A 230,686-nucleotide genomic window follows, 5' to 3' on the forward strand; every position below is an offset into this window, starting at 1 on the left:
CGCCGCCGACGATCAGCAGCGTGTTCCAGATCGACTGGAAGAAGGCCGGATCGGTGTAGAAATACTGGTAATTGAACAGGCCGGCGAAGCTGACATTGGCAGGGTTGAGGAGATTGTAGTTCTGGAACGAAAACCACAGCGTCATCGCCAGGGGCACGATCATCCACACCAGAAGCAGCAGGACCGAAGGCGCTAGCATCACCCGGGCCAGACCGCTCGTGTTTCGTGTTGCCATTGCACTAACCTCCCCATGGGCTCGGGCATCACGAAATGCCCCCGGCATATCCGGAAGAACCGGCTCATTCCAGTTTTGATTTGAAAGGCTTAAAGGCCGCCGCGCAGCTCGCGGCTTGCGCCCCCAAGGTTCGCTGCCCGGCATTGGCGCCGGACAGCGATCTTCAGGAGGATTACTTGATGTAACCGGCGCGGGTCATTTCACGCGTCGCTGTCGACTGGGCGCTGGCAAGCGCATCGTCGACACTGGACTGGCCGGCAACGACCGCCGAGAACAGCTGACCGACCGTGGTGCCGAGCGCCTGGAATTCAGGGATCGCCACGAACTGGCCGCCGGTGTAAGGCACGGGCTTTACGGTCGGCTTGGTGATGTCGGCGGCATCCATCGCAGCAAGCGTCGGCTTGGCGAAGGCGGCTGCTTTTTCATACTCGGCGTTCTTGTAAAGCGAGGTGCGGGTACCCGGAGGCACGTTTGCCCAGCCTTCCTTGGCAGCGACGAGTTGGGTATATTCCTTGCTGGTTGCCCAGGAGATGAACTTCTCGGCGGCATCCGCCTTCTGCGAGCTCTTCGGGATAGCAAGGTTCCATGACCACAACCAGTTGCCGTGGTTCTTCAGTTCGCCATGCGTCGGGAAGAGCGCATAACCGACCTTGTCGGCAACGGTCGAATCCTTCGGGTTTGAAACGAAGGAAGCAGCCACCGTGGCGTCGATCCACATGCCGCATTTGCCCTGCTGGAACAGCGTCAGGTTTTCGTTGAAGCCGTTGGAGGAAGCACCCGACGGACCGGCATCCTTCATCAGATCGACGTAGAACTGAAGAGCACTCTTCCATTCCGGCTGATCGAACTGCGGTTTCCAGTTTTCATCAAACCAGCGGCCACCGAAGGAATTGGTGAGCGCGCTGATGAAGGCCATGTTTTCGCCCCAGCCGGCCTTGCCGCGCAGGCACATGCCGTTGATATCCGCCTTGCGGTCGGTAATCTTGCGGGCCGCATCACCGATGAATTCCCAGGTCGGGTTTTCGGGCATCTTCAGACCGGCTTTTTCGAACAGGTCCTTGCGATACATGATCATGGCGGATTCGCCGTAGAAGGGCGCCGCATAAAGCTTGCCTTCGCTGGAAAGACCGCCACGGATCGCCGGCAGAATGTCATCCACGTCGTATTTGTCGCCAAGCTTCTCGAGCGGCAGCAGCCAGCCCTGCTTGGCCCAGATCGGCACTTCATAATTGCCGATGGTCATGATGTCGTATTGACCGCCATTGGTGGCGATATCGGTCGTCACGCGCTCACGCAGGACGTTTTCCTCAAGCGTGACCCATTCCACCTTGATGTCGGGGTTCTTGGTGGTGAAGTCGGAGGTCAGCCCCTGCATGCGGATCATATCGCCGTTATTAACGGTGGCGATGGTCAGCGTTTCGGCGGAGGCAAGGGTCGAAAAGGCGAGTGCCGAGCATGCGCCCAGCAAAATGGTCTTCAATGTCATATCTTCCTCCCAGAAGAAAAATGATGAGCATTCGCTTTGCTCTAGGGCATTTACTCACCCGCAGAGCAAAAATGTCAAGCGACATCCTGTGCTGCGGCGCACATGGAAAAATCAAGTCTTTGATTTTAATGAATTAATTTTTGCTCAGTGAGTGAGCAAATATTCGCTTGTCACTTCGTCGGTAATGAGGCCGTTCAACAGACCACCCCTCAACGCCGCCAGAATCGAGGCATTTTTGCGCGTGCCCTGCGCCATGCCGATGACCGTGCAGGTCTCTCGTGATGGGATGGGAACGGAGGCGACGCGCTCGTTGACGGAATGGTCGAGAATGTGGCCGTTGGCATCATACATCCAGCCGCAGATTTCGCCGATCGCACCGCTTGCCATCAGGGCCTTCATCTCGTCGACACCGAGAAAACCATCAATGCAGAGCGGTGCATTTTCTCCCAGTTCGCCGACGCCGACGAAGGTGACATTGGCGGCTGCACCCAGCGCCAGCGTTGAGCGCACCATGGACTGGTCGTGCAGCAGTTCCCGCTCTTCCGCAGACGAGCAGAGAACCGGCAGCGGCATCGGAAAATGCCGCGCCTTGATGGCATCGGCCATACTGAAGATGACGTTGTAATAGGCGGCCGATCCATCCGGCCCGATATTGCCTGTCAGTGACACGATGCGGTGCTGCGGACATTCCATCGGCGGCAACTGGTCCACCGCTGCCTTCAGCGTGCGGCCGGTACCGATGGCAAGCACGATGGGATCGGCATTTTTCAGCCAGCGCTCGATTTCCGCCGCCCCCGCCTCGGCGATCCCCACCGTGGAGGAGACACCGGCCGGATCGCTCGGTACCACCTCGATATATTTAAGGTGGAATTTCTCTTTCAGGCGCTCGGCTTTTTCGAGACAGGCGGCGATGGGATGATCGAGCCGGACCTTGATCAGACGCTCGGCGACGGCCAGCGATACCAGCCGCTGCGCCGATTGCCGGGATATGCCCATGGCAGCGGCAATCTCGTCCTGCGTGCGGCCCGCGACATAATAAAGCCAGCCAGCACGCGCCGCATCATCAAGCCGTCCATGTGCGTCGTTCCGTCTGGCCATGCCGCCGCCCTCTAAGAATTATGCTCGAGCATTTGCTGGCATTTTTTTGCGTCGCCTGTCAAACGGGGGTATGCGCGCAAAGGCGACGTGATGCAAACCAGCGAGTGCTAGACGGTGGCTTACCTTGTGGCTGGTGTCACTATTTCTCCGTCATTCCGGCCTTAAGCCGAAATCCAGCCACGGCGCGTCTGCGTCGTGAGAAGAGCCTTTTGCGATCAAAGACTTGATCGCGCTGGACCCCGGATCAAGCCCGGGGTGACGGTGCGGGATTTATCGACCCCACCGACCAATCAAGCCGCTTCCTGCACCAGATGCCCCGCCGAGACCTCACGGTAATGGCGCTGCGGCGGCACGTAATCCACCGGGCGGATCGGGCTTTTGATCTCATCCGTCGCCATATTGCGCCGGATCTGCCGGCGCGCCGGGTCCGGCACCGGAACGGCCGACATCAGCTTTTTCGTATAGGGGTGCTGCGGATTGTCGAAAACCGCCGCACGCGGTCCGATTTCGACGATCTCACCGAGATACATCACCGCCACCCGGTGGCTGACACGCTCCACCACCGCCATGTCATGGCTGATGAACAGGAAAGCGAGGTTTAGGCTCTGCTGCAGGTCGAGCAGCAGGTTGCAGACCTGCGCCTTGATAGACACATCGAGCGCCGACACCGCCTCGTCCGCGACGATGACCTTGGGGTCGAGCATCAGCGAGCGGGCAATGGCGATGCGCTGGCGCTGGCCACCGGAAAATTCATGCGGGAAGCGCCGCATCATATCCGGGTTGAGACCCACTTTCTCCAGAAGATCGGCCGCCTTTTCCCGCGCCTGCTGCTTGGCGCCGAGACGATGTTCAACGAAAGGCTCCATGATTGCCGTGCCGATACTCATGCGCGGATCGAGCGAGGCGAAGGGATCCTGGAAGATCATCTGCACACTGCGGCGCATGGTGCGCAACGTCGTCTTGTCGAGTTTCATCACCTCGTAACCGTCAAGCGTGACATTGCCGGAAGTCGGCTCGATCAGCCGGGTGATCGAGCGCCCGGTGGTGGACTTGCCGCAACCGCTCTCGCCGACCAGCGATAGTGTCTCGCCTTCAGCCAGATCGAAGGAGACCTTTTCCACCGCATGCACGGCGCCGGATTTGCGGCCGAAAAGACCGGAGCGAATATCGAAACGGGTCGTCAGGTCCCTGACCGAGAGAATCGGCGTGCGCGAACCGGAGACCGTATCCTTCACCTCCGCCACCGGCTGGCTCTCGCCGGTCTTGATATCGATGATCGGGAAACGGGCGGGCAGCACCCGAGACCTCATCGAACCGAGTTTCGGCACGGCCGAAAGCAAAGCGCGCGTATAGGGGTGATGGCCGCGATGGAAGATATCGTCGGTAGTGCCGGTTTCCACCACATCGCCGCGGAACATGACGATGGTGCGGTCAGCCACTTCCGCCACCACGCCCATATCATGGGTGATGAACAGGACCGACATGCCCTCCTCTTCCTGCAATTGCTTGATAAGGTCGAGAATCTGGCCCTGAATGGTCACGTCGAGCGCCGTCGTCGGCTCGTCTGCAATCAGGAGCTTCGGCTTCGAGGCAAGCGCCATGGCAATCATCACGCGCTGACGCATGCCGCCGGAAAACTGGTGCGGATAGTCGTCGAAACGGTTCTTCGCATTGGGAATGCGGACTTTTTCCAGAAGCCTGACAACTTCGGCCTTGGCAGCAGATGAGGAAATATCCTGGTGCACGGTCAGCGCTTCGGCGATCTGCTTGCCGATCGGGAAGATCGGATTGAGGCTGGTCATCGGCTCCTGGAAGATCATCGAAATGTCCTTGCCGCGAACCTTGCGCATCTCCTCTTCCGGAAGTGCCAGCAAATCGCGCCCGCCGAGCATAACCTTGCCCTCGATGCGGCTCGTTTTTTTATCGAGAAGCCGCATGATGGAAAGCGAGGTCACGCTCTTGCCCGAGCCGCTTTCGCCGACGATCGCCACCGTTTCGCGCGGTGCAATCTCGAAACTCATATTGCGCACCACGGATTTCCAGCCGTCATCAACGCGGAAGGAGGTGGTGAGATTCTGAACCGAAAGAACCGGGCTTACCGAACCGCCGGTCTGTTCCATTGATGTCGCCGCCAAAAGCATGCCGATCTCCTGAAAAGCAGAAGGCGGCCATGAAGGCCGCCGGATGTCTTATGCAGCAAGTGCGGTTTCGGCCATCGAAACCCAGTAGCTGATGCCGTAAGGCAGGGCCTCGTCGTTGAAATCATAGGCCGCATTGTGCAGCCCGGCCGTGTCGCCGTTACCGATGAAGATGAAGGCGCCGGGGCGGGCTTCCAACATGTAGGAGAAATCTTCCGCACCCATATGCGGGTTGGGATTGGTGTTGACGGCGTTTGCACCGGCAATGCCCATCGCCACACCGGTCGCGAATTCGGTTTCGTCACTGTGGTTGAAGGTGACGGGATATCCGCGGTGATATTTCACCTCCACGCTGGCGCCATGCGCCATTGCCGTGGCGGTGGCCACTTCCTTCAGCCGCTTTTCAGCAAAATCGCGGGTTTCCGGCAGCAGGGTTCTCACTGTGCCCGTCAGCGTCACCGAACCCGGAATGACATTGACCGCCGTGCCGCCATGGGTGGTGGCGACGGTGACGACCAGCGATTTCAACGGGTCTGTCTCGCGCGAGACGATGGATTGCAGCGCGATGATGATATGCGCCGAGGTCAGTACCGGATCGATGGAAAGATGGGGCGCGGCCGCATGGCTGCCTTTGCCGGTGATGACGATTTCGAAACTATCCGCCGCCGCCATGGTGGAACCCTTGCGGATGGCGAATTGCCCGACGGGAATGCCCGGCTCGTTATGCATGCCATAGACCTGCGAAATGCCGAATTTCTCCATCATGCCGTCGTTCAGCATGGCGAGCGCGCCTGCCCCGCCCTCTTCCGCCGGCTGGAAGATGACCGCGACGGAGCCCTTGAAATTACGGGTCTCGGCCAGATATTGCGCCGCCCCCAGAAGCATGGCGGTATGGCCGTCATGGCCGCAGGAATGGGCCTTGCCGGGCGTCTTCGAGGCCCAGGGCTTGCCGCTGGTCTCAAGAATCGGCAGTGCGTCCATGTCGGAGCGGAAACCGATGGTCGGACCATCCCCGTGCCGCCCCTTGATGATGCCGACCACGCCGGTCTTGCCGATGCCGGTCTCGACCACATCGCAGCCGAAGGACTTCAGTTTTTCGGCAACGAATTTCGATGTTTCGAAGACATCATAGAGCAGTTCCGGGTGCTCATGCAGATGGCGTCTCCAGCCGGCAACGTCTTCCTGCATTTCAGCCACACGGTTCAATATCGGCATTCTCTTTATTCCCTTTTTTGTTCCCCGCCGGGTTGTCGGAAAACATATTGCGTTTGGAATTTCTCCTTTTGCAAGTGTGAAATTTGCTGAATGAACGAAAAATAGGCCAGAAGGCGAATGGCTCAAATTTTGTTCATCAATAAGACTTTGGGGCTTGCTTTTCAAAAAAACTGACAATAGCATCATCTGGATCGCATGGATATTACCTAGCAAAGTCAAATGCTTACAATAAAATACCTTGCGCATGACGACAGGAAAAGCGTCAAACATTCAAATAGATAAAATCCAAAAAAGGGGAAAACATAATGAAGAAGCGCAGCATTCTCTTTGCCAGCACGGTGGCGGCGATGGCCTTGGCAGGATCTGCCGCCCATGCCGAACGCGGCAGTGACGGTGAACTGAAAATCCTGTTCTGGCAGGCTGTATCGACACTGAACCCTTATCTTTCCGGCGGCACCAAAGAGATCTACAGCTCGTCCATGGTGATTGAGCCTCTGGCCCGCTACGACGAAAAGGGCGAGCTGGTGCCGATGCTGGTGAGCGAGATTCCGACGGTCGACAATGGCGGCGTCGCGAAGGACCTGCTCAGCATGACGTGGAAGCTGAAAAGCGACATCAAATGGTCCGACGGCACGCCGCTTACCGCTGACGACGTCATCTTCACCTGGAAATATTGCACCGCACCCGACGGCGGCTGCGCGCAGGCGGCGCAATATGAGGGCGTGAAAAACGTCGAGGCCATCGACGCCCATACCGTCAAGATCAGCTTCACTGAACCCAAGCCCTACCCCTACTCGGCATTTGTCGGCGCGCAATCGCCCGTCATCCAGAAGAAGCAGTTCGAAAAATGCGTCGGCGCCGCGGCTCCCGGCTGCACATCCGCCAATTTCGGCCCCATCGGCACCGGCCCCTTTGTGGTCAAGGAGTTCAAGCCGAACGACGTCATCAGCTATGTCGCCAACCCCAATTATCGCGATCCCGCCAAGCCCGCTTTCGCCACGGCGACCCTGAAGGGCGGCGGTGACGCGGCATCCGCTGCGCGTGCCGTGCTTGAAACGGGTGAATTCGACTACGCCTGGAACATGCAGGTGGAGCCGGAAATTCTGGCCACCATGGTGGCCGCCGGCAAGGGCAAGCTGGAAACCGCCTTCGGCACGCAGGTCGAGCGTATCAATCTCAACTGGTACAATGCCGACCCTGCGCTCGGTGACAAGCGCTCCACCAAGGAGGGCGGTCCGCATCCGGCCCTTTCCGACCCGGCCGTGCGCCGTGCACTCTCGCTCGCCATCGATCGCGACATTATCGATGAGACGGGTTATGGCGAGGCGGGCAAGCCGACCTGTAACATCGTGCCGGCCCCGGCGGCTGTCGCTTCGACGAAAAACGACAGCTGGTGCCTGAAGCAGGATTTGGAAGGTGCAAACAAGCTGCTCGACGATGCAGGCTGGGTGAAGGGTTCGGACGGCATCCGCGCCAAGAACGGCGTGAAGCTTTCCTTCCTCTACCAGACCTCCACCAACTCCGTTCGCCAGGCAGCGCAGGAACTGGTGAAGGACATGTGGTCGCAGATCGGCGTTGCGTCCGAACTGCGCAATGTCAGCGCCTCGGTGTTCTTCGGCGGCGATCCGGCAAGCCCGGATACCTTCCAGAAATTTTATGCCGACGTTGAAATGTACACCAACAATTTCGACGGCACCGACCCGGAAAAATACCTGGCGGAATGGCTGTGCGACAAGATCCCCGCCCCCGCAAACGGCTGGCAGGGTCAGAATATTCCGCGTTATTGCAACCCGGAATTCGACAAGCTGGTGGGCGTCCTTTCCAAGACGACCGATTTCGCCAAGCGTGGGGAAATCGCCAAACAGCTGAACGACATGCTGACGGAAGAAGGCGCACATATTCCGCTGATCCACCGTGGCAACGTCTCCTCGCATTCGCTGACACTCGAAGGCGTTCGCATGAATGCCTGGGATTCGGAACTCTGGAACGTCGCGGACTGGTCCCGCAAAAAGTAACACGCAAATGCGCGGTCGCCCCTGAAAGGGCGGCCGCGCTCGTTTTGCGAGACCCTGACGGTCTGGAGACTTTCCGATGTTTACCTTTACGCTCCGGCGGCTTGCCTTTGCCGTACCGACGTTGCTCGTCATCAGCTTCGTCATCTTCGCCCTGCTCGATCTCGCGCCGAACGATCCGACCGGCGACCTGCCGCTGACCATTCCGCCCGAAGTGCGCGAGCAGATCCGCGCCTCCCTCGGCCTCGACCAGCCTTTCTTCATCCGTTACCTGATGTGGCTGCAGCAATTCTTCATCAACGAGCCGCTGAACCTCTTAGAAAAGCTGACCGGCTGGCAGATCGGCGATGGCAGCCGCATGCGTGTGCTGTCCTGGGCAACGCGCAGCCCGGTTGTCGATCTTGTCATCCAGCGCATGCCGCAGACGCTTTGGGTAGTGGGCCTTGCCTATCTTTTCGGCGCGCTTCTGGCGATCCCGATCGGCGTCATTTCCGCCTACAAGCAATATTCGATCTTCGACCAGATCGGCACTTTCGTCTCGATGGTCGGTTATTCGGTTCCCACCTTCTTCACCGGCGTGCTGCTGGTGGTGATCTTCAGCTCTTACCTGCAATGGTTCCCTTCCGTCTACGACACCAATCTGCAGGTGACGGACTGGGGAAGCTTTGTGGCGCAGATCAAACAGATGTTCCTGCCGGTGCTGGTATTGACCCTCTACAATGTCTCGCAGATCAGCCGCTTCGTGCGCGCTTCCATGCTGGACAACCTGCATCAGGACTATGTGCGCACGGCGAGAGCAAAGGGCGTGAAGGAAAAATCCGTGCTGCTCGTTCACGTGCTGCGCAACAGCCTTATCCCGGTCGTCACCGTCATAGCACTTGGCGTGCCGACAATCTTTTCCGGCGCCATCATCACCGAGCAGATTTTCCGTGTGAACGGGCTTGGCCAATTGCTGATAACCGCCGTTCAGGGCGCGGATATTCCGCTGGTGCAGACGCTGACCTTCATTTTTGCGGTGCTGATCGTGCTCTTCAACCTGATTGCCGACGTGCTTTACGGCATTCTCGACCCGAGGATCCGCTATGACTGACGCCAACATTGCAGCGCCGACGGTTGCGGCCACCCCAACACAATCCGCCCTTGCCGATATCTGGAAACAGTTCCGCGTCCACAAGGGCGGGGTGGCCGGGCTTTTTGTCTTCATCTTCATCCTGCTTGCGGTCTATGTCGGCCCCTATATCCACACCGTTGCGCCCAACGCCATAAACGTGAAGGCACGTAACCAGTGGCCGTCGCTGGCGCATCCCTTCGGCACCGATAATCTCGGCAAGGACATGCTGGCGCAGGTTCTGGCCGGTGGGCGCATCTCGCTTGCCGTCGGCATCACTGCCATGCTTTTGGCCCTGTTTCTCGGCACGCTGGTGGGTGTGCTTTCAGGTTATTTCCGGAATCTGGACGGGCCGCTGATGCGGTTGACGGACCTGTTTCTGGCGCTGCCGCTTTTGCCGCTGCTGCTCGTCATCCTGATGCTGTTTCGCGATACGCTGCGCGCCGCCTTCGGGCCGGAAACCGGCATTTTCATCCTGATTGTCTTCGTGATCGGGATCACCAGCTGGATGCATACCGCGCGCATTGTGCGCGGCGATGTGCTGACGATCAAAAGCCAGGAATTCATCATGGCGGCGAAATCGAGCGGCATGCGTGAGTATCGCATCATCCTGCGCCATATCCTGCCGAATGTGCTGAGTTCGATCATGGTCTCGGCCACGCTCGGCATCGCCTCGGCCATCATCACGGAATCGGCGCTGTCTTTCCTCGGCCTCGGTTTCCCGTCGGACTTCCCGACCTGGGGACGGCTGCTGTTCGATGGCGCCAATTTCCTGCAGCTGACGCCCTCGCGTGTGCTGTGGCCGGGACTGGCGATCTCGCTGACGGTTCTGAGCGTCAATTACATTGGCGACGCCGTGCGTGATGCGCTCGACCCGAGGGCGCTGAAGAGCTGAGAAGATATGCGAGAGAGGGGAATCGTGGAACCATTCCCACGTCATCCTCGGGCTTGTCCCGAAGATCTAATCACGTCGAAAAAAACGATACGTCGGCAGATCCTCGGGACAAGCCCGAGGATGACGTCGAGTGTACTGTGACCGCCTAGTGGTAATTCACCTGCTCCGCCTCAAGGATGCTGTCCGCATCCAGTGCCGCAATCGGGATATCGCTGCGCGCCGGAATGTCGCCGGAAAGCTGAAGCGCAAGATAGCGCCCGCAGCAGACCCGCAGGAACGAGGTGAAATTTCCGAGATCATGCCCGGCATCGATCGATTCATTATAAAGCTTGGCGATAAGCTGCACGCTGTTCATGCCATCCCGCCGCGCGATCTCGTCCAGCGTCGTCCAGAAGAAATTCTCGAGCCGGACGCTGGTGACCATGCCATCGATCCTCAGCGACCGCGTATGGCTTTCCCAAAGCGCCGGGTCTGCCTTGATGAAAAGCTTGCACATGGTTTCCTCCCTCACCACGTCTGAAAGATAGGCGGAAAACGGGGCCGGAAAAAGCCCCGTTTCGCAGGTCTTATTTGCCGAGCACCGCCATGAATTGCGAAAGCCATGCCGGATGTGCCGGCCATGCAGGGGCGGTCACCAGCTTGCCATCGGTCACCGCCGCATCGATGGCGATATCGGCATAGGTGCCGCCGGCAAGCTCGACCTCGGGACGGCAGGCCGGATAGGCCGAGCAGGTGCGGCCCTTCAAAACACCAGCAGCCGCGAGCAGTTGCGCACCGTGGCAGACGGCCGCCACCGGCTTGTCAGCCTCGAAAAAATGTTTCACCGCCGCAAGCACATCCGCATTAAGCCGCAGATATTCCGGCGCGCGGCCGCCGGGAATGACCAGCGCATCATAATCCGCAACCTTGATATCGGCGAAGGTGGCGTTGAGCGCGAAATTATGGCCGCGTTTTTCCGAATAGGTCTGGTCGCCCTCGAAATCATGGATGGCCGTAGCGATGGTCTGGCCCGCTTTCTTGCCGGGGCAGACGGCATGGACCGTGTGGCCGACAGCGAGCAACGTCTGGAACGGCACCATGGTCTCGTAATCCTCGGCGAAATCGCCGGCGATCATCAAAATCTTCTTCGGCATGTTTGCTCCTCCCGTTTTCGAATGCCTTTGGGCAACCTAACAGGCCGGGCGCGGATGCGGGTATTATGGCAATACTACATGGTCGATAAAGGCGCGGTCAGCCACCCTGCGGCGGCTCCGGCCAGCGACGCACACCGCCGCCCCAGGTCTCAAAGGCTCTGGAAAGCTTCAGCACGAACAGATCTTCGTAACGCGGGCCGACGATCTGCAGGCCGATCGGCATGCCCGATTTCGAGAAACCGCAATTGATCGAGGATGCCGGCTGTTCGGACATGTTCCACGGCACGGTGAAGGCGATATGTTCAAAGGGCCGTGCGGGATCATTGGTGGGCGAGGCCCAGTCAGCCGGATAGGAGACGATGGGATTGACGGGTGAAATCACCACATCAACCGACTGCATCAACCGCCCGCAGAGCTTACGCATTTCCATGGTCTGGTTGAAACCGAAAACGGCGCGTGCGCCGGAGACATCAGCGCCCTTTTCCGCCCATTCGTGAATATAGGGAAGAATTGCGGCGCGGCGCTCCGCGCTCAGCGCCGCCATATCGCCCCAGAACTTCGCCCGCCAGAAATCATCCAGCCCGTCCAGCATCTCCCGCGTCAGCACCGGCTCGACCGGAATGACAGTGGCGCCTGCCTCTTCGAACAGTTTGGTGGCGGAGAGCACGGCATCGCGCACCTCTTCTTCCAGCGGCAGGCCGCAGCCGGCATCCAGCATCAGGCCGATCTTCAGGCCCTTCACATTAATGTCGAGGTCCATCCAGTTGATATCGTTGGGCGGCAGCGCGGTGCCATCGCGCCAGTCGGGTCGCGAAAGCGTCGCCATGGCATAGGCGGCATCGATTACGGTCCGGGTCATCGGCCCGGCGCAGCGGCCGGTATAATAGGGATCGACGGGTATGCGGCCCTGGCTGGGCTTGAAGCCGAACAGCCCTGTCCACCCCGCCGGTAGGCGCACCGAGCCGCCAATATCCGTGCCGATATGCAGCGTGCCATAACCAGCGGCCCCGGCCGAGGCCGCACCGGCGCTGGAGCCGCCGGGGTTCTGTGTCGGGTCCCAAGGATTGCGGCTGAGCTTGTGAAAACTGGAAAGGCCGGAGGAGAGCATGCCGTAATCCGGGCAGGTCGTCTTGGCGTAAAGGATCGCGCCATCCTCGCGGCAGCGGGCGGCCACCGGCGCATCTTCAACCGCAGGCACCAGTTCTACCGCTTTGGTGCCAAGCGGAACGGGATGGCCTTTCGTGGCGATCAATTCCTTGAGCGAGACCGGAATTCCATCAAGGGGCCCGAGCGTTTCACCCTTTTGCCAGCGCTCCGTCGAGGCCAGCGCCTGCCGGCGTGCATCCTCCGGATCATAGGCGTAAAGCGCGTTCACGACCGGCTCGAATGCATCGATACGCGCCTCCACCGCCTGCCAATATTCCGATGGCGAAAGCCTCTTACCCCGGTAAAGCGACAGGATTTCGAGCGTGTTGAGGTCTATGAGATCGGTCATGGCATCGTCTCGTCAGAAAAACAGGAAATATGGGCGACAGCTTTCTTGAGCGGTCAGCTAGTATCGCGCGGGTCCAGCAGATCGCGCAGGCCATCGCCGAGAAGATTGAGGCCGAAGACGGCGAGCGCAATCGCAAGGCCGGGCATGATGGCGAGCCACGGCGCTGTGCCGAGATAGGTCTGCGCATCCGCGAGCATTCGCCCCCAGGTGGCGGCGGGCGGCGGCATGCCGAGACCGAGGAAGGAAAGTCCTGCTTCCGTCAATATCGCAAGGCCGAGCTGGATCGTCACCTGCACGATGATCTGGTTGGAAATATTCGGCACGATATGGAAAAGCGTGATCCGGGCACGGTTCTGGCCGATGCTGGTGGCGGCGGTGACATATTCCCGCGACCATATCTGCAGCGCCGCCCCCAGCGTCAGCCGGGCGAAGACCGGCACCATGAAGGTGGCGATGGCGATGATGGCGGTGAAGCGCCCCGTGCCGATGAAGGCGCCGAGCATCATGGCCGACAGGATCGGCGGCACCGCAAAGATGATATCGCAGACGCGCATGACCACGGTTTCGGTGAAACCGCGCAGCGCCGCGACCGCAACGCCGATGGCCGTGCCGATAGATGCGCCGATGGCGACGGCGGCGATGGAGGTGGACAGCGAGTTCCACGCACCCGCCATCAGCATGGACAACACGTCGCGGCCGAAATGATCCGTACCGAGGCCGCCATAGACGAATGGCGATTTCAGCTTCTGGACGATCTGCATCTTTGTGGGGGATACCGGTGTCCAGACCAGCGACAACAGGGCGACTGCGACCAGAAAGATCGTAACGGCGATGCCGACGGCAAAGGCAGGGCGGCGGCGGATCAATCGCATCATCGCGCACCTGCCCGCAGTCTGGGGTCGATGAGGAGATAGGCGATATCGACCACGAAATTCATGATGATCACGAGCGCCGAAAAGAACAGCACGACGGATTGCATGACGACGATATCGCGCTGGGTCAGCGCCTGATAGGCAAGCCGCCCAAGGCCCGGAAGATTGAAGACATTCTCGACAAGCACCGCGCCTGCGATAAGGAAGGTGAATTGCAGGCCGATCATGGTGACAACAGGGATCATCGCGTTCGGCACCGCATGCCGCCACAGCGCCACCCGCTCGCTCAAACCCTTGGCGCGGGCGGTGCGCACGAAATCCTCGTTCATCACTTCAAGCACGGCGGAACGGCAGACGCGGGTGAGAACGCCGGCCTGCGACAGCGCCAGCGCGACCGCCGGAAGGATGAGCGCCATAAGACCCGCTGAAAAACTCGGCGTCCAGCCGGGAAATCCGCCCGCCGGCATCCAGCCGAGCGTGGTGGAAAAGACGATGATGAGCAGCAGCCCGACCCAGAAACCGGGCACGGCGATGCCCACATGGGAAAACAGCCCGGCCACAAAATCCAGCGCTCCGTTACGGTTCCGCGCCGCCGCCACGCCGAGTGGAATGGCGATGGCGACAGACAGGCAGACTGCCAGCAGCGCAAGCGGCAGGGTGACGGCCAGCCGCTCGAGGATCAGCCCCGCCACCGGCACGCCATAGGTATAGGATTGCCCGAGATCGCCCTGAAACACGCCGGCGAGCCAATGGAGATAACGCAGCGGCAGCGGCTGATCGAGACCCATCTGCTTCTGCAGTGCAGCGAGCGTATCCGGACTGGCGGACGTGCCAAGCATGATCGCCGCCGGATCGCCCGGCAGCAGGCCCATGACGACATAGATGATGAGGGAAACGGCAAACAGCGTGATGACGAGGCTGACGAGACGCCGGATGAGGACGGCTAACATCTGGCACCTTCTCCTTGCTTTGTTTCACCTGTGGTCGAGCGTCCAGTCACCTCTCTCCCGTCATTCCGGCCCCGAGCCGGAATCCAGCCGGCGCGCGTCTGCGCGGCGGAGAGAGCCCTTTCAGCCGAAGGACTTGGGCTGGCTGGATGCCGGATCAAGTCCGGCATGACGGAAGAAACCGGTATCGACAAACGTCACTCTTCCCAATGCACATCCGTCAGCACATTCGAGGGAATGGGTTCGTTTTCCCAAAGCCCCTTCACCTTCTTGTCCCACACGCCGAGCTTCGGCATGACGAAAAGGTAAAGTGCCGGCACATCTTCTGCGAGGATTTTCTGGGCGTCGCCGTAAAGCGCTTCCTGCTGGGCCGCATCCGCCGTCTTTTCAACGTTGCCGACGACCTCGTTGAAGGCCGGGTTCCTGTAATTGAAATAATAGGGATCGCGCGCATAGATATCGATATCCATCGGCTCCGCATGGGCAACGATGGTCATGTCGTAATCCGCGCCCTTCAAGACATCCGCCACCCATTTCGCCGGAAATTCGGTCGTCTCGATGGTCATCGTCACGCCGATTTCGGCAAACATCGCCTGCAGGATTTGCGAGGTCCGCTGGGCATAGGCCATCTGCGGCGCCTTGATGGTGAAGCTGAACCCGTCAGGATAACCCGCTTCGGCAAGCAGCGCCCTCGCCTTGTCGACATCGTAGGGGTGCACTCCTGTCGTATCGATGTAACCGCGGTCATTCGGGGTGTAATGGCTGCCGATGGCCGTGCCGAAGCCGGACCATGCGCCTTCGATGACGGTGCCGCGATCCACCGCCATCATCAGCGCCTGGCGCACGCGCTTGTCATCAAAGGGCTTGCGGGCGTTGTTCATGCCGGCCACGACCTTCAGTTCGGTATTGCCGACGAAGGTGCCAAGGCGTTTGTCGCCCTCAAAGGAGGTCATCAGCTCCGGCGCGCCGAATTCCGGAAAGGCATCGATATCGCCTGACTTCAGCGCCGCCGCCTGCGCCTGCGGGTCGGAGACGAAACGGAAGGTCGCCTTGTCCAGCTTGACCGCCACGGCCTTGTCCCAATAGCCGTCGTTCTTCTGCAGCTCGACCCTGTCGCCCTTGGCCCAGTTCACGAATTTGAACGGGCCGGTGCCGACGGGCGTGGTGCGGTTATTCTCAGCGCTTTTCGGCGCCACCATCACGGATGCCGGCCAGCCGAGCCAGTAAAGAAGGCTGCCGGCCGGCTGCTTCAGCTTCAGCACCAGCGTTGCGGCATCCGGGGTCTCGATACTGTCGATGGCGGCGAAGAAGCGCTTCTGCGGATTGACCGAGCTTTCGCCGCGCGCCCGATCCAGCGAAAATTTCGCAACGGAGGAATCGAAGGCCTCGCCGTCATGGAAGGTGACGCCCTTGCGCAGCTTGAATGTATAGGTCTTGCCATCAGGGGAAATTTCCCAGCTTTCGGCAAGCTGCGGCCTAACCTTGCCTTCGCGGTCGATCGTCACCAGACCTTCGAAGATATTCTGCCAGGTGACCTGGCCGATGGCGACGGGGGCGGCAATGGTCGGATCGAGCCCGGCGGGCTCGACGGCCATGCCAAGCGTCAGCGCGGTTTTCGGCGCGGCATCCGCCGCCGTTATCGAAAGCGGCAGCCAAAGCGCCGTGCCCAGTGCGAGGCTCAGCGCGGCGCGGCGCGAAAGCGTTGCCGCCTGCGAAAGATAAATGCGTGGCATCATTGTCCCCTGTCTGGCGGCCGGGGCATTTTTGCCCTTCCAAAGACCACCCGTTGCAAAAAGAGTGTCATGTTGCAGGCGCACACACAATCTCGATTTTTGTGTGCTCCGTGTAGCTGAAATGGCTACACGGAAATGCGGATGGAAATCAACCTTCCGGGCGGAAAGGCCAAACCGTCTCGCTTATCCCGCCGTCGCCTCGCGCATGAAGCGCTCGATGAAATCGGCAAGCTTGGAGGCGGCGAAGGACAATTGCCGGTCGGGAGCAACACAGAGATCGATCTGGGTGTGGATGCCCTTCTTGCCGGAGAGCGGAACGGCGACCATCTGGCCGCTGCGGATTTCACGCGCCACCGAAAGCGCCGGCAACAGCGTGGCGGCGGCATGGCCCAGCACCAGTTCCTTCAGCATTTCCAGCGAGCTGGTGATGAAGACAGGGTCAAGTTCGATGCCCGCATCGGCAAACAGCGTATCGAAGGCCTGACGCGCGGCAAAACTCTTGTCCGGCAGCGCAAGCGGCAGGCCCGCCAGTTCCTTCAGCGAGACTTCCGGCTGGGCGGCGAGCGCGTGGCCAGCGGGGAAGATGACATCATAACTGATGCGGGTGCGCGAACGCACCTTGACGCCTGATAGTTTTGGCGCAAACAGGCTGACGACAAGGTCCGCTTCCGCCGCACCCAGCGCCTCCATCGCCTGCCGGGCGCTGGTAATATGCACCTCGAAACGCAGTTTTGGATATTTCAGGCTGAACTGCGCCAGCACCGGCGCCAGAAGGTTCGCCACCGTAGCGCCATTGGCATAGACCGTGACCCGGCCGCGCTGCAGGCCTTTGAGATCGTCTATCAGCTGGTGCACATGGTCGAGTTCGCGCAGCGTCTTGCCGGCGCGGGCGGCGAGCAGCTCCCCCGCTGCCGTCAACTTCACGCCCCTGCTGGAGCGCTCCACCAGCGGCGAACCGAAATAATATTCGAGGTTTTCAATCTGCCGGCTCACCGCCGTCGGCGCGACATTCAGGTTCTCCGCCGCAGCGCGCATGGAATTTGTGCGGACGAGTTCGTCGAAATACATCAAGGCGCGCAATTGCATGGGGTGGGTACCTGTTGCGGAAATGCCGGTGTGGCGGTTCACCATATCATCGCAGCGCGATGAGAGAATACTTCGCCCGGGAAGATCACCTGTGGAACGAAAGCGCGCCGCCTGTTTCTTCTCCCAGGCGGGGAGAAGAAACAGGCCGCACCGTCTCGCCAATCAAACGCGCTTGAAACCCTCGCTCGCCACCAGCAGCTGGCGGGTATAATCCGCGCTGAATTCCCGGCTTTCCAGCGCCTCTGCTTCCAGCATTTCCACCACCTTGCCGCTCTTCATCACCGCCAGGCGATCGCACATATGGCTGATGACACCGAGATCGTGGCTGACCATGACGAAGGTAAGGTTACGATCCTTGCGGGCCTGTTCGAGCAGATTGAGGATTTCCGCCTGAATGGAAGCGTCGAGCGCCGAGGTCGGCTCATCCAGCAGCAGGATTTTCGGCTCGACGATCAGCGCACGGGCAATGGCGATACGCTGGCGCTGGCCGCCGGAAAGCTGGTGCGAATAGCGAAAGCGGAAACCGGAACCGAGGCCGACTTCATCCAGCGCGCGGGCAATACGCTCTTCGCGATTGTCGAGACCGTGGATGACCAGCGGTTCGAGCAGCAGCGCATCCACCGTCTGGCGCGGGTGGAGGGAACCGTAAGGGTCCTGAAACACCATCTGCACATCGCTGTAGAAGCTCTTGTCACGGTGTTTGCCCGAATAGGAGCGCCCGGCCACCATCAACGAACCTTCGTCGAAATGGTTGAGGCCGGCAATGGCGCGCAGCAGGGTCGACTTGCCGGAACCGGATTCGCCGACGATGCCGAAGGATTCACCCTCGGCCACATCGATGCTGACGCTGTCGAGCGCGATGTAACCGTCGAAATCGACCACCATGTCTCTGATAGAAAGAACTGTGCTCATGCGCGCCACTCCGGCTTGCGTTCCAGAACCGGCAGCGGATGCCGGTGGCCGCCAATTTCCGGCAGGCAGTTCAAAAGCCCCTGCGTATAGGGGTGTTTCGCTTCCTTCAGATTGGCGGAAGAAAGCTCTTCCACCACCTTGCCCGCATACATGACGAGAACGCGGTCACAGAAGGAGGAGACGAGCCTCAGATCATGACTGACGAAGATCAGCCCCATGCCACGATCGCGCACCAGCTTGTCGAGAATGTCGAGCACTTCGAGCTGCACCGTGACGTCGAGCGCCGAGGTGGGTTCGTCGGCGATCAACAGTTCCGGGCCGCAGACCAGCATCATGGCAATCATGACGCGCTGGCCCATACCGCCGGAGACCTCATGCGGATAGAGATCGAAGACGCGCTCGGGATCGCGGATCTGCACCGCTTCGAGCATGGCAAGCGTGCGCTGGCGCGCCTCGCTGCCGCCGATCTTTTCATGGGTGCGCAAGGTTTCCATGATCTGACGGCCGATGGTCATGACCGGGTTCAGCGAATATTTCGGGTCCTGCAGGATCATGGCCATGCGCTTGCCGCGCATGATCCGCCGCTCCTTTGCGGACGCCTTGAGCAGGTCGATATCGCCGAAACGGAGCGCATCGGCCTCGATGCGCGCGCTTTTCGGCGTCAGCCCCATGATGGCGCGGCCCGTCTGCGACTTGCCGGAGCCGGATTCGCCGACGATGCCGAGGCGTTCGCGCCCAAGCGTGAAGGACACACCGCGCACCGCCTCCACCAGCCCGGTGCGAGTGGGGAAAGAAACGCGCAGGTTCTGAACGGTCAGAAACGGCGCACTCATTGGCCCGCCTCCTTGGGATCAAGCGCATCGCGCAACCCATCACCCAGCAGGTTGAAACCGAGGCTGACGATGAGGATCGCCACGCCGGGCATGGCCGCAACCCACCATTGGTCGAGGATGAAACGACGCCCCGAAGCGATCATCGCGCCCCATTCCGGCAACGGCGGCTGCGCGCCAAGGCCTAGGAAGCCGAGACCTGCGGCGGTGAGGATGATGCCCGCCATATCGAGCGTGACGCGCACGATGAGCGACGACATGCAAAGCGGCATGACGTGTTTCAGGACGATGCGGAAGGGCGAGGCCCCCATGAGCTTCACCGCCGCGATGAAATCGGAATTGCGGAAGGTCATGGTTTCAGCGCGCGCGATACGCGCATAGGGCGGCCATGAGGTGACCGCGATGGCGAGCACCGCGTTTTCAATGCCCGGCCCCAGTGCGGCCACCAGCGCCAGCGCCAGAACCAGCTTCGGAAAGGCCAGAAAGATATCGGTGATGCGCATCAGAACGGCATCCACCCAGCCGCCGGCATAACCCGAGACGGTGCCGACGATGAGCCCGATGGGCGCCGCGATGATGGCCACCAGCAGCACCACGAACAGGGTCAGCCGCGAACCGTGGATGAGGCGCGAGAGAATATCGCGCCCCTGGTCGTCGGTGCCGAGCAGATAACCGGCAGTGCCGGGCGGCAGAAGCCGGGCATTGCGCAGATCGCCCTGCACCGGATTATGCGGCGCCAGCACATTGGCAAACAGCGCGACGAACAGCAGCGCAACAATGATGCCGAGGCCGAGCAACGCCAGCCGGTTTTCCGAAAACCGCCGCCAGATGACATAAGCACGGCCAAGACGCGCCTGCTTGCGCGAGGCCGGCCGGTCGGAGAGCAGCCATTCGCGGCTATAGGGTTTGAGTGTGTCGGTCGAAATCGTCATCGGCTGCGCGTCCTTGGGTCGAGCGTCCGGTAAAGCAGATCGGAAAAGAGATTGATGCCGACGAAGATGGCGCCAATCACGATCGTGCCGCCGAGAACGGCATTCATATCCGCATTCTGCAGGGAATTGGTGATGTAGAGGCCAAGGCCCGGCCAGGCAAAGATGGTTTCAGTCAGCACCGAACCTTCCAAGAGACCGGCATAGGAGAGCGCAATCACCGTCACCAGCGGCACGGCGGCATTACGCAGCGCGTGGAACCAGATGATGCGGGTTTCCGAAAGCCCCTTGGCGCGGGCCGCAACGATATATTCCTGGGCGAGCTCGTTCAACATGAAGGAACGCGTCATGCGGCTGATATAGGCCAGCGAAAAATAGCCGAGCAGAGAGGCCGGCAGGATGATGTGGCGGAAAAGATCCCACAACACGTCCCATTGCCTTTGCCAGATCGCGTCGATCAGGAAAAAGCCCGTGATCGGTGTGAAGGTGAATTCATAGACGATATCCATTCGGCCGGGATAGGCGACCCATTGCAGCCGGGCGTAAAACACCAGCAGCGCCAGAAGCCCGAGCCAGAAGATCGGCACGGAATAACCGATAAGACCGATGACCCGCACCACCTGATCGGCAAAGCTGCCGCGCTTGACGGCAGCGAGAACACCGAGCGGAATGCCGAAGACGGCGCCGATGATCGTTCCGATCGTGGCAAGCTCGATCGTCGCCGGGAACACCCGCTTGATATCCTCCATCACCGGATTGGTGGTGAGGACGGAGGTGCCGAAATCGCCAGACAGCGCCTGCTTCAGATAAAGGAAGAACTGCTGCCAGAGCGGCAGGTTGAGGCCGAGCTGCTCACGCACGCGTTCGACCACATGCGCAGGCGCGCGGTCGCCGACGATCGCCAATGCGGGATCGATCGGCACCACACGGCCAATGAAGAATGTGACCGCCATCAGCCCCAGAAAGGTGGTGATGACGGTGACGGCGAAGCCGAGAACGACTTTCACACGGGCGTTGGCACGGCGTTTGCCCTGCCTCGCCCGGCTGTTCGTTTCAACGATGCTCAAGCGACCGATCCTTCCGGATCATTCCTTGGAGATCGTATAGACGTAGTTGGTGTCGAAGCTCGGTCCGAGCTTCAGGCCCTTGAGCTTGTTCGAGTAACCGGCCACTTCGGTCTGCTGGAAGATGATGACGAAGGGACCCTTCGCCAGAACTTCCTTCTGCAGGTTTTCATAGATGGCGGCGCGCTTGGCGCTATCCTTCTCCAAAAGCGCCGACTGGGTTTCCTTGGTCAGATCAGGAACGTCCCAGGCATTGCGCCAGGCGAGCGTCTTGTTCTTGCCCTCATCGGAATTGTCGTAGTTGATGGTGAAGGTTTCCGCATTCGAGTTCGGGTCGAAATAGTCCGAACCCCACTGGCCGATATAGATATCATGGGTGCGGGCGCGGTATTTGGTCAGCGTCTGCTTGCCGTCGCCCGGGATGATTTCGAGCTTGATGCCAGCCTGCGCCAGCGTCTGCTGCACGCTTTCGGCAATGCCGGTCACCGGCTGCGTGTTGCGCACATCCATGCTCACGGTGAAGCCGTCCTTCAGGCCGGCCTTGGCGAGAAGCTCTTTCGCCTTGGCGACGTCGAGCTTGTAGGGGTTCTCATCAAGCGCGCCGAGCTGGCCCTTCGGCAGGAAGGTCTGGTGAACTTCGCCGATGCCCTTGATGATCGTCTCACCGATCGCGTCATAATCGACGAGATATTTGAAGGCTTCGATGACCTCGGGCTTCTTCAGGTTCTCGTTCTTCTGGTTGAGGCTGAAGTAATAAACGGTGCCCTTGGGCGCAGACGTGACGGCGAGGCCTTCCTTCTTGGAAACGGCTTCCATGTCACCGGGCTCAAGGTTGCGGGCAACATCGATATCGCCATTTTCAAGCGCCAGACGCTGGCCGGAGCTTTCCTTCATGTGGCGATAGACCACACGCTTCAGCTTCGGCTTCTCACCGTAATAATTCGGGTTGGCTTCCAGAATGACCGCTTCGTTGGCCTTCCAGCCGAGGATCTTGTAGGGGCCGGAACCCGCATAACCCGTCTTCAGGAATTCATTGCCGAAATCCGTGTCGTATTTGTAATCGGCGCTCGGCGTGACCGACTTCGCCTTTTCGGTGATGAGCTTCTTGTCGACCACCGAAGCGACAGTTGCGGTGAGCACGTTCAGCACGAAGCTCGGCGCATAGGGCTTGTCGACCGTCAGAACGAAGGTGTTTGCATCCGCAGCCTTCGCCTTTTCGGTGACATTGTCGCCCTTGAGGCCGAACTGCGTCAGCAGGAATGCGGGCGACTTGTCGAGCTTGACGGCGCGTTCGAAGGAGAAGGCGACGTCGTCAGCGGTGACCGGATTGCCGGAGGCGAATTTCAGGCCGGATTTCAGCTTGAACGTATAGGTCAGGCCATCCTCGGAGGTCGTCCAGCTCTCGGCGAGATCGCCGATAACCTTGGACGTGTCGTTGAGATCGATGGAAACCAGCTTGCTATAGGTGTTGCCGGTGACTTCGGCGGCGGAGAGTTCGAATGCCTCACCCGGATCGAGCGTGATGATGTCGTCGATGGCGAAACCTTCCACCAGCGTATCGGCCGGCGTGGCGGCAAAAGCGTGCGGCGCAGACAGCATCATCAGCGACAGGGCAGCACTGGTGCTGAGAATACGCATGGATTTGTTGAGCGATTTGATCATAGGATCTCCCCTTTTGTTATAAGATTGATTTCGTTCGCTTTTATGTGTTCTCAGGCGGCCTCATGCCAGGCCTGGGATAAGACGCGCAGCCAGTTTTCCCGGCATATTTTAGCAAGTTCTCCATCACCGTAGCCCGCCGATTTCAGCGCCGCAACCAGATTGTGATTGCCGCTCGCATCAGCAACGCCGACGGGTATCGTCGCGCCGTCGAAATCCGATCCCAGCGCCACGCAATCGATGCCCATGCGCTCCACCATGTAGTCGATGTGGCGCACCATGTCGGAAAGCGGCGTGTCGGCAATGTCGCGCGCATCTGCCCTGAGCATGGTCACGGCGTAGTTGAGGCCGACCAGTCCGCCGCTCTCCTTGATGGCATCCATCTGCCTGTCGGTGAGATTGCGGGCAACCGGGGTGAGCGCATGCGCATTGGAATGGCTGGCGATCAAAGGCTGGTTGGTGGTCTTGGCCACATCCCAGAAGCCCTTTTCGGTGATATGCGCGAGATCGATGAGAATGCCGAGCCGGTTGCACTCCTTCACCAGCGCAAAACCGGCATCGGTGAGGCCGGGCGCCGTATCTGGCGACATGGGGTAAGAGAAAGGAACGCCGTGGCCGAAAATATTGTGCCGGCTCCAGACCGGGCCGAGCGACCGCAGGCCGGCGGCGTAAAACACCTCCAGCGCGTCGAGATCGGCGCCGATTGCCTCGCAACCTTCCATATGCAGCACCGCGGCGAAAATATCCTCGGCAAAGGCCTTGCGAATATCGGCCGTGGAGCGGCACAGCCGCCAGGCGCCGGCGCGATCGAGCCTCAGCGCAATCGCCGCCTTCTCCATGGCGATATCCAGCGAAGGCAGGCGCTCCAGCGGAGCGGCGAGCGGCGTGTTGTAATGGCCGCTTTCATCCGGTTCCTGCAGAATAAGGTCGCCGGAAGGAATATAAATGGCGCAGATGCCGCCGCCGAGACCGCCTGCCCTTGCACGGGGGCCATCGATATGGCCTTCCCGCGTACCATTCTTGAATTCGGCCACCGGATCGGCACCGGCCTTGCTGTTGCGCCACAACCGAAGCAGCACATCATTATGACCGTCGAACACTGCATGCATGGGAAGAAATTCCAGTCATCGGAAAGAACAAAACGGGGCGGGCAGACGCCGGGATGACACCGCGCGAAAGCAAACCGGCGCATTATTCGCCGACCGCTATTGTCTGTCGGAGCCGATCTTAGGACGATCTCTTCGAGCTTCGCAAGACACAAATTAGGCAGCGGTGAAATTATCACCACTTGCCTTTTGCCGGAATTTGCGCTTCGTCAGGCGCGCCAGCCGTCTTCCGCTTTGGTGAGCAGCGGCGTGGCGAAAACGCCCCTCACCCGCTCCGGCCATTCCGGCCCGAAAGCGGCGAATTTTTCCCGCCAGCGATCCGATTGCAGCATGGCCGCGCCTATGACGGCGGGCCGGATGCCGGAGGCAGCGAGAAGCGCAAGACCTGATATGATGGAACTGCCGCTGGAGATCACGTCATCCACCAGCGCTACCCGCCCGTTCTCGATGAGCGGCAGCATGCGCGGATCGATATAGAGCCGTTTTTCCTGCCGGGTGGTGATGGAGGACATCGGCACCGACAGTTCCTCCAGATACCAGAATTTGCGCGAGGTGCCGAGAGGCACGTAACGGGAATGGCCGAGATGCCGGGCAACGGCGGCGGCGAGCGTCAAGCCCAGCGTCGGCAGGCCGATAACGACATCCGGTTTGAAGGGCGCGAGCTTGGCGGCGAGATCGGCGGCCAGCGCCTCCAGCACCGCGAACGACGCCTGATTGACGATGAGCGATGCCAGCGCATGCTCCCCGTCCGCAAGCGGCCGGATGGGCAGGCAGATCTGCCTTCCATCATCCAGTTCCGCCGGAAAGAAGGTGGAATGCGGACCTGCCGTATCGAAGGTGGCGGGCGGAAGAATATCCTGCCAGAACTCATGCGGCGCGGCGGGAGAATGGGCGGCAGGCGATGCGGATGGCGGCATCGGTTTTCCTTTCAGGATCGGGATCGCGCAAGGCGGACGCGGTTTTCGGTCGCGCCGATCCCGTTCAGCACATCAGGCATTTCAACAACCGCGAATACGCGGCGGGTTCATTTCATTGGCTTTTTCCGCTAGAACGGAAACAAAGCAACAGGCATTCGGACAAACCCACCTATGACGCGGGTTTTTCCCATATTCAAGGACAAGCTTCCCATGAGACTGCTGGATCGCATCGGCGAGGACCTGCCATTCCTGACGGAGCTTCGTCATGATCTGCACGCGCATCCGGAACTGGGTTTCGAAGAGGAGAGAACCAGCGCCATCGTCGCCGATCTTCTCGAGCGCGCCGGGCTGAAGGTGCATCGCGGCCTTGGCGGCACCGGCGTGGTAGGCACGCTACAGGTTGGCAACGGCACCCGCAGCATCGGCCTGCGCGCCGACATGGATGCGCTTGCCATGCCTGAGGTGCCCGACCGGCCCTATAAATCGAAATTTCCCGGCAAGATGCATGCCTGCGGACATGACGGCCACACCGCCATGCTGCTTGGTGCCGCGCGTTACCTCGCAAAGACCCGCGATTTTTCCGGCACCGTGCATTTCATCTTCCAGCCGGCCGAAGAAGGCCGTGGCGGTGCGAAGAAAATGGTGGAGGACGGGCTTTTCACGCTGTTCCCCTGCGATGCGGTCTATGGCCTGCACAATATGCCGGGGCTTGGGCTCGACGAGATGGCCGTGGTGGAAGGCCCACAGCTGGCCTCTTCAGACAGCTGGCGCGTCACCTTCAAGGGCATCGGCACCCATGGCGCCAAGCCGCATCTCGGCCGCGATCCGGTAACGGCGGCGGGCACCTTCCTCGCTTCGCTGCAAACCATCGTCGGCCGCGTCGTCGATCCGCTGCAACCTGCCGTCGTCAGCGCCTGCTCGGTGCAGGCGGGTGACCCCAAGGCGCTCAACGTCATTCCCGATCTCGTCGAAATCGGCGGCACCGCACGCGCCTACGCGCCTGAGGTGCGCAGCCAGCTTGAAACGGAAATCGGCAGGCTCGCCAAGGGTACGGCGGCGATGTTCGGCATCGAGGCAAGCTATGAATTCATCCGCCGCATTCCGCCCGTCATCAACGATGCCGATGCGACGAAACGGGCGCTCCGAGCCGCCAAGACCGTCTTCGGCAACAAATCCCGCACCGCCTTCCCGCCCTCGACCGCCGGCGACGACTTCGCCTTTTTCGCGGGCGAGGCCCCCGGCTGCTACGTCTGGCTCGGCAACGGCCCCGCGGTGGATGGCGCGCTGCACCACAACACCTCCTACGACTTCAACGACGCGGCAATCGTTCCCGGCGTCGCTTTCTGGGCAACACTGGTGGAGCAGGAACTGGCGGCGGAGTAAAAACGGCCGGATGCATCGGCGATGGCCGCTCAGACGCGCCGCGCGCTCGGACCGGCAAGGCTGGCGAAAATTCCGGCAAGCGCGCAGCCGGCGGTGATCGCCATGATGCCGGGCCAGCCGGCATGGATCCAGAACCAGCCACCGATCCAGCCGGTGATGCTCGCTCCGCAATAATAAAACAGCAGATAAAGCGCGGAAGCATGGCTTTTGGCGCCTCCCGCATTGGCACCCACACCACTGCTGGCAGCCGAATGCCCAATGAAAAATCCGACGGTTATCGCCGCAATCCCCGCCACGATGAGGATGATGCTTGAGGCGAAGGTCAGCAGGATACCGGCAAGGATGGTGGAAAAGGCAACCACCAGCATGATCCGCCGGCTGAACCGGTCGACCAGAGCACCGCCATAGGAGGAAGCGACGATACCCAGGGCAAAGGTCAGGAAGATCATGCTGACGGCGGTGCGACCCAATTCGTAAGGCGGCGCGACGAGGCGAAAGGCGCAATAGTTGAAAACGGTGGTGAACACGCTCGTCAGCATCGCGCCAAGGAAATAGAACCGCCGAAGTTCAGGATTTCCAAGATGTTGCGCCCATATTCTCAGATGATTTTTCAGCGGCATGTGCTGCGGCCGGAAATTCCGCGAGGGCGGAAGAAGCAGCAGGAAGCCGATGGCCGCAAGGATGCAGACCGCCCCCAGCGCATACATTGCGACCTGCCAGGACGTATAGGCGGACACCAGCCCCATGCCGACACGCCCGGCCATGGAGCCGAAGGCCGTGCCGCCGACATAAAGCCCCATCGCCTTGCCGAGACTGGAAGGTTCGATCTCCTCGGCAAGATAAGCCATGGCGACGGCGGGAACGCCGCCGAGCACGAACCCTTCCAGCGCGCGGGCGGCAAGCAGCCATGCCCAACCTTCCGTGCTTGCTGCAATGATATTGGCGATAGCGGCCAGCATCATCGAAACGAACATCAGATTTCGGCGGGTGAAGAGCTGGGCAAAAGCACCGCTGAGAAGAATGGCGAAGGCCAGCGTTCCCGTCGTCAGCGACAGGGCGAGCGATGCGGTTGCGGGGTTTATGCCGAATTCCGCCGGAAATTCCGGCAGCAGCGGCTGCACGCAATAAATCAGCGAAAAGCTGGCGAAGCCGGCCAGAAAGAGCGCCCAACTCGCCCGGCGAAACTGGCGGCTTCCCTGCCGGATCCAGAGCACATCCGGCGGCTCCTCCGTCATGACGATCGGCGGGGTGAAATCCTGTTTTTTGAGCTGGCGCATCGGGTTTGTCCTTTTCGCTCCCAGCTATAGCGCAGCTCCGTCTTTCATTCTAATATATGGAAAGCGTTCCTGTCATATCTGGATCTAATATCATGGAACTCAGGCACATCCGCTATTTTCTGGCCATCGCCAATGAAGGCAGCTTCACGCGGGCGGCAGAACATCTGGGAATCGCGCAGCCGCCGCTCAGCCAGCAGATAAAGGTTCTGGAACAGGAAATCGGCGTGCGGCTATTCCGGCGTCTCGCGCATGGCGCGGAACTAACGCCGGCGGGTCATGCGTTTCGCATCGCGGTGGCCCATATTCCGCATCAGGTGAGCGAAGGTATCCGGCTTGCACGCAGGGCGGCGGCCGGTGAAACCGGTATCCTGAGAATAGGCGTTACCGGCACGGCGGCGCTCAACCCTCTGGTTCCGGCCTGCATCCGCACTTACAGACGCAAATACCCTGACGTAGAACTTCAGGTGATGGAGGCAGCTGCTCTCGCACTGACGCCGGCCCTACTTGAAGATCGGCTGGACGTGGCGCTGCTGCGCCCCTCACAATCCGACCCTGATACGTTGCTCGAGGAAGTGCTCACTGACGAACCGCTTCTGGTCGCCCTGCCGGCATCCCATCCACTCGCGCGGCGCGGAACCGCCATAGACCTGATGGAACTGCGCGACGACCCTTTCATTCTGACGCCACGCAGCATCGGCACCAGCCTTCACGATGCATCGATAAAAGCCTGCGAGGAGGCTGGATTCACGCCGCGTCTCGGGCCGGCTGCACCGCAAATCGTCTCGATATTATCGCTGGTCGCGGCCGAACTCGGGGTTTCCCTCGTTCCGGAATCCGTCGCACAAGTCAAAATGCACAACATCGTCCTGCTGCCCTCCAGCGGTCCGCCGCCACAGCTTTCCATATCGCTCGCCTATCGGCGCGGCACGACATCGCCCGTGGTGAAGAATTTCGTGATGGCAGCGCGCATTGCCGCGCGTGAAACACAGACGCCTGACGGGCCCAAGGTGGAATAAATCGCAGACCGCAGATGCGAACCGCCGCTATTCGAGAACGGCAATCACCGAGCTTTCCATCACCTTGCCCGTGAGCACATCGGCAATGCCCATATCCGTCTGGTGCGGGCCGATATTGCAAGCGAGCGTCGCGCCGAAGCAGGCCTTGAAGACGAGATAGGGCGGCTGCCATTCCACCACCCTGCCGACGGCGGCGCGTAATTCCTCGAAAGCCTTTGCCACGTCTTCAAGCGGCGCATCGGAAACGAGGCCGGAAAGCGGCAGCGGGAGAAGCGCGGTCACCTTGCCCTTGGAGGCGACAGCCATGCCGCCGCCTGCCGTTATCACCGCATTGGCGGCGAGTGCCATGTCCTCGGCATTGCCGCCGAAAACGGTGAGGTTGTGGCTGTCATGCGAGACGGTGGTGGCGAACGCGCCGTTCCAGTTTCCCCAGCCGGTGAGGAAGCCGGTTCTGGTGACAGGTTCGGCCATGCCGTGGCGATGGGTGACGGAAATCATCGTCCTGCCTTCGGGCGGAACGACGAAACCGTCCTTCACATCGGCCTCCGCTTCGCCCCATTGCGTGAAACGCGGGCGGTCGATGGTGGCGAGGCGCACCTTCGCACCTTCGGAAGCAACCCGGAAATCATTGACTGCGCGCAGCGGCAGCTTCATCGAACCTTGGAGCGCCGTCGCATCACAGGCGGGAGCCTCGGCAAGCATATGTCCGCCTTCCGCAACCACCCTGCCACCGGCAAGGACGTGGCGAGCGGCAAAACCGCTCAAATCCTGGAAGACAACGATATCGGCGCGGCGGCCGGCGGCGATGAGGCCGAGATCGGTACGGCCGAGCCTTTGGGCAGCATTGAGCGTTGCGGCGCGCAGCGCCCATTCCGGCTTCAGGCCATAACGCACAAGGCGGCGCACCACATCATCCAGCCCGCCGCCCTGCAACAGGTCATCGGGGAAGACGTCGTCGGTGCACAGCGTCACTGTCTGCGGCAGATGGCCCAGCGCATTCAGCGCCTCCACGAATTCCGGCAGCAGGTGGTCATGCGAGCCGCGCAGCTCGATGGTCAACCCCGCCCGCAGTTTCGCCATCAGGTCTTCACCCGAGACCAGCTCGTGATCCGAAGAGACGCCCGCCGCCATGAAGGCATTGAGATCGGCACCTTTCAGGCCGCGCGCATGGCCGCAGACCAGCTTTTCCGAAACAAGCCCGGCCTGTACGATGCCGCTCATGCGCGGATCACGCTCGATGACGCCGCGCATATTCATGATTTCCGCAACACCGCCGACCTGCGGCCATGACAGGATATCGGCGAGAATGGCGGCGTCGAAATCCGCACCGCCACGCTCCAGTCCCGGTGCCGAGGGCACGCAGGAGGGCACCAGCAGAATGGCGCGCAGCGGCAGGTTTTCGATGGATTTCGCCGCCCAGCGCACGCCTTCCACACCGTGCACATTGCCGAATTCATGCGGGTCCCAGACGATGGTGGTGACGCCGCGTGCCACCACCGCCGCCGCATAAGCGGCCGGTGTGACCATCGAGCTTTCGATATGCATATGCGTATCGATGAGGCCGGGTGAGATATAGCCCCCCGTCGCATCGATGATCTGCGCAGCATCGCTGCGGCTTGCCGGTTCGTGTACGCTGGCGATCAGCGCGCCGACTATGCCGATATCGGCGGCACGAAGCTCCCCCGTCACCACATCCACCAATGTTCCGCCGGTGACGAGAACATCAAAAGGCGCATCGCCGCGTGCGGCGGCAACGGCGCGGGCGCGGAGTGCATCCTCGGTGAGATCGGCCGGCTCGCGTATCCGTGAATAGGCACTCATCGGGCGGCCTCCCGGCGCAGCGCCTCGAGAATAGCCGCCTTCGCACCTTCGGCATCCACCGTTTCGGCGAAGTGCGCGTTGAAGACTTGCGCTTTCTGAGCCCGCGTCTCGACCACGGTTCGCCCGCGTGTCAGCGTCGCGTGAAGTTCAACGTCGATCCTCGCATGACGCCAGCCGAGAAGGCCGAAAGAAAAGCCGACAGCGGCAACGGGATCGTAAAGCGCCATGGCGGGTCTGCCACGGCTGGTGGCGATGCCGATGAAGCCTTCCAGCAGATCGGCAATCAGCCCGGCGTTTTTGCCGCCAGCATTTCGGATCGGCAGCACATCGGCTGGCGAGGCGGTGACCTTGCGGCAGGCGTCCAGATCGACCATGCGCAGCGGCAGGTCATGGGAAAGCACGATGGCCAGCGCTTCCGGATCGGCAAAGGCGTTGAATTCGGCCGAGGCCGTATGGTTGCCGCTCGTCACACCGCCACCCATCCAGGTGAGGTCGGAAATCCTGCCTGCAAGATCGGGTCGGGCAAGGCAGAGCGCGGCAATATTGGTGAGCGGCCCAAGCGCGAGAATGCGCTTCTCGCCTTCCCCCTCCAGCCAGCGGCATAGGGCGGCAAAGGCATCGCTTTTCGGCAAGGCCGGCGCATCCGGCAGGCTTTGGCCGATGGTCGGGATGCCACTATCGCCGAGGATCGACTGGGCGGTTTCAAGCGCGCCGAGGACCGGCATGGCGCGGCCCTGATGGATCGGCATCGACCAGCCGAAGGTGGCAACCGCACCCGCGGCATTGCCGCAGACCGCTTCCAGCGTTGCATTGCCGAAGACCAGCGAAATGCCGTCGATGGCAAGGCCGGACGATTGCACGACCATGATGGCGGCAATGTCGTCAAAGCCCATATCGGTATCGATCCACACACCCATGGTCAGTTGAACACCTTGAGGCTTGCCGCCTTTTCGACCGGCAGGTCGAAGGCAAGCATATCACCGATAGCGTGAGAGGTCAGCGCGGCATCCGTCTCCGCCTTGATGGGGCCGAGCGGCGTATCAAGCAGATATTCGCGGCTGTTGCCGGCAAAGGATGTGCCGCGCACGGTTCCCTGGAAAGGACCTGAACCAAGGGTTACCATGCGCGGCCGCCAGGCCAGTCCAGATGCTGAAGGGACTGGTCCGGGAAGCGGTGTTGTGCCGTTTGCGGTTTTCAGCGCGCCGCCTTCCAGCGCGAAGATGTTTTCAAAGCCGACGAAGTCTGCCACGAAGGACGAAACCGGTGCGTTATAAATCTCTTCCGGTGTACCGATCTGCTCAATCTTGCCGCCCTTCATGACGACAATACGGTCGGCCAGTGCGAGCGCCTCGATCTGGTCATGGGTGACGAAGATCATCGTCACACCGGTTTCCTTCTGCACGCGCTGCAATTCGGTGCGCATTTCAAGCCTGAGGCGCGCATCAAGGTTGGAGAGCGGCTCGTCGAGCAGCAGGACCTTCGGCTCCATGACCATGGAGCGCGCCAGCGCCACGCGCTGCTGCTGGCCGCCGGAAAGCTCGGCCGGCTTGCGCGATGCGAAGTTCGACAATCCCACGGACTTCAGACCGGAGGCGACCTTGTCATCAAGCGCCTTGCCGTTCATGCCCTTGAGTTTCAGGCCGAAGGCGACGTTTTCGTAAACCGTCAGGTGCGGAAACAGCGCATAGGACTGAAACACCAGCCCGACGGCGCGCTTGTTGGCGGCGACGCGGGTGATATCGGCGCCGTCGAGATCGATGCGCCCGCCCGCCACCGGCATCAGCCCGGCGATGGCGCGCATCGTGGTGGTCTTGCCACAGCCGGAAGGACCGAGCAGCGCGAGAAGTTCACCCTTGCGGATATCGAGGTCGAGATCCTTGACGGCGATGCTGTTGCCGTAGGCGAGCGAGACTTTTTGGAGCGAAAGGTAATTTGCGTCAGACATAACGGGAGAACCCCAGAAAACGTTCGGCCAGGAAGACGATGCCGATGGAAAGGAAGGCGAGCAGCGATGAGAGTGCAGCGACAGACGGATCGAAGACGATTTCCATGTAGCCCAGCATGTCGATTGGCAGCGTGCGCACGCCCGGACCCGACAGGAACAGCGACACGGGCACCTGATTGAAACTCGTCACGAAACCGAGGATGAAGGCCGACAGGATGCCGCCGCGAATATTGGGCAGCACTACACGGAAAAATGCGCCAAACCGCGACGAGCCGAGCAGCACCGCCGCCTCCTCGATATCCGAACGCAGATTGTTGAGGCTGGCCGAAACCACCCGTACCGCATAGGGCAGGATGAGCGCCGTGTGCGCGAGAAACAGGGCAAGCGTGATGCCGATGCCGAAGGGCACGACGAAATAGCGCAGCAGCGCCAGACCGACAATGATACCCGGCACGATGATCGGCGCCGAAACGATCGTGCGCACGGTTTCCGCAAAGGGCAGCTTGTAGCGCGACATGGCGTAGGAAGCGGGAATACCGAGGACGAGCGCCGTGAATGTGCCGCCAATGGCGAGGAACATCGACATCGCGAAGCTTTCACGGAAACTTTCGACGGTGAAGACCTTCGCGATCCATTTCAGTGAAAAGCCCTGCGGCGGAAAGGCGAGCGTGTCGCCGGCCGAAAACGAGGCCGCAACGATGATGAGGAACGGCCCGATCAGGAAGCCGACAACGAGCAGGAGCGTGAGCGGAATGAAGAGCTGCCGGGTCATTTCTTGTTCCTTGCGGTGGCGATGCGCTTCAGCAGGATATTGGCGGCAAAGCTCATGACGATCAGGATGAAGGCGATGACGCTGGCGGCGACGAAATTGTTGGAGACCGTCACCTGCTGGTAGAGCAGGGTTTCCAGCATCAGCACCTTGGAGCCGCCGAGAATGGCCGGCGTGATATAGGCCGTGAGCGAACCGGTGAAGACCAGCGTGCCGCCGACAACAAGCCCCTCCTTGGTGAGCGGCAGGATGACCTTCCAGAACACCTGCAGCCAGTTTGCGCCGAGAACGCGGGCGGCTGCGATCGTATCCTTGGGCATATTCTCCAGCGCACTGATGAGGGAAATGATCATCAATGGCAGGAACAATTGCAGAAGGCCGATGAAAACAGCCGTTTCGGAAAACAGTATACGGATCGGCGCATCGCTCAGTCCTACAGCCTGAAGCGCCTGGTTGACGATGCCGGTTCTGCCGAGAATGACGATCCAGGCATAGGTGCGGGCAACCGGCGAGATCATCAGCGGCAAGACAACCAGATTGATGACATGTCCTTTCGCGCCCGGCGACAGATTGACGATGGCGAAAGCCGCCGCATAACCCACCACCGCAGATACGATGGTGACGAGTGCGCCAAGCTTCAGGGTGCGCAGGAAAACCGCCCTGTTCAGCGGATCGGAGAAGAAATCGGCGTAAGCGGACAATGTCCAGCCGTCAGTGGTGTGAAAGCCCTCCGACAGAAGCATGAAGACCGGCACAAGAAAGACCGCCGCCGCGAAAATTGCGGCGGGCAATGCAAGCGCCAGCGCTTCGGCCCGGTTCTGAAACATCGCTTTATTCCCTGAACGGCCTGCGGCCGATTGTTACTGCAAGCGGCCAGGGCCAGCTTGCGGAATTGAGAGGTGGAAAAGCGGTCAGGGGACGACCAAACCGCTTTTCCGGGAATGGAGCCGCCCTTTCGGACGTTTTAAATGCCCCATTCCAAACCTTGATAAGGACTTACTGACCGACCTTGGCGTTCCACTCCGACAGCCACTTGTCACGGTTGTCGAGCGTCACGGCGGAAGGAATGAGCTGCAGGCTTTTTGCGGTTTCGTCGCCATAGGTGATGTTGTTCGCCACCTCGTCGGACACCTTGACTTCCTTGTTGGTCGGGCTGTCCACGAGCTTTTCGGCCAGCGCCTTCTGAACGTCGGTCGAGAGCCAGAAATCCATGAACTGCAGCGCCAGATCTTCGTTCTTCGTGCCCTTCGGCACCACGAGCACGTTCATGCCGCCGGTCTGGCCTTCCTTGGGGGTTGCCCAGGCAAGCGGCAGATCGAGCTTGGTAAAGGGCGCCCAGGAGAAGCGGCCGATGGGGGCGGCCCAGATTTCTTCCTGCTGCATGAGCTGCACCAGCTGCGACGATTTCACGTAGAACGTGACGATATCGTCCTTCTTTTCGCCCACGGCTTCGATAGCGCCGGAGAGATCAGGCGTGTCCTTGCCGATGGCCTTGCCCAGCATGTAAAGCGCCGGCGGGCCCTGATTGGTGGTGACATTCGGGAAAGCGACGTGGTCAACGATACCGTCCTTCAAAAGATCGGCCCAGCTATCGATCTTCATCTTGTCTGTGCGGTAAACGATTGACGTGGCGTAGAAATTGACGCCGACGCTCATGCCGTCGCCATTCGGATCCTTGGCGATGTCATAGAGCTTGCCGATATTCGGCACCTTGGCGGCATCGATCTTCTGGATCAGGTCCTTGCGGGTGGCGGAAAGCGCATCCGCCATGGAAACAATGGCGAGATCGACCACCGGATTGGCCTTGTTGGCCTCCATCTTGGCCAGACGCTCGACGCTGTTGCCGGTCTCAACGACCAGCTTGCAGCCACACTGCTTTTCGAACGGCGCATAGACCAGTTCCTTGAATTCGTCCTGCGCGAAGGCGTAGACCGAGATCGTCAGCGTCTTGTCCTGCGCCTGCGCTCCGCCCATCGTCAGCATCAGGGCGGCGCCCGATGCAAGAATGATCTTTTTCATGGTGTGAGTTCTCCTGCTGTCGTTTTTTTGGCTTCAATCGCATCATGCTTTGCCTTGCCGGTGGAACCGCGCATGATCAGCGCCATCGGTACTTTCGAGATGTCCGCCGTCACATCGACAGCGACGCCGTTTTCACCCGCACCGTCGATTGCGCGCAGCAGCGCGCCGACGGCCAAATCGGCTATGCGGCCCATATCCATGCGCATGGTCGTCAAGGGCGGGGTGACCACGGCGGAAAAGATGAGATCGTCGAAACCGGTGACGCTCGCCTCTTCCGGCACCTCGATGCCCTCACGCTGCAATTCGGTGAGCGCGCGCAGCGCATGCAGATCGGATACGGCGGCAAAGGCGGTGAAACCTTCGGAAACCCTGTCGGCAAGACCAAGCCGGCAACCCGCGCCGTCCGCCTGTTCAATAGCGTCCACCCAGAGCGTCTGCGTCACGCATGCCTTGCCAAGACCATCGCGAATACCGCCAAGACGGTCGTTCTGCACATTGGAATCCCGGTTTTTGCCCACCAGCACCACCTTGCGATGGCCAAGCCCCGCCAGATATTCGCCAACCTGCCGGCCGCCATCCCAATGGTCGGCGGCAACAGTGTTTCCGGGTGTAGAGGGGCTGTCGATGACCGCAACAGGGCAATCGACATCGGCAATGCGCGTGCCGCGGCGGGGAACGACCACCATGCCATCCACACCGCGCTCGATCAGCCGGTTGATGGCATCCGTCTGCATGGCGATCTCGCCGCGCGCATCGGCAATCAGCACACCGTAACCGGCAGAGACCGCCGCCTTTTCGATGGCCTGCGCGATCTGTGGGAAAAGCGGATTGGCGATGTCAGGCAGAACCAGCCCCAGAACGCCTGATCTGCCGGTGCGCAGCGCCCTGCCCGCCGAACTCGGCACGTAGCCCAGTTCGCTTGCCGTCTTGCGGATACGCTCCACCAGCTCAGGCGAAACGCGACCCTTGCCCGACAGCGCATTGGACACGGTTGCAACCGACACGCCGAGTGCCGCTGCTATCGCGCTCAGATTGGTGGCAGGCCGTGAAGACGCCATGATGGTCCGGAAGGGCTGATTAAACGTTTAATCACGATAGTCCAGCTAAGCTCTCCTGTCGAGTCCGCAAGACGGCAAAACACGGCGAAAACCTGGGCATAAAGTCTAAATGCCCGAAAAAAGTGCGATTATTTTTATGAGACTGTCATGCTCGCCGCACGATAGGCCTCCACCTGCCGCACCAGCCAGTCACGAAACAGCACGACCGGAACGTGATTGGCGCGCGAAAGCGGCGCTACCGCATAATAAGAGCTTGGACTTTTGGCCTGATGATCGAAGGCTTTCACCAGTTGCCGAGACTTCAACTCGTTATCGATCAGGAAAAGCGGCATTAACGCCACGCCGAGGCCGGCGATACAGGCCTGCGCCACGCTGGAAAACTGCTCGAAGCGCATGCCTTGCGGCAAGGCAAGCGACAGGCCGAGGCTTTCGAACCAGTGGCCCCACGCGCCCGGCCGCGAGGCCATGTGCAGCAACGGCAGGGCGGCGATGTCCTCTCCCTTTTCCACGGGATGAGCACTGAGAAATTGCGGACTGCACACCGGGGCGACCATCTCATGCATCAGAAACGTGCTCTCTGCCCCAGGCCAATCGGCCTGGCCGATATGGATCGCCATATCCAGCTGCTCGCGCTCGAAGTCGAACTGGCCGATGCGGGTGGCGAAATTGATGGTGATTTCCGGGTGGTTCGCCACGAAATCCGGGATACGCGGCAGAAGCCAACGGGTGCCGAAGGTGGGCAGCATGGCGAGGTTCAGCGTATTGCCATGCGTTTTGGTCATGATCTGCAGCGACGCGGACCGTATCTCACCGAGGGCGGAGGCAATCGATTTCGCATAAGCGCGCCCCTCGGTCGTCAACGCCACGCCGCGCGCACCGCGTTCAAACAGGCGCACGCCAAGCTGTTCTTCCAGTGACATAACCTGCCGGCTGATCGCCCCTTGCGTCAGGGCGAGCTCCTCCGCGGCAGCGGAAAAGCTGCCGAGCCGGGCAACGGAATCAAAGGCGGCAAGCGCACTGGTGGACGGCAGGAGTTTGCGGCTGAGAGACGTCATGAGCCATTACTATATGTAATGCAAAAATGAGTAAACATGGCTTGTGCGGGCGGGCTTCGATACGAATAATCCGGCCAGCAAATCCGGAGGCATAAAGTGAGCGAACACGCAGCATTCATTTGGCAGGACCCTTTCCTGCTCGAAGACCAACTGACAGACGACGAGCGGATGATCCGCGACGCCGCCGCCGCCTTCGGCAAGTCGGAACTTTTGCCGCGTGTATCCGAGGCCTATCTCTCCGAAACCACCGAACCGGAACTCTTCCGCCTGATGGGCCGGACCGGCCTTCTCGGCATCACGCTTCCGGAAGAATATGGTGCGGCCAATGCCAGCTACGTCGCCTATGGTCTCGTCGCCCGCGAGGTCGAGCGGATCGACAGCGGTTACCGCTCGATGATGAGCGTGCAATCCTCGCTCGTGATCCACCCGATCTTCGCCTATGGCTCGGACGAGCAGAAGAAGAAATATCTGCCCGGCCTCGTCTCCGGCGAATTGATCGGCTGTTTCGGCCTGACCGAGCCGGATGCCGGCTCCGATCCCGGCGGCATGAAGACCCGTGCTGAAAAGATCGCCGGCGGTTATCGTCTGCGCGGTTCGAAGATGTGGATTTCCAACGCGCCGATCGCCGATGTCTTCGTCGTCTGGGCGAAATCGGAAGCCCATGACAACCAGATCCGCGGTTTCGTGCTGGAAAAGGGCATGAAGGGCCTCTCAGCCCCGAAAATCGGCGGCAAGCTTTCGCTGCGCGCCTCCATTACGGGCGAAATCGTCATGGATGGCGTGGAAGTCGGCGAAGACGCGCTGTTGCCCAATGTTTCCGGCCTGAAAGGCCCATTCGGCTGCCTCAACCGCGCCCGCTACGGCATTTCCTGGGGTGTGATGGGCGCTGCCGAAGATTGCTGGTTCCGCGCCCTGCAATATGGTCTCGACCGCAAGCAGTTCGGCAAGCCGCTCGCCGGCATGCAGCTTTACCAGAAGAAGCTCGCCGACATGCAGACCGAAATCGCGCTTGGCCTTCAGGCATCGCTGCGCGTCGGCCGGCTGATGGACGAGCACAGGATGGCGCCGGAAATGATCTCCATCATCAAGCGCAACAATTGCGGCAAGGCGCTGGATATCGCCCGCCAGGCCCGCGACATGCATGGCGGCAACGGCATCCAGATCGAATATCACGTCATGCGCCACGCGCAGAACCTCGAGACGGTCAATACCTATGAGGGCACGCATGATGTTCACGCGCTGATCCTCGGCCGGGCGCAGACGGGCATTCAGGCGTTTTTCTGAGGCTTTCCCCGCATCGTTTCCATTAAAAAAGGCCTTCGAAGATCGCTTCGAAGGCCTTTTGTTTTTCGAGCTCGCTCGTAGGCTCAGAACGTGCCGCGCACGCCGATGCCGAACATGCGCGGTTCGGTCATGCTGGCCTCGATGCCGCCGATGCCGCGGTTTTCCTTCATCAGCGTCGGGGCGCGCTCATCGAAGACGTTCTTGACGTAGGCGTAGAATTCAAGCTCGTCCTGGAACTTGTAGCTCGCCCGCACATCCGCGATCGTATAGGGATCGATCGCATAAACGGCCTTGTTATCCGTGTCGGAATAATAACCGTCGAGATGGCGCACCTGGCCTGAAACGGTGAACTTGTCCGTCACATCCCAGCTTGCGCCGATGGTGAAGCTGTAACCCGGCGACTTGGCGAATTCCTTGCCGACATAGGCGGCGTTGCTGGAAATCTCGTCGATTTTCGTCTTCAGCAGACCGGCGCTGGCCTTCAGCGTCAGATTGTCGAGAACCCGGTAATCAGCCCCGATTTCCAGACCGTAAGCATGAGCCTCTTCGGCATTGACGGTGTAGGATTCGCTGATACCCGTGGAGACGACGACCGGCACGTTAAACTGGGCGTTCTTCATGTCCATGTAGAACAGGTTGCCGTTCACCGTCAGCGTATCGTCCAGCAGGCTGGCGCGGGTGAAGAGCTCGTAGTTCCAGATTGTTTCCTTGTCGAAGCTCCGCCATTTGCTGGTGGTCAGGTCGAATGCGACGCCGCCGGGATTATAACCACGGCTGACGAGGCCGCCGACCGTCCAGTCGTCATTGATGGCATAGGCCAGCGACGCCTTGGGCAGGATTTCCGAGAAGGTTTCGTCGTAATTGACCGAGCTTCTGCTGGTGGCGCTCAGCGTCCGGTAACCGGCGCGCTGGATCTGGTCCTGCTGGTAGCGCAGGCCGCCCGTCAGGGTCCACTGGTCGGTCAGGCGATAGCTCAACTCGCTGAAGAGGCCGAGATTATCTTTGGTGTCGTTGAAGCGCGATGTTCCGCGCAGATAAAGCACCTCGTCGGCTTTCGTATGCGCGTAATAAATGCCCGCGACACCGCTCAGCACATCCTCTTGATCGCCAAAGGTGACGCGCGTTTCGTGCGAGGTGTTCTTGAGATCGACATCCGCATCGCCGTTATTTGCAATACCAACCCGGCGTTTGGCGGTGGAGGCGGAAAACTGCGTCTGGTTGAACAGTTTCACGCCGTTCTCGAAATCGTAATTGATATCGAGAATGCCGGTATTGGTGTACTGCCTGAAATTCGGCATCGTGGTGGTGATGTGGTTGAGATCCTCGAAGGGACGCGACGCCGCCTCCTGGCTTGGCCGGTTCGAAGCGTTATAGGAATAGGTCAGCTTCGTCGAAAGGCCGGGGATTTCCGACGGCTCCCACAGCAGCTTGAAGCGGCCGTTGAATTCCTTGAAATCCTGATCGGTGCCGTCATGGGCAAATGCGGAATTGATATAGTCGATGAAGGTATCGCGGCCGGAATAATCGATCGCCATGCGCGCCGCCAGCTCGTCCTCGATCAACGGTCCGGAAAAGGCAAATGACGCCCGCTTCTGGTGATAATTGCCGATTTCGGCCTGATAGGAAGCCTCAGGCGTAAAGGTCGGGTCCTTGGTGTTGACGAGGATCGCGCCGGCGATGGCGTTGGCGCCCTGCGAGGTGGTCTGCGGGCCGCGGAAGACCTCGATGCTGTCGACATCCCAGATGGAACTCGCGCCATAGATGAACTCGTTATAACCGAGATAATGGCCGTCGACATTGATCGTGGCGCGCGGCACCGTGCCGGTGAAGAAGGCGATGGAGCCGGTATTCGGTCCCTGTGTATCCTGTCCGCGGATGATGGGAGCGCTGACATTATCGGTATAAACGATGTTCGGGATATCCTTGATCGCTTCCGACACGGTCGGGTCGCCGGTCTTTTCCTTCCTGATTTCCTCGGCGGTTTTGACCGAAACGGACGAAGCCGTGTTCTTCATGTCGCGCGCCACTTTTTCACCGGTCACGACGATCGGTTTCAACACGGTCGTGACCGCCGCCTCAGCCTGCTGATCCTGACCGAGAACCGGCGTCACAAACATCGTCGCCAGCGTCAGAGCGCTGACCCCGCTCATCAAACGACCGCTAGAGCTAAACCCCATCACACACCCCTAAAAAACATGAGTATTAAAGTCATATTCAAGTAACGGAAGCGTTATCCGTTTCGCAATAGAGAATGCGTTCTGTATTGCGGACAAAAAGGCTTCCGTAACGGGATGTGCCATATTTACAACAAAGTTTAATCAGCGCCTCGTCGGCAATCACGGCGTTGCGAACGAAAGCGGCTGAAAAGTCCGCAGAAATCGATTCCGATTTTCACCCGGATGAGTTAGGCATTTCTCGATACACGGGGGAACAAGCTTGAACGCCATGGATGACGAAGCGGACGAAGCGGACGAAGCGCCCGAAAACGAGGGCGAAAAGCGCTCGGCGCTTATTCAATCCGTATCGATCGCGGCGCGTTTTCTCAACCTTCTCGCCAGATCGGATACGGCGCTTGCGCTTGGCGAACTGGCCAAACGCGCCGGCACCGGCCGTTCCACCGCCCATCGTTATATGCAGAGCCTGGTGCGGGAGGGACTGGTGACGCAGGATCCCGGAAGCGGCAGTTACGATCTTGGACCGGCGGCGCTGGGGATCGGCATCAGTGCGCTCCGGCGAATCAATCCGGTCGAAACAGCCGGCCGCCAGATGAAAGCGCTCGCCGCGCAAATCGGCGCCAGTTGCGGCGTGGCGATCTGGACTGAACGCGGCCCGACCGTGGTGCGATGGGCGAGAAGCGCCAGCTTTTCCATCAGCACTGTGGCGCTCGGCGATGTTCTGCCGCTGGACAACAGCGCCTGCGGGCTGGTCTTCCAGTCTTACCTGCCGCCGGAGAGGATAGCCGCGGTGCGCAAGCTGCAACCGGCCGCCTTTCGTGGCTCCTGCCCCGATGCCAGAGTTCTGGAAACCATTCGCGAGGCGGGTGGCGCGGAACTCAATGAACATCTGTTTTCCGCCCTGACGGGCAAGGCGGCTCCGGTTTTCGATGCCCAGGGCGAGCTCTGTTGCGTCGTCACCACCGTATCCTTTGTAGCCAACGCCGAGGCCGAACAGCATTTTTCCAGACTGATCGAGGCGGCCAGACAGGCGACGGCCGAATCTGGCGGCGCATAGGCCTATTCGGCCAGATGTTCCGCGAAGGTGCGGCCGGAATAGGCCGTGCGGAACAGCCCGGCATCGGCGAGTTTCGGCAACAGCCGTTCCAGCACCAGCCGCATCGACGCCACCGAACCGCCGGGCACTGCGACAAAACCGTCGATGGCCCCGGCCACCGCCCATTCGCGGATGGTCTCGACGGCATCCTCGACAGTGCCGATGATCTGCCAATGGCCGGAACCCATCACCTCCGGACGCCGCAGCAAATCCGCGACGCTCAGCGTCTCCCGCTCGATCAGCCGGCGCAGGAGGTTGGCGTGGGTACGGCTTCTCGGTGTCTCCGGCGGTGGCGGCAGATCGGACATGGTGACAACCCGCTGCAATGGCCAGTCCGAAAGATCGAGGCCGGTCATATCGCGAATGGAGGCAAAGGCGCGGGTGCGGTTGGCGCGCGCATGGGTCTCCGCGAAGAGTTCCAGCGCCTCCTTGCCGGTGTCCGCGAGATAAAGGCTAAGGCCCGGCATCAGCTTCACGCCGTCGGCGTTGCGGCCGTGGCCCTCGGCACGCCGCCGCAAATCCGCCCTGAGCTCTATGGCCGCCTGCATATCCGGTGTGGAGGCAAAGACGGCGTCCGCCACCGACGAGGCGAAATCACGGCCTTCGGGCGAAGCGCCCGCCTGCACCAGCGGAATACGGCTGGCATGGGCCGGCAGGTTGAGCGGGCCTTTGACACTGAAATGCCTGCCCTCATGCGCGACCGGATGCACCAGCGAGGAATCGGCGAACCGCCCGCTTTCCCCGTCGAGTTTAAGAGCTTCGTTTGGAAAACTCGCCCAGAGCTGCTGTACGACCTGCGTGAATTCGGCGGCGCGCTCATAGCGCTCCTGCGGTGAAGGCATCTCTCTCAGGCCGAAATTTTCGTGCCCCTCCAGCGCCGTAACGATGTTCCACCCCGCCCTGCCGTTGCTCAGCCAGTTCAGCGACTGTATCTGGCGGGCGACCACATAGGGCGGCAGAAACGTGGTCGATACGGTGGATAACAGGCCGACATGGCTGGTTTCCCGGGCGATGGCGGAAAGAAGCATGGTTGGGTCCATGCTGGCAAATCCGCCGCCGGTTTCCAGCCCCTCGGTGCGCAGGAAAAGCGTATCCGGCCGGAACACGAAATCCACATGCGCGGCCTCCGCACGCTGCGCCAGATCGACGAAATAATCGCTGGAAAACACCCCGTTTATACCGCTGTCGGCACGCCGCCACGCCTCGCCGCTGAGCCAGGTTGGGGCCAGCGACATGCCGACATGAAGCTTGGTCGCGACTGACATGATGCACCTCGACTGAAATAACCGGTAAGAAATTCACGCCCTGAATCGGCAAATTTCGATTTGTGGAGAGTTTTACTATAGTTTAGTGTCGCTTCAAGACCACACCATCGCCCTTGCCGGAAAGAAACACGTTTTCTGCTAGTTCGATGTTTAAATTCAAATAGTTATAACGGCCGTGCGGCGTCTCGACGCATGGCCGCATGAATAACAGGAGTTGTATCCGGTGCTTGACGCCACGGACCTTCATGCCAGTTATGGCCATGTTCCCGTCTTGAGAGGACTGTCCGCCCGCTTCCAAGCCGGCCGCGTTACCGCGCTGGTCGGCCCCAATGGCTGCGGCAAGTCGACGCTGTTGAAGACCATCATGGGTTTCCTGCCTTTGTCATCAGGCAGGATAAGCCTGGGCGAGCGTTTGATCGGCGAGATCGGACGCCGGGACCTCGCCCGCCGCATCGCCTATCTGCCGCAGGAATGCCATTGCCCTGACTATATGACGCTTGGCGAGCTGATCGAGCTTGCCGGTTACGCCCGTTACGGTCTTGCAGGCGGCCCGACCGAACGCGACCGGGCGCTTTTTGCCGAGGCGCTGAAGACCGTCGGGCTGGAAGACAAGGCGAAAGCACAGGTCAACACGCTGTCCGGCGGCCAGCGCCAGCGCGCCTTCATCGCCATGGTGCTGGCGCAGGATACGGACGTCATCCTGATGGACGAGCCGGTCAACCATCTCGATATGAAATATCAATATGCCGTTCTCGGCCTCGTGCGCGAACTGACCGACAGGCACGGTAAGACGGTTATCGTCGTGCTGCACGATCTCAACCTCGCCTCCACTTTCGCCGATGATGTCATCATGCTGAAGGCCGGGCGGGTTCTGGCGTCCGGCCCGGTGACGAGTACGGTCACATCAGCCAATGTCGCCGAGGTCTTCGATCTCGAAGCCGATATCTTCTCCCGTCAGGGACGGCTCATCTGCGTGCCTCGCCTCGACCGGCAGGAACAGGCCATTCCGGCATGACCTCTAAAATAACGCTGATTTTCGCCGCCGCGCTGCTGCTGGCCGCCATCCTCATCTTCGATCTGGTGGTGATGGCTGCCGAAATGCCGCTTGCCGAAATCGCGGCGACGCTCTGGCGTGGCGAGGCCGACACCTATCAGCAGTCGGTGCTTCTCTATCAGCAAATCCCACGCTCGCTGATTGCCATCTATGTCGGCGCCACCACGGCCGTCAGCGGCTGCGTGCTGCAGGGGCTTGTCCGCAATCCCCTCGCCTCGCCCGCAACGCTGGGGCTGAATACCGGGGCGACGCTTTTTGTGATCGCCGGCGCACTGGTGTTCGATTTCTCTCCCGAGGTGCAGGGGCTTGCGGCGCTTGCGGGCGCCGGTTTCGGCTTTGCCGCCTGCTTTTTTGTCGCGCGCCTCGCCGGACGATCAAACGATCCGCGCGGCCTGTCGCTCATTCTTGCCGGTGCGCTGGTTTCGATGCTGCTGATCGGCGTGACCAATGCCCTGCTTCTCTCCAACCCCACGCGCCGCGCCGAATTCCTGAGCTGGGTGGGCGGCAATATCAACCATGTCTATGCTGAGCGCCTGTTCGATTTCTGGTGGATCGGCGCGATTGCGCTGGTGATATTGTGGGCGGTCGCCCGGCCGCTGACGCTTGTTCTGCTGGGCGCGGAAAAGGCCGCTTCCGCCGGTGTGAATGTCACTCGCATTTCCCGGATCGCGCTTTTTGCCACCATGCTGGCCTCGGGTTCGGCCGTGGCGATCTGCGGCCCGATCGGTTTCGTCGGCCTCATCGTGCCGCATATGATCCGGCCGCTGGTGGGTGTGAATTTCACGCTCGCCTTGCCGGCTTCCGCCCTTGTCGGGGCAGGCCTCTGCGTGCTGGCCGATCTTGGTGCGCAAACCCTGTTTGCACCCTATGTGGTCAATACCGGGCTTTTCATGGACCTGCTCGGCGGCCTCGTCTTCATCGTCATCGTCAAGCGCTTCTATCTTTCGCCTTCGGCAAGGGGGCTTTCATGAAACGGCATTTCGCCACCGACGGCAAAGCTGTGCTGCGGCTGCCGAGCGGCCTGCAGATCGGCATCGGCAATCTGAAAGCCGGCCTTGCCTTGATTGCGCTGGCGCTGGCGCTGGCTGCCATTTCCGCCAGCCTCGGCAATACCGAAACCGGCCTTATCGAGCTGCTGCGCGGCCTTGCCGGCGGGCATCTCAGCGACGATCAGGCCTATGCGCTGTGGACGGTGCGGCTGCCGCGCATCCTCCTCGGTTTCATGGCCGGCTGGAGTGTGGCGCTGGCAGGCGCGATGCTGCAATCCGTCGCCCGCAATCCACTGGCAGATCCCGGCCTGTTCGGTCTGAGCCAGGGGTCGATGACCACCATCATGCTGCTTCTGGTGCTGGTGCCGGCCGCACCCAAGACGCTGGTGGCGCTTGCGGCTGTCGGTGGTGGCCTTGCCGTCGCCTTCCTCCTGATCGCGCTTGTCGGACGCGAACGCTCGAGCGGCCTTGCCATATTGCTGATGGGGATCGCAATCGAATCGGCGCTTTCCTCCGTCTCATCAGTGCTTCTGCTCTACACGCCCGCCGAAACCTCGCTCTCGCTGGCCGACTGGATGGCCGGTTCGCTGTTTCAGGCAAGCTGGCCAACCATCTTCGTTTTCGCACCCCTCTTCGGCGCAAGCCTTTTGGGTATTTTTCTCATCGGCCGGGCGCTTGCGGTTTTCGATCTGGGCAATGAGATGGCCATGGCGCTGGGTGAAACGGTCAAGCGCTCGCGCCCGCTCGTCATTGTTTTTGCGGTCATCCTCAGCGCCGCTTCCGTTACCGCTGTTGGCCCCCTGACCTTTCTCGGCGTCATCGCCCCACATCTCGCCACCTTCGTTTCGCCAGCCGTCGGCCGCGCCAGGCTTTTCCTCTCGGGTCTCACCGGCGGCATATTGGTGGTAACCGCCGATACGCTGTCGCGCGGGCTGGTGGCCGATACGCCGATGCCGATCGGCCTTGCGCTGACTCTGATCGGCGTGCCGCTTTTCATCCTCACGCTGCGCCTGCAGGCGCTTCGCAGAAACAACAGCCACTGAAAAAATCAATAAAGGGAATGCCATGCGAATTGCCATCCTCATCGCCGCCCTTCTGGCCGCCGGAACCAGCCTCGCCGCTGAGCGAAACGTGACCGATGCCGCCGGCCGCACCGTCTCCGTTCCGGAAAAGCCACAGCGCATCGTCGTCATGCACGAGCCGCTCTTGGGAGTGCCGCTGATGGATCTCGACGCCAATGTGGTTGGCGCCTATGGCCGCAACAGCGACGGCAAATTCGCAACCGCCGTCGATTTCATCGATACGGTTCTCGGCGAGGGCCGCACAAAACCCAAGGGGTTTGGCGCTGTCGGCCAGATCGATCTCGAGAAGCTGCGGGCGCTGCAACCGGACCTGATCGTTGCCACCGAAATGGATAGCGGCAAGGCCGCGCAGCTTTCCACCGTCGCACCCGTCTATCTGCAAAAGGCAAGCGCCGGCAAAGCCTATGGCTTCAGCGTGGAGGAGGACCTTGCCGGTCTGGTCGGGCGAAGCGACGTCTACGCCGAGCGCCGTAAGACCTATGACACCAGGCTTGCCATGGTCAAAAAGGCACTGGGCGAAGAGGCGAAAGGCAAGACCTATCTGGCGATCCTGCTGACCGACCAGATCAATGCGGTGGGCGACATGTCCGGCGCGGTGCAGGCGCTGGAGGATCTGGGGTATGCCCGGCTGAAAATCGACAGCGCCGCCTCTTCGGGCGGAATGGGCTCGACCCTGGTGATGCCGCTCAGCGCCGATGCCTTCGGCAAGCTCAATCCCGATCTGCTTGTCGTGATGAACAGCTATACCAGCCCCGTCCGCGGCGAGGCGGGAACGCGCGCTGCACTTGAAAAGATCATTCCCGGCTGGGAGCGTTTCGTAAAACCGGCGCGCGAGAAAAGGATCGTCTTCCTCGATTCCACCAGGGTCACGACGCCTTCCATTCCGAGCGCCTTGCACACGTTGGACGAGGTCGAAAGCTGGGCCGGTCGCCGCTGATCAGTCGGCGGCAATGCAGTTTGAATCTGCAGCGATATAAACTTGAGTTTTTGGAGAAAGTTATATTGCGGCAGCGGAAACCGCCTGTTATGGTTCGCGCATCTTGACGCAACGACGCCGGATCGCGTGCCAGAAAAATCCCGACGCGCGATTGTCCGGCCCGCCGATCCGGGACTGCGACACCGCCGACCCCATCGGCAATATCCCAGGAAAGACAACAGCATGAGCATGCCAGAAACGATAGGTTCCGCAACACCGGACCGCACTCCCAAACGCCATCGCCACGCCGTCGCGCTGCGCGCGCTCAATGTCGCGCGCGTCGAAAAGCTCAGCCGGTCCATGGTGCGCATCGTCCTGACCGGGCCGGAACTTGATGGCTTTGCGAGCCTCGGTTTTGACGATCACGTCAAGATGTTCTTCCCCCAGCCCGGCGAAACCGAACCGAGCCTGCCGGTGATCGGCCCGAACGGCATTGAATTCCCGGAAGGCGCGCCGCGCCCGCTGGCGCGCGACTACACGCCGCGCAGCTTCGATGCCGAAAAAGGCGAACTCGCCATCGATTTCGCCACCCATCACGACGGCCCCGCCAGCAACTGGGCGAAAGCCGCAAAGGTGGGTGACAAGGCGTGGATCGCCGGTCCGCGCGGCTCCTTCACCGTTCCCTTCACCTATGACTGGCATCTGCTGATTGCCGACGATACCGGCCTTCCCGCGCTGGCGCGGCGACTGGAGGAAATGCCCGAGGGCGCCCGTGTCGTGGCGCTGATCGAGGTCGAGACGGATGCGGATCGGCTGGAACTTACGACGAAGGCGGACGCCTCGATTGTCTGGGTAACGCAAAAGATGGAAAACGGAACCGATTACGATGCATTGGCGGGCGCGCTGCGCAAGCTGGAGCTGCCGAAGGGCGACTTCTTCAGCTGGGTCGCCTGCGAATCGAAGACCGCAAAGGAGGTTCGCGCCCTTCTGGTCGAGGAGTTCGGCGCCAACCCCAAATGGACTCGCGCTTCCGGCTACTGGCGTCGCGGCGCCAGCGGCGTTCACGATCATTTCGATGAATGAACCGGTAATCGCGGCGGGTGCCATGCTGGAAGCGAAAACGATGATGACGGAACTCAAGGCCCTTCTCGCCAGGGTTCTGGATGATGAGGTGCGCGATATCGAACCGGGGGACAACCTGTTCGGCCGCGGGCTTCACTCGCTTGCCCTCATGCGCCTGATGCCGCCGCTTTCACAGCTTGCCGGGACGCGGCTCGATTATGACGATCTGGCCCGGCAGCCCACGCTTGCCGCCTGGCAGGCGCTCATCGAACGGTCGCGCGCGGGACATTGATCCCGCGAGAAAGATCAGCCGCTTTCCCAAGGCGGCCGCCGAATATTTCCAAGGAGAGGACCATGGCAGCAGACAATACACGTGTGCTCGCACGTCGCATCGAAGAAACCTTCGACAAGGGAAACGCAGCCCCGCCGAGCCAATACGAAGAACGGGTCTGGTTCGAGCAGTTTCAGGATCCTGATCAGGTCTTCCGGCAGCTTCTCGCCTATCGCATCGGTGAAGAATGCGATCTGCTGCGCCTGACCTCGGCGCTGAAGACGGTCTGCGAGGTCTGGCCCGAGCTTCGTGCGCGCTTTGCCTTCGGCGAGGACGGCACTCTTGCCAAGAGCATCGAAGCCCCGTCCGCATCCATCGTGCAATTGCTGCATGTTCCCTCGGCAGACGAGGCCCTCACCTTGCTGCACGCCCTCCAGGCAAGACCCTTCGATGCCGAAACCGACCCGCCGTTTCAGGCCGTCGTGCTTTTGAGCGAAGGAGAAATCCTGCTGGCATTTCTGGTCCACGGCTTGCTCCGCGAAGTCCTCTCGCCACAGATCCTGCTGGAAGGTATCACGGCGGCCTATGCCGGTAAGACGCCAAAGCCGCTTTCGCCGCGCGCGGTCGAAAACGGCAGCGTCGACCCACTTCCGCTCAGCTGGCTGCAACGGCCGGCCTCCGGCTCGACCGTCGTGGCGCTGCGGCAAAACGGGATCGACAGGCCGGCGAGCCACAGCCACGGTGTCGATCTTCCCACAACCCTGCTCGGCCTCAACAGTTCCACGGCGGGGAATGCGCTTCTGGCCCGCGCCGGCTCGCGTTTCGCCCTTTTTCTCGCAAAAAACGGTGGTCCAGAGACCGTAACCCTGCGCCTGCAGCCCGGCGTTGCCATGCCGATTTCAGCTGAAGCCGCAGCACGGGTAGCGATCTCCGGCGGCCAATCGCCCGAACAGGCTGAAAAGGCCGTGCTGGCGGGGCTGGAACAGCGAAACGACAATGAAGGTGGAACGGCCACCTTCACGCTGCAGGCGCTTGCGACACCCGTTCAGGCCATATCGGAGCATGGCCTCCAGTTTGAGCACCTGCCCCTGCCCTCCCTGCAATCCGGTCTCGGCCTGACCCTTGCTGCCGGTCCGACCTCAACTGGCGATATCCGCCTAGAACTGACGGGTGGCAAGGAGACATCGCCACATGCGACGGCCTTCCTGCTGGAGCGCTTCGTCAGCCATCTTGAAGGCGGCGCGGATTTTTCCGGCATCGTCCCTCAAGACGCCTCGACAGCATCGGAACAGGCAGCCCTTTCGCCCGCCGCTTCCGGTCAGAACGACGACACCGCTGCGACAATCCTTACCGAATTCCGTGAAGCGCTTGCTTCACCGGACATGGGACCGGATGATGATTTCTTCGATTTTGGCGGCCATTCGCTGATCGCCACCCGCATCATCGGGCGTCTTCTCGCCAATCACGGCATCGAGCTGCGCTTCAACGACCTGTTCAGCTACCCGACCGCCGCCTCGCTCGCAAAACAGGCGACCCGGCTTGAAACCGCCGCACCTGCGCAGGCCGAGGCGACGGCGACCGGCTCGCTGACTGCGCCACTTTCGCTGGCGCAGATGTCGCTCTGGAAAGCCTATGCCGCCTTCGGTTTCGGCGAAATCTTCAACATTCCCTTCGCGCTCGATTTCCTCGATCCCGTGGATGAGAATGCCTTCGAATGCGCCTTCCTCGACATTATCGAGCGCCATCCCGGCCTGCGAACCCATTTCTACGTCGAAAATGATACGGTTCTGCAGAAGATCGTGCCGATGCATGATCTGCCCGGGTACAAATGGTTCTGGACCAGCGAGGAAAGCCAAGGTGTGGACCGGCACGCGGAGGCCGGCTGGCGGTTCGATCTTGCGCGTGAACTGCCGATGCGCCTGCGCTTCCTGCGGGATGCACAGACCGGCCGTCAGGTGCTTTCCTTCCTCTTCCATCATATCGTGCTGGACGAATGGTCGGTGAACCTGATGATGGACGAGCTGACCGAGGCCTACCGGGCAAGGGCCGCGGGCAAGGCCCCGGTCTTTGCGACCAGACCGGCACCCTTCCATGAATTTGCAAGAAAACAGGTGGCGTCAGGTGTGAATGCCGGCCACCTTGCCTACTGGACCGACATGCTGCGGGATGCGCCGAAAGGCCTTACCCTCAACGGACAGGGCCACGCGACGGAGACGTCGCAGGATGAAGCCCCGGCAGGCGGCTGGATCGAGTTCAAGCTGGAAAAACATGTCAGCGACGGGCTTTACGCCATTGCCAGGCAGAACAGCGCCTCGCTGTTCAACGTGGTCTATGCCGCAATTGCCGCATCGCTGCGCCATCTCGGCGGGTTGAGCGATCTCGTGGTCGGCACCTCGGCTTCGGGCCGCACGGACAGCGGTTATTTCGATACGATCGGTTATTTCACCACTGTCGTTGCCCATCGCGTGCGTTTCGGCGAGACCATGACCATCGGCGAACTGATTTCTTCGGTGAAGAACACCATCAACGGTTCGCTGGAACACAGCGAAATCCCGATCGATCTCGTCGAGGAAGCGCTGGGCATGACGCCGGGCCGTGATCATCTGTTCGAGGTCTTCATCCAGATCCACGCCAAGAACAAGCTGAACGGCACCCTCGCCGGGCCGGATGGCAAGCCGGTGGAGTTCCGCCAGATCGACCCTGACAAGCACGAATCCATGCTGGGACTGCAATTCGAGGTGATGGAAGAGACGATAGGCGGCGAGCGCTCCATTCGCGTGCTGATGAGCTACCGTTCGGACCGTTACGGCCCTGACGATGTCGAGCGGCTGCGCAACACCACCAGCGGCGTCTTCAGCCGTTTTGCCGAAGCAGGCGCTTCGAGCCGCGTGCTGACGACACTCGCCTGAACCGGACTTGGGCAAGGAAAATCCGGCTTCGCCTGGCGGAGCCGGGTTATTTTTACCTATGAGTGCTGCTGAGAATGTATTGGCGCGCGCCCTGCATCCACACGCCGTTACCCCGGGCGTGGTCCGGGGTCCAGTGCGATCAAGTCCTGATCGCGAAAGAGTCCTTTCACGGCGCAGACGCGCCGTGGCTGGATGCCGGATCTAGTCCGGCATGACGGAACACGGATTTTTCGTCATTATCGATAACGCATGTCCAGCCTCACACCCCGAAGCCGGCCTGGCATCCGCCCACAGTCCCCCCTCAGACCGCCAGACGGAATGCCGTGGACGCCTGCGCCGCCGCAAGCGTCAGCGCCTCCTCGCGCAGCATGGCGTCGAGGAACAATGGCAGTTCCTCGCAGTAGCGGGCGAAATCCTCCGTTTGCGTCAGCGCCGAATCCGCATCGATATGCAGGTTCAGTTCGCTACCGTCATCTTCGCCACGGAAGGTCAGGTTGAAACCGTCGCCGGGACCATTGGCAAGAATGTGCCTGATAACGGCGAGCCCGGCAAAGACCGGTGCGCTGAAGGGAAGGACATTGATGAGCGGCGAGAAGAAGAAGCGCCGGCCCTTCGGGATTTCCCGATCGGCGGCGATCTGCTCGATGCGGTAGCGGCCATGCAGACGCTGCTTGCGCAGATTGGTGGCGTTGCGCCTCAGAAATGCACCGAGGCTCTCGCCCGACTCGATGGTGAGATGGAAGGGGAGGATATTGACAAGCATCGCCGGCATATGCGCGCCGACGCTGCCCCAGCGGCCCATGAAAGGCAGCCACAAGGTCAGCACATTGCGATCCGGACGCGGCAGGACACGGTGGAGATAAAGGCCTGAGAGCAGCACCAGAAGGTCGGGCCAGCCGATCTCCATTGCACCCGCCACCTGCTGCAACCGTGTGCTGAACCCCTGCGGCAAGGCCGCATCGGCATGCAGGCCGCCGCCGCCATAGTCCTCGCAATCCTTGTCCAGCACCGGCAGATCGGCGGGTGCGGCGAGATAGGCCGCCCAGAAATCACGGTCCTTCTCGAAACGCCGGCTTTGCTTATAGGCATCCTCTTCGGCAAGGAAATCACCGAAGGGGTGGAAATCCGGGCCCGCTTCGCCCTTGCCGCAATAGTGCCCGTAAAGCTGTCCGCAGCGCTGCTCGACCAGCGTCAGGCCATAACCATCCACGACGATATGATGGGCGCGGATGTACCAGAGATAGCGGTCATCCGCGATGCGATAGAGCAGCTGCGCAGAGAGCCTGTCGGTTCTGAGATCGAGCCTTGCTTCCACATCCGCGTTCATGCGCCGCAGCGCCTCTTCCAGGGGAGCGGGACTGGTGCGCAGGTCGATTAGTTCCACCACCGGGGCATGGCTTGGATCGCAGCATTGCTGCGGTGTCTCGCCATCCTCCCCGATACGAAAACGGATCGACAGGACTTCGGACTCGCGCACGGTGCGTGTAATTGCCTGAAGGAGCGCGCTTTCGTTCACCGCGCCGGAAAGATCGATGTAGTGGGCGACGGTGGAAACCGGCTCGTCGGGATGGAAGGAAAACTCCTCCCAGAAATCGAGTTGCGGCTGCGTCAGTGGAAGCCAGTCGCTGGCAGGATCGATATGCGCCATCTGTTTTTCCTTGAACAATTTCCGTTATCGGGCGCGAAATCCCGCCCGAAATGATTGGGTTCACGCCGCCCGGGCGGCCAAAAGCGAGGTCACCTGTCTGGCATTGCGGCACCGCAGAAGCTGCTGCGGCGTCAGTTCCACACCGAAGGCAGTGCGGATTTCAGCCGAAACGATCTTCAGATGCGAAGGCAAAAGACCGAGCGCCAGCAGGTCGCTGTTCGCATCCACATTCGCCGGTTTTTTACCCAGCACGCCGAGATAGATATCCAGCACCCGGCGGTCGCCCTGATCGGCGACGGGAGCCACCGGGGCGGAGATTTTTGCCGGTTCCACACCACCCGTCGCGCCGGTCAGCAATTCGCGGGCGCGACGGCGATCCGGCTTGCCATTAGCCGAAAGCGGCAGATCGTCGACCTTGAGAAACCGGCCGGGCACATGCGATTCCGGCAGATGGCTCCGGGCAAAATTGCGCAGATCGGCGGTGGAGAGTTCGAAGCCGGGCGCAACGACGTAAAGCACGCCGATGGCCGCCTCGCCCTTTTGCTCGACACCGTAATCCACCACCAGAACCCGCTGGATGGAAGGATGGCGGATAAGCTCGTTTTCCACATCCGGCAGCGAAACGCGCACGCCGCGCACCTTGACGTAACCATTGACGCGGCTCGCAAACATGATCTTGCCATCCGGCCGGTAGCGGCCACGGTCTCCGGTGCGGAAGGCGCGCACGGGCTTTCCCTCGGGATCGTTGACCGTCACGAAATCCGTCTGGGTAATCGCACCATCTTCGAGATAGCCGATCGCTACACTCACGCCCGCCGTGTGGATGCGGCCAACGACACCGCCCGGGCAATGGTCGCCCTGATCGTTGAGGACGAAATATCGATTGGCGGGCAGCGGGTGACCATAGGGCACGGCCGCGACATCTTCCGCAACGATCTCGTGCCAGATGCTCCAGATCGTGGTTTCCGTCGGCCCGCCGAGCGATATCAGCCGCAGATCGGGCTTCAGCCTGCGAAGCTCTTCGATAATCACGGGCTTGATGTAATCGCCGCCCTGCGCCACGAGCCGGAGCGAAGAGAGCTGGGCACCACGGCGGCAGGAGAGAAGCATTTCGAAGATGGCCGGCACCGAGCACCAGAGCGTGACGCCATGTTCAGCCACCAACTCATTCCAGCGCACCGCATCCTTTTCCTCGCCGGGTTCCGGCAGCACCAGCGTCGCCCCGGCGACAAGCGCGCCGAAAACATCGAAGACGGACATGTCGTGATGCAGCGGGGTGACTGACATGAACACGTCACCCTCCGTCACCGCCCATTCCGCAAGCGTGCTGCCGATGACATTGGCCGTGGCGCGGTTGGAAAGCACGACGCATTTCGGTTTGCCTGTCGTGCCCGACGTGTAGAGATAATAGGCAGGCTCCTCGCTTCCGGAGAGTGCTGCTACGTCAGCCATGGTAACTGGCGCACCAGCTGGTGCGGGCATGGACAGAAGCTCCGCCGGATCGACAGCGTCGAAACCCTGCGGAGCGCTGCGGGCGACGATGACGGCCGGGCGGCAATTGGTCAGCAGGTAGCGCAGGCGATCTTCCGGCGAGCCGGCATCGACCGGCACCCAGACCGCTCCCATAAATGCTGCGGCGAGCGTGATAGCCGTATGTTCGGGACTGCGCGGCAGGCATACGGCCACGACATCGCCCCGGCCGATGCCGCGCGCCTTGAGGCCCGCCATCGCCCCTGCCACCATCTGACCGAGTTCGCCATAAGCGATGCACCGTTTGCCGCTGACAAGTGCCGTGCGTGCTGGGTCCCCCTTGAAAAGGTGGCCGGCAATCCGCTCCAGAAATGGCGGGCAGACGAAGCTGCGCTCGTCACCATTCAGCCTGTAATGGGACAGGTCGACAATATCGCGTCTATTGAAGGAGAAAGCGCCGCTATCCGCGATCCCGGCAATCGCACGCTCGATGGCTGCGAGAATATCCGCCACCATCGCCGCATCGATCGCCTGCTCCGCATAGTCTATATCGAGGACAAGATCACCCTGCGGATTTTGCGAAAAGCGGAAATCCATCGCCACCTGCGGCGTCTGCGTAAGCCCACCCGCCCATCGCATCTCCGATTCGGGTGAGAGCGTCGGCCAGGTAAGGCCGTTGGTAATCACGACGGGCAAAGCAAGCCCGCCCGGATTGGCATTGAGAAGCACGCGATTGAGATCGATGCCCGAAAAAGCCAGATGGTTCAGCCCATCAAGCACATCCGTCTGCAGGACTGCCGCCCGCTCCGCAAAGCTGCCCTTGGCCGCATCCCATTGGACGGCGATGAAGCTAGAGCGGTTGGCAAAGGCTCCTCCCACCTGCGGCGCAACGGGAATGCCGACGACAAGAGCGCCTTCATTGAGCCAGAGTGAGAGCACATCGAGGATCACTGCCGTCAGCGCCGAATTCTTGAACAGCCGCTCTTTCGCGCCGATCCGCGAAAAGGCGATGAAGCGCTGCTTTTCGACGAGCAGGCTCTGGCGGCTGTAACGCGATGCGGGAATGGTTTCGAGCGGTGCTTTCCACGGCAGTTGCGAGGGCACCTCGGCATCTTTCAGCTTGTCCGCCCAATAGGCAGCATCCCCGGCGCGGGCCGCCGAGATATCCTCCTTCGGCGTTCCGGTCGTAGCGGCGGTTTCTGGCGACAGGACGCCATCGAAGAGTTCCGCCGCAAGGCTGGCAATGGCCCGCCCATCAAGGATAAGCGCGTCGAAACGCAGGAAGACGACAACTTTATGCCCCGCCGTCCCGGTATCCGGCATATGGAAGATCGTGACCTGCCATGGCGAGGCTGCGAGATCGAAATGTGCATGGGAAAAATCCCGTCGCGCTGCCTCGATCATTGCCTCGGCTTCCGGAACAGACAGGGCCGAAAGATCGACACGATCGAGATTGATCTTCGGCTCGTCGGAGACGATCTGCACCAGACGCCGCTCATCGATGCGGGTACGCAGGCTTTCATGTCTCCCGACCATTGCGGCAAGGCGTGACTGCAACAGTTCCGGGTCGATATTGCCGCGATATTCGCGGAACTCCTGCATCGCCACACCGCTGAGCGGCAGATGGGTGCCGCGCCCGAGCAGATAGGCCTGTTGCAGGGGTGAGAGTGGACGTTCCATGGGTTTTCCTTTTGCCTCGGCTGCCGCTTCCGGCTGCCGTGCGACCAATCGCTCCGAGCTTGCAGAAGTAAGATCGGGGCTTTCCGCGAGCCGGCGGAGAAGAGCGACGTAGGTTTCGAACAAAGCGCGCAGCCAGCTCTCCGGCAGCGCATCGAGCCGCACGTCCCAGTTGATCAGCAGGCCGCCATCCACAGCCGCCACCTGCGCATCCAGCGCGACGCCCGGCCCCTGCGAGACGGTGTGGACCATCGGGCCGAACAACCGCCCGACGCGTTCCGAAAACAGCTCTCCGCCCGGAAGATCGACTCCGGCGGTAAAGACTACCGGCGAGGTCTGCAAATCACCGCGCTGGCGGGAAAGATCGCGCATGACGCTGACGCCCGGATAGGACTGGTGCGCGAGAAGGCCGTTCATTTCATCGAACAGCCGGCCGAGCAGCGCCTCGACGCTTTCTTCAGGCCTGATTTCCACGCCGAGCACGAGCACGTTGGAAAATTCGCCGACGATCTCATCGACCCCTTCCACCAACGGCGCGCGCCAGAAACCCGGCACGGAAAGCCGGAATTTCTCCGCCCCCGCCGCCTGCGACAGAGCCACCGCGAAAACGCCGAGCAGAAGGGTCGATGGCGTCACGGAGCAGCGCCGCGCCGTCCGCTCCAGACTGCCGCGCTCAGCCGCTGAAAGCAGCGTGGCGAGCCGGTCCGTGTGAACGGCGCGCGAGGGGTCATCGGGCAGAAACGGCAGCGGCGGAGCGTCCGGAACATCGGCAAGCCGTTGCCGCCACCATAAACGGTCCCTTTCGCGCCGGCCCCTCAAGTCAGGATCGGACGCAAGCCGTTCCGCCCAGTCGAAAAACGACGGGGGGACTGATTCGAACGTCTGTGTTTTGTCTACGCCTGCCGCCGTCTCGTAGAAGCGGGCAAGGTCTTCCATCACGATCCGCACGCTGGCCGGATCGATGGCCAGCATATCGGTGTCCACATGCAGACGGCAACGCCCTTCCGGCAACAGGCTGAGCGAAATCGCCGCCGGTGCGGCAGCACGAAGATCAGCCCCGCGATGGCTCCACTTCTCGCGTTTCGTCTCAAGACGGCGCGCAAGCGCCTCCGAATCAAGCGCGGTCATGTCCTCCACATCAAGGCGGAGCGGCCGGCCGACAGGATCGACGGACTGACGCCCTTCCGCGTCGATACGGAGGCTCAGCATGGGATGACGCCGGCAGAGACTTTCGACGGCAACGGCCAGTTTTTCCGCATCCACCGCCTGCCCCTCGAATTCGAGGTAAAGATGGGGCGTAACTTTCCCGAGTATTCCATCCGCCTCGCGGCCGACCCAATAGGCCACCTGCATCGGGGTTAAATTTAGCATGTGAGTTTGAACCGGTTGACAAAACATGATTAGCATACTCAAGTATAAGCCATCGTCAACCACTCGCACAGGAGGCATCCCATGAAAACGGGAGCACTCAGGACGAATGACGTCGAATCCGACGAAATTACTGAATTTAATAGAGAATTTCTGTTTACTTCCGGCAGCGGGCAATTACGCGCCAGGGGCATTCGCGAAAGGATCGCGATTCCCGCCCGTGGCGGCGAAGACATATCGAGCCCGCTGCAGCAGGCACTGGCCGACGCCTTCGAGCGTGCGCGCCGGGACGGCGAGCAGAACCCCATCGCCATCGGCGCAATCCCCTTCGATGTCAGTGAACCTTCATGCCTGTATATTCCATACAACCATGAATGGAATTCAAGGGATGCCGCGCCGATCGTCGCCGATTCGGCCATGCCGGCGCTTATCGGCCAGAACAGCCTGCCGGACGAGACCGGTTTCAAGCGTACCGTCGAGCATGCCATCGTCAATTTCCGCCATTCCGAAGTCCGCAAGGCGGTGCTTTCGGTCATGCGTGAACTGACTTTCGCCTCCGAGGTCAATGTCGAAAGATTGCTGGCGAGCCTCGCCAAGCAGAACCGCGAAGGTTACCAGTTCCGCATTCCGCTTCCCGACGGCGGCGACCTGATCGGCGTCAGCCCGGAACTCCTGATCCGCAAGCAGGGCGGGAAAATCATCTCGAACCCGCTGGCGGGATCGGCAAAACGCATGGTCGATCCGGCAGCGGACAAGGCCAATGCGGATCGGCTCTCGGCTTCCGAAAAGGACCATTACGAGCACAGCCTGGTGATCGAGGATATCCGCTCGCTGCTTTCGCCGGTCTGCGCCGAACTCGATGTTCCCGACAAACCCTCCCTTATCAACACCGCCGCACTCTGGCATCTTTCAACGCGTATCGAAGGCCGCCTTGCCGATCCCGAGACCAATGCGCTGCAGCTTGCTTGCCTGCTGCACCCCACACCTGCCGTCTGCGGCTTCCCCACCGAGCGCGCCCATCGCCTCATCCGCTTTGTCGAGCCTTTCGAGCGCGGCCTCTTCACCGGCATGGTCGGCTGGACGGATTCTGAAGGCAATGGCGAATGGGTTGTGACCATCCGTTGCGGCACCGTGCAGCGGGAAACCGTGCGGCTCTTCGCCGGCGCCGGCATCGTGGAGGCCTCGGAGCCCGAATCCGAGTGGGCCGAGGTGCAGACCAAACTCAAGACCATGCTGAACGCCTGCGGTCTTTCTGCCTAATTTTCCCAGGAACGAACCATGACAATCGAATTTGAACGCTGGCCCGACGATCTCGTTCGCCGATACCGCGAACGCGGTTACTGGATCGACCGGCCGCTGAGCGGCATCCTTACTGAGCAGGTGGAACGCCGGCCGGACGCGACGGCGCTGGTCTGCGGCGACCGCCGCTTCAGCTATGCCGATCTCGACCGGCAATCCTCCAATCTGGCCGGCCATCTCTCCGCCGCGGGCATTGGCAAGGGTGATACCGCGCTGGTGCAATTGCCTAACATCGCCGAGTTTTATCTCGTCTTTTTCGCGCTGATGAAAATCGGCGCAGCCCCCGTCAACGCACTTTTCAGCCATCGCCGGCTGGAAATGACCTCCTATGCGGAGCAGATTGCACCGAAGCTGGTGATTGCCTCGCGCAGCCACGAGCTTTTCGCCGATGACGCATTTGTGGAGACGCTGAAAGCAGTCTCCCCGAAGCTTGCGGTGACCCTGCTGCTCGGCGAAGCGGATCCGCAGCGCAGCCTTGAGCGGATGCTTGCCAATTCCGCCGAAAACCCGCCCGCCTACGCCCCTTCGGCGTCAGACGAGGTGGCGTTGTTCCAGCTTTCCGGCGGCAGCACCGGAACCCCGAAACTGATCCCGAGGACGCACAACGACTATGATTACAGCGCCCGGGCCAGCGCAGAGATTTGCGAACTCTCGCCAAAGACCCGTTTCCTCTGCGCCATTCCGGTGGCGCATAATTACCCGATGAGTTCGCCCGGCGCGCTCGGCGTTTTCCACGCCGGCGGCGCCGTGGTCATGGCCGCCAATCCGGAGCCGCTTGCCTGCTTCGATCTCATCGAAAAACACGAGATCGACATGGTGCCGCTGGTGCCGCCGGCCGTGGCGCTGTGGCTGCAGGCTGCACCCGCCCATCGCGAACGGTTGAAATCCCTCAAGCTGCTGCAGGTCGGCGGCGCAAGCTTTGCCGAAGCCTTGGCCCGCCAGGTGCCGGAAGTGCTGGGCTGCGACCTGCAGCAGGTATTCGGCATGGCGGAAGGGCTGGTGAACTACACCCGCTCCGGTGATCCCGACCACATCGTCTTCACCACGCAAGGGAGGCCGATCAGCCCGGACGACGAGATCCGCATCGTCGATGAGGATGGCAACGACGTGCCCGAGGGCGAAGCAGGCATGCTGGCGACCCGTGGCCCCTATACGTTCCGGGGATATTACCGCGCGCCCGAACACAGCGCCCGGGTCTTCGACAGGGATGGGTTCTATTATTCCGGCGATGTCGTGCAGCGCACGCCCGAAGGTTATCTCCGGGTCGTTGGCCGGGTGAAGGACCAGATCAATCGCGGCGGCGAAAAGGTCGCTTCGGAGGAGGTCGAAAACCTTATCCTGCGACATCCGGACGTCACCCATGCCGCGCTGGTGGCGATGCACGACGAGCTTCTAGGTGAGAAAAGCTGCGTCTTCGTCGTTTCACGCAATCCCGCGCTCAAGGCGCCGGCCATCCGCCAGCATCTCGCCGGTCTCGGCGTCGCGGATTACAAGCTGCCGGATCGTGTGCGCTTCATCGAGGCCATGCCGCTCACCGCCGTTGGCAAGATCGACAAGAAACGTCTGCGCGACCTGCTTGTGACACCCGCCGCCATCAGCGCCTGACGCGCGGCACAAACAAAGGGGGGCGCTCAAAAAGAGCGTCCCGAAACCAGAGATTAAGCGCCCCTGGCGCAGCAAACCACCGAGGTCATCATGACGATCCCCAGCATTTCCGACTATCCGATGCCGGTCGCCGCAAGCTTTCCGGCCAACAAGACAAAATGGCAGCCCGATGCGAAACGTGCCGTACTCCTCATCCACGACATGCAGCGTTATTTCCTGCGGTTTTATGAGGCCGAAGGCAAGCTGATGACCACCCTCATCGACAATCTCGCAAAGGTGAAGGCTTGGGCGGTTCAGAACGGCGTACCTGTTATCTATACCGCCCAGCCGCATGAGCAGCCGCCTGGCGACCGTGCGCTCCTCAATGATATGTGGGGACCGGGCCTCACCGTCGTCGACCCCGAACTGCAGAAGGTCGTGGATAAGCTCGCCCCGACGCCTGACGACGTGGTGCTGACCAAATGGCGCTACAGCGCCTTCCAGCGTTCCGACCTTACTGAGCGCATGAAGGGCTGGGGCCGCGATCAGATCATCGTCGGCGGCGTCTACGCCCATATCGGCTGCATGATGACGGCGGTGGAAGCCTTCATGAAGGATATTCAGCCCTTCATGATCGGTGACGGCGTTGCTGATTTTTCCGAGGCCGAACACCGCATGGCCCTGCAATATGTGGCGACGCGCTGCGGCGTGGTGATCGACACTGCAAGCCTCGTCGACGCGGGAGAAGCCACCGGTATCAGCGAATGGCTGAAAGCCCGTGTCCTGCAGATGGTGGAGGATGAAAGCGATATCGACCCCGACGAGAACCTGATCTTCTACGGGCTGGATTCGCTACAGGTGATGAAGCTTGCCGGCGAGCTGAAGGAACGCGGTGTCACCGTCGGTTTTGACGAGCTTGCGCGTGTACCCACACTTTCCGCCTGGTGGGCGCTGATCGAAGAAAAGCGGCTCGCAGCCTGAGCGGACGAAAAAGATGACGCAACAGAGATTTACCGGGCGGCGTGTGCTGGTGACGGGCACGGCCCAGGGCATCGGCCGCCGCATCGCCGAACGTTTCATCGAGGAAGGGGCCGAGGTCATCGGCCTCGACCTTCTGGCAAGAACGACGGAAGCGCCCTTCCGCCAGATCGCACTCGACATCACCGACGCGACGGCGGTGGAGACGGCCTGCAAGGCAATCGAAAACGAATGGGGCGGGCTCGATATCCTGGTCAACGCCGCCGGCATCTTGCGGCTCGGCGACAGCGAAAGCCTGACGCCTGCGGACTGGAAAGCCTGCATGGACGTCAATGCAGCGGGACCGTTTTATATGCTGCGGCAATGGAGCAGCATCTTCAAACGGCAGCGGCGCGGTGCGATCGTCAATGTCGGCTCCAATGCCGCCGTCGTGCCGCGCATCGGCATGATGGCCTATTGCGCCTCCAAGGCGGCGCTGGTCAGCCTCAGCCATTGCGCCGCCCTTGAGCTTGCACCCTATGGCGTGCGCTGCAACGTCGTTTCACCGGGCTCCACCGATACGCCGATGCTTTCAGGCATGTTGAGCGATCCCGCCGGCAAGGAACGGCTGGTCGCCGGCCTGCCCGAGCAGTTCAAGCTCGGCATTCCGCTCGGCAAAATCGCAAGGCCTGATGATATCGCCGATACGGTGCTGTTTCTCGCCTCCGATCAGGCCGGGCATGTGACGATGCAGCAGATCGTGGTCGATGGCGGCGCCACGCTTGCGGCTTAAATTCGAGCCGTTGGATTGAAGTTGAAGAATATGGCCGTCGCAACGGCGTTTCATCGCGAAGCCGTCTCCGGCGATCCACCGGAGGCCATCTGGCCTTGGCCGGACGACAGCGGCGATTGCCATTGCCTCACCCTTCGTTACAGCGCCGAAGAAGGCGGCGGCGGCGATGTCCCTCCCTTGCCGCCGCAGCTTTTAAACGCCGCGCAGAGACGCAAGGCGGAATTCATCGCCGGCCGCAGATGCGCGGCGGAAGCCACGCGCCGCCTCACCGGCTACGCCGTCTTTCCCGGTATGGGTGAGGATCGCGCCCCGATCTGGCCCGAGGGCGTCATCGGTGCGATTTCCCACAGCCATGGGCGGGCGATTGCGCTCGCCGGCTCTTCCCAGCGATTTCGCGGCATCGGCATCGATATCGAAAGGCTGCTGACCGAAGAGGAGGCCCGCGATATCGCCCCGCAGGCCTTGACCGCGAATGAGCGCCACAACCTCGGCAACGATATCGATCCCTTCATGACCGGGTTGATTTTTTCGGCCAAGGAAAGCCTGTTCAAGGCGCTTTATCCGACAGTGAAACGGCTGTTCTTTTTCGAGGCGGCCGAATTATCCGGCTTTGACGCAAACGGCTCCGCATCATTGCGCCTGACGGCCGACCTCGGCGAAGACTGGCGCCGCGGAACGGAGGTTCCCTTCCGCTTCTGCCGCTTCGAAGGCCTGCTGCTCACTCGCATCCTTCTCCCGCATTGAGGGAAAAATAGTAGATTCATAACTGAGAAGATCATATTTTAAACCCGTCTTCCCGTCATCCGAGTGAAACACTCGGAAGGTACGCAGCCTGTTGGAATGATTCCAAACATTGAACGGTGGAGACAGACTATGACCGACATCGATACGAGCAAATTGTCCTGGGACGAGTGGGACGAACTGCAGAACCCGCCGCCGGCCGAAACCGATTTCGACCGCGTGGTTGAAACCGCGATTTCCCGCCGCGGCTTTCTCGGCGGCGTGCTGGCCTTCGGTTCGGCCGCGGCCGCCATGGGCACGCTCGGCAACCTGTTGAGCAGCACTTCGGCGGAGGCGCACGAAGCCGCCGCCGGCCGTTTCCCGTTCAAGCCGGTTGCCGCCGCAACCGACCACACCATCCATGTCCCGGAAGGCTATAACTGGAAGCCGCTGGCGAAGTGGGGCCAGCCGCTGTTCTCCAACGTTCCCGATCTCGACCCCGCCAAGGGCGTCAGCGTTGAAAATTCCGACAAGGTCTTCGGCGAAAACACCGACGGTATGGAACTTTTCGTGGTCGGCAGCCATCAGCTGATCGCCGTCAACCACGAATATGTGAACCCGGAAACCAACCTGCCGCACGCTGAAAAAGGCAACCCGAAGACGGCCGACGATGTGAAGATCCTGCAGAACATGCAGGGCGTCACCGTCATGGAAGTTGCGGAAGACAAGGACGGCTGGAAGATCGTTCTCGACAGCCCCTTCAATCGCCGTATCCACCACAACACACCAATGAAGCTTTCCGGCCCGGCTGCAGGCTCCGATCTCGTCAAGACCGCCGCCGACCCTGATGGTATCGACTGTCTCGGGACCTTCAACAATTGCGGCGCCGGCCGCACACCGTGGGGCACCTACCTCACCTGCGAAGAGAACTTCAACGGCTATTTCGGCACCACCGACGCCACCTTCAAGCTGCCTGATGATTACAAGCGTTATGGCATCGTGGCCGAGACGCGTTATGCCTATGAGAAGTTTGACGAGCGTTTCGACGTCGCCAAGAACCCCAACGAACCGCGCCGCGCCGGTTATGTGGTCGAGATCGATCCTTCGGACGCCAAGTCCACCCCGATCAAGCGCACCGCGCTTGGCCGCATCAAGCATGAAAACGCCGCCGTGGTGATTGCCCGTGACGGCCGTGTCGTTGTTTACATGGGTGACGACGAGCGTGGCGAATTCCTCTATAAATTCGTCTCCAACGGCATCTACGTGCCGGGCGGCGACACCTCCAAGCTGCTTGACGAAGGCACGCTTTACGTCGCCAAGTTCTCCGATGACGGCGCCGGCGAGTGGCTGGCCCTGACCCCTGAAACCACGGGCATGAAGATCGACGAAATCTGCGTCTTCACCCGACAGGCCGCTTCCAAGGTCGGTGCAACGACGATGGACCGCCCGGAATGGGTCGCCATCAACCCGGTCGCCATCGAAGCCTATTGCGCGCTGACCAACAACAGCCGCCGCGGCGAAATGAAGGACGGCAAGCTGCGCGCCAATGCCGGCGGCGATGCCATGGCGATCAATGCCGCCAACCCGCGCGAGAAGAACGAATACGGCCAGATCGTGCGCTGGTATCCGGAAAATGACGACCATGCGGACGGCAAGTTCAAGTGGGACTTGTTCTGCATGGCCGGCAACCCCACCGTCCACAAGGACGCCTATGCGGGTTCTTCGAACATCAACGAAGGCAACATGTTCAACTCGCCTGACGGCATGATGTTCGATAGCACCGGTCTGCTCTGGATCCAGACCGACGGCGAGGATAGCAATGAAGGCAACTTCGCCGGCCAGGGCAACAACCAGATGCTGGCGGGCGACCCGGCCACCGGCCGCATCGAACGCTTCCTGACCGCCCCGAAGGGTTCCGAAGTCACCGGCCAGACCTGGTCCGGCGACAAGCGCACCCACTTCGTCGGCATCCAGCACCCCGATGCCCCCTTCCCGGATGGCGAAGGCAAGCTGCCACGCTCGGCCCTCATCGCCATCAAGCGCGACGACAATGTGAAGATCGGCTGACGCATCGGCATGAGTGGACCCGGATCGCGATGGAAATCGCGATCCGGGTCACTATAAAAACGCCGCGTGCCCGAAAGGACATGCGGCGTTTTGTCAGGTTCCGAAAAGCATGACTTTGCGAAATGGCACGTCGTCACCGGGTAGCCCCCATCCATTGATCACACAAGGTTGCTCGATCAAGGCCGGTATGGCAGTGCCACGGATCGCAAGAGACTGTTTTATGACGCAGATGCCCGTCAGCGGATGCGGGCATAGCGGCTGAGCGGCTGGGCGGCTGGGCGGCTGGGCGGCTGGGCGGCTGGGCGGCTGGGCGAAAAAAATTCCACGCGCTTTATAAGCAATGCAACGCCGTGTGCCCTTGGAGGCGCACGGCGTTGCTGAGTTGATCGCGCTATGTCGTCCAGCGACAACGCCAGGCCCTTCTCCCTCAGGCCTCTCGGAAGGTACGGTTCGCCTGATCGAGAAGCGGTTTGAGGAAATAGGACAAGACACTTCGTTCGCCTGTTGTGATGAAGGCTTCCACCGGCATTCCGGGCATCAGGCTGAATTCACCCAGCCGCTTTATCTGCTCCTGCGAGGTGGCGACGCGGACGATATAATAGCTGGCGCCCGTTCGCTGATCCACCGTCACGTCAGCCGAAATGCGCTCCACCGTTCCGGTGATTTCCGGCGTCGTTTTCTGATTGAAGGCGGAAAAGCGCAGGTTCGTGGCCTGGCCGTAAAAGATCTGATCGATATCCTGCGGCGCAACCTTGGCTTCCACCACAAGCTTGTCGACTTCAGGCACGATCATCATAATCTGTTCGCCCGGCGCGACGACACCACCGACGGTGTGCACTGAAAGTTGATGCACCACCCCGTCCTGCGGCGCGACAATATCGACACGTTTCAGCTGGTCCTCGGCCGCCACCCGGCGCTCGACATATTCGCCGATGCGGGCATCCATTTCGCGCAGATCGGACCCCACCTCTTCCGACCATTGCTCGTCGATCTGGAGGATTTGCAGCGCGGTTTCGCTGATCTTCGCCTCAACCCCGGCAATGCCGGCCATCAGCCGGCCGATATCGCCATCGATGTCCGTGGCCTGACGCTCCAGCGTGCTGAGCCGGCTCTTTTCCATCAGGCCCCTTTCATGCAGCGAGCGAAAGCGGCTGAGCTCCTCGTCGACCATGCCCTGCTCGCGGAAATTCGCTGCGCGCTCGGCCTCCATGCCGCTTATCTCATCGCGAAGCTGCCGCACGCGCTGTTCGAGCTGGCGTTTTTTGCTTTCGCGAACGGCCTTGCGGTTTTCATAAAGACGCTGTTCGGCATTCATCATCGCCAGAACCTCTGCATCATCTGCGCGGCCTGACAGCGCTTGCGGGAAAACCACGCGGCCGGCCCGATCACGCTCGCTCTCCAGCCGCGCCTTGCGGGCAGTGAATTGATCGAGGCTTTTGACGATGATGGCGAGATTAGCCCGCGTCATCGTCGCATCGATGCGCATGACCACGTCGCCCGCTTTCACACGGTCTCCGTCCCGCACCATCAGTTCGCTGACGACGCCGCCCACCGGATGCTGGACTTTTTTCAGGCTGGTTTCGACCACCAGAGAACCTTGCGCGATTACCGCACCGACGATCTCGGTGCCGACGGCCCAGCCGCCGAAGACGCCGGTCAGAGTTAGGAAGCCCAAGCCACCCACAAAAAGGTGGTTGCGGATCGAGCGTCGCAGTGTCTGCCATTCATCCATTTTCATACCTTTCCTGCTTCCACGGCCTGCACGACCTTGAGGGCGGCGGCCGCGCCACCGACCGGGCGCAGCACCTTGGCGAGCACTTCCTCCTTGGGGCCGAAAGCCTGCTGGCGTCCGTCAGCGATCATCAGCACCTTGTCCACGGCCAGAAGCGCACTTGGGCGGTGGGCGATAATGACGGCCACACCGCCACGCTCACGAATGCCGAGAATGGCCGCCGTCAGCGCATCCTCACCTTCGGAATCGAGATTGGAATTCGGCTCATCGAGCACGACGAGAAAGGGGTCTCCATAAAGCGCCCGCGCAAGGGCGATCCGCTGTTTCTGCCCCGCCGATAATTGCCGGCCGGTTTCGCCGACTTCGGTGGAATAACCATCCGGCAGGCTTACGACGAGATCGTGAATGCGCGCTGCGCGCGCTGCTGCGATGATCTTCTCCGAACTCGCCTGGCGATCAAAGGAAGCGATGTTTTCGGCGATGGTTCCATCCAGCAGCTCGATCATCTGAGGCATGTAGCCGATGTGGCGCGCCAATGCTTCCGCCGGCCATTGGTCCAGCGTCGCACCGTCCAGCCGGATGGAGCCCTTGAGCGGCCGCCAGAGACCGACAAGCAGGCGCGCAAGAGAACTCTTGCCCGATCCGCTCGCGCCGATCACGCCAAGACCGCTGCCGGCCTGGAGTGTGAAGGCGATGTCCTGCAAGACCGGCTCTGTCGTTTCGGGCGGAAGGGCGCTAACACGCTCGACGGACAGAAGGGCTTGTGGCGCAGGCAGATCGAGGCGCATGGCGGCATCCGGCAGCAGCGCCAGCGTTCTTTCAAGGCGATGACGGCTTTGCCGGGCGGCGATGAAGCCCTTCCAGTTGGCAATGGCAAGATCGACCGGCGCAAGCGCCCGCGCCGACAGGATGGAACCGGCGATGATGATGCCGGGTGTCGCCTGCTCATTGATGACCAGCCAGGCCCCGACGGCCAGAATGCCTGATTGCAGCAGCATGCGCAGCACCTTGCTCGCCACGCCGAAACCGGAGGCAATATCGCTTGCGGAGCGCTGCTCGCGGACATAGGCGCGATTATCCATCTGCCAGCGATCCCTGAGCGGCGTGGCCATGCCCGTGACCGAAATGATATCGGCGTTGCGGCGGGTGGCTTCGATCAGCCGGTTGCGTCTGGACGCATGTTGCGCGGCTTCTTCCACCGGTCGCCTGGAGACCAGCTCCGTCATCAGCGTAAACACCGTGAGGATGGCCGCGCCGGCAAGCGCCGTCACGCCGAGCCAGAAATGAAAGGCGAAGCAGATGGCAATGTAAAAAGGCAGCCATGGCAGATCGAACAGCGCGGTCGGTCCGCTTCCGGAAAGGAAGGAGCGGATCGTATCGAGATCGCGAAGCGGCTGCGCCTGACGGCCGCTGACGGGCAGGCGCAGTTGCAGGCCGATGACGGCGTCATACACCCTGGAGGACAGCACCTGATCGAGGCGATCGGAGATGCGCACCAGCAGACGGCCGCGTATGGCATCGAACAGCCCCTGAAACGCATATAGAACTGCGGCTATGGCGAAGAGGGCCAGCAGCGTCGGCAGGCTGCGGCTCGGCAGCACCCGGTCATAGACCTCCATCATGAACAGCGAGCCGGTGAGATAAAGAATATTGACCAGGGCGCTCATCAGGGCAATGCCGACAAAGGCAGTGACGCAGCCCGAGAAGACACCCTTGATTGGCCGGTTATTGTTGTTGGCAGAATGATGACGCATTTTTACGATCCGTTGAGATCGCGGCGGTAGCAACCGGCAATAACACGCCGATGACAACGGGCCGCGAACGAAAAAAAGGCGCATCCCGGAGGATGCGCCTTCATGGCTCAGGCGAAGCGGAAGTCGTCGATGACGAACTGCTCGGTCTTCACACCGTCGAAGGTGATGGTCGATCCGTCCTTGAAGGCGATCTCGGCACCGTTGGCACCGTCGGTGAAGGCACCGGAGGCGATCAGCGCCTGATAGTCGGCAAAGACCTCCTTCGAGAGCTGGACGATATCCTTGCCATCAGCCCCGGCCTGGAAGTCCGTCACCACATCCCGGCCGCTGCCGGACGCGAAGACGAAGGTATCCGCACCGCTGCCGCCGGTCAGCACATCGTTGCCCGCGCCCCCAATCAGCGTGTCGTCACCGGAACCGCCGTTCAGCTGGTCGTTGCCAGCACCGCCGTGAAGAACATCATTGCCGGCGCCGCCCATCAGCACGTCGTTACCGGTGCCGCCCTCGACGATGTCATTGCCGTCACCCGCGACCACACGGTCGTTGCCAGCACCCGCATCCACCATATCGTTGCCGGCACCGGCGAGAAGCGTGTCGTTGCCGTCACCGCCTTCGAGCATGTCCTTGCCGTCGCCGGCCACCAATACGTCGTTACCGTCCGTACCGCTGACAACCGTATATTCGGTGTAGCCGTCCACCGTCACGGTCGTGGTGCCAAGGGCTTCACCGCCATTGGCGTCGCGAACCGTATAGGTGAGCGTCACGACCGCCTGCTGGTCATCCTCCAGGGCAGCAAAGGCCGAAGAAGGATCGACAACCAGCTTGCCATCCGCCACCGAGAAGGCCGCGGCAGCCTGTTCGTTGGTCAAGGCGAGGCCGGCCACGGCTGCCACCGCGACGCTGACGAGCGTCAGGCGATCGCCTTCCACATCGGTGTCATTGGCAACCAGATCGAAACCGGCGTTATCCTTTTCCGACACGGTGATCCTGTCCTCGACAGCCACGGGCGCATCGTTGACGGGATCAATCGTCACGGTAACGACGCTCTCGACGCTGCCGCCCTTGCCATCGGAAACGACGACCGTGAAGGCGTCGGTTCCGTTCACATCCGCGTTCGGCGCATAGACCCATTCGCCGGTCGCCGCGTCGATCTTGACATTGCCTTTCGCCGCACCGGCATCGGCCTTGATGGCGTAGGACGGTGTGTCGCCATCGATATCAGAGGCGACGACCTTGCCCTTCAGGACAACATCCTCATCGGTCTTTACGGCAATGGAAGCGGCAACCGGTGCGTCATTGACCGGCTTGACGGTGAAGCTTGCCGTCGCCTCGCTGGAGCCGCCGCGGCTATCGGCGACCTTGTAGGTGAAGGATGCCGCACCGTTGAAATCGGCTGCCGTGGTAAAGCGGATACCGTTTTCCTCCAGAACCGCCGTTCCACCGACTGCCAGAGAGACCCCGGTCACCGTCAGCTGGTCGAGATCGGCGTCCTTGTCATTCGCCAGCAGCGTGGCGAAGGAGATAAGGAAGGATGCCGCATCTTCATCGACTGCGGCCAGCGTATCGGCGGTAGCGACCGGGCCACGGTTGACGAGAGCTTTGACGATAGCATCCCGGTTGAGAAGCGTGCCATCTGCAAAGGTCACCAGTTCCACGCCGCCGCCAGCAAGCTGGTTGCGCAGCGAGATTTTTTCACCGTTAGTGAATTCGATTTCGACGGCCTCGCCGAACTTGTGCAGGACGGTCTCGTTTCTGGCGATATCATGCAGAACGAGAATGTCCTTGTCGCCCGCGGCACCCGCAGTCTCAATGATGTCGTCGGAGCCGTCGCCACGTCCATAGACATAGGTGTCGGAGCCGTCGCCACCGAGCAGCAGATCGTTGCCGGTGCCGCCTTCGATGATGTCGTCACCGAGACCGCCGGAGACGACATCGTTGCCTTCATCGCCAAACAGTACGTCGTCACCGTGGCCGCCGGACAGCGCATCGCGCCCTGCCCCGCCCATCAGCACGTCGTTGCCATCGTCACCACGCAGACGATCGTTGCCGCCATTGCCGATCAACCGGTCATTGCCGCCATAACCGAAGATCGTCTCATCGCCATCGGTGCCGACGAGTGTGTCGCGCGCTTCCGTGCCGTTGATGGTAGTGCCCGCATCGAGACCGGATTTGAGATCGACCACCGTCAGATTGTCGAAAGTCAGACCCGCATTGCCCCAGGAGTAGAAACCGAAAGTACCGGCGTCGAGTTCCCGGTCGCCGATCGGATAGGCAAACAGCGCTTCATCGTTGACGAAGGCGGTGATCTTGTCGCCGACGACCTCGACGCGGAGCTTCGTTTCCTGGCCCGGCTCATATTTGCCCGGCACCTGAGCAAGGATTTCCTCGATGCCATTTCTCATTCGGACGAGGTTGAAGATGCTGCCGGCGCCATTGCCCGGGCTACGATCCAGAGTACCATCGGCGTCGAGTTCAAGCTTGTAGTAGTTCTTGCTGTCCTTGTAGCGGAACAGGAAACCAAGACCGTCCTTGTCCGGTGTCTGGAAAGTCGTCTCGATGGCATAGTCCGTCCATGCGAGCGCTGCCGGGTCGTTGAACAGCGCATAAGTGCCAAGGCGCAGCACGTTGACGCCGTCACCCATCGGGCTCCAGCCGCGCTTCCAGTAGTCGGAGCTGGTTGCGCCGGTCCAGGTCAGTTCACGGCTCGCAAGTTCGGTCGTCTGAAGCAGCTTGCCGTTGGAAATCAACCATTCGGACGCTTTTCCATCCGCTCCGATACCGCCGGATTCACCCTCGTCGACGATCTTGAAGCGCGCCATCGCTTCGACGGAGGAGAAATCCTCTGCGACGAGGATTTTCGTCTTGTCCACGACCGTGACGTCGACGCGGTCCGTCAAAACGGAACCGTTGGCGGAAGTTACCTTCAGGATCAGCCTGTTGATGCCCGCATCAAGGGCGACGTCGACCTTTTTGCCGGTGGCGACGACATTGCCGTCAAGGTCTGTCCAGACGAAGCCTGTCAGTTGCTCAGGTCCAAACGAAGACGATGCATCGAGCGTGACGGATGCCTTGCCGTCGCCATCCAGGTCATAGACCCGCTGGTCGATGCCGGCCTTCGCTGTCGTGACGGCCCGGGTGACGACGATGTCATCGAAAACCGAGGCGCGCTGGCCGCTGGAATAGACACCCACCGTGCCGCCTAAGAGCGGTGACGTTGCATCAACAACGGGACCGCCAAAGACGTTCTTGTCACCCAGGAAGACGTTGATGACGCCGCCGACGACCGAGACAGTCAGCGGAAGCTCCATATTGTACTGGACGCCCTCATTGACGGAGGCGAGGACAACGGCGTTGCCTTCCGAGACCTTGACCAGCTGACGACGGTTCGCTTCGCCGTCCATGGTAAAGCGGTAATAGTTGTTTGCATCCTTGTAGTAGAAGTAGACGCCAATCGCATCATTATCGAGCTGCGTCAGCGTCGCTTCGAAGACATAGTTGCTCCAGCCAGCTGATTGAGCGCCGATGTAAACGAGCTTGTTGGCGGTCGCATCGCTCTGGTCGAAAAGCGCCGCCTCCGGGGCGTCGAGGCCTTCAGTTGTGGTCGAGCGGGAAAATACCGTTCCCTTGAGCAGGAAATTGCCGGTACTGCCGTCAGTTGCGCCAAAATCGGTGGCCCAGCCGTCAGCCTTGCCGTCATTGAAGTTTTCAATGAGCAGGGTGCGGTCACCGCGAACAAGAACGTCAACCGTATCGATGGTCTTGACACCGTTAGCATCGGTTGCAGTCAGCGTCAGCTTGTGCTTGCCAAGCGAAAGATCGGCGGCGGCTTCCTTGCCCTCAGCAACCACATCGCCATTCTTGTCCGTCCAGACGAACTTCTGGATGTCTCCCGACAACAGCGACCTGGCCGCGGAGAGTTTGACGCTCGCCTTCGACGCACCGGTTGCTGCATCGGCCACGATATCGTCGCCGGCATCGGCCATGGCGCGCGCCTGACCGGCGCCGACATACACATTCTCGAACACTTCCTGGTGGCCGCGATAATAACCGGTCAGGCCGTTGCGATCGAGTTCCGGCTTGGTGCGGAAGCCATCGAGATAGTCGTCGAAAGCGGTGAAATAGGTTTCGGTGGTGATGCGGTTGTTGTCCGGATCGATGGTGATCAGGCGGATGGCGCCATTGCCGCCGTTGGAGCCGCGTGACTCGACGCCGTTGCCGGTGATTTCGCGGGAAACGCCGTTCTGGTAGTTGACCAGGAACTGGAAGACCGGCTCGCCATACTGGTTATAGGTGATATCGGTTTCCGCACCATCGCCGAAGATGTGACCCGAGAAGGTCATGACGATGTTCGGATAACGCGCAAGCAAGGCCCGGGCGACATATTCGCCGTCGTTTGCGCCGCGCTGGTCCGTGCGCATGCCGTAATCGTAACCGGCACCTTCATCGTAAAGCGGCGCGGCCAGATTATCCTGACGTCCCGCGTAGCTCGTCAGCGAGTGCGTCGCAAGCATGACGCGGTGATCGGGGAATTTTTCGATGATGTCGCCCGCCCAGCGGATCACGTCGTCGCGCGGACCGAATTCGAGCGAGATGGACAACCATTTCGTGCCGTCAGGTGCGGTGAAGGTGCTGTAGGTGTTGCGGGCGGCGGCCTGTTCCTGATCGTAAGCGCCCCCGAAGGTGCCGGCATTGGTTGCGGCCTGTTTTGCAGCCGAGAAACGGCTGTCAAGCTGGTCGGAGGAATGGTTTGCGGCGTTGCCATATACGCCCTGATCGTGATTGCCGGGAAGCAATGCATAGGGGAGCTTGCCATCGAGCTTGCGCAACGCCGCTTCGGCGATATCCCATTCGGAAGACTGGTTGTTCTGGGTGATATCACCCACATGGCTCATGAAGATGATGTTGTGGCTCTGGCGGTTATCGACCAGCCACTGTGTCATTTCGCCGAAGAGGTGCTTGATGCCGTCATTCGAGGTGTAGTCCTGCGTATCGGGGAAAACGGCGATCGTATAGGCATTCGGGCCGGCCACGCGCACGCGGAAGTCATCGGTCACGCTTTTGCCTGCGGCGTCCGTCGCGATCACGCGGATATCGGAATGGCCGAGTTCGGAAAAGTCAAGCGTCAGCTTGTTATCGGCAAGCACCGCGTTGACGACCTTGTTTTCGCTGTTCTGCACGGTGAAAGTCAGGTTCTCGCCGGAGAAGTACTTCGACAGATCGATCGTCATATTCGCCGCGTCGGGCGTAACCATCATGTCCTTGATCGGGGCGGTTTTCGTCACTGCCGACGGATCGACGGGAGCCGTCTCGCCGATTCCCAGAACGCCGGAGTTCGCGGGCGTCGTGAATTCGAGCGTGGTGCCTTTTCCGGAGATCGTTCCCGTGCCGATTGCGGGAGTAGCCGAACCTTCCGAGAAACGGACTTCAAGAGCACCTACCTGCTCTGCCGTCTGCTTCATCGCGTCAGGCAGGATGCCTGAGGTTTTCGGACCGCTGAGGTAAGACATCTCGTCTTTCGTCAACGCTGTCTGAAGGAAAAGGAAGTTGCTGAGATAACCGGGGGAGGTTTCACCGTCCTCATCGGAGAAAATCAGGAAGCCCTTGGACAGGTCAATGGCGAAACGGCTGGCACCGGAAGAAGCGATCTGCTGGGTCGCGACAAATTCGCCATTGACGTATTTGTTCATCGAAACCGTGCCGTTCGAATTCTTCTCGATCGTGAGACCGATACGGTTCCAGGCATCCAGTTTCGCCGTGCCGCGATAACTCCCGCCAATGCCGACGCCGTAGCTGTCGCCGCTCGCCTTGCCGAAAATATCGGCATCGTTGCTGTTGCCGATATCCGTCTGAAGGAAAGGCATCCAGCCGGAGGAACCGTTCGTCGGAAAATAGACGTCATAAACGAGGCTGTAGGATGTCACCGTCCCGGTGCCACCGGGCGAGACAAGAATGCTCTGCTGCTGCGAAAGGCTCGGAATCTTCAGCAACCAGTCGGAAGAAGTTTCGATGGGATTGGCAATCGAGTTTTGTGAGGTCGTCATCTCTTTGGCCTTTCTGCGTGAAACGGATTGGCCCTTTGGCCATGCCGGCACGATTAGAGCCGATGACTAACGCCCGGATGACGAATTCTTAATAATCCGTAAACGCGCCATAGCGATTTCCCATGCCCCCTATCGGTTACGCCACAGGGTAAACGAAGCCTTCCGGCGGGCGTCATGGTGCTGTCAGCCTTTTCGCCGATACTCACACGACATAAGGACGGCCCATACGGCGGCAGAAAAGGATCCCATGTCGACCACGCAGCTGAAGGCCTTTCACATCGTCGCGCAATCGGGCGGCTTTTCGCAGGCCGCGCGGGACATGGCGATCAGCCAGTCCACCCTTTCGGCCCATGTGCGGGAGCTGGAGGCTACCAGCGGCGTCAACCTTCTGGAAAGAAAACCGCGGGGGGTGAGCCTCAGCCCGCAGGGCGAACGTCTGTTCGAGATAACCGCGCGCCTGTTTCAGGCCGAAAACGAGGCGAAGGCTTTCCTGCGCGGCGATACGGGTTCCGCGGGCGGGCATCTGCGTGTTGCAGCGGATGGTCCCGTGCTGCCGCTGCCGATCCTTTCGCGGCTGAAGGCCGAGCGGCCGCAGCTTACCTTTTCCCTTTCAGTCGACAATTCGGCGCGGGTGATGGAACAGATCATCGATTATCGCGCCGATGTCGCCATTACCGCCCGTGCACCGGATGACCCGCGCCTCTATGGCGTCAAATTTCTCAGCATGCGGCTTGGCCTGTGCGTGCCCGTCTCTCACCCGCTGGCTGCGCGGGAGAGCGTCTTCATGGCCGAGCTGGAAGGCCTATCCTTCGTCATGCGCGAGCGGGGATCGCGCACCCGCGAAATCTTCGAAAAGAACCTTGCCGATCACGGCATTTCCATCCAGCGGGTGATCGAAATTTCCTCCCGCGAGGGCGTGCGGGAGGCCATCGCCAATGGAGTCGGATGCGGCGTGGTGGCCGATCTGGAATTCGGCCACGATGCGCGCCTTTCCTTCGTGCCGCTGTGCGACGCCAACGAACTCATCGATGAATATGCGATCTGCCTTGCCGAAAGGCGTCATCTGCCGCTGGTGCGCAGGTTCATAGAAGAAGCCGGCCGGGCCTGATTGCGGCCCGATCACGGCTTCCTCAACCGGCCACCCCAATATTCAGAAAACGTTCCGATGCACATCCGTCATCGCGCGCCTCAGGTCGTCCACCGCAGAGGCTGTCGGGCCCGGTTGGTCGTCCAGTGCCGGCGGCATTTTCCAGCCGGGATCGATGCCTTCCATATTCGGCAATTCATGGGCGATGCCCTTGTGGCAATCGATGCAGGTGGCCTTGCCCGTCAGCAGATATTTGGAATGGATATCGGCGGCGCGCTGCGTCTGTTTGGTAAAATCCATGGCGGCGGAGGAATGGCAGTTGCGGCATTCCAGGCTATCATTGGCCTTCAGGCGCGACCATTCGTGCTGGGCAAGCTCCAGCCGCTTGTCGAGGAACTTCTTGCGCGTATCGATGGTGCCGAAAATCTTGCCCCAGACCTCCTTGGAGGCCTGCATCTTGCGGGCGATCTTGTCCGTCCATTCATGCGGCACATGGCAATCCGGACAGGAGGCGCGCACGCCGGAACGGTTGGAGAAATGCACCGTCCGCGTCAGTTCCTCATAAACATTCGCGCGCATCTCATGACAGGAAATGCAGAAGGCTTCCTTGTTGGTCATCTCAAGCGCGGTGTTGAAGGCGCCCCAGAACATCACCCCGCCGACGAAGCCGCCAAGCGTCAGGAAGGCAAGGCTGAGCGTACCAGCAGGCGTCGTCAGAATAGCCCAGAGCCAGGCGAGAAGTTTTTTCACTCGGGCGATCATCATTCGCTACCCGCCGGTTTGACGCCCATTTCGCTCATGTCCTGAAACGTGTTGGGCACGAGCGGTCGCGTATCAGCCTGCGGCACATGGCAGGCTGTGCAGAAATAACGGCGCGGCGAAACATCCGCCAGCATCTGGCCTTCGCGCGTCATGTAATGCGTCACGCTGATCATCGGCGCGCCGGAATCCTGCGTGAATTCGCGCTTGTGACAGGACAGGCAACGGTTGGCATTGACCGAAAGCTGGTAGCCGTCGATGGAATGGGGAATGACCGGCGGCTGTTCCGGATAGGCGCGCATGCGCCTGAAGTCGTCGATCACCCATTTCGGCAGAGGTTTGGCGGGCTCGGTGCGCATGGCGTCACCGCGCGGGCCGGACAATTCCGGCACCATCTGCGCAGCGGCACCCGTCGCCACCGCGACCACCAGAAGCGTGGCGACCATCCATCCGTGTTTCCTGATCATGCGACTGGCTCTATCTTGACTGCGCATTTCTTGAAATCCGTCTGCTTGGAGATGGGATCGGTTGCGTCGAGCGTCACCTTGTTGATGAGCTGGCTGGCATCGAACCAGGGAACGAAGATGACACCGGGCGGCATGCGGTTGCGTCCGCGCGTTTCCACGCGGGAGCGGATTTCGCCGCGGCGCGAGACGATGCGGATTTCCGCTCCCTGATTGAGCCCGCGCTTGCGCGCATCATCGGCATTCATGAAACAGCGGGCGCCGGGGAAAGCCTTGTAGAGTTCCGGCACGCGCATGGTCATGGAACCGGAATGCCAGTGCTCCAGCACGCGGCCCGTCACCAGCCAGGTATCGAATTCGTCGTCGGGGGATTCGGCCGGCGGCTCATAGGGCACGGCGATGATGACCGCCTTGCCGTCCTTGTTGCCGTAGAATTTCACGCCCTCGCCGGGTTTGACATAGGGGTCGTAACCCTCGCGGTAACGCCACAGCGTTTCCTTGCCGTCCACCACAGGCCAGCGCATGCCGCGCACCTCGTGATAGGCATCGTAAGGCGCAAGATCATGGCCGTGGCCGCGCCCGAAGGCGGCATATTCCTCGAAGAGGCCCTTCTGCAGATAGAAACCGAAATCCCTGGATTCCTGGTTCTGGTAATCCGCGTTGATCTCGCTCAGCGGGAACTTGCCGACATCGCTGTCCTTGAAGAGAACCTCATAAAGCGTCTTGCCGCGATAGGCGGGATTGGCGTCGAGTATCTCCGCCGGCCACACTTCATCGGTGGTGAAACGCTTGGAAAATTCCACCAGCTGCCAGAGATCGGAACGCGCCTCACCCGAGGCCTCGACCAGCTGGTGCCAGACATGGGTGCGCCGCTCGGCATTGCCATAGGCGCCCTCCTTTTCCACCCACATGGCGGCGGGCAGAATAAGGTCGGCGCTCATGGCCGTGATGGTCGGATAGGCATCCGAGACCACGATGAAGTTTTCGGGGTTGCGATAGCCCTGATAGGTCTCGTTCTTGGTGTTGGGACCTGCCTGTACGTTGTTATTGACCTGCACCCAGTAGAAATTCAGCTTGCCGTCATGCAGCATGCGGTCCTGTTGCACGGCGTGATAACCCGGCTTTTCCGGGATGATGCCGTGCGGTATGCGCCAGATTTCTTCGGCATGTTTGCGGTGCTCGGGGTTGGTCACCGTCATGTCGGCAGGCAGGCGATGGGCGAAGGTTCCGACCTCACGCGCCGTGCCGCAGGCCGAGGGCTGGCCGGTGAGCGAGAACGGGCTGTTACCCGGCTCGGAAATCTTACCCGTCAGCAGATGGATGTTATAGACCATCTGGTTGGCCCAGACGCCGCGAACATGCTGGTTGAACCCCATGGTCCAGAGCGACATGACCTTGCGTTTCGGGTCGGCATAAAGCTCGGCCAGTTCTTCCAGAAAACCGGCTTCCACGCCGGTCATGGCGGCGGTTTTTTCCAGCGTGTATTCGGAGACGAATTCCTTGAAGGTCTCGAAATCGATCGCTTCTGTCTTGGTCGGATCAGCGGAATTGGCGGCATTCACCTCAACTGGATTATCGGGGCGCAGGCCGTAACCGATATCGGTGACGCCGCGCACGAATTTCGTGTGGTTCTTCACGAAGTCTTCGTTGACGCGCCCGGTCTTGATGATGTGGTTGGCGATGTAATTGAGGATGACGAGATCCGTGCCAGGTTTGAAGACCATCGGGATATCGGCTAGGTCCATGCTGCGATGGGTGAAGGTCGAAAGCACCGCCACCTTCACATGGTCGAACCCCAGGCGCCGGTCGGCGATACGCGTCCACAAAATGGGGTGCATTTCCGCCATGTTCGAACCCCAGAGCACAAAGGCATCGGCATGTTCGAAATCGTCGTAACAGCCCATCGGCTCATCCATGCCGAAGGTGCGCATGAAGGCATAGGCAGCAGACGCCATGCAGTGACGGGCATTGGGATCGAGATTGTTGGAGCGGAAGCCGGCGCGCATCAGCTTGGTCGCGGCATAACCCTCGAAGATCGTCCACTGGCCGGAACCGAACATGCCCACCGCCGTCGGTCCCTTTTCCTTCAGCACCCGCTTGCACTGCTCGGCCATGACGTCGAAGGCCTCGTTCCAGCTTACCGGCTCGAACTCGCCATCCTTCGCATAAATGCCGTTTTTCTTGCGCAGAAGCGGGGTCTGCAGGCGGTCCTTGCCATACATGATCTTGGACAGGAAATAGCCCTTGATGCAGTTGAGGCCACGATTGACCTCCGCCTGCATGTCGCCATGCGTGGCGACGACCTTGCCTTCCTTGACGCCGACCATGACGCCGCAGCCCGTGCCGCAGAAACGACAGGGCGCCTTGGACCATTTGATCTGCAAGGCGGAAACGCCGCCCGGCACCGGCTGGGCCGCGGCCGGCAGCGCAATGCCTGCCGTCGCCGCCGCAATGCCGGCGGCATGCGCCTTCAATAGATCACGCCGCGTCAGTTCGCTGCTCATCGCCGCTTGTCTCCTCTGTATCGACGTGTTCGAAAACCATGTTGGCGGCAATCACACCGTCGAGTGTCGAAATATAAGTGAGCGTATCGCCCAGCATGCCGGTGCTCGTGCCATCGATGACGATGACGATCTTGCCGTTGCCCTCGCCATGAACCTCGACATTATCGAGCGTTAAAAGCGTTGCGAGCACGGCGTCGCGCATCTGCGGCATCACCGCCACCACGGCGCTTGAAACATGATACCGCCCTGTATTTTCAGACATATTGCATCTCCGTGGCTGTTTCCTTGATCTCGATCACACCGGCCGGGCAGACGGACACGCAGGCCCCGCAGCCGGTGCAGGCTTGTTCGATAAGTTCAGGCACGAAGGGACCGCCGCGGCGCGGGCGAAACCGGATGGCCGCGGTCGGGCAGGCATCGCGGCAGGCCTGGCAATCAATATTGCCGAAGGCGAGACAGCCCTCGCCGATCGCCATGACATGATCGAAGCGTTGGGCAGCAGGGACGGCAAACACCGGTTCCGGACAGGCTTCGGCGCATTTGCCGCAAAAGGTGCATTCCCCGACGGAAAAATCCACCGAAGGCAAACCGCCCACCATGGCAATGATGCCGGTGGGACAGGCTTCGACACATTTTGCGCAACCGCTACAAGCGGTGAGGTCGCTCAACGCGACCCCGGGGGGACAGATACGTGGTCTATGTTTTTGCCCGCCGCGCAGCAAATCGCGCCGGCTGAGGGAGGCTTCCATCATCATGGCGCCCTCAATGACCGGGCGGCCCCGGAGGGCCGTAAATGATCTGGAACATCCAGACGATAAAGCCATAAGCCCCGACAAATCCGACCGCCAGAACGGGCCAAATTCCAAAGGCCAGAACGGCGAAGGTCACAAGTTCCCTCGTCCGGCCAGGCTTTTCATCTGTGTGTTGAGGCGCGACTATTTTAGGCATATTCGCGTTTCCTATTCGTTTCGAGTCATCATCGGCTAAAAGACGGAAATATTCAACTATTTGATTTTATTGATTATTTATTAGAACTAACATTCATCAAGACGGCTCGCCTAAGTCACTGATTTCGCATTGTGCTTTTGCTGAAAAAATAAACAGTCGACGTAAAATGGGTTGAATGCCCGACCGTCGGAGCTGCCGGAAGCTCTCATCCGCAGGCTCCCTTATCGTCCATGCCCGGCGCGCGCATGAAGGGGAAAAAACTCTGCAGCCAGGCGCCGAAACTCGCCGCCCAGAGCATTGCACTGAGGCCGTGATGATAGGGTGACAGGATCGCGGCGAAATCGAACTCGGGCAGGATGCGGATCAGTCCGGCCGCCGCCATCACGGCAGCCGACGCATGGGCCTGCCATGGCAGAGACGCCAGATTGCGGCCCGTGTGCCGGAGCCCGGCGATGATGAAAACCGCCATGACAGCGCATCCAAGCGCCCCGACAGACAGGAGATGCAGCCCTGCGGCGGGCGTGACGGAAAAACCGAGCCGTGTCGCCCCGAGCGCCAGAAATCCCGCGCCGGCAAAGGCGTTGCCAAGGCCGAGCAGCAGCACCTCGGTCCTGAAGACCGCACGCCCGATGAACCATTCGGCCAGCCGGTCGAAAAACGCCGCACCGGCCGCAAGCGCTAGCCAGGCGCAGACATCGCTTTGCGGAAAGGCGAGCCTCGCCGCCATATAAATCGTCACCATGGCGCCCGCCATGTGCTGGCGGCCGGGATGCGGCCGGTAAGGCGTGGTCTCTCCGCTTGGATCAAGCGCCAGATTGATGACGACCACATTGATGCGGGCTGCCGAGAGCGAAAACAGCACGATGAAGATGCACAGCGCCACTTCCAGGCAGCGGGATGCGAATGCGAGATCGCCGGCCCACCAGCCATAACGCACACCCGCTTCCGTCGCCGCGAAAAGAAGAAGCCAGATGAGAAATGTCAGGTGCTTCACCGTGCGCCGCGCCAGCATTGCCCTGCCGATGAGGGCAGAGAGCGCCAGCAGAAAAGCCATATCAAAAAAGCAGGCCAGCAGGCTCCACGCATCAGCCCCCAAGACACCGATGATGCGGCCCGGCAGCCAGAGGCAGGCAAGATGGACCAGCGCTCTCCCCTGCGCCGGTTTCGTATCCGTCCATTCCGGCGCCGCCGACCCGAGGAAACCCGCAAGCGCCATGCCATAGGTGCCAAAAATCATCTCATGGGCGTGCCATTGCGAGGCAGGCACGGCATCGGCGAAAGGCAGGCCATAACCGCCGATAACCACCCACAAAAACGGCCAAACCGCGCCATGCATGGCGGCCAGAGGAAAAAACAGCCGCAGGGCTTCGCAAAGGATCGGCGGCGGCCTCATCTGACCCGCTCCCTCGCCGAAAACAGTTCGGCAAAGGCCGGGCTCTCGGCCAGGCGTTCCGCTTCATCGAACACCGCCCGCGCCATGCGCCCGCCCGGCGAGCCGGAAGGCTTGTGAGCGGCAACCACGCGGCCGTCCATGCCTGAAAGCACGATCAGCCTGTCGGCCACCATCAGCGCTTCATGAAGATCATGGGTGACAAGAAGGGTGGAGAAACCGCGCCTGCGGGCGGTACCCACCAGAAGCTCCTGCAAATGGCGTCGCAGGCCGACATCGACGGCGCTGAAAGGTTCGTCCAGAAACAGCATGTCCGGCTCCACCGCCAGCGCCCGCGCCACACCGGCGCGCTGGCGCATGCCGCCGGAAAGCTCGACCGGATATTTGCCGAAATCCGCTTCTTCCAGCCCAACTTCGAGCGCAAAACACCCAGCCCTTTCACGGCGTTCCCGTTTCGGCATGCCGGTGGCCGCAAGGCCGTAGGCTATATTGTCGATCAGCGTCATCCATGGCAGCAGCCGCGGTTCCTGAAAGACCAGACCCTGCCGGCGATATCGACGATGCACGCGGCCGCGAACGGGATCGATGATGCCAGCCGCGATCTGCAGGATCGTCGTCTTGCCGCTGCCGGAAGGGCCAAGCAGCGCCACGGTTTCCCCCGGCGCGATGCTCAGGTCGAAATTCTCGAACAGGCTGCGACCTAAAAAGGCGTGGCCGACATGTTCGAAACGCAGGCTGGAATGATCGCTCATCGTTTGACACCCCATGGCAGCCCGGCGGCGCGCCAGCGTTCCAGCGCTTCGCGCAGCAGATGCAGCAGGCCGTAATCGGTGAGCAGCGCCAGCGCGACGGTGATGGTGAGCCAGGCGCTGACCTGCGCAATGTCGAACAGCGCGCGTGCGGTGGCCAGTTCGCCGCCGATGCCGCCGGAATTCGACAGAAGCTCGGCCATGACAGTGACTTTCCACGCACTGCCGGCCGTCGTGGTCCAGGCGGGAAAGAGATAGGAAAGCACATGCGGCATTGTGACGGTCCGCAACCGGTAAAACCATGGAGCACCGAAGGCCTGCGCCATCACCTCCAGCTGACGATCCCGCTTGGCGACACCTTCCAATGCACCGGCAAAGGAAACGGGAGCCGATGCGATGACAACGGTCATGACGGCAGTGCCGCCGGAGGAACCGAACCAGATCAGCGCCAGCACGATCCAGCCTATGGGCGGAACGCCGAGCAGGACGGTGACAACAGGCTTCATCAGCCGCATGGCCGCGAAGGAGTAACCCGCCATCACGCCGGCGACGGTGCCGATGCCCGCCGCAATGGTGAAACCGGTCAGGGCCCTGACGGCGCTCTGCGACAGGATCGCGAAGAAATCCGGCCTCGCCGCAAGCACTCCGATAGCCGTGAAGGTCTCACCCGGCGAAGGCAGGATGAAGGAGCCATAAATTTCATGCCCGGCCTGCCAGGCGGCGAGAAAGCAGAAAATACCCGAAAGCCCCGCCCAGCCCGCCCAGAGATAGCGGCCCATCCAGCCAAGACTTTCGAGAATGCGGTTCATGCCTGCTACACCAGATAAAAACCGTCATCCGGCCGCCGACCGCCGATGATCGCGGGGCCGGCCTTGGCGAGTTCATCGTAAAACGCCTCAAGATCGGTACGCGCAGCACTCGCCTTCAGCGCACATAGATGGCTAGTCGGGAAGGAGGCAGCGATGATGTCAGGCGGAAAGCCCAGGGCTTCGGCGACGGCATCGGCCGCCGTCTTCGGGTCGGCGATGGCGCTGGCGAGCGCCGCCTCCATGGCGGCCTGTAGAGCCTCTATGCCGGACTTGCCGAGCTTTTGCTGAACCTGCGACGTCAAGGCGAGACCGGCCTGCGGGATTTCGGCCTTGCCGGCCACCTTCGCCCATTCCTGCTGGATATCGATGGTGCGGTGGACGGTCATGAAAAACGACTTCGCCTTGATCAGCACAGCGGTTGCGGCCGGTTCGCTGAGCAGCGCCGCATCCACCCTGCCCGTCAGCAGCAATTGCACAGCTTCCGGCGGCGAGGCGGCATATTCCAGCTTGATGTCGCCGGACTTCAAGCCGTTTTCGGCAACAAGGCGATGCAGCACGAAATCGGGCATATCATTCTTGAACGGCAAAGCGAGCGTCTTGCCGGAAAGGCTTTTCAGGGAGTTCAGCGTCTCGTCTTTCGAAACGATATAGAGCAGACCCGTGGTCAGCACGTTGAGCAGCCCGAGGCCGAGGCCGCGATTATGGAGATTGGCGGCGCCATAACTCGGCATCACCACCGCCCCCATGGAGCCGGAGGCAACGGCCGCGCGCATTTCATCCGGCGTTTTCCAGGCCTTGAAGACGGCTTCAGGCGCAACGTCCTTCAGGAACCCGCCTTTTACCGCATGGGCCAGCACGGCGGACGGCGCAGCGGGAGGCCCGTAAAAGGTGAGCGGTGTCTCGGCTTTCAGAATATGGGGTGCGGCAAGCGTCGCCACCGTGAAACCGGAAAGGGCCGAAAGAGCCTGACGACGGGTGAGATGATGGGCCATGGTCCTGATCCTTGTTCGCGCCGGAAGCGCCCCGATGCCGCACAACCAGCCTTGCGGCCCCGAGCGTCACCAACCCGGAAATGACATTTTGCAAGCGGGTGCTCTTTGCGCAGGATCAAACAGCACCGGAAGCAAGGGGCTATTTGCATGTTTTAAGAGACCGGGCCTCTCGCAGAATGCGCGAACCCTCCTGCGCGGCGGCGGCGATATCGAGAAACATCGGGCTCGCCGTTTCGACCACGCCTTCATCGACCGTATCGTCCTCGGCAAAATCCGACAGCATATCGGTCAGAAGCCCGATCTTGCGCCGCTCCTCGCGGGCGGCGGCAAGGAGCTTGACGACATTGCGCTGGCGCTCGAAATCCTCAAGCTCGCGCAGCGCGTCGTGCACCTTGTCGCGGCAGCCGCAATCGAGCGCGCTTTGCAAAACCACGTTACGCACGAGATGGATCGCCGCCGCGATATCCGCTCCGCCCGGCGCGGCTGCGGACAGCGTTTGTTCACTTTGCCCGTTCGTCGTCATGCATTCACCCCATGCGCCGTGTTGCGGGCGCGGGCGATCCAGGCCGCCCCTTCCTGCCCGTGGTGAAAACCATTGGAAAAAGGCACGTCCGGATAGATTTGGCTGAGACGGGCAAGACCATCTTCCGCACCCCGCCTGCCGGTCAGAACGTCGTCATGGATCTGCGCCACCGCCACCATGTCGCAATCCTGCGGCGAGAGGCGGAAGCGGGCGATGCCGGCAGCGGCCAGATCCTGCAATTCGCCAAGCAGCGACTGGCAGGTGTGCGACACCGTCTGCACCCCGTTCAGCGCCAAAAATGATTGCCGGTCAAGCGTGCGGACCGGCAATCCATCCGGATCGTCGCCGCAGACGAACTGGCAATTATCCTTGATATTGCCCTTGGCGCGGGCATGGGCGCAGCGCGCCGAAATGGCGAGCGGCAGGCGGCCGAAGGCGAAGATTTCGAAGTCCACATCAGGCGTCTCCGCCACGATGCGCTCCACCGAGATCATCGGCAGTTCCGGCGGCAGGCAGATGGCGCTTGCCCCGCGCGAGGAGAGCAGCCGCGCGGTCGCGGCATTATAGACATTCACCATCGGCCCGACGACGTGCGGCGCGCCATGCAGCATGCCAAGGGCGGAAAGGTCATTCGCCTCGACAGGATAGGGACTATCGGCGATCAGGCCGCGCAGCTGGCGGCTTTCCCGTTCCAGCGTCACCAGTGAAAGCGTCGAAAGGATCACCTGTTTTCCGGCGTTCTCCAGCCGCTCGATCACCTCTGCCAGATGCGGCTCGGTGAAATGAAACCGTTTGGAACAGACGGTCTCGCCGAGATAGACATGGCTGACGGGCGCTTCATCGGCGATGCGGAAATAGAAATCTCGCCATTTCTCGCCCTGCCAGAGATAAAGGACCGGGCCGAGCGCCAGAGTGGTCTTTGCAGGTTTTGCCATCGCCTTCATCTCCAGCGTTTCTCGTAAGCACCAACGGTGGTGCGCTGGCCTTCGCTTAAGAGCCGCAGGCGTGAGAGCAGCCTGCCGCGCTCTTCGGCACCGGCGGAAAGCGCCCGGTGCAGGGTGGAAACCACTTCCGCCACATAGGCCTTGCCGCGCTGGCGACCCTCGATCTTCAGCGCGCTGACCCCCGCCTCGCGCAGCGCATCGATCTGGTCCATCACGTCAAGCGATACCGGATCCTCGAAGGCATAGGACTTGTCATCGGCAATCTCGAAACGGCCCTTGCACAGCGTCGGGTAACCCGCCGCCTCCCCCGCCGGAAAGCGGTTGATGGTGTAATCACCGAGTTCCGACACCAGCTCCTGCCCATCCTGCCGGTAATGCACATGGCTTGCCGGCGAGCAGACGCCGTTCATGTTGGGTGATTTGCCTGTGGCGTAGGACGAAAGCGAACACCGTCCCTCCGCCATGACGCAGAGACCGCCGAACACGAAGATTTCGATTTCGCAGCGGATTTGCCGCGCCAGCCGGGCAATGTCAGGAATCGTCAGGGTGCGCGGCAGCACCACCCGTTTCGCGCCGAAGGCATCGACGAGAAAATTGACCGCATCGGCATTGGAGGCGGAGGCCTGTACCGAGACGTGGATGCGCTGCTGAGGATGGTTTTCCGCCACATGCGCCATCAGGCCGAAATCTGCGAGGATAAGCGCGTCAGCCCCCGCCTTCACGGCGTCGGCCGCACCGCGATACCAGATGTCCTCATTACCGGCGCGCATGAAGGTGTTGAGCGCCACAAAGGTCTGGACACCGCGTTTCTTCGCGTAAGTGATGGCGTCGGCCAGCTCTTCGCGGGAAAAATTGAGGCCGGGAAAATTGCGGGCATTGGTTTCATCACGAAAGCCGCAATAGACGGCGTCCGCCCCGGCATCCACGGCCTCACGAAAGGCGGCGGGCGTTCCCGCAGGACAGATCAGTTCCATGCCTGCTCTCCCCGCGTTTCGGACAGAACGTGGCCGCGCAGACGGTTCGCGACACGCGTTACCACGGGCGCGAAAGGCCCGGCAAATGCACCAAGGTCACGCGGCAGATCGATACCGCTGTCATCAAGCGCATTGCGCAGCGCCAGCATCGCCTCCATGTCGCCGGTGACGCTCAGATCACGCGAAAAGAACAGCGCATCGGCATCCTGCCGCCCCTCCATCAGCGCAAGCAGCATGAAAAGCGGTCCCTCGACCGCCGCGTCCGTCTTGGGCAGGCGGCCCTTTCGGCTGACGGTGATGGCAGGACTTGCGGGTTCGACCATGAAGGCGAAGGGGAGATCGACAGGCAGAAAAGCGTAGCGCTTGTTGCGATGTTCGCCGAGCCGGACGAACATATTCGGATGCCGCTTCATGATCTGCGCCAGCATCGCCGCCGTCGCTCGCTGCACCACGGCAATCGGCAGAAAATTCAAGGGGGTGGCGATGGCGGCGGGAAAAGGTCTCATGAAGGGTCCTGTCGGCTCTGTTGCGGGCGGCAACCTAACCGTGGCGCACGGATGGCGGTTTGAGCGAACGCAAAGACAGGGTGATTTTCCGGCGTGAAACGATGAAAAGCGCTATAGATCACGGACTTGCCAAGCGAAGGAGGTCGCCCATGTCCGATATAAGGGTCAAACGGATTTACGAACCCGCCAGCGAGGATGACGGCACGCGCGTTCTGGTGGACCGACTCTGGCCACGCGGCATGCGCAAGGAAGATGCAAAACTGTCGCTATGGCTGAAGGCGATCGCGCCCAGCAACGAATTGCGAAAGAACTTCTCCCATATGCCATCGCGCTTTGCCGAATTTACCCGGCATTATCATGAGGAACTGGCGGCCAACCCCGATGCCGTGGCCCAGATGAAGGAGCTGATGGCGAAAGGCCGGGTCACACTGCTTTATGCCGCCCACGATACCGAACACAACCACGCCCTCGTTCTCGCCGACTATCTTCGTTCGCACTGAACCCGCATTTGCGGCAGCGCAAGGACATGCCCCACTGCCACCGGCAAACAAGCGGCATGAGAGACGAACCGACAGACACAAAGACAGAAGAGAAACCCGCCCGCGCTGCCGATCTGCGCGGTTTCGTCCGGCTGCTGGAAGAGCGTGGGCAGCTGCGGCGAATCCGCCAGCCGGTCTCGCTGGTGCACGAGATCACCGAAATCCACCGCCGCGTGCTCGCCGAGGGCGGGCCGGCGCTGCTGTTCGAGCAACCCGTCGACCACGAGGGCAAGGTGCGGGAGATGCCGCTGCTTGCCAATCTGTTCGGCACGCGTCAACGCATCGAATGGGGGCTCGGGCTGGAAACGGGCGGCCTGCCCACGCTTGGCGCGAAGCTGGCAGAATTGCGCGAGCCGCGGCCGCCGAAAACCATGGCAGAGGCCTGGAGCAAGCTGCCTTTGCTCCGGGCAGCACTTTCCATGCGGCCACGCAACGTCTCCCGCGCGCCGGTGCAGGAAAGGGTGCTGACGGGAGATGCAGTCGACCTTGCCCACCTGCCGGTGCAATGGTGCTGGCCGGGCGAACCGGCCCCGCTCATCACCTGGCCGCTGGTCATCACCCGTTCGCCTGATGATCCCGACGATATCAATGTCGGCATCTACCGCATGCAGGTGTTGGGGCCGGACAGGGTGATCATGCGTTGGCTGGCTCATCGTGGCGGGGCACATCACCACCGGCTGTGGCAGGCGCGCGGGCTGGATATGCCCGTTACCGTCGCCATCGGCACTGATCCCGCCACCATTCTCGCCGCCGTCATGCCGCTTCCCGAACATATCAGCGAGCTTGGCTTTTCCGGCCTGCTGCGCGGCTCGAAAAGCCGCATCGCCAGAGCATTGACCGTGCCGATGCCGGTGCCCGCCAATGCCGAGATCGTGCTGGAAGGGACCGTCTCAGTAACGGAAACGGCCCTGGAAGGACCTTATGGCGACCATACCGGCTATTATAATTCGGTCGAAGCCTTTCCGGTCATGACGCTGTCGGCAATCACCATGCGCCGCAATCCGATCTATCTTTCCACCTATACCGGCCGGCCGCCGGATGAACCCTCGGTTCTCGGCGAAGCCATGCTCGAGATTTTCCTGCCGCTCGTCAAAAGACAATTTGCGGAAATCGTCGATCTGTGGATGCCGCCGGAGGCCTGTTCCTACCGCGTGATGGTCGCTTCGATCGACAAACGATATCCGGGGCAGGCAAAACGGGTGATGATGGGCCTTTGGTCGATGCTGCCGCAGTTCAGCTATGTAAAACTCATCATTCTGGTCGGTCCCGACATTGATGTGCGCAACTGGGCGGACGTCGTCTGGGCGCTCTCAACCCGTTTCGACGCCTCGCGCGATACAACGATCATCAACGACACGCCGATTGATTATCTCGACTTCGCCTCGCCGAAAGCCGGGCTCGGCGGCAAGATGGGGCTGGATGCCACCCGCAAGCTGCCGCCGGAGACGGAGCGTGAATGGGGCCGCGTGCTATCAATGACACCTGACGTGATCGCGAAAGTCGATGTGATGTGGCGTGATCTCGGCCTTGGAGAACGGCCATGACCCCGTGTCGTGTGGTGGTGGGCGTCAGTGGCGCATCGGGTGCCGGCATAGCCCTGCGCATCGTTGAACGCCTCGCCGAGATGAAAAGCGTCGAAATCCATCTCGTCCTGTCGCAATCGGCCAGACGCACCGTGCTGCATGAGGAAGGTGCGCAAGCCATGGGGCGGATGTTGTCGCTCGCCAGTGTCAATCACGCCGTCGATGACATCGGCGCGGCAATTGCCAGCGGCTCTTTCCCGACAGCCGGCATGATCGTTGCACCCTGCTCCATGCGCACACTTGCGGCCATTGCAACCGGGTTTTCGGACAATCTTCTCACCCGCGCCGCCGATGTGCATTTGAAGGAACGCCGGAAGCTGATCCTGATGACACGCGAGACGCCGCTGCATCTCATCCATCTGCGCAACATGTGCGCGGTGACGGAAGCGGGCGCCACCGTCATGCCGCCGGTGCCGGCCTTTTACAACAGACCGCAAAGCGTCGCCGATATTGTCGACCAGATGGCCGCTCGCGCCATTGATCAGCTCGGCATCGCTTCCACGCGGCAGGCTACTATATGGCAGCCACATGTTGTGAAAGCACCCTGAGCGATCAGAGATAGGCCATAGGGTCCGCGCCGAAGAGCGCAGCATGGCCACCGGCCAGCAGCCACCAGATCGTCAACGCCGTCAGCGCCGCAGCAAGCAGCATCGGCCCGTCCACGGCGAGGCGCGTTTTACCGGAGAGGATTGCTGCGAAGGGAACCGTTGCGCTGCCGGCAGCCGTCGCGCTCCACGCATCGCCCAGTCTTTTCCGCGCGCGTTTTTCGGTCATGGCCATTCCGCCGAGAGAAAACAGCGCAAAGCCGCCGAAGATAATAACGGAGCGCAGGTCGCCATTCGGCACGACATGCCCCAGCGACCAGAACAAAAAACCGACAAGCACCGGATGGCGCGTGATGCGCACGATTGCGCCCGGTCTCTGCCCCTGCCGTACGGAAATGGAGAGCGGATTGACGCTGAGGAGGCCTGCCAGCACGAAAAACAGACCAATCGGAGCAGCGAGAAACGTGACGTGCGCCTGCCAGGGCGCAACATCCCAGAGCGGAATGTAATCGACGGACAGCGCGGCATAAAAAACCCAGGCCAGCGTCAGAAGCGAGACCACGGAATAGGCGCCGAAATAAGCGGGCCTGCCGATGGCCGCAATCAGCCGGCCGCGCACGGCCGGCACGGCGGGAATGGAATGCAGCGCCACGAAAAGCGAAAGAGCGGCGACAAGTTCAAGCATCCGACTGCCTTCTCACTGGTTCAGGAACAGCACCGACGCAATCGCCACGGAGGCAAGAACGGCGGAAACCGCGCCCATGCGCTGTAATACTCCCATACGGTACAACAGTACCGCAAAGCCAATGATAACAGGGGTTGCGACAATCAGCCCGACCTGTGCGTCGTTCATGGGAAGCTCCATTTTCCAGAGTTGCGCTTTGTCAGGACAATAGGGCTTTGCGCGCTCCCTTCTTTGACCGACCGCAAAGAAGCGGGGTTTGAGGACGCCTAAGCGTGGCTTGCTGTTTTACAATTACGGACAAGGCCATGGCGATAAATACGGAAGAGGAAAGCGGAAATCTGCTCCTGTGGATTCTGGTCTGGAGCGAACTTGCCGCCTTCGGCGCTTTGACCGGCGCATTCATCATCGCCTTCGCCCTCAATCCCGATGCATTCGCCGCCGCGCGCCAGCATCTGCAGCCGCAGCTTGCCGGTCTCAATACGCTTATATTGCTGGCAAGCGGCTGGCAGGCGGCCGTGGCGGCCAGCCGTCACACCGCGCTGCCGGGCAAAAGGCGGGCGCTTCTCCTTGCCGGTCTGCTGGGCTTCGCTTTCGTCGGTGTGAAGCTCCATGAATATTCCACCGAAATCGCCTTCGCGTCCGATCCCGCCTATGGCGCATTCTTTGAGCTTTATTTCCTGCTCACCGGCTTCCACCTGCTGCATGTCGTCTTCGTGGCGATCCTGCTGTTCATCGTGGCCTGCTGGCCGAAAAACGAGAACATCACGCTGGTGACGACGCTGTGGCATGTCATCGATCTGGTCTGGATCGTCATCTTTCCCGTCGTTTATCTGGTTTGACATCATGATCCATCGCACCTCCCGCCAGCTTGCAAGAAGCTTCGCAGCACTCGCCATTCTCGTTCTTGCCGGCACGGCCGTCGTCATATCGTGGAAGGCGGCGTTTCTGCCGCCGGTCGCAGCCGCCTGCCTGATGCTGCTTTTCGCGCTCATGAAATCCAGACGCGTCATCGACGACTTTCTGGGCTTTCGGAAAGAGCGCGGCCTGCTGCGCGCCGCCCTTCTGGCATGGCCCGCCATCTTCGCCGCCGCAGCCCTTTTGCGGGCATTCGTCCAGGGCATTTTGTCACTCTGAAAAGGCCGGTGGCACCACCTCTCCCGTTGTTTGCCAAAAGGCAAAGAACACCCGCGGCCAACGGCTAGAAAGGGTTCAGGCCCCACCGCATTCCGCCAGCCAGCTGGCAAATCCCGGCATGAGGGTTCGATCAAGCCAGTCCGCATAAGCGGTCTTCCGGATGGAAAGGACCATTGGCATGGCAGAACGCCTGACCAAAACAGGAGCGCGAAACGTCTTTTACGGCGGCTCCATCTTCTTCTTTGTCATATTCGTCGGGCTGACCGCCCATAGCCATTATTACATGCGCACCACCTCGACGGATGAAAGCACGCTGACGGAAAGCGTCGCACGCGGCAAGCACGTGTGGGAGAAAAATTCCTGCATCAACTGTCACACGCTGCTCGGTGAAGGCGCCTATTTCGCGCCTGAACTCGGCAATGTCTGGAAGCGCTATGGCGGCGTGGAAGACAAGCAAGCGGCGCGCGATTCCATCAAGGGCTGGATGGTCGCCCAGCCCACCGGCATCGAGGGCCGACGCCAGATGCCGCAGTTCAATCTCACCGAACAGGAGCTCGATGATCTCGTCGACTTCCTCGAATGGACGAGCCGGATCAAGACGCAGAACTGGCCGCCGAACGAGGCGGGTTGAGGTGGACGGCAAGGAGATGACGAGATGAAATACCAGACACAAAAAGTCGCCATGCTGTATTTTTACGGCGCAATCGGGCTGTTCGTGGCGCAGATCCTGTTCGGCGTCGTCGCAGCCACGATCTACGTGCTGCCCAATACGCTTTCCGAGCTTCTGCCCTTCAACATCGTGCGCATGATCCACACCAACGCCCTTGTGGTGTGGCTGCTGATGGGCTTCATGGGCTCGACCTTCTACCTGCTGCCGGAAGAGACGGAAACGGAGCTTTACAGCCCGAAACTCGCCATCGCGCAGTTCTGGATCTTTCTGGTGGCCGCAGCCGTTGCGGTGGTCGGATATATGTTCCGCATCCATGAAGGCCGCGAATTCCTCGAGCAGCCCTTCGCCATCAAGGTCGGCATCGTCCTCGTCGTCCTGATGTTCCTGTTCAACATCACCATAACGGCGCTGAAGGGCCGCAAGACCACTGTTATCAACATCCTGCTCTTCGGTCTCTGGGGTCTGGCGATCTTCTTCCTCTTCGCCTTCTACAATCCCATGAACCTGGCGCTCGACAAGATGTACTGGTGGTACGTCATCCATCTGTGGGTGGAAGGCGTGTGGGAACTGATCATGGCCTCGATCCTCGCCTTCCTGATGATCAAGCTCAACGGCATCGACCGCGAAGTGGTGGAAAAATGGCTCTATGTCATCGTCGGCCTTGCCCTCTTCTCGGGCATCCTCGGCACCGGACACCACTATTACTGGATCGGCGCGCCCGGTTACTGGCAATGGATCGGCTCGCTCTTCTCGACGCTGGAAGTGGCCCCCTTCTTCACCATGGTCATCTTCACCTTCGTCATGACCTGGAAGGCCGGCCGCAAGCATGAGAACCGCGCGGCACTGCTCTGGTCGATCGGCTGCTCGGTCATGGCCTTCTTCGGTGCCGGCGTCTGGGGCTTCCTGCATACGCTGTCGTCGGTGAATTACTATAGCCACGGCACGCAGCTCACCGCCGCCCACGGGCACCTCGCCTTCTTCGGCGCCTATGTGATGCTGAACCTCGCCATGATGGCCTATGCCGTGCCGGAAATGAGAAAGCGCGCGCCTTACAATCAGTGGCTTTCGATGACGAGCTTCTGGGTGATGTGCACGGCCATGTCGGTGATGACCTTCGCGCTGACCTTTGCCGGCGTGGTGCAGATCCAGCTACAGCGCGTCATGGGCGAAAGCTTCATGGATGTGCAGGACCATCTGGCGATCTTCTACTGGATCCGCCTCGGCTCGGGTTTCGCGGTTCTCATTTCGGCGGCCATGTTCATCTGGGCAATCCTGGTCCCGGGCAAAGAAAAACAGGGTGGCGTTGCCCGCCTCGTGCAGCCCGCCGAATGAGAAAACGGACCGGCTCTCCTTTTCCCCCGGAGAGCCGGTTCCTTACCATCAAACATGGAGATGACCATGAACACCCTCTTCCGCCCGACGCCGCCGCCCTTACCAGATGCCCCCTTCTACACGCCGCTCGGCAATGAATGCGTGCTGTTCGAAAGCGCCTGGGTGCGGCAATTGCCGCTTCTGCTGAAAGGCCCGACAGGCTGCGGCAAGACCCGTTTCGTCAGCCATATGGCGGCGAAACTCGGCCTGCCGCTTTCGACAGTTTCATGCCACGACGACCTTGCCGCCGCCGACCTGACCGGCCGTTACCTGCTGAAAGGCGGTGAAACCGTGTGGATGGACGGCCCGCTGACACGCTCGGTGCGCCAGGGCGGCATATGTTACCTCGACGAGATCGTCGAGGCGCGCAAGGATGTGGCCGTCGTGCTGCATCCGCTTACCGACGACCGCCGCATCCTGCCGCTGGAGCGCACCGGCGAGGTTCTGCAAGCGCCCTCCGGCTTCATGCTCGTCGTGTCCTACAATCCCGGCTACCAGAACCTGCTGAAAAGCCTGAAGCCCAGCACCCGACAGCGTTTCGTCGCCATTGAATTCGACTTTCTGCCCAAGGAACAGGAAATCGCCGTCGTTTCGCATGAAAGCGGGCTCGATGCGCGCGATGTCGAGCCGCTCGTCGATCTCGCCCACCGGCTGCGCGGCTTGAAAGGTCACGATCTGGAAGAGGGCGTCTCCACCCGCCTGCTCGTCTATTGCGCCAGCCTCATCGATACCGGCCTTCCCGCCCGCCAGGCCGTGCGCGCGGCGATGATCGAGCCGCTGACCGACGAGCCTGACGTGAAGGCCGCGCTGCATGAAGTCGCGGATGCGATCATCCGATAGGGCGCATTTATATCCATATCGGAATGCCATGAGGATAAACCATGCTGGACTTTCTGGAACTGGAAGAAACCGTCGGCCGCGCCTGGCACAGGCTGATCGGCGAAACCGGCACATGGCTGCGCTTTCCAGATCATGCCGTGAAGCTGGAGGACATACAGGCCGTGCTGGCCATCTGTTTCCGCGGTTTTGGCGGTGAACATGCGGTGCAGATCGCCCCGGCGCGCGCGCGCACCTCCACGCACCGGCTGAGGCTTCGCCAGCGCATGGGCCTTGGCGAGGAGAAACTGGCCCAGCCCGGCCGCGATCACGCCACGCTGATGCTGCCGCCGGTGCTCGATCTGTTTCCCGACCGCCGCCTCAACCGCGATCTCTATCTCTGGCTCGCGGCCGCCATGGCGATGATGCCGCTTCAACCGGTCGTGACCGCCGACCCGCTGCGCAACGATCTTGCCCGGCTCGACCGCGCCGCAGAACTGGCGGAAGCTGTCATCCGTGCCTTCCCCGGAATGAAGACCCGTTATCGCCGGCTTTGCGCTGCCCTGCTCGCGGTGCGCCAGAAGCGGCCGCTGCCGCAGGCCGAGCAGCAGGTGGAACAACGAGTGCTCTCCATGCTGGCGGAAGCGGCGGGGATCGAGGGCCACACACCGCCCGCCGGCTTCCCGGTCAAAGCGCCGCCGCGCTACCTGCCCATGCTGCCGGTTCCGCTCTGGCCGGACACGCTGCTGCGCGAAACCTCCGAGGCGCGGCAGGGCGAAGACCAGCCGGCGGCGAGCGCCGCGCCGCAGGGGGCGGAAGCGGCCCGCCATATCGCCGTGCGTGAAAAGGCGGAGAACCGGCAGACCGAGCGAAGCCCCTTCATCCTCAACCGTTTCGAAAAGATCCTTGCCATGGCCGAGATGGTCAATGTCGACCGTCCCGGTGACGACAGCGACGATGCCGACGGCAGTGCGGCCGACGAGCTGGACGACATGACGCTGGGAGAAAGAAAGGGACGGCCTTCCGCCCGCTTCCGCTTCGATCTCGACCTGCCGCCCGAAGCGCTGGATCATACGCCGCTGACGGCGGAACTGACCTATCCCGAATGGGATTATCGCAGTGGCACCTACCTCGCCGACCATTGCCGGGTCATCGCCTCCCCTGCGAAGGGTGCTGAGACGGCGCCGGAACCCGACCCGGACACCAAGAGCCTTATCCGCCGGGTCAGGCGGCAGTTCGAGGTACTGAGGCCACGTCACGAAATGCTGCGAGCCCAGCTTGACGGCAACGATCTCGATCTTGACGCGGTGGTGCGCGCCAGAAGCGACATCGCCGCCGGCGGACAGGGCAGCGACCGCATTCATATGGCAAGCCGTCCGCAGGCGCATGATCTTGCCGTGACGATCCTCGTCGACGTATCGCTGTCGACCGACGCCTGGTTCGACAATCGCCGAGTGCTGGACGTGGAAAAGGAAGCGCTGCTGGTGCTTGCCCACGGGCTTTCCGCCTGCGGCGACAGTCACTCGATCCTGACCTTCACCTCACGCCGCCGCTCCTGGGTGCGAGTGGAGACAGTGAAGGATTTCGATGAACCGATGGGCCACAATGTCGAGCGTCGCATCGCGGCGCTGAAACCCGGCTTCTACACCCGCATCGGTCCCGCCATCCGCCACGCCAGCGCCAAGCTGCATGAAAGACCGGAGCGCCGCAAGCTGCTTCTGTTGCTGACGGATGGCAAGCCGAACGATGTCGATCATTATGAAGGTCGCTTCGCCATCGAGGACAGCCGCCGTGCCGTTTCCGAGGCAAGGCGCTCGGGCGTCAGCGTCTTCGGGGTGACTGTCGACAGCAAGGCGCAGTCCTATATTCCGGCCATGTTCGGCCAGAACGGTTATGCCATCGTCAGCAGGATAGCGAAGCTGCCATCGGCGCTGCCGGCAATCTATCGCAGCCTTGCCGGCTGAAGCCTGTCGCGCAAACAGACCTGACGAATCTCAGGTTTATTTGCGCGGCGACAATGTCTCCCAACCGCACGGCGGATAGGTTTTTCCAGTCCGCCGGCCGGCCGCACCGCCGGACATAGTTTCATCCGCGGCCGTGGAGCCAGCCTATGTCCGAAGCCCAAACTGCAACCAATATCGATGTGCGCATCATTCCGCACCGCGAACGCCATCCGCGCATTTTCGGCGCGCTCGGCGCATTGGCTCAAGGGCAATCGCTGCAGATCACCAGCGATCATGATCCCCGTCCGCTGCTTTACCAGCTTGCCACCAATTTCCCCGGTGAATTTGGCTGGGAATATCTCGAACAGGGCCCGGAAGTCTGGCGTCTCGATATCGGCCGGCTGGAAGAACAGGCCGAAGGCTCCGAGGACGATATGTCCGGCTGCGAATGCTGCTGCGGATCCGAGCATTGACCCCAGCGCCTGCGGCATGGTGAAAAGACCTCTGGCGGACGGCTCATGCCGCCGCCAGCCGACTAACGAGGTGAAGCAATGACGGAAATGATCAGGGAACTCGATGTCCGGCCGCTTTTGCAGAGCGGCGGCGAGCCCTTTCCGGCAATCATGGAAGCCGTGGCCGGGCTTGCGCCGGGTGAGGCGCTGCGATTATTGGCCACCTTCCGGCCCGTTCCGCTGTTCAAGGTCATGGCCGAGCGCGGTTTCAACCATCAGGTCCGGGAAATCGGCGGCGGCGACTGGGAAGTGCTGTTTACGCCGCAATCCAGTGAAGCCGAGCAGATTTCCGTTTCGCCGGCGCTTGCGGGCAATGCCGAAGAGCCGCAGATATGGCCAGACCCGGTCATCTATCTCGATCTCAGCGACGAGGCGACCGGGGGTCAGGCGAGCCGTACGCTTGCCGCACTTGACCGTCTTCCCCCGGGTGCCGTGATCTTCGTGCTGATGCCGCAGGAACCGACCTTCCTCTACCCGGAGCTTCTGGCCCGGGGCCATCAATGGGCCGGTAATTTCGACGAGGCGCGCACGGCGTTTCGCATCTTCATCCGCGCCGGGGCCGGTGCACATTAAACCATCGGGTATCCTCGATAGCGAAACGCCCCGGAAATTGCTTCCGGGGCGTTTCGTTTTGGCGGTTTAGCAACGAACCCGACTACGCTTTCAGCGGTTTGCGCTCACGCATCAGTATCGGCCCGTATTCAACGCAGAAGAGACCGAAACCCACGATCCAGAGAAGCGCCGAGCAGGCGTAAAGATGCATCATGGCGCCGGGGAAGAACTCGGCTGTAGGTCTCAGCAGCGCGCAGGTGATCAGCGCCACATAAGCGGCAATAGTGACCCTGCTGGCCGCAAGCTTGCGTCCGGTGTGGCCAAGGCTTGCTCTCGTCATGACCGCAAGCATCATGCAGCCGATGACGCCGACAGTGAAGATGTGCAGGACGGACCGCGTGTCCATGACATCGAGAGCCGCCAGCGCAATGGCGATGAAACCGGCGGGGATGAAGGCATAGGCCACATGCAGCACTACTAGCACCTGCTCAGGCCAGGTTGTCCAGCCGCGCCAGCGGATGAGACGCACGGCGTGCATGAAAGCTGCCAGAAGTGCCGTGGGCACGGCCACCATGCTCTCGGGCTCTACCGTCCAGACGGCCAGCGCCGCGATGCCGGTGAGGATGGCGGCGGTGTCGAAGCCGTTATAGGGCACGGGGAAATCCGTGCGGCCGAAACGGTTCAGCCAGTTGCGGGTAAAACTCGGCACGATCCGGCCGCCGACGATAATGACGAGCACGGTGTAGGCCGAAACGGCAAGGCGGGTCGCCATCTGGCTCAGGTCGCCTTCAATCGCCGCCACATGGAAAATGATATTGGCAATGGAAAGCGCCAATAGCCCACCCAGCACTTTGAGGTCCTTCCACTTGCGCCCGGCAATGACCTCGCGCGCGCAGATCGTGAGAAGTGCCGGCAGGAACAGCCCGTCAACGGCTGCGGCGGTGACCACGCCCACCGTGTCCGGCACGAGCAGGAAAATCCGGCCCGCGCACCAGAGCGCAAACAGCCAGACCAGCGGTTTGCCCGACACCGGCAGCCGCCCGGTCCAGTTCGGCACAGCCGTCAGTAGAAAGCCGGCCAGCACCGCCGAAGCGAAACCAAACAGCATCTCATGGGCATGCCAGTTCGGCGCACCGTAATCTCCGCCGATGTCGACAAGGCCGGAAAGGGCTGCGATCCACAACACCATCGCCACGATGGCCCAGATGGCGCCGCCGAGGAAAAATGGCCGGAAGCCATAAGAAAAGATAACCGGGCCGGTGCGTGCCAGCCCCCTTGGAATGCCGCCCTTTGGCCGGCTGCGCCCTTCGGTGAGAACGGTTTGGCTGCCACTCATTGTGATGCTCCTCGTTTGGTCTTGACATATGTCTAGACGCAAGCCCGTCTCGCTTCTTTGCGAACAGGCAAAGAGGAGGTGCGCCGCCTCCGCATGAAGCCGTAACCGCCTGCCAAAATGTCGCAGGTGGCCCGACGCGCAGTTTGCTCCATCTCAAATTGTATTTCCGCCCCTCCGCTACAAATGCTGTGACAGAGCGAAACATGCTCTGCCCTAAGAGGGACAGGAGAAATATGATGACGGAAACCTTCCACATCACACGGCGTAATATTCTCGCAGGCGCAGCATTTGCAGGGGCTGTAGCCCCCATGGTCATACCATCGGCGGCGAGCGCGGCAGAGGAAAAGAAGGCCGCAGCCAAGCCATTGACGAGCGCGGAAATTGCAGCGCTTCCTCGCGTAAAGGTTGATCTCGTCAAGCCGCCCTTCGTGCACGCCCACACGCAGAAAGCCGAAGGCGGACCGAAGATCGTCGAGTTCACCTTGACGATCAAGGAACAGAAAATGGTCCTCGACGACAAGGGCACCGAGGTCCATGCCATGACGTTCAACGGCTCGGTTCCCGGGCCCCTGATGGTGGTGCATCAGGACGACTATGTCGAACTGACCCTCATCAACCCCGATACCAATGAGCTGCAGCACAATATCGATTTCCACTCGGCCACCGGCGCGCTCGGCGGCGGCGGGCTCACCATCGTCAACCCCGGTGAAAAGGCGATCCTGCGGTTCAAGGCCACCAAGGCCGGCGTCTTCGTCTATCACTGCGCACCTCCCGGCATGGTGCCGTGGCATGTCACCTCGGGCATGAATGGCGCGATCATGGTGCTGCCGCGCGAGGGCCTGACGGACGGCCACGGCAAGGAGCTTGTTTATGACAAGGTCTATTATGTCGGCGAACAGGACTTCTACATCCCCCGCGACGAGAACGGCAGTTTCAAGAAATATGAAAGCGCCGGCGACGCCATGGCCGATACGCTGGAAGTCATGCGCAAGCTGACGCCAAGCCACATCGTCTTTAACGGCGCAGTCGGCGCCCTGACGGGGGAACACGCCCTTCAGGCTGCCGTGGGCGAAAAGGTGCTGATCGTGCATTCGCAGGCGAACCGCGATACCCGCCCGCACCTCATCGGCGGCCATGGCGATTATGTCTGGGCGACGGGCAAATTCCGCAACCCGCCGGATCTCGACCAGGAAACCTGGTTCATCCCCGGCGGCACGGCGGGCGCGGCCTTCTATACCTTCGAGCAGCCCGGCATCTATGCCTATGTCAACCACAACCTCATTGAAGCCTTCGAGCTGGGCGCGGCGGCCCACTTCAAGGTGACGGGTGAGTGGAACAATAGCCTGATGCAAGCGGTGCTCGCTCCGTCGAGCATCTAACGCGCCCGGAAGCGCGCCGCCGCCAACAGAGTGCGGCGCGCTTCCTTTCTGCTCTCTACGGCCTGAAGGCAGGCCCGAACTTTGGCGTTCCCAAAACGCAGGCAGGTTCCCATGGGCATTCCCGGCAGCAGCCATTTTCCAAATGCCGTCTCGCTCCTTTTGCCGCTCTCGCTTGCCACGCTGCTCGCGACGGCGATCGGTTTCCAGTCGGGGATCATCCGCAGCGGCACTGATCCGCGCGCAGCCGTGGCGCCGCCGCAGGTCGTTACCGTGCCTGCTGGCAGTTTCACCTACCGGGCGGAAGGCGAATATTTCCGCAATGGTTATGCCGTCGATGGCCCGATGGTCGACGTAACGATGCGGCAAAATCTGACGATCATGAAATATCAGGTGTCGAGCGCGGATTATGCGCGCTGCGTCGCCGAAGGCGGCTGCCAGCAGCCGGAACCCGGCTTTGCCGCTCCGGTCGGCGGCGAGATACCGGCAACCGGCATCAGCCAGGATGATGCCCATGCCTATGCCGCATGGCTGAGCGAGCGGACGGGCACCACCTGGCGCCTGCCGAGTGATACTGAACTGGCCTTCGCCGCCGGCTCGCTTTTTCCTGACGAGACGCTTGGCGTAGCTGCCGATAGTGAAAACCCAGCCTTGCGCTGGCTGGCGGATTATGAGCGGCAGACCAGCCGCAAGGCCTCGGGCAATCCCGTTCCGCAATCCTATGGCAGCTTCGGCGAAAACGAATATGGCCTAGCCGATTTCGGCGGCAATGTCTGGGAATGGACCTCGAGCTGCAGCCGGCGTGTAACGCTTGGCAAGGATGGCGAAATGCTGGATACCGTCGCCTCCTGCGGTATTCCCGTCGCTTCGGGAAAACACCGTGCGGCGATGAGCGCCTTCGTTAAAAACCCGAAAAGCGGCGGCTGCGCGGTCGGCGTGCCGCCTGATAATCTCGGTTTCCGGCTCGTGAAGGATACGCGCTGGTATGCGCCGCTTCTCGAAAAGCTTCGCGCAGCCGCTCTTATTTCTTGATAATCGTCAATTAAAACAATTAGTTGATTTATATCATTTGATCTTCTTCCACCGGTGATAGTGCTGTATTGTGAAGATACAGAAAAGGCCGATACCCGATTGCCCATTGCGGGAACCGTGGCGGCGGCCGACCACCGGAGAGGGTGCAAGTGAAGATTGACCGAAGCGTCATCCGGTCGCTGGCCTTGTTTGCCAAGATGGCCGACGATGAGCTGGACGGACTGCTGACCCACGCCACATCCCGGCTCGTGCCGGCGGGCGAAGCCATTTTCGAGCAGGGCCGGCCGGCCACGCATTTCTTCCTGCTCATCCACGGCCGCCTGAAGGTAACGCAGGTGACCCATGACGGTCAGCAGATCATCGTGCGCGTGGTGCATCCCGGCGATCTCTTCGGTTTCGCAAGGGCGCTGCAGCGGGCCGATTATCCCGGTACAGCAACGACGGCTGCCGAAAGCGTGATCCTGTCCTGGCAAACCGATCTCTGGCCGCAATTCGTCGAGCAGAACCCGCATCTTGCCGTCTCAGCCATGCAGACAATCGGCCAGCGTCTCGAGGAAGCCCATACGCGCATCCGCGAAATGTCGACGCAGGAAGTGGAGCGCCGGGTGGCCCATGCCGTGCTGCGCCTTTCGCAGCAGGCGGGACGCAAGGAGCTGGACGGCATCCGCATCGACTTCCCGATTTCGCGTCAGGATATCGCCGAAATGACCGGCACGACGCTGCACACCGTTTCGCGCATTCTCAGCAGCTGGGAGACCAAGGGGCTGGTGCAGGGCGGGCGGCAGAAGCTTCTGGTCTGCAATCTGCCGGGCCTTGCCCAGCTGGCGGAAGGCGAAGCCAGCCAGGTGTAGAGTGGAGGCGCCTGCCTCCATGTGCTTGGCCTTCGCCAAGGGCGGGCCTCGACCGGGTAGCCCCCGGCTCTCACTCAACCGGCTTTGAGGCCGCGCTTTCAATATAGGCGATGAGATTGTCCAGATCTTCCGGCTTGCTGATGCCGGCCAGCGCCATCTTGTTTCCGGGTATTTTCTTTTTTGGCGCGCTCAGGAAATCCCGCAATTCCTCCGGCGTCCAGACGAGACCGTCCTCGCCCGCTTTTTTCATCGCACTCGAATAAGTATAGTCAGGCACGCCGCCCGCCGCACGGCCAATGATGCCGTTAAGCTGTGGGCCGACCCTGTTTTTCGCGCCCCCGCCTATGGCGTGACAGGCGGAACAGCGCTTGAAGACCGCCTCCCCCTTGGCAACATCGCCCTCCGAAAGAGCGGGAACGGTGCTTGCGGTCAGCATAGCCGCCGCGATGATGAGTGTCTTGCGCATCATGTCATCCTTGTCTTGCCGTATGAATGCGGCCCGCCCGCAAATGCGGACGGACCAACAGCTCTCTCTTCAGGTCGTGCCCCAGGCAGGCGTGCCCCTCTTGTAGGAAATGCGGTCTTCGAAACCACCGGGAATCTCGTCGTAGACGAGAACTTCCGTGGCCCCGATCTTCGAGGTGAAGAAGCCGAGCAGCGTCAACTGCTTGACCAGCGTGAAGGCGTGCGGTTTCGCCGGTGTCTGTTCAGCCTTGGCCTGCTTGTCCAGCGCCGAAAGCAGCGCCTGCCGCTGTTCCGCCGTCAGCTCCAGAAAGGCCTTCTTGTGTTCGGTCTGGCTGCGCTTCTCGATGTCGGAAATTGCCGAAAGGAAGAGCGTCCGCTGCTCGTCGGTGTAGCAATCAGCCGCATAGACGGCCATGAATGCACCCACTTCGGCATCCTTCGCACCGGGCGTGGAAGTGCGGGGAATGATGGTCTCCGCCACTTCGTCCAGAAAGCGGATTTCCTCCGGTGTAAAGACATGGCCAGCGCCGGCAGGCTTGGCAGCATTTTCCGCGGCCGTCAGGACATCCGCGCCGATCAGCGGAAGGCCGGTGGCAATGGCTATCAGTTTCAGCAGTTCGCGTCTGTTCATCACAGGTTCCCCTTCTTGCGTTCGGAAACGGCAAATTCGGCTGCACGCGCCGTCAGCGCCATGTAGGTCAAAGACGGGTTGACGCAGGAGGCCGAGGTCATGCAGGCGCCGTCAGTCACGAAGACGTTCTGTGCATCCCAGACCTGGTTGTTGCCGTTGAGGACGGAGGTTTTCGGGTCACGCCCCATGCGGGCCGTTCCCATTTCGTGAATGCCCATGCCGGGTGCATAGCTGCCCCTGGAGGGTTTGACGTTCTTGATGCCGACCGCCTCGAACATCTCGACGGCGTCATTGACCATGTCTTCGCGCATGTCGAGTTCGTTCTGCTTCATCTCGACATTCATGGAGAGGACCGGCAGGCCCCATTTGTCCTTCTTCTCATGATCGAGCTTCACGCGGTTCTCATGGTAGGGCAGCATTTCGCCGAAAGCGGTCATGCCGATGGTCCAGCCGCCCGGCTCGGTCAGCGCTTCCTTGTAATCGGCTCCGATATTGAGCTCGGCGATTTCCCGTTCCCAGCGCGAACGGCTGGCCGAGCCCTGATACCCGAAACCACGCAGATATTTGCGCTTGTCGTCGCCGGTATTGCGGAAACGCGGAATGTAGAAACCCGCCGGACGACGGCCCTTGAAGTAGAAGTCTTCGAAACCTTCCACCTGGCCTGTCGCACCCATGCGGAAATGGTGGTCCATCACGTTGTGGCCGAGTTCGCCGGAGCTGCTGCCAAGCCCGCCTTCCCAGACATCGGTGGCCGAATTCATCAGCACCCATGTCGAGTTCAGCGTCGAGGCGTTCAGGAAGATGATGTCGGCGGTGTATTCATAGGTCAGGTTGGTTTCTGCGTCGATGATCTCGACACCGCGCGCCTTCTTCTTGTCCTTGTCGTAGAGGATTTCCTTGACGATGGAGAAAGGCCTGAGCGTGAGATTGCCGGTGGCGACCGCCGCAGGCAGGGTGGATGCCTGAGTGCTGAAATAGCCGCCGAAGGGACAGCCCAGCCGGCACTTGTTGCGGAACTGACAGCGCGTGCGCTCCTGATCGGGAAGTTCCTGGGTAATGTTGGCGCAGCGCGAATTGATGAGGTGGCGCGTGCCCTTGAACGCCTTCTTCAGCCGGCTGGCCACATCCTGCTCCACGAAATTGAGCGGAATGGGCGGCAGGAATTCGCCGTCAGGGAGAATGTCCAGCCCCTCGCGGCTGCCGGAAATGCCGGCGAAGCGCTCGACATAGTCATACCAGGGGGAGACGTCTTCATAACGGATCGGCCAGTCGACGGCGATGCCGTCTTTCGCATTGGCCTCGAAATCCGTCTGCGACCAGCGATAGGTCTGGCGTCCCCAGAGCAGCGAGCGGCCGCCGACATGGTATCCACGGAACCAGTCGAAGCGCTTTTCCTCGACATAGGGTGTTTCCTGCTCATCGGCCCACATGCCGAGCGTTGCCTCTTCCAGCAGGTAATCGCGGCTGAGAACGGGATATTTCGCCTTCATTTCCTGCGTGGCGCGGTTGCGATGGGGGTAATCCCAGGCTTCCTTGTCTGCATTCTGATAGTCGGTGATGTGCTCGATGTTGCGGCCGCGCTCCAGCATCAGGACCTTTAGACCCTTTTGCGTGAGTTCCTTTGCGGCCCAGCCTCCACTGATGCCCGAGCCGACAACAATCGCATCATAATGATTGTTTGCCATGATAACTCCTCCGATGTGAGCTTGGAAAAAACGACAGGCAAAGCGCTTCCCGTCGCAACGCGGCGGAAACTGGTCATGCGTCTGTCGAACCTCATGCGCCCCGGCGAACCGGCCGCCGGGGAGCGGTTCTGGTTTTACTGGCAGTGTTTACTGAATGGTCGGAAGACGTTCGCTCAGGAACGCATTGCCCTTGGTCACGACCGCTTCGGCATCGAGCGGAAGGTCGTGCTCAAGGATGAACCATTTTGCGCCGGCCTGTTTTGCCGCCGGCAGGATCGTCTTCCAGTCGAGAGTGCCGGTGCCAAGCGTTGCAAAGCCGCGCTCGTTTTCCGCCGTTCCCGCAGGCGCATTGTCCTTGGCGTGGATGGCAAAAACCTTGCCCTTCAAGGTGCCGAGGAACTCAGCCGGATCATTGCCGCTGCGCGCCACCCAGGCGACGTCGACTTCGGCCTGCAGTTTCGGGCCTGCCGCATCGAGCAGCAGTTCAAGCGCCGTCTTGCCATCGAACTTGACCATTTCAAAATCGTGGTTGTGATAGGCCATGGAGAGGCCTGCCGCAGACAGTTTGTCCGCATATCCGCCGAGCTCCTTGCCGAAGGCGGTCCAGCCTGCAGCATCCTTCGGGCGGTCTTCCGGCTTCAGGAAAGGCACGGTCACGACAGGATTGCCGACGGCCTTCTGCTCGGTGATGACCTCATCGAGATTACCGCGAAGCTTGTCAATCGGCACATGCGAGGAAATGACCTTGATCTTGTGCTTTTCGAGAAGCGTGTTCAGCTCGCCGGGGCTGACCTTCTGCATATCCACCGTTTCCACGGCGGAAACGCCAGCGCGGTTGAGGATGGCAAGCTGTTCTTCCAGCGTTCCGGAATTGCGCAGGGTGTACATCTGCGCCGCAATCGGCAGCGTCTTGCTGTCATCGGCAAAAACCGGATTTGCGATGCCGGCCGCCAATGCGACAACGACTGCCATGCCTGCGAATTTTGACTTGAACGTTTTCAAACGCGTAACTCCCTTTCCGTTTGATCAATGTGACGACACGCCCACCCTTCCCGGTCTCCTTGACCGGGCAGGTGCCGGGCACAGCCTCCGGTGCCCTGCGTCGTCTCCTCCGATAGGCTGCGACCTAGATGTCGATTTTGACCCAGGTCGAGGTCTGGCTGGAGCGGACGGCGGCATCGATGAATGCGAGACCCGCAAGGCCGTCCTCCATGCCGGGGTAAATCACCTCCCCGGCGGCTGTTTTTCCCTCCCTTTTGGCGATGATTGCATCTGCGGCTTCGCGGTAGATCGTCGCAAAACCCTCGAGATATCCTTCCGGGTGCCCTGACGGCACGCGGCTAACACGGTTGGCGGCAGCTCCCGCGCCCGCACCGTTGCGGGTGATCAGCCGCTTCGGCTCCCCATAAGGCGTGAACCACAGCTCATCCGGCACGCGGTGGTGCCATTCAAGCCCGCCTTTATCGCCATAGACCCGGAGCGACAGGGCGTTTTCATTGCCGACCGCGATCTGGCTTGCCCAGAGCATGCCCTTGGCGCCGCTTTCGTAACGCAAGAGAATATTGGCGCTGTCATCCAGCTGCCGGCCCGGCACGAAGGAGGTCAGATCCGCATAAAGGCTGCTGGGGATTTCGCCCGTGACGAAGGCGGCAGCGTTGAAAGCGTGCGTGCCGATATCGCCGATTGCCCCGCCCGCGCCGGAGCGGCTGGGGTCCGTGCGCCATTCCGCGCCCTTCGCACCGGTCTTTTCAACCGCTTCGGTCAGCCAGTCCTGCGCATATTCGGCCTGGACGTGACGCAGCTTGCCGATATCGCCACTGGCAATCATCTCCCGCATCTGCCGCAGCATGGCATAGCCGGTGTAATTATGCGTCAGAATGAACAGCCTGTCGGATGCCCCGACGATTTTGGCCAGTTCCTTCGCCTCCTCCAGTGTCGCGGTCACCGGTTTGTCGCAGATGACGTGGATCCCGGCCTCGAGAAAGGCCTTGGACGGGGCGAAATGAAGGTGGTTGGGGGTCACGATGGCGACCGCCTCGATCCCGTCTTCACGACCGGCCTCAACCGCCGCCATCTCCTCAAACGAGGCATAGGAGCGCTCCGGCGCGATGCCGAGCAGCGTTGCCGAAGCGGCAGCACGCGTCGCATCGGAGGAAAGCGCGCCGGCCACGAGTTCGTAACGGTCATCCAGCCGGGCGGCGATGCGGTGCACTGCGCCGATGAAAGCGCCCTGACCGCCGCCGACCATTCCGAGACGGATGCGGCGGTTATCGAATTTTTTTGTAACGGAGGACATGGCTATCCCTTTCAAAGTCCGAGAAGGCGGCGATTGGCGGCATCATCGACGCCGCTTTTGGCGAAATCGTCGAAAGCCCGCTCGGTCACGCGGATGATGTGGTTTTCAATGAAGGCTACGCCCTCACGCGCGCCGTCTTCCGGGTGCTTCAGCGCGCATTCCCATTCCAGCACCGCCCAGCCGTCGAAGTCATATTGGGTGAGCTTGGAAAACACCGCGCCGAAATCGACATGCCCGTCACCCAGCGAGCGGAAACGCCCCGGCCGGTCGACCCAACTCTGATAACCGCCATAAACGCCCGAGCGGCCCGTCGGGTTGAACTCGGCATCCTTGACGTGAAAGGCGCGGATACGCTCGTGGTAAATGTCGATAAAATCGAGATAATCCATCGCCTGCAGCACGAAATGCGAGGGATCGTAGAGGATGTTGGCGCGCGCATGATTGCCGGTGGCGTCAAGAAAACGCTCGAAGGTGACACCGTCATGCAGATCCTCACCCGGATGCAGTTCGTAGCAGAGATCGACGCCATTCTCCTCGAATGTATCGAGAATGGGTGTCCAGCGCTTGCCGAGTTCGGCCAAGGCCATTTCGACAAGACCAGCCGGACGCTGCGGCCACGGATAAACGAACGGCCATGCGAGCGCACCGGAGAAAGTCGCATGGCTTTTGAGGCCAAGATGCTGCGAGGCCTTCGCCGCACACTTCAGCTGGTTGACCGCCCATTCCTGCCGCGCCACGGGGTTGCCGCTCAGTTCGGACGGTGCAAAACCGTCGAACATTTCATCATAGGCGGGGTGAACGGCCACAAGCTGACCCTGAATATGGGTCGAAAGCTCGGTGATCTCGACACCAATCTCGGCCAGACGGCCCTTGATATCGTCGCAATAACCCTTGGAGGCGGCGGCTTTCTCGAGATCGAAGAGCTTGGGATCGGTCGGCACCTGAATACCCTTGTACCCCAGCGAAGCCGCCCATTGGCCGAGATTGTCGAGCGTGTCGAAGGGGGCTTCGTCCCCGACAAATTGCGCGAGGAAAATCGCCGGGCCTTTGATCGTCTTCATGTCCTTACACTCCTTGCATTCACAATTCCGGCTGGCCGCTACCGGTGCGGCGGGCGGCAGGGCGCGACCGAGCCGCGCACCACCAATTCCGTATCCAGCACGATGGTTTCGGCCGTGCGTTTGCCGTTCAGCCGGTCCACCATCAGCGCCATGGCCCTGCGGCCCATTTCCTGCCGGGGCTGACGCACCGTCGTCAGCGGCGGTTCGAAGGCATTGGCGAAGATGATGTCGTCGAAGCCGATGACCGAGACATCGGACGGAACCGACAGGCCCCTGCCCCGCAGCTCGCTGATCGCGCCGATCGCCATCTGGTCGCTCGATGCGAAGATCGCGGTGAAGGCAATGCCGTTTTCGAGAAGGCCTGCAATCGCCTGACGGCCGGCCTCAATGCTGTAATCGCCCGTCACCACCAGTTCGTCGGCATAAGCGACGCCGGCCTCGGCAAGTGCATCGCGGTAACCGTCGAAACGCTCCTGCGCGAGACTTTCCGGGACCGGACCGGCCAGATGCACGATCCGTTCATGCCCCGCCTCTATGAGATGGCGCATGGCGTTGATGGAGGCGGCGCGGTTGTCGACCTTGACGGTCGGCAGCGCGAGTCCAGGCACCGTTTCCGACGCGATGACGATCGGCGGCAGCGCATCGCCCTGATCGAGAAGCTCGGACGGGAACTGGCCGGTCATCAGGATCAGGCCGTCGGCATGTTTCTGCCGCACCATGTCGATATGGGTCGCCACGCGGTGTTCATCGTTGCGGGCGTCACCCATCAGCACCTTGAAACCCGCTTCGCCTGCCGCTTCTTCCACGCCCTTGTAGATTTCTAGATAAAACGGGTTGCCGATATCGCGAACGAGAAGGATGACGGTGTTGTTGGATTGTCGGCGGAAACTTGCCGCCTGCGCATTGGGAACGAAGTTCGCCTGCCGCACGGCGTCGAAAACCTTCTTTCGGGTTTCCGGGCGAACCTTGTCGGGTTGCTGCAGCGCGCGCGATACTGTCGCGATCGAAACGCCCGCGAGAGCTGCAACTTCCCTGATATTCGAACCTTGGTCTTTGCTCATCTGTCACACACGCAACTGCTTTTGGCGGCCATAAAGCAGCATCAGCGCTAGCAACGTGACACCGAATATGATCTGCCGTGCCCATACATCGAGGTTGAGCGTTATCAGTACGCTTTGCAGAATGGTGAGCGCAACTGCCCCGGCCATGGTTCCGACATATCCGCCCGCACCGCCGGCAAGCGAGGTGCCGCCGATGACGACAGCGATGATCGACGGAAGCACATATTGGTCGCCAACGGAGATGAAGGACGTGCCGGTGTAACCGATGACGCAGACCCCGGTCAGCCCGGCAAACAGGCCGGACAGGCCGTAAAGCAGCGTGCGGATCAGGGAGACGGGCAATCCGGTGAGCGTCGCCGCTCTCTCATTCGAACCGATGGCATAGATGGCAAAGCCGAAGGCCGTGCGGCGGAGCACGAACAGCATGATAGCGGCGATGCCCAGCCAGACGAAGAGCACGCCGGGAATGCCGAAGATGAGCGGACGGTTGATGAAGCCCGCCAGCAGCGGCGCCGCCGCCCCTGATGGAACGCCCTGCGAATAGACCACCAGACCGCCCTGAATGACCGCCGTCATGCCGAGCGTCATGACCAGCGGCGGAATGCGCACGAAGGTGATGCCGAGGCCGTTGATGAGGCCGATCAGAAAGGGAACGCCGCCCGCAACGAGAATGGCAAGCGGAATGCCGGCATTCTGGCCGTTCATCATGTTGCCGGCAAGCACCGCGCCAAGCGAGATCATCGCGCCGACGGAAAGATCGATGCCTTCACGACCGCCGAGGATGACGAGGTTCTGCCCCGCCGCGACGATGCCGAGAATGGCGGCAATCGTCAGCAGCCGCACGATCTGCGAGCCCTGTGCGAAGCCGGGTGAGAGCAATTCCCCGACCAGCAGCAGGAAGGCCGATGCGCCAATGGCAATGGTCAGGGGATCGGTGAGGAGGGTTTTGAGTTGCAAGCCGGGATTGGTCATATCAACGCCTCGTCACCAGAACGCCGCCGGCCAGCGCCGTCAGCACGATCAACCCCTGCACCAGTGTCTGGTACTCGAAGGGCAGGCCCGCAAAGAAAATCACATTACCGATCATGCCAAGCACGAGTGCGCCCGCAATCGACCCGGTCGAGCTGCCGAAGCTGCCGGAAAGCGCGGTGCCGCCCAGCACCACCGCCGAGATGGAGGAAAGCGCCAGACTTGCGCCGAGAAGCGGATCGCCCGAGGCCGTCTCGCCGGTAAGGCAGAGCGCCGCGAGCGCCGAAAACAGGCCGGAGATCATGTAGGCGCCAATGCGGATGCCGGAGAGGCGCAGGCCCGTCTGGAAGGCGCCGGTGCGATTGCCGCCGACAGCCAGGAGATGGGTGTGAAACGGAATGCGCGATACGATCAGCGTGAAGGCGATGCCGGCGAGCAGCACCCACAGTACGAAGGGCAAGCCGATAAAGCTGCCGGAATAGGTCTGCCAAAAGGCTTCCGGCACCGGAAGACCCGCCTGCGGCAGCACCCAGATCGCCAGCCCGGCGAAGATGATGCCCGTTGCGAAGGTGGTAACAATCGGCTGGAAACGCAGGCCGGAGATGAAGAGGCCATTGACCAGTCCACAGAGCAGCCCGACAGCCGCACCCGCCGCCATGCCGGCAAAGACCGCGCCCGTCGTACCACCCAGCGCCGCGATGACACTGACGGTGACGACATTGGCGAGCGCCACGATGCTGCCGACCGACAGATCGATATCTCCCGCCAGAATGACATAGGTCTGGCCGATGGCGACCAGGATCAGCGGCAGAAACGTCGTCAGGTTCGATTGCAGCACGGAAGGCTGAACGAAGGAGGGCTGCAGAAACGTGTTGACGGCAACGAGAACGGCCAGAACAACGAGGGTGATGATCCATGGTTGCCTGCGCAGAAAACCGGAAGAGCTCATGCGGCGTCTCCATAGGCGGCGCGGGTCATGTTTACGGATGTCATGTCGGCTCCGGTCAGTTCCGCGGAGATGCGCCCGCCATTAAAGACGAGAATGCGGTCGGCATATTCGAGGATTTCCGCATCTTCCGAGGAATAGAGAAGAATGGTCGCGCCGGCATCGGCCTGCTGCCGCATCAGCGCGAAGAGGTCGGCCTTTGCACCAAGATCAATGCCCTTGGTCGGATCATCGAGCAGCAGCAATTTCGGTGCGGTGGCGAGCCAGCGGGAAATGAAGATCTTCTGCTGGTTACCACCGGAAAGCGTGCCGATCGGCATATCCAGGCCGGCAAATTTCGTTTTCATGTCATCCGCGACCTTCTGCACGCGCGGTCTCAGCGTCGCGGGCCGGATCAGCCGCATCCTTTCGCGCACCATGAGGGCTGCGACGAGATTTTCGAAGATCGACCGGCCCTGAAGCGACGCGTCACGTCCGCGGTCACCCGAGACATAGGCAAAACCATTATGAACGGCCTGCGAAGGCTTGCCGATGGTGATGTCGCGACCTTCGAACCGGATTTGCCCCGTTGCAAACGGGCTGGTGCCGAAGAGGCCCTTCAGCAAGGCTGACTGGCCCTGCCCCTGCAAACCGGCCAGACCGACGATTTCGCCCGGATAGGCTTCCAGACTGACGCCGCGAACGCCCTCGCCCGCAACATCCGTTACCTTGAGGCTGGGGACTGCGGCGGCACGCCCCTGCTGGCGAGCCGGTGCTGCGCGGACATCGCCGACCATATCGTGCACGACGGCCTCGCGGCTGGTGGCTGCCGTATCCAGTTCGGAAATCGTCGCGCCATTGCGCATCACGGTGATGCGGTCGCAGACGGCAAAGACCTCATCGAGACGGTGGGAAATCATGATAGTGGAGACGCCGTCGGCCTTCTTGGCCCGAAGTATCTCGAAAAAGCGCTGCGACTGGCGGCCATCGAGCGCCGCCGTCGCCTCGTCCATGATCATCAGGCTGGCATTCTGGGCGAATACCTTGAGGATTTCGACAAGCTGGCGCTGATCCGGAGGCAGCGTGCCGACGATCGCATCCGGCTCCAGCCCTTCGCCAGCCACGCCGTCAAACAGCGCGATCAGTCTGCCCGCTTCGGCTTTCAGCGCCTTGCTGTCGACAAAGACGCCGCGTTTCGGCTCACGCCCGAGGAAAATATTGTCAGCGACGGAAAGCTGCGGAATGAGGCTGAGTTCCTGATAAAATAGCGCGACACCGGCATTTTCGGCGTCCCGCGGGCTTTTGAAGCGCACGTCCTCACCGTTGAACCTGATGGTGCCGCTGGTCGGCGCGACCGCGCCTGCAACGATCTTGCAGAGCGTGCTCTTGCCGCAGCCATTGGCGCCCAGGAGCGCGTGAATTTCACCGCGGCCCACGGTCAGCCTGCCGTCCGAAAGCGCACGCACGGCGCCAAAATTCTTCGTTATGCCGGCCGCTTCCAAAGCGTTCGCCATCGCATGTCCCCGAATTGTGTCTGTCGCAGGCGGATGGCCAAGGCCCGGTCCGCGCTCGAATTTCTGGTTCGGGCCGGCGTTCGCCGCCGGCCCGAGACGGATATTACTTGAAGAACTCGCCCGCCTGTTCCGGCGTCACGGTTGCCGTAACGGACCAGTAGCCGGGTTTGCCTTCTGCAGTCTTGATGTTGTCGGCAAGGTTGTCGTTGCTGACGAAGGGGATCGGAATGTAGATGGCGTTGCCATAGGTGCCGCCAAAAATGCCGTCCTTGAATTCCTTGCCCTGCAGCTTCAGGACAGCAACGTTGAGCGCGCTGGCCATGACGCCGGGAGGATTGACCGAAGCGCCGGAATTGAACTTTTCCTTTTCCCAACGGGTCATGAAGTCCTTGCGGATTTCACCGGTTGCGGCAATGTCCTTGGTCTTGCCGGCGGCTTCGATGGCGCGCCATGCACCATCCGCCATGCCGTCCTGAACCCAGACGCCGCTAATATCGGGATAGGTTGCAAGCAGGTTCTGCATAGCCTGCTGGCCCTGCGCCTGATCCCAGCTCGCATTGGCTTCGTTCAGCACCTTGATGTCAGGGTATTTCTTGAACACTTCGCGGTAACCGGCGACGCGGGCTTCGTTGGCGGGGTTGCCGGCGATGCCGTTGATGGCGACGACGCTTCCCTTGCCCTTCAGCGCATCCGCAAGCCATTGTGCGGACTGGGCCGCCCATGCCTTCTGGTCGATGCCGACATAGATCGCATCCTTGGAAGACACTTCCGCATCGGTGGCGATGACGAGAATGTTGCGCGCCTTGGCCTGCGCGAAGATCGGGTCGAAGGCCGTCGGGCTGCCGGGATTGATGAGGATCGCATCAACGCCCTGGTTCATGAAGTTACGGATATGACCGATCTGCCCCTGCACATCGACATTGCCGCTCTGAACGACGACTTCGACCTTGACGCCCTTTTCGCCCCACGCTTTTGCGGCAGCCTGAGCCTCTTCGATCATCTGCGTGCGCCATTCGCTGCCGACGAAGGAATTGGAAAGACCGATCTTGAAGCTCTGCTCCTGGGCGTGCGCGGACGTGCCGGCCGCCAGCACCAAAGCGGCGGCAGCCATCAAATGTCTAAACATGAAATTTGCTCCTCCAAGCACAGTTTTCAACTGATGAAACCGTTTACATCGACAAATGTAACCGGTTTCATAATTGAGTCAATCCCGAGAATGATTTTTGTTGCGGCGTGCGGAAAGAAGGAAAATGACGGCTGGCAGCGTTCGAAAACCCATATGGAAGAGCGGGATAACCACGCGAGAACGGTCGTGTCATCGGGTTTTCGAGAGGCATATAAGCGTTTCCGGTCGGGCAGATTTTCACTCGGCTGTGGACAAGCGGGGAATTCCCACATCAAATCGCCGCTCGAGACCAGTCAGGAGAACAACCATGGAAATATTGCGCGCGGGAACACGAGCGTCCGGCAAAGGCCCGGATGCCTGGTTCACCGGTTCGGTCCGTATCGATCCGCTCTTCAACCCCTTCGATGCCGAACGGGTGCAGGGTGCTCAGGTGACTTTCGAACCCGGCGCCCGCACCGCCTGGCACACCCATCCCCTCGGCCAGACCCTGATCGTGGTATCCGGCCTTGGCCGCGCGCAGCGTGAGGGTGGGCCGGTGGAGGAGATTCGCCCCGGTGATATCGTCTGGTTTGCACCGGGTGAACGGCACTGGCACGGCGCCGCACCCGATGTGGCGATGACCCATATTGCGCTTCAGGAGGTCAAGGACGGCAAGGTGGTAGACTGGATGGAGCATGTGACGGATGAGCAGTATGGCGCCTGACGCTATTCCGCCGATCTGGCGGATGAATGGCCCGTAGCAGCGTGCGGCAGCGCCAGCAAAATCCGACGCGCCTGGAGCCCCGCGACGTTAGAGAAGCTGTCGCCGGAGCAAGACCTCCAGCCACTCCGCAAAGACCTGCAACCGCCGCGACAGATGCTGGCGATGGGGATAAAGCAGCGTCATCGGCATCGGTTCGGCCCGATAGGCCGGCATCACCTCGATGAGTTCGCCTTTCTCCAGATGCGGCCTCACATCGTAGGCAGGTATCTGGATCAAGCCGAGACCAGCAAGGCAGCAGGCGATATAGGCCTCGGCATTGTTGACGGTGACCCGGCCGCGCATGGAAAACGAATGCAGCGCCTCGCCTTCCACCCACTCCCAGTTTTCCATCCGCCCGCTGGAGGGCGACGCATAGTTGACCGCCCAATGGCGGGAGAAATCATGGGGCGTTTTCGGCGTTCCATAACGCGCGAGATAAGCGGGGCTTGCGACATTGATCAACGGCAGCTTGCCGATCGGCCGTGCGATCAGGCCGGAATCGCTGAGCGGGCCAACCCGCAGCACACAATCGATATTATCCTCCACCAGATCGACGGCGCGGTCGGTAACGCCGAGACTGATGTCGATCTGCGGATAAAGATCGAGAAATTCCGGTAGCGCCGGCGCGATCACCAGTCGACCGATCCGGCCCGGCACGTCTATCCGCAACCGGCCGGAAGGCTGCGCCGCCGTTTGCCGGAAGAGATTTTCAGCATCTTCGACATCGGCGATCAGCCGCTGGCAGCGCTCGTAAAAAGCCGAACCATCCTCCGTCGGCGAGACCTTGCGCGTGGTACGGTTGAGCAGACGTGCACCAACGCGCCCTTCCAGTTCCTGTACGGCTGCCGAAACCGATGAGCGTGGAATGCCGAGCGTATCGGCGGCCCGCGTGAAGCTTGCGCAATCGACAACACGCGTGAAGATGCGGAACAGGTCGATACGGTCCAACCGAAAACACCCTATTGTGCGGATTTTCTGACATGTCATATCAGAATGAGCGCCTTTATCACAAAATGCTAGACGATATCCTGCTGCAAAGAAAGCGGTCACCAGCGTGGCCGAGCACGGCAAAAGGAGGCCGACCCATGACAGACCATACTCTCAAGGGCAAAACCGTCATCATCGCTGGCGGCGCAAAAAATCTCGGTGGCTTGATTGCCCGCGATTTTGCCGGCCAGGGCGTCCGCGCCATCGCCATCCATTACAACAGCGCCGCAACCAGGGCCGATGCCGACGCAACCGTGGCCGCCGTGAAGGCGGCCGGCGCTGAGGCCGTCGCCCTTCAGGCCGATCTCACCACGGCAGGTGCGGTTGAAAAGCTGTTTGCCGATACCGTCGCCGCCATCGGCCGCCCGGATATCGCCATCAATACCGTTGGCAAGGTGCTGAAAAAACCGATCCTCGACACATCGGAAGCCGAATATGACGAAATGACTGCCGTCAACGCCAAATCGGCCTTCTTCTTCCTGCAGCAGGCGGGTCGTCATGTCAGCGACAACGGCAAGATCTGCACGCTCGTGACCTCGCTCCTGGGCGCTTTCACACCGTTTTACGCCAGCTATGCCGGCACCAAGGCGCCGGTGGAACATTTTACCCGCGCTGCGGCCAAGGAGTTTGGTGAACGGGGCATCTCGGTGACGGCAATCGGTCCCGGACCGATGGACACGCCGTTCTTCTACGGCCAGGAAACGCCGGAGGCGCAGGCCTATCACAAGAGCGCCGCCGCTCTTTCCAGCTTCTCGAAAACCGGTCTCACCGACATCGAGGACATCGTTCCCTATATCCGCTTCCTTGTCACCGACGGCTGGTGGATGACGGGCCAGACCATTCTCGTCAATGGCGGTTACACCACAAAATAGTCGCCGCCGGATCACGCCGGCGGCTTGATACCGCCCGGCATGAGACTGGTCCTGGAACCCCGATGCCAAAAAAACACCAAACACCATCTGGCCTGAAATACACGCACCGGTGTAAAACCCCGTCATCCTGTTGAGGGAAACCGGGGGTATCGGATGAATTCGGAGCGTCGTGGAGTTCTCGCATTTCTGGGCGGCCTTGTGTTGGCAAGGCCGTCTCTCAGCGCAGCATCGAGCAAGCCGGCAGCCTTTGCCGCATCCCGCTCCAGTTACAAGCCAAGGCATATCCTCTGCTTTCTCGGCGTGGAAAATGGGCTGGAGGCGCTCCAGAAGAGCGCCAGCGCCGCCATCAATGATTTTGCGCCGGATTTCAGCCTGGATGACGATTATTCACAGGATGAGCCGGACGACCGAATGGAGCGCTCGTTCAATGTCTGCTGGGATCGCGTCGACCCCGACGCCTACCAGCCGGAGGATGAGGAAGCCGTCGCCGGGCATGGCTCGGTGCTTTACGTGCTCAGCCCGCCCATGGATGCCGAAACAGCCGTGAAGACATCCGCAAATGCCCTCAGATTCGTACAGCACATGCTCGATCACGGCGCTGTCGCCGTGAAGGGTGAAAGTGCGGGCGTCGCCCATGGGGCAAGACGCTGGAAGCAACTCTTCGAGCAGTCGCATGGCGAGGCGGCCGCCGATGACGGGATGGCGCTTGCCAGAACCTGCCGCCTGGCTTTCGCACGCCGCCCCATAGGAGACGATGCCGAAGGAATGACGAGCGTCGGGTTTCACCTGATCGGCTTGCCCGATGTGCAGGTCCGCTTCATCAAAAAAGACGAAGATCAGCCATCGACGAACGCCGAACAGTTAAAGATCGCCGCGTTGATGGATGATGTTGCCGAGCAAATGTCGCGTGACGGCGTTGAAGCGGCCGTGAAGGGCCGTCACGCCACCCTCGCCGACGACGACCGGTATGAGGAAGACGAATATAAGTTCAATCCTTTCGGCGTCGTCAGCATTGACGGCTACAAGCTTTAACGCCCCCCGCGCAGCGGCCTATGCGGCGGGGGCAGGATCGCTCTCGCCGGCCACCAGAAGCATGGGCCATACGCAATGGCGAGCCTGATCGGGGTAAAAGGGCGCGTAGGCCGGCATGGTCGATAGTAGCGTCTGGGCGACCGTCACACCGAGATCATGCAGGGACATGCGGAAACTGGTTAGGCGGGGTTCCAGAAACTGACCGCGCGGACCATCGCGGAAGCCGATGACGGCGAGATCGCGCCCCGGTCTCAGGCCCGCTTCCGCGAGCCGGCGATAAAGACCAACCGCCATCAATTCGTAAATCAGCACGATCGCCGTTGGCCGGGGCCGCATCTGCAGCCATTCGCTGGCGGCGTGATAACCGCCCTGCTCGCTTGATTTCGCCCGGATGACCAGAGAAGAATCGTAGGCGATGCCATTGTCTTCCAGCGCGCGCCTGTATGCCTCCAGAAAAACGTAACCGAGATTGATGTCGCTGTCGGGCACGGCAACCGCGATCGAGCGGTGCCCGGCAGCGGCAAGGCGGTTCACGGCGTTTCTCGCAACTCCCTCGAAATCGAGGTCGATCCAGGCGTGACTGTCGCTGGAAGCGGTGCGTCCGAGCGACACGAAAGGCAAGCGGGTCTGCTTCAGGAAATCCACACGCTTGTCAGTCCGCCGGGTCGCGGAAATGATCATCGCATCCACCATGCGGCGCGCCACCATGCGCTTCAAATATTCATCCGGATCCTCTTCCCCCGGACAAGGCAGAACGATGAGATCGAGATTATGTCCGGAAAACACGCTTTGCAGACCATCCGTCACACCCAGAAAGAAGTTGTCGGAGTTTTCAACAGTCTGCGCGTCGCTGCCGGTCATCAGGCCGATGACATTAGTTGTTCCCTGCCGCAGGCTGCGGCCGGACTGGTTGGCGACATAACCCAGCTTTTCCGCCGCTTCGAGAACACGCCGCCGCGTCTCTTCGTTCACATCCGGCTTGCCGTTCAGGGCACGGGAAACAGTGCCTATCGATATCTCGAGATAATCGGCAAGCTGACGAATTCCTTTCATGCACTCCCCTCCCAGGCCCGGCGCGCAATCGACGCGCCCCTTAACGGTCTTGACATATCTAACATCATTGGCATAGTCTCGTAAACGTTTACGACGCTCTGCGCAAAGAGGAGTTTGCCAAGAGCCCGGGGAGATGAGATGACTTTTAGTGCCGTTTTATGCGGGTGCGGAGCCATGGCCAAAGGCTGGTTGCGCGCCATTCAATCAACGCCGGAAATCGCCAGTGCGATCAAGATCGCCGGTCTGGTGGATCTGAACGAGAACACGGCCCGCGCGCTGGCCGAAGAATTCGCCCTCACCGACGCGGTCATCGGCACGGATCTCCGCAGGGTTCTCGCTGAAACCAAGGCCGACATCCTTTTTGATATCGTCATCCCGCAGGCGCGTTTCGCCGTGGTTGAGGCCGGTCTAGAGGCCGGGTGCCATGTGCTCAGCGAAAAGCCGCTTGCCGCCTCGATGGAGGAAGCCGCAACGCTGGTGGAACTGGCGAAGAAATCAGGCAAAATTCATGCTGTGGTGCAAAACCGGCGGTTTGTGGCCGGTATCCGGCGGCTGCGCCGCGCGCTGGAAGACGGCGTTATCGGCGATCTGACGGCCATCCATTGCGATTTCTTCCTTGGGCCGCATTTTGGCGGCTTCCGCGAGGAAATGAAGAACGTCCTGCTTCTCGACATGGCGATCCACACCTTCGATGCGGCCCGTTTCGTCGCCAATGAAAAACCCCTCTCCGTCTTTTGCGTGGAGAAGAACCCGGCCGGTTCCTGGTATGCCCATGGGGCAAGCGCCAACGCCATTTTCGAGTTTTCCAACGATGTCGTCTTCACCTATCGCGGCTCGTGGTGCGCCGAAGGCGAGCGGACCAGCTGGGAAGCGCGCTGGCGGCTGATCGGCTCCAAGGGCATGATCCTGTGGGACGGGGAAGACAATTTCTCCGCCTCGGTGGCCGGCGACGAACAGGGGCTTCTGCGTGGCTTTAAGACCGTAAACGTTTCCGAAGCCGTTTCCGAGAAGGACACGCGCGGCCATGCCAGCGTCATTCTCTCGTTCCTCGAATCCATCCGCACCGGCCAGATGCCGGAGACAGCCTCCTTCGACAACATCAACAGCCTTGCCATGGTGATCGGCGCGATTGAAAGCGCCCGCCTCGGCCAGCGTGTTTCAATTGCAGCATAAGGACTGAAAGACGTGAGCAATCCGGCAACATCCATCCGCATCGGCACCATGGTCAGCGCCACCAAGGGCCAGGCGGCCGAACGTATCGGCCAGATCGCCGATCTCGGCTTTGAAAGCTTCGAGCCGTTCTTCTGGCAGACCACCAACGGTCAGGACCTTGCCGAGCTCGGCAAGCGCTGCCTTGACGCGATCGGTGAGCGCGACATCACCATCAGCACGCTCGGCATGTTCGGCAATCCGCTGGAAGAAACCGAGATCGACCTTGAGACATTGCAGGGCTGGAAAGACTGCATCGACAATGCCCACCATTTCGGCGCGACCTGCGTTGCGGGGTTCACCGGCAGGCTTCGCGGCAAACCGCTGCCGGAAAGCCTTCCCCGATATAAGGAAATCTGGAGCGAGCTTGCAAAACGCGCCGCCGACAAGGGCGTGAAGATCGCCTTTGAAAACTGCGCCATGGACGGCAACTGGCAGACCGGCGACTGGAACATTGCGCACAACCCTGATGCCTGGGAACTGATGTTCAACGAGACCCCGGACGACCATATCGGCATCGAATGGGAACCCTGCCATCAGATGGTCTATCTGATCGACCCGCTGCCGCAAATCCGAAAATGGGCGGACAAGATTTTCCACGTGCACGGCAAGGACGCGACAATCCGCTGGGACGTCATTCGCGAGCACGGCATTTTCGGCAAGGAAAAATTCGTCTTCATGCGCACGCCGGGTTTCGGCGACAGCAACTGGACGGACATTATTTCCGAACTGCGACTCGCCGGCTGGTCCGGCTCCATCGATATCGAAGGCTGGCATGACCCGGTCTATCGCGATGCACTTGAAATGACGGGCCAGGTGCATGGCCTGAACTATCTGAAAAAATGCCGCGGCGGCGATTTCGTCGTCGACCCGACATAACGGAAACCTTTTGGGAGAAGGTTTCCGAGAATTGCAGAGACGATAACCAAGAGGAGGAGATTATGGGTATCGCGAAATGCATAATGGCCGGCGCAATTTTGCTGGCGGGCGTATCCGCCGGCGCCATTGCCGCGCAGGCAGAGGATGTGACGTTGACCCTCTGGTCGCTGGATCGTGATATCCAGCCGGCGCCGAACCTCATCAAAGAGTTCAACGCGCTCAATAACGGCATCAAGATCGAATACCGGCAATTGCAGTTCGATGATGTGGTGAGCGAATCCATGCGCGCCTATTCGACCGGCAATGCGCCCGACATCATCGCCATCGACAACCCCAACCACGCCATGTTCGCCGCACGCGGGGCGTTTCTTGATGTGACCGACATGATCGCCAAGTCTGATGTCATCAAGACGGAGAATTATTTTCCGGGGCCGCTGAAATCGGTAATGTGGGACGGCAAATATTTCGGTGTGCCGAAGGCCACGAATACGATTGCGCTTTATTACAACAAGGACCTGTTCAAGGCCGCCGGGCTCGATGCGGCAAAACCGCCGCAGACCTGGGATGAGCTGGTGGATGCAGCCCGCAAGCTGACCAATCCCTCGAAGAACGTCTATGGCATCAGTTTCAGCGCCAAGGCGAATGAGGAAGGCACCTTCCAGTTCCTGCCCTGGGCGCAGATGGCAGGCGCGACCTACAAGCACATCAACACCGAGGGTGCGGTAAAAGCGCTCGAAACCTGGAAGCTGATGCTGGATGAAAAGCTGGCGTCGCCGGATACGCTGACGCGCAGCCAGTGGGACTCCACCGCCACCTTCAACGCCGGCAATGCCGCCATGGTCATTTCCGGCCCATGGGAAATCGACCGCATGCTGAAGGACGCCAAGTTCGACTGGGGCGTGGCCCTGCTGCCGGTGCCCACACCCGACGCCCCACGGTCTTCGGCCATGGGCGACTATAACTGGGCAATCTTCTCCAAGACGAAGCACCCGGAAGAGGCCTTCAAGGCAATCGAATTCTTCGCCTCGAAGGACAAGGACATGTTCAAGAACTTCGGCCAATTGCCGGCGCGTTCGGATATTCCGGTTCCGCCCACCGGCAATGCGCTGAAGGATGAGGCGCTGAAGACCTTCGTGGAACAGCTGAAATATGCGCAGCCGCGTGGTCCCTCACCCGAATGGCCGAAGATTTCCAAGGCCATTCAGGACGCCATTCAGGGCGCCCTGTCGGGTCAGATGACGCCGAAGGCTGCGCTTGATCAGGCCGCTGAAAAGATAAAGCTGGTCGAAGGCTGATCTATCTGGGCGGGTGGCCGGGTTTCCCCGGCCTCCACCCAAGGTTTCCTCCCGGTGGGGCTGCCTGTCGCGAAAAGCGGCGGCGGCCCCGACTGGAGCTTGTGAGGATGTTTCATGAAAAAACTGTTTTCCAGCGTCAGTGACGGTCGCGGTTTCGACATCGTCCTTGTCGCCTTTCCTTTGGGCTTCCTGTTCGTCATGGCCGGGCTGCCGCTCATCTACAATATCGTCATGAGCTTTCAGGAAGTCGACATGTTCAGTCTGGGCACCTTCGTGCGCCCCTTCGTCGACTTCAAGAATTATATCGACCTGTTCCGGCAGCCGGAAACATTGCCGATCCTTTTCAACACGGTCACCTTTGTCGTGGCCTCGATTGCCGGGCAGTTCGCGATCGGCTTTGGCCTGGCGCTGTTCTTCTGGGTAAATTTCCCCGGCGCCACCTGGCTGCGCGGCCTGTTCCTCGTCTCCTGGGTCATGCCCGGCCTCGTCGTCGGCGCCATCTGGAACTGGATTCTCTCGGGCGATTTCGGCGTCTTAAACTTCTTCCTGCGGGAAAGCGGCCTGATATCGGGCAATATCTTCTGGCGCTCGGATGCGAATTTTTCGCTCTGGGCGGTTGTCATCGCCAATATCTGGCTCGGCACCTCCTTCAACATGATCCTGCTTTCGGTGGGCCTCGCCTCCATTCCCGGCGACCTCTACGAAGCCGCGGAACTGGATGGAGCCAATGCCTGGCAGCGCTTCTACACCATCACCCTGCCGATGATGCGCTCCACCATCGGCGCGATCGTCTCGCTCGGCCTGATCTTCACGCTGCAGCAATTCGATCTTTTCGCCGCCATTACCGATGGCGGACCGAACAACAGTTCCAACGTGGCGCAATACTGGGCCTGGGACCTGTCCTTCCGGCAATATGATTTCGGCAAGGGTGCGACGATATCAGTCATCATGATCGTTTTCGTCATGCTGGCCTCCATCGTGTATGTGCGCTCCACACGGCATGAGGTGCGCGGATGAGCATCACCAACCGCAATCGCCTGATGCTGGCAATCGCCATCATTCTCGCCATCATCTACCTCTTCCCGCTCTACTGGATGTATCTGACCTCGCTCAAAAGCGGCTCGGAAATGTTCGCCAATCCGCCCTCATTCTGGCCCAGCGATCCGCAATGGCAAACCTATGCCTATGTCTGGAACAGCCGCAACATGGGTCGCTACCTGTGGAACTCGGTGATGATCGCTTCCAGCGCAGTGCTGCTGATCACCGTTCTCGGCGTCGGCTGCGCCTATGTTCTGGCGCGGTATCGCAATGTCTGGGTGGATATCGGCCTGTTCCTCATCCTCATGCTGCAGGTTCTGCCGGCATCGCTGATGATCACGCCAATCTTCGTCGGTTTCTCGCAATTCGGATTGCTGGATTATCCGCGGCTATCGGTCATCCTCGCCATTGCGGCGAAAAGCATGCCCTTCTTCGTCGTGCTGGTGCGCGCCACTTTCATGGCCGTGCCGCAGGAGCTGGAAGAGGCGGCGCTGGTGGATGGCAATTCCCGGGTCGGGGCCTTCTTCAACATCGTGCTGCCGCTGGCCAGAAACGGCATCCTCGTCAGCGCCATCCTCATCTTCATGCAGGCCTTCGGTGAGTTCGTCTATTCGAAATCCATCATCCAGGCAGCCGAATTGCAGCCGGCCAGCGTCGGCCTCAACTCCTTCATGGGCCCCAACACCAGCGAATGGAACAACATCATGGCCTATGCGACCATGTATGTGACGCCCATTCTCGCCCTCTTCATTCTCTTGCAGCGCCGCATCGTATCCGGCCTGACCTCGGGAGCGCTCAAATGACCCTTCAGATCGAACTATCAGGCGTCAACAAATATTACGGCGCCTTCCATGCGCTGAAGAACATCAACCTTTCCATCAAGAAGGGCACCTTCGTGGCACTTGTCGGCCCATCCGGCTGCGGCAAGTCTACCCTTCTGCGCTCACTCGCGGGCCTGGAGACCATATCGGCCGGCGACATGCGCATTGCCGGCACCCTCATGAACGGCGTGCCGCCACGCAAGCGCGATGTGGCCATGGTGTTCCAGTCCTATGCGCTCTACCCGCATATGACTGTCGAAGAAAACCTCACCTATTCGCTACGCATGCGTGGCGTGGCCAAGGCCGAGGCCCGCAAGGCCGCGGAAGAGGTTGCGGCCACGACCGGACTCTCCAAGCTGATGAAGCGTTATCCCCGCGAACTCTCCGGCGGCCAGCGCCAGCGTGTGGCCATGAGCCGGGCGATCATCCGCAATCCGCAGGCCTTCCTGTTCGATGAGCCGCTCTCCAACCTCGATGCGGCCCTGCGCGTCCACATGCGCAAGGAAATCCGCGCCCTTCACGATCGCCTGCACGCAACTTCAGTCTACGTCACCCACGACCAGATCGAGGCGATGACCATGGCCGATCATGTCGTCGTCATGCGTGACGGCGTCATCGAACAGCAGGGCACGCCGCTGGAACTTTACGACCGCCCGGTCAATCGTTTCGTTGCGGGTTTCATCGGCTCACCGGCCATGAATTTCATTCCGGCGACAGTCAGTCCGGACGGTGCTTCGCTTCTGCTGCGGTTCGGCGAAGGTGATCCACAGCAGCCTATCAGGGCGCCGGCCGCCCTGCCGCCGGGAAAACATGTCATTGTCGGCATCAGGCCTGAACATATCCGCCCGGTGGCGGCAGAGGGGGCGGCATTGACGCTGCCTGTTTCCGCCGTGGAAACAACCGGTTCGGCCACCTTCCTCACGCTTGGCGGCTCCACCGAACTGGTTATCGCGGTACAGGGACGCAGCGCAGTCAAGGCTGGCGAAGCCATTGGCCTCGATATCAACCCGGCCGATATGCACCTCTTTGACGAGGCAACGGGCATTGGCCTTGCGAGACAATAATCCATATCCGTAGAAGGGCTATGCTCGCGGGCCGCATGACGGCCCGCTGTCCTTACCGGGGCACCAAACCTCTTCTTACCCGGTCCTGCTCTTGCCGTGAGTGGTTTCAGCGCGATTTGAAGATATCGAACAAGCTGCGGCGCGCTGTCGCTGAGGTGGCGGTAGCCCGACCAGCCTCGCGGGAGGCGATTGCCGGCGCAGCGGGCCCTTCTATATCCACCCAGCGACCGGCATGATCGGTGGATTGGCGTTTCAGATAGGTATAGGCCGTTTCGTCCCAGCGCAAAACCTTCGCCTTCATATTGTCGAGAATGAAATCTCCCCGATCGGTTCTGACTGTCAGGATGGCGTGGCCCTCTCCCCGTTCGTCCCGCACCACTGTTATCAGTAGATTTGAAACCGCAAAACCGGACTGCATCAGGCGCCTGCGCTTCTCCAGCGCAAGGTCTTCACAGTCGCCCGCACCCTTGTAGGGATATTCCCAATAATCTTCATAACCCCAAACCTCCATGTCGGTGCGCTGGTCTATCTCGACGTTAACGGCATTGTTCACCGAAACAATCGTTGCCCATGCATCGGGGGTGAGGGTGAGAGGCGGCATGGCCGTCACCGGCTGACATTCAACCGAATGCCGCTGGCAGAAATCATAGTGGCCGACAGGCTGCGACGTGATCTTGCCAGTCTGCATGAAAGGAGACGCCTGAACCGGCGCAGCCAGGCAGGTCGCAATCAGAATGAAACAGGCTTGCAGCAATTTGATGGAAAGGGTCATGGTCGTCTCCTGACGACAGACCTATCGGCGGCGATTTGCGTTCACATGAAACAAAAAGCTCGATTTTTAACGAACCCGGGATTTCGGTTTCGATCGTGCGGGACGTCGATCAGAACGCGCATCAAACGACGCCCAACGGTAATGTGAGCGATGCGAACTTGTCAGCTATGGCCGGCCTGCCTATGAAGGAGCGGTCGCCGCGATAACAATCCACATTACAGAGAACGCTGCATGAGCCTGTTTGCGAAGACCACCCGCGCAGCCGCCGTCATCCTGACGCTGGCCTCCCTTCCTTCCTACGCGCTGGCGCAACAGGTGACCGTCGTTCCTCCCGGAAACCGCTCCGCCGAGCAGCCGGAAATCCCCAGAGCCTCGGCGATCCGCACCAAGGCCTCGTACACGACATACGACGAAAAGTTCCGCAAGACGGTCGATCTTTTAAACAGCGAGCCCGCCCTTCTCGGCAAGATCAAGAAGGCCGCAGCGGCCTATGGCATAGACCCTGTCCACATCGTCGGCGCCATCGTCGGAGAACATACGTTCAACGTCTCGGCCGTGGATCGCCTGCAGACCTACTACATCAAGGCCATTTCCTACGCCGAACTCGATATAAAGTTCAGCTATGACGGCGTTTCCCTGAAGACATTTCTCCAGCGGCCCGAATTCCGGTCCTGCGAAACGCTTGCCACCACGTCGGAACAATGGAGCTGCCGCGATACCGTCTGGGACGAGAGTTTCCGCGGCAAGGTGGTGGATGGTGTGAGCTATGAGGCCATCTCCTTCCAGCGCGCTTTCTTCCAGCCCTTTTATGCCGGGCAGACCTTCGGCCTTGGCCAGATCAGCCCGTTGACGGCCCTGCAGGTGACCGATCTCGTCAACAGGACGAGCGGCCTGCCAAAACTGTCGGCGGACAGGCCGAAAGATATCTACCGTGACGTCATGGATCCCGACCGCAGCATCATCTACATCGCCGCCATCCTCAGGGATTCCATCGATGCCTACAGGGAAAAAGGTTTCGACATTTCCGGCAATCCCGGCATCACTGCCACGCTTTACAATGTCGGCCAGCCAAGGCGTCGCGCCGAACGTCTGCGGACTGCCGTGGATGCAGGGGCAAAAAAACTGCTGCCGGTCGAAAACTATTATGGATGGCTGATCAACGAGCGCCTCGACGTCCTGAAAAGCATTCTCGACGGCAAGGCCATCGACCAGCGGACGACCTCTGATATCGGCGGGAAAAAGCAATAACGGCTTTTTATCGTCAAACAATCAGGCAATCGCCCAGATTGCGCATCGCGCGCATTTTTCGGGAAATAACCGCTCATTTGCGCGCAAAGATTGCTCAAACGCATCGTCATGGCATCAAAAAACCGAAAATCGCTTTTCCAGCGGCCGAAAATTTGTTAGGTCGACCGGCACAAGAATTTACTGATAGTGGGATAAATCAACCCGATGCCTGACGAAGGCGACAGTACAGACGGTAGTCGACACCGAACGAGGCTGGCTCGCGTAACGCGAAGCCAGCCTCGGATTTTCTTGTTTTCATCAACGCGACGACTTCCAGCCTCGGATGTGCAATCCGGGGCTTTGCGCGTTTGCACCCATTCCCATAAAGGCTCCTGAACATGGAATTCCTCGCAGATCCGAACATCTGGATCGGCCTCGTCACCCTTATCGTTCTCGAAGTCGTCCTCGGCATCGACAATCTCGTTTTCATCGCGATCCTTGCCGACAAGCTGCCGCCGCACCAGCGCCACAGGGCCCGGATCGTCGGCCTGTCGCTGGCGCTCATCATGCGCCTCATGCTGCTGTTTTCCATCTCCTGGATCGTCACGCTGACACGGCCGCTTTTCACCGTCGCCGATTTTTCCTTCTCGGGGCGCGATCTCATCCTCATTCTCGGCGGCGCCTTCCTGCTCGCCAAGGGAACCATGGAGCTGCACGAACGGCTGGAAGGTGATCAGAAGCCGAAACAGGGCAAGGTAGTGCATGCGGTCTTCTGGCAGGTCATCGTGCAGATCGTGGTGCTCGATGCCGTGTTCTCGCTCGACAGCGTCATCACCGCTGTCGGCATGGTCAATAATCTCTGGGTGATGATTACCGCTGTCTGCGTGGCCATGGCCGTGATGATGGCAGCATCCAGGCCGCTGATGGCTTTCGTGTCGAAACATCCGACCGTGGTCATTCTCTGCCTCGGTTTTCTCCTGATGATCGGCTTCAGCCTGATTGTCGAGGGTTTCGGCTTCCATCTGCCCAAGGGTTATCTTTACGCCGCCATCGGCTTTTCCGTGCTTATCGAGGCGGCGAACCAGCTTGGCAGGCGCAACCGTGAAAAGCGCATCACCGCCGGCGATATGCGTGAGCGCACCTCCGACGCCATTCTGCGGCTTCTGGGCGGCCGGGTCGGCGAACAACCATCCCTCGGTGAGACTGCCGACGTCATCGCTGCACAGGCGGCACAAAGCGATCTGTTCAAATCCGAGGAGAAGGACATGATCCGCGGCGTGCTCACGCTTGCCGAGCGTCCCGTCGTCTCGATCATGACGCCACGAACGGAGATCGACTGGCTCGATGTCGACGCCGACCACGACACGCTGAGACACCGCCTGCTGGAACTCGACCATTCCCGATTGATGCTGGCGCAGGGCAAGCTGGATTCATTCCTCGGCGTCGCCGCGACCAGAGACCTGCTGCGCGATCTTCTGCACGACGGAAAACTGAACCTTGAGCGCTCGCTGCGTGAGCCGCTTGTGGTGCATGAAAGCGCCACGGCGCTGCAGGTCATGGAACAGCTGCGAAAATCGCCCCTGCAGATGGCCGTCATCATCGATGAATATGGCACGTTGCAGGGCATAGCAACGCCGACGGATATTCTCGAAGCGATTGCCGGCGAATTTCCGGATGAGGGCGAGGAGTCACAGATTTCCGAACGGGCGGAGGATGGTTCCTGGCTGCTTGATGGCACTGTGGATGTCAGAAGGGTATCCTATCTCCTGGATATCGATCTGGTGGACGAGGCCGACCGCTACTCCACAATCGCAGGCTACATCCTCTGGCGCCTCAATCGACTGCCCGAGGTCGGCGAACGTATTGCCGGCGATGGGTTCGAGTTCGAGATCGTCTCGTGCTCCGACAGAAACATCGAAAAGATCCGGGCGTGGAACACCACCCTCTCCGATGGATGATCCGGGCGCGGGAGGCGGCCGGCAGGAGCGCCTCCCGTCCAAATGTTTCGATTGGAATAGGCGACGCCATATGGCCTGTGATATCAGACCATGTTCGCAACGGGGGAGTTGAATGGCGAGAGGGTTCGTGACAGCCGAAGAAGTGGCGAAAAAGGCCGGGGTCTCGCGTTCCGCCGTCTCGCGCACCTTCACACCCGGCGGCAGCGTATCGAAGGCGGTGCGGCGCAAGGTGCTCAAAGCCGCACAGGAACTCGGCTACCGCGTCAACCGTCTGGCGCAGGGTCTCAACAATGACCGCTCCAATCTCATCGGCGTCGTCGGCGCCAATCTCAGTTCTCCCTTCATTTCAAAGCAGCTGGATCTTCTCAGCATCGGGCTTCTGCGCCGTGGCCTGCAATGTCTGTTGCTGAATGCGGCGGATGCCCGCAAGGACATTGCGCCGCTGATCGAGCGTCTCTTCGAATTCCGCGCACAGGCCATCGTCGTTCTCTCCGGTGAACCGCCAGCCTCGATCGTTGATGAATGCATCGCCAATGGCGTGCGCCTCATCCTCATCAATCAGCGTCTTGATCGCACCGATACGAACATGGTGCTGAGCGACGATTCCCGCGGCGCCGATCTTGCCGCCATGCGGCTTGTCGAAGCGAAATGCAAAAAGGTCGCGGTCATTTCCAGCGGCAGCCAGACGCCGGCACAGTTACGCCGCGCCAGCGCCTTCACCCAGCGCATGAGCATCGAAGGCGTCGAGGTCGTGCCATGGTCCGGCGGGCCGACGAGCTATGACAGCGGGTATCAGGCCGGCCGCGAGTTGCTCACGGACAAGACAATAGACGGCGCCTTCTGCGTGACCGATCTGCTGGCGCTTGGTTTCATGGATGCCGCCCGCCTGGAAATGGGCCGCCGGGTGCCGGAAGATATCTCGATCGTCGGTTTCGACGATATTCCGCAGGCCGGCTGGAAAAGCTACCAGTTGACGACCATTGCCCAGTCCTTCGACGCGCTGACCGAGAAGGTTTTGACCGCGCTCGATAGCGATGAGCCGGAAACCCGGCTTCAGGTCGTGCCCGTTTCCATGGTCGAGCGCATCACCGCGCGCTAGACCAAGTCTCCTTCCGGGCAAAACTCTTCAGTTCAAACCGCAACGCGTTCATGATGCGGCGCGAGCCGAAGCTCCAGATCGCGTGGGCTGCCTTCGGCACGCTCAAGAAACAGGCCGAGTGCTCCGAAGAAGATTTCGAGAAAGCTCTCCACCGAGCCATCGTGATGATCCGGCTCACGACCAAAGCGTTCCGCCAGCGTTCGATAAAGGGAAAGCCGTTGCGGCGCGATATGCGGCAGCGAAAGACCTGCGCCCTGGCGCAGGCAATACCAGTCCGCAATCAGCTCGAACATCGGCAGGTCTGAGGACAGGACAGCATCATCAGACGAGGATCGGTCTTCGCCTTCAAGCAGGTCGAGAACGTCCCGAACGCTTTTGTCGGCGATTGCCCTGACGACTTCGTCCGGCCATTCCCTGGCGAAATAACGATGCCTGATCAGCGCCCTGTTGTGACCCAGCAGAAAATCACCGTAATTACCCGCCGCGAAAGCCCGGTCGTTTTCCTCACCCGCCAGTGCTGTTTCCTGTGCGTAACCATGGCAAATGCGGCCATTGACCGGCAGGGCGGCCATCTCCACCGTCTCGACGCGGATTTCCTGACGCGACGGGTGCACGACCTTGAAGGCGGGCGGAAAGGCGACGAGCGACGGCACGGCGATATTGGTGAGCAAATTTTCGCCCTCACCGCGCCGGGTTACGCCTTCCACATGCAGGTGCCCGCTGAAATGGACGGCAAGCCCGGCCTGCAGCAGCGCATCCTCCACCGCCTTGCGCGGCGTGCGGCGCACGACATTGGTTTTTCCGAACAGGGCGCCTTCCGCACCGCTTGCGCCGTCGAAAGGATCGAGCGCTGGATAGTGGGAAAAGCCGAGCAATGTCTTGCCAAGCGCCTGCGCCCTGCGGCGCACATCAGCGATCCATTCAATGATGAAGGGCTTGCAGCGCAAAAGCGCGTTCCAGCCGCCGGAGGTGCTGTCGGTAAAAGCCGCGTCCTCACCCCTTTCAAACTCACCATCGAGTGGTTCGAAAATATTGGCGTCGATCATCAGGAGCCACAGGCCCGGCTCCGGCTCAACCAGATAGGAAGCATCCATCAGGCTATAGACATTGCGCCCATCGGGTGAGCGCACCTCGTACATCCGGTCTTCCGCCGCATCGGAAAGACCGAAGGGGGTTTCCCAATGCAGATAATCCGGCTGACGGAAATAACCGAAGGCCGCCATGGGGCCAAGGCCCGCCGGATAACCCTCGCAATACATGCGATCGCTGATAATGACGCCCTCGCCGGCCCGCCGTGCATCGCTTGAAACGGAAAGGCATTTGCCATTCTCCGTCAGAAATTCCTTGGTATGGTGCCGGCCACGTGGGCCGAAAATATCGTGATTTCCGGGCAGTGCATAAAAGGCGGTGCCGTGGGCATGGCTGTGGCGCTGCAGAATGCCCTTCAGCGTCTCAGTCGTTTCCCGCTGGCCGTCATCGGTATAATCGCCAAGCAGCACCACATGGCGAATGCCGCGCTGGCGCACGTCTTCAAGCGCCGCGTGCAGCGCATCGGTGCTTTCGTTGAAAACCCGGGTGGATTCGCGTGTATCGGACCAGCTGCGCATGGTGATGCGCTGGCCATCGATCTCAATGCCGGGAAACCCGAAATCGGCAGCCGTGTCGTGAAAATGCACGTCGGCGATGACGGCAACCGAGGGAAGCGTGCGTGTCAGCATGAGTGAGCGGTCTTTCTGCCCTCGACCATGTCGATCCATTCGGAAGCACGGCGAGCGGCGGCATAAAGCATCGGTTTCGGTGTCTCGAACCATTCATCCGGCCGCAATTCCCGTCTCGTGCGGATCACGGCCAGTGCATCGTCGAGGGTGGGATAGAGATCCGGCTGCTGCTTGTGCAGGAAAAGCGCCACCAGCGAAACGGAGCGGCTGCGACCGCCGCGGCAATTGACGAGCACATTGCCGCCATCGGCAAAGGGATAGGTTTCCCGCTTCGGCATGGTCTGGCGAAGCGCGCCGTCGAGAATGTAATAGGCGCCCAGCATCATGGTGTCGGGGCTACCCTCGCCATCAATAAGGCCGAGCTTGTAATAACGAATGTCGCCATAACCTACCGCGCGCCTGTCGCCCTCTTCTGCCGTGGCCTGCACGAGATTGATATCCAGATTGACGGCGCAATTGACGACGATGGTGATGCCATGCCGGCGCAGGAGCCCGAGATCACCCGCACCATCGCTGCCGCCAATGTAAAGCGCAGCATTGTGCGGGCCCAGCCCTTCCGCAATCAGGCTGATTGCTGGCCGGGCATAAACGGGTCCGTCCATTTCATTCCTCCACATGCACGGAGCCCCCTTTAAAGGGTCTCCGTCATAAATCATCCCGCCGCAGCTACCGCGCGGCAAGGACTATGTTCGACGCCTGGCTGACGCCTTTGGCAACACCGGCGGCTGCGGCCAGCACCGGCCCGCCATCCCTCAGACTGCCAATCTCCAGAAATGGGCACACGTCGCCGCCAGCTTCGCTGACGAGTAGCAGGCCCGCAAGACAATCCCATGAATTCATATGCAATTCGAGATAGCCGTCGGAACGGCCATCGGCCACATAGGCGAGCGCCAGAGCACCGGAGCCGGCGCGGCGGACATTCGCGCCCATATCGAGCAGCTTCGTGACCACATCGAGATAGGTGGCGTTCGCGACCCGGGTGGACCAGCCCATCTCGATCGAAGCCGCATCGAAACGCTCCGTTTCCGCCGTCCGGATCGGCTCCCCGTTACGTGTCGCACCTTCGCCGCGGCGGGCGAGATAAAGCTCGCCGAGGGCGGGGTTATAGATCGCTCCGATTTCTGTCCGTCCGTTTTCGACATATGCGATAGAGATGCAGAAATGCGGAATGCCACGGGCAAAATTGGCGGTGCCGTCAATAGGATCCACCACCCAGACGCGCTCTCCGATCTCGCCGCCGCCTTCTTCGCCGAAAAAACTGTCATCCGGGAAAGCAGCCGAGATCGCACCGCGAATATGCGCTTCGGAAGCCGCATCCGTCACCGTCAGAAAATCCTGCGGCCCCTTCATCGAAAAACTGCGCGTGGCCTCGCCCTCAAAACCTTTCAGCACCAGCTCCCCGGCGGACAGGATAACGCTGCGGCACAGTTCGGCTCGCGCCGCCAAGGTGTCGGGATAGTGGATTAAATCCATGTGCAAGAACCATTCCTCGAATTTTGAACACGCGTTCATAATGCACGCGCGCTCAAGCTTTTCAAGAGAATCTAAAAGGGAACTCATGAATATCGAGGGAGAGAAGCCTCATTCTACCAGATCAATAGATTTTCCACGGCGCATGGCAAGAAGCGAAGGGTTTTCTCACCCATCGGACATACCAATCCAGGAAACGCTTAATAACGAAAATAATGAAATGTTGCGAAATGCAGCGCCTGCATCTTGCGGTTGATACAGTTTTATGTCGGTTAACCCTGTGCATTTCCAATGATGTAACGGGAATTAAGTTACAAATGCCGCTCTGTACTTGAAGAGCCATAAATGAAATTACTGACCGCCACACAAAAATTGCAGGACTTCGTGTCCGTTCGGTCCGACAATCCTGATCTGCTGAAAGCGCAGTACCGTGCTTTCACCCGACAGATGCCGATGATGTATTTCATTCTGCTCTCAAGTACATGGGCGCTTGCCGTAACGCATATGCAGGTGGCGCCGCTCTGGCTCACCATTGGAATTCCCGGTCTCTTCACCCTCGGCTGCACGCTGAGAGTCACCTTCTGGTGGAGGACGCGTGGTATAGATCCCGCACCCAAGGTGGCGCATGCAGCCCTTCAGCGTACCAATCGTCTGGCTGCCGGCATCGCCATGGCATTCACGCTCTGGTCTTTTTTGCTGGTGCCCTATGGGGATGCCTATACGCGATCCCACGTCGCCTTCTATATGGCGATTACCGTCATTTCCTGCATTTTCTGTCTGATGTATGTTCGCTCGGCCGCTTTCATGGTGACGGTCATCGTCAATGGCGCCTTCATCGCCTTCTTTCTGGCGTCGCGGCAACCGACATTTGTCGCCATCGCCATCAACGTGCTGCTGGTCTGCACCGGCATGATGTCCATCCTGCTGACCAACTACCGCAATTTCGAGCGCATGGTCATTTCACAGCAGCGCACGGAAGCGCTCAGCAATGAAAACCTGCTGCTTGCCAATATTGACAGCCTGACGGAACTGCCCAACCGCCGCGCCTTCTTCGCCCACCTTGAAGCCGAGCTCGAAAAGGCGAGGACCAACGGAACCCGGCTGGCGCTGGGCGTCATCGATCTGGACGGGTTCAAGCCGGTCAACGACCTTTATGGACACTCCGTGGGAGACAGGCTGTTGATCAATGTCAGCAAGCGCCTCACCGCCAATCTGAAGGCCAGCAAGGCGTTTCGACTGGGCGGCGACGAATTTGCCATTGTCGCGCCTATCATACCTGATGATGCGCAACTCGTGGCAAATGCCAATGCGATCTCCGAGCAGCTGAGGGTGCCTTACCATATGCCTGAGGGAACGGTGCATGTTTCCGCATCCATGGGAATAGCGGTCTTTCCACACCTCGCCTCCACGCTCGAGCAGCTTTTCGACAGGGCTGACTATGCCCTCTACCATGCCAAGAAAACCCGGCGTGGCGATGCCGTTCTGTTCGATGCGGAGCACGAAAAGCAGATCAATATTGAAGCCCGCGTCGAGCACCTGCTCAAACAGCGGGATATGGAAAACGAGCTTTCGGTCGTGTTCCAGCCGATCGTCGATATACGCGACGGAAGGACGGCAGGGTTTGAAGCGCTGGCGCGCTGGCACAGCCCGGTTCTCGGGCATGTGCCGCCTTGCCAGTTCTTCCCCATCGCGGAACGGGCCGGCATCGTCGGTTCGCTGACGCGGCCGCTTCTCAAAATGGCGCTCGCCTCCGCCGCCACATGGGAACCCTCCCTGCGCCTGTCGTTCAACCTTTCGGCCCAGGACCTCAATTCCCATGAGGGCGAGCTTTCCCTGCTCGGCATCATCGAAAACAGCAGCTTCGATGCACGACGGCTGGACCTTGAAATTACCGAGACGGCTTTTGCCCATGATTTCGAACAGGTGAGGCAATCGGTCGAAATGCTGCGCCGCCTCGGCTGCGGCATATCGCTGGACGATTTCGGCACCGGCTATTCCAGCCTGACGCGACTGCATGCATTGCCGCTGACCAAGATCAAGATCGACCGCAGCTTCGTCACGGACCTGCACGAAAAACCGGCCAGCTACAAAATCGTGAAATCCCTCCTCACCCTCAGTCGCGACATGGGACTGGAATGCGTGGTGGAAGGGGTGGAAACACCCGCCGAGCTAACCGCACTCGAAGGCCTCGGCGCCACGCTGGTGCAGGGCTACATCTATGCGCCGCCGCTTCGGGAAGAGGATGTCGGTGCGTTTCTTTCGGGCCAGGCGAGTCCCAAACATCGCACCAAATCCATAGCTCTCAAAAATCCAAACAAGGCTTGGTGGTAAGCTCCGATGCGCTCCCAAGTAAAACTTCCCCAGCGCCGGAATAGACATCACCGATGAGCCAACCTGGGTCAGGGATACATCAAGCGCCAAAGAGATGATACGTGCCTCATCAAGGACATGCAGCCGTATTGCAGCGTCCCGGTGGCGGCCCATGTGTCTCGGCATTGTGGTTCGCCGCTGTAGTTGTCGGGGGGAGGCTCATGCCATTTCCCTCCCGGTCCACGTTGCTGCGATTTTAGAAGGCCTCAGGCAGACCCAGCCGCATCAATAACATTCGAAGCCTTCGGAAGCTCGCAACTCAGAGATCTGGGTGTTCTATCCGCTCCCAAGCCGCACCATCGAAGCGGAAAACATCTTTCGATGCGACGACCCAAAGCACGTTTTCGATCACCTGCGCAAAAAACGGACCATTGTCGATAGATTCGTTATCATCACGATTGCTCAAGCGCGGAAGAGGAGGATCAAATCTGCCAAAACGTCCTGTCTTGGGATCATACTCATAAAGACCGCCGGGACGAACGCTCGCCGCCATGACGAGTTTTTCCCGATACGGAGTGATCATGTGAAAGAGATTATGCTGCTGCCGTAATGCGACAGGCGAAAATCCCCGTGTGTGACTTCCGTGTATGAGAACACCTTCTCTCCCACATACCCAGACACTGTCAGGATTCTCGATGTAAATTCCGGTCAAAGCGGCCACCGGAATTGGAATTTTCAGTTCGTGCAACTCATGACCATCCCAGAAACAAAGGACCGGTTTGGTACCAGGCCCCTCCTCCCCGCAAAGATAGATGGCTTCTTCCGACAAACCGTTTATGTCAAAGAACAGTATATCGCGGGAGGCTGGATTGAGGGCCGACCGAGTGACCCATTCCTGCCATTCCGGAGAAAGAAATTCCGGCTCTTTTTCAGGCTTTGCTTCCTCCTGCGCATTTGGGTTCAGCAACAATTTATCGGTCAGGAGACGCCAATCATTGTTCCCCTTGCGAACATAGATTTGCCCCCCCTCTCCGCAGGCATATAGGTGTTGCCCGATCTCGCGGATGCGAGTGAGACGCCCGTAGCCTTTCGAATCGTCACTCCAACTACCGGCTCCCTGAATTTTCTCTTGAAAATTCTCCTTCCAGTAGGTGTGATAAACGTCACCCTCCGACGACAGCAAAACGAAATAACCATCTGGCGTAGCGTGCTCAGCGCTATGATACACAGTCATGCTTTGAATATGGAAACCGAAGTCGGAATACGTCCAGTCCTGCGGCGGCACGTCGTCACGATCATACCGATAAAATCGGCCATCAGGATCGAAAGGTTCAGCATTGTCTCTCGTTGCGACAACGGCGAGCGTTTTGCCCGACCTCGCATATGCTCTCGTGAAATCGATAGGCAGCTTGGTTTTCATGGTTTTCTGGTCGCTCCTTCAACAGCTCCAGACTTCAAAGCCGATATGGTTTCTTCAGGAAGGGGAGGATATTGTTTAGCTCGTAAAAGCTGGAACGGATTTTTTCCAGCATATTGGGTCGTCAGGGCTGCCATAATCTCTTTTGCACAATCGGGCCTCACGCTTATCATAGCCTGGGCTGACGCCTGAACTACTTTATGTAAGGGTGCCGTAAAAGGTGGCGTTGAATTTCTACCCGCATTTTCGATCGCCTTGTCCGCCAGATGACCACCCCAGTGCTCGGTTTGCTCTACCCGGGCATTCCCAATAACACATATAGCCATACCATCATTAAGGCTGGGCATATTCGGAATGCGCTTATCGGCATCCTCTCTCGCGCCATAACGAAGCGTCCAGTCCGGAACTATATGGTGAGCCTGCATGCCGTACTGACCGCAGACGCTCTTCATCTTGGCGTAACGGTCGACCTGACACTTCTTGCGGTATTCGTCCCGATCGGAGACACGTACGGTTTCGCTCTGGGGTAATGCCTGTGGCCGGCTTTCTGGTTCCTCACGCACTCGCTGCCGATGTCGACGGAGCTCCTCCATCGCCCAATCCCGCATCTCCCAGCTGTCATGTCCGGCGTCGACACCCTCGTCGAACATTTCTTTGATCCGCCGCTCCTGATCGTCCCGTGGGACGACGTCAGACAGATTTGCACCATTATCGGGGATAAGGACGCTTGATAATATCCCGATGACATTTAGGCGGCGGGCCCAAATGCCCACCCTCGCAAGACGGCCAACTTTTGCAAGATCGCTCACAACCCTGTGAGGCGGGGTACGATACCACTGAGGCGCTCGGGCGGGTCCCGGGGTTATCACCCTTCCCGGACCACGAGGAACAGTCTGGGGGACAGTCGGCCTTGTCGCCGGCATTCCTCCGCGAAGTGCTTGCGCAGAGTTTTGAGCTGCCCCAGTCGTCGCTGCGGCAGCCGATCCCGCATAAGCGTATTTCTCACCCGCTTTAAACGGCTCGGGCGACGCATCGCTCATAACCCGGCCTTCGTCCGACCCGTCCTGCCATCTAAGCGACCCCCGCACCGGATCATCATCCTTGGGAGGATCATAGGTCTGCGTGCTGCGGACGAAGATCGCCTCACCCTGGGTATTCCTGCTGTTCATATAAAAACGATCGAGGTGGCGAATGACATGCGAGCCTTCAGCAAGCACCTGATCAGCGTGCCCGATGGGTTCGCAGATGCTTTCCACCGTGCCGGATTTTACCCCCTTACGGTTACCGGGCGCGTCGCCGTGCACATGTGTCGTACACGAACGCATCACCATTGCCTTTTTGCCGGTGAACCGAACAGACGGCGTATAGTTTTTATCATGGCCGCAAAAATCCACGACCGGATAGGGAATAGGCACCACCGACGAGCCAACCGGTGTCAGGCATACATCAGGTGCCAAAGAGACGATACGCGCCTCATCGATGTCACGCAGTCCCTCACGCGGTGTCCCCGTCGTCCATGTGCCGGGATATTGGGGCTCTCCGATATAATTGTCGCGGGGGATGCTCATGCTGTCTCCCTCTCGGTTAAAGCCGCTTCGGTTTCGGGCGACTTCAGACGAACGCGCGTCAGGGTAAGTTTTGTTTCACCGGCATCGGGAAGAGGAAACCTGATGCGCCAGGTCAGAAGCACCCGTCCGTCATTGCGCCAGTCGAATTGCACACCATCAAGCTTCAGCACATGCCATTCATCGCGATCTTCGCGAGAGCAATGGACACCGAGGGTAAGGCCAGGCAACGAGCCTTTCGCGACCGGATGCTCAGAACTCAGGTTAACCAGCTCGTAGTTCTCGTCACCCTTGAGGTGAGGCGTCGCGATGAGATCAGGATGGGCCGCCTGCCAGAAGCGTGGATCAAAATCACGCGGCAAGAGGGGGTGCCTCTCCTCCCGCCAACCATCATCATAGGTTCCGGAATATTGCTGACGGAACTGCCACCAAGGCGAAACGAGCCCAAATCCCTGCGGTTCCGGCGTGCTCCGCCAATCGGAATGCTCACCGACGGCAGCGATCTGCGGAGCTGGAACAGGCCCGGCGTCGGCAGGCATCTCAAGATTGACGATGCCGCACCCAAGCGGGTTTCGGCGCTCCACGTCAATCGGTGTTTCCGTCCCCGCGTCACCTGTGCCAGGGATCGCGCCGCCATAAGCGTTGCGCCAGCATATGGCCACGCTTCTAGCCGGTTCAGGATCGCTCAGTTTCCAATCCGCTATGACACGTTTGGCTTCCCTGGCGGAAAAACCTGCCCATTTCTCCTTAACGACAGGCTGCCAGAAGCGTCTGCCGAAAACCTCGATTTGCTTGAAAATTCCGCCAACGCGGATGGAGGCACGCCAGGATTTCTCCGGCTCGCCGCTCGCAGACCACGCATTCCCGAGAAAGGTTATATCCGTCCCGGGCTTGTCCGGGGTAAGATCGCTTTGGCGCAGGAGGACGGTCTGGTGCGGATCGCCCTCATAGGCGTCCTCCCATTGAAAACTTTCCTGCTCGGCTGCGATATCCAGAGAACCGCCCTGGGCATGCATGAATGTTGCACGCACGGAGACGATACAATCGAGCCCTCCTTCGGCATCGAACTGACGGAAAGCCATGGCGGGAAACGGCAGGCGGTTCTGAAGTTCCAAGACCCGGCCTCCGTCAGTTCAGATCGATCGGCTTGCCGCGAAGCTGAAAATGATCCGTCGCCACGAAGTTGAAGGTCTTGCCAAGAATGATGACCTCGCCATTCGCCTTCATGATGAATTTGGAATCGCCGCATTCGATGACGAACTCTTCACCGACTGCAATCTTCTTGAACTTTCCGACGCTTTCCAGCGACGTCTGGCCGACATTCGTAACCTTGCTGACCCCGATCTGCTCAGCCCGCGCCACCCCGACGCTGTCGGATTTGAATGTGCTGACGATCGTGTTCATGATGCCCGGCAGCGGAAACAATCCCGAAGCATCGGAACCGACGCCCGAGCCGGAACCGGCAAGCGCCGTACCGGCGTCCGCACGCGGACTTGGACCGGAGACAACACCTTCGCGTGCGGAAAGACCGCCCGCACCGAGGAAACCTAGCGCCGATGAGGCAAGCGTGGTAGCGAAGGCCGCGAGACCCGGGCCGCCGCCGCCGGCGATCTGGGCGGCTTGCGAAAGCAACCCGGCCGTCTGCCCGGAGAGCGCCTGTACGCCGGCCATGGCCATCATCGCCATCGGCCCCGTACCGCCGACGACGGTGTTCACCGAGCCGCCGATCTCGTGTTTCTGGTTGCCGGAAACTTCCACCGCGCGGTTGCCGCCGACTGAGGCGACCTCATGCCGGTCGATGCGCTTGGTCCGGTCATTCAATACCCGGGTGGTCTGGTCCTTCTGGGCGTGAAAAAACTGGTTCTCCTTGCCGGCCTCATCCTCGAAGGTGATTTCGTTGAAACCGTCGCCCTTGTGACTGTTGGAGCGAAGCACCATGCGCGTCTTGTTGGCGGGCAGATCGTAGGGCACGGAATTGGCGGGATTGTTGACCACGCCTATGACCAGCGGTTTGTCCGGGTCGCCATCGACAAAGGCCACCATCACTTCCATGCCGATGCGCGGGATAACCTGCGCACCCCATGTACCGCCGCCCCATGCCTGGCTGACACGAACCCAGCACGTATCCGTGCCATCCTTCTTCGCCTTGCGATCCCACGGGAACCACAGCTTGATGCGGCCATACTGGTCAGGATGGATTTCTTCGCCTTCAGGGCCGGCGACGATCGCCACCTGCGTGCCTTCGATGCGCGGGCGCTTCGTCGTCCGGTGTGGCGTCAGCGGCACACGAGCCGGGATCGCTTCGAAGTGATTGCGATATTCCGGCTCGTTGCTGTTTGTCTCATAAGAGAGATCAACAATGCTATGGCTTGCCCTGATGATCACATGTTCTTCATAGGCATGCTCTGGATGGGCAACCTCGAAAGGCGTGAAACGGCGGCCGGCCTCCAGAATGCGCGTGGTCGACGAACCGAACACCCGGTCGTGATCGGCCTCGATCGCCTGGGTGCGCAGTTTCTGCGCCCGCTCGGCCTCTGCCACCGTCTTGATGCGGGCCGGATATTCGTAAAGCTCGCGCTTCGTCGCATCCGGCATCTGCACCAGTGAGGGCGTCATTGTGCCCGGCACCATGCCCGGCGTCTCGAAATTCCAGTCCGCACCCGCGCGCTGGCCCGGGACATAGGAGAAACGCCGTGCCCAGTCGTTGATGTGGTTGCGATCCGACGAACCCTGCGCCAGACGCACCGTCCCCTCACCCTGCGCGGCCGGCGACGGCCCAAGCCAGCCACTGGCGCTATCGGCCACATGCAGCTTGTGGGAACCATCCTCATGGCTGAACCAGTAGAACAGGCCGTCCTCTTCAAAGCGGCGCAAAAGATAGTCGAGGTCCGTCTCGTTAAACTGGACGCTGTAGTGCTGTGCGGGTGGCGGAGAAATGATGCCCGACGTATCGGGCGCGGGAATGCCGTGTTCGGAAAACAGCGTCTCGACGACCTCGACCGCCGTCCTGTCCATCCAGATACGGCAATCCGAGCGGCGCGACAGAAGCCACATTTGCGGGCGGAGGGTCATGGCGTAAGAGCGCAAACCGCGTGTGATCGGCGGGCCTTCATGCAGCTCCGTCACCAGGCCGTTGAACGGGCGGCGAACACCGCCGCCATCCCCCTCGCCCTGGCTGATCTCGATGGAGATATCGACCAGCCGTCCGATCAGTTCCTCGGGCTTGACCGCTTCTTTCTTGGCCCGCACGGTCAGGCGGATGTCGAAGAGCTGCGACACGCCCTCCTCGACCGTCAGGCGCTCCGGCAGAAGCTGATCCTCGCCGAGTGGCGAAGAAACCTTCAGAACGCGACTTGCCTGAACGAAATCAGAAAAAGACGGCTGGTCGTTCATGGGACACTCCTATTCAGGACCCGCGGCTGGACTGCAGAGGCCAGAACCAGATCGTTTCCGAATTGTAGTAGCAGGCAGATGCGCATTGGGTGGCTTCCGAGCCGCCCCGCACAAGATCGATATGACCGCCGCCGGTGTAGCCGGGGATATTGTTGAACGCCACGACGCCATTGCGCGCGCCGATACCGTTGCGCGCCGTCGCGGGCGTGAAAGGCTCGGGCTCGCCGAGATAGCCCGTCCGCTTCATCAGGTTGGCGAGGCGGCGCATGTTCACCTCTATGCCCTTTCCGGCATAGGGGCCTTTCTGGATGCGGTGCGAGGCAGGCACGATGTTGATGCCCGACTTCACGAAAGCGATGCTGACGCGAATGGCGCAGGTATTGTGATAGTTCGGATTGCCGATGAAATCATCCCAGCCGATTTCCGTGAACAGATCACGCTGGCTGATATAGTTCGGGTGCGACGGGTCGCTGCTCGGATAGTTCTTATAGAGAGTGTCAAAGTTAACACGCATGGTTCGTCCCACTAGTTACTTTTCTGCTCACAGGGAAAGGAGACCTTGAGCGCCTCCCGCACGAGAGTGGCTGCCTGTTCATCCAGTTTTTCCGCAGGAAGATCGCCGAGATAAGTGTAGATCCGGTCGGTAAGTTCATGGGGCGCCACGGCGCCCGCACCACACCAGTCCGATCCGCTTGTCAGATCGGCCACACCGGCGATATAGGCGCTCGATTTTGCAACGGAAACCAGCCGCCGCATTTCCGGATCAGACACCTCAGGGGCAAGTTTGCCCTCGATGGCCTGCTTGAGTTCGGTACCGGAGAATATCCATGTCCGTTCCTCGGCACCCGCCGGTGAAAGACCGGACAGAGCCAGAACAACCGGCACGGAAGCAAAAAACGCATATAGGGAGCGCATGATTAACCCGCCTCGTCCAACGTGGATGAGAAACATCACGACGTGAGCTGCAAAACTGCAATGAAAACGTTCCGGTGCCGGCCGAGGCCGGCACCGGGTCGCGTCGCTATCAAGCGGCCTTCGTCGTCGCCAGATCGTAGGAGGCGATCATCGGAGACTGCGGCGAGTTGTTGTCGTCGAACGGCGTGTACTTCACTTCCATCTTGGTGAAGTTGAGCTTGATGGTTTCCACCGGACGATCACCGCTGGAATCCACCGAGTAGCTGGCGATGAGTGTGTTCGTCAGCAGGTACTCGATATAGGTGTTGCCCGGATTACCCGTGGTCACCAGATGGATGGTTGCGAGCTTGCCAGTGCGGCCGGCGCAGGCCTCCTGGAAAAGCTTGGTGGAAGAAGAATCGCTGACCTTGGTCAGAATGACTTCCGAAATAGTCGGTTCGGATGCTTCGCGGTTTGCAGCAGAACCAGCAGATGTGTTCATGTTGCGTGCCACGTTCCAGTGAATGGCTTCGATGTCCATCCACTTGCGGTGCTCCTCATGCGTGGCGTCGCCCTGGATACCGTCAATCTGCAGATAAATTGGCATGCTGTAAGCTCCTGTAGCTGAAATGACCTCTTGCTTCGAGGCCGCGTTACCCTTCGTTTAATGCCGCATGCGTCGGGTAGCCCCTTCCGACGCGGCAACTTTATCCACCCCACCCTCTTCGGTTGCGGCGAATTCATCTGGCTCCCCAGCCACTTCGGCACGAATACCGAACCGATTTTCATCAAAATCGACAACGATCTTGCCCACCCGTTCTCCCGCGATCACCTTCTCGAGGAAGAAGCTGGAAAGAGGCGGCAGGAGATCCTTGCCGATCATGATTTCGATGGCGCGTGCGCCAATTTCACTTGCACCGGCACGCGCCACCAACGCGTCGCGCGCGGCATCGGACAGGGTCAGGTCGGCGCCATATGTTGCCAGAACACGCTCCCTGATCTTGCCGATCTGCATGTCCACGATCCTTGCAAGCTCTTCCGCACCGAGCGGCATGAACGGCAGGATGATCGTACGCCCGAGGAAAGCGGGCTTGAACTGTTTGGTCAGCTCCGGCATCAGCAGCGCTTCCAGCGCCTCGCCTTCCGGCATCGTATCCGGATCGGCCGAAAGCGCGGTCAGCAATTCCGATCCGGTATTGGCCGTCATGAAGATCGTGGTGTTCTTGAAATCGACGTCGCGGCCTTCGCCATCGCGAAGCACACCCTTGTCGAACACCTGGTAGAAAATATCCTGAACGCCGGGATGGGCCTTGTCGATCTCGTCGAGCAGGAGAACGCCGAACGGCCGGCGGCGCACCGCTTCCGTCAACACCCCGCCTTCACCGAAACCGACATAGCCCGGCGGCGAGCCGAGAAGCAGCGAAACCTTGTGCTCCTCCTTGAACTCCGACATGTTGATCGTCGTCAGATGGCTGTTGCCGCCATAGAGCAGATCGGCCAGCGACAGTGCCGTCTCGGTCTTGCCCGTTCCCGACATGCCGACGAGAAAGAACACGGCCGGCGGGCGGCGAGGATCGGACAATCCGGCGCGCGCGGTTCGCATGGCATCGGCAATCCGGCCGATTGCGGCATCCTGCCCCACGACCCGCTGGCGCATGCGCGCATCCAGAGTGCGGGCGCTTTGGATCTGGTCGGCCAGAAGTTTACCGAGCGGAATTCCCGTCCACCGCGATACGACGGATGCAATCGCTTCACGATCAACCACCGTCGGCACAAGTCTTTCGGCATTTGCCGGCCTGGTCTCAGCCGCACGCCGCAGGGGCGACACATTCGATGCACCGGTTTCAGCCGGCTGCTCTTCGTTGAGTTCAGCCATTTCCGCATCGTAACGGCTGCGCAGATCGTCAATCCCGCTCTCGAGCTTTTCGACTTCGTCGCGTATCGACTGGATACGACCCTCAATCTCTTCGTCCTGCGGTTCACGCAGAAGCCAGTTCAACTCATCGGACAGAAGACGCCGCTCGCTTTCCATCGCGCGCAGCCGTTCCGGCAGTGTCTGCCGCGCCAGCGAAACGGCAGCCGCGGCCGTATCGAGAAGGCTGACGGCCTTGTCCGGCAATTGCCGCGCCGGCATGTAACGCGCGGATAATTGCACCGCCGCCACGATCGCCTCGTCACGAACGACAACGTTGTGATGGCTGACGAAGCTGTCGGCGACACCGCGCAACATGCGTATCGCGGTTGTCTCATCAGGCTCGCGCACATGAACGGGCTGGAAACGTCGCGTCAGCGCCGCATCCTTTTCGAAATATTTCTTGTATTCGCTCCAGGTCGTCGCCGCGACGGTGCGCACTTCACCCCGCGCCAGAGCTGGCTTGAGAATATTGGCCGCATCGCCCTGGCCAGCCGCACCACCTGCGCCGACAAGGCCGTGCGCCTCGTCGATGAACAGGATAACCGGTTCGGCCGAGCGCTTTACGGCATCGATCACACCATGAAGACGGCGCTCGAACTCACCCTTCACACCGGCGCCGGCCTGCAGCAGCGAAATATCGAGGTTCAGCAGGCGGACGTTGCGCAATTTTTCCGGAACATTCCCGGAAGCGATCTCCAGCGCCAGCGCTTCCGCAACCGCCGTTTTACCGACACCGGCCTCGCCCACGAGAATGGGATTGTTCTGACGACGGCGTGTAAGAATGTCAACGAGTTGGCGCAGTTCATCGTCGCGCCCAATCACCGGATCGACCTTGCCGTTCCGGGCATCGGCGGTCATGTCCTGGGTGTAAAGGCGCAGAAAATCGTTCTGGCCGGCGGCTGGCGCTGTACCCGCCGTCGTGGAAGGAACGCCGTTCCCGGCGGTCTCTTCAACGGAACTGCGAAGGCGCTCGAGAGCCGCGCGATCCATCGCCTTCAGCGACGGAAAAGCGGAGCGGACGAAAGAGCGGATCGAGGTTTCCTCGTCCATCGCCAGAAGCAGGTCGCAGAGCGTCACGCGGTCGCGCCCGGCCTCCAGCGAAGCAAGAACCCATGCCTCGCGGCCCGCCGTCAGAATGTTCTGGGAGAGCGACAAGGCCTCGCCGTCGCCAATCACGGCCTCTTCAAGGCTGCGGCCGATTTCTGCCTGCAACACCGGAAGTGGAATTTTTAATTCCTCGAATGTTTTCGCATAGATGCCGGCATCTACAACCGCCAGCAGCCAATGCGGGATATCCACGTACCTGTGCCCCATACGCACCGCGACAGAAGCCGCAGCTTCAAGGGTGACGCGCAGGTCAGGCTCAAGCGCTTCAACGAGGCGATTGAGATCGATATGCGACATGCAATGAGCCTCCTGCCCGGGTTCATTCCACAACGTGACGTGGAATAACTATGATGATGAAACCGGGTTGTCCACCCCGAAGTTTATTTTTTATCGGGTTAGATTAGACACTAGACGCCACAATTTAGACACATTTTGAATAAGTCTGTCTGATCAATAGCCTCACGTAAGGGAAGTAACTACAAAAAATCCATTACTATTTTCTGGGGATAGACTACCTTTGGATACGAAGCATGTTAAAACAGATGTAGAACTTTTAGGGAATTGCGGAGATAATATCCGCAATGATTCAAGAACGCGTGAACTATACTATAGAATTAAGGATGAAAGAAACCAGGCACGCACAGAAGAGCGCGCCACCTCCCCCCAAGATAACTTAAAGATCTCCAGTAGCTGGGACAGTGTCAGCAATCTTGGATTGCAGATTATATATTCCGAAAGCAAGGACATAGAAATATTGGCGTGGCTTTCCGAAGCAAGCCTGCGGTTGCGCGGCTTTCCTGGACTGCGCGAAATCTATGAGCTTTGTAATGATCTTTTTTACAACCACTGGGACTCATTGCGCTCGATCAGCGACGATAATGATGAGGAAAAATTTGCACCTTTTGCGGGATTGAACGGCATCGGCACCGAAGGAACACTTGTTCAGCCGCTCCGGCTTGCGCCGCTGATCCCCGGAGGGAAATTTGGCGAGCACAGCCTCTGGGATTTCCAGCTGGCGCAGCGGCCAACCGAGAGCAAAAGGCGCGAAGAACTGTATCGGCTGGCATCCGAAGCGGGCGTTGCCGCCATGTCTTCTCATCTGGCCGAGGTAAACGCCTGTCTCTCCAGCTTCGACGCCATCATGGCGGTTCTTTCCGAACGCTGCGGCCAGTTCGCGCCACCCAGTTCCAATATCCGAAATACGCTCATCGAAGCCGCCGCCGCCATCCGCACGCTGGGCGGGCGCGAAAAGGAGCCGGCCCCGGTTGAGCAGGCGGCGACCGCCGTTGCGGACACTGACGAGGGCGGGCAACCGGCGGTGCGGATATCCGCAGCCTCACCGGAAGGCATATCTTCACGCGATGAGGCCTTTGAAACTCTTCTTTCGGTTGCGCGTTACTTTCGCCGGACCGAGCCGCACTCGCCGATCTCGCTCTCCATCGAAACGCTGGTTCGCAGGGGGCGCATGGATTTTTCGGAACTGCTGGCGGAGCTTCTGCCCGAAACGCAGGCCCGCAACGCAGTTCTGACGGCCGCCGGGATCAAGCCCGGCGGAGAAAACGGAAAATAACGAGGCAAGGGACGGGAAACGCCGTCCCCTAACAGTCAGCCATGCCAAGGGGCATCAAGGAGGTTGAAATGGCAAGTGTACATGAAAAGCTGGAGCGGGTTCGCAAGCCCCGCGTTCACATCAAATACGAAGTCGAAACCGAAGGCGCGATGGTGGTCAAGGAACTGCCCTTCGTCGTCGGCGTGCTGGGTGATTTCTCCGGCAATCCCACCCAGCCGCTGAAGCCGTTCGGCGAGCGCAAGTTCGTTCAGATCGACCGCGACAATTTCGACGAGGTGATGCGCCGCATGACCCCGGGCCTCAACATTTCCGTTGCCAACACGCTGCAGAAAGACGGCACGGACATGCAGGTCAACCTGAAATTCGAAAGCATGGACGATTTCGAACCCGGCGCCGTCGTGCAGCAGGTTCCTGCCCTGAAGGCGCTTCTGGACGCCCGCAACGAGCTTCGCGACCTGCTTTCCAAGGCCGACCGTTCTGAAGATCTGGAACGGATGCTGGAAGATATTCTGCAGAACAAGACCGATCTCGCAACGCTGGTTTCCGAACTCAAGGAAAAGAACGGCGCGAGCAAATAATCGCCTGCGCGGAGGAAAACCTCCCCGAACGGCCCCCATTGCGGGGCTTCAACTGTTCAAGCGGCATTTTCCAAAGCCGCATGTGGAAGGACTGAAACATGAGCGCTGAAAGCCTGCTGAAAAATGAAGCACAGGCAACGACCGCCGAAGATCAGGGACTGCTGTCCAAGGTGGTTGCCGCAACCCGCCAGACCGAACCGGACCGCGCGCAAAATCTTCTGCGCACGCTGACCGACCAGGCGCTGAAGGGAACGGTCAAATACGACCGCAACCTCACCGTCACCCTCAACCACGCCATTGCCGAACTGGACCGGACGATTTCCGAACAGCTTGCCGCCATCATGCAGGCGCCGGAATTCGCGAAGCTCGAAGGCACCTGGCGCGGGCTCAACTATCTCGTCAAGAATTCCGAGACGAGCGTCAACCTCAAGATCCGCGTCATGAATTCCGGCAAGCGGGAACTCGCGCGCGATCTGGAAAAGGCCGTGGAATTCGATCAGTCGCGCCTCTTCAAGGCGATCTACGAAGACGAATTCGGCACCCCCGGCGGCGAGCCGCTCGGCGCGATCATCGGCGACTATGAATTCGACAACTCCTTCGATGACGTGCAGCTGCTGCAGGGCGTCTCGTCGATTGCGGCGGCGGCTTTCGCACCGTTCATCTCGGCGGCAAGCCCGCATATGTTCGGCTTCGAGGATTATCGCGATCTCGCCCGTCCGCGCGATCTGGAAAAAATCTTCGATACGGTGGAATATGCCAAGTGGCGCAGCTTCCGCGAGAGCGACGATTCCCGTTTCGTGACACTCGCTTTGCCGCGTGTGCTGGCGCGCATGCCCTATGGCCCCAAAACCAACCCAATCGATGATTTCGCCTATGACGAAACCAAGGGTGCGGTGAATGGCGACCTGCAGCATGACGAATATTGCTGGATGAACGCCGCCTATGTCATGGGCACCAAGCTGACCGACGCTTTTGCGAAAAGCGGCTGGTGCACGGCAATCCGTGGCGCGGAAAATGGCGGCCGGGTGGAAAATCTGCCCATGCACGTCTTCTCCAGCGATGACGGCGATCTCGACCTCAAATGCCCGACCGAAGTAGGCATTACCGACCGCCGCGACGCCGAACTCGGCAAGCTCGGCTTCCTGCCGCTCTGCCACTACAAGAACACGGATTATGCGGTGTTCTTCGGTGCCCAGACGGCGCACAAGCCGAAGCTTTACGACAAGCCGGAAGCAACGGCCAACGCCGCCGTTTCGGCCCGCCTGCCCTACATCATGGCAACATCGCGTTTTGCGCACTATCTCAAAGTGATGGGCCGCGACAAGATCGGCTCCTTCATGGAAGCATCGGATTGCGAAGTCTGGCTCAATCGCTGGATTGCCAACTACGTCAACGCCAATGACGAAGCGGGCGAGGAAAGCCGGGCGAAATATCCGCTGCGCGATGCCAAGGTGACCGTGCAGGAAGTGCCGGGCAAACCCGGCGCCTACAATGCGGTCGCATGGATGCGGCCCTGGTTGCAGATGGAAGAACTGACGACGTCGCTACGCATGGTCGCCCGTATTCCGTCCAAGAACTGAACCCGGACCGGGGTGGTCCGGCCACCCCGGCCCCGTTCTTCACCCGGAGCCCACTCATGGCGCATCAGTCCTTTCCGGACGCCCGTATTTTTGCCGACCAGCTCATCGCCCTCATCGACGATGCGCTGACCGGCCAGGTGAACGCCATTCTCCATCACCCTGACTTTCAGGCGATGGAAGCGAGATGGCGCGGGCTTGCCATGGTGGTGCGCGAGGCTGGCCGCGGCACTGACGTCAAGGTGAAGCTGCTGAATGCCAGCTGGCGCGACCTTGCCCGCAACACGGAACGCGCCACCGATTTCGACCAGAGCCATCTTTTCGAAGTTGTCTATAACCGCGAATTCGGCATGCCGGGTGGCGAACCGGTCGGTCTTTTGATCGGCGACTACGAATTTTCCCCTGACGATCTCGAGGGTGCCGATTCCATCACGACGCTGTCGCAGATCGGCATGGTGGCTGCGGCCGCCTTCTGCCCCTTCGTGGCGGCGGCCTCGCCTTCCGCCGTCGGCCTGCAGGACTTCTCGGAGCTCAGCCGGGTCCACGATTTTTCCTGGCTGAAACAGGAGAAATCGCGGCTGCGGTGGAACGCGCTTCGTGCACGTGACGATTCCCGCTTCGTCGGTCTTGTCGCGCCGCGGGTTTTGCTGCGCTCGCCCTACAGGCCCTATGCGCGCGGACGCGATGACGGATTTCCATTCCGCGAGCATGTGGCGGAAAGCGGCGAGACCCTGCTTTGGGGCAACGCCGCCTTCGCTTTTGCCACGGTGGTGGTGCGCAATTTCGTCGATTCCGGCTGGTTTGCGGATTTGCGCGGTGTAACGCAGGACGCCGTGGATGGCGGCATGCTTTCTTCCCGGCAATTGCCGCCGCTCGATCTCGGCATCGAGAGCAACGGCCTTTCCGCGCAGCCGCCCGTCGAGGTACAGCTGACGACCGGGCAGGAACAGCAATTTTCCGATCTCGGCATCGTGCCCGTCTCCACCACCTATCTCTCCGGCATGGCGATCTTCAACGCCAACCAGTCCCTGCATGCGCCCGGCCACTATTCCAGCGAAGCGGCAAGACAGAACGCCCGCCTCGCGGCCATGCTGCAATATGTGCTGTGCGCCTCCCGGTTCTCGCATTACCTCAAGGTCATCATGCGCGACGATATCGGCCAGCTGAGCGATGCCTCGACGATAGAACGCAAGCTGGAAGGCTGGCTTTCCTCCTACACGCTCGGCAATGACGATGCGGAAGCGACGCTGCGCACGCGCTACCCGTTGCGCTCTGCCGGGATCAACGTCTTCGAGGTTCCCGGCAAGCCCGGAACATTCTCCTGCACCGTGCGCCTTCAGCCGCATTTCCAGCTCGACGACGTCTCCACGAGCTTCCACCTCATTGCCGAAACCATGATGCCGCCGGCGGCCGCATCCCGATCTTCGGCCGAGCCGCAAAGGATATCCGCATGACGCTGCGCGACGACATTTCCCGCCTTCTCGATGATGACCGGCTGCAAGAGGCGATCGGGCTTGCACGCGAACACGTCAAGACGAAGCCCACCGACAAGGATGGCCGCCATTTCTACATCGACCTGCTGGTCCTCGCCGGCGACTATGAGAAGGCCGATGCGCAATGCAATCTGGCCGCAACATTCTCGCCGCAGGAAAGTGTCGGTTTTTCTCTCTTCCGCCACCAGCTGCGCGCCATGGCCGCACGCAATGCGTGGTTCGAAAACGGCGCGGTGCCGGATTTCCCCGGCGGTCCGTCAGAACTCGATCAGCTGGCCATCCGGGCGAATATCGCCGCACGCAGCGGTGACGCGGATGCCGCCGGAACCGCGCTGGCTGAACTCGACGAAAAACGTGGCAATGTGGCGATCGGCCATAATGACAAGAACGCCGGCGATATCCGCGATCTGGACGACCGGATTCCGCACGCGCTGGAAGTGCTGACCAATGGCGGCCGCTATCTGTGGATCGATTATGGCCGCATCGAAAGCCTCACCATCGACCCCATGAGCCGCCCGCGTGACCTCGCTTTCCGCGGGGCCGAACTGACGTTGCGCGACGGCGCGGTCGCATCCGTGCTGCTTCCGGCCATCTATCACGGCGCAAAGGACGATGTCGGCCTTCTCCTTGGCCGGGAAACGCGCTGGAGCGAAGAGGACCAGCCGCTGGCGACCGGGCAAGGCCAGCGCTGCCTGCTGATTGGCGACGATGTCGTGCCGTTCCACGAGATCGGTTCTCTTTCCGCCGCATCCGACGATGAAAGGCAGATCGCCCGTGGTTGATCCGCTCGAGCAATATCGCGCACGACAGAGAACGCTGTCACGCTCCGTTCTGGACCGGCTGCTCGATGACGCGCCGGATGCCGAAACGGACGCGCTCGTCAGCCTGAAGGATCAGGCGCGCGAAATGCGTGAGGTGATCCGCCGCGATCTCGAGGCATTGCTCAATACCCGCCGTAACCCCGCCGGCCCGCCGGCGGCGCTGAAGGAACTGTCCGATGCGCTGGTGAGCTACGGCGTGGACGGTATTCTCTCGGCCAATCTGGTGACGGATGCCTCCAAGGCGCGGCTCGCGCGCAGCATCGAACGGCGGATTTCCCTGTTCGAAACCCGCCTTGCCGACGTGCATGTGACAATCCTGAAAAACCGCACGGATGGCGACCGGGCGCTTCGCATGCGCATACAGGCAAGTTTCCGCCTTCAGGAAGGTATGCCGCCGATCAGCTTCGAATCCCGGATCGATCCGTCCACGCAGCGTTTCCTGGTGGAGGCGACGAATGGCTGACGGCTTTCTCGAAAAATACAATGACGAACTTTTTGCCCTGAGAAAACGCGCATCGCGTTTCGCGGCGGCGTTCCCGAAAATCGCCGGCAGGCTGCGCATGACGGGCGATGTCGCCGACGATCCGCATGTCGAGCGGCTGATCCAGAGTTTTGCCTATTCCGCCGCCCGTGTGCGCCAGAAGCTGGACGACGAGTTTCCGGAACTGTCGGACAGCCTGCTGGAAACGCTCTATCCGCATTATCTTGCGCCGATCCCGTCCATGAGCGTGGTTCAGTTCACCCCAAGCACGGCGCTGGCAACCGTGCAGACGCTTCCGCGGCACAGCGAAATCCTCGCCGAACCCGTCGGCGGTGAAAGCTGCCGTTTTCGTACCACGCAGGAGGTGGCGATTGCGCCGCTGCAAATCGCAGCCACAACGCTTTCCGGCCAGCCGATCGACGCGCCTTTTTCGGCCTCCTTCGCCGGTGCCGCCAGTTGCCTGCGGCTTTCACTCCGCAGCACGGCACCGCGCGGCGGCACTTTCCCGGAAATGGGCCTGACGAAACTTCAGATTTTCCTGTCCGCCGCCTGGCAGCAGGCCACGGCGCTTTACGAGCTTTTGACCAACCATTGCGTGGGCATGGCGCTTGCGCGTCACGCCGAGGACAAGGAAGCCGTTTTCCTGCCCGCCGGCAATCTCAGGCCATCCGGTTATACGCGCGATCAGGCCATGTTGCCCTATCCGGCCAACAGTTTTGACGGATACCGGCTTCTCACCGAATTCTTCGCGTTGCCGCAGAAATTTCTCTTTCTCGACATCGACGGGCTGGGCAAATGGAGCGGCGGCGATTGCGAACTTTACATCTATCTGGATGCGGCGGACACGCAGCTTGAGCGCATGGTGTCGGTCCGGGATTTCGTGCTGAACGCCTCGCCGGTCATCAACCTGTTCAAACAAAGCTGCGAACCGTTGAGCCTCGATGGCACACGCACGGAATACCGCCTGCTGCCGGATGCACGGCGGCAGCGGACCCGCGAAATCTACGCCGTCGAAAACGTCCAGCTGACCAGCCGCTCCGGGCAGACCGAAAAGACCTCCCCGTTCTTCGGCCGCACACAGCGCAATAACGGCGCCAACGTGTTCTGGCAGATACAGCGCCGGTTCGATGACGACGGTTCTTCCGATACGGACATCGCCTTCGTGGATCAGAAGCGCGGACCGCTGGGACCGCTCGACATGGTGGCGAGCATCGATACGCTGTGCATCAATCGCGAGCTACCAAGCCAGCTTCCCTTTGGCGGCGGGCACCCCTTCCTGCAGCTTTCGACCGGCAACGAGGCTGTAAAATCCATCCATGCGCTGATGCCGCCGACAGCGGCAATCCGCGTCAACGAGCGTTCGGCGCGTGAATGGCGGCTGATCTCGCATCTCCTCCTCAACCATCTGTCCCTCACCGACAGCGGCGGCGCACCGCTGAAGGACATTCTGTCGCTTTATTCCTTCAGGGACAGCCCGGAAACCCGGCAGCTCGTGGAGGCGATCAGCAATGTCGAGGCGCAGAATTCCCATGCCCGGATCGGCTCGGCCATGGTGCCGGGAACTGACATCACCGTGGAGTTCGATCCCGCGCTGATCGCGCGACCTGCCGCATTTGTTTTCGCCAATGTCCTCAACCATTTCTTCGGGCTCTACACCTCGATCAACAGTTTCACGCGGCTGACGGCGACGATGCGCGGCCACTCCAAACCGATTGCCCGCTGGCCTGCCCGTGCGGCCGACCGGCCGCTGCTCTAGGAGACCGGGATGGAACAGCAAACGCCAACCATGAAAGACCGGCAGGCGGCGCTTCTCAGCGACGACCCCGGTCGTTTTGAGCCCGCCACTGCGTTTCGCGTCGCCCAACTCGTTTCCGAGGATGACGGGATTGTCATCGGTGCCCATGGCGGAACACAGCCGACCCCGCTGGCGATCAGCGGTTTCAACCACAAACGCGGCCAGGCCGAACTGAAATCCGCTTTCGCGCCCATCGTCGGGCCGCTCGGTTCGCTGCCGCCGGCCTATGGCGAATTGCTGCAGCGGGAGGAACGCAATCGCTCCGGCGCGCTGGCAAGCTTCTTCAATCTGTTCGCGGCAAGGTTCAGCGAATTATTCGTATCCGCGACGGAAAAATACCGCCTCGCAAGGGGATTGCGCTGGTCGGTCGAGCAGCGGGAGAATGGTTTCCGTAAAACCCTGCTCGCGCTCACCGGTTTTCGCACTGCCGGTCTGGTCGAGAAGGCAGGCGTGAGTGAAGATGCGCTCCTGCGTTTCAGCGGCCTTTTGGCCGGCCGCAACCGCAATGTTTCGGCCCTGACATCAATGCTTTGCGAATTCACGGGACTTCCGGTCAATGTCGAACAGTTTCGCCGGCGATGGGTGGCTTTGCCGCTTCATGAACAAAGCCAGCTCGGGCAGGCATCCGGACTGAGGCTCGGACAGAACACGACGGCGGGAAGCGCTGTCGAAGATATGAGCGGCGGTTTCCGGGTCGTGATCGGTCCTGTCGCCTATGCGGATTATCTGGCCCTGACGCCCGGATCGAAGCGGCTTGCGGAGATATTTTCGCTGACGCGCCTGTTCGTTGGAAGCGCATTGCATTTCGATGTGCAGGTGATCCTGAAAAAGGAGGACATTCCCTTTTGCCGCCTCGGCCAGTCCGATGCTCCCGCCCGTCTCGGCTGGAACAGCTGGGCTCGTGTGGCGCCCGCCCAAAAAGACAGCGCCGATGCTGTAGTGACCGAGCCAGAAGGCTCGGCGATTTCCGCGTGAGGGCATGGATATGAAGCTTGCACTCAGGGACACACAAAATATCGGAGCCACAAGAGCCAATCCGTGGAGCTTCGAGCGAGGCCGCCGCGTCATCGGCCGATCGCGAGAGTGCGACTGGCAGATCGACGACAATGAGCGGCGCGTTTCCAAGCAGCACTGCACGCTCAGCCGCGATGGTGAAGGTTTTACGATCCTTGACCAGAGCGCGAATGGCACGCTGGTCGATGGTCGCCTGCTGCTGGAAGGTGAAAGCGCGCGTCTCCGGGACGGTTCGCAAATCAATATTGGCGGGCAGATTTTTCAGGTTGCCATCAGCGGTGATGCCGAGCTGGATTTTTCCGATCCCGACGCATCCCTGCGTATGAGTGACGAGCCGCTGACCATTTCGGCGATCCTTGCCGACATCGCCCCGAACGGCCGCTCGGCCGGCGGCGTGATGGGCAACACAGCCGCTTCCGATGAATGGTCCGAAACATGGCGCGAGGGCGCGAACCGGAAGGCAAAATCCATTTCACGAAATGTTGAGATCGGCTGGAGCGAACCGCCTGCAGCGCGTGGAATAGGCACCGTTCTGCCTGATAACTGGGACGACGAGCCGGTTGCAAGCAGCGAGCACGAACATACCGACGCATTGAACACACCGGTCATGATTTCACGCCCGGTTTCGGCCGCAGGTAGCGAAGATTTCAACAGTGTTTTTCCGGAGGCAAGCGAAGAGCCGACCCCGGAGAAAGCATCAACTGCTGATAATTCGACCGCGCAGGAGATCGGCGATCTTCTGACCATGCTGGAGCGGGAAAACGCCGATTGTCTGGCCATTCTCGACATTGAAAGCGAGCGCGCCGGCCACGGTTCGTCAGCCTCCCTAAGCGAGCGGATGGAAACGCTCATCCGCCAGCAGCGGCGTCTCACCGCCTCTCTCGAAACCTTGATCCATAACTGCACGCAAAAGCTCGAGCCAAGGCTTCTCGAAGCCTCCGTCGATGCCGGCAACGATCTCCGGGCGAAAATCGGCCGCAGGGACTGGCAGGGCCTGATCATGAAGACCGATTACTGGTCCACGTACAAAAAGCAATTTGAGGAAAACGGCCGTCCATTGCCGATCAGACAGTTCCTGCAGCGGGCAGCGCGCGGTGAGGCCGCGCCCACGCAGGAGCCTGGCGCGATTGCGGCCGACGCAAAGGGGGTAAACAACCACAATGAGACATGAGAACCGTGTTGCCTGGAGCGAGGGCATGTTTCTTCGCGTCCAGCATTTTCAGCAATCCGACCGCTGGACTGAACGCCTGGTGCGCAACACCACGCGCAACCTCTCGCCTTACCCCTGGGGCGTCGCCGAAATCGGCGTGGACCGCAGCGCATTGTCGATAGGGCAATTCGCCCTGTCGAACCTGCGAGGCGTCCTTCCCGATGGAACGCCCTTCGAAGCGCCTGAAGATTCCGACTTGCCGCCGCCACTCGATCTCGACGAAAGCGTGAAGAACGCCGTCATCTATCTCGCCCTGCCGGCCCGGCAGCCGGGCAAGGCGGACATGTCCGCCAGCGGCCGCAAAGATGCGAATAATGTGCGCTTCACCGCTTCCAGCTATGAGGTCTCCGACACCAATATCGAGACGGATTTCGTGGCCCCCATCGATGTCGGCCGTCTCAGTCTGAAATTCCTCAAGACCGGCGACGATCTTTCCGGTTACGATCTCATCGGTCTGGCACGCGTGATCGAGGTCCGTTCCGACCGCGCGGTCATTCTAGACCCGGATTTCATTCCTCCGAGCCTCAGCTGCGCGGCGGCACCCCGCCTCAACGAATTGCTGACGGAACTTCTGGGGATCGTGCGCCACCGTGCGCAGGCAATTGCCGAACGCATCGGCGACCCGACGATCCGGGGAACCGCGGAAGTAGGCGATTATTTCCTGCTGCAGATCCTCAACCGCGCCGATCCGCTGCTGGCGCATCGCTGCGCCAACGCCACGCGTTTTCACCCCATCCGCTTTTACGAAGACTGCATCCAGCTTGCCGGCGAGCTCGCCACCTTCACCACGGACAAAAAACGCGCGACGGATTTCCCGCCCTATCGGCACGAGGATCTGAAGGCCACCTTCGGCGCGGTTTTTGACGATCTGCGCACGTCGCTGTCAGCGGTTCTGGAACAGGCCGCCGTGGCCATCGAACTGGTGGAACGCCGCCATGGCGTCCGCGTCGGCACCATCCACGATCGCACATTGCTGCGCGATGCCGGTTTCGTGCTTGCCGTGCGCGCGGATATGGCCGCCGAGGACATTCGCCGCCGTCTGCCGGCTCAGATCAAGGTCGGGCCGGTGGAGCGGATTTCCGAACTGGTCAACGTGGCGCTGCCGGGCATTCCCGTGCGCTCTCTGCCGGTTCTGCCGCGGCAATTGCCCTATCGGTCCGGCACCGTCTATTTCGAGATCGACACGCAATCACCACTCTGGAAGCAGCTTGATACATCAGGCGCCATCGCCCTGCATCTGGCAGGCGAGTTTCCCGGGCTTGAGATGGAAATGTGGGCGTTACGCGAATGAGCAAGGAAAAGCCCTCCTCCTGGCAGGATTTGCCGACGGTGGTCGAAATCACCGAAGAAAGCCGCCGACGCAACCAGAACGCCCGCAACATGGCGGCGATCCTGGAAGACATTGTCGAAGCCGACGAGCCGGCCGGGCGACCGAAGGCAAGCGCGGCCGCCATGCCGGTCGATCAGCTGCTCTCCGGTTTCCATTTCGGCGGCGACGATGTGCCGACGCTCGTGCAATCGGCCGCCCCCCTTCTCAACCTCGCGCATCTCCTGCGCTTCAGCGATGCCGAGCCGGATCCCGATCAGCTTCGCCGCGCCTGCGTTGAGGCTATCACCCGCTACGAACGCGATCTCGCTTCCGCACGCATCAGCCCCGAACGGGCAAGGGCGGCGCATTATGTCGTCTGCGCCACGGTGGATGATGTCGTTCTGAGCAAGCCCTGGGGCGTGCGGGCAGGCTGGGCGCGCTCCGGCCTTGTCTCCACCTTCCACAATGACGTTACCGGCGGCGACCGGGTTTTCGACATTCTCGACCATTTCCACCAGTCACCCGGCGCCAACAAGGATCTGCTGCTGCTGATCTATCTGTGCCTGTCGCTTGCTTTCGAAGGACGCACCCGCGTTTCGCCAAAGGGTGCGCTGGAGCTCTCGCGCATCCGCGACAGCCTCTACAAAACGCTGATCGGCCAATACGGCACTTTCGAACGGGAGCTTTCGCCGCACTGGAAAGGCGTCGATGCACGGCATACGCCATTGCGCACGATGGCTGCGCTGTGGACCCTGCTTTCGCTGATGGCGCTTGCCTTCGCGCTTGGTTATCTCTTCTTCACGCTGTCGCTCAACAATGCCTCCGATGTGACCTTCGAGAGGCTCGCCCATCTGCCGCCGAACGAAACACCGAGCGTGCTGATCGCAAACCCGCCGCCACAGCCACCGGCGCAGGTCGAAACGCCCAAGGTCGTGGAACCGCCGAAGACGGAGCCGCGGCAACCGTCCCGGCTTGAAAAGCTGATGGCCTTCCTTCAGCCGGAAGTCGAAAAGAAGCTTGTCACGCTGGCGGATGTGAACGGGCGGCTGCGCGTCCGCATCAACAATTCGGGTCTGTTCTCTACCGGCAGCGCCGATGTCAGTCCGCAGTTCCGCGATCTCATCCAGCGTATCGGCGGGGCGCTTGCGGCTGAAAAATTCCGCGCCGTCGTCATCGGTTATACCGACACCGTGCCGATCAAGACGGTGGAATTTCCGTCGAACTGGCACCTTTCCGAAGCGCGCGCCAAGGCGGTCGGAGACATTCTTTCACAATTCACCGGCCCGGAAGCGATCCTGACGGAAGGCCGTGCCGACAGCGACCCGATCGCCGACAACAAGACGGAGGAAGGTCGTCAGATCAACCGCAGAACAGAAATCATGGTCCTGACCAATCCCGATGAAAAACTGAGCGACGCCGGCATTCTCTCGCCGACCATCCAGAACAGTTCGGGACAGCAGCCGCGAGAGGTCCAGCCATGAATCCGCTAAGCTATTTTTATACGATCCGCTCCTATGTCGAGAGCTATGCGGCTCTCATCGGCCGCCGATTCCTGTCGCTGCTGTGGGTGGTCGCGCTCTGCATCGTCATCTGGTTTTACGGCTATCTGGTCGCGCTGGGCGATTTCAAGCCTTTGGGAACGACACAGTCGCGGCTGATCGCCATCGGCATCATTCTGGCGATATGGCTGATTTATATCGTCGTCACGATTTATCGCGGCCGCAAGCAGGACAAGGAACTCGTCGACAGTATCGAGCGCGAAGCCCTGGCCAACCGCCAGGCCGAAGTCGGCGAAATCCAGACGCGCCTCAAGGAAGCCTTGGCGCTGCTGCGGCGGGTCACGAAAAAGCGCTTCGGTTATATTTACGACCTGCCCTGGTATGTCATCTTCGGCGCACCGGGCTCCGGCAAGACAACGGCGCTCACCAATTCCGGCCTGCAATTTCCGCTTGGCGATGCGCTCGGCGAAAACGCCGTGAAGGGCATCGGCGGCACACGCAACTGCAACTGGTGGTTCGCCGACGAGGCGATATTGATCGACACCGCGGGCCGTTACACCACGCAGGACGACCTTGATGGCTCATCGAAGGCCGGCTGGGAAGGATTCCTTGGACTTCTGAGACGATATCGCCGCTCGCAGCCGATCAACGGCGCATTGGTGACACTTTCCATCCCCGATCTTCTCACCCGCGATCCCGAGGAGCAGCGGCAGGAACTGCGCTCCATCCGCCAGCGGCTTTCGGAACTGGACGAGTATCTGCGTGCGCGCGTTCCGGTCTATATCGTGCTGACGAAGGCGGATCTGCTGCATGGTTTCGTGGAATTCTTCGACGGTTTCAACAAGACCGATCGCCAGCAGGTTTGGGGCACGACCTTCAAGCTGGATGAGAGCTATACCGCCGAGAACCTGCCGCAACGCCTGACGGAAGAGTTCGAGCTGCTGCAGCAGCGGGTCGATGCGATGCTGATCGAGCGCCTGCAGCAGGAGCAGAATGCCGAAACGCGCGGCCGCATCTTCCGTTTCCCGGCTGAACTCGCACGGCTGAAGGACCGGCTCCATGAAGCTCTGACCGAGCTTTGCGCAAGTTCTCCCCTCATCGAAGCCCCACTTTTGCGTGGCGTTTACCTCGCTTCGGGAACGCAGCCGGAAACGGAAAGGTCTCCCGCAGCGTCCCGAACCCGCCGAAGCTATTTCCTGTCGCGGCTGTTCAAGGACGTCATCTTCCCCGAAGCCGCACTGGTGATGCGTGACAAGCGCCTTTCCAGGCGACAATTGCTGGTGCGGCGCATTGCCTATGGCGTATCCGCCGCCGCGGTCGCCATTGTCTTCACCGGCTGGATTTTCACCTATTTCGCCAATACGCAGGCGCTGGCGGAAGCCGATCGCAAACTTGGCGCTTATGAACAGCTCGTTCAGGGCATTCCCGTGCGCGATGTTTCCGACGCCGATTTTCTCCGTATCCTCCCGGCGCTCGACAATCTGCGCGATGTCAATTCCGGCTTTGCCCGCGAGAGAGTGTGGAACGTCAGCTTCGGGCTCGATCAGGAAGACAAGATCGCCGGACGGCAGCGTGACGCCTATCAGCGCGCGCTCAATGCCCTGCTCCTGCCCCGCATGATCGTGCAGCTGCAGAAACAGCTGAAGGACGAAAGGGATGTCACGCGCACCTTTAATTCGTTGAAGTTCTATGGAATGCTCGGCGGCATGGGTGCACTGGACCCCGATTTCCTGACCGTGCAGACGCATCAGATGTTCGCATCCCTTTATCCCGGCGACGGAAGAGCGGCGGCGAGAGAGGCGCTCGACCGGCACGCAAAAGCGCTGGCGAATGGCGTGCTCGCCCCGATCGAGCTCGATGCGCGGCTCATCGCCACCGCCCGCGAAACCATCCGCAACCAGGCTGTCGGCACGCGTGCCTATGATATTCTCGCCGGTCTTCCGCAGGCGCGGGAACTGATGGAATGGACACCCGCCACGGCTTTCGGCCCGCTTGGCGAGCGCGCCTTCGAGCGCCGCAGCAAGGCGCCGATGGCGGAAGGCATCGAAGGTCTTTTCACGGCGGAAGGATATCGCACCGTTGTCATTCCGCAGGTCGCCCATGCGGCGCGCATCGCGCTTTCCGAAGGGTGGGTGCGCGGTTCCGATGATGCCATCAGGGGCGCCACGGTCGAGCAGGTGGCGCAGGCTGCACTGCAAATCTATTTCGACCGTTTCGAGAAAAAATGGGCCGATACGCTGGCCGACCTTCGGGTCAAGCCGTCCCAGACCCTTGGCGACGCGGTGGAAACAACCCGCGCACTTGCCAATGAGCGCAATATTGTGGTGGAGGCTGCCAGATCGATCGCGGAGGCGACCGATCTGCGCCCCGGAGCAAACCCGGCCACCCTCGCCTCCGCCGCGGAAGGTGACACAACCGCAGCCGTTCTGGCCGCCACGGTGAATGCGGCCGATCCCTATGCGAGACTGCGCGACATGCTGGCGGCGAAAGGCACGACCGCAACGGGCGAGGCCAATGGCGGCAAGGCCGGTGGTTCACCATCGGAACAATTGCTCGCGCATTTCAAGATGCTGAACGAGCAGCTTGCCCGCTCGGCAACCACCTCCGATGAAGTCGCCAGGGTTTTCGACGTGGACAGCCAGCTCACAAAGGCCAATCAGGATCTGTTGCAGCAGGCCCGTGAATTGCCTGCGCCGCTGGATGTGTGGGTGGCGGGCGTGGCGGCGGATGTCGGCTCGCTTGCGGTCAAATCCGCACGCAGCCGCATTGCCGAACTCTGGGCAGCCGATGCGGCGTCCCTGTGCTCTTCCATCGTCACGGGCCGTTATCCTTTTGACAGGTCGTCTTCCCGCGATGTCGCCATCGCGGATTTCACCCGTCTCTTCGGGCCATCTGGTGTTTTCCAGAGCTTCTTCAAACAGCGACTTGAGCCGTTTGTCGACAGGACGACCAACCCCTGGAGCTGGAAAGGCACCTTCGGCGCCGCCGGCATTCCCAGCAGCGCCATTGCCCAGTTCGAAAATGCCGACAAAATTTCGCGCGCCTTCTTCCCGAATGGCAGCGAGACGCCGGCGGTGTCGATCAATGTCAAACCCGTTTCGCTCACCAATGCCTCCAGCGCCGTGATGCTGGAAATCGAGGGTGAGCGGGTCGTTTATTATCACGGCCCCATTCAGGCGAAATCGATCACCTGGCCGTCGCGCGAAAACACGGCCAGCCTGTCGCGCATCGCCTTCCAGCCGGGCGGCTGGCAGCAGGCGAAAACCGAAAACGGCGACTGGTCGCCATTCCGGCTGTTTGACGGCGCCGACATCGAAAACCAGTCGGGTGATCTGCTGCGGGTGCGATTTGCGAATGGCGCTCAGGCTGCCGAATTCGATATTCAGTTCGGCTCGGTTCTCAACCCATTCAGGCTGGACGCCATCGCCGGCTTTGCCTGCCCCGCACAGTTTTAGCGGCGGGGCGGCACAGCGTTTTTTTACAGGAGGGGATCTATGATGAAAGCAACGACGAAAAGCACCACGGTCAATAACAACTGATGGCCAATCAGGCATCGAGGCCCGCGGAAACCGCAGCGGAAAGCGACCGCATCGGTTTCTTCGGCAAGGTACCCAGCCATGGCGACTTCATCTCCGACGGGCTTGAACGGGAATTGATCGGGACCTTTGACGACTGGATGCGATCCGGCCTGCACGCCTGCGCGGACACGTTCGCGGGCCGATGGTCCGAAATATTCGCGTCATCGCCTCCCATACGTTTCATCATCGAAAGCGGCATATGGGGAAACTGCGCCTATGCCGGCGTGCTGGTGCCCAGTGCAGACCGGGTGGGGCGAAAATATCCGCTTGCCATCATTGCCCAGCTCAATAACTTCCGGAAACATCCGAGAACGCTCTATCTCGACGACACCTGGTTCATGGCCGCCGAGGCGCTGGCCGAAACATCCATGACGGATGATTTCAACATGTCCCGGTTCAACGCCTCCGTCAAAAAACTGCGCCCGCCGAAGCCACGGGAAGAGGATGATACACAGGAAATGGTGCGTAACCGCGTACCGACGAGCCTCTGGTGGCACATTGATCCCATCAGCCGCCGTGCCCGCGGCCTCAAATTTGACGGTAAACCCAAAGCTTCCGATTTCCTGCGCCTCTTCAGCGACATGACGGGCAAGGGCGATGAGGACGGCTCAGCGCCTGCGCAGGCGCCGGAGAGTGTGAAACAGAAAACCCCACCCATTATTTCGCCCGCGCCCTCAACCGGACAGCCCGCGCCGGTCATCTACAGCTATGCCACGCACCCGGGAACGAGGCTCTCCCTGAACGCGGATTCGCTCTTCGTTTCCCAGACACCTACCCTCTTCGCCATAGCGGACGGACAGGGTGACACGCACAGCGCCGCGGAAGCCGCCCGTCTGGTCACGAATATTCTTGCTGAGACGCCCGATGCCGAAACTCCCGAAGTGATGGCGCAGCAGATCAGGGGAAAGCTCGGCACAGTCAACAGCCTGCTTCTGTCGCGCCAGGCCATGGGTGCGGACGGCAGGCCGATGGCCAGCGTCGTCATAGCCTCCATTTTCGGCCGCAGGCTGAGCGTGTTATGGTCCGGCGACGCGCGTGCCTATCTCCTGAAAAACGGAACCATGCACCAGCTTTCGCGCGATCACGTCGTTATCGGCATGAAAAAGCAGCTCTCGCAATGTGTCGGGCTTTCCCAGCAATTCCGGCCGGATATCGTCGGGGAAGACTGGAGCTCACAGGACAGGCTGCTCCTGTGCAGTTATCCGCTGGTGCAAATCCTGAAGGAGCGCGCGATTGCCGAGATTGTCGGCAACACCCCGATCAAGGACTGCGCCAGCGCCCTGATCCAGGAAGCACTGATCGAGGACGCACGCGAAAATGTCAGCGCCATCGTGATTGGAAACCGGCTTGAGCAAGGGTAAACAACCGGGCGATGGGCCTGCCTACCCGCAGGTTGCCGAGCGCTTTTCCGATCTGTGGGAAAGCATCCGCCACGATGGCACTGGGGAGAGGTCGGCCGAAGACCGGAAGGATCTGATCGACCAGATCAGGAACGCGCTGGATCGGAAAGTCTCGCATTTTTCCGAGGCAAAACCCGACTGGATTGCCGACAGTTTTTCCCTTGAACGGATTGCCTACGAAAGCGAAAACACCCTGCTGCTGCAAGTGCGGCACCGCGATCTCGGCACCCTTCATGCGCTGAAGACCCTGCCACCAGCGTTGAGAAACGACGCGGCGCTACTGCAAAGATTGCGGGAGGAGGCACAGGTCGGACTGACACTGCGCCATCCGTGCCTGGTGGAAACATCGGCGCTGCTGAGACTGCCCGATGGGAGGCCGGGTCTGTTGCAACCATGGCTGCCGCAGTCACTGGCGTCGCAGCGGCCTACTACCGCGCCGCAGGCGATCACAATCCTTCGCCGCCTGCTGGAAGGGCTAAGCGGCATGCATGCACGGGGTTATGTCCACTGCGATGTCACGCCAGCCAATATTTTTCTGGAGAACGGCGATTTCGAAACAGGTAGGCTTGGCGATTTCGGCATTGCGCTGGAGATCGGCCAGAGACATGCGGAACGGGGCATGAGCTTCGCCGCCTCGCGCGAATTTGCGTCACCGGAACGGATGCGGGACGCAGCGGCAAAGCCGGATCAGGATATATTTTCAGTGGGACGGCTTGCCCGGCGGCTTGCTGGGTCAGATGGGGCGCGAGCAACGCAAAGCTTGGCGGATTTTGCGGACGGCTGTTGCCATGACGATCCCGCTTTGCGTCCGCAATCGGCGATGGAAGCGCTACAACTTCTGTAGCGCCCAATCGTCAGTTGCCGCTGCCGGGAAGCGGTGCTGCCGCCGTCGGCACGCTCTTCTGGAACACGGTCAGGAGCTTGGCCGAATCCACCAGCGGCGCGTTGCTGGCATAAAGCACATCACCCTTCTGCATCTGGAAAAGCTGCATGAGGGCAATGCTGGAAGCGTCGCGCATATTGACGTGATAGATTACCGGCCGCATGGTCGTGGCTGTCGCGACCGGGCCTTTCGCGCCCGGTGCCGTTGCAGACGGCACCTGAATAATCTCGTTGCGGAAGACATAGACATTGCGTGCGTCCGCACGGTCATCCAGCAACCCGCCAGCGCGGCCGACAGCCTGCGCCAGGGTGAGTTTTCCAGCTTCGAACTGGAATTCGCCGGCGCTCTTGAAGGCGCCGAGCGCCGTGTAACTCGCCGCATCGCCATCAATCATGATCTGATCATCCGGCGAAAGGCGGATATTCTGGCGGTCTTCCCGCATGACGCGATCAAGCGGCGCACTGGCCCTGTGCGAGCCGCGAACCACGGTGACCGTAGCCGCGCCCGGCGCGACAGTCGGGCCGCCGGCCTGATTGAGGGCATCAAGCACCCGCTCCTGACGGGCGGTGAGCGTTATTTTGCCGGGGTTCTTCACCGCACCGCCGAGCATGACGGCGCTCGTCGGCTTGTCTACGACGGTAACGACGGCCTGCGGGTTCACGGCCGATCCCTTGAGCCCGGCGACGACCTGCGATTGCAGCCCCTCGGGCGTCGAATCCACCACCCGCTGTTTGCCGACGAAGGGAATATTCACCGATCCGCCCTGATCCACGGTAAAGCGACCGAGATTGAGCGTCTTGCTTTGCGTCGGGGAGAAAAGTCCGTCTTCTCCCGTATCCAGCACGGTGATGTCGATCACGTCGCCGCGCCGCAATCTCTGGGCGTTGTAACCGGTGTTGCGAAGCGCGGTAAGGCCAGGCCCGGAGGTGCCCTGCAGGCTCCCGGCGGAAACCGTGGCCGCCGGTGCATTCGCCAGTTCGATGACGGGGATTTTTTCGTTGGTTCGTGGGAAAGTCGCAGATCGGATATTGCCTGCGGTCGGTCCGTCAGATGGCTTTGCACATGCGCTCAAAAGCGCCACCAGCAAAACCGCACCCAACTTTTTCATCCCTCATCCCCTCGATGATTCAACCTGACGCAGAGATAACATCCCGACACATCATCGCAACAACTTTAGCGGTTGCAATTTAGCGAAAACTTGTCTTCCAAAGAAAAGGTGTGACCATTCCGCAACCTTTTCGGAAGCGCCCAAAAGCAAACCCCAACAATGTACCGATGAGAAATAGGCAGCGGTCCCGCGCTCGCCAGCATGGGGGATTTTGGATGGAACGGTTTTGCGGTGCGGGAGTTTGTTTTGTGCAAACCCAAGACAGGAGGAAGAACAATGGACCACAGCAATCACGTCCGTCTGGCTGAAACCGAACTCACGCCGTCCGTTCTGGAAGGCGCCACCGTTTATGGCGCGGATGATCACAAGGTCGGTAAAGTTGATCATGTGCACGGTGTCGGCGCCAACACGACAGCCATCATTGATGTCGGCGGTTTTCTCGGCATTGGCGCAAAGCCCGTTGCAGTGCCGATCAGCGACCTTGATTTCATGCGCGATGAAGATGGCGACGTCCATGCCGTTACCTCGTGGACAAAGGACCAGCTGAAGGACATGCCCGAACATCGTCACTAAGCCTGTCCCACCAGACTTCAGAAGCGCCCGGCCATGTGCCGGGCGTTCGTTTATATGGGCCGCTCCCTGCACCGCTCCCCCTCCGCCGGCAAATGGAACACTTGCGCATGTCAGGCATTTTCATGGCGCGCAATAATTGGGCGCAAGGCATTCAAGGGGACGACAATTGCACAATCAGATTCAGGCCAGCCCGCTGAGCATTGACGACGTGACCGTCATCGATGACGAAAAGGTCAAAAAGGCCGTAACGGCCGCAGCCCTTGGCAACGCCATGGAGTGGTTCGATTTTGGCGTTTACGGTTTTGTCGCTTATGCCGTCGGCAAGGTCTTCTTTCCCGAGGCGGCTCCCGCCGTTCAGACCGTGGCGGCACTGGCGACATTTTCGGTGCCGTTTCTCATTCGTCCTCTCGGCGGCATTTTCTTCGGCGCGATGGGCGACAAGTTCGGCCGCCAGAAAGTCCTTTCGCTCACCATCATCATCATGGCGGCGAGCACCTTCTGCATCGGCCTAATCCCGGGCTATGCGACCATCGGCATCTGGGCGCCTGTCCTCTTGCTGCTCTGCAAGCTCGCCCAGGGCTTTTCCGTCGGCGGCGAATATACCGGCGCGGCCATCTTCGTGGCGGAATATGCGCCGGACCGCAAACGCGGCTTCCTCGGCAGCTGGCTCGATTTCGGCTCCATCGCCGGTTTCGTGCTTGGCGCGGGGTTCGTCGTGCTGCTCAGCACCGCCATGGGGGAAGCAAAGTTCCTCGATTGGGGCTGGCGCATACCGTTCTTCCTGGCCGCACCGCTCGGGCTCATCGGCCTTTATCTCCGCCACGCCGCGGAAGAAACCCCGGCTTTCACCGAACGGCTGCAGCGCGCTGAAGAAGAGGACCGCCAGTCGCTCAAGGAACGGCCGATGGTGCCGATCGCGGAGATCGCCAGAGAGCATACCCGATCGCTGGCGATCTGCATCGGCATGGTTCTCGTCACCAACGTGACCTATTACATGCTGCTGACCTACATGCCGACCTATCTGTCAAAAACGCTGAATTACAGCGAGGATCACGGCGTTCTCATCATCATAGCTGTCATGGTCGGCATGCTGTTCGTCCAGCCGGCGATCGGCTTGCTGAGCGACCGGATCGGCCGCAGGCCGTTTCTCGCCGTCGGCAGCACGGCGATCCTTTTTTTCTCGCTGCCGGCCTTTCATTTCATTGCCAGCGGTCAGGTGGTGCAGATCTTCTTCGGGCTGCTCATTCTCGCAGTCGCACTCAATTGCCTGATCGGCATCATGGCCTCCACCTTACCCGCCCTCTTCCCGGCCCGCATCCGCTACAGCGCTTTGGCAATCGCCTTTAATATCTCGATCATCGTCGCGGGGCTGACACCAACGGTAACCGCCTGGCTGGTGGAGGTGACCGAAAACATCTACATGCCCGCCTATTACCTCATGGTCGCAGCCGTCTTCGGCATCGTCACGACCTTCTTCCTGAAGGAAACGGCCAACCGGCCGCTCTATGGCGATACGCCGAATGCCTCCAGCCGGAAGGAAGCAAAATCGCTTCTTGCCGAGCAATATCTCCACATCGAAAAAAGTGTCGAGGAGATCGACGAGGAACTCGTCAAGCTGGAGGAGCAGAAGAAAACCCTCGAGGCGAAACGCGAGGAACTCGTTGGCCGCCATCCGGACCTGAACTGATAACTGCGCGTCAAAAAGTAAAATGCGCGGCGGTGCATCTTGCACCCCGCGCATCAGGTTTGATGGTTTTCAGCAATCCGCCTTGATATCCGCCGTTGCCTGTTTCAAACGGCGAGGAAACCGCCATCGACGGGCAAGACGGCGCCGGAAATCATCTTGCTGTCGTCCGAGAGCAGCAGCGCGATGCTCTGCGCCACCTCTTCCGCTTCGGCAAAACGGTTAAGCGGATGACGAACCATCATCGGCTGGCTCTTTGCGGGGTCGTTCCAGGCTTCGGCAGCGAGTTCGGTCAACGTGATGGTCGGCGCAACCGCGTTGACGCGGATACCGTGGGGGCCGAGTTCCTTGGCGAGAACGCGTGTTGCGCCTTCAAGCCCTGCCTTGGACGCTGCATAACACAGGTGATCCTGAAAACCGCGATGGCCGGCGATAGACGTGATGTTGACGATGGCGCCACCGCCGCCATTTGCGATGCGGGCGCGGGCAAATTCCTGGCAGGTGACGAGGGCCGCGCGCAGGTTGATGCCCAGCACGGCTTCATAACCCGCATCGCTCATGTCGAGCACGCTTTCCAGCACGTTGATGCCGGCGCTGTTGATCAGGAAATCGCAGGGGCCAGCCTCCGCCATCGCGGCACGGGTGGCGGCGACATCGGCAAGATCGACACGGATCGAACGGCCGCCGATTTCGCTTTTCAGGCTGTCGAGATCGGACTGCGTGCGGCTGATCGCCACCACTTCCGCACCGCGCGCGGCCATCAGCTGTGCACAGGCGCGGCCGATACCTTTTCCTGCGCCGGTGATGATGACGGATTTTCCGGAAAACTGCATGGAATCCTCGTTATTTTGCGGCCGATACGGCCGGATGATCTAAGCTTGTGACGCGTTTCAGGAATGGCTGGCGGAACGAATGGCGCGCGCCGCATTCTGTAGCGCCAGAAACGCATCGTAACGCGCCTGATGAACATTCTGAAAATCAGGATCGGGTGTCGCGCAGCTGGCGATACGCGACATCGCTGGCATGGCGGCGATGAGGTCGGGATAGGTTCCCGCAGCAACGGCACCCAGCATAGCCGAACCGAGCAGCACCGGCTCCTCGCATTCGGTCAGTTCAACCGGAAGGCCGGTCGCATCCGCCAGCAATTGCCGGGCAAGCGGATGAGCACCCGCCCCACCGCTGACGCTGATCGTTTCCACAGGCGCGCCGTTGCGGGCCTGCGTCTCGATAATCTGGCGAAGCCCATAACCGAGGCCGAGAAGCCCCGCCACATAAAGCGCGACGAGAGAATCCACGCCCGTCTCCATGCCGTAACCGGCAATGACCGCGCGGGCATGGGGATCGGCGAAGGGCGCGCGGTTACCGAGAAATTCCGGCACCACATGAAAATCCTCGGCGATCTCAGCTGCGGCGGAAACCGAAGCGGCAAGGCTGAGAGCACGGTCGGCAAGCCATACCGGCAAGGCTTTGCCATCCTTCTCGGCAAGCGCCTTCGCCTCGGCAGAGGCCGGATGCAATTGCACCAGATAATCGATGGCCGCGCCGGCGGCGGACTGGCCGCCTTCATTGAGCCATGCGCCGGGAACCATGGCGGAATAATAGGGACCCCAGACGCCAGGCACAAAGGCGGGTTCGGCTGTGGTGGTCATGGTGCAGGAGGAAGTGCCGAATACATAACCGAGGCATCGCGAGGCGTCGCCACCCGCTGCCACCGTGCCAACGCCGCCGGCATGGGCGTCAATCAGGCCTGCGGCAACGGCGATGCCTGCAACCAGCCCCATAGCTTTTGCAGCGTCTTCGGTGAGACCCTTGCCCAGCGCCGTGCCGGGGTGAACGACGCTTTCACCGATGCGGCGGAAGCCCTGCTCCGCAAGATCACCAAGCCCGATGCGGGTGAAATAGTCCGCATCCCAACGGTTCTCATGGGCGAGATAGGTCCATTTGCAGGTGACCGTGCAGGCGGAGCGATCGAGCGCGCCGGAAGCCTTCCAGGTCAGAAAATCCGTCAGGTCGAAGAAGTGCTCGGCACGAGCATAGATATCCGGCCGGTTTTCGTTGAGCCACAGCAGCTTCGGCGTCTGCATTTCCGGGGAAATACGGCCGCCGACATATTTCAGGACGGCGTGTTCGCCGGCGTTGATGCGCTCCGCCTGTTCCACGGCGCGGTGATCCATCCAGACGATGATATCGCGTTCGGGATGATCGGCAGCGCCGACCGGCAAAGTCTCGTCATCAGCACCACGCACGACAAGCGAACAGGTCGCGTCGAAACCGATGCCGGCAACCTCTGCCGGATCGATACCGGCGCGTGACACGCTTTCCCGCACACTATCGCACACGGCCTGCCACACCTCACCACTCGATTGTTCGGCAATGCCCCCATCTTCGCGGTGCATGGTGATCGGGCGCTTGGCGGTGGCGAGAAGCTTGCCCGCGACATCAAAGACACCGGCCCGCGCCGAGCCGGTCCCGACATCGACGCCAACAAGATAGGAAGCCATTTACGATACTCCTCGGAGCGGATCATCCGGTGCTTGAACAGATTTTAAGCGGCGGGGGCCGTTTCCGGTTTTCCCGCCGCTCCAGGAGTTTTTAAACGCGGTCGAAGTTGGTCGGCAAGACCAGCATGTCGCGGATGGTGACGGTGCGCTTGCGCGTCAGCATGTAGATGACGGCATCGGCCACTTCGCTCGCATCGATCAGGCTGCCCGATTCCTTGGCCTTGCGGAGGTTTTCCTCCGGCCAATCGGCCAGAAGTGCGGAAACGACCGGGCCGGGAGAAACCTGCGCGACTCGCACGCCGTGCGGGATCATCTGGCGGCGCATGCCCTGCACGAAGCTGGTGATCGCCCATTTCGAGCCCGAATAGACCGGCTCCCAATAGGTCGGGAAATGGCCGGCGATGGAGCAGGTGACGATGATATCGCCGGTCTTGCGCTCGGACATATGCGGCACGACGGCATGAACGTTCTTCATGACGGCGTTGACGTTGAGGTTCAGCATCTTGTCGATGGCTTCGGGCGTCGTCTCCGTGAGATCGCCGCCGATATAGGTACCTGCGTTGCAATAGAGAATGTCGATATGATCGACCTTCGCAAGTATTTCCGGGATCATGGCGTTGCAGCTGTCGGCATCGAGCAGGTTCGTGACCTGCGGGATGGCGCGGTCGCCAAGCTTGGCGACCAGATCATTCAAGGCTTTCTCGTTCCAGTCGACCATGACCACGGTCGCGCCCTGTTCCAAGAGCGCTTCGGTGGTGGCAAGCCCGATGCCGGATGCGGCGCCGGTGATGACCGCGATCTTGCCTTGCAGCGATTCAGACATTTAGTTCTCCTGCGTTTATGAAGATGTTCCGGGCCGGCTCAGCGCCATTCGCGCCCGATATAGATGGCCAGCAGGATGATGCCGCCCTTGATGACATCCTGCAGATAGGGGTTGATGCCCATCAGATTGAGGCCGTTATTAAGGATACCGAGCAGCACCGCGCCGATGAGCGTGCCGAGAATGAGACCCCTGCCGCCTGCAATCGCCGTGCCGCCGAGAACGACCGCCGCAATAGCGTCCAGTTCGAAGCCGACACCGGCATTGGGCTGACCGCTCATCAAGCGGCCGGTGAGGATGAGCGCGGCAAAAGCTGCCGTGACGCCCGAGATGCCATAGACCGCAAGCTTGACGCGCTGGGTCTTCACGCCCGAAAGACGGGCCGCCAGCTCGTTTCCGCCAAGTGCATAGACATGACGGCCGAAAGCCGTTCGCTGCAACAGCACCCAGGCGATGGCATAAATCACCACCATGATCACGACAGGCACCGGAACGACACCGATACGGCCGACGCCGAACCAGGAAATCCAGCTCGGAATGCCGCTGACCGGGTAACCGCCGGAATAAATGAGGCCGAGACCGCGCGCCATGCCCATGGTGGCAAGCGTCACGATAATGGCGGGCATCTTGCCCCAGGCGACAAGCGCCCCGTTGAAGATGCCGATGCCGAGACCGATGAAAAGGCCAGCTGGCAAAGCAACCGCGGGCGACAGGCCGGTATTCACCATCAGGCCGGCCGACAGCGTGCCGACAAGCGCCATGACCGCGCCGACCGAAAGGTCGATGCCGCCGGTGAGGATGACGAAGGTCATGCCCACGGCGAGAATGCCGACGACGGAAACCTGCCGCAGCACGTTCATGATGTTGTTGACGCTGAAGAAATTGTCGCTCGCAAGCCCCATGAGGATCGATACGACGATGAGACCCGCCAGCGGCAGGGCGAGCGGCGAACGCAACATGGCGCCGAGACTGAAACCGCCCGTTTTCGCGGCTGTGCCGGTGTTTGCATCAAGCGACATGTTCAACTCTCCCGGTGGTGGCGTTTGTCATTATTGTTTCTGAATTGATGTCTTCGCCCTCGACCGTGGCGACGATGCCGCCGGAACGGAAGACGCAGACCCTGTCGGACATGCCGATCACTTCCGGCAGCTCCGAGGAGATCATGATGATCGAATGGCCCTTGGCGGCGAATTCACGCATGAGCGAATAGATTTCCGCCTTCGCGCCGACATCGATGCCGCGTGTCGGCTCGTCGAAGATCAGCACGCGCATGTCATGGTTCAGCCAGCGCGCGATGACGATCTTCTGCTGGTTGCCGCCGGACAGCGTGTCGACGCGGGCAAAAGGCCCCTGCGCCTTCACCTGCACCTGTGCCATGGCCTTCGTCGTGTGCTCCAGTTCCTTTTTGAGATCGAGGAACCAGTGCGCCTTGCGGTATTTGCGGTAATTGTTCAGCGAAATATTCTGCAGGATGGAGAAGCTGGTGATCAGCCCCTCTTCCTTGCGGCTTTCCGGCAAGAGGCCGATGCCGCGCATCAACGCTTCATCGGGGCCGGAAAAACGCGTGTCCACGCCATCGACCTTGATCTTGCGGCGCGACGCGGAATGCGCGCCGAGCATGGCCAGCACCGTTTCGGTGCGGCCTGAACCGACAAGCCCGGCAAAGCCGAGGATTTCACCCTTGCGCAGCGCAAAGCGCGAGACGGGGCCGCCCTTCTTCAATTGCAGCTCTTCCACTTCAATCACGCTTTCGGCGGAAGGATCGAGCTGCGGCTTTGGCGGAAAGCTGGCTTCGATGCGTCGGCCGACCATCATCTCGACGAGACGGTCATTATCGACCTCCGACGTCAGGCAGGAGCCGATCAGTTCACCGTCGCGCAGAACGGTGATGCGGTCGCAGATCTCGAATATTTCTTCCAGATGATGCGAAATGAAGATGATCGCCACGCCCTGACGACGCAGTTCGCGCATGACCTTGAACAGATGCTCGGTCTCAGACGGGGTGAGCGTCGCGGTCGGCTCGTCAAGAACAAGGATGCGGGCATCCAGCGACAGCGCCTTGGCGATTTCGACAAATTGCTGCTGGGCAACGGAAAGACGATGCACCGGCACGTCGAGCGGCACATCCACGGCCAGCCGGCTCATGATCTCAGCCGCGCGCTTGCGCATCGCGCCCTTGTTGAGAAGGCGCAGCGGCCCGCGGATTTCGCGGGCGAGGAACATGTTTTCCACGGCATTGAGATAGGGGATCAGGCTGAATTCCTGAAACACGATGCCGACGCCGGCGGCAATCGCCTCATCATAATTGGCGAAGCGGCGATCCTTGCCGTCGATGCAGATCGTCCCTTCCGAGGGCTGCAGAATGCCGCACAGGATCTTCATCAAAGTCGACTTGCCGGCGCCGTTTTCGCCTAGAAGCGCATGCACCTCACCGGCGCGCGCCTGAAGGTCGACGCCACGCAGGACTTCGATCTTGCCAAAGCTTTTTCTTATTCCATTCAGTTCCAGCATTTCACCCTCCTCGATGGTCGGGATTTAACCCCGCCCCCGCATAAGCGGGGACGGGACCTGGGAGGAGTTCTTACCAGCTGAACTCGCCGGCGTTTTTGCTGTCAACGACCATGACGTCGATCGGGACTTCCTTCGGCACGACGCGTGCGCCCCACTTCTGGGCGAGCGCCATGGCAAGACCGACACGAACCTGGTCACGCGGGAACTGCGCGGTGGTTTCGATGAAAGGGCCACCGTCGGCAATTGCCTTCACCGCTTCCGGCGCACCGTCCACCGAGGTCAGCTTGATGTCCTTGCCGGAACCCTGGATCGCAGCGAGTGCACCCATCGCGCCGCCATCGTTGACCGAGAAGATACCGGCGAGGTTCGGACGCGACTGAATCATGTTTTCGACGACGCCGAGAGCAACGGAGCGGTCCTGACGGCCATTCTGCGTGTCGACCAGCTTGATGTCTGCGAATTCTGCAAGAGCCGCCTTGCAACCTTCGACACGCTGCAGGATCGGCACGACCGGAATGCCGTCGAGGATAGCAACCTCACCCTTACCACCGAGGGCTTCACCGAGATATTTGCACGACTGGTAACCCGCGTCCCTGTTCTTCGAGCCGACGAAGGTGTCGACCGGGCCATTGGCGTTGGCGTCGACGGCGACGACAGTCACGCCGGCGGCCTTGGCAGCATGCACGGCGGCTTCGATGCCGGCGCTGTCGGTGGGGTTCAGGAGCAGGATGTCGATCTTCTGCTGAAGCATGTCTTCAACGTCGGAAATCTGCTTTGCCACATCGTGGCCGGCATCGGTGACGACGACATCGGCGCCAATGCTTGCAGCGGCTTCCTTCAGGGCTTCCTGCATCGATACGAAATAGGGGTTGTTCAGTTCCTGGAAGGTCATGCCGATCTTCAGCTTTTCCTGCGCCAGCGCCGGAGCGGCCATCATTGCAATTGCGGCTGTCGCCATCAGAAACTTGGATTTCATTTTCATCTCACTTTTCCTCCCGTTTGGAAAGTTGGGGCAACAGGTGCCCGTTTCCGGACAGCCCTCTGCCCGAATTGGTAAAAATCGGCGATGTGTCGCTGGTTTACTCCGCCATGACCGCTGCCTTCTGGGCTGCGAATATGGTTCGGAACCTCGACGGCGACATTCCCTTCAGCTTCAGGAAATGCCGGTTGAAATTCGAAAGGTTGGAAAAGCCCACATCGTAGCAGACCTCCGCCACCTTCACATCCTGATCCGCCAGGAGCATCTGGCAGGCAAGATCGATGCGTAACTGATTGCGATACCGCACCAGCGTCGTTCCCGTGTGGCGCTTGAAGGCGCGGGAAAAGGCGCTCGGGCTCTGACCCACCATGTCGGCGAGATCGATTTCCTCAACCTGCTCGGTCAGATGCTGGCGTAGATGCGACAGAGCACGGTTGATGCCGCTGTCGCCGATGCCGGTCAGATCCAACTCGTAGCTAAGGCTCGCCAGCACCTCCGATGTCGGGGCATTGACCAAGAGATCGAGAATTTCCCAGAAAAGCGCCAGACGCGTCAGCCCCTGCGCTTCGATCAACCGGAGGATCAGCGGGCGGACGCGGTCGCTGGTCTCATCATCGAAAAGAATGCCACGACGGCTGCGATCCAGGAGGCCGCGCACCACTTCCATTTCCGACATGGAAGTGCAGGCATCCTCGATAAAGCTCTCCGGAAACTGGATCACGAGGGAACGTGTCGGCACGATTTCGTCCGGCTCGATCTCGCTGATCCAGTTCTGGGGGAGATTAGGACCGGTCATGATGAGCTGACCGGGGCCGAAGCGACCGACGAAATCACCGATATAAAACGTGCCCGATGTGGCGACGACGAGGTGGATTTCGTATTCGGGATGATAATGCCAGCGCACGGTGCGGAACGGATAGCCATGCCGCCAGGCGGCGAAGGATTCGCCCTTGCGGATGTGCACCAGTTCCAGGTCGGGCTGCATCATGGTTCCTCCCATCAGTCGCGTCCGCCGTATTTGCGGACAGGAGCCATTTCCTCTTTATGGCTCGTCCCAGGCGTTGATGAGGAGCATATGGCGGGCGGCGGCAGTACATCCACATCACGCCGAAGAAATTGCCGATACTTTTTTGACTCTTTTTTGTCGAAAATTGAAGAGTCGCCCGAAAGGGCTGACCATAAACGCCGCGATGGGGCCGATTTTTCCGCTCAATTTAGTGTGATGCGCTCAAACAATGCGCAACCGGAAGCGATTTTCGTTGAAATTTTGACGTGTAGCCTGCCGGATGCCGGCAGGCTACACTCATACTTTTCCGCAACGTCTCTGCCGCTCAATCATCAGCGGCTGGCTTCGTTCGTTACTGCGGCATCACGATCTGCAGTTTCACATCCGTTTCCCGCGCTTCCACCGCACGGTCGAAACCGGCGATGCTATCTTCGAAGGGGATGGTGGCCGAAATCAGCGGCTTCAGGTCAACCTTGCCGGACGCGATAAGCGCCACGGCGCGGTCATAGACGTTGGCATAGCGGAAAACCGTCTCCACCCGAAGTTCCTTGGCCTGCAGGCCTACAATATCGACAGGAACCGGATCGACAGGCATGCCGACCAGCACGATCGCACCGCCCGGCCGCGCCAGCTTAGCCATGCCAAGCACGGCGGGTGCGGCGCCCGAGCATTCGAAGACGACATCGCAACCCCAGCCGTCGGTCGCAGCCGAAACGGCCTCTGCGAGATTGCGTTCGCGAATGTTGACGGTTTCGATGCCATCATAGGAGCCGATGATATCGAGCTTCGGCTGGGCAAGATCGGCAACGATGACCTTCGCGCAACCGCCGGCAAGTGCTGCGAGCGCCACCATCATGCCGATCGGACCTGCACCCGTTACCACGGCGATATCGCCCGGCTGGATACGCGCCCGCAGCGCCGCCTGCATGCCGATGGCGAAGGGTTCGACCATGGCGCCTTCGGCAAAGGACACGTTGTCGGGCAGCTTGTAGGTGAAGGCGGCAGGATGAATGACCTCGGGCGTCAGGCAGCCATGGATCGGCGGCGTCGCCCAGAAGCGGACAGCCGGATCGACATTATAGATGCCGAGCTTTGCGGCGCGCGATGTCGGATCGGGAATGCCGGGCTCCATGCAGACGCGATCACCAGCCTTCAGGTGTGTTACCTCGGCACCGGTTTCGATCACCGTTCCAGACGCTTCGTGCCCGAGCACCATGGGCGCATTGACGACGAAATGACCGATCTTGCCATGAGTATAATAATGGACATCAGAGCCGCAGATGCCGACCGTATGGGTGCGGATAAGCACATCCTTCGGCCCGAGTTCACCGGATCCCGCTCCACCGGGAATATCAAAATCCCTGAGCGAGAGCTTGCCTTTTTCTTCCAGCACCAGTGCCTTCATCTCATCCTCCGTGGTTTGCGATACGCCTGGCAGCGAATTCAGCAAGCGTGATGGCGTGCAACATTGGCAAAAGTAAACAGAAATCGGCCGGATTGGCCGGTTTTTCTTCGCAACGGAAAAACTGTATCGAGGAGCCTGCGATTTCTCATCATCCCCAGTGCGGCGCGGCCTTTGAAGGTGAGGAAAGACGGCATGATTCGCCGCCGCATTCCGCGATCTTCACCCGCTCCCAAGCCTGCCGAGCCGGCGAACCAAATCGCTCACATTTTTTCGCCGGGCAAGGCGCTCGCCTGCCGCACCCAGTCGGCAAACTGCGTTTCATCAAACGCACCCTCATGGATATCGAGGTAACGAACCTTCGGATGTTTGGAGGTGCCGGGTGGCAAGGGTTGTAAAGATACGCCGTTGAGAAAGGTCACTTTGATATATTTCGTAAAACAGTGAAGGCTGAGAAACCAGACATCGTCTTCCATGCCGTAAAAGGGCGAATTCCACTTCACGGCCTTACGCACACCGGGCACGAGGCTTTCGATCAGCGCATCGATACGTGCTCCGACCGGACTTTTCCAACCCGGCATGGCGGCAATATAGGCCTGCACCGGGCCGTCGCCATATCCCTTGGCAATCTGCGGATTGCCGCCCGAAAGAAGCTTCGGCGCGGCGGCGGGCGGCTCTGTCTGCGCGATTTCAGCAGATTTACCCGGCTTCTTTTCGACCATCTCGGTTCCCTCCCAGTATTGCGCGGCTCCTGCTTTTTTTCCCAAGCCTCGATGCAATCCTCAGTACAAGCCTGCCATAAAAAGCGGCCACAGTAAAAAAACTATATTTTATGTGCGTGCTCATGTTTTACGCCTTGGAGAGAATATTTGAGGCCGAAGCGTCGATGTGTCGGCATGGCTATCAAAATGCTGACGGACTAGACCGCGCCAATCGCCCCGGACTGGCACGCCATTCGATCAATCCAAAAAAAGCGAAAACTGCGGCGACTTGCGCGCGATCTAGGCGCGCAGGGCGGCGGCTGGAGACTGACGATAGGCGAGCAAAGCCGGTATCGCCGAAAGAACCGCGGCAAAGCCCAGCAGGAACAGTGCAAGACGCAAATCTTCGCGGGTGAAGCCAACCGGCAGGATGACGCCGCTTTTTGCGGTAAAGAGTTGTGCGCCGATATGGGCAGCGCCCAATCCGACCAGAAAACCGATGCCGACACCGAGCACCACCAGCAAGAAAAGCTCCAGCCAGACGATGGCGAATACCGAGCCGCGCGGCGCGCCGAATGCCCGCAATGCGCCGATCTGCCTGCGTCGTTGCCCGACATGGATCACCGTCACCAGCACCAGCGCCGCCGCCACCAACCCCTGCGAACCGGCGGCAACCGCGCTCAGCACCATCTTGGCATCGCCGAGCGTCGCATAGAGACCCGTCAGAACTTCGCCCGGGAAAACGCCAAGCGTATTACCGGTCCGGTATTCCTGCCGCAGGCGATAGGCGTCGGCGATCGTTTTGGGCTTGACGAGAATGGCCGGCAGGCCGGGCGTGCCCTCGCCGAAAGTCTCCACGATTGGCGCATCCGCATCGATGCCGCCTTGATGGTCAGACTCCACATGCGCCGAAGTGGCTGGGCCGAGGGCCAAAGCATGCTTTTGTCGCTGCGAGACCACCAGCTGAATAGCGGCTTCGGCATGATCCGCCTCGCCTTCGGCATGCGTATCACCATCTTCGTGATGTTCTTCGCCTTCATGGGCGTGATCGTGACCGTCCCCGTGGTGATGTTCTTCATCATGCGCGCCCGCATGGCCATCCTCATGCCCTTCATCATGGCCATGATCATGACCGAGACCATGGACGTGCCACACGGCCTGTATCGGCACGAGAATGGCGCGATCCCAGGGCGTGCCGGTGGGCTGCAATTTGCCAACGACTTTATAGGCGATCTCGGTATGGGTGTGGCCGCCGGTCTCGGCGGTGCCGTGCATCGGCTTGATCTCAGCACCGAGAGACAGATCGACGGCAGCCCCGAGTATGGCTTCGCCTTCCAGCGCGAACATCCTGCCCTCGGCAAAACCTGATGTCGTGTTGCTGACGAGGCTCATCGTCGTGCCGACTATCGGGTATCCGGCAAAGGAATCGCCAAACCCGACAGGTGCCGCCCAGGCAACGCGCGGATCGGCGGCGAGCTTCGTCAGAACAGCGCCGTCCACAAGCGGCAGCGGTGCGGCCTGCAGAAAAATGGAGGAAAGGATCAACTGGGTTTCGCTGCCGGCCGCGCCGATAACGAGATCGAATTTATCGGCGGCACGGGCGCTGCCGAGACGCAGCGAACGCTCCTGCAGCGTGACCGCAACGCCAAGCGCGGTGGCAAGCGCAACCAGGAGAACCACGACGATGCCACCCAGCCAAAGACGGCGCAGGTCGGCAAGGATGAAACCGATCATGCCGCAATCTCCTTCCGCTCGGTATCGGCGACGATACGGCCGCCGCTGAGGGTGAGACGCCGGTCGAGGCGGCCGATAAGATGCTGGTCATGGCTGGCGACGATAAGCGTGCTGCCGGTGCTGGCCGCAACGGAAAGCAGGAGATCACCGACAGCCTCGCCGCTTTCGAGATCGAGGCTTGCGGTCGGTTCGTCGGCAATGATGACGCCGGGACTGCGCAGCAGCGCACGGGCGATAGCGACACGCTGCATTTCACCGCGCGACATGGTCTCAACGTGCTGCCCCGGGCGTTTGAGGCCGACAGTCGCAAACAGGGATTCCGCGCGCTTCATGAGGTCCGCATTTGCCGCACGCGACAGGCGGGCGGGCAGCAGGATATTATCCAGCGCGGACAAGCCGGGAAAAAGATGAAACTCCTGCATGACGAGGCCGATATTGGCGGCGCGCCAGCGATCGCGGCGACCCTCGGGCAAATCCGCAATGTTCTCTTCTCCCCAGACAACGCGGCCGGCCTGAACACGCTCAAGGCCGGCGATGATGTTGATCAGGGTGCTTTTGCCCGAGCCGGAACCACCCGTCAGCGCAACGCGGCTACCGGCAGCGATTTCCAGACCGTCGAGAACGAGAACCGGCGCTGACAAACCGGGAAAGGATACGGCAAGATCATCTATCTTCAGGGACAGCATGGTCTCAAACCGTCGCGTATTCTGCCTGGCGGATGCGCAGCAGGCTGACAAAGCCGGTATCCGGATCGGTCCAGGAACCCGTTTCCAGCGTGCCGCGCACTTCGATTGTCTGGCTCGGCTGGGTAAAAGTCTGTTTTTCGCCGAGATAAACGACGACGATGTTGTCCGGCCAATCTGCATCCGTGGAGCAGAAGGGGCAGATCGACATGGGGATTTCGGTCAGCACGAAAAACTGCGCTTCGGCCTTCAGCGGCGGCGCCATGAAACCGCGCATGGCGATCTCCTTGCCGTTCAACTGCTTGACCTTTTCGGAAAACTCCAGTCCGAGGACGCTGACCTTGCCATAGAGTTCGTCGAAGGTGATGTCGCTGTTCGCCTGCGCGCGCGTGCCGGCGGCCAGCAGCGGTAGACCGGCAATGAGACCCAGGGTCTGGCGACGGTTGAAGTGCGCCCGATCAGCCTTGCTCATGACCATTCTCCTTCTTGAAAAGGTCTGCCATCGTCCGTCGTCAGAATGGACGATGAAAGACCTGAAACTATTGTGAGGGCACGCGATAGCGGCGTGCCCTCACAACATTCATATCTTAGTTGGTCTGCTTGGCGCCAAGTGCGAAAGCTTCGGCGAGACCCTTGTAGACGTCGCTCTGTTCCATGTAGCCACGGAAGCCTTCAGCGCCGGGGCCTTCAGCCTGCAGAACGACGTCATCCACTGCGTGGACGCCGCTATCCGAGCTTTTCGGAATGATGCCGGGTACGAACACAGCACCGGGAACGTCCTTGTACTGCTCGTTGGCGACATATTCCTTCTTTTCGTTCTGGACGGCCGGTGTGAACGGGCCATCAAGCTTCGGACGGAAGGTCTCGTAATGGTCAGGACCGTTATTGGCGTTCAGGAACAGACGACGGGAAACGTCGACCCTGTCAGGATAACCGTCACCGTCCTTGTCTTCATAGTTCGGGAAGCCGGCCTCGGCATAGGTGCCGACCTTTTCGCGCATTTCGGTACCCGGCTTGTCATCATCGACGGTGCCGATGATGGAAACGCCATGCGTATGGTCGCCGGTGACGACGATCAGCGTATCGGGGTTCTTCGCGGCGAATTCACGGGCGACACCGACGGCCTTGTCGAATTCGATCGTGTCGACGACAGCGCGATCCCAGTCAAGCGGATGGGACATCTTGTCGACGTTGGCAGCTTCGACCATCAGGAAGAAGCCGTCCGGGTTCTTCGACAGTTCGCCGAGCGCAACCTTGGTCATTTCAACGAGGCCCGGCTGATCCGGGAACTTCGCCGTGGTGCCCTTCTTGAGGAACTCGCGGTCGAGCGCTGTGTCCATGTTGCCGGTGTGGAACAGGCCGAGGATCTTGCCGGTGTTGGTGCCGGCGGCCGTGGCGAGTTCCGCCTTGCTGGTCGCCAGCGTGTAGCCAGCTTCCTTGAACAAAGCGATATAGTCCTTGTCATCCTTGCGCTTGGAACCCGCCGTCGCCTGCGGCAGGAAATAAGCGGAGCCGCCGCCGAGGAGGACATCCGGCTTCACGTCGAACAGCATGCCGTTGATGTCGGCCTTGTCGCCGCGCTTGCGGGTGTGGGCAACGACGGCAGCCGGCGTGGCGTCCTGCAGTTCGGCGGTCGAGATGATGCCGATCGACTTCTTGGTCTGGCGGCGCAGGGCTTCCGCGATCGTTTCGACCTTCGGATCGTCGAGCGAGGCCGGGGTACGGTCGGCATAAACGCCAATGGCGTTCACGGCGGTCTTGTGACCGGTCATGTAGGCTGACATGGTGTTGGCGCTGTCGGTGGCGACAGCGTCGGTGGCGGAGGTGCCGATGAAGGCGACCGGCGGCACATCATCCATGTTGAGGCGGCCATTGGCCTTACCCTCGGTCATGCCCTTGGACATGATGCGGGCAGCAGTGCGGTGAGCGACGGACAGGCCGTCGGCGATCAGGAAGATGACGTTCTTGGCTTTTGCCTGGGCCGGCGTGCCATAAACGGTCCAGGTGATCGTCTTGGTTTCGGAACCGGCAGAAACTTCGACCTTGTAGTCACCGGCGCTGGCGAGCGTGACCCCACGCAGGATGACGGCCGAACCAAGGACCTTGTCCTTGTTCTTTTCTTCGGCGACGAACTCCGCATCCTTGCCGAGAGCGGCCTTGTAATCCTGGCCGTTGACGGTGATCTTGACGTCTTCCGGCTTTACGACGGAAGCGAACTCGACTTTGAAATCGAACGGCGAACCGGTCAGGATCGTAGCACGATCAAGCGGATAAACCTCGGCAGCCTGAACGGCGCCGGCAAGAAAGGTCGTGGCGACCAAAGCAGCAACGATTTTGCGCATATTCCCCTCGCGAAACGTGTGAAAACCACACTTTCTCCTAGACCCGCGATATGACAGTTGCATGACTTGCAGGCAGCATATCCGGGCTCATGGGAAATTCGCGGGGGACGGTTTCAGCACGCCGTCCTCCTGTCGGGCGAATGCAGGATATGCTGTGGACCGAATGATCGGGCTGCCCGGCGCGCATGGGCAACCGCGTAAAGCCCCGGATCAGTCTTTCCTGATCCGCAATCCCTCCAGAAAGGCCCGGAAGCTTCCCACGGCCCGTTTCGAGGTCATTTCGGGGTCGTCGGAATTGGCGATCCACTGGGCGGCGGCGCTGCTTGCCGCGTTGATGAAACGGGCGCATGCCTCCGCATCGATATCGCCGATAGTGCCTTCATCCTTCAGGGCATCGAGGCTTCGCGCGACTGCCGAGATGCAGCCGTTTGCATTTGGCCAGCGCGACGGATCGCCGAGCACCGCCGGCCCGTCACGAAACATGATCCGCTGGATTTCCGGTTCGAGAGCCATGCGCACATAACCGAGATTTTCCTCGACAAAACCCTCCCACAGGGACTCGGCCCTCGAGGAGATGTCACAGAGCCTCTTCGTCATTTCCGCGTCGATTTCGGCCACCACCGCCAACAGCAGGCCTTTTTTATCGCCAAAATGGTGATAGAGCGCGCCGCGGGTGAGACCGGCCTCGGCGGTGAAGTCATCCATCGACGCCTCCGCATAACCGATGCTGCCAAAGGCCTTGCGGCCGGCAGCCAGAAGCTTCGTCCGCGTCTCAGCAATCATTTCACTGCGAGGTTTGCGCATTTTTTCTCCATTTTCCACATACGACGCGTATATTAGTTGACATACGCACCGTATGCAATTATCTCATTCACATACGCCACGTATGTATGTGGTGGACACCCTCTGAACAAGGTGCATCCCGATGGCTAATCCATACAGAGAAATTTTCCGGGCTCCAGGCGCAAAAGGCTTTTCCGCCGCCGGTTTCTTCGCCCGCCTTCCCATTGCCATGGCCCCGATCGGCATCGTCGCCATGCTTTCGCAAACCCATGGCGAATATTGGCTGGCCGGCGCCGTCTCCGCAACCTTTGCGCTGACCAATGCCGCCGTCTCCCCACAAATCTCCCGGCTGGTGGATCGCAAGGGGCAGAGCAAGGTCCTCATCCCCGCCACCATCGTCTCGGTCATCGCCTTTGCGGCGCTGATTATCGCGACAAACCAGAAATGGCCGGCCTGGACGCTGTTCCTTTCCGCCTTCCTCGCCGCCGCCATGCCGAGCATTCCGGCCATGATGCGCGCCCGCTGGACGGAAATCTTCCGCGACCGGCCGGAACTGAACACCGCATTCGCCTTTGAATCCGCCGCAGACGAACTCGTCTACATTTCCGGCGCCTCGCTTTCCGTCGGCCTGGCAGTCTCGCTCTTTCCGGAAGCGGGCATGATGATCAGCACCACCTTCCTGGCGCTCGGCACCTTCGCTTTCCTTCTGCAACGTTCGACCGAGCCCAAGGTACGCCCGGTTGAAAGCGGTCGCCGGCAGCGTTCGGCCATCTCCCTGCGCCCGGTCCAGATCATCACGCTTGCGCTGATCTTTGTCGGCTCCACTTTCGCCACTGCCGAGGTAAGCGCCGTCGCAATCACCAAGGAACTTGGCCAACCGGAAGCCGCCAGTCTCGTCATCGGCGTCTATGCCATCGGGTCCTTCGTCGTCGGCCTCATTCTCGGCGCGCTCAATCCCAAAATGCCGCTGCAACGGCAACTGCTGATCGCCGTCAGCGTGCTTGCACTCACCGCTCTGCCGCTGCTTGCCGCCAGCACCTCCGTTGCCCTTCTGGCTTTTGCCGTTTTCCTCAGCGGCGTTGCAATCTCCCCGATCTTCATCACCTCATTCGGCCTGATCGAGCGCCGGGTGCCTGAATCGATGCTGACGGAAGGCGTGACCTGGGTGATGACCGGCATCGGTATCGGCATGGCGCTCGGCGCCTTCATCTCCGGCTGGGTCATCGATAATTTCGGCCCGGATAACGGTTTCTGGGTGTCAGTTGCCGCAAGCCTTTCGACCGTTGCCATCATCACGCTCGGTCAGCGCAGCCTCTCGGGAGATCGCGAAAGATCCGGCGCGGAGACCGTGGCGCAGCCCGCAGAATAACAACCCTCACTCGTAGTCCGCCTCGTTCACTGGCAGGACGGCATGACAACGAGCCACTGACGACGGACGCAAATCACGGTTCCGCATGAGCCGGCATTCAGCCCATGCGCTCGGACACATGCTCCCCGGGAGACGCGGGAAAGACAACCGTCCTGTTTCCATTCAGGAAGACCCGGTGATGAATATGGGCGTGGATGGCCCGCGCAAGAACCTGGCTTTCCACATCCCGACCCAGGCTGACATAGTCCATCGCGCTTTGGGCATGGGTTACGCGGATCGTATCCTGCTCGATGATCGGCCCTTCATCGAGATCGGCGGTGACGTAATGGGCGGTCGCGCCGATCAGCCTCACCCCGCGTTCATAAGCCTGTTTATAAGGGTTGGCGCCCTTGAAAGATGGCAGGAAAGAATGATGGATGTTGATGATGCGGCCAGACATTTCCTGACACAGCCGGTCCGACAGGACCTGCATGTAGCGCGCAAGCACCACAAGCTCCGCTCCGGTATCCCGCACCACCTGCAGGATCGCGGCTTCCGCCTCGGGCTTCGTTTCCGGCGTGACGCGAATGTGGTGAAAGGGAATATCCTCGTTCACCACCTGCTTCTGGTAATCGAGGTGATTGGAAATCACCGCGACGATCTCGACCGGCAGCGCGCCGATGCGGGAGCGATACAGCAGATCGTTGAGACAATGACCGAAGCGCGAGACCATGATCACGACCTTCGTCTTTCGCGAAAGGTCATGAATATCATAGTCCATATCGAAATCGGCCGCGACGGGACCAAAGCCGTCGAGCAGCGCATCGCGTCCCGATCCCTGTTCGGAAACGAAGCTCAACCGCATGAAAAAGCGGCCCGTCTCCTGGTCGGTGAATTGCGAACTGTCGTTGATATTGCATCCGGACCGGGCGAGATAACCGGATACGGCGGCGACGATGCCGCTGCGCGCCGGGCACGCGACTGTCATTATATAGGTGCTCAAATCCTGCTCCCCTGGGTCTTTGCCGCGCGGACGGATCGCCCGCGCTTTCGCGCAGATTGCCTATCAACCGCCGGCCGTGGTCAGGACGGCGATTGAGACTAATCGAAGCCCGGCAGGGCCGCTTACGAACCGTAGATCGGGAAGGCCTCGCAAAGTGCAGCAACCTCTCCCCGCACCTCGGCTTCGACCGCGGCATCCCCTTCGGCATTCGCCGCCAGCGCGTCGATGACACGTAAGATCAGCGCGCCGATCTGTTCGAATTCGGCCACGCCGAAACCGCGGGTGGTACCCGCCGAGCTTCCAAGCCTGACGCCCGAAGTGACGAAGGGCTTTTCCGGGTCGTTGGGAATGGCGTTCTTGTTGCAGGTAAGCCCCGCCCGCTCCAGAGCGATTTCGGCAACCTTGCCGGTCACGCCTTTCGGCCGCAGATCGACCAGCACCATGTGGCTGTCGGTTCCACCCGAGACGATGCCCAGACCACCCTTCGTCAGCACCTTTGCCAGCGCCTGCGCATTGGCGATGACCTGGCCGGCATAGTCGGAAAATTCCGGACGCAAGGCCTCGCCGAAAGCCACGGCCTTGGCGGCGATGACGTGCATCAGGGGGCCGCCCTGATTGCCGGGGAAGACGGCCGAGTTCAGCTTCTTCGCCAGATCGGCGTCATTGGTAAGGATCACGCCGCCGCGGGGGCCGCGCAGGGTCTTGTGGGTGGTGGAGGTGACGACATGGGCGTGCGGCACCGGGTTCGGATATTTGCCGCCGGCGATCAGACCGGCATAATGGGCCATGTCGACCATCAGATAAGCGCCGACTTCGTCGGCTATTCTGCGGAAGCCGGCAAAATCGATCTGGCGCGGATAGGCCGATGCGCCCGCCACGATCAGCTTCGGCTTGGTCTCCAGCGCCCGCGCCCGCACCTTCTCCATATCGATCAGATGTGTATCGGCATCGACCTCATAGGAGACGACATCGAACCACTTGCCGGACATCGTCACCGGCGAACCGTGGGTCAGGTGGCCGCCATGGGCAAGTGACATGCCCATGATCCGGTCGCCCGGCTGCAGCAGCGCCAGAAACACCGCCTGATTGGCCTGCGCGCCGGAATGCGGCTGCACATTGGCGAATTCCGCACCGAAGAGCTGCTTCAACCGGTCGATGGCGACCTGTTCGACCTTGTCGACAAATTCGCAGCCGCCGTAATAACGCTTGCCGGGATAGCCCTCGGCATATTTGTTGGTCAGCACCGAGCCTTGAGCCGCCAGAACATCGGCGGAAACGATGTTTTCCGAAGCGATGAGCTCGATCTGCGTTTTCTGGCGGTCGAGTTCCTCGGCGATGGCGTCAGCGATCACCGTGTCCGAAACGGTATTATGTGACAGGCGGTTGAGCATTGTTTTCTCCTCCCAGATCAAGCGATATCAGCCGCAAGTTCCTTGCAGCCGGTTTCAAGCAAATGGCCAAGATGCGACACGAAACTGTTCCAGATATCCATGCGGAAACGGTTTTCCGCATCGCGCCAGAGCACCACGGTCACGCCGTCGAAAATCGTTCGACGCGCCTCACCAATAGCAATGGTGTCGATATCGCGGGCGCAGCCCAGCGTCAGCAGTTCGCCAGCCTGTGGCCCCTCGATCGAGAGCGTCACTTCCCGGCCGGAAATGTCGACGAGGCTGTGTGGGTGGCTGGCATAGACAGCGCCGCAGGCCGCAATCAGCCTGTCGGCTTCCCCTGTCGGAGCAAGGATCGTCCATTCGTCGGGACCGAGGCGCACGGCCTCGATTTCGCCTGCGGCGGAGCGGGTGCCGATCCGGTCGGGCAAGGCGAGGCCAAGGGCGGCGCTGAGCGGGGTGAGATCACCCCGGGCGCGTAGCGACAGCCGCGTCTGCACCGGCAGGATGCTGACCCGGGCCGCTTTGCTCTCGGCCAAAGTGCCGGAAACGGGGGAGGAAACGCGCATGTTCATTGTCATCTCCGGGTCAGATTTTCAGGCGGGTATTTTCGGGATCGACAAAGACCATCCCGGTGATTTTCGCGGCAATGGTGCGGTCCAGCATGGGGATGTAGACGGTCTCGCCCATCCGCTCATGGCCACCCTCCACCAGAGCCAGCGCGATGGGCTGGCCGGCGGCATCCGAGTGATAGGACGAGGTGACGTGGCCGACCATTTTCATCGGGATCGGCTGTTTCGGATCAAAGACGATCTGCGCGCCCTCTTCCAGCTTCGAGCGGTCTTCGGTCAGAAGGCCGACGAGATGACGGCGATCCTTGGCGACGAGATCGGGGCGGGCAAGGCCACGCTTGCCGACGAAATCCGGCTTGTTCTTGCCCACGGCCCAGCCCATCGCGGCGTCATAGGGCGTGACGGTACCATCGGTATCCTGACCGACGATGATGTAACCCTTTTCGGCACGCAGCACATGCATGGTCTCGGTGCCGTAAGGCGTGATGCCATATTGCTGGCCGGCCTCCCACAGGATTTCCCAGAGCTTGCGGCCGAGCGGTGCAGGGACATTGACCTCGAAGCCGATCTCGCCGGTGAAGCTGACGCGGAACAGCCGCGCCGGCATGCCGGCCACCGTGCACTCCACGCAGGACATATGCGGGAAGGCCTCTTCCGTCAGTTCGACGCCTTCCACCAGCGGCGCGAGCAGCTTTGCCGCGTTCGGGCCGTTCAGCGCAATGGTGGACCATTGTTCGGTCGTCGAGGTCAGCCAGACATTGAGATCCGGCCACTCCGTCTGGAGGTAATCCTCCATCATGTTCAGCACCCGGGCGGCGCCGCCTGTCGTGGTGGTGACGTGGAAACGGTCTTCGGTCATGCGGCCGATGACGCCATCGTCGCGAATGAAGCCGTCATCGCCGAGCAGCAGGCCATAACGGCAGCGGCCGGCAGCGAGCTTCGTCCAGGGATTGGTATACATGCGGTTCATGAACTCGACCGCATCAGGCCCGACAACTTCGATCTTACCGAGCGTCGAGGCGTCGAAAATGCCCACACTCTGGCGCACCGCCCGGCATTCACGGCCGACAGCCGCATCCATGTCTTCGCCCGGTTTAGGGAAATACCAGGCGCGACGCCATTGTCCGACCGGCTCGTAGACCGCGCCATGGGCCTCAGCCCACCCGTCGATCTGCGTCTTGCGCGTTACCTCGAAATGCGCGCCGCGGTGATAACCGGCGAAGGCTCCGAAGGTCGTCGGCGTATAGGGCGGGCGGAAGGTGGTGAGGCCGACCTGCGGCTGGCGTTTGCCGAGTGCTTCCGCCGCGATGTTGAGGCCGTTGATGTTGGACATCTTGCCCTGATCGGTCGCCATGCCGTTGGTGGTGTAGCGCTTGACGTGCTCTATGGAACGCATGCCCTCACGCACGGCGAGCCTAAGATCCTTGGCAGTCACATCGTTCTGGTAATCCACGAAAGCCTTGGCCTTGCCGGCATCACGGTCGCTCGGCAGTTCGGTGTGCGAGACGCCGCTGCCGGTGCGGTCATGTTCCACCACAAGAGCGGAAGGGTTGGCGGCCTTGCCGAGCACTGCTGCAACTTCGCGACCCCGTTCAGCACCGTCCTTCAGCGCGGCCTCGATGCCCCAGAGCCCGCGTCCGGCCCCGGCAATCACGCAATCCTCGTTGGTGGCGGCAGGAAGGAAGGTAGTCCGCTCATCATCCCAGGCGATCTTGCCCTGCGTATGGGAAAAGAGATGCAGCGACGGCGTCCAGCCGCCGGACATCAGCACCGCATCGCAGGCGATTTCCTGCCCCGCACCGACCGACGCGCCACTAACCGGATTGACCCGGACTGACTTGACGCGCAGCCGCCCCGACGTCGCCGTGACCGTATGCGACAGCTTGACCGGAATGCCGAGCGCACGCGCCTCGTTCACCAGTTCTTCCCGCACCTTGGCGCGGGTATCGACAATGGCCTGAACGCGTGCGCCTGCTCCGTGAAGATCAAACGCCGCATACCAGGCGCTGTCATGGCTCGTCACCACCACCGGCCGGTTGCCGACCTTGACGCCATAGCGGTTGAGATAGGTCTGGGCGGCACCCGCGAGCATCACGCCCGGCCGGTCGTTGCCGTGGAAAACCAGCGGCTTTTCCAGTGCACCCTGCGCCAATACGACGTGACGCGCCCGAACGCGCCACAGGCGTTCGCGCGGCGTATCCTTCGGCACGGTCTCCAGATGGTCCGTGAGCTTTTCGCAAAGGCCGATCATGTTCTGGTGGTAATAGGCGATGGCCGTCGTGCGGGTCATTACCTTGACGCCGCGCTCCTTCAGCGCCGTCAACTCATCCGCCAGCCAGTTCCATGCGGGCTTGCCATCGATCTTCGCCTGCGGCTCCGACAGCAGCGTGCCGCCGGCTTCGGCATTTTCATCGACCAGCACGACCTTGAGACCATCGACCGCCGCCGCACGCGCCGCCGCCAGACCGGCCGGACCCGCGCCGACGATCAGCACATCGCAATGCAGGTTGCGCGAGGCATAGGTGTCGGGGTCCTCTTCGGTGGGCGAAACGCCGAGACCCGCGGCCGCGCGAATGAAGGGCTCATAGACCTTGTTCCAGAAGCTCTTCGGCCACATGAAGGTCTTGTAATAGAAACCTGCCGAAAACAGCATATAGGCCATGTCGTTGACAGCGCCGATATCAAATTTCAGGCTCGGATATTTGTTCTGGGAGGTGGTTTCCAGCCCGTTCCAGATTTCCTGCACCGTGGCGCGGGTGTTCGGCTCGAAACGTCCGGCGCTGCGGCGGGTGCCGATCAGCGCATTCGGCTCTTCGGAACCCGCCGCCACCGGGCCGCGCGGGCGGTGGTATTTGAACGAGCGGCCCATGAGATGCACGCCATTGGCGAGAAGTGCCGAGGCGACCGTATCGCCCTTCACGCCGCGATAGGTCCTGCCATCGAAGGTAAAGCTGACCGAGCGGGCGGCATCCACACGGCCACGGCCGGAAACGCGATAGGAGTTCATTTCGACACCTCGGAACTGGCTGGTGCACGGGTCAGGGAAGAAAGTTCTGGACGCGGTTCACCCGCACGATAGGTCGTGAGGAACCGGTCGCTCACCGTGTCACGCACGGCGTTGAAGAAGCGGCCGCAACCATGCAGATGCCGCCAGCGCTCGAAATGCGGGCCTTTCACGTTTTCGCGGATGAAGAGGAATTCTTCCCATTGCTCATCGGTCTGCGACGAAGGATCGGCGGCGCGGGTAATATGGGCCTGCCCGGCATAGGTAAATTCGGCTTCGGGCAGCGTTTCATTGCAATAGGGGCAGCGGATCAAAAGCATGGGGTCGGCTCCTCAATGCGCCACGGCAGCGGCTGCGGCCTCGTCGATCAGGCGGCCGGAACGGAAACGCTCCAGCGTGAACGGCGCGTTGATCGGGTGCGGTTCGTTTTTGGCAATGGTCCAGGCGAAGGTGTGGGCAGCGCCCGGCGTGGCTTTGAAACCGCCCGTGCCCCAGCCGCAATTGACGTAAAGCCCGTCAACCGGCGTCTTGCCGAGAATGGCCGAGCGATCCGGCGTCACGTCGACAATGCCGCCCCATTTGCGCAGCATCCGCATGCGGTTGAAGATCGGGAAAATCTCGACGATGGCCGCGATCGTATGCTCGATCAGCGGCAGGCCGCCGCGCTGCGAATAGGATGTATATTGGTCCGTACCCGAACCGATAACCAACTCGCCCTTGTCGGATTGGCTGATATAAGCATGGACCGCGTTCGACATGACAACGCAGGGGAAAATCGGCTTGATAGGCTCCGACACCAGCGCCTGCAGCGGGTAGCTTTCGAGCGGCAGGCGCACACCGGCCGTGTCCATCACAACAGAGGTGTGGCCGGCCGCGGAAACCGCGACCTTCTTCGCCTTGATGAAGCCCCTCGCCGTCTCGACACCAGCGACGGAGCCATCGGCATTGCGACGGATGGCGGTGACCGGGCAGTTCTGGATGATATCGACACCACGGGCGGCAGCGCCGCGCGCATAACCCCAGGCAACCGCATCGTGGCGCGCCGTGCCGGCCCGTTCCTGAAGCGCACCGCCCATGACAGGATAACGCGCATTCGGCGCAATGCTGAGCGGCGGGCAATAGTCCTTGCATTCTTCCGGGGTAAGCCAGCGATTGTCCACACCGTTCAAGCGGTTGGAATGGATGTGGCGCTTGAAGCTCTGCACATCGTGCACATTGTGCGCCAGCATCAGCACGCCGCGCCTTGAATACATGACGTTGTAGTTCAGCTCCTGGCTCAAGTTCTCCCACAGATCGACGGCGTGATCGTAAAGACGGGCGCTCTCGTCATAGAGATAGTTCGAGCGGATGATCGTCGTGTTGCGGCCGGTATTACCGCCCCCGAGCCAACCCTTGTCGATGACGGCGACATTGGTGATGCCGTGCTGGCTGGCCAGATAATAGGCGGCTCCCAGACCATGGCCGCCGGCGCCGACGATGACCACGTCATATTCGGCTTTCGGCTGGCTGTCCGGCCACTGCTCGTCCCAGTTCTTGTGGCCGGTCAGGGCATTCCGCAAAAGATTGAAAGCATTAAAACGCGTCATGAGCGGACCCGATGGTTGGAAAATCTCGTGTCGTAAACGCTATGAGCATTTGCCGCGCCCCGGCTGGACAATCGCGTCTGTTTGCATGAATATTTGCGTCATGACCTCACACCGCGCCAGAAAACGCCTCAGCGTCGCCTTCCTGCTTGCCGACCGCTTCACGCTGTCAGCCTTTGCGAATTTCGTTGATGTGCTGCGTCTTGCCGCCGACGAGGCGGACCGTTCCCGGCCTATCCTGTGTGAGTGGTCGGTGCTCTCGGCAACGCTGGGGAGCGTGCAATCGAGCTGCGGCGTGAAGGTGCAGCCGGATACACGGCTGATGGACGCCGGGCATTACGACTATATCGTCGTTGTCGGCGGCTTGATCAGCGATCACAGCGCCCTGCCGCAGGAAGCGCTGCGGTTCCTGAAAGACCGGGCGGCGGCGGGCATTCCCATCGTCGGGCTCTGCACCGGTGTCTTCATTCTGCATGAAGCGGGCCTGCTTGATGGTTATCGCTGCTGCGTGAGCTGGTTCCACCATCAGGATTTTCTCGACCGTTTCGATACCGTCCAGATGATCTCCGACCAGATTTTCGTCATCGACCGTGACCGGCTGACCTGTTCCGGTGGTCACGGCGCAGCCCATCTGGCGGCTTTCCTCGTCGAGCGCCATGTCGGCCAGTCCGCCGCCATCAAAAGCCTCAACATCATGATGATCGACAGCGCGCTGAGCGGCGAAAAACCCCAGCCCGGCCAGCAGAGCGCGCGAAAGGCCAATGATCCTCTGGTCAAAAAAGCGATCCTGCGGATGCAGCAGAATATCGAGGTTCCGAAAACAGTGCTGGAACTGGCGAACGACCTTGGCCTTGGTCGCCGCAGCCTCGAACGGCGTTTCCTCACCGACCTGAACGCGACCCCGTCCAAGGTCTATCTCGAGCTTCGGCTGGACCGTGCGCTCTCCCTCCTGCGCAGCACGCATGACCCGATCACGCAGATTGCGCTCGCCACCGGTTTCTGCGACGCGCCGCACCTTTCCCGCACGCTGCGAACCGAGCGCGGTTTCACGCCCAGCGAATATCGCAAGACACAGGCCGGCCACACGACAACCGACGAGGAATTCGCTGTCGGCGTGCTGCTTCCGCAAGCCTGAAATATGTTGCAGCGGCCTAGGAACCCGCAGTCATAAAGGTCAGCCGGGTGAAAGCCGTATAATTGGATTCCGACACCATCAGGGCGGCGAAGACAAGCACGAGGACCGGTGGGAGCAGGATGACGTAGATCAAGACCAACCGCTCCCAGGCCAGATGCATGAAGATCGCGATGATCAGCCCTGCCTTCAGAAGCATGAATACGATGATCAAAGACCATCGGGGATAGCCCTGAATGCCGAGATAATCGACCATATAGGAAAAGGTGCTGAGGACAAAAAGCAGTCCCCAGGCCACCATGTAAAGTCTTATCGGATGCTGCTGTGACTGTTCCTGTGCCATGATGCCATCCTCACTCACCACAGATAGAAAAATGCAAAGATGAAGACCCACACCAGATCGACGAAGTGCCAATAAAGCCCCATGATCTCGACGATCTCGTAATGCCCTTTGCGGCTGGTGAAAAATCCCCGCCTTTCCTGATCGAAATCTCCCCGCCATACCTTGCGCGCAATGATGAGGAGGAACAGCACGCCTATCGAGACATGGGTGCCGTGAAAGCCCGTGATCATGAAGAAAGTCGAACCGAATTGCGCCGCACCCCAGGGGTTTTCCCAGGGACGCACGCCTTCCTCGATCAGTTTCGTCCATTCGAATGCCTGCATTCCGACGAATGTCGCGCCAAGGAGGGCCGTTACCACCATCAGCGCCGCGGTTTTGCGACGGTCACGGCGATATCCGAAGTTGACGGCCATGGCCATCGTGCCGCTGCTGCTGATGAGGACGAAGGTCATGATGGCAATCAGGATCAGCGGAATATCCTTGCCGCCAATCGTCAGCGCAAAAACCTCGCTCGGATTGGGCCAGGCGACGGTGGTCGACATGCGCGCGGCCATATAGGCCAGTAGGAAACAGCCGAAAATGAAGATGTCGCTGAGGATGAAGATCCACATCATCGCCTTGCCCCAGGAGACGTTCTTGAACGCCCGCTGGTCCGATGACAGATCGGCGGCAACGCCGCGCAGTCCCGTGGGGCGCAGATGCGGATCGCTTGCTGGCCTTTCCATGGATGCGGTCATGATCGACACTCCTTAGAGGATTTCCAGTAAAAGTGCGTAGCGTCCGGAAAATCTGATGCTTAGATAAAACTTAGAGCGGCGGGACCTGCTCCGGTTCATCTCCCGCCGCTCTAGCTGACCAATTGACGGCATAGATCGACAAAACTATTCGCCCAGCCGGCGAAGAGCGCAAAAAGGATCAGCCACACCACCAGCATGAAATGCCAGTAGATGGCGCACAGCTCCACGCTCAGGCGCATCCTTGCCGACAGGGGTCCGCTGCGGGCGCGGATTGCGGTGCGTCCAAGCACACAGAGCCCGCCCACTATATGCAGGCCGTGCAGCCCGGTGATCATGTAAAAGAAGCTGTTCGATGGGTTATCCGCCAGCACATAGCCTGCGGAGGTGAGTTGCCACCATGCCAGGAACTGTCCGGCGACAAAGAGAACGGCCGTCGCAAAGGCTGCCGCAAGAGCCGTGTTCAGCCTGTCGCGGCGACCGGCGCCGGCTTCGGTTTTCGCCCATTGCAGCGCCAGACTACTAGCGGCAAGCGCCGCAGTATTGGCCCATAACAGCCCGGGAATGGGGATGCCCCACCAGTCCGCGCCGCCCATGCGGCCGAGATAGGCGCTGATGAGCAGCGTGAACAGCGCGCCCACGACACCCAGAAAAATGCCGAGCCCAAGTTTCGCTATTGTCGCCGACGATCCCTGCATCTGCGGTGCATCGCCTGCCACCCCCACTTCCAGCCATGGCTTTGAAGTGAGCCGCTGCCCCGCCATCCACCAGGCGATGATGCCGGCAATACCCGCCATGAAGATGAGAATGGCGATCATGACAGGGCCCTCTCCGACGACCCGGCCGCAGCCGGCTGGTTTTGCGGCAAGAAGTCCTCATCCGCGCCGGGCACGCTGTAGTCATAAGGCCAGCGATAGACGACCGGCAGCTCCTTGCCCCAGTTTCCATGAACCGGCGGGGTCTGCGGCGTTTGCCATTCCAGTGTCGTCGCCCGCCACGGATTGCCGCCCGCCTGTTTGCCCCAGCGAAGGCTCCAGGCGAGATTGAACAGGAACAGCAGTTGTGCGGCGCCAACAACCAGTGCTGCAACGGAGATGAACATGTTCAGCGTGTGTGCCGAGGGCGGAATGAAAGCGGCCTCGCCCAGTTCGTAATAACGGCGCGGCACGCCCATCAGGCCGAGATAATGCATCGGGAAGAAGATGGCGTAAGCGCCGAGAAAGGTGATCCAGAAGTGGATATGCCCCATCGCCACGTTCAGCATGCGGCCCGTGACTTTGGGATACCAATGGTGGATCGCGCCGAAAATCACCATGATCGGCGCGACCCCCATCACCATATGGAAATGCGCGACGACGAACATCGTATCCGAAAGCGGAACGTCTACGACGACATTGCCGAGGAAAAGACCGGTCAATCCGCCATTGATGAATGTGACGATGAAGGCGAGCGCAAACAGCATCGGCAAGTTCAGATGGATATCGCCGCGCCAGAGCGTCAGCACCCAGTTATAGACCTTGATCGCCGTCGGCACGGCGATGATCAGCGTCGTGGTCGCGAAAAAGAAGCCGAAATTCGGGTTCATGCCGCTGACATACATATGATGCGCCCAGACGACGAAGCTCAGCGCCGCGATGATGACGATCGCCCAGACCATCATCCGGTAACCGAAGATGTTCTTGCGTGCATGGGTGCTGATGAGATCCGAGACGATGCCGAAGGCCGGAAGTGCCACGATATAGACTTCCGGGTGGCCGAAGAACCAGAACAGGTGCTGGAACAGAATGGGACTGCCGCCCTCCTGTTTCAGCTGTTCACCCATCTCTACGATGGCGGGCATGAAGAAGCTCGTGCCGAGCAGCCGGTCGAACAACATCATGACGGCGGCAACGAGAAGCGCCGGGAAGGCGAGCAGCGCCATGGCGGTTGCCGTGAAGATGCCCCATATCGTCAGGGGCATGCGCATCAACGTCATGCCGCGCGTGCGCCCTTGTAGCACCGTGACGACGTAATTCAGCCCGCCCAGGGTAAAGCCGATGATGAACAGGATCAGCGAGGACAACATCAGGATGATGCCCCAGTCGCGCCCGCCCGGCGTTCCCGATAAAAGCGCCTGCGGCGGATAGAGCGTCCAGCCAGCGCCCGTCGGCCCGCCAGGCGCGAAGAAACCGGCGACCAGCACGAGGACCGCGAGCAGGTAGAGCCAATAGCTCAGCATGTTCGCATAGGGAAACACCATGTCGCGCGCGCCGAGCATCAGCGGGATCAGATAATTGCCGAAACCGCCGAGAAACAGCGCGGTAAGCAGGTAAATCACCATGATCATGCCGTGCATGGTGATGAACTGATAATAATGTTCCGCGTCGATGAAAGAGAAATAACCGGGAAAGCCGAGTTGCAGGCGCATCAACCAGGATAGCACCAGCGCCACCATGCCGATTGCCGTCGCGGTCAGGAAATATTGAATGGCGATGATCTTGGCATCCTGGCTGAAGACATATTTCGTCCACCAGCTTTTCGGGTGATAAAGCTCGACATCCTCGACCTCAGCGGGCTGGATGACCTGCCCCGCGCCGGATCCAATCTCGACCATCTTCCGTCCTCCCTGTTTCCTCCGACGCGGCTTTTCCCTTCAACGACGCTTTTCCCGTCAACGACAGATGGCGCTCATCTGGCTGCCGACTTTTCCGCCAAAGCGAGCGATTTCGAGAAAGTCGGTTGCTGCTGTAGCCAGGCCTGATAGTCAGCCTCGGTATCGACAACGACGGTGCCGCGCATCTGCGGATGGCCGACGCCGCACAATTCCGCGCAGAGAACCTCGAAGGTTCCTGTCCGCGTGGGGGTGAACCAGTAATAGGTGACCGAACCGGGGATCATATCCATCTTGGCCCGGAACTCCGGCACGTAGAAATCATGCACCACGTCAATCGCGCGCAGCAGCATCTTCACCGGCCTGCCGGCGGGCAAATGCAGCTCGCCGCCTTCAACGATGACATCGTCCATTCCGGCGGGGTCGTTTCTGTTCAAACCGAGAGGATTGTCCGGTGCAATAGCGCGCGTATCCGCCCGTCCGAGCCGGCCATCCGCGCCGGGCAGACGAAAACTCCATTGCCATTGCTGACCGACGACTTCCACCTCGCTGGCGCCATCAGGCACGGTCACGAACTGGTTCCACACAAAGAGGCCCGGCAGAAGCATGGCAGCCACCCCGACCCCGGTTCCTCCGGCCAGCCACCCCTCCAGGCGCTTGTTTTCAGGCTGGTATGCCGCCCGGTTTCCCGTGCGATGCCTGAAACGGAACACGCAATAGGCGACGAACAACACGATGGCCGAAAAAACGAAACCGGTGATCCAGAAGGTGATGATGATCGTATTGTCGATATAGCTCCAGTTGGAGGCAATCGGCGTCCACCACCAAGGGCTCAGCAGGTGGAATACGATCGATCCCACCACCAGCAGAACGAGAACCACAACGACAGCCATCGTCTCCTCCCCTGACACGGCCGCGACTATTTCTACAATCCTATCGCGAAACGTATTAGCATTATCTCATGAACAGTTCGGGCGAGCAATTGCGGCAACAGCAGCGGTTCGCCTCTCATTCGGCCCTGTCCTGCCGATCCACCCCGGCGAGAGACAGCTCTTCAGATCGCATCATTTCGCTACTTGGAGTATTGCTTCAGATAGGCGATGAGATTGGTGATGTCGGTGTCATCCTTCACCCCGGCAAAGGCCATTTTTGTGCCCTTCACCTTCGCCTTGGGGTCGTGCAGATAATCGCGAAATGATGTCTCGTCCCATACCAGCCCGGCCTTGCCCGCATCCTGCATCGCCTGCGAATAGGCGAAATTCGGATGAGTGCCGGCGGCTCTGCCGAACAGGCCGTTCAGTGAAGGTCCGACCTTGTTCTGGTCGGTTTCGGCGACATGACAAATGCCGCATTTTTTGAAAACGGTGGCGCCGGCGACAGGGTCCCCCTCCTGTGCGTGCGCATCAAGCGGAAGGGTCGTGGCGAAAAGCAGACAGATGGCAAGAAAACGATACGACATGGCATCCTCACGCGCTCCATCGCCATCCCGGCAGCAACGGCTCCCTCAGGAGAGCCGCAACAGCGGGAAGGATGATCGACAGCTAGATTTCCGTTATGGGTTCAAGGCATACGGTTTGGATAAACGGGGACGATCAATTTCCGATAGAGGTGCCAGGTTGCATGTCCGAGGATGGGCATGATGACTGCAAGGCCGACGAAAACCGGGATTGTGCCGACGACGAGCAGCGCCGCGACGATCAACCCCCAAAGCGCAACGGGAACCGGATTGGCAAGCGTGGCGCGTATGCTCGCATCCACCGCCGCGACTGCGCCGACATCCCGATCCAGCAGCAGCGGGAACGCCACCACCGTTGTCGCCAGCACAATGACCGCGAAAACAAAACCGGCAAGATTCCCCCAGATTATCAGGGAAAGTCCCTGCGGGGTGGTCAGCACGTCTGACAGAAAGGTTGAGAGCGAGGCCGGACCGGCCGCATCGAACGTCGTGGTGTAGAGGTGCTGCGCAACAATCAGCCAGACGGCGAAAAGCACGAACAGCATGACGGCGACCGCGATAATCGACGGCAGGGCCGGAGAGTGACGAACCTCCAGCGCATGACGCCAGGAGCTATCCAACCCCTGCTCGCGTCGGCGGCTGATTTCATAAAGACCGATGGCCGCAATCGGACCGATCAGCGCAAAACCTGACATCAAGGGATAAATCAGCGGCAACAGATTGGCGCCGGAACTCCACATGACCAGAAAAACACCCGCAATGGGATACATAAGACAGAGAAAGACATAATGGGACGGCTTCTCTTTGAAGTCATCAAGCCCCAGCCTCAATGCATCGACAATATCCGCGAAACCAATCTTGCGGACTTCGGGGCGAGTAAATTCACCGGTTGCACCGGCCATGACATGGAATGCCGTCATAGCACTTCTCCTCCTGCGCCATGATCCGGCTGGCGGCGTGAAAACGCCTGGAGACTTTATCCGCGCGTCAAACCGCAACCGGCTAAATTGTAATTTATCAAATCCGGGCGCCTTTGTCGCCTGTTCTTTAAATTTGGGAAATTAGATGCGCGCCGTCGGCGTGACCGGGGGGCGACGCCGGTCCTTCGAAGACAATCCCGCCGGGGGGCTCCTCGCACCGGCAAGCTGGCCAGCCATGGAGGAAAACACCTCCACCGGCAGAGGCTGATCCGCTTCTTCATTTTTTTCTTGAAAGGCGCCTAGCTTGCGAGCGCGAGGACAGAATGCTGATCGGCCGTATCAAAGGCGTGACTGGGGCCCGTCCGAGCATAATTCAAAACGAATTCAGTCTTCGGCGCATCCTTCTCTTTCACCGAGATCATAGATGCGTCCGGTGAGCCAGGCGGGCCAGTCCCGTTCAAAGAAGGATTTCTTGCTTTCATCGAAGACGCGGTTGGGACGCGTCGATGTCGCCATATCCTCACCTTCGAGCCTGACGACGATCTGCTCGCTTCGATGGTCGTCTTTCTCCCTGCGAAAGCGGAATTCATGCAAGGGTCCCGCATTGACGTTCGGAACCAGTTCACCGTCAGCATCGCAGATCGCGCGTGCGCCTCGGCTGCCGCCGCCATCGCGAATGAAGTAATCCAACGCCGTGAGCACGGCCTCGGACGCAATCGCCATCTGTTGCCACTGAACGGCGCGAACCGCCTCGGCAGCCCGTCCGTAAGCAATCCCGTTCGAGCGGATCGTCGCATTGAGCGAACGCGCCCCGGCAAGCGCCTGCGAAACGCTTTCGGCATCGCATATCATCCCCGCCTTATCGCTCATGCGGGACTGGATTTCGGTGCGGATGTCCTTGGCGGACAGGCGACTATCCTCCTTCAGAATGGCGAGAAGATCATTGAGCCCCGCTAACGCAGCCGCCTCAATATTTGCCGATGACGGGGATTTCGCGCGATGACTTGCGCCGACGTGTTCGGCCGCGCGTGTACCGAACACCTGCCCGGCATTCAGCGCCGCTCCGCCCGGACGTGTCACACCATGCGTACCTGCGGCCTCGCCGACAGAATAGCAGCCCGTCAGGTTGGTCCGCCCCCAGGTATCGACCATGATGCCGCCGTTCATGTGCTGGTTGTTCACCGCAAATTCCAGCGGCTCGCTGGCGATGTCGATTTTGTAGCGCCGGTAGAGTTCGATCGCGAGCGGGTTCATATGCCGCAACCGGTCGATCGGCAGTTCCTTCATCGCGCCGGCGTTTTCGATATAGCTGCTGACATCGGGATCGAGACGATCAAGGCTGAACGGAAGGTCGCCGGGCACCGCCAGCGGATTGCGATTGAAGTCCATGAAGACCCGCCGCCCGGCTGCCGACTCGCGGAAGATCGCAAGGTCGACCAGACTTGAGCCGAAATCGAGCATCCGGGTCGAATGGAAGGGCCATTGATAGCCCTTTCGGAAAATGTTGGAGGCCATTTCCTGCGTATTGCGATAGTAGTCCGCCAGAAAATGGTGCTCTTTGCCCTCGGCATCCAGCGAATAAATGTGAGGAATGGCCTGAACATAGGTTCCCGACAGATTCCAGGGGAACCCCTCCCGCCGCGTGCCGATGCCGAACTGACTTTCCGTGAGGTTTACGAGGTCTATCCCTGCCTCCAGCGCCAGCCCCAGAGAGCCGAAGCAGCCATTGGGATAGACGCTGTCGCGATAAAGTTCACCCGGTCCTCCGGCTGCAAGGACGATCACCGCACACACGAACAGAGCGATCCCGAACGGATTGGTGTCGCTACGCTCATGAGGCTGCATGGCGAGAACGCCGACGACCCGTCTTTCGTGCCTCAAACCTTCGGTCAATATTTTGACGACGGTGGTATGATTGTGAAACGGGATATCCAGACGGATCGCTTCATCCGCAAGCACCTTGACCATCAACCGCGATGTCCTCGGACCGCAGCTGGTCGCGCGGCCGACTTCGTCGTGATCAGTCTGATATCTCAGCGTCCCGCCCAGCGGGTCCTGCGGCAAGGGCAGCCCAAGGAATTGCAGCGAGGCCATCATGCGCGCGGAGCCGACCGCCTCGACATAGGCGGTGTCCTCGTCCATGGCGCCACCGCTGCGGATAGCGCGCGCCATCGCCTTGAAGTTGTCGCCCTGATCAGCCGTGTTCGCGGTGTGGAGCGTTTGTTTGTCCGATCCGGAACAGGCGGATGTCCCGCCCCACGCGCTCTGGCTGAGGATGACGACGTCATCGCCGCGCCGTTTCATTTCCACCGCGGCCCGCAGCCCGGCAGCACCGGAGCCGACAACGACACAGCCAGCCCGATGAACCGGAACATCGATGCCGCCGAGCACGATCATTTCCTTGGGGCCGGGCGCATTCGGCAAACGCGGCATGTTCACATCCGTGAGCGCGTCAAGAATATGCTGCGGGACGGTCGCGTCCATGAGCGTTTTACTCCTCGTGTTGCCTTTCAGGCTTTGTCTTAGGTTCGCATCAAGACCGCCTGATCGCGGAATGACTACCGAACCTGCGCTCGCGCCCTTGGACGCGTTTCATTGCGTTCGTGCGAGAAAATCGCAGGCGCAAGGGGGCCAAGTCCTCTTATCAGGTCCGCACCTTTCTCTCCGACCATGATCGTCGGCGCATTGGTGTTGCACGAGGGAACGCGCGGCATGACGGAGGAATCGCAGACACGCAGCCCTTCCAGACCATGCACCTTGAGATCAAGGCCGACGACGGATTCCGGCCCGTTGCCCATCTTGCAGGTGCCAACAGGATGGTGATCGGTCTTGGCGTTCGCGCAGCCGTAGTCGAAAAGCTCATCATCCGTCATGACCTTGGGGCCGGGAAGACGTTCCGCCATGATGTATGGCTTCAACGCCGCCTGCTGGAATATCTCGCGGCCGATCTTGAGACCTTCCAGTGACATCTTCCGGTCGTGCGGATCGGACCAGTAATTGGGATCGATCAACGGCGCGGCGGCCGGATCGGAGGATGACAGCCGCACGGTTCCGCGCGATCTGGGATGAAGATAGGCGGAATTCAGCGTGACCCCGGCGTTTTTCAGCCGCTCCACGCCCGCCTCGATACCCGACCCCAATCCCAGATGGAACTGGATGTCCGGCGAGCGCGCATCCGGGTCCGCATACCAGAAACCGCCCGTTTCAAACAGCGAGGAGGCGACCGGGCCGGTGCGAAACAGAATATACTCAAGCCCCGCCCATATCGTCCGGTGAAGCTTGGCGACGCCGTCATAGGTATGGTCGCCGGTGCACTCGGCAATCACGAAAAGATCGAGATGATCCTGCAGGTTCGAACCGACGCCGGGCAGGTCATGGAGCACTTTTACGCCCACGGATTTCAGATGATCCGCCGGGCCGATACCCGATTGCTGAAGAAGTTTGGGTGAGCCGATGGCGCCGGAAGAGACGAGGACTTCCCGTTCGGCGCGGATGATTTCCGTGCCGGACTTTCCGACCACCTCGACCCCTATGGCGCGTTTTCCTTCCAGAACGATGCGGGAGACGCGTGCGCCGAGTTTGATCGTCAGGTTCTTGCGATGTCGGATCGGGTTGAGATAGGCGAGCGATGCCGACGACCGGCGGCGGTTACGCTGGGTAAGCTGATAAAAGCCGACGCCAGCCTGCTGCCTGCCGTTGAAATCGTGATTATAGGGTATGCCCAGTTCCTGGCCTGCTCGAATGTAAGCATCGCAGATAGGCAGGGCCGAAACCGGCATCGAGACCCCAAGCGGCCCGCCATAGGAATGATAATCGTCGGCGAAACGCTGATTGTCTTCGGCGCGTTTATAATAGGGCAGGATGTCGCGATAGCTCCAGCCTTCACAGCCATCCTCGGAGACCCATGTGTCGTAGTCGGCCGCATTGCCGCGCGTATAAAGCTGGGCATTGATCGATGAGCCGCCGCCCAGCACCTTGGCCTGGGTGTACCGTAACACCCTGCCCTTCATGTGCTTCTGCGGCACGGTCTCCCAGCCCCAGCTCGCCACGCCTTTGGTCATCTTGGCAAAACCGGCGGGCATATGGAAAAGCGGGTTCCAGTCGCCCCCGCCGGCTTCGAGCAGCAGGACGTTGACATCGGGGTCTTCGCTCAAACGGTTGGCAAGCACACATCCTGCGGGGCCGGCACCGGTGATGATATAGTCGAAACGCATCGAACTATCCTGTTATACTTGAGTAATCTGATGACCGCCGCCCACATAAAGCGACATCGCGATCATGAAATGGGGTGTCGGGGTCGTCGGCCTCATGGGGCGAGGTCCTCCGTCGAGATATGATGGGCAACCCTCAGCGCCTGGCTCGCAATGGTGAGCGCCGGATTGACGGCTGCCGACGTCGGCAGAAAGCTGGCATCGACAACGAAAAGATTGCGGTGGTCATGGGAACGGCAGAAGGGGTCGAGCGGTGCAGCCGCCGGGTCGTTGCCCATGCGGATCGTGCCGCACTGATGCGACGGCGTGCGTTTATCGAAAGGTTTCGACAAGACGATCGGGAAACCGACCGATTTGAGGATGCCTTTGAGTTTCGCAACCAGCGCCAGATGAGCGTCCCAGTTGGTTCGCCGCCAGTGGAGAACGATGCGGTTTCCGTCAACCATTATCCGGCTGTCCGGATGAGGGATATCTTCGCTCATCGCGTAGAAATCGATCGCGTGTCCGGTCAGTTGCCGGAGCAACCATTCCGGCACGCGGGGCATTGCCCCCTTCAAGATCGCCGGAGAAATCTTGCCGAGCAGTTGGACGTTGCCAAGAGGCGGCCCGCCCTCACCGTCGGACAGATAGAAGTCATTGAAGCCGAATGTCTTTTGATAGACGGCCGTGTTGCGGAAGCTTGGCGACACGGCAATTACAGCCGACGAATTGTGGTTCATGAAGTTTCGCCCGACCTGATCGGAGGAATTCGCAAGACCCTTCGGATATCGTTCATCCGCCGAGCGGAGCAGCAGCACGGCCGACTGCACGGCTCCCGCAGACAGGATCACCAGTTTTGCCGTAACCGAGCGGGCCTCGCCGTGCTGTTCATAATGGACGCGCTCAATGCGGCCGCTCGCGCCAGCCTCAAGTCTGGTTACTCTCGCGGATGTTTCGATTTTGACGTTCGGATATTCAAGGGCTTTGAGAAGTGCCGCAGTCTCCGCATCCATCTTGCCATCGCGAGAATTCGGATGGGCATCCCACGGCGTCCGACCTTTCAAGAGCCATTTTTCGATATCGATGGCCAAGGGCAGGGAGAACGGATGCAAACCCTTCGCCTTCAGGCGTGCCCGCACATCCGCCACCGGCGGCTCGTCCGCAACGGGAGAAAATGAATATGCGGCGGAATGTTCGGGTTCGGTCGGGTCCGCGCCCAGCTCGCCGCGAACCTGATACATTGCCTCCGCCTTGCTGTACCAGGGTTCCAGCTCCTCGTAAGCGAACGGCCAGGCGGGCGAAACGCCTTCCCTATGCCTGATCTCACTGAAGTCTTCCTTGCGATAACGGGACAGCACCGCGCCGTAGAATTTCGAATTTCCGCCGACATTGTAATAATTACCGGGATTGAACGCAGCGCCATTGGCCTCGTACCAGCTCTCCTTGGGGCGAAAATGGCCCTTTTGAAAGATGGCGCGCTGGTCGCGATTGACCGGGCTGTCGGCGATGTAATCGCCGGCTTCAAGGATCAGGATGTCGGCACCTGTCGCCGCAAGCCCGGCGGCAGCCGTCGCGCCGCCGATACCGGAGCCGATAATGACAATGTCTGGACTGTTCATCATGCTGTTACCAAATACTTCAGGCGATACGCACCTGGCTCGTCGGATCGAAGAACACGGCCTTGTCGAGGTTGAAGGCAAGACGGGCGTTCTGGCCGGCGTGAATGCGGGCATCGGCGCGCAGGCGGGCAACGACCTCCTTGCCGCCGAGCTTGGTGACGGCGAATGTGTCCGATCCGGCCGGTTCCACGACCTCGATGTGGCATTCTCCCTCGGCAAGCGTTCTGGCGTTCCGGTCCGCCCCTTCCGGGTCTGTCAAAGCCTCGGGTCGAATGCCGAAAATGACCTGCCGGCCCGCATGGGACGCCAGCGCCTCCTTGCCGGCCGCGACGGGAAGACGCATCGGCTCGCCATCGGGTCTCGCAAGGGAAACGGATAGTCCGGACGCATCCTGCTCGATGGTGCCGGTTAAAAGGTTCATGGCGGGCGAGCCCATGAAATCGGCGACGAACATGTTTGCCGGATTATTGTAAATCTCGGCGGGAGATCCGAATTGCTGCAGAACGCCGTCCTTCAGCACCGCGATCTTCGTCGCCAGCGTCATCGCCTCGATCTGGTCGTGGGTCACATAGACGATCGTGGTCTTCATGCGCTGGTGAAGCCGCTTGATCTCGGTTCGCATATCGACACGCAGCTTGGCGTCGAGGTTTGACAGCGGCTCGTCGAAAAGAAAGACCTGCGGATTGCGCACCAGCGCACGCCCCATGGCGACGCGCTGCCGTTGACCGCCCGACAATTGGCTCGGCTTACGGTCGAGGAGATGGCCGATCTGGAGAATATCGGCGACCTGCCTGATCGCCTTTTCGCGCTCTTCCTTCGGAACCTTGCGGATCTCCATACCAAAGGCGATGTTCCCGGCGACGGTCATGTTGGGGTAAAGTGCGTAGGACTGGAAAACCATCGCGATATCGCGCTGCGACGGCGGCAGGCCGGCTACGTTGCGCCCGTTGATCGAGATCGTGCCTGATGTGATGGGTTCCAGACCGGCAATCGTGTTGAGCAGGGTGGATTTGCCGCAGCCGGAAGGCCCGACAAGCACCAGAAAACCGCCCTCCTCGATTTCGATATTGATGTCCTTTAGAATTTCCAGCGCGCCATAGGACTTGCGCAGATGAGAGATTTCGAGAAACGACATGGTTTATCCTTTCACAGCGCCGGACATGAGACCCCGTACGAAATAGCGGCCGGAGACGATGTAAACGATGAGGGTTGGGAGGGCGGCCAGGATCGCGCCCGCGAAATGGACGTTGTATTCCTTGACCCCCGTGGACGAGGACACGAGATTGTTGAGCGCCACCGTCATCGGGGTCGAAGACGCACCCGAAAACGAGGCGCCGAACAGGAAGTCGTTCCAGATATTGGTGAACTGCCAGATGACTGAGACCACGATGATCGGTCCCGATGACGGCAGCAGGATGCGGCGGAAAATCTGGAAGAAACTCGCACCGTCGATCTGGGCTGCCCGGACAAGTTCCGTCGGGAAAGCTTCATAGTAATTGCGGAAATAGAGCGTGGTGAAGCCGAGGCCATAGATCACATGCACCATGATCAGGCCCCAGATCGAACCGGCGAGACCCAGCGTGCCGAGGATGCGTGCCATGGGAATCAGCACGATCTGGAACGGGATGAAGCATGAAAGCAGCAGCAGCCCGAAGAAGACATTCGAACCGCGAAAGCTCCACTTGGTCAAAACATAACCGTTCAGCGCGCCAACGATGGTGGAGATCGCGACAGCCGGAACGACCATCAGGATCGAATTGATGAAAAAGGGCTTGAGACCTGTCGGCTGAACGCCGATCTGCGCCGTGGACCAGGCGGAGAGCCACGGCTCGACGGTCCACACCTGCGGCAGGTTCAACATGCCGCCCTGCCGGATTTCGTCCAGTGGTTTCAGCGAATTGACCACCATTACGTAGAGCGGCAGCATGTAGTAGATGGCGAAGAATATAAGCGCCAGATAAATCAGTCCGCGCGTCAGATGGCCATGGCTGATTGCATTTTGTTGGTTTGGAGCGCCGCTCATCAGCGTTTCCCTCCGCGAATTTCCGAATAGAGATAGGGCACGATGATCGAGAAGATCATGATGAGCATGATGATCGCCGAGGAGGCGCCAATGCCCATGGAATTGCGCGTGAATGTGTAGGAATACATGAATGTCGCCGGCAGCTCGGTCGCCTGCCCCGGCCCGCCGCCGGTCAACGCGACCACAAGGTCATAGGCTTTGATTGCGAGGTGAGCGAGAACGACGAATGCGGACAGGAAGACCGGGCGCATCAGGGGAATAATGATGCGGCGGTAGGTCATGACGGTCGAAGCGCCGTCGATCTGGGCCGCCTTGATGATTTCATTGTCGACACCGCGAAGGCCGGCCAGAAACATCGCCATGACAAAGCCCGAGGACTGCCAGACCGCTGCGATCACCACGCAGTAGATGGCGTAGTTGCGATCCTTGATCCACGCAAATTGGAAGCTTTCCCATCCCCACAGATGCATGGTGTTCTGCAGACCGATGCCGGGGTCGAGAAACCATTTCCACGCCGTGCCCGTGACGATGAAAGACAGCGCCATGGGATAAAGATAGATCGGCCGCAGGAAACCTTCGCCACGGATTTTCTGGTCCAGTAGGATCGCCAGAAACAGGCCGAGAACCGAGCAGATGATGATGTAAAGCGACGCGAAGATCGCGAGGTTGCTGATCGCCCGCCACCAGTGTGGAAGAGCCCAGAGCCGCTGGTAATTCAGAAGCCCGACGAAATTGTAGGAGGGCAGCATCTTACTGTCCGTCAACGACAGGAAGCCCGTATAGGCGATGAAGCCGTATACGAAAATGATAATGACGACGAAGCTTGGAGCCAGAACAAGCTTCGGTAACAGCTCCTGAAGTCGACTACGACCAGTCATCGCGCAGATATCCTTGATCCTTGAAACAGCGCCCGATGCTTGCCGTTTCCATCAGTTGGGTAGCCGAAGACGACAGGCTGCCTGCAAGGCGCCCGGACCGGTTCGACTGCGATTTCATGCGAGCATTGGTGCGGTGGGGGGGATGCCCCCACCGCATTTTTCCACGTTTACTTTGCGGCTGCGACGGCAGCCGGCAGTTCGACGATTGCTTCATCCGGCGTCAGTTCACCGTTGAACTCACGGGTAACGACGTCATAGATCGCGTTCTTGACGGCAGCCGGGTTGGCGTGACCGTGAGCCATCGAACCGAAGAGCTTGCCGCTCTTGTCAGCCTCGGCAAGGTCGGCAATCGCCTTCTTGCCGCAGGCGTCAAAGGCCTCGTTCGACACGTCGGACCGGGCCGGAGCCGAACCCTTCACGACATTGAATGCCGACTGGAAGATCGGGCTTTCGATTGCCGCCGCCATTTCCATCTGCGCTGGCACCTTGTCGGCAGCGACCTTGAACATGGCGAACTGGTCGGAGTTGAAGGTCACCGCACCCTGCGTTTCAGGATAACGGACGCAGACAAAGTCCGTGCCTGGCACCTTCTTCGCCTTGACGAATTCACCCTTCGCCCAGTCGCCCATGAACTGAACGCCGGCCTTGCCTTCGATGACCATGGCGGAAGCAAGGTTCCAGTCGCGACCGGAGAAGTTGTCATCCACGTAGGAGCGAAGCTTCGTCATGCGCTCGAAAGCGGTCTTCATCTTCTCGCCGCCAAGTGCTGCCGGGTCGAGGTCGATGAACGCCTGCTTGTAGAAATCCGTGCCGAGCGACAGCACGACCGCGTCGAAGATCGTTGCGTCCTGCCATGGCTGTCCACCGGCGGCGATAGGCGTGATGCCCTGCGCCTTGAAGTTGTCGAGCATGGCGATCAGTTCGTCCCAGTTCTTGGGCTCCTTGCCGCCGGCCTTGTCGAGCGCCGCCTTGTTGATCCACATCCAGTTGGTCGAATGCACATTCACGGGTGCGGCAATCCAGTGGCCGTCATATTTCGAGAAGCGCTGCAGGGCTTTCGGAATGACCTTGTCCCAGCCATCCTTGGCCGCCAGTTCATCGAGATTGCCGAGAGCGCCTTCTTTCGCCCAGTCCTGAATGTCGAAACCGAGCATCTGGACGGCGGTCGGCGCGTTGCCGGCGGTAACGCGGGCGCGCAGCACCGTCATCGCTTCCGTGCCGCCGCCGCCGGCAACAGGCATATCGGTCCAGGAGATATTCTTCGCCTCAAGGTCCTTCTTGAGGACGTCGAGTGCGGCAGCCTCGCCGCCGGACGTCCACCAATGCAGGACTTCAACACTCTCCGCCGCCTGTGCGGCGCCGGCCATCATGGACACTGCCAATGCAGTGCCTGTCAGAAATTTGCGCATATGTTCCTCCCATTGTCGCAAATTAAAGCGAGGAATACCCCGCCCCGTCACCCGTCCTCCTCGGACGCAGTCAGTCTAACCGGCTAGAGCGGGATGGCGAAAAGTGTGTGCGGTTTTCGCCTGAAATCCCGCTCTAATTCTATGATCTACGCCGGTTTTTCAGTCTGCGGCATCCACCAGCTGGTTCGGCCGCCGATATGCATGTTCAGGGTCTTGGTTTCCGTATAGTCCTCGACCGCATGACGGCCGAGTTCCCGGCCGAGACCGGACTGCTTGTAACCTCCGAACGGCAGCTCACTCGCGCCATCCATGAAGGTATTCATCCACACCGTACCGGCCCGCACGCGGCGTCCGATCGTCAGGCACGTATCGAAATCGCGGCTCCAGACGCCTGCGGACAGGCCGTAATCGACAGAGTTGGCAATCTCGATGGCTTCTGCGGTTGTCTCAAAGGTCAGAACCGAAAGGACCGGTCCGAAAACTTCTTCACGCGCAACGGCCATGACCGGCGTGACGTCGGAAAGAATGGTAGGCGACATGAACTGCCCCATTCCCAAGTCCAGCTTTTCTCCCCCATGAGCGATCTGTGCGCCGCTGTTTTTCGCATCTGAAACGTAACCGGAGATTTTTTCAAGATGCTGAGGCGTAATGATCGCGCCGACCTGTGTCGTCGGGTCCAGAGGATCGCCTACCTTTACCTTGCTGGCAAGTTCGCCGACGCGTTTGACCACATCCGCCGCGATGCTCTTGTGAAGAATAAGGCGCGACCCGGCATTGCAGCACTCGCCGGCATTAAAATAGGCCCCGAAGACAGCCGCATCGATGAACGCATCAAGATCAGCGTCCGGAAATACGATCTGTGGGTTCTTGCCACCCAGTTCGAGCGAGACCTTCTTCAGCGTCTGCGCGGCATTGACCATGGTCAGCTTGCCGACGCCCGTGGAGCCGGTGAAAGAAACCATATCAACTGAGGGATGCGAGGTCATGATCGAACCCACCTCCGCCCCGGTTCCCGTCACGATGTTGACGACACCCTTCGGGACACCCGCTTCCTGCAGGATTTCACCGAGAACAAGCGTCGAGCCGGAACTGAGTTCCGAGGGCTTAACAACCGTGGTGCAGCCCGCCGCCAGCGCAAAAGGCAGTTTCTGACCGACGATCAGGAAAGGGAAATTCCACGGTGTGATGATCGATACGACCCCGATCGCTTCGCGCAGGACAACGCCGAGCGTGCCGTCACCGAGTGTGTTGTAGCTCTCGCCATGCAAATCTCTGGCGAGGGCGGCGGCATAACGCCAGATATCGACGGAACCGGCGATTTCACCGCGCACCTGCGTAATCGGCTTTCCGGCCTCGACGGCGTCCAGATAGGCAAGTTCTTCGGATCGCGCGGCGATGAGGTCCGCAGCCTTCAACAGAATAGCCGAGCGCTCGGAGGCCGTCATGCGGGGCCATGGCCCGGTATCGAAAGCGGTGCGCGCGGCCGCTATCGCCCGTTCCGCATCGGCCTTGGTTCCAGCTTGAAAACGACTGACGATGGAACCATGGCCGGGTGCTATCCGCTCGATAGGATCGACATTGCCTTCGACCCATTGGCCGTCGATGAACATCTTGAAATCTCTGGCCGTCCGGTCACTCAGCATTTTCGGGTTGATCAGAACCGTCATCACCATTCTCCGTTAAATATTGCCGGGCGTTTTGCGCTAAATGCCGCCACGCCTTCTTTCAGGTCGCCGGTCTTGGCAGCCAGGATGGAACCCAATGCTTCGACCGCCGTGCCATTGTCTTCACCGCTTGCCGAAGCGATCATCAGTTTGACGATCTCGGACGCCGCCGGGCCACGCGCGGCAACGCGCTCCGCATAATCTTTCGCGGCGGTCAGAGCGTTGCCTGTCGGGGTGACCGCATCGACAATCCCAAGCGCAAGCGCCTCATGTGCGCTGAACACCTCACCCCCGAGCGCCATCCGGCGCACGGGCTGGGCGCCGAACCGCTTGACCAGCCGCTGCGTGCCCGACCAGCCCGGCACCATTCCGAGGCTGGTTTCCGGCAGACCGATCCTGATCTGCTCCTCGGCAATGCGAATGTCGGCGATACCCGCCAGTTCGAGGCCGCCGCCGAGCGCATGGCCATTGAGCGCAGCGATCAACGGCACCCGCAAGGTCGCAAGACGTTCGAAAACCCGGTGACCGTGACGAACCCAGCCGTGGCCAAATTCCTGGGGCTGCATGCCGCCCCATGCCTTGATATCGCCACCGGCCGAAAAGCCCTGCCCCTCGCCCGTCAGGATCGCCACACGGACCGCATTGTTTGCCTCGACCTCATCGGCGGACGCCATCAGCGCGCCGAGCATATCGAGATCGAGAGCATTGCGTTTTTCCGGCCGCGACACCGTCATGATCGCGATATGACCGTCGATCTCGATGCGAACCGTGCCATTAGCCATGGAAGGTTCCCTCCAGCACGCGGGCGCTTTTTGTCGGAAGCGCAAGGCCGATATTGGCTTCGGCAAAAAGCGAAGCGTCCATCACCTTGAGATCGTCGGCAACAATGAGTTCGAACTCGGATTGATCGAGGATTTGCGTCTGCAAATCGATGCCCGGCGCGATCTCGCTCAACACGACGCCTTGCCGCGTCAGCTTCATCACGCAGCGTTCGGTGACATAGGTGATGTCCTGACCCTGCTCGATCGCCCTGCGGCCGGAGAAGGTCACGTGCTCGACTTCATTGACGAGCTTCTTCAGCTTTCCTTCTTTTTCGACAACCAGCTTGCCGTCATTGATCGACAGCTTTGCCCCCGCATTGAACATGCCGGAAAAGACGATTTTCCTCGCCCGGGCCGTGATATCGACGAAGCCTCCAGCACCGGCGGTCACATGCGGACGGAAGGAAAGCTTCGAGACGTTGACGGAACCGTCCTTGCCTATTTCGAGAAATGACAACAACGATGCATCAAAGCCCGCGCCCTGAAAATAGGTGAACTGATAGGGCGACGGCATATAGGCGTCGGCGTTCGAGGCGCAGCCGAATGCGAAATCCAGCAGGGGAACGCCGCCGACCGCCCCCTGCTCGATTACCCAGGTCACCGAGCCATGCAGACCTTCTTCCAGCAGAATTCTCGGCACATTCGCGGAAATGCCGAAACCGAGATTGACGCAGCTGCCAGCCTCAAGCTCCTGAGCCACGCGACGGGCAATCACTTTCTGGATATTGAATTCCGGCACCTCGAATGAATCGAGCGGATGGAAGACCTCTCCCGAAATCGCCGGATCATAGGCCGTCTGTGTCGTCTGCTTTTGATAGGGATCGACCACGACGTAATCCACCAGCATGCCCGGCACCCGCACATCGTGAGGTTTGAGCGAGCCTTCCTTGGTGATGCGCTTCACCTGCGCGATGATGATGCCGCCATTGTTTCGGGCGGCCAGCGCCTGATCGAGACCTCCGAGATAAGCGCCCTCATGTTCGTAGGATAGATTGCCGCGCTCATCGGCAGTCGTCGCGCGAATGATCGTCACCTGCGGAATGATCGACGGAAAATAGAGCCAGTCCTCACCCTCGAAAGTGACGCGCTTGACGACCGGCTCGGCCGCTGCCGAAGCATTCATCGCGCAGCCCTGACGGGCCGGATCGACAAAGGTATCGAGGCCGATTTTGGTGAGGACACCCGGGCGCTTTGCCGCCGCCTCGCGATGCATGTCGAACATGATGCCGGACGGGATATTATAGGCCGGAATCTCATCGGCGGTGATCATCTGCCAGATCAAGGGCGGTTCGGCACTGGATGGACCGGACGGGTATGAACCGCCGATGATCCGCTTCAGCAGGCCCTTTTTCGCGATGTGATCAACGCCCTTGATACCGCTCATATCACCGGCGGCAATCGGATGAAGCGTCGTGATGTTCTTCGGATGTCCGGTTGCATCGAAGCGGTCACCGATCGCCTTCAACATCAGATCGGGGCAGCCCAGACCGCTGGACGACGAAACGGAAACGATCGCGCCGTCTGGAATAAGATCCGCTGCCTGCGCTGGAGTGATATGTTTTTTCATGACCGGCTCTCGATCCCTGTTTTGACCCGAACAGCGGATCCGCTTTTCGACGCTTCGACGACGGCAAGCCCGGTCGCCAGCGACCAGATGCCGTCTTCAGCAGTCGCGGCAGGTTTGCCGCCCGTGATGGCCGAGTGAAACGCTTCGAGCGCGACCTCATAGAGATTGTCGGAACCTGTTTTGATTTCTTGCTCGCCAGCCTCGGTACGCAGCACGACAGTACCGACCGACTTCTGGGTCATCACATTTCTGGCGATCAGGGAGCCTTCGGTGCCATGAACCTCGAAACCGGTCTCGGCATATCTGGTCGTGAAGCCATCGTGGAACTGGGCGATAAGGCCGTTTTCGAAACGAATGACACCCATCACAGCGTCTTCAAGCCCCTCCCGGCTCATGCCGCCGGCCTGAGAAAACGCGATGACTTCGACCGGATCGACACCGAGCACAAAGCGGAGTGTGTCGACGTCGTGCACGGTGATGTCGAGGATGACACCGCCGCCCGCAGATGGCTTGTCCAGCCGCCAGCCCTGCAGATGCGGCGGCAGGTAAACCGCATGAAAGACGCGCGCGCTCAGCGGCGTTCCGATCCTGCCGGCGGCGATTGCATCGCGCATCGCACGGTGAGTGGGCGCATTGCGGAGATGATGATTTGTCGCCAGAACGACGTTTGCATCGCGGGCCGCGTTCGCCATCGCATGAGCCTCTTCAAGCGACAGGGCCAGAGGCTTTTCACAGAGAATGTGTTTTCCCGCCCGGGCAGCGGCAAGCGCCTGCTCGCAATGCAGATCATTCGTCGTCGAAATGTAAACCGCATCGATGGCCGGATCGGCAAGAAGCGAGGCCAGATCGGACGCGACGTTCGGGATGCCGTTTGCCGCCGCATATTCCGCCCCGCGAACAGGGTTGGAACTCAAAACGGAAACAACCTCACCGCCGGTTTTTCTGATCGCGTCGATCACCCATTCGCGCGCGATCGTACTTGCGCCGATCAATCCCCAACGCACCGTCATGCCAATGTCCTCCCGACTTCATTTCGTTGCGCTCCGCAACTCTCCCGCACAACGAGCCGAACCGCCGTTGTCACGGCCTCCGCATCGGCTTTCTCCGAATTGATCTGTTTGAGAAGCAGCTGTGCCGCCCGTCTGCCGATCCCCTGGGGGTCGACAGCAATTGTGGTCAGAGCGGGAACCGTCGTCTTGGCTTCGATAACATCGTCAAAGCCGACAACCGCGAAATCCCGTCCTGCCTCCATGTGCCGGGCACGTAACCCGTCGCAAACGCCAAAAGCCACGGCATCGTTGAAGCAGACGGCGGCCGTGACCGGATCGCTTGCTTCGAGCACGCGCCCGATCGCCTCGACACCGCCGGCACGCGAAGGCGCGCAGGGAACAACGGCCGTCTCCTGAAAAGGCAGACCGGCGACAGCCAAGGCGTCACGAAAACCGCCGACCCGCTCATGGAAGACCGCCGTATCGGGAAACCCGCCCATGAAGGCGATGCGGGAGTGGCCGAGCGAGGCAAGATGGGCAACCGCCTGCGCCATGCCGGACTGATTGTCCGATGCAACCGACGACACTTTCGCACCGGGCAGGCTGCGGACAACGACCACGACGGGAATGCCGGCGGCAATCAGCGGCTTGAAGTCGAGCGGATCGGTCGCGCGGGCGGGCGATACGATCAGCCCGGAGATGCCGTGCTCCCGCATCGAGGCAATCACCTCGCGCTGCCGGTCGATGCTTTCGCTGGTATTGGCAAGAAACTGCACATAGCCGGCCGATTGCATGACCGTGTCGACGCCCACGGCAAGTTCCGCAAAGAAGCTGTTCGTCAGATCGTTGACGACGACACCGATGATTTTCGATTTCGCGCTGGTCTGGCGCAGGTTCGCGGCGCCGCGGTTGTAGACATAACCAAGCTCGCGCATCGCCGCATTGACCTTGGCCCGGGTCCCCTCATTGACGAGCGGCGAACCCCGCAGCACCAGCGAGACTGTCGATTTCGAGACGCCTGCGGCCTGCGCGATATCTATAACGGTCACCCGTCCGCCAGTCATTGAACCCTCCCAGGCCGTCCATCAAGATCGAGGGGTAATTAATTGGAACGTTCCAATTTTGTCAAGTGACATCGCCATAGCAAAATCGAAAACTACGAAAGGCTCCGTCTAAAATCGCCAATAATGTTTTAATTTCAATGATATTATCATCTCTTTTGATTTCCATGATTTTCAGAAACCCTATGAAGTTTCGGCATAATTGCCATTGAAAAATGGAACGTTCCAAAATACGCTATTATTTCTTCTCAGCGGGAGCGAGGTGGGTCGAGTTTGCAATGCCGACGAACGCGAAGGCCGGCAGTGTTCGGCCAAGCCGGAACAGCGACGCTTGCCCTTCCGCCCTAATGGATCGTAGTTTACCGACCAACGCCTACGGCCGGTAAACGATCACCCCTCATTCCGGAGCAATGAATGACCACCGAAACGCCTTCGCTTGACGCCCTGCGGGCCGAACAAGCAGCCCTTCAGCTCAACACCTTCAACTATGACTTCGCCTGGAAGCTGGGCAGCCTGATAAGATTGCGGGCGGCGGCACAGGAGCTTCCCGTCGCAATCGAGATAAGGCACGGCACCGACGTGGTGTTCGCCAACCTGCTGCCGGGCGCGACCATCGACAATTTTGGATGGACACGCCGCAAATGCGCGGTCGTCCATCGTTTTCATCGCAGTTCGCTTCAGGTTCGGCTCGAAGCCGAGCGAAAGGGATACGACTTCAACGCAAAGTTCGGCCTGCCGGTCAGCGATTTCGTCGCCAGCGGTGGTGGATTTCCCCTCATCATCCGCGGAGGCACACTGATTGGCTCGGTGGGCGTCAGCGGACTGCCTGACGTCGAAGACCACAATCTTATTACACTCTGCCTGAAAGAAATGCTCGCAGGCTGACATGGTTCGATACAGGCCCTCGTCAAAACGGAAGAAGCCGTCCTTCGGATAAGCGGTCGCCAACCATTTCACGACCCGCAATTTTTTCTTTGGCCGAACGTCCCAAATCCCCAAAACCAAACGTCTACCTCACAAGCGGGCGTTTCATCCACGCTTTATGGTGGGCTGCGGCGTGTCGAATACCGTAGGATTTGGGGGTTTTGATGAGTAAGACAATTTCCGTCTCGCGTGGGGCCAAGGCGGGCCTGCGGGCGGCGCTTCTGGCCGGCACTGCCATTGCCATGAGCCCGGCAATACCGGCAATGGTGAGTGCGGCGAGGGCACAATCGGCGGAACGCACAATCTCGGTGCCTGCCGGACCTCTAACCCCGGCATTGAACAGCCTTGCCGCACAGACGGGATTGCAGATTCTCTTCGACGCATCTGTTGCCGCAGGCAAGAGAACCGCCGGAGTCAGCGGCACCCTCACCCCCGAAAAGGCGCTGAACGCCGTGCTGGCAGGCACCAATGTCAATGCACGCTTTGCCGGCAGCAACCGGGTGACCCTGTCGAGCGGGCCCGGCCTTTCAGCAGCAGGCACCGCACAGGACGGCACGACGGTGCTGGATGCCATCACCATTTACGGCGCGCGCGACGCGACAACGCTGAACAACACGACGGCGAGCGTCGGCATCGTCACCGCCAAGGCAATCGAGGATGGCCAGATCAGATATACGCAGGACGCTTACCGGCGGCTTGCCAACGTGCTCGACAGCGCGACGGTCAATGCCGGCTTCGTCATTCGCGGCATGAGTTCCGAGGGCTTCGTCCCCGGCGGGGCGCCGGTCGGATCGCTTTACGTGGATGGCATTCTCCAGACCCGTTACAATGCCCGTTTCGGTGCGAGAAGCCTCTGGGACGTCGAGCAGGTCGAGGTCTATCGTGGCCCGCAATCGACGCTCTCCGGCCGCGCCGCCATGTCGGGCGCAATCTATATCAAGTCGAAGGATCCGACCTTCGACAAGGAGCTGGAACTGTCCGGCACCGTCGGCAACAATAACCGGGTCGGCTCCGGCTTCGTCGTCAATACGCCTGTGGTCGAGGATCAGGTGGCGCTGCGCATTTCCGGTGCCTTCGAGCGTTCCCGTTCGGATGTTTCCTATTCGAATTTCAGAGACTACGCCGGTTATGACGACCTGACCACGGATATCAGCCGCAACATTCGAGCGAAGGTGCTCATAACCCCTTCCGAGATGCCGGATACGCGCGCCCTTCTGACCTACGTCTATTCGAAGGATCGTCCGAACGACCGGCTGGTCGGCCTCTATGACGGGCGCGGCGACTTCAACAACAATCCCGATACCTATACGGAATTCCGCTGGACCGAGGTCCATAATGTCGGTCTCGAAATCACCCATGATTTCTCCTCCAGCCTGCGGTTCACCTCCCAGACCGGCTTTCAATACGGCATAAACACACGCCGCTCCGTCGATGCGGGCACGCCCGGCCTGGTCACCGGCATCTGGGGTACGGACGACGATTCGATATTCACCCAGGAACTTCGCCTGAACTACGAAGAAGAACGGTGGAAGTGGGTCGCCGGTCTTTTCGGCAGCCATCAGGTCTTCGACGGCTGGTCGCGTTTTGTCGCGGAAGTGCCGGGCATACCCATGCCCGCACAGCTCGACGACCAGCAGAACCGCAAAACCTCAAACCTCGCCGCCTTCGGCGAGGCGACCTATGAGTTCGCGCCGAGCTGGTTCGTCACCGCCGGCGGCCGTCTGGACTATCTCGAGGAAACGAATACGGAGTTGAACTCCTTCGTCTTTTACGGGATGGATCCCTTCTTTTCCGGGGGTCCCGCATCCTTCGACGAGTTGAATTTCGTACCCAAGATCGGCCTCTCCAGGGAATTTAGCGAAAATCAAACGGTCGGCTTCACCTACACACAGGGTTTTCGTTCGGGCGGCTCCTATGTCAATCGCAGCGATCCGGCCTTCCCCCTCGTGACCTACGAACCGGAATATTCCCAGAGCTACGAGCTTTCTTACAAGGGAACCCTGCTGGACGACCGGCTCACCCTCAATGCCAATCTCTTTTATACCAAATATGAAGATCAGCAGATCGAAATCCGTCCCCCGTCTCTCATTCCGGGATATCGCATCACGGAAAATGCCGCGTCATCGCGCGCATGGGGTTTTGAAATCGAGCCGACCTATCAGGTGACCGACCAGTTCTCGGCTTTCGCCTCAATCGGTTATCTGAAAACCAAATTCCTTGAGTTCGATCACGGCGGTCTGGGCGAGCAATCCGGAAAGTCCTTCCCTGAAGCGCCGGAATGGACCCTCGGCTTCGGCGGGCGTTATGAGTTCGAGAACGGCGTTTATGTCGGCGCGGACGCCAAATACACCACGGAATACAATTCGCGCTTCGGCACGCGCGGCATGTACGAAATCGACTCCCGCTTCATCGTCAACGCCCAGCTCGGCTTCAAGAAGGACAATTGGGAGATAACCGCTTTTGCGGAAAACCTCACCGACGAAAAATACTTCACCGTTGTTGATCCGGATGCGGCCCTGCCATTCGGACAGGCCGGCCAAAGGCGGTCGTTCGGTGTCAATCTCCGTGCGAAATTCTGACAATCTGCGTTGCGGGGCGAAAGCCCCCGCAATACGCCTCCACGTTCATTGAATGGGTACCGGTCTTGCGCTTCTGTCTTGCCTTTCTTTTCCTCATCCTGCCCGCCTCCCTTGCCCACGCGGCCTGCCAGGGAAAGGAGATAACCGAAGGCGTTTATAACCCGCCCTTCTGCGTTCCGGCCGAAGTGAAGACGATCGTAACACTCGATCCGCTGCTGACCCTCGGGCTCCTCATCGAACTTGAGGCTCCCGTCGTCGCCACGCCCTATATGGCAATTCAGGATCCTGCGGTTCTTCAGGTCGTCAGGCAGGCGAAGATGATCGATCTGGGCAATCCGAAGGAGCCGAGCCTCGAGCGGATCGCGGCGCTGAAACCTGACCTCATCATCGGCAGCACCGAAGGCCATTCGCCGATCTATGAGACGGCGTCGAAGATCGCACCGACCGTCCTCGTCAACCACATGGACTGGAAGAAATATCTCGCGCTGCTCTCCGAAATGACGGGACGCAAGGGCGCCGCGCAGGAGGCGCTCGCCGCCTACGAAAAGCGGGTGACGTCGATCCGCGCGCGAATGAAGGATGTGACGGTTTCGACCGTTCGTTTCGCTCCCGGCCGGTTCGTCGTCTTCCTGGACGGTCCTGCCGCCTATGCGCCGTTTGCGGTGCTGCGCGAAGCCGGGGTAAAGCGCACGGCCTATGAGACGGTGACTGACGGCACCATCGTCAAGCGGCCGGATTGGGAGGAATTGGCCAATCTCGATGGTGACATCCTCCTTTATGTCTCCGCCAGCGGCTTCGAAAGCGGGCCGGACGATGCGCTCGAGCAGGAGGTCATCGGCAACCCGCTCTGGCAGCTTCTGCCCGCCGTGCGCAACGGGCAGGCCTACCGTGTCGATCGCATTGCCTGGCAGAGCTTCCACGGCATTGCTTCCGCAAACCGGATACTGGACGACATAGAGCGTTATGTTCTGGCGGATCGATGAACCGCAAACTATCCGGACGTTTTGTCGGTACCGATAGCGGCAAGGCTCTCGCCCTTGCTGCACTGCTGTGTCTACTTGCCGCCGCGTCGCTTCTTGCCGTGGCGCTCGGCACCGTGCGTATACCTCTATCCACCATTCTGGACGCGATTTTCCGGTTTGACGGGTCGCGAAACCACCTCCTCGTCGTGGCGGTTCGCCTGCCGCGTGTCATCGCAGCCCTTCTGGCCGGCAGCGCGCTTGCCGTCTCGGGGGCGATCATGCAGGCCATCACCAACAACCCCCTCGCCTCGCCGGGTCTGCTCGGCATCAATGCGGGTGCTGCCTTCGCAGTTGTCTCCATCATGACCTTTTTCGGTGCGGGTGTCGGCGATATCTACATCTGGTTCGCCTTTTTGGGCGCGGGTATCGCGGCGTTTGCCGTTACTTTGCTTTCCTCGTTCGGCCCCATCCGTCATTCACCGGTCGGGCTCATTCTTGCCGGTGCGGTCGTCGCGACCTTCCTCACGTCGCTCACCAGCGCCGTGCTCATCTTCGATCAAAGCACGCTCGATGCCGTGCGTATGTGGACGGCAGGCTCAGTGACGGGCAGAACCATGGCGCAGGCGGCAACTGTCGCGCCCTATATTGCCTTTGGCCTCATCGTCTCGCTTTTCCTCGGTCGGCATTTGACGACGCTGAGCCTTGGCGCGGATACCGCCCGCTCGGTCGGGCAAAATACGGCCCTCTGGCGCGGGGTGGCGATCGTCACCGTCATCCTGCTTGCCGGCGGCGCAGTGGCGCTTGCGGGGCCGATCGGCTTTATCGGCCTCATCGTCCCGCATATCGTCCGGATGGCCGTCAGCGTCGACTATCGCTGGATCATTCCGTTTTCGGCGCTTGGCGGCGCGCTGCTCGTGGTCGGGGCGGATATGGCCGGGCGCATGGTATTCGGCAGCCAGAATTTTCCCGTGGGCGTGACGATCGCGCTTGTCGGCGCGCCGTTTTTCCTATGGCTCGCACGCAACCGGATGAGAGGCGAAACATGATCCGCCTTTTCCTTGCGCTTACCTTGTTGCTCGCGATCCTTGTCCTCGCAAGCCTCGCATTGGGTGACATTTCGTTATCCTGGCCGGCCCTGTTCGATGTTTTTGCCGGCGGACCAGCGGCAAACCCGCAGGATGCGATCATCGTCCTCGACCTGCGCCTGCCGCGCGTGCTGCTTTCTATCCTTGTCGGAATGGCTCTTGCGACCGCGGGCACCATATCGCTCGCCATCATGCGCAATCCGCTTGCCGAACCCGGAGTGCTCGGCATCAACAGCGGCGCGGCCGCAGCCGTCATGGCCGTCATCGTTCTCATGCGGGACCCACCGGTGGCGCTGCTTCAGGCCGCCGGTTTCGGCGGCGCGGTCCTGATGGCGGCGGCGGTCTATCTCCTTGCCTGGCGAGGGGGAGCCTCGTCGCTTCGCATTATCCTGATCGGGATCGGGCTCGGCGCACTCGCCACCGCCGGCACGACTTTCCTCTCCGCCTTCGGTGAGATCGGCGACGTCCAGCGGGCGATGGTCTGGCTTGCCGGCAGCGTCTACGACGCCACCATGATCAAGGTGCGGCTTCTCGCCTTGTGGCTCATCCTGCCCGCTACACTCGCATGGATGGCCTCACGCGAACTCGATCTCATCCGGTTCGGCGATAATTCAGCAAAAAGCCTCGGCCAGCCGGTCGATCGCATTCGCGGCCTGATGATCGTGCTCGTCACGGTCCTCTCCGGCGCGGCCGTTGCCGTCTCTGGTCTCATCGGCTTCGTCGGCCTCGTCGCACCGCATATCGCCCGCAGGCTCGTCGGAGCGTCTCACGCCCGCATTTTCCCTGTCGCCGCTCTTGTCGGTGCGTGTCTGGTCGTCGCTGCCGATCTCCTGGGGCGCACCGTCATTGCGCCTGCGCAATTACCCGCGGGGATCGTTACCGGGCTCGTGGGAGCTCCCTTTTTCGCATATCTTCTCTGGGGACGCCGCCATGATCGTGGATGAGCAAAAAGTCGCCGAAAAGCTGGCAGGCGAGGCCATTACACTCGCCTATGACCGCCGCCCTGTCGTCGAGAATCTCGATCTCATCATCCCGGACGGCTGCTTCACGGCTCTTATCGGCCCCAACGGCAGCGGCAAGTCCAGCATCCTGCGCAGCCTTGCCGGCCTGATGACGCCGCTTCGGGGGACCATCCTGCTTGATGGTCGGGACATCGCGACGCTGTCGACCAGACATATGGCGCGCCGGGTCGGCATGCTCCTGCAGGGGCCAGTCGCGCCGGAAGGCCTGACGGTTCGAGATCTCGTCCGCCAGGGCCGCTATCCTCACCGCTCCCTCTTCGGCCGCTGGTCGGTTGAGGACGAGACGGCCGTCAACGAGGCGCTTATACTAGCGGGCATGGACACGCTTGGCGATCGCCTGCTCGACAGCCTTTCCGGCGGTCAGCGCCAGCGCGCATGGATCGCCATGACGCTTGCACAGCAAAGCGAGGTGATCCTGCTTGATGAACCCACGACCTACCTCGACCTCGAGCACCAGATTGAACTAATGCATCTGGTGACGCGGCTGGTCAGCCGCCATGGCAAGACCGTCGTCGCGGTACTGCACGACATCAATCAGGCTGCCCGCTATGCCGAACACATCATCATTCTCAAGAACGGCGAAATCACCGCCGCCGGCCGACCGGCGGACGTGATCTCGGCGGATACCATCGAGACCGTCTTCAACGTCAAGACTGTGGTGATCCGTGATCCGGTCGCCGGAACCCCGCTCTGCATCCCGCTTTAAGCGGCGCGGCTTAAGGCCGTTTTCCAGTTACAAAATTGTCACACCAGCTACCTTTTCAAACGAAGCTGGAGACTAGAACCCTCCTTCCCGCCGAAACATTTGAGAGTGAAATCCGCAATAAAATCAGGCATAAAGATGAGTATTAATATCATCTTTATGCCTGCCGTAAGTTCAACGTTCGAACCGTTCTAACCTGTTGTACTTGCAAGCAATCTTTGAAGCCGGTAGCGATTTTACCATTGGCACCCGAGAAACAAACGCACGGGTGAGCCCGGTTATTGCGAATTGAGTGCCGATGTCGAACCCCTCATCTTCTCCGCCTTCCTGGGACATTCCCGACAGCAATGACCTGCTGAACCGGGCGATGGAGATTTATTACCACGACATCACGGCTGCGGTTCACCGCAGGGGGCATCCGCGCTCCACGGCGCGGGACGTGGTGCATGATCTTTATGTCAGGCTCGCCGCAAAACCAGATATCCTGCAAAACAAGCGATCGGTGAAGGCATTCCTTTGCCGCGCGGCGATCAATCTCGGCATCGACAGGATGCGGCGGGAGACCATGGAATCGCGACTGTTTTCCGGTTCCGAGCGCGAGGCGATGGCGGTGGCGAGCGCAGGTCCGACACCGGATCATGCGCTGGAGATCGAAGCACGCATCGCAATTCTTCGTCAGGCGATCACCGAACTGCCGACGCGCCGGCGCGTCGTCTTCATCCTGCACCGGCTGCATCATCTCACACCGGATGAAATTTCGGCAAAACTCAACATCTCCAGAAACATGGTGGACAGGCATCTGCGCCACGCCTTCGCCCACTGCCTCGACCGGCTGCTTCTGATCGGCTAAACGTCCCAAATCGGCGATGCCAAACGTCTAGAAGACAAGGGAGCTGCTGGAGACGCCAATGCGTGAGAACGAAGCGATGAACGCTCAGCGAAAACGCAACCGCGAGGCTGCGGACTGGTTGCTCCGCAATGGTGATCCCCAGCAATCGGCCGAAGACAGGGCACGCTTCACGGACTGGCTCAACGATCCGGAAAACTGTCGCACCTATAGTGCCGCCGAGCGACTGATGGGCGACGCACGCAAAGCCATCCAGTCGGACCCGAAGCTCGCCAGCATAAAAGCCACGCCGCGTAACCTTGCGAAACCCGTCGCAACCACCGTCGTTCTTTTCGCCATGGCAACCGCGACCTTTTTCCTTCTCGACGGCCCGATGCGTCTTCAGGCGGACGTCATCGCCGGGACAGATGAGATGCCGGTCATCGACCTTGAGGACGGCTCCAGAGTTCAGCTCAACGCTTCCTCAGCAATCGCCATCGATTTCAACCGGACCCGGCGAACGGTCCACCTTCTGCGCGGGCAGGCCTATTTCGAGGTTGCCCATGCGCCGGAACGACCCTTCAGCGTCGAAGCCGGAACCACGCGCGTGACGGCCCTCGGGACCGCCTTCGACGTCCGCTACGGCGAGACCGACACGGAGGTGACCGTAACCGAAAACGCGGTCCTTCTTGAACCGGACAATGATGGATCGTTCTCCCGGCGCGTCCAGCAGGGCGAACAGGCGACCTATGATCGCATGAAGGGCGAAACAAGCGTCCAGCCGGTCGATAGTCTCGCCGCACTCGCCTGGAAGCGCGGACAGATCGCCGTCGACAATGCGCCGCTTTCTTATGTCGTTGAAGAAATGAACCGCCATTTCGGCGGCAGGATCGTCATCGCCGGAAGCTCGCTCGCCGCCAGACGCGTGAGTGGAACAGTCGCGATCGCCGACACCGACGCCGCCCTTTCATTCGTGAGGGAAGCGCTCGGCGTGAAGGCGACAAGGCTTGGTCCGCTTATCGTCATCCGCGACTGACGTGGCCATCTCGTAAACAAGCGCCTCACCCGCCCCGCGCATTGTCTATGGCGCGTGCAAAGCGGGCGTGGTCGGCGGCCCCGACCGATCCGTCAGGCGTGAATATCTCGGCATCGTTTCGCATGGCGGCTACATCGATGCCGCAGAGTTCCGCCAAGCCGAGCGCCGTCAACTCGCGCATGGCCGGCACGCGAATGGTCCGGCCACTGGCTGCGGCCAGAAAGCGGGCGAAATAGCGACTGTTCGACAAGCCGCCATCGATGGAGATCATGTCGCCTATGGGAGCGACAACCGACGCCGCCTCGATCAGCCCGGCCGTCAGCAGGGCAATGCCTTCCAGCACGGCGCGCACCATGTCACTTCGTTCCGTGGTGTGGTCCATGCCGATGAAAAGCGGCACGGCCTGCCTGTCCCAATAAGGCGCGGCAAGGCCCGAAAGGGCGGGCACGAATACAGGGCCGCGGCGAATGGCCGAGGGTCCCTCGAAACCGTCGAGTTCGGCACTATCTGCGTATAGGCCGATCTTTTTCGCCCATTCGAGCGCCGCGCCGGCATCATAGACGCCGCCTTCGATGGCGAAGACGGCGGGCGCGCCCTGCATCTGCCAGCCGATGGTCGGCAGAAGCTCGCCCGTCAACGGACGCCCGCTACCGGCAACGGCCAGCAGAAAGGCCCCGGTTCCGAAGGTTATCTTGCAATCGCCGGCCTTGCGGCAGCCATGCCCATAAAGCGCGGCCTGCTGATCGACAATGGAAACGCGGATGGACGTACCCTCGACCGCGCCAAAACCGCCATCGACAGGACCGATCATGGGCAGGCAATCCATCGGCACGCCGTGAAGCGCGCAGAGTTCAGGGCTCCAGTCTCCGGTTGAGAGATCAAGCAGCCCCGTGCGCGACGCCGTAGCAAGGTCCGTGCGGAAACAGCCCGTCAGCCGGTCCAGAAAAAAAGTATCAGTGGTGCCCAGCCGCAAACGCCCTGCGGCCCTTGCCTGCGCCACTGCCGGATTGTGCTTGACCAGCCAGGCCAGTTTGCTGGCCGAAAAATAGGGATCAAGCGGCAGCCCGCAAATCTCTTTCGAACGATCCGTTGCCGATGGCGGCAGGGCGGCCAGCGCTTCGGCGGTGCGGGCATCCTGCCAGACGATAACCGGCGACAGCGCCTCGCCGCTCACGGCATCCCACGCCAGACAACTCTCGCCCTGATTGGCGATGGCGATGGCGTCCACCGGTCCGGCGGCAGCCAGCACCGCGCGAATATTGCGCAGCAGTTCTTCCGGATCATGTTCCACATGGCCAGCGGCCGGGTAAAATTGCGCGTGACGCCGGCTGGCCACGACCTCCGCCGTGCCGCTATCGCTCACCACAAGGCACCGGGTCGATGTCGTCCCCTGATCGATCGCCGCAATGCGCATCAATTGGTCTCCCGAAAGTGAAAGGCAATCTGGCTCGCTTCAAACGCAGCGCCGGGAATGGGCACCAGCACACGGCGTTCAGGGCGCCACAGGCCGGTCTTGCTCCACACTTCCGTTCCGTCGAGACGAAGCGAAAGCCGGCCTTGAACGCGTCTGGTGAAACGAAGCTGAAAATCGCGAAATGCCGGTCTATCGAGTCCACCCGGCCGCAACATGGCTGGAACCGCCAGTTTGAGCGGATCGGCGAAGGCAACGGGAACCCCCGGCGCGTTGCAGGGTTCCCGGGCGAGATCGTCAGCCACCGACGCGCCAACGCGGTGGCCTTCGCGAAACGCCCAGCCGCCCGTTTCCACGGCTCGCAAGACATTCCCGCTGGCGAAGAAAATCGGATTGGCCATCCGTCCGTCCTGATCGATCAGCGGCCCGGCACTGCCTGCCGCAACATCCACGGGGGATGCATTGAGAAGCGCTGCCTCCGGCGTGAATCGCCCGGTGAGCAGAACACCGTCGCATTGAACGGTCAGGATGCGGCCATCCGCCAGACGGATATCGGCCTCCTCGACACGGTCACGCCCGCGAATATCCGTGAGTGTCGCACCACAATGAAAGGGCACCCCGACCAGTCGCGGAAACCAATGAAAAGGCGACCGCGCCAGCGGATGAGGCTCCGGCTCGATCATCGCGACCGGTCGGGCGCGATGGGTGAGGCAGGTCAGAAGTGCGGAAAAGGAAACCAGCTCCGAACCGATGATCAACGGCCGGCGAAAGGGCATGATACCGTGAAAGGCGACATAGGATTGCAGCGTGCCAGTAGTGACCACGCCCACCGGCCGGTCGCCGGGCAGAAGCCGCACGGAGCGTGGTTTTTCCCGTGCGCCGGTCGCCAGCACGATGCGCCTGGCCTGCAGTGTCTCGACGCCACGCGCCGATGTCACCAGCAGCGCGCCATCTTGCCCGAGTTCCACCACGGAATGACCGGTGCGGATATCGACACCCGCCTCCTGTGCTTGCCGCTGCAGGTGTTGTGCATAGGCGGGGCCGAAATAAATCCGTCTGAATTCGCGCATGCCGAAGGGCGAGTGCAGGCAATGCCGGGTCGCACCGCCAAGGGCCGGCTCGCGGTCGAGGATCATCACACGGGCGATACCGCGCGCTTTCAGTTCCAGCGCCGCGGCCACGCCCGCCGGGCCGCCGCCAACCACGATTGCATCCGCATTCTCAGTGCTTGGATGCTCTCGTTGAAAGGACTCCACGGCGCTCATCGGTCGTCTCCCTCCCGAACGGCAAGCGGGGTTGCCAGACGGTCGCCCGTCATCGCTGCCAGCCGGGCGTTGCAATAAAAGCCCTGGCAGCGGCCCATGCCGGCCCGCGTGCGTCGCCGCAGCCCGCCGAAATCACCGGGCGGCACCGGGCTTAAAAATGTCGCCTCGATCTCGCGGCGGGTGACGAGTTCGCAATGACAGACGATTTCGCCGTGATCGGCGCGCTGCCAGTCCCGCTCACAGGTTTCGGTCAGGTTGGGCATCGTCACTTCGGGGACTGATGGCGGCGGGGCAAAACCCCTACCGAAACCCTCGTGGAGTGTCAAAGCATGCTGCGCCAGCCCGAGTGCTGCGCTGAGACCCGTGGAACGCACCCCACCGAGCGTAATGGCGCGCCGCTCGGGCCGCGCGAAAATCCGGTAATGTTTCTTTTCAGAGGCCGGCCGAAGACCGGCATAAACGGCGGTCACGGAAACAGAGGCCAGCGCCGGAACGATCTCCGCACCGCGTTTCAGCAGCGCTTCCAGCGTCGCCGTTTCGACCGTCGCCCGCTCGCGCTCATCCTGCTCTTCCGCCGTCGGCCCGACGAGAACATTACCGAAGGCGGTGGGGCACACCACGATGCCCTTGGTGATTTCGGTCGGAACGGGAAGGATGATGCGCGGCACATGCCGGCGGGCAGCCTTATCAAGCACAACAAACTGCCCCTTGCGGGGCTTGATGGTAAATTCGGGTGATAGCCCCAGACGCGCATCGACGATATCGCCGAACAGGCCGGCGGCATTGACGACGCTCGCGGAAAGGATCGCGCCCGCCGTCGTCTCGATCCGCCACACGCCGTCGAACACACCGGACAGGACTTCCGCGTTTCGCACCAGCTGCGCGCCCAGCGCCACCGCCTGCGTGAGATAGCCAAGCGGGGCGGACCACGGGTCGATGATATGTTCGCCCCGGACTTCAAGCGCTGCCACAAGACGCTCGGACAGGCCCGGCACGGTTTCACGGGCCTGCCCGGCCGCGAGGAGCTCAAGTCCGGCAATGCCGTTGCGCCGCCCCTGATCGGCGATCGCCTGCAATTTTTCCGCCTCAGCCGGGTTCCAGGCGCAGACGAGCGCGCCGGTTTCGACGAGGCTAAGACCCATCTGCCCATGAATGGAAAGATATTCCGCCCGGCCCGCCTTCACCAGTTCCAGTTCCAGACTGCCTTCCGGCGCATCGAAGCCGGTATGGAGGATGGCGCTATTGGCCTTGGAGGCGCCGGAGAGGATATCGGGGCCTTTTTCGATGACCACCACCTTCGCACCGGCCAGCGCGAAACGGCGGGCGACCGCGCAACCGACCACACCGGCGCCAATGACGGCAACGTCGAATTCCGTGGAGGGGGTCTGAGCCATGGGCTTCCCTTTGCCTTCGTCCTTCAAAGCGAAATCAACAGGCGCGACGGATCGCACCGATGCAGCAGCGGCGTTCATAAACGAGAGTGAAATTCGCGCCTGTGCCAGTAGGGGCAGCCAGCACCAGCCGGTGGCCCCGCCGACTTTACTTCACGAAAGTCTTGGTCAGGCCCGCCGTGCGGTCGACGATGAGAACGACGGCAAGGGTGAGCACGATCAAAAGAACGGAAATGGCCGCAACAAGCGGATCCGCTTGCGTTTCCACATGCTGATACATGGCGACGGGAAGCGTGGTGATGCGCGGGCCGGTGAGGAACAGCGAAATCACCGCTTCATCGAACGACACGAGAAAGGAAAGTGCGGCCGTCGCCACGACGCCCGGCGCGATCATCGGTATGGTCACGCGTCGGAAGACCGTGAGCGGCGATGCCCCGAGTGTCGAAGCAGCCTCCTCGAAGATCAGCGGCAGGCCCGCAAGCGAGGTGGTGAGGACGCGGAGCGCATAGGGCAGCACGATGATGAGATGCGCGATCACCAGACCAGTGAAGGTGGCGAGCAGGCCGGCGCCAGCGAAGACGATCAGGATCGCGAGGCCGAGCACGATGGTGGGCAGGAGCAGCGGAGCCGTGAAGAAGGCGAGAAGCGCATCCGCGCCGATCACCCGCATGCGCACGATGGCATAGGAGGCAGGCAGCGCGATCAGCATGGACAGCACGGTGACGATGACGGCGAGAAGGGTGCTGGTGCCGAGCGCCGCCATCATCTTGGAATTATGCATGAGTTCCACATACCAGCGCAGGCTCCAGCCGGAGGGCGGAAAGGCCATGTAGCTGTCGGCCGAAAACGAGATCGGCACGACGAGAACCACGGGCGCCAGCAGGAAAAGGAACATGATGAAGGCGACGATTTTCAGCGCCAGCGGAGCGGGACGTTCTTCCATCTTCGATCTCCTTTAAAGAATGGCCCGCAGAAGCCGGGAATAGAGCACCAGCGCCGCACCGAAGATTACGAGAATGATCATCGACAGCGTCGCAGCGAGTGGCCAGTTGAGCGTCACGATGGCCTGATCGTAGATTTCCGTCGCCAGAAGGAAGACGCGCCCACCGCCGAGCAGCTTGGGGGTGATGAACGAACTGACCGCCAGAACGAAGGAGAGCAGGCAACCGAGCGCGACGCCGGGCATGGTGAGCGGCACGATGATCCGCCAGAACACCTTCCAGGGCGACGCGCCGAGTGTTTCGGCCGCTTCCTCGACACGTGGATCAAGCCTGCCGAAACCGGCAAGCAGCGCCAGGATCATATAGGGCATCAGGATTTCCGTAAGACCGATGACGACACCAACCTTGTTGAACAGCAGCCGCACGCCGTTTTCGGCGCCGAGTGCGAAGAGGATGTTGTTGATGAGGCCGTCATCAGCAAGGATCGCGATCCAGCCATAGGTGCGCACCACGGCCGAGGTCAAAAGCGGCGAAATGACCAGCACCAGCAGCAGGGTTTTCCAACGGCCCTGCGCCCGGTGAAGGTAAAGGGCGATGGGATAGGAGGCGATGAGTGTCAGAAC

Annotated in this window: 195 protein-coding genes and 1 pseudogene (1 of these 196 cut by a window edge); 74 read left to right on the plus strand and 122 right to left on the minus strand. The window is 60.6% G+C overall.

Translation table 11 applies throughout. From position 1 onward, the window contains the following. From AC5I5B_RS23025 to AC5I5B_RS23045, 5 genes and pseudogenes are all read right to left on the minus strand, one after another. Window positions 1–235, minus strand: a pseudogene (locus tag AC5I5B_RS23025) (sugar ABC transporter permease); the annotation flags it as partial. 172 nt (window positions 236–407) lie between these two features. After that, window positions 408–1,721, minus strand: coding sequence for an ABC transporter substrate-binding protein (locus AC5I5B_RS23030; protein WP_495752854.1), 1,314 nt, complete (start codon window positions 1,719–1,721; stop codon window positions 408–410). 144 nt (window positions 1,722–1,865) lie between these two features. Continuing rightward, window positions 1,866–2,819 carry a sugar-binding transcriptional regulator gene (locus tag AC5I5B_RS23035; RefSeq protein ID WP_495752855.1) on the minus strand — a complete coding sequence of 318 codons (954 nt, stop codon included), beginning with the start codon at window positions 2,817–2,819 and terminating at the stop codon, window positions 1,866–1,868. A gap of 290 nt (window positions 2,820–3,109) precedes the next feature. Further along, on the minus strand, window positions 3,110–4,960 hold the full coding sequence (locus tag AC5I5B_RS23040) for an ABC transporter ATP-binding protein (RefSeq protein WP_495752856.1): 1,851 nt from the start codon (window positions 4,958–4,960) through the stop codon (window positions 3,110–3,112). A 48-nt stretch (window positions 4,961–5,008) separates the two neighbouring features. After that, window positions 5,009–6,172 (minus strand): M20 aminoacylase family protein, encoded by a 1,164-nt coding sequence (locus AC5I5B_RS23045; protein ID WP_026363649.1) that lies wholly within the window; start codon window positions 6,170–6,172, stop codon window positions 5,009–5,011. A gap of 305 nt (window positions 6,173–6,477) precedes the next feature. On the opposite strand from AC5I5B_RS23045, the gene AC5I5B_RS23050 reads away from it, so the two are divergent. The 3 genes from AC5I5B_RS23050 to AC5I5B_RS23060 all read left to right on the plus strand — a co-directional run bounded on the left by AC5I5B_RS23050 (window position 6,478) and on the right by AC5I5B_RS23060 (window position 10,187). Further along, window positions 6,478–8,187: a peptide ABC transporter substrate-binding protein gene (locus AC5I5B_RS23050; RefSeq protein WP_174054605.1), complete on the plus strand. Its 1,710-nt coding sequence runs from the start codon at window positions 6,478–6,480 to the stop codon at window positions 8,185–8,187. Window positions 8,188–8,263: 76 nt separating this feature from the next. Next, the gene (locus tag AC5I5B_RS23055; RefSeq protein ID WP_080867258.1) at window positions 8,264–9,274 is read left to right on the plus strand and encodes an ABC transporter permease; all 1,011 of its coding nucleotides are present in this window, start codon (window positions 8,264–8,266) and stop codon (window positions 9,272–9,274) included. Beyond that, entirely contained in the window at window positions 9,267–10,187 is a 921-nt protein-coding gene (locus tag AC5I5B_RS23060; protein ID WP_174054604.1) for an ABC transporter permease, read from the plus strand. The genes AC5I5B_RS23055 and AC5I5B_RS23060 overlap by 8 nt, the downstream gene beginning before the upstream one ends. A gap of 145 nt (window positions 10,188–10,332) precedes the next feature. On the opposite strand, the gene AC5I5B_RS23065 is transcribed toward AC5I5B_RS23060, so the two are convergent. The 14 genes from AC5I5B_RS23065 to AC5I5B_RS23130 all read right to left on the minus strand — a co-directional run bounded on the left by AC5I5B_RS23065 (window position 10,333) and on the right by AC5I5B_RS23130 (window position 24,870). Further along, on the minus strand, window positions 10,333–10,683 hold the full coding sequence (locus AC5I5B_RS23065; protein ID WP_020813240.1) for a ribbon-helix-helix domain-containing protein: 351 nt from the start codon (window positions 10,681–10,683) through the stop codon (window positions 10,333–10,335). A 70-nt stretch (window positions 10,684–10,753) separates the two neighbouring features. Then, window positions 10,754–11,320 (minus strand): DJ-1/PfpI family protein, encoded by a 567-nt coding sequence (locus AC5I5B_RS23070; RefSeq protein WP_162686199.1) that lies wholly within the window; start codon window positions 11,318–11,320, stop codon window positions 10,754–10,756. A 97-nt stretch (window positions 11,321–11,417) separates the two neighbouring features. Next, the gene (locus AC5I5B_RS23075) at window positions 11,418–12,815 is read right to left on the minus strand and encodes an amidase (protein ID WP_174054603.1); all 1,398 of its coding nucleotides are present in this window, start codon (window positions 12,813–12,815) and stop codon (window positions 11,418–11,420) included. A 53-nt stretch (window positions 12,816–12,868) separates the two neighbouring features. Continuing rightward, window positions 12,869–13,690 carry an ABC transporter permease gene (locus AC5I5B_RS23080; RefSeq protein WP_003504774.1) on the minus strand — a complete coding sequence of 274 codons (822 nt, stop codon included), beginning with the start codon at window positions 13,688–13,690 and terminating at the stop codon, window positions 12,869–12,871. Then, on the minus strand, window positions 13,687–14,637 hold the full coding sequence (locus AC5I5B_RS23085; protein ID WP_087746719.1) for an ABC transporter permease: 951 nt from the start codon (window positions 14,635–14,637) through the stop codon (window positions 13,687–13,689). Before AC5I5B_RS23085 ends, AC5I5B_RS23080 begins: the two co-directional genes overlap by 4 nt. 194 nt (window positions 14,638–14,831) lie before the next feature. Then, window positions 14,832–16,367 carry an ABC transporter substrate-binding protein gene (locus tag AC5I5B_RS23090; protein WP_080865052.1) on the minus strand — a complete coding sequence of 512 codons (1,536 nt, stop codon included), beginning with the start codon at window positions 16,365–16,367 and terminating at the stop codon, window positions 14,832–14,834. Window positions 16,368–16,550: 183 nt separating this feature from the next. Beyond that, window positions 16,551–17,453, minus strand: a complete 903-nt coding sequence (locus AC5I5B_RS23095; protein WP_035212791.1) for a LysR family transcriptional regulator — start codon at window positions 17,451–17,453, stop codon at window positions 16,551–16,553. A 162-nt stretch (window positions 17,454–17,615) separates the two neighbouring features. Further along, complete coding sequence (locus AC5I5B_RS23100; RefSeq protein ID WP_099086888.1) at window positions 17,616–18,365, minus strand: ABC transporter ATP-binding protein; 750 nt, start codon at window positions 18,363–18,365, stop codon at window positions 17,616–17,618. Continuing rightward, on the minus strand, window positions 18,362–19,198 hold the full coding sequence (locus AC5I5B_RS23105) for an ABC transporter ATP-binding protein (RefSeq protein ID WP_174054602.1): 837 nt from the start codon (window positions 19,196–19,198) through the stop codon (window positions 18,362–18,364). The genes AC5I5B_RS23100 and AC5I5B_RS23105 overlap by 4 nt, the downstream gene beginning before the upstream one ends. Continuing rightward, window positions 19,195–20,127 carry an ABC transporter permease gene (locus tag AC5I5B_RS23110; RefSeq protein ID WP_003504757.1) on the minus strand — a complete coding sequence of 311 codons (933 nt, stop codon included), beginning with the start codon at window positions 20,125–20,127 and terminating at the stop codon, window positions 19,195–19,197. Before AC5I5B_RS23110 ends, AC5I5B_RS23105 begins: the two co-directional genes overlap by 4 nt. Continuing rightward, window positions 20,124–21,191: an ABC transporter permease gene (locus tag AC5I5B_RS23115; protein ID WP_495752857.1), complete on the minus strand. Its 1,068-nt coding sequence runs from the start codon at window positions 21,189–21,191 to the stop codon at window positions 20,124–20,126. The genes AC5I5B_RS23110 and AC5I5B_RS23115 overlap by 4 nt, the downstream gene beginning before the upstream one ends. 18 nt (window positions 21,192–21,209) lie before the next feature. Further along, complete coding sequence (locus tag AC5I5B_RS23120) at window positions 21,210–22,850, minus strand: ABC transporter substrate-binding protein (RefSeq protein WP_003504752.1); 1,641 nt, start codon at window positions 22,848–22,850, stop codon at window positions 21,210–21,212. 50 nt (window positions 22,851–22,900) lie between these two features. Further along, window positions 22,901–23,956, minus strand: a complete 1,056-nt coding sequence (locus AC5I5B_RS23125) for a dipeptidase (RefSeq protein ID WP_113076505.1) — start codon at window positions 23,954–23,956, stop codon at window positions 22,901–22,903. A 206-nt stretch (window positions 23,957–24,162) separates the two neighbouring features. Continuing rightward, window positions 24,163–24,870: a phosphoribosyltransferase gene (locus tag AC5I5B_RS23130; RefSeq protein WP_174054601.1), complete on the minus strand. Its 708-nt coding sequence runs from the start codon at window positions 24,868–24,870 to the stop codon at window positions 24,163–24,165. Between the two features lie 210 nt (window positions 24,871–25,080). On the opposite strand from AC5I5B_RS23130, the gene AC5I5B_RS23135 reads away from it, so the two are divergent. After that, on the plus strand, window positions 25,081–26,253 hold the full coding sequence (locus AC5I5B_RS23135) for a M20 aminoacylase family protein (RefSeq protein ID WP_031234007.1): 1,173 nt from the start codon (window positions 25,081–25,083) through the stop codon (window positions 26,251–26,253). A 29-nt stretch (window positions 26,254–26,282) separates the two neighbouring features. Here the strand turns inward: AC5I5B_RS23135 and AC5I5B_RS23140 are convergent, their stop codons facing one another. Further along, on the minus strand, window positions 26,283–27,530 hold the full coding sequence (locus AC5I5B_RS23140) for an MFS transporter (protein WP_003518104.1): 1,248 nt from the start codon (window positions 27,528–27,530) through the stop codon (window positions 26,283–26,285). 92 nt (window positions 27,531–27,622) lie between these two features. Here AC5I5B_RS23140 and AC5I5B_RS23145 point away from each other — a divergent pair, with 92 nt between their 5' ends. Then, a complete protein-coding gene (locus tag AC5I5B_RS23145) occupies window positions 27,623–28,546 on the plus strand; it encodes a LysR family transcriptional regulator (RefSeq protein WP_003518105.1) in 924 nt (307 codons plus the stop codon). Window positions 28,547–28,573: 27 nt separating this feature from the next. Here the strand turns inward: AC5I5B_RS23145 and AC5I5B_RS23150 are convergent, their stop codons facing one another. The 8 genes from AC5I5B_RS23150 to AC5I5B_RS23185 all read right to left on the minus strand — a co-directional run bounded on the left by AC5I5B_RS23150 (window position 28,574) and on the right by AC5I5B_RS23185 (window position 37,213). After that, window positions 28,574–30,367: an adenine deaminase gene (locus tag AC5I5B_RS23150; RefSeq protein WP_174054600.1), complete on the minus strand. Its 1,794-nt coding sequence runs from the start codon at window positions 30,365–30,367 to the stop codon at window positions 28,574–28,576. Then, entirely contained in the window at window positions 30,364–31,284 is a 921-nt protein-coding gene (locus AC5I5B_RS23155; protein WP_174054599.1) for a nucleoside hydrolase, read from the minus strand. Before AC5I5B_RS23155 ends, AC5I5B_RS23150 begins: the two co-directional genes overlap by 4 nt. Window positions 31,285–31,286: 2 nt before the next feature. Continuing rightward, on the minus strand, window positions 31,287–32,312 hold the full coding sequence (locus AC5I5B_RS23160) for an ABC transporter ATP-binding protein (protein ID WP_174054598.1): 1,026 nt from the start codon (window positions 32,310–32,312) through the stop codon (window positions 31,287–31,289). Next, window positions 32,305–33,084: an ABC transporter permease gene (locus tag AC5I5B_RS23165; protein WP_003504740.1), complete on the minus strand. Its 780-nt coding sequence runs from the start codon at window positions 33,082–33,084 to the stop codon at window positions 32,305–32,307. Before AC5I5B_RS23165 ends, AC5I5B_RS23160 begins: the two co-directional genes overlap by 8 nt. After that, a complete protein-coding gene (locus tag AC5I5B_RS23170) occupies window positions 33,081–33,908 on the minus strand; it encodes an ABC transporter permease (RefSeq protein ID WP_174054597.1) in 828 nt (275 codons plus the stop codon). The genes AC5I5B_RS23165 and AC5I5B_RS23170 overlap by 4 nt, the downstream gene beginning before the upstream one ends. 169 nt (window positions 33,909–34,077) lie before the next feature. Beyond that, window positions 34,078–35,100 (minus strand): ABC transporter substrate-binding protein, encoded by a 1,023-nt coding sequence (locus tag AC5I5B_RS23175; RefSeq protein WP_111817868.1) that lies wholly within the window; start codon window positions 35,098–35,100, stop codon window positions 34,078–34,080. Continuing rightward, on the minus strand, window positions 35,097–36,158 hold the full coding sequence (locus tag AC5I5B_RS23180) for a LacI family DNA-binding transcriptional regulator (protein ID WP_065695136.1): 1,062 nt from the start codon (window positions 36,156–36,158) through the stop codon (window positions 35,097–35,099). The genes AC5I5B_RS23175 and AC5I5B_RS23180 overlap by 4 nt, the downstream gene beginning before the upstream one ends. A gap of 134 nt (window positions 36,159–36,292) precedes the next feature. Further along, entirely contained in the window at window positions 36,293–37,213 is a 921-nt protein-coding gene (locus tag AC5I5B_RS23185) for a LysR family transcriptional regulator (protein WP_114836105.1), read from the minus strand. Between the two features lie 96 nt (window positions 37,214–37,309). Here AC5I5B_RS23185 and AC5I5B_RS23190 point away from each other — a divergent pair, with 96 nt between their 5' ends. Continuing rightward, window positions 37,310–38,497, plus strand: a complete 1,188-nt coding sequence (locus tag AC5I5B_RS23190; RefSeq protein ID WP_114836104.1) for an acyl-CoA dehydrogenase — start codon at window positions 37,310–37,312, stop codon at window positions 38,495–38,497. Window positions 38,498–38,580: 83 nt separating this feature from the next. Here the strand turns inward: AC5I5B_RS23190 and AC5I5B_RS23195 are convergent, their stop codons facing one another. After that, window positions 38,581–40,647: a TonB-dependent receptor gene (locus AC5I5B_RS23195; RefSeq protein WP_174054596.1), complete on the minus strand. Its 2,067-nt coding sequence runs from the start codon at window positions 40,645–40,647 to the stop codon at window positions 38,581–38,583. 295 nt (window positions 40,648–40,942) lie between these two features. Here AC5I5B_RS23195 and AC5I5B_RS23200 point away from each other — a divergent pair, with 295 nt between their 5' ends. Continuing rightward, a complete protein-coding gene (locus AC5I5B_RS23200) occupies window positions 40,943–41,728 on the plus strand; it encodes an IclR family transcriptional regulator (RefSeq protein ID WP_174054608.1) in 786 nt (261 codons plus the stop codon). 2 nt (window positions 41,729–41,730) lie between these two features. Here AC5I5B_RS23200 and AC5I5B_RS23205 read toward each other — a convergent pair whose 3' ends face one another. Further along, the gene (locus tag AC5I5B_RS23205; protein WP_174054595.1) at window positions 41,731–43,032 is read right to left on the minus strand and encodes an NtaA/DmoA family FMN-dependent monooxygenase; all 1,302 of its coding nucleotides are present in this window, start codon (window positions 43,030–43,032) and stop codon (window positions 41,731–41,733) included. 214 nt (window positions 43,033–43,246) lie between these two features. Between AC5I5B_RS23205 and AC5I5B_RS23210 the strand changes: the two genes are divergently transcribed. The 7 genes from AC5I5B_RS23210 (at window position 43,247) to AC5I5B_RS23240 (ending at window position 51,315) form a co-directional block, all read left to right on the plus strand. Beyond that, window positions 43,247–44,047 (plus strand): ABC transporter ATP-binding protein, encoded by an 801-nt coding sequence (locus AC5I5B_RS23210; RefSeq protein ID WP_174054594.1) that lies wholly within the window; start codon window positions 43,247–43,249, stop codon window positions 44,045–44,047. Beyond that, window positions 44,044–45,057 carry a FecCD family ABC transporter permease gene (locus AC5I5B_RS23215; RefSeq protein WP_174054593.1) on the plus strand — a complete coding sequence of 338 codons (1,014 nt, stop codon included), beginning with the start codon at window positions 44,044–44,046 and terminating at the stop codon, window positions 45,055–45,057. Before AC5I5B_RS23210 ends, AC5I5B_RS23215 begins: the two co-directional genes overlap by 4 nt. Beyond that, window positions 45,054–46,118 (plus strand): FecCD family ABC transporter permease, encoded by a 1,065-nt coding sequence (locus AC5I5B_RS23220; protein WP_495752858.1) that lies wholly within the window; start codon window positions 45,054–45,056, stop codon window positions 46,116–46,118. Before AC5I5B_RS23215 ends, AC5I5B_RS23220 begins: the two co-directional genes overlap by 4 nt. A gap of 22 nt (window positions 46,119–46,140) precedes the next feature. Further along, a complete protein-coding gene (locus tag AC5I5B_RS23225) occupies window positions 46,141–47,094 on the plus strand; it encodes an ABC transporter substrate-binding protein (protein WP_495752859.1) in 954 nt (317 codons plus the stop codon). 222 nt (window positions 47,095–47,316) lie between these two features. Beyond that, complete coding sequence (locus AC5I5B_RS23230; protein WP_174055174.1) at window positions 47,317–48,156, plus strand: siderophore-interacting protein; 840 nt, start codon at window positions 47,317–47,319, stop codon at window positions 48,154–48,156. Then, complete coding sequence (locus AC5I5B_RS23235) at window positions 48,149–48,427, plus strand: phosphopantetheine-binding protein (RefSeq protein WP_020809014.1); 279 nt, start codon at window positions 48,149–48,151, stop codon at window positions 48,425–48,427. The genes AC5I5B_RS23230 and AC5I5B_RS23235 overlap by 8 nt, the downstream gene beginning before the upstream one ends. Window positions 48,428–48,489: 62 nt before the next feature. Further along, window positions 48,490–51,315, plus strand: a complete 2,826-nt coding sequence (locus tag AC5I5B_RS23240) for a condensation domain-containing protein (protein ID WP_174055173.1) — start codon at window positions 48,490–48,492, stop codon at window positions 51,313–51,315. Between the two features lie 301 nt (window positions 51,316–51,616). Here the strand turns inward: AC5I5B_RS23240 and AC5I5B_RS23245 are convergent, their stop codons facing one another. Then, window positions 51,617–52,963: a condensation domain-containing protein gene (locus AC5I5B_RS23245; protein WP_111817856.1), complete on the minus strand. Its 1,347-nt coding sequence runs from the start codon at window positions 52,961–52,963 to the stop codon at window positions 51,617–51,619. 60 nt (window positions 52,964–53,023) lie between these two features. Further along, window positions 53,024–57,481, minus strand: a complete 4,458-nt coding sequence (locus AC5I5B_RS23250; protein ID WP_174055172.1) for an amino acid adenylation domain-containing protein — start codon at window positions 57,479–57,481, stop codon at window positions 53,024–53,026. 81 nt (window positions 57,482–57,562) lie between these two features. On the opposite strand from AC5I5B_RS23250, the gene AC5I5B_RS23255 reads away from it, so the two are divergent. The 6 genes from AC5I5B_RS23255 (at window position 57,563) to AC5I5B_RS23280 (ending at window position 64,898) form a co-directional block, all read left to right on the plus strand. After that, the gene (locus AC5I5B_RS23255; protein WP_495752860.1) at window positions 57,563–58,738 is read left to right on the plus strand and encodes an isochorismate synthase; all 1,176 of its coding nucleotides are present in this window, start codon (window positions 57,563–57,565) and stop codon (window positions 58,736–58,738) included. 18 nt (window positions 58,739–58,756) lie between these two features. After that, the gene (locus AC5I5B_RS23260) at window positions 58,757–60,382 is read left to right on the plus strand and encodes a (2,3-dihydroxybenzoyl)adenylate synthase (RefSeq protein WP_174055170.1); all 1,626 of its coding nucleotides are present in this window, start codon (window positions 58,757–58,759) and stop codon (window positions 60,380–60,382) included. 90 nt (window positions 60,383–60,472) lie between these two features. After that, window positions 60,473–61,342, plus strand: coding sequence for an isochorismatase (locus AC5I5B_RS23265; protein WP_174055169.1), 870 nt, complete (start codon window positions 60,473–60,475; stop codon window positions 61,340–61,342). Window positions 61,343–61,355: 13 nt separating this feature from the next. Further along, a complete protein-coding gene (gene dhbA / locus AC5I5B_RS23270) occupies window positions 61,356–62,111 on the plus strand; it encodes a 2,3-dihydro-2,3-dihydroxybenzoate dehydrogenase (RefSeq protein WP_495752861.1) in 756 nt (251 codons plus the stop codon). A 30-nt stretch (window positions 62,112–62,141) separates the two neighbouring features. Then, a complete protein-coding gene (locus tag AC5I5B_RS23275; RefSeq protein ID WP_087746676.1) occupies window positions 62,142–62,855 on the plus strand; it encodes a 4'-phosphopantetheinyl transferase family protein in 714 nt (237 codons plus the stop codon). 129 nt (window positions 62,856–62,984) lie between these two features. After that, window positions 62,985–64,898, plus strand: a complete 1,914-nt coding sequence (locus AC5I5B_RS23280; protein WP_223567521.1) for a PhoX family protein — start codon at window positions 62,985–62,987, stop codon at window positions 64,896–64,898. Window positions 64,899–65,325: 427 nt separating this feature from the next. On the opposite strand, the gene AC5I5B_RS23285 is transcribed toward AC5I5B_RS23280, so the two are convergent. The 3 genes from AC5I5B_RS23285 to AC5I5B_RS23295 form a co-directional block, all read right to left on the minus strand. Beyond that, window positions 65,326–66,630, minus strand: a complete 1,305-nt coding sequence (locus AC5I5B_RS23285; RefSeq protein WP_174067653.1) for an HlyD family type I secretion periplasmic adaptor subunit — start codon at window positions 66,628–66,630, stop codon at window positions 65,326–65,328. A gap of 2 nt (window positions 66,631–66,632) precedes the next feature. After that, window positions 66,633–68,384: a type I secretion system permease/ATPase gene (locus AC5I5B_RS23290; RefSeq protein WP_112978678.1), complete on the minus strand. Its 1,752-nt coding sequence runs from the start codon at window positions 68,382–68,384 to the stop codon at window positions 66,633–66,635. A gap of 107 nt (window positions 68,385–68,491) precedes the next feature. Then, complete coding sequence (locus AC5I5B_RS23295; protein ID WP_495752862.1) at window positions 68,492–74,425, minus strand: Ig-like domain-containing protein; 5,934 nt, start codon at window positions 74,423–74,425, stop codon at window positions 68,492–68,494. Window positions 74,426–74,672: 247 nt separating this feature from the next. On the opposite strand from AC5I5B_RS23295, the gene AC5I5B_RS23300 reads away from it, so the two are divergent. Further along, window positions 74,673–75,533 (plus strand): LysR substrate-binding domain-containing protein, encoded by an 861-nt coding sequence (locus tag AC5I5B_RS23300; RefSeq protein ID WP_112978677.1) that lies wholly within the window; start codon window positions 74,673–74,675, stop codon window positions 75,531–75,533. A gap of 42 nt (window positions 75,534–75,575) precedes the next feature. Here the strand turns inward: AC5I5B_RS23300 and AC5I5B_RS23305 are convergent, their stop codons facing one another. From AC5I5B_RS23305 to ubiT, 14 genes are all read right to left on the minus strand, one after another. Then, window positions 75,576–76,271, minus strand: coding sequence for a cytochrome c3 family protein (locus AC5I5B_RS23305; RefSeq protein WP_272872986.1), 696 nt, complete (start codon window positions 76,269–76,271; stop codon window positions 75,576–75,578). A 2-nt stretch (window positions 76,272–76,273) separates the two neighbouring features. Beyond that, entirely contained in the window at window positions 76,274–76,765 is a 492-nt protein-coding gene (locus tag AC5I5B_RS23310; RefSeq protein ID WP_077998774.1) for a nitrate reductase cytochrome c-type subunit, read from the minus strand. Beyond that, complete coding sequence (napA, locus tag AC5I5B_RS23315; RefSeq protein ID WP_495752863.1) at window positions 76,735–79,239, minus strand: periplasmic nitrate reductase subunit alpha; 2,505 nt, start codon at window positions 79,237–79,239, stop codon at window positions 76,735–76,737. The genes AC5I5B_RS23310 and napA overlap by 31 nt, the downstream gene beginning before the upstream one ends. Beyond that, window positions 79,214–79,501, minus strand: coding sequence for a chaperone NapD (locus AC5I5B_RS23320; protein WP_495752864.1), 288 nt, complete (start codon window positions 79,499–79,501; stop codon window positions 79,214–79,216). Before AC5I5B_RS23320 ends, napA begins: the two co-directional genes overlap by 26 nt. Beyond that, the gene (locus AC5I5B_RS23325; protein ID WP_495752865.1) at window positions 79,494–79,994 is read right to left on the minus strand and encodes a ferredoxin-type protein NapF; all 501 of its coding nucleotides are present in this window, start codon (window positions 79,992–79,994) and stop codon (window positions 79,494–79,496) included. The genes AC5I5B_RS23320 and AC5I5B_RS23325 overlap by 8 nt, the downstream gene beginning before the upstream one ends. 7 nt (window positions 79,995–80,001) lie before the next feature. Then, a complete protein-coding gene (gene napE, locus AC5I5B_RS23330) occupies window positions 80,002–80,187 on the minus strand; it encodes a periplasmic nitrate reductase, NapE protein (RefSeq protein ID WP_003504689.1) in 186 nt (61 codons plus the stop codon). Window positions 80,188–80,392: 205 nt separating this feature from the next. Further along, window positions 80,393–81,580, minus strand: coding sequence for an NnrS family protein (locus tag AC5I5B_RS23335; RefSeq protein WP_495752866.1), 1,188 nt, complete (start codon window positions 81,578–81,580; stop codon window positions 80,393–80,395). After that, window positions 81,577–82,329, minus strand: coding sequence for an ATP-binding cassette domain-containing protein (locus AC5I5B_RS23340; protein ID WP_174055166.1), 753 nt, complete (start codon window positions 82,327–82,329; stop codon window positions 81,577–81,579). The genes AC5I5B_RS23335 and AC5I5B_RS23340 overlap by 4 nt, the downstream gene beginning before the upstream one ends. Next, window positions 82,326–83,135, minus strand: a complete 810-nt coding sequence (locus AC5I5B_RS23345; protein WP_003504683.1) for an ABC transporter permease — start codon at window positions 83,133–83,135, stop codon at window positions 82,326–82,328. Before AC5I5B_RS23345 ends, AC5I5B_RS23340 begins: the two co-directional genes overlap by 4 nt. Before the next feature lie 5 nt (window positions 83,136–83,140). Continuing rightward, window positions 83,141–84,127, minus strand: a complete 987-nt coding sequence (locus AC5I5B_RS23350) for an ABC transporter substrate-binding protein (RefSeq protein ID WP_020809029.1) — start codon at window positions 84,125–84,127, stop codon at window positions 83,141–83,143. A gap of 139 nt (window positions 84,128–84,266) precedes the next feature. Next, on the minus strand, window positions 84,267–84,650 hold the full coding sequence (locus AC5I5B_RS23355; RefSeq protein ID WP_174054786.1) for a hypothetical protein: 384 nt from the start codon (window positions 84,648–84,650) through the stop codon (window positions 84,267–84,269). Continuing rightward, entirely contained in the window at window positions 84,647–85,585 is a 939-nt protein-coding gene (gene ubiV / locus AC5I5B_RS23360; protein ID WP_111785425.1) for a ubiquinone anaerobic biosynthesis protein UbiV, read from the minus strand. Before ubiV ends, AC5I5B_RS23355 begins: the two co-directional genes overlap by 4 nt. Before the next feature lie 5 nt (window positions 85,586–85,590). Further along, window positions 85,591–86,568: a ubiquinone anaerobic biosynthesis protein UbiU gene (ubiU, locus tag AC5I5B_RS23365; RefSeq protein WP_060724282.1), complete on the minus strand. Its 978-nt coding sequence runs from the start codon at window positions 86,566–86,568 to the stop codon at window positions 85,591–85,593. Next, entirely contained in the window at window positions 86,559–87,074 is a 516-nt protein-coding gene (ubiT, locus tag AC5I5B_RS23370; RefSeq protein ID WP_020809032.1) for a ubiquinone anaerobic biosynthesis accessory factor UbiT, read from the minus strand. Before ubiT ends, ubiU begins: the two co-directional genes overlap by 10 nt. Window positions 87,075–87,223: 149 nt before the next feature. On the opposite strand from ubiT, the gene AC5I5B_RS23375 reads away from it, so the two are divergent. The 3 genes from AC5I5B_RS23375 to AC5I5B_RS23385 are packed head-to-tail and all read left to right on the plus strand — an operon-like array spanning window position 87,224 to window position 89,744. Then, a complete protein-coding gene (locus AC5I5B_RS23375) occupies window positions 87,224–87,574 on the plus strand; it encodes a DUF488 domain-containing protein (protein WP_112955052.1) in 351 nt (116 codons plus the stop codon). 56 nt (window positions 87,575–87,630) lie between these two features. Beyond that, window positions 87,631–89,157, plus strand: coding sequence for a UbiD family decarboxylase (locus tag AC5I5B_RS23380; protein ID WP_174054785.1), 1,527 nt, complete (start codon window positions 87,631–87,633; stop codon window positions 89,155–89,157). Then, entirely contained in the window at window positions 89,154–89,744 is a 591-nt protein-coding gene (locus AC5I5B_RS23385; protein ID WP_087746654.1) for a UbiX family flavin prenyltransferase, read from the plus strand. The genes AC5I5B_RS23380 and AC5I5B_RS23385 overlap by 4 nt, the downstream gene beginning before the upstream one ends. 4 nt (window positions 89,745–89,748) lie before the next feature. Here the strand turns inward: AC5I5B_RS23385 and AC5I5B_RS23390 are convergent, their stop codons facing one another. Together AC5I5B_RS23390 and AC5I5B_RS23395 are read right to left on the minus strand one after the other, a co-directional pair. After that, window positions 89,749–90,426 (minus strand): NnrU family protein, encoded by a 678-nt coding sequence (locus AC5I5B_RS23390; protein ID WP_087746653.1) that lies wholly within the window; start codon window positions 90,424–90,426, stop codon window positions 89,749–89,751. Window positions 90,427–90,438: 12 nt separating this feature from the next. Next, on the minus strand, window positions 90,439–90,594 hold the full coding sequence (locus tag AC5I5B_RS23395; RefSeq protein WP_003504656.1) for a hypothetical protein: 156 nt from the start codon (window positions 90,592–90,594) through the stop codon (window positions 90,439–90,441). A gap of 137 nt (window positions 90,595–90,731) precedes the next feature. Between AC5I5B_RS23395 and AC5I5B_RS23400 the strand changes: the two genes are divergently transcribed. The 8 genes from AC5I5B_RS23400 to AC5I5B_RS23435 all read left to right on the plus strand — a co-directional run bounded on the left by AC5I5B_RS23400 (window position 90,732) and on the right by AC5I5B_RS23435 (window position 97,445). Beyond that, window positions 90,732–91,265, plus strand: a complete 534-nt coding sequence (locus AC5I5B_RS23400) for a cytochrome c oxidase subunit 3 (RefSeq protein WP_099086843.1) — start codon at window positions 90,732–90,734, stop codon at window positions 91,263–91,265. A gap of 4 nt (window positions 91,266–91,269) precedes the next feature. Then, a complete protein-coding gene (locus AC5I5B_RS23405) occupies window positions 91,270–91,560 on the plus strand; it encodes a hypothetical protein (RefSeq protein WP_020010313.1) in 291 nt (96 codons plus the stop codon). A gap of 178 nt (window positions 91,561–91,738) precedes the next feature. After that, window positions 91,739–92,191 (plus strand): c-type cytochrome, encoded by a 453-nt coding sequence (locus tag AC5I5B_RS23410; RefSeq protein WP_174054784.1) that lies wholly within the window; start codon window positions 91,739–91,741, stop codon window positions 92,189–92,191. Window positions 92,192–92,215: 24 nt separating this feature from the next. Further along, window positions 92,216–93,562 (plus strand): nitric-oxide reductase large subunit, encoded by a 1,347-nt coding sequence (locus AC5I5B_RS23415; protein ID WP_099086842.1) that lies wholly within the window; start codon window positions 92,216–92,218, stop codon window positions 93,560–93,562. A gap of 66 nt (window positions 93,563–93,628) precedes the next feature. After that, entirely contained in the window at window positions 93,629–94,441 is an 813-nt protein-coding gene (locus AC5I5B_RS23420; RefSeq protein WP_080867472.1) for a CbbQ/NirQ/NorQ/GpvN family protein, read from the plus strand. Window positions 94,442–94,482: 41 nt separating this feature from the next. Beyond that, complete coding sequence (locus AC5I5B_RS23425; protein ID WP_174054783.1) at window positions 94,483–96,381, plus strand: nitric oxide reductase activation protein NorD; 1,899 nt, start codon at window positions 94,483–94,485, stop codon at window positions 96,379–96,381. Between the two features lie 146 nt (window positions 96,382–96,527). Then, the gene (locus AC5I5B_RS23430) at window positions 96,528–96,833 is read left to right on the plus strand and encodes a DUF2249 domain-containing protein (RefSeq protein WP_003504642.1); all 306 of its coding nucleotides are present in this window, start codon (window positions 96,528–96,530) and stop codon (window positions 96,831–96,833) included. Window positions 96,834–96,911: 78 nt separating this feature from the next. Then, on the plus strand, window positions 96,912–97,445 hold the full coding sequence (locus AC5I5B_RS23435) for a DUF2249 domain-containing protein (RefSeq protein ID WP_060724273.1): 534 nt from the start codon (window positions 96,912–96,914) through the stop codon (window positions 97,443–97,445). A gap of 82 nt (window positions 97,446–97,527) precedes the next feature. On the opposite strand, the gene AC5I5B_RS23440 is transcribed toward AC5I5B_RS23435, so the two are convergent. Continuing rightward, window positions 97,528–98,760, minus strand: coding sequence for an NnrS family protein (locus tag AC5I5B_RS23440; RefSeq protein ID WP_080867220.1), 1,233 nt, complete (start codon window positions 98,758–98,760; stop codon window positions 97,528–97,530). Between the two features lie 236 nt (window positions 98,761–98,996). Between AC5I5B_RS23440 and nirK the strand changes: the two genes are divergently transcribed. The 3 genes from nirK to AC5I5B_RS23455 all read left to right on the plus strand — a co-directional run bounded on the left by nirK (window position 98,997) and on the right by AC5I5B_RS23455 (window position 102,019). Further along, window positions 98,997–100,139 carry a copper-containing nitrite reductase gene (nirK, locus tag AC5I5B_RS23445; RefSeq protein WP_020809044.1) on the plus strand — a complete coding sequence of 381 codons (1,143 nt, stop codon included), beginning with the start codon at window positions 98,997–98,999 and terminating at the stop codon, window positions 100,137–100,139. Between the two features lie 111 nt (window positions 100,140–100,250). Further along, window positions 100,251–101,168, plus strand: a complete 918-nt coding sequence (locus AC5I5B_RS23450; protein WP_080867219.1) for an SUMF1/EgtB/PvdO family nonheme iron enzyme — start codon at window positions 100,251–100,253, stop codon at window positions 101,166–101,168. Between the two features lie 149 nt (window positions 101,169–101,317). After that, the gene (locus AC5I5B_RS23455) at window positions 101,318–102,019 is read left to right on the plus strand and encodes a Crp/Fnr family transcriptional regulator (RefSeq protein ID WP_020809046.1); all 702 of its coding nucleotides are present in this window, start codon (window positions 101,318–101,320) and stop codon (window positions 102,017–102,019) included. A 70-nt stretch (window positions 102,020–102,089) separates the two neighbouring features. Here the strand turns inward: AC5I5B_RS23455 and AC5I5B_RS23460 are convergent, their stop codons facing one another. The 11 genes from AC5I5B_RS23460 to AC5I5B_RS23510 form a co-directional block, all read right to left on the minus strand. Next, window positions 102,090–102,485: a c-type cytochrome gene (locus AC5I5B_RS23460; RefSeq protein WP_031233466.1), complete on the minus strand. Its 396-nt coding sequence runs from the start codon at window positions 102,483–102,485 to the stop codon at window positions 102,090–102,092. Window positions 102,486–102,554: 69 nt separating this feature from the next. Next, window positions 102,555–103,115: a gluconate 2-dehydrogenase subunit 3 family protein gene (locus AC5I5B_RS23465; RefSeq protein WP_060724268.1), complete on the minus strand. Its 561-nt coding sequence runs from the start codon at window positions 103,113–103,115 to the stop codon at window positions 102,555–102,557. Then, on the minus strand, window positions 103,115–104,800 hold the full coding sequence (locus AC5I5B_RS23470; protein ID WP_107676984.1) for a GMC oxidoreductase: 1,686 nt from the start codon (window positions 104,798–104,800) through the stop codon (window positions 103,115–103,117). The genes AC5I5B_RS23465 and AC5I5B_RS23470 overlap by 1 nt, the downstream gene beginning before the upstream one ends. Before the next feature lie 147 nt (window positions 104,801–104,947). After that, window positions 104,948–105,802 carry a sugar phosphate isomerase/epimerase family protein gene (locus AC5I5B_RS23475; protein ID WP_003504623.1) on the minus strand — a complete coding sequence of 285 codons (855 nt, stop codon included), beginning with the start codon at window positions 105,800–105,802 and terminating at the stop codon, window positions 104,948–104,950. Window positions 105,803–105,926: 124 nt separating this feature from the next. Next, window positions 105,927–107,096 carry a Gfo/Idh/MocA family protein gene (locus AC5I5B_RS23480; RefSeq protein WP_003504621.1) on the minus strand — a complete coding sequence of 390 codons (1,170 nt, stop codon included), beginning with the start codon at window positions 107,094–107,096 and terminating at the stop codon, window positions 105,927–105,929. Between the two features lie 11 nt (window positions 107,097–107,107). After that, complete coding sequence (locus AC5I5B_RS23485) at window positions 107,108–108,157, minus strand: sugar phosphate isomerase/epimerase family protein (RefSeq protein WP_174054781.1); 1,050 nt, start codon at window positions 108,155–108,157, stop codon at window positions 107,108–107,110. 38 nt (window positions 108,158–108,195) lie between these two features. Beyond that, a complete protein-coding gene (locus tag AC5I5B_RS23490; RefSeq protein WP_020010297.1) occupies window positions 108,196–109,218 on the minus strand; it encodes a LacI family DNA-binding transcriptional regulator in 1,023 nt (340 codons plus the stop codon). Between the two features lie 3 nt (window positions 109,219–109,221). Next, entirely contained in the window at window positions 109,222–110,190 is a 969-nt protein-coding gene (locus AC5I5B_RS23495; protein ID WP_174054780.1) for an ABC transporter permease, read from the minus strand. 1 nt (window position 110,191) lies between these two features. Continuing rightward, window positions 110,192–111,136 carry an ABC transporter permease gene (locus AC5I5B_RS23500; protein WP_174054779.1) on the minus strand — a complete coding sequence of 315 codons (945 nt, stop codon included), beginning with the start codon at window positions 111,134–111,136 and terminating at the stop codon, window positions 110,192–110,194. Continuing rightward, entirely contained in the window at window positions 111,133–112,626 is a 1,494-nt protein-coding gene (locus tag AC5I5B_RS23505; protein ID WP_174054778.1) for a sugar ABC transporter ATP-binding protein, read from the minus strand. The genes AC5I5B_RS23500 and AC5I5B_RS23505 overlap by 4 nt, the downstream gene beginning before the upstream one ends. Window positions 112,627–112,729: 103 nt before the next feature. Continuing rightward, on the minus strand, window positions 112,730–113,752 hold the full coding sequence (locus AC5I5B_RS23510) for a substrate-binding domain-containing protein (protein WP_035212759.1): 1,023 nt from the start codon (window positions 113,750–113,752) through the stop codon (window positions 112,730–112,732). A 307-nt stretch (window positions 113,753–114,059) separates the two neighbouring features. Here AC5I5B_RS23510 and AC5I5B_RS23515 point away from each other — a divergent pair, with 307 nt between their 5' ends. Next, window positions 114,060–114,455 carry a (R)-mandelonitrile lyase gene (locus AC5I5B_RS23515; RefSeq protein WP_087746628.1) on the plus strand — a complete coding sequence of 132 codons (396 nt, stop codon included), beginning with the start codon at window positions 114,060–114,062 and terminating at the stop codon, window positions 114,453–114,455. An 87-nt stretch (window positions 114,456–114,542) separates the two neighbouring features. Here the strand turns inward: AC5I5B_RS23515 and AC5I5B_RS23520 are convergent, their stop codons facing one another. Next, entirely contained in the window at window positions 114,543–115,442 is a 900-nt protein-coding gene (locus AC5I5B_RS23520) for a LysR family transcriptional regulator (RefSeq protein ID WP_112354298.1), read from the minus strand. A 137-nt stretch (window positions 115,443–115,579) separates the two neighbouring features. Between AC5I5B_RS23520 and AC5I5B_RS23525 the strand changes: the two genes are divergently transcribed. Together AC5I5B_RS23525 and AC5I5B_RS23530 are read left to right on the plus strand one after the other, a co-directional pair. Beyond that, on the plus strand, window positions 115,580–116,353 hold the full coding sequence (locus tag AC5I5B_RS23525; RefSeq protein WP_111791318.1) for an SDR family oxidoreductase: 774 nt from the start codon (window positions 115,580–115,582) through the stop codon (window positions 116,351–116,353). A gap of 153 nt (window positions 116,354–116,506) precedes the next feature. Beyond that, window positions 116,507–117,385 (plus strand): hypothetical protein, encoded by an 879-nt coding sequence (locus tag AC5I5B_RS23530; protein ID WP_111791317.1) that lies wholly within the window; start codon window positions 116,507–116,509, stop codon window positions 117,383–117,385. A gap of 18 nt (window positions 117,386–117,403) precedes the next feature. Here AC5I5B_RS23530 and AC5I5B_RS23535 read toward each other — a convergent pair whose 3' ends face one another. Beyond that, window positions 117,404–118,438 (minus strand): LacI family DNA-binding transcriptional regulator, encoded by a 1,035-nt coding sequence (locus AC5I5B_RS23535; protein WP_060724254.1) that lies wholly within the window; start codon window positions 118,436–118,438, stop codon window positions 117,404–117,406. Between the two features lie 138 nt (window positions 118,439–118,576). On the opposite strand from AC5I5B_RS23535, the gene AC5I5B_RS23540 reads away from it, so the two are divergent. The 6 genes from AC5I5B_RS23540 to AC5I5B_RS23565 all read left to right on the plus strand — a co-directional run bounded on the left by AC5I5B_RS23540 (window position 118,577) and on the right by AC5I5B_RS23565 (window position 124,744). Beyond that, window positions 118,577–119,611: a Gfo/Idh/MocA family protein gene (locus AC5I5B_RS23540; RefSeq protein WP_060726689.1), complete on the plus strand. Its 1,035-nt coding sequence runs from the start codon at window positions 118,577–118,579 to the stop codon at window positions 119,609–119,611. Window positions 119,612–119,623: 12 nt separating this feature from the next. Beyond that, window positions 119,624–120,526, plus strand: a complete 903-nt coding sequence (locus AC5I5B_RS23545; RefSeq protein WP_003504598.1) for a sugar phosphate isomerase/epimerase family protein — start codon at window positions 119,624–119,626, stop codon at window positions 120,524–120,526. A 62-nt stretch (window positions 120,527–120,588) separates the two neighbouring features. Beyond that, the gene (locus AC5I5B_RS23550; protein ID WP_087746617.1) at window positions 120,589–121,821 is read left to right on the plus strand and encodes an ABC transporter substrate-binding protein; all 1,233 of its coding nucleotides are present in this window, start codon (window positions 120,589–120,591) and stop codon (window positions 121,819–121,821) included. Window positions 121,822–121,935: 114 nt separating this feature from the next. Continuing rightward, complete coding sequence (locus AC5I5B_RS23555) at window positions 121,936–122,838, plus strand: carbohydrate ABC transporter permease (protein ID WP_112978581.1); 903 nt, start codon at window positions 121,936–121,938, stop codon at window positions 122,836–122,838. Beyond that, a complete protein-coding gene (locus AC5I5B_RS23560; RefSeq protein WP_003504593.1) occupies window positions 122,835–123,662 on the plus strand; it encodes a carbohydrate ABC transporter permease in 828 nt (275 codons plus the stop codon). The genes AC5I5B_RS23555 and AC5I5B_RS23560 overlap by 4 nt, the downstream gene beginning before the upstream one ends. Continuing rightward, window positions 123,659–124,744, plus strand: coding sequence for an ABC transporter ATP-binding protein (locus AC5I5B_RS23565; RefSeq protein ID WP_003504591.1), 1,086 nt, complete (start codon window positions 123,659–123,661; stop codon window positions 124,742–124,744). Before AC5I5B_RS23560 ends, AC5I5B_RS23565 begins: the two co-directional genes overlap by 4 nt. Window positions 124,745–124,850: 106 nt before the next feature. On the opposite strand, the gene AC5I5B_RS23570 is transcribed toward AC5I5B_RS23565, so the two are convergent. Then, entirely contained in the window at window positions 124,851–125,516 is a 666-nt protein-coding gene (locus AC5I5B_RS23570) for a transglutaminase-like cysteine peptidase (RefSeq protein ID WP_003504589.1), read from the minus strand. Between the two features lie 231 nt (window positions 125,517–125,747). On the opposite strand from AC5I5B_RS23570, the gene AC5I5B_RS23575 reads away from it, so the two are divergent. The 3 genes from AC5I5B_RS23575 (at window position 125,748) to AC5I5B_RS23585 (ending at window position 129,800) form a co-directional block, all read left to right on the plus strand. Beyond that, window positions 125,748–126,764 (plus strand): DUF1402 family protein, encoded by a 1,017-nt coding sequence (locus AC5I5B_RS23575; protein ID WP_111793999.1) that lies wholly within the window; start codon window positions 125,748–125,750, stop codon window positions 126,762–126,764. Between the two features lie 377 nt (window positions 126,765–127,141). Then, window positions 127,142–128,701 (plus strand): TerC family protein, encoded by a 1,560-nt coding sequence (locus AC5I5B_RS23580; protein WP_174054776.1) that lies wholly within the window; start codon window positions 127,142–127,144, stop codon window positions 128,699–128,701. A 112-nt stretch (window positions 128,702–128,813) separates the two neighbouring features. Continuing rightward, the gene (locus AC5I5B_RS23585) at window positions 128,814–129,800 is read left to right on the plus strand and encodes a LacI family DNA-binding transcriptional regulator (protein WP_174054775.1); all 987 of its coding nucleotides are present in this window, start codon (window positions 128,814–128,816) and stop codon (window positions 129,798–129,800) included. A gap of 32 nt (window positions 129,801–129,832) precedes the next feature. Here the strand turns inward: AC5I5B_RS23585 and AC5I5B_RS23590 are convergent, their stop codons facing one another. From AC5I5B_RS23590 to AC5I5B_RS23600, 3 genes are all read right to left on the minus strand, one after another. Then, the gene (locus tag AC5I5B_RS23590) at window positions 129,833–131,518 is read right to left on the minus strand and encodes a metallophosphoesterase family protein (RefSeq protein WP_174054774.1); all 1,686 of its coding nucleotides are present in this window, start codon (window positions 131,516–131,518) and stop codon (window positions 129,833–129,835) included. Next, window positions 131,512–132,120: a dual specificity protein phosphatase family protein gene (locus AC5I5B_RS23595; RefSeq protein ID WP_080867208.1), complete on the minus strand. Its 609-nt coding sequence runs from the start codon at window positions 132,118–132,120 to the stop codon at window positions 131,512–131,514. The genes AC5I5B_RS23590 and AC5I5B_RS23595 overlap by 7 nt, the downstream gene beginning before the upstream one ends. A gap of 64 nt (window positions 132,121–132,184) precedes the next feature. Beyond that, the gene (locus AC5I5B_RS23600) at window positions 132,185–132,991 is read right to left on the minus strand and encodes an inositol monophosphatase family protein (protein ID WP_060726727.1); all 807 of its coding nucleotides are present in this window, start codon (window positions 132,989–132,991) and stop codon (window positions 132,185–132,187) included. Between the two features lie 342 nt (window positions 132,992–133,333). Between AC5I5B_RS23600 and AC5I5B_RS23605 the strand changes: the two genes are divergently transcribed. Beyond that, window positions 133,334–135,319: a putative bifunctional diguanylate cyclase/phosphodiesterase gene (locus tag AC5I5B_RS23605; RefSeq protein WP_175281018.1), complete on the plus strand. Its 1,986-nt coding sequence runs from the start codon at window positions 133,334–133,336 to the stop codon at window positions 135,317–135,319. Between the two features lie 298 nt (window positions 135,320–135,617). On the opposite strand, the gene AC5I5B_RS23610 is transcribed toward AC5I5B_RS23605, so the two are convergent. From AC5I5B_RS23610 to tssH, 8 genes are all read right to left on the minus strand, one after another. Further along, entirely contained in the window at window positions 135,618–136,718 is a 1,101-nt protein-coding gene (locus AC5I5B_RS23610) for a hypothetical protein (RefSeq protein WP_060726676.1), read from the minus strand. Continuing rightward, entirely contained in the window at window positions 136,715–138,283 is a 1,569-nt protein-coding gene (locus AC5I5B_RS23615; RefSeq protein ID WP_077998785.1) for a DUF4150 domain-containing protein, read from the minus strand. The genes AC5I5B_RS23610 and AC5I5B_RS23615 overlap by 4 nt, the downstream gene beginning before the upstream one ends. Next, a complete protein-coding gene (locus tag AC5I5B_RS23620; protein ID WP_233283016.1) occupies window positions 138,280–139,362 on the minus strand; it encodes a DUF2169 family type VI secretion system accessory protein in 1,083 nt (360 codons plus the stop codon). The genes AC5I5B_RS23615 and AC5I5B_RS23620 overlap by 4 nt, the downstream gene beginning before the upstream one ends. A 46-nt stretch (window positions 139,363–139,408) precedes the next feature. Next, a complete protein-coding gene (gene tssI / locus AC5I5B_RS23625; protein WP_174054676.1) occupies window positions 139,409–141,673 on the minus strand; it encodes a type VI secretion system tip protein TssI/VgrG in 2,265 nt (754 codons plus the stop codon). A gap of 13 nt (window positions 141,674–141,686) precedes the next feature. Further along, entirely contained in the window at window positions 141,687–142,187 is a 501-nt protein-coding gene (locus AC5I5B_RS23630) for a type VI secretion system amidase effector protein Tae4 (RefSeq protein WP_020010215.1), read from the minus strand. 11 nt (window positions 142,188–142,198) lie between these two features. Continuing rightward, the gene (locus AC5I5B_RS23635) at window positions 142,199–142,588 is read right to left on the minus strand and encodes a Rap1a/Tai family immunity protein (RefSeq protein ID WP_003504562.1); all 390 of its coding nucleotides are present in this window, start codon (window positions 142,586–142,588) and stop codon (window positions 142,199–142,201) included. Between the two features lie 109 nt (window positions 142,589–142,697). Further along, a complete protein-coding gene (locus AC5I5B_RS23640; RefSeq protein WP_003504561.1) occupies window positions 142,698–143,174 on the minus strand; it encodes an Hcp family type VI secretion system effector in 477 nt (158 codons plus the stop codon). A gap of 57 nt (window positions 143,175–143,231) precedes the next feature. Next, a complete protein-coding gene (gene tssH, locus AC5I5B_RS23645; RefSeq protein ID WP_174054678.1) occupies window positions 143,232–145,886 on the minus strand; it encodes a type VI secretion system ATPase TssH in 2,655 nt (884 codons plus the stop codon). Between the two features lie 220 nt (window positions 145,887–146,106). Here tssH and tssA point away from each other — a divergent pair, with 220 nt between their 5' ends. The 14 genes from tssA to AC5I5B_RS23715 all read left to right on the plus strand — a co-directional run bounded on the left by tssA (window position 146,107) and on the right by AC5I5B_RS23715 (window position 164,758). Then, window positions 146,107–147,159, plus strand: a complete 1,053-nt coding sequence (tssA, locus tag AC5I5B_RS23650; protein WP_080864573.1) for a type VI secretion system protein TssA — start codon at window positions 146,107–146,109, stop codon at window positions 147,157–147,159. A 68-nt stretch (window positions 147,160–147,227) separates the two neighbouring features. Then, window positions 147,228–147,737: a type VI secretion system contractile sheath small subunit gene (tssB, locus tag AC5I5B_RS23655; protein WP_020010212.1), complete on the plus strand. Its 510-nt coding sequence runs from the start codon at window positions 147,228–147,230 to the stop codon at window positions 147,735–147,737. Between the two features lie 98 nt (window positions 147,738–147,835). Then, on the plus strand, window positions 147,836–149,317 hold the full coding sequence (gene tssC, locus AC5I5B_RS23660) for a type VI secretion system contractile sheath large subunit (protein ID WP_003504545.1): 1,482 nt from the start codon (window positions 147,836–147,838) through the stop codon (window positions 149,315–149,317). A 56-nt stretch (window positions 149,318–149,373) separates the two neighbouring features. Continuing rightward, window positions 149,374–150,768, plus strand: coding sequence for a type VI secretion system contractile sheath large subunit (gene tssC / locus AC5I5B_RS23665; protein ID WP_060726790.1), 1,395 nt, complete (start codon window positions 149,374–149,376; stop codon window positions 150,766–150,768). Further along, on the plus strand, window positions 150,765–151,589 hold the full coding sequence (locus tag AC5I5B_RS23670) for a type VI secretion system accessory protein TagJ (protein WP_003504541.1): 825 nt from the start codon (window positions 150,765–150,767) through the stop codon (window positions 151,587–151,589). The genes tssC (AC5I5B_RS23665) and AC5I5B_RS23670 overlap by 4 nt, the downstream gene beginning before the upstream one ends. Then, on the plus strand, window positions 151,582–152,091 hold the full coding sequence (gene tssE / locus AC5I5B_RS23675; RefSeq protein WP_003504539.1) for a type VI secretion system baseplate subunit TssE: 510 nt from the start codon (window positions 151,582–151,584) through the stop codon (window positions 152,089–152,091). Before AC5I5B_RS23670 ends, tssE begins: the two co-directional genes overlap by 8 nt. Next, a complete protein-coding gene (gene tssF, locus AC5I5B_RS23680; protein WP_174054679.1) occupies window positions 152,084–153,865 on the plus strand; it encodes a type VI secretion system baseplate subunit TssF in 1,782 nt (593 codons plus the stop codon). Before tssE ends, tssF begins: the two co-directional genes overlap by 8 nt. Before the next feature lie 9 nt (window positions 153,866–153,874). After that, window positions 153,875–154,879, plus strand: coding sequence for a type VI secretion system baseplate subunit TssG (tssG, locus tag AC5I5B_RS23685; RefSeq protein ID WP_174054680.1), 1,005 nt, complete (start codon window positions 153,875–153,877; stop codon window positions 154,877–154,879). Between the two features lie 4 nt (window positions 154,880–154,883). Beyond that, on the plus strand, window positions 154,884–156,089 hold the full coding sequence (locus AC5I5B_RS23690) for an FHA domain-containing protein (RefSeq protein WP_174054681.1): 1,206 nt from the start codon (window positions 154,884–154,886) through the stop codon (window positions 156,087–156,089). Next, complete coding sequence (gene tssK / locus AC5I5B_RS23695; protein ID WP_111798070.1) at window positions 156,079–157,419, plus strand: type VI secretion system baseplate subunit TssK; 1,341 nt, start codon at window positions 156,079–156,081, stop codon at window positions 157,417–157,419. The genes AC5I5B_RS23690 and tssK overlap by 11 nt, the downstream gene beginning before the upstream one ends. Further along, window positions 157,416–158,918, plus strand: a complete 1,503-nt coding sequence (gene tssL / locus AC5I5B_RS23700) for a type VI secretion system protein TssL, long form (protein WP_111781609.1) — start codon at window positions 157,416–157,418, stop codon at window positions 158,916–158,918. Before tssK ends, tssL begins: the two co-directional genes overlap by 4 nt. Next, window positions 158,915–162,391: a type VI secretion system membrane subunit TssM gene (tssM, locus tag AC5I5B_RS23705; RefSeq protein WP_174054682.1), complete on the plus strand. Its 3,477-nt coding sequence runs from the start codon at window positions 158,915–158,917 to the stop codon at window positions 162,389–162,391. The genes tssL and tssM overlap by 4 nt, the downstream gene beginning before the upstream one ends. An 83-nt stretch (window positions 162,392–162,474) precedes the next feature. Continuing rightward, on the plus strand, window positions 162,475–163,875 hold the full coding sequence (gene tagF / locus AC5I5B_RS23710; RefSeq protein ID WP_495752867.1) for a type VI secretion system-associated protein TagF: 1,401 nt from the start codon (window positions 162,475–162,477) through the stop codon (window positions 163,873–163,875). Beyond that, window positions 163,862–164,758 (plus strand): protein kinase domain-containing protein, encoded by an 897-nt coding sequence (locus AC5I5B_RS23715; RefSeq protein WP_087746581.1) that lies wholly within the window; start codon window positions 163,862–163,864, stop codon window positions 164,756–164,758. The genes tagF and AC5I5B_RS23715 overlap by 14 nt, the downstream gene beginning before the upstream one ends. A gap of 10 nt (window positions 164,759–164,768) precedes the next feature. Here AC5I5B_RS23715 and AC5I5B_RS23720 read toward each other — a convergent pair whose 3' ends face one another. Next, the gene (locus AC5I5B_RS23720) at window positions 164,769–165,905 is read right to left on the minus strand and encodes a polysaccharide biosynthesis/export family protein (protein WP_174054684.1); all 1,137 of its coding nucleotides are present in this window, start codon (window positions 165,903–165,905) and stop codon (window positions 164,769–164,771) included. Window positions 165,906–166,181: 276 nt separating this feature from the next. Here AC5I5B_RS23720 and AC5I5B_RS23725 point away from each other — a divergent pair, with 276 nt between their 5' ends. Together AC5I5B_RS23725 and proP are read left to right on the plus strand one after the other, a co-directional pair. Then, window positions 166,182–166,478 (plus strand): PRC-barrel domain-containing protein, encoded by a 297-nt coding sequence (locus tag AC5I5B_RS23725; RefSeq protein ID WP_003504518.1) that lies wholly within the window; start codon window positions 166,182–166,184, stop codon window positions 166,476–166,478. A 166-nt stretch (window positions 166,479–166,644) separates the two neighbouring features. Beyond that, window positions 166,645–168,165: a glycine betaine/L-proline transporter ProP gene (gene proP, locus AC5I5B_RS23730; protein ID WP_174054685.1), complete on the plus strand. Its 1,521-nt coding sequence runs from the start codon at window positions 166,645–166,647 to the stop codon at window positions 168,163–168,165. A 104-nt stretch (window positions 168,166–168,269) separates the two neighbouring features. Here the strand turns inward: proP and AC5I5B_RS23735 are convergent, their stop codons facing one another. From AC5I5B_RS23735 to AC5I5B_RS23800, 14 genes are all read right to left on the minus strand, one after another. Continuing rightward, the gene (locus tag AC5I5B_RS23735; RefSeq protein WP_003504515.1) at window positions 168,270–168,995 is read right to left on the minus strand and encodes an SDR family oxidoreductase; all 726 of its coding nucleotides are present in this window, start codon (window positions 168,993–168,995) and stop codon (window positions 168,270–168,272) included. A 57-nt stretch (window positions 168,996–169,052) separates the two neighbouring features. Further along, a complete protein-coding gene (locus AC5I5B_RS23740; RefSeq protein WP_174054686.1) occupies window positions 169,053–170,663 on the minus strand; it encodes an FGGY-family carbohydrate kinase in 1,611 nt (536 codons plus the stop codon). Between the two features lie 91 nt (window positions 170,664–170,754). Beyond that, window positions 170,755–171,486, minus strand: coding sequence for an SDR family oxidoreductase (locus AC5I5B_RS23745; protein WP_003504511.1), 732 nt, complete (start codon window positions 171,484–171,486; stop codon window positions 170,755–170,757). Between the two features lie 38 nt (window positions 171,487–171,524). Further along, window positions 171,525–172,502, minus strand: a complete 978-nt coding sequence (locus tag AC5I5B_RS23750; protein ID WP_020813000.1) for an ABC transporter permease — start codon at window positions 172,500–172,502, stop codon at window positions 171,525–171,527. Next, a complete protein-coding gene (locus AC5I5B_RS23755) occupies window positions 172,492–173,994 on the minus strand; it encodes a sugar ABC transporter ATP-binding protein (RefSeq protein ID WP_111781616.1) in 1,503 nt (500 codons plus the stop codon). Before AC5I5B_RS23755 ends, AC5I5B_RS23750 begins: the two co-directional genes overlap by 11 nt. A gap of 70 nt (window positions 173,995–174,064) precedes the next feature. Continuing rightward, window positions 174,065–174,976, minus strand: a complete 912-nt coding sequence (locus AC5I5B_RS23760; protein WP_020813002.1) for an ABC transporter substrate-binding protein — start codon at window positions 174,974–174,976, stop codon at window positions 174,065–174,067. Between the two features lie 97 nt (window positions 174,977–175,073). Further along, entirely contained in the window at window positions 175,074–175,958 is an 885-nt protein-coding gene (locus AC5I5B_RS23765) for a helix-turn-helix domain-containing protein (protein WP_060724286.1), read from the minus strand. A 373-nt stretch (window positions 175,959–176,331) separates the two neighbouring features. Continuing rightward, window positions 176,332–177,384 (minus strand): NAD(P)-dependent alcohol dehydrogenase, encoded by a 1,053-nt coding sequence (locus AC5I5B_RS23770; protein ID WP_174054687.1) that lies wholly within the window; start codon window positions 177,382–177,384, stop codon window positions 176,332–176,334. A gap of 260 nt (window positions 177,385–177,644) precedes the next feature. Continuing rightward, window positions 177,645–178,103 carry a DUF1801 domain-containing protein gene (locus AC5I5B_RS23775; RefSeq protein WP_112964896.1) on the minus strand — a complete coding sequence of 153 codons (459 nt, stop codon included), beginning with the start codon at window positions 178,101–178,103 and terminating at the stop codon, window positions 177,645–177,647. A 279-nt stretch (window positions 178,104–178,382) separates the two neighbouring features. Next, on the minus strand, window positions 178,383–179,816 hold the full coding sequence (locus AC5I5B_RS23780) for an ABC transporter permease (RefSeq protein ID WP_174054688.1): 1,434 nt from the start codon (window positions 179,814–179,816) through the stop codon (window positions 178,383–178,385). Next, the gene (locus AC5I5B_RS23785; RefSeq protein ID WP_020813007.1) at window positions 179,813–180,502 is read right to left on the minus strand and encodes an ABC transporter ATP-binding protein; all 690 of its coding nucleotides are present in this window, start codon (window positions 180,500–180,502) and stop codon (window positions 179,813–179,815) included. Before AC5I5B_RS23785 ends, AC5I5B_RS23780 begins: the two co-directional genes overlap by 4 nt. A 4-nt stretch (window positions 180,503–180,506) precedes the next feature. After that, on the minus strand, window positions 180,507–180,971 hold the full coding sequence (locus tag AC5I5B_RS23790; protein WP_003504497.1) for a hypothetical protein: 465 nt from the start codon (window positions 180,969–180,971) through the stop codon (window positions 180,507–180,509). Window positions 180,972–181,086: 115 nt separating this feature from the next. Further along, window positions 181,087–182,841 (minus strand): alkaline phosphatase, encoded by a 1,755-nt coding sequence (locus tag AC5I5B_RS23795; protein ID WP_111781621.1) that lies wholly within the window; start codon window positions 182,839–182,841, stop codon window positions 181,087–181,089. A 210-nt stretch (window positions 182,842–183,051) separates the two neighbouring features. Then, window positions 183,052–183,645: a TetR/AcrR family transcriptional regulator gene (locus AC5I5B_RS23800; RefSeq protein WP_174054689.1), complete on the minus strand. Its 594-nt coding sequence runs from the start codon at window positions 183,643–183,645 to the stop codon at window positions 183,052–183,054. 121 nt (window positions 183,646–183,766) lie between these two features. Between AC5I5B_RS23800 and AC5I5B_RS23805 the strand changes: the two genes are divergently transcribed. Continuing rightward, entirely contained in the window at window positions 183,767–184,993 is a 1,227-nt protein-coding gene (locus AC5I5B_RS23805; RefSeq protein ID WP_003504494.1) for an MFS transporter, read from the plus strand. A gap of 97 nt (window positions 184,994–185,090) precedes the next feature. On the opposite strand, the gene purU is transcribed toward AC5I5B_RS23805, so the two are convergent. The 6 genes from purU to AC5I5B_RS23835 form a co-directional block, all read right to left on the minus strand. Then, complete coding sequence (gene purU, locus AC5I5B_RS23810; protein WP_003504493.1) at window positions 185,091–185,975, minus strand: formyltetrahydrofolate deformylase; 885 nt, start codon at window positions 185,973–185,975, stop codon at window positions 185,091–185,093. 122 nt (window positions 185,976–186,097) lie between these two features. Further along, window positions 186,098–187,366 (minus strand): serine hydroxymethyltransferase, encoded by a 1,269-nt coding sequence (gene glyA / locus AC5I5B_RS23815; RefSeq protein WP_080864576.1) that lies wholly within the window; start codon window positions 187,364–187,366, stop codon window positions 186,098–186,100. Window positions 187,367–187,383: 17 nt separating this feature from the next. Next, entirely contained in the window at window positions 187,384–187,938 is a 555-nt protein-coding gene (locus AC5I5B_RS23820; protein ID WP_495752868.1) for a sarcosine oxidase subunit gamma, read from the minus strand. Between the two features lie 13 nt (window positions 187,939–187,951). After that, complete coding sequence (locus AC5I5B_RS23825; protein ID WP_495752869.1) at window positions 187,952–190,942, minus strand: sarcosine oxidase subunit alpha; 2,991 nt, start codon at window positions 190,940–190,942, stop codon at window positions 187,952–187,954. Continuing rightward, window positions 190,939–191,259 (minus strand): sarcosine oxidase subunit delta, encoded by a 321-nt coding sequence (locus AC5I5B_RS23830; RefSeq protein ID WP_003504489.1) that lies wholly within the window; start codon window positions 191,257–191,259, stop codon window positions 190,939–190,941. Before AC5I5B_RS23830 ends, AC5I5B_RS23825 begins: the two co-directional genes overlap by 4 nt. A 12-nt stretch (window positions 191,260–191,271) precedes the next feature. After that, window positions 191,272–192,525 (minus strand): sarcosine oxidase subunit beta family protein, encoded by a 1,254-nt coding sequence (locus AC5I5B_RS23835; protein ID WP_080794056.1) that lies wholly within the window; start codon window positions 192,523–192,525, stop codon window positions 191,272–191,274. Window positions 192,526–192,610: 85 nt separating this feature from the next. On the opposite strand from AC5I5B_RS23835, the gene AC5I5B_RS23840 reads away from it, so the two are divergent. Further along, on the plus strand, window positions 192,611–193,657 hold the full coding sequence (locus AC5I5B_RS23840) for a GlxA family transcriptional regulator (RefSeq protein WP_162686905.1): 1,047 nt from the start codon (window positions 192,611–192,613) through the stop codon (window positions 193,655–193,657). A gap of 16 nt (window positions 193,658–193,673) precedes the next feature. Here the strand turns inward: AC5I5B_RS23840 and AC5I5B_RS23845 are convergent, their stop codons facing one another. The 19 genes from AC5I5B_RS23845 to AC5I5B_RS23935 form a co-directional block, all read right to left on the minus strand. After that, entirely contained in the window at window positions 193,674–193,997 is a 324-nt protein-coding gene (locus AC5I5B_RS23845; RefSeq protein ID WP_020813017.1) for a cytochrome C oxidase subunit IV family protein, read from the minus strand. 14 nt (window positions 193,998–194,011) lie between these two features. Continuing rightward, on the minus strand, window positions 194,012–194,734 hold the full coding sequence (locus AC5I5B_RS23850) for a heme-copper oxidase subunit III family protein (protein WP_087746595.1): 723 nt from the start codon (window positions 194,732–194,734) through the stop codon (window positions 194,012–194,014). A gap of 110 nt (window positions 194,735–194,844) precedes the next feature. Further along, window positions 194,845–195,549, minus strand: coding sequence for a cytochrome c oxidase subunit 3 (locus AC5I5B_RS23855; RefSeq protein WP_003504353.1), 705 nt, complete (start codon window positions 195,547–195,549; stop codon window positions 194,845–194,847). Further along, window positions 195,546–197,324 (minus strand): cbb3-type cytochrome c oxidase subunit I, encoded by a 1,779-nt coding sequence (locus AC5I5B_RS23860; RefSeq protein ID WP_087746519.1) that lies wholly within the window; start codon window positions 197,322–197,324, stop codon window positions 195,546–195,548. Before AC5I5B_RS23860 ends, AC5I5B_RS23855 begins: the two co-directional genes overlap by 4 nt. Before the next feature lie 74 nt (window positions 197,325–197,398). After that, on the minus strand, window positions 197,399–198,214 hold the full coding sequence (locus AC5I5B_RS23865; RefSeq protein WP_099087029.1) for a cytochrome c oxidase subunit II: 816 nt from the start codon (window positions 198,212–198,214) through the stop codon (window positions 197,399–197,401). Window positions 198,215–198,393: 179 nt separating this feature from the next. Then, window positions 198,394–198,780 carry a c-type cytochrome gene (locus tag AC5I5B_RS23870; protein ID WP_112977537.1) on the minus strand — a complete coding sequence of 129 codons (387 nt, stop codon included), beginning with the start codon at window positions 198,778–198,780 and terminating at the stop codon, window positions 198,394–198,396. Window positions 198,781–198,881: 101 nt separating this feature from the next. Next, the gene (locus AC5I5B_RS23875) at window positions 198,882–199,697 is read right to left on the minus strand and encodes a DUF2189 domain-containing protein (RefSeq protein WP_111785038.1); all 816 of its coding nucleotides are present in this window, start codon (window positions 199,695–199,697) and stop codon (window positions 198,882–198,884) included. A 384-nt stretch (window positions 199,698–200,081) separates the two neighbouring features. Beyond that, the gene (locus tag AC5I5B_RS23880) at window positions 200,082–202,181 is read right to left on the minus strand and encodes an FAD-dependent oxidoreductase (protein ID WP_174054711.1); all 2,100 of its coding nucleotides are present in this window, start codon (window positions 202,179–202,181) and stop codon (window positions 200,082–200,084) included. Between the two features lie 74 nt (window positions 202,182–202,255). Continuing rightward, complete coding sequence (locus AC5I5B_RS23885) at window positions 202,256–203,911, minus strand: GMC family oxidoreductase (RefSeq protein WP_174054712.1); 1,656 nt, start codon at window positions 203,909–203,911, stop codon at window positions 202,256–202,258. Between the two features lie 92 nt (window positions 203,912–204,003). Further along, complete coding sequence (locus AC5I5B_RS23890; RefSeq protein WP_111820475.1) at window positions 204,004–205,509, minus strand: GMC oxidoreductase; 1,506 nt, start codon at window positions 205,507–205,509, stop codon at window positions 204,004–204,006. A gap of 16 nt (window positions 205,510–205,525) precedes the next feature. Continuing rightward, window positions 205,526–206,641: an ABC transporter ATP-binding protein gene (locus tag AC5I5B_RS23895; RefSeq protein WP_003504339.1), complete on the minus strand. Its 1,116-nt coding sequence runs from the start codon at window positions 206,639–206,641 to the stop codon at window positions 205,526–205,528. Between the two features lie 3 nt (window positions 206,642–206,644). Beyond that, entirely contained in the window at window positions 206,645–207,529 is an 885-nt protein-coding gene (locus tag AC5I5B_RS23900; protein ID WP_003504336.1) for a carbohydrate ABC transporter permease, read from the minus strand. Continuing rightward, window positions 207,529–208,407 carry a carbohydrate ABC transporter permease gene (locus tag AC5I5B_RS23905; protein WP_003504335.1) on the minus strand — a complete coding sequence of 293 codons (879 nt, stop codon included), beginning with the start codon at window positions 208,405–208,407 and terminating at the stop codon, window positions 207,529–207,531. The genes AC5I5B_RS23900 and AC5I5B_RS23905 overlap by 1 nt, the downstream gene beginning before the upstream one ends. A gap of 167 nt (window positions 208,408–208,574) precedes the next feature. Beyond that, window positions 208,575–209,816: an ABC transporter substrate-binding protein gene (locus AC5I5B_RS23910; protein ID WP_174054713.1), complete on the minus strand. Its 1,242-nt coding sequence runs from the start codon at window positions 209,814–209,816 to the stop codon at window positions 208,575–208,577. 146 nt (window positions 209,817–209,962) lie between these two features. Continuing rightward, window positions 209,963–211,483 (minus strand): aldehyde dehydrogenase family protein, encoded by a 1,521-nt coding sequence (locus tag AC5I5B_RS23915; protein ID WP_174054714.1) that lies wholly within the window; start codon window positions 211,481–211,483, stop codon window positions 209,963–209,965. Then, window positions 211,483–212,262, minus strand: coding sequence for an enoyl-CoA hydratase/isomerase family protein (locus tag AC5I5B_RS23920; RefSeq protein WP_111817595.1), 780 nt, complete (start codon window positions 212,260–212,262; stop codon window positions 211,483–211,485). Before AC5I5B_RS23920 ends, AC5I5B_RS23915 begins: the two co-directional genes overlap by 1 nt. Then, entirely contained in the window at window positions 212,255–213,868 is a 1,614-nt protein-coding gene (locus tag AC5I5B_RS23925) for an acyl CoA:acetate/3-ketoacid CoA transferase (RefSeq protein ID WP_174054715.1), read from the minus strand. The genes AC5I5B_RS23920 and AC5I5B_RS23925 overlap by 8 nt, the downstream gene beginning before the upstream one ends. Further along, entirely contained in the window at window positions 213,865–214,878 is a 1,014-nt protein-coding gene (locus tag AC5I5B_RS23930) for a Gfo/Idh/MocA family protein (RefSeq protein ID WP_174054716.1), read from the minus strand. The genes AC5I5B_RS23925 and AC5I5B_RS23930 overlap by 4 nt, the downstream gene beginning before the upstream one ends. After that, window positions 214,875–215,921, minus strand: a complete 1,047-nt coding sequence (locus AC5I5B_RS23935) for a LacI family DNA-binding transcriptional regulator (protein ID WP_174054717.1) — start codon at window positions 215,919–215,921, stop codon at window positions 214,875–214,877. Before AC5I5B_RS23935 ends, AC5I5B_RS23930 begins: the two co-directional genes overlap by 4 nt. 411 nt (window positions 215,922–216,332) lie before the next feature. Between AC5I5B_RS23935 and AC5I5B_RS23940 the strand changes: the two genes are divergently transcribed. The 8 genes from AC5I5B_RS23940 (at window position 216,333) to AC5I5B_RS23975 (ending at window position 225,055) form a co-directional block, all read left to right on the plus strand. After that, entirely contained in the window at window positions 216,333–216,803 is a 471-nt protein-coding gene (locus AC5I5B_RS23940) for a heme-degrading domain-containing protein (RefSeq protein ID WP_112488630.1), read from the plus strand. 203 nt (window positions 216,804–217,006) lie between these two features. After that, window positions 217,007–219,421 (plus strand): TonB-dependent receptor, encoded by a 2,415-nt coding sequence (locus tag AC5I5B_RS23945; protein ID WP_174054718.1) that lies wholly within the window; start codon window positions 217,007–217,009, stop codon window positions 219,419–219,421. Between the two features lie 65 nt (window positions 219,422–219,486). Next, complete coding sequence (locus AC5I5B_RS23950; RefSeq protein ID WP_003504318.1) at window positions 219,487–220,404, plus strand: iron-siderophore ABC transporter substrate-binding protein; 918 nt, start codon at window positions 219,487–219,489, stop codon at window positions 220,402–220,404. Beyond that, window positions 220,401–221,429, plus strand: coding sequence for a FecCD family ABC transporter permease (locus AC5I5B_RS23955; RefSeq protein ID WP_087746492.1), 1,029 nt, complete (start codon window positions 220,401–220,403; stop codon window positions 221,427–221,429). The genes AC5I5B_RS23950 and AC5I5B_RS23955 overlap by 4 nt, the downstream gene beginning before the upstream one ends. Further along, the gene (locus AC5I5B_RS23960; RefSeq protein WP_087746490.1) at window positions 221,426–222,412 is read left to right on the plus strand and encodes a FecCD family ABC transporter permease; all 987 of its coding nucleotides are present in this window, start codon (window positions 221,426–221,428) and stop codon (window positions 222,410–222,412) included. The genes AC5I5B_RS23955 and AC5I5B_RS23960 overlap by 4 nt, the downstream gene beginning before the upstream one ends. Further along, window positions 222,399–223,196, plus strand: a complete 798-nt coding sequence (locus AC5I5B_RS23965) for an ABC transporter ATP-binding protein (RefSeq protein WP_112977547.1) — start codon at window positions 222,399–222,401, stop codon at window positions 223,194–223,196. The genes AC5I5B_RS23960 and AC5I5B_RS23965 overlap by 14 nt, the downstream gene beginning before the upstream one ends. 295 nt (window positions 223,197–223,491) lie before the next feature. Next, window positions 223,492–224,043 carry an RNA polymerase sigma factor gene (locus AC5I5B_RS23970; RefSeq protein ID WP_111798036.1) on the plus strand — a complete coding sequence of 184 codons (552 nt, stop codon included), beginning with the start codon at window positions 223,492–223,494 and terminating at the stop codon, window positions 224,041–224,043. Between the two features lie 58 nt (window positions 224,044–224,101). After that, complete coding sequence (locus AC5I5B_RS23975; protein ID WP_174054719.1) at window positions 224,102–225,055, plus strand: FecR family protein; 954 nt, start codon at window positions 224,102–224,104, stop codon at window positions 225,053–225,055. A 25-nt stretch (window positions 225,056–225,080) separates the two neighbouring features. Here the strand turns inward: AC5I5B_RS23975 and AC5I5B_RS23980 are convergent, their stop codons facing one another. The 5 genes from AC5I5B_RS23980 to AC5I5B_RS24000 form a co-directional block, all read right to left on the minus strand. Next, the gene (locus tag AC5I5B_RS23980; protein WP_174054720.1) at window positions 225,081–226,469 is read right to left on the minus strand and encodes an FGGY family carbohydrate kinase; all 1,389 of its coding nucleotides are present in this window, start codon (window positions 226,467–226,469) and stop codon (window positions 225,081–225,083) included. Further along, entirely contained in the window at window positions 226,469–227,731 is a 1,263-nt protein-coding gene (locus AC5I5B_RS23985; RefSeq protein WP_174054721.1) for an NAD(P)/FAD-dependent oxidoreductase, read from the minus strand. Before AC5I5B_RS23985 ends, AC5I5B_RS23980 begins: the two co-directional genes overlap by 1 nt. Continuing rightward, the gene (locus AC5I5B_RS23990) at window positions 227,728–229,125 is read right to left on the minus strand and encodes an NAD(P)/FAD-dependent oxidoreductase (RefSeq protein WP_174054722.1); all 1,398 of its coding nucleotides are present in this window, start codon (window positions 229,123–229,125) and stop codon (window positions 227,728–227,730) included. The genes AC5I5B_RS23985 and AC5I5B_RS23990 overlap by 4 nt, the downstream gene beginning before the upstream one ends. A gap of 145 nt (window positions 229,126–229,270) precedes the next feature. Continuing rightward, on the minus strand, window positions 229,271–230,065 hold the full coding sequence (locus AC5I5B_RS23995) for an ABC transporter permease (RefSeq protein ID WP_174054723.1): 795 nt from the start codon (window positions 230,063–230,065) through the stop codon (window positions 229,271–229,273). A gap of 12 nt (window positions 230,066–230,077) precedes the next feature. Beyond that, window positions 230,078–230,686, minus strand: the 3' portion of a protein-coding gene (locus AC5I5B_RS24000) for an ABC transporter permease (RefSeq protein WP_111794594.1). It continues 270 nt past the right edge of the window; 609 of the gene's 879 nt are visible here — the last part of the coding sequence; its start codon lies beyond the right edge, outside the window; the stop codon is at window positions 230,078–230,080.

Source organism: Agrobacterium sp. (assembly GCF_059499945.1).

Excerpts from the sequence above, each read along its gene's own strand:
- AC5I5B_RS23610 (WP_060726676.1), bottom strand. The coding sequence starts at position 136,718 with ATGAAAACCAAGCTGCCTATCGATTTCACGAGAGCATATGCGAGGTCG.
- AC5I5B_RS23525 (WP_111791318.1), top strand. The coding sequence starts at position 115,580 with ATGACAGACCATACTCTCAAGGGCAAAACCGTCATCATCGCTGGCGGC.
- AC5I5B_RS23720 (WP_174054684.1), bottom strand. The coding sequence starts at position 165,905 with ATGAAAAAGTTGGGTGCGGTTTTGCTGGTGGCGCTTTTGAGCGCATGT.
- tssI (WP_174054676.1), bottom strand. The coding sequence starts at position 141,673 with ATGAACGACCAGCCGTCTTTTTCTGATTTCGTTCAGGCAAGTCGCGTT.
- AC5I5B_RS23220 (WP_495752858.1), top strand. The coding sequence starts at position 45,054 with ATGAAACGGCATTTCGCCACCGACGGCAAAGCTGTGCTGCGGCTGCCG.
- AC5I5B_RS23865 (WP_099087029.1), bottom strand. The coding sequence starts at position 198,214 with ATGGCTGTCGTTGTGGTTCTCGTTCTGCTGGTGGTGGGATCGATCGTA.
- AC5I5B_RS23855 (WP_003504353.1), bottom strand. The coding sequence starts at position 195,549 with ATGATCGCCATTCTCATCTTCATGGCGGGTATTGCCGGCATCATCGCC.
- AC5I5B_RS23775 (WP_112964896.1), bottom strand. The coding sequence starts at position 178,103 with ATGGTCGAAAAGAAGCCGGGTAAATCTGCTGAAATCGCGCAGACAGAG.
- AC5I5B_RS23170 (WP_174054597.1), bottom strand. The coding sequence starts at position 33,908 with ATGTTTCAGAACCGGGCCGAAGCGCTGGCGCTTGCATTGCCCGCCGCA.
- AC5I5B_RS23230 (WP_174055174.1), top strand. The coding sequence starts at position 47,317 with ATGAGCATGCCAGAAACGATAGGTTCCGCAACACCGGACCGCACTCCC.
- tagF (WP_495752867.1), top strand. The coding sequence starts at position 162,475 with ATGGCCAATCAGGCATCGAGGCCCGCGGAAACCGCAGCGGAAAGCGAC.
- AC5I5B_RS23930 (WP_174054716.1), bottom strand. The coding sequence starts at position 214,878 with ATGACGGTGCGTTGGGGATTGATCGGCGCAAGTACGATCGCGCGCGAA.
- napE (WP_003504689.1), bottom strand. The coding sequence starts at position 80,187 with ATGCCTAAAATAGTCGCGCCTCAACACACAGATGAAAAGCCTGGCCGG.
- tssK (WP_111798070.1), top strand. The coding sequence starts at position 156,079 with ATGAGACATGAGAACCGTGTTGCCTGGAGCGAGGGCATGTTTCTTCGC.
- nirK (WP_020809044.1), top strand. The coding sequence starts at position 98,997 with ATGACGGAAACCTTCCACATCACACGGCGTAATATTCTCGCAGGCGCA.
- AC5I5B_RS23200 (WP_174054608.1), top strand. The coding sequence starts at position 40,943 with ATGGATGACGAAGCGGACGAAGCGGACGAAGCGCCCGAAAACGAGGGC.
- AC5I5B_RS23075 (WP_174054603.1), bottom strand. The coding sequence starts at position 12,815 with ATGACCGATCTCATAGACCTCAACACGCTCGAAATCCTGTCGCTTTAC.
- AC5I5B_RS23535 (WP_060724254.1), bottom strand. The coding sequence starts at position 118,438 with ATGAAAGGAATTCGTCAGCTTGCCGATTATCTCGAGATATCGATAGGC.
- AC5I5B_RS23935 (WP_174054717.1), bottom strand. The coding sequence starts at position 215,921 with ATGACTGGCGGACGGGTGACCGTTATAGATATCGCGCAGGCCGCAGGC.
- AC5I5B_RS23580 (WP_174054776.1), top strand. The coding sequence starts at position 127,142 with ATGGAATTCCTCGCAGATCCGAACATCTGGATCGGCCTCGTCACCCTT.
- AC5I5B_RS23820 (WP_495752868.1), bottom strand. The coding sequence starts at position 187,938 with ATGAACATGCGCGTTTCCTCCCCCGTTTCCGGCACTTTGGCCGAGAGC.
- AC5I5B_RS23320 (WP_495752864.1), bottom strand. The coding sequence starts at position 79,501 with ATGTCTGAAAATACAGGGCGGTATCATGTTTCAAGCGCCGTGGTGGCG.
- AC5I5B_RS23540 (WP_060726689.1), top strand. The coding sequence starts at position 118,577 with ATGACTTTTAGTGCCGTTTTATGCGGGTGCGGAGCCATGGCCAAAGGC.
- AC5I5B_RS23560 (WP_003504593.1), top strand. The coding sequence starts at position 122,835 with ATGAGCATCACCAACCGCAATCGCCTGATGCTGGCAATCGCCATCATT.
- AC5I5B_RS23800 (WP_174054689.1), bottom strand. The coding sequence starts at position 183,645 with ATGCGCAAACCTCGCAGTGAAATGATTGCTGAGACGCGGACGAAGCTT.
- AC5I5B_RS23980 (WP_174054720.1), bottom strand. The coding sequence starts at position 226,469 with ATGCGCATTGCGGCGATCGATCAGGGGACGACATCGACCCGGTGCCTT.
- AC5I5B_RS23620 (WP_233283016.1), bottom strand. The coding sequence starts at position 139,362 with ATGGCTTTCCGTCAGTTCGATGCCGAAGGAGGGCTCGATTGTATCGTC.
- AC5I5B_RS23585 (WP_174054775.1), top strand. The coding sequence starts at position 128,814 with ATGGCGAGAGGGTTCGTGACAGCCGAAGAAGTGGCGAAAAAGGCCGGG.
- AC5I5B_RS23925 (WP_174054715.1), bottom strand. The coding sequence starts at position 213,868 with ATGAAAAAACATATCACTCCAGCGCAGGCAGCGGATCTTATTCCAGAC.
- AC5I5B_RS23975 (WP_174054719.1), top strand. The coding sequence starts at position 224,102 with ATGCGTGAGAACGAAGCGATGAACGCTCAGCGAAAACGCAACCGCGAG.
- AC5I5B_RS23825 (WP_495752869.1), bottom strand. The coding sequence starts at position 190,942 with ATGAACTCCTATCGCGTTTCCGGCCGTGGCCGTGTGGATGCCGCCCGC.
- AC5I5B_RS23355 (WP_174054786.1), bottom strand. The coding sequence starts at position 84,650 with ATGACGACGAACGGGCAAAGTGAACAAACGCTGTCCGCAGCCGCGCCG.
- AC5I5B_RS23570 (WP_003504589.1), bottom strand. The coding sequence starts at position 125,516 with ATGACCCTTTCCATCAAATTGCTGCAAGCCTGTTTCATTCTGATTGCG.
- AC5I5B_RS23055 (WP_080867258.1), top strand. The coding sequence starts at position 8,264 with ATGTTTACCTTTACGCTCCGGCGGCTTGCCTTTGCCGTACCGACGTTG.
- AC5I5B_RS23085 (WP_087746719.1), bottom strand. The coding sequence starts at position 14,637 with ATGTTAGCCGTCCTCATCCGGCGTCTCGTCAGCCTCGTCATCACGCTG.
- tssG (WP_174054680.1), top strand. The coding sequence starts at position 153,875 with ATGGAACAGCAAACGCCAACCATGAAAGACCGGCAGGCGGCGCTTCTC.
- AC5I5B_RS23495 (WP_174054780.1), bottom strand. The coding sequence starts at position 110,190 with ATGACCAATCCCGGCTTGCAACTCAAAACCCTCCTCACCGATCCCCTG.
- AC5I5B_RS23640 (WP_003504561.1), bottom strand. The coding sequence starts at position 143,174 with ATGCCAATTTATCTGCAGATTGACGGTATCCAGGGCGACGCCACGCAT.
- AC5I5B_RS23485 (WP_174054781.1), bottom strand. The coding sequence starts at position 108,157 with ATGAAGACGATCAAAGGCCCGGCGATTTTCCTCGCGCAATTTGTCGGG.
- AC5I5B_RS23565 (WP_003504591.1), top strand. The coding sequence starts at position 123,659 with ATGACCCTTCAGATCGAACTATCAGGCGTCAACAAATATTACGGCGCC.
- AC5I5B_RS23505 (WP_174054778.1), bottom strand. The coding sequence starts at position 112,626 with ATGGCGAACGCTTTGGAAGCGGCCGGCATAACGAAGAATTTTGGCGCC.
- AC5I5B_RS23080 (WP_003504774.1), bottom strand. The coding sequence starts at position 13,690 with ATGATGCGATTGATCCGCCGCCGCCCTGCCTTTGCCGTCGGCATCGCC.
- AC5I5B_RS23945 (WP_174054718.1), top strand. The coding sequence starts at position 217,007 with ATGAGTAAGACAATTTCCGTCTCGCGTGGGGCCAAGGCGGGCCTGCGG.
- AC5I5B_RS23310 (WP_077998774.1), bottom strand. The coding sequence starts at position 76,765 with ATGCGCAGTCAAGATAGAGCCAGTCGCATGATCAGGAAACACGGATGG.
- AC5I5B_RS23035 (WP_495752855.1), bottom strand. The coding sequence starts at position 2,819 with ATGGCCAGACGGAACGACGCACATGGACGGCTTGATGATGCGGCGCGT.
- AC5I5B_RS23240 (WP_174055173.1), top strand. The coding sequence starts at position 48,490 with ATGGCAGCAGACAATACACGTGTGCTCGCACGTCGCATCGAAGAAACC.
- AC5I5B_RS23940 (WP_112488630.1), top strand. The coding sequence starts at position 216,333 with ATGACCACCGAAACGCCTTCGCTTGACGCCCTGCGGGCCGAACAAGCA.
- AC5I5B_RS23960 (WP_087746490.1), top strand. The coding sequence starts at position 221,426 with ATGATCCGCCTTTTCCTTGCGCTTACCTTGTTGCTCGCGATCCTTGTC.
- AC5I5B_RS23180 (WP_065695136.1), bottom strand. The coding sequence starts at position 36,158 with ATGGCGTCTTCACGGCCTGCCACCAATCTGAGCGCGATAGCAGCGGCA.
- AC5I5B_RS23420 (WP_080867472.1), top strand. The coding sequence starts at position 93,629 with ATGAACACCCTCTTCCGCCCGACGCCGCCGCCCTTACCAGATGCCCCC.
- AC5I5B_RS23745 (WP_003504511.1), bottom strand. The coding sequence starts at position 171,486 with ATGTCTGAATCGCTGCAAGGCAAGATCGCGGTCATCACCGGCGCCGCA.
- tssC (WP_060726790.1), top strand. The coding sequence starts at position 149,374 with ATGGCGCATCAGTCCTTTCCGGACGCCCGTATTTTTGCCGACCAGCTC.
- AC5I5B_RS23375 (WP_112955052.1), top strand. The coding sequence starts at position 87,224 with ATGTCCGATATAAGGGTCAAACGGATTTACGAACCCGCCAGCGAGGAT.
- AC5I5B_RS23595 (WP_080867208.1), bottom strand. The coding sequence starts at position 132,120 with ATGGACGGACCCGTTTATGCCCGGCCAGCAATCAGCCTGATTGCGGAA.
- AC5I5B_RS23885 (WP_174054712.1), bottom strand. The coding sequence starts at position 203,911 with ATGCGTTTCGACTATATCATCACCGGTGCCGGCCCCGCAGGATGTGTG.
- AC5I5B_RS23735 (WP_003504515.1), bottom strand. The coding sequence starts at position 168,995 with ATGCAGTTTTCCGGAAAATCCGTCATCATCACCGGCGCAGGAAAAGGT.
- AC5I5B_RS23850 (WP_087746595.1), bottom strand. The coding sequence starts at position 194,734 with ATGACCGCATCCATGGAAAGGCCAGCAAGCGATCCGCATCTGCGCCCC.
- AC5I5B_RS23140 (WP_003518104.1), bottom strand. The coding sequence starts at position 27,530 with ATGCGCCAGCTCAAAAAACAGGATTTCACCCCGCCGATCGTCATGACG.
- AC5I5B_RS23255 (WP_495752860.1), top strand. The coding sequence starts at position 57,563 with ATGAAAACGGGAGCACTCAGGACGAATGACGTCGAATCCGACGAAATT.
- AC5I5B_RS23915 (WP_174054714.1), bottom strand. The coding sequence starts at position 211,483 with ATGACGGTTCTGATCAACCCGAAAATGCTGAGTGACCGGACGGCCAGA.
- AC5I5B_RS23125 (WP_113076505.1), bottom strand. The coding sequence starts at position 23,956 with ATGCATGCAGTGTTCGACGGTCATAATGATGTGCTGCTTCGGTTGTGG.
- AC5I5B_RS23135 (WP_031234007.1), top strand. The coding sequence starts at position 25,081 with ATGAGACTGCTGGATCGCATCGGCGAGGACCTGCCATTCCTGACGGAG.
- AC5I5B_RS23830 (WP_003504489.1), bottom strand. The coding sequence starts at position 191,259 with ATGCTTTTGATCCGCTGCCCCTATTGCAATGAAACGCTGCCCGAAGCC.
- AC5I5B_RS23435 (WP_060724273.1), top strand. The coding sequence starts at position 96,912 with ATGACGGAAATGATCAGGGAACTCGATGTCCGGCCGCTTTTGCAGAGC.
- AC5I5B_RS23480 (WP_003504621.1), bottom strand. The coding sequence starts at position 107,096 with ATGTCCTCCGTTACAAAAAAATTCGATAACCGCCGCATCCGTCTCGGA.
- AC5I5B_RS23425 (WP_174054783.1), top strand. The coding sequence starts at position 94,483 with ATGCTGGACTTTCTGGAACTGGAAGAAACCGTCGGCCGCGCCTGGCAC.
- AC5I5B_RS23840 (WP_162686905.1), top strand. The coding sequence starts at position 192,611 with ATGAATATTTGCGTCATGACCTCACACCGCGCCAGAAAACGCCTCAGC.
- AC5I5B_RS23900 (WP_003504336.1), bottom strand. The coding sequence starts at position 207,529 with ATGAGCGGCGCTCCAAACCAACAAAATGCAATCAGCCATGGCCATCTG.
- AC5I5B_RS23235 (WP_020809014.1), top strand. The coding sequence starts at position 48,149 with ATGAATGAACCGGTAATCGCGGCGGGTGCCATGCTGGAAGCGAAAACG.
- AC5I5B_RS23060 (WP_174054604.1), top strand. The coding sequence starts at position 9,267 with ATGACTGACGCCAACATTGCAGCGCCGACGGTTGCGGCCACCCCAACA.
- AC5I5B_RS23150 (WP_174054600.1), bottom strand. The coding sequence starts at position 30,367 with ATGAGTGCCTATTCACGGATACGCGAGCCGGCCGATCTCACCGAGGAT.
- AC5I5B_RS23780 (WP_174054688.1), bottom strand. The coding sequence starts at position 179,816 with ATGATCGGTTTCATCCTTGCCGACCTGCGCCGTCTTTGGCTGGGTGGC.
- AC5I5B_RS23195 (WP_174054596.1), bottom strand. The coding sequence starts at position 40,647 with ATGAGCGGGGTCAGCGCTCTGACGCTGGCGACGATGTTTGTGACGCCG.
- AC5I5B_RS23995 (WP_174054723.1), bottom strand. The coding sequence starts at position 230,065 with ATGGAAGAACGTCCCGCTCCGCTGGCGCTGAAAATCGTCGCCTTCATC.
- AC5I5B_RS23165 (WP_003504740.1), bottom strand. The coding sequence starts at position 33,084 with ATGACCCGGCAGCTCTTCATTCCGCTCACGCTCCTGCTCGTTGTCGGC.
- AC5I5B_RS23095 (WP_035212791.1), bottom strand. The coding sequence starts at position 17,453 with ATGCAATTGCGCGCCTTGATGTATTTCGACGAACTCGTCCGCACAAAT.
- AC5I5B_RS23225 (WP_495752859.1), top strand. The coding sequence starts at position 46,141 with ATGCGAATTGCCATCCTCATCGCCGCCCTTCTGGCCGCCGGAACCAGC.
- AC5I5B_RS23275 (WP_087746676.1), top strand. The coding sequence starts at position 62,142 with ATGGCCGTCGCAACGGCGTTTCATCGCGAAGCCGTCTCCGGCGATCCA.
- AC5I5B_RS23670 (WP_003504541.1), top strand. The coding sequence starts at position 150,765 with ATGACGCTGCGCGACGACATTTCCCGCCTTCTCGATGATGACCGGCTG.
- AC5I5B_RS23050 (WP_174054605.1), top strand. The coding sequence starts at position 6,478 with ATGAAGAAGCGCAGCATTCTCTTTGCCAGCACGGTGGCGGCGATGGCC.
- dhbA (WP_495752861.1), top strand. The coding sequence starts at position 61,356 with ATGACGCAACAGAGATTTACCGGGCGGCGTGTGCTGGTGACGGGCACG.
- tssL (WP_111781609.1), top strand. The coding sequence starts at position 157,416 with ATGAGCAAGGAAAAGCCCTCCTCCTGGCAGGATTTGCCGACGGTGGTC.
- AC5I5B_RS23690 (WP_174054681.1), top strand. The coding sequence starts at position 154,884 with ATGGATATGAAGCTTGCACTCAGGGACACACAAAATATCGGAGCCACA.
- AC5I5B_RS23785 (WP_020813007.1), bottom strand. The coding sequence starts at position 180,502 with ATGCTGTCCCTGAAGATAGATGATCTTGCCGTATCCTTTCCCGGTTTG.
- AC5I5B_RS23835 (WP_080794056.1), bottom strand. The coding sequence starts at position 192,525 with ATGACGCGTTTTAATGCTTTCAATCTTTTGCGGAATGCCCTGACCGGC.
- AC5I5B_RS23880 (WP_174054711.1), bottom strand. The coding sequence starts at position 202,181 with ATGGACGCGACCGTCCCGCAGCATATTCTTGACGCGCTCACGGATGTG.
- AC5I5B_RS23350 (WP_020809029.1), bottom strand. The coding sequence starts at position 84,127 with ATGGCCCATCATCTCACCCGTCGTCAGGCTCTTTCGGCCCTTTCCGGT.
- AC5I5B_RS23860 (WP_087746519.1), bottom strand. The coding sequence starts at position 197,324 with ATGGTCGAGATTGGATCCGGCGCGGGGCAGGTCATCCAGCCCGCTGAG.
- tssC (WP_003504545.1), top strand. The coding sequence starts at position 147,836 with ATGAGCGCTGAAAGCCTGCTGAAAAATGAAGCACAGGCAACGACCGCC.
- AC5I5B_RS23970 (WP_111798036.1), top strand. The coding sequence starts at position 223,492 with ATGTCGAACCCCTCATCTTCTCCGCCTTCCTGGGACATTCCCGACAGC.
- glyA (WP_080864576.1), bottom strand. The coding sequence starts at position 187,366 with ATGCTCAACCGCCTGTCACATAATACCGTTTCGGACACGGTGATCGCT.
- AC5I5B_RS23295 (WP_495752862.1), bottom strand. The coding sequence starts at position 74,425 with ATGACGACCTCACAAAACTCGATTGCCAATCCCATCGAAACTTCTTCC.
- AC5I5B_RS23965 (WP_112977547.1), top strand. The coding sequence starts at position 222,399 with ATGATCGTGGATGAGCAAAAAGTCGCCGAAAAGCTGGCAGGCGAGGCC.
- AC5I5B_RS23380 (WP_174054785.1), top strand. The coding sequence starts at position 87,631 with ATGAGAGACGAACCGACAGACACAAAGACAGAAGAGAAACCCGCCCGC.
- AC5I5B_RS23415 (WP_099086842.1), top strand. The coding sequence starts at position 92,216 with ATGAAATACCAGACACAAAAAGTCGCCATGCTGTATTTTTACGGCGCA.
- AC5I5B_RS23130 (WP_174054601.1), bottom strand. The coding sequence starts at position 24,870 with ATGCCGCCATCCGCATCGCCTGCCGCCCATTCTCCCGCCGCGCCGCAT.
- AC5I5B_RS23530 (WP_111791317.1), top strand. The coding sequence starts at position 116,507 with ATGAATTCGGAGCGTCGTGGAGTTCTCGCATTTCTGGGCGGCCTTGTG.
- AC5I5B_RS23490 (WP_020010297.1), bottom strand. The coding sequence starts at position 109,218 with ATGAGCAAAGACCAAGGTTCGAATATCAGGGAAGTTGCAGCTCTCGCG.
- AC5I5B_RS23405 (WP_020010313.1), top strand. The coding sequence starts at position 91,270 with ATGATCCATCGCACCTCCCGCCAGCTTGCAAGAAGCTTCGCAGCACTC.
- AC5I5B_RS23765 (WP_060724286.1), bottom strand. The coding sequence starts at position 175,958 with ATGCAGCCCGACCTGGAACTGGTGCACATCCGCAAGGGCGAATCCTTC.
- AC5I5B_RS23600 (WP_060726727.1), bottom strand. The coding sequence starts at position 132,991 with ATGGATTTAATCCACTATCCCGACACCTTGGCGGCGCGAGCCGAACTG.
- AC5I5B_RS23910 (WP_174054713.1), bottom strand. The coding sequence starts at position 209,816 with ATGCGCAAATTTCTGACAGGCACTGCATTGGCAGTGTCCATGATGGCC.
- AC5I5B_RS23325 (WP_495752865.1), bottom strand. The coding sequence starts at position 79,994 with ATGATGATGGAAGCCTCCCTCAGCCGGCGCGATTTGCTGCGCGGCGGG.
- AC5I5B_RS23790 (WP_003504497.1), bottom strand. The coding sequence starts at position 180,971 with ATGAGCAAGGCTGATCGGGCGCACTTCAACCGTCGCCAGACCCTGGGT.
- AC5I5B_RS23500 (WP_174054779.1), bottom strand. The coding sequence starts at position 111,136 with ATGAGCTCTTCCGGTTTTCTGCGCAGGCAACCATGGATCATCACCCTC.
- AC5I5B_RS23805 (WP_003504494.1), top strand. The coding sequence starts at position 183,767 with ATGGCTAATCCATACAGAGAAATTTTCCGGGCTCCAGGCGCAAAAGGC.
- AC5I5B_RS23280 (WP_223567521.1), top strand. The coding sequence starts at position 62,985 with ATGACCGACATCGATACGAGCAAATTGTCCTGGGACGAGTGGGACGAA.
- AC5I5B_RS23750 (WP_020813000.1), bottom strand. The coding sequence starts at position 172,502 with ATGTCGCTTGATGCAAACACCGGCACAGCCGCGAAAACGGGCGGTTTC.
- tssF (WP_174054679.1), top strand. The coding sequence starts at position 152,084 with ATGGCTGACGGCTTTCTCGAAAAATACAATGACGAACTTTTTGCCCTG.
- AC5I5B_RS23250 (WP_174055172.1), bottom strand. The coding sequence starts at position 57,481 with ATGCTAAATTTAACCCCGATGCAGGTGGCCTATTGGGTCGGCCGCGAG.
- AC5I5B_RS23105 (WP_174054602.1), bottom strand. The coding sequence starts at position 19,198 with ATGAGTGCGCCGTTTCTGACCGTTCAGAACCTGCGCGTTTCTTTCCCC.
- AC5I5B_RS23430 (WP_003504642.1), top strand. The coding sequence starts at position 96,528 with ATGTCCGAAGCCCAAACTGCAACCAATATCGATGTGCGCATCATTCCG.
- AC5I5B_RS23205 (WP_174054595.1), bottom strand. The coding sequence starts at position 43,032 with ATGTCAGTCGCGACCAAGCTTCATGTCGGCATGTCGCTGGCCCCAACC.
- AC5I5B_RS23845 (WP_020813017.1), bottom strand. The coding sequence starts at position 193,997 with ATGGCACAGGAACAGTCACAGCAGCATCCGATAAGACTTTACATGGTG.
- ubiV (WP_111785425.1), bottom strand. The coding sequence starts at position 85,585 with ATGGCAAAACCTGCAAAGACCACTCTGGCGCTCGGCCCGGTCCTTTAT.
- AC5I5B_RS23265 (WP_174055169.1), top strand. The coding sequence starts at position 60,473 with ATGACGATCCCCAGCATTTCCGACTATCCGATGCCGGTCGCCGCAAGC.
- AC5I5B_RS23160 (WP_174054598.1), bottom strand. The coding sequence starts at position 32,312 with ATGTCTGACGCAAATTACCTTTCGCTCCAAAAAGTCTCGCTCGCCTAC.
- AC5I5B_RS23605 (WP_175281018.1), top strand. The coding sequence starts at position 133,334 with ATGAAATTACTGACCGCCACACAAAAATTGCAGGACTTCGTGTCCGTT.
- tssH (WP_174054678.1), bottom strand. The coding sequence starts at position 145,886 with ATGTCGCATATCGATCTCAATCGCCTCGTTGAAGCGCTTGAGCCTGAC.
- AC5I5B_RS23615 (WP_077998785.1), bottom strand. The coding sequence starts at position 138,283 with ATGAGCATCCCCCGCGACAATTATATCGGAGAGCCCCAATATCCCGGC.
- tssB (WP_020010212.1), top strand. The coding sequence starts at position 147,228 with ATGGCAAGTGTACATGAAAAGCTGGAGCGGGTTCGCAAGCCCCGCGTT.
- napA (WP_495752863.1), bottom strand. The coding sequence starts at position 79,239 with ATGAGCAGCGAACTGACGCGGCGTGATCTATTGAAGGCGCATGCCGCC.
- AC5I5B_RS23985 (WP_174054721.1), bottom strand. The coding sequence starts at position 227,731 with ATGAGCGCCGTGGAGTCCTTTCAACGAGAGCATCCAAGCACTGAGAAT.
- AC5I5B_RS23955 (WP_087746492.1), top strand. The coding sequence starts at position 220,401 with ATGAACCGCAAACTATCCGGACGTTTTGTCGGTACCGATAGCGGCAAG.
- AC5I5B_RS23870 (WP_112977537.1), bottom strand. The coding sequence starts at position 198,780 with ATGTCGTATCGTTTTCTTGCCATCTGTCTGCTTTTCGCCACGACCCTT.
- AC5I5B_RS23795 (WP_111781621.1), bottom strand. The coding sequence starts at position 182,841 with ATGCGCAAAATCGTTGCTGCTTTGGTCGCCACGACCTTTCTTGCCGGC.
- AC5I5B_RS23385 (WP_087746654.1), top strand. The coding sequence starts at position 89,154 with ATGACCCCGTGTCGTGTGGTGGTGGGCGTCAGTGGCGCATCGGGTGCC.
- AC5I5B_RS23895 (WP_003504339.1), bottom strand. The coding sequence starts at position 206,641 with ATGTCGTTTCTCGAAATCTCTCATCTGCGCAAGTCCTATGGCGCGCTG.
- AC5I5B_RS23440 (WP_080867220.1), bottom strand. The coding sequence starts at position 98,760 with ATGAGTGGCAGCCAAACCGTTCTCACCGAAGGGCGCAGCCGGCCAAAG.
- AC5I5B_RS23215 (WP_174054593.1), top strand. The coding sequence starts at position 44,044 with ATGACCTCTAAAATAACGCTGATTTTCGCCGCCGCGCTGCTGCTGGCC.
- AC5I5B_RS23400 (WP_099086843.1), top strand. The coding sequence starts at position 90,732 with ATGGCGATAAATACGGAAGAGGAAAGCGGAAATCTGCTCCTGTGGATT.
- AC5I5B_RS23770 (WP_174054687.1), bottom strand. The coding sequence starts at position 177,384 with ATGAAGGCACTGGTGCTGGAAGAAAAAGGCAAGCTCTCGCTCAGGGAT.
- AC5I5B_RS23920 (WP_111817595.1), bottom strand. The coding sequence starts at position 212,262 with ATGGCTAATGGCACGGTTCGCATCGAGATCGACGGTCATATCGCGATC.
- AC5I5B_RS23335 (WP_495752866.1), bottom strand. The coding sequence starts at position 81,580 with ATGAGGCCGCCGCCGATCCTTTGCGAAGCCCTGCGGCTGTTTTTTCCT.
- AC5I5B_RS23290 (WP_112978678.1), bottom strand. The coding sequence starts at position 68,384 with ATGCGTCATCATTCTGCCAACAACAATAACCGGCCAATCAAGGGTGTC.
- AC5I5B_RS23245 (WP_111817856.1), bottom strand. The coding sequence starts at position 52,963 with ATGGCGCATATCGATCCTGCCAGCGACTGGCTTCCACTGACGCAGCCG.
- AC5I5B_RS23990 (WP_174054722.1), bottom strand. The coding sequence starts at position 229,125 with ATGGCTCAGACCCCCTCCACGGAATTCGACGTTGCCGTCATTGGCGCC.
- AC5I5B_RS23755 (WP_111781616.1), bottom strand. The coding sequence starts at position 173,994 with ATGCTGGAACTGAATGGAATAAGAAAAAGCTTTGGCAAGATCGAAGTC.
- AC5I5B_RS23465 (WP_060724268.1), bottom strand. The coding sequence starts at position 103,115 with ATGAACAGACGCGAACTGCTGAAACTGATAGCCATTGCCACCGGCCTT.
- AC5I5B_RS23460 (WP_031233466.1), bottom strand. The coding sequence starts at position 102,485 with ATGCGCAAGACACTCATCATCGCGGCGGCTATGCTGACCGCAAGCACC.
- AC5I5B_RS23300 (WP_112978677.1), top strand. The coding sequence starts at position 74,673 with ATGTCGACCACGCAGCTGAAGGCCTTTCACATCGTCGCGCAATCGGGC.
- AC5I5B_RS23345 (WP_003504683.1), bottom strand. The coding sequence starts at position 83,135 with ATGAACCGCATTCTCGAAAGTCTTGGCTGGATGGGCCGCTATCTCTGG.
- AC5I5B_RS23340 (WP_174055166.1), bottom strand. The coding sequence starts at position 82,329 with ATGAGCGATCATTCCAGCCTGCGTTTCGAACATGTCGGCCACGCCTTT.
- AC5I5B_RS23515 (WP_087746628.1), top strand. The coding sequence starts at position 114,060 with ATGGAAATATTGCGCGCGGGAACACGAGCGTCCGGCAAAGGCCCGGAT.
- AC5I5B_RS23040 (WP_495752856.1), bottom strand. The coding sequence starts at position 4,960 with ATGCTTTTGGCGGCGACATCAATGGAACAGACCGGCGGTTCGGTAAGC.
- AC5I5B_RS23450 (WP_080867219.1), top strand. The coding sequence starts at position 100,251 with ATGGGCATTCCCGGCAGCAGCCATTTTCCAAATGCCGTCTCGCTCCTT.
- AC5I5B_RS23100 (WP_099086888.1), bottom strand. The coding sequence starts at position 18,365 with ATGAGCACAGTTCTTTCTATCAGAGACATGGTGGTCGATTTCGACGGT.
- AC5I5B_RS23410 (WP_174054784.1), top strand. The coding sequence starts at position 91,739 with ATGGCAGAACGCCTGACCAAAACAGGAGCGCGAAACGTCTTTTACGGC.
- AC5I5B_RS23145 (WP_003518105.1), top strand. The coding sequence starts at position 27,623 with ATGGAACTCAGGCACATCCGCTATTTTCTGGCCATCGCCAATGAAGGC.
- AC5I5B_RS23045 (WP_026363649.1), bottom strand. The coding sequence starts at position 6,172 with ATGCCGATATTGAACCGTGTGGCTGAAATGCAGGAAGACGTTGCCGGC.
- AC5I5B_RS23555 (WP_112978581.1), top strand. The coding sequence starts at position 121,936 with ATGAAAAAACTGTTTTCCAGCGTCAGTGACGGTCGCGGTTTCGACATC.
- AC5I5B_RS23070 (WP_162686199.1), bottom strand. The coding sequence starts at position 11,320 with ATGCCGAAGAAGATTTTGATGATCGCCGGCGATTTCGCCGAGGATTAC.
- AC5I5B_RS23905 (WP_003504335.1), bottom strand. The coding sequence starts at position 208,407 with ATGACTGGTCGTAGTCGACTTCAGGAGCTGTTACCGAAGCTTGTTCTG.
- AC5I5B_RS23470 (WP_107676984.1), bottom strand. The coding sequence starts at position 104,800 with ATGGCAAACAATCATTATGATGCGATTGTTGTCGGCTCGGGCATCAGT.
- AC5I5B_RS23120 (WP_003504752.1), bottom strand. The coding sequence starts at position 22,850 with ATGATCAAATCGCTCAACAAATCCATGCGTATTCTCAGCACCAGTGCT.
- AC5I5B_RS23725 (WP_003504518.1), top strand. The coding sequence starts at position 166,182 with ATGGACCACAGCAATCACGTCCGTCTGGCTGAAACCGAACTCACGCCG.
- AC5I5B_RS23760 (WP_020813002.1), bottom strand. The coding sequence starts at position 174,976 with ATGAAAATGAAATCCAAGTTTCTGATGGCGACAGCCGCAATTGCAATG.
- AC5I5B_RS23175 (WP_111817868.1), bottom strand. The coding sequence starts at position 35,100 with ATGAAAAAGATCATTCTTGCATCGGGCGCCGCCCTGATGCTGACGATG.
- AC5I5B_RS23110 (WP_003504757.1), bottom strand. The coding sequence starts at position 20,127 with ATGACGATTTCGACCGACACACTCAAACCCTATAGCCGCGAATGGCTG.
- ubiU (WP_060724282.1), bottom strand. The coding sequence starts at position 86,568 with ATGGAACTGATCTGTCCTGCGGGAACGCCCGCCGCCTTTCGTGAGGCC.
- AC5I5B_RS23285 (WP_174067653.1), bottom strand. The coding sequence starts at position 66,630 with ATGGATGAATGGCAGACACTGCGACGCTCGATCCGCAACCACCTTTTT.
- AC5I5B_RS23260 (WP_174055170.1), top strand. The coding sequence starts at position 58,757 with ATGACAATCGAATTTGAACGCTGGCCCGACGATCTCGTTCGCCGATAC.
- AC5I5B_RS23155 (WP_174054599.1), bottom strand. The coding sequence starts at position 31,284 with ATGGGTGTGTGGATCGATACCGATATGGGCTTTGACGACATTGCCGCC.
- AC5I5B_RS23390 (WP_087746653.1), bottom strand. The coding sequence starts at position 90,426 with ATGCTTGAACTTGTCGCCGCTCTTTCGCTTTTCGTGGCGCTGCATTCC.
- AC5I5B_RS23630 (WP_020010215.1), bottom strand. The coding sequence starts at position 142,187 with ATGCGTGTTAACTTTGACACTCTCTATAAGAACTATCCGAGCAGCGAC.
- AC5I5B_RS23395 (WP_003504656.1), bottom strand. The coding sequence starts at position 90,594 with ATGAACGACGCACAGGTCGGGCTGATTGTCGCAACCCCTGTTATCATT.
- AC5I5B_RS23890 (WP_111820475.1), bottom strand. The coding sequence starts at position 205,509 with ATGATGAACAGTCCAGACATTGTCATTATCGGCTCCGGTATCGGCGGC.
- AC5I5B_RS23590 (WP_174054774.1), bottom strand. The coding sequence starts at position 131,518 with ATGCTGACACGCACGCTTCCCTCGGTTGCCGTCATCGCCGACGTGCAT.
- AC5I5B_RS23090 (WP_080865052.1), bottom strand. The coding sequence starts at position 16,367 with ATGCCACGCATTTATCTTTCGCAGGCGGCAACGCTTTCGCGCCGCGCC.
- AC5I5B_RS23635 (WP_003504562.1), bottom strand. The coding sequence starts at position 142,588 with ATGCGCTCCCTATATGCGTTTTTTGCTTCCGTGCCGGTTGTTCTGGCT.
- AC5I5B_RS23065 (WP_020813240.1), bottom strand. The coding sequence starts at position 10,683 with ATGTGCAAGCTTTTCATCAAGGCAGACCCGGCGCTTTGGGAAAGCCAT.
- tssM (WP_174054682.1), top strand. The coding sequence starts at position 158,915 with ATGAATCCGCTAAGCTATTTTTATACGATCCGCTCCTATGTCGAGAGC.
- AC5I5B_RS23575 (WP_111793999.1), top strand. The coding sequence starts at position 125,748 with ATGAGCCTGTTTGCGAAGACCACCCGCGCAGCCGCCGTCATCCTGACG.
- ubiT (WP_020809032.1), bottom strand. The coding sequence starts at position 87,074 with ATGAGACCTTTTCCCGCCGCCATCGCCACCCCCTTGAATTTTCTGCCG.
- AC5I5B_RS23550 (WP_087746617.1), top strand. The coding sequence starts at position 120,589 with ATGGGTATCGCGAAATGCATAATGGCCGGCGCAATTTTGCTGGCGGGC.
- AC5I5B_RS23740 (WP_174054686.1), bottom strand. The coding sequence starts at position 170,663 with ATGGCTTCCTATCTTGTTGGCGTCGATGTCGGGACCGGCTCGGCGCGG.
- AC5I5B_RS23030 (WP_495752854.1), bottom strand. The coding sequence starts at position 1,721 with ATGACATTGAAGACCATTTTGCTGGGCGCATGCTCGGCACTCGCCTTT.
- AC5I5B_RS23875 (WP_111785038.1), bottom strand. The coding sequence starts at position 199,697 with ATGACGGCATTCCATGTCATGGCCGGTGCAACCGGTGAATTTACTCGC.
- AC5I5B_RS23510 (WP_035212759.1), bottom strand. The coding sequence starts at position 113,752 with ATGTTTAGACATTTGATGGCTGCCGCCGCTTTGGTGCTGGCGGCCGGC.
- AC5I5B_RS23185 (WP_114836105.1), bottom strand. The coding sequence starts at position 37,213 with ATGACGTCTCTCAGCCGCAAACTCCTGCCGTCCACCAGTGCGCTTGCC.